The sequence below is a fragment of the Chryseobacterium carnipullorum genome (genome assembly GCF_900142785.1).
Taxonomy (GTDB): domain Bacteria; phylum Bacteroidota; class Bacteroidia; order Flavobacteriales; family Weeksellaceae; genus Chryseobacterium; species Chryseobacterium carnipullorum.
The window spans coordinates 1-198,361 of the sequence record NZ_FRCD01000011.1; the positions used below are offsets into that span (position 1 = coordinate 1).

Genomic DNA, 198,361 nt, shown 5'->3' on the forward strand with positions numbered 1-198,361 from the left:
TTATAAAAACAAAAACCAAAGCAAAAACAAATTTGCTCTGGTTTAATTATTTATTTTTGTCCTTTAATCTGTATCAGATTTTCAGGACTAGTCATTAAAATCTGGATTTCTTAGGATTCAGGAATGTATTGAAGATCATGACTTCCGTTCCGAATTTTTTCTCAACCCTTTCTGCGATATTCAGCATCTCACTTTTGATGAAATCCTCTCTGAGTTCTTCATTATCAAAAATCAGAAGAAGATTGTAATTCTTACCCTCATCAATATAATCAGTGTGCACGTCAGAAAGAATATATTTATTGACATCCATCAGGTTTTCAGCCATCTGGATCAGTGTTTCGTCAATATAATTTTCCCATTCTTCAATATTGTTTTTAGTACAATGGAAAGTTATACTCAATAAGCTCATATTTTATGAATTTTTAAGATTTTCTGGATAAATTCTAGCACAAAAATCGGTAAAAATTTCGTAAATTAGCCCGTTAATAAAAATTGGAAATAAATAATTTTCAGACGCACAGCTAAGGGTCTGACTGTCATTATAATAAAATTTGTTTATGCAAAAAGAAGGAGAAAGACTGATTCCTATCAACATTGTTGATGAAATGAAATCGTCTTATATCGATTATTCGATGTCGGTTATCGTTTCAAGAGCGTTGCCGGATGTAAGAGACGGCCTGAAGCCCGTTCATAGAAGAGTACTTTATGGTATGTATGGATTAGGGGTTTTTTCTAATAGGAAATATTTGAAATCGGCCAGAATTGTTGGGGATGTTTTAGGTAAATACCACCCGCATGGAGACTCTTCTGTTTATGATGCAATGGTAAGAATGGCTCAGCCTTGGAGCTTACGTTATCCTCAGGTAGACGGACAGGGTAACTTCGGTTCAATGGACGGAGACCCGCCTGCAGCAATGCGTTATACAGAAGCAAGACTGAAAAAAATATCGGATGATATTCTTGCCGATTTAGATAAGGAAACTGTTGATTTTCAAAATAACTTTGACGACAGTTTGACGGAACCCACCGTTATGCCTACTAAAATTCCAAATCTTCTGGTCAACGGAACATCTGGGATCGCTGTGGGGATGGCAACCAATATGGCACCTCACAACTTATCAGAATCTGTAGATGCTATTTCGGCGTATATCGATAATAAAGATATTACCATCGATGAATTAATGCAGCATATTACAGCTCCGGATTTCCCTACAGGAGGGATAATCTATGGCTATGACGGAGTAAGAGATGCTTTCCATACGGGAAGAGGAAGAGTGGTGTTAAGAGCAAAAGTCAATTTCGAAGAAATTGGAAACAGAAATGCGATTATCGTTACTGAAGTTCCTTTCCAGGTAAATAAGGCTGACATGATTGCCAGAACAGCTGAACTTGTTAAGGATGATAAAATTGTAGGTATTCACGAGATCAGAGACGAATCGGACAGAAATGGTCTGCGTGTCGTATATGAACTTAAAAATGATGCGATTCCTAACGTTGTCCTGAACCTGTTATATAAATATACAGCACTTCAGACTTCTTTCAGTGTTAACAACATTGCTTTGGTAAAAGGAAGACCTGAACAGCTGAATTTAAAAGATATCATTCATCATTTTGTAGAGCACAGACACGAAGTTATTGTAAGAAGAACTCATTTTGAGCTTAAGAAAGCAAAAGAAAGAGCACATATCTTAGAAGGTTTCATGAAAGTGATCGGAGCTCAGGATTCATTAGACAGGGCAATCTCCATCATCCGTCACAGTGCAAACCCTCAGGGTGCAAAAGAAGGATTGATCGAGGCATTTGATCTTTCTGAAATTCAGGCTCAGGCTATCCTTGATTTAAGGTTAGCACGTCTTACAGGAATGGAACTTGACAAGATCCGTGATGAATATGACGCGATCATGAAAGAGATCATGAACTTGGAAGATATCTTGGCTAATGAACCTAGAAGATTCGAAATCATCAAAGAAGAACTGGCTGAAATTAAAGAAAAATATGGTGATGAAAGAAGAACTGCCATTGACTATTCAGGAGGAGAAATGTCTATTGAAGATATTATCCCGAATGAAGCAGTGGTTCTTACGATTTCACACGCAGGATATGTTAAGAGAACTTCCCTTTCTGAATACAAAATTCAGAGCAGAGGTGGAGTAGGAAACAGAGCAGCGACAACAAGGGATGAAGATTTCCTTGAATATATCGTATCTGCGACCAACCATCAGTACATGTTGTTCTTCACAGAAAAAGGAAGATGTTATTGGTTAAGAGTATTTGAAATTCCTGAAGGATCTAAGACTTCAAAAGGAAGAGCAGTACAAAACCTGATCAATATCGAACAGGATGATAAGATCAAAGCGTATATCAGAACCAATAACCTGAAGGATGCTGAGTATGTCAATCAGATGAGCGTAGTAATGGTAACCAAGAATGGAACCATCAAGAAAACGTCTCTTGAAGCGTATTCAAGACCAAGAGTGAATGGGGTGAACGCTATTGAAATCCGAGATAATGACCAGTTGTTAGGAGCTTACTTAACCAACGGAACGTCTCAGATTATGATTGCTACTAAAAATGGTAAATGTATCCGTTTCCCTGAAGAAAAAGTAAGAGAGGTAGGGAGAGGATCTATTGGGGTACGTGGGATCACGATGGATGAGAATGATGAGGCAATTGGTATGATTGTTGTGAATGATGTGGACAAAGAAACAGTTCTTGTCGTTTCTGAAAAAGGATACGGAAAAAGAACTGCCGTAGAAGATTACAGAATTACCAACAGAGGAGGAAAAGGAGTTATTACGCTAAACATTACCGAAAAAACAGGAAATCTGATTGCTATTCAGAATGTGACAGACGAAGACGGATTGATGATCATCAATAAGTCCGGTGTTGCCATCAGAATGAATATGGATGAAATGAGAGTAATGGGAAGAAATACCCAGGGAGTAAAAATGATCAATCTTAAGAAAAATGACGAAATTGCAGCCATTGCAAAAGTAGAAATGGATAAAGATGTGGTAGAGGAAGATTCTGAAGAAAATGAAGAAGGAACGGTGATTGCAACTGATAACCAGGAAGACAATATAACACCTCAGGCTGAACAGGATACTCAGGCAGAGGAAAATGAGGGTTCTGATTCTGAAGAATAAAATGTACAATTAATATAATATAGTTATTATGAAGAAACTCATTTTAGGTATAGCAATCGTGGCTTCTGCTTTCGTTTTCGGACAGAAGGGTGATGTGAATGCCAAATTGCAGGAAACGAACAAAGCAGCAATGGATGCGTATAATGCAAAAAACTACACTGTTGCCGCCCCTAAGTTTTTAGAAGTTTATAACTTACTGAAAACAAGCGGACAGGATGATAAGATATACATGTATTATGCAGGATTAAGTTATGCTTTGGCCAATAACACCGAAGAATCCATCAAAATATATACAGATCTTATTAATTCCGGTTTTACAGGTGTTCAGACAAATTATACTGCAAAAGAGAAGAAAACCGGACAAGTAGTACCTTTGGATAAAGCTACCTGGGAGTTGATGAAGAAGAATGCTGATTATTCAGATTTCAAAACTGAACAGACAGCAAGTGTTGAACCGGATCTATATGAAACGTTAACGACATTGCTTCTTAATGCAAAGAAATCTAATGAAGCATTAGTGATCATTGAAAAAGGATTGGCAAAATATCCGAATAATGCTAAACTTAAAGAAGCTCAGGCTACCGCTTACTATGATTCTGGAAACACAGAAAAATTCATTGGAGCATTGAAAGAGCAGTTGGCTAAAAATCCTAATGATGCTACCAACTGGTATAATCTTGGAGTTATGCAGTCTAAAAACCCTGCTACAGTAGAAGATGCCATTGCTTCATTCAAAAAAGCAATCGAGATTAAACCAGATTTCGATAATGCGTATCAAAACCTTGTGTATGCAGTGGTTGGGGATGATTCTAAAATAGTAGCTCAGATTAATGCTTCAAGAAAAGATAAGCCGGATGAAGCTACTAAACTGATCGATGCAAGAAGAGAAAGATTTAGTAAAGCACTTCCATATGCTGAAGGTTGGTACAAAGCGGCACCAGAAAATCTTGATGCGCTTACTGCACTAAAAGAAATCTATATTGTCACAAAAAATATGGATAAAATTAAAGATTTAAAAGCTAAAGAAGCTGAGCTTAAAGCAAAAGCGAAATAGTATTTCTTTAATTGAATAATAAATGAAAACCGGAGCAGAAATGTTCCGGTTTTTTGTTTTTTTAATCGAAAATACAATACGCTCCTCTACAGCGATTATAGTTAAATTTCACTGTAAAAATTCTAAGCAATTCCGTATCTTTGAGAAAAATTTTTTACAAGATGATAGAGTGGAAAACCGTCAAAGAATACGAAGATATTACCTATAAAAAATGTAATGGTGTAGCAAGAATTGCTTTCAACAGACCTGAGCTTAGAAATGCTTTTCGTCCAAAAACAACTTCCGAATTATACGATGCTTTTTATGACGCCTCTGAAGACTCTTCAATAGGGGTTGTTTTGCTTACCGGAGAAGGGCCAAGTCCCAAGGACGGAGGTTGGGCTTTTTGCAGCGGAGGAGATCAGAAAGCGAGAGGACATCAGGGATATGTGGGAGAAGATGGAAGACATCGTTTAAATATTCTGGAAGTTCAGCGTTTAATCCGTTTCATGCCAAAAGTTGTTATCGCGGTGGTTCCGGGATGGGCTGTTGGTGGCGGACATTCACTTCATGTAGTTTGCGATCTTACGTTAGCAAGTAAGGAACACGCCATTTTCAAGCAGACTGATGCAGATGTTACAAGTTTTGACGGGGGGTACGGTTCTGCTTACCTTGCTAAAATGGTAGGGCAGAAAAAAGCCCGTGAAATATTCTTTTTAGGTAGAAATTATTCTGCTCAGGAAGCGATGGACATGGGAATGGTCAATGCGGTGATTCCACATGCAGAATTAGAAGATACAGCGTATGAATGGGCTCAGGAAATTTTAGCCAAATCTCCATTATCTATCAGAATGCTGAAATTTGCCATGAATCTTACCGACGATGGAATGGTAGGGCAGCAGGTATTTGCAGGAGAGGCAACCCGTTTGGCTTACATGACAGAAGAAGCGCAGGAAGGAAGAAATGCATTCCTTGAAAAAAGAAAACCGGACTTCGGAGAAAATCAGTGGATCTCTTAAGACTGTATTAAAATACAAAGTAAAATGTATTAATAATATGCATTACACTTTTACATTGTACATCGTACATTTTACATTATACAAATTATGACTGATTGGATAAAGGCCGCAAGGCTAAGAACTTTACCGCTTTCATTAAGCGGAATTATTATGGGGGCTTTCATCGCAAAATGGAGGCTTTACCGCGAGGGTGGAACGTGGGACTGGAGAATTTTTGCTCTGGCACTTTTAGTGACGCTTTTATATCAGATTTTATCAAACTATGCCAATGACTACGGAGACGGTGTCAAAGGAACCGACGCCAAAAGAATCAATGAAGCAGAGTCAAGGGCAGTAGCTTCAGGAAAGATTACAGCTAAGCAGATGAAAAATGCAGTCATTCTTTTCTCTGTACTGTCATTTATAGCTACCGTTGGACTTCTATATGTGGCATTTTTTCCTGATTTTATGAAAGAATTTTATACTTTCATCGGATTGGGTATTGCCTGTATTTTAGCAGCAATAGGATATACCGTAGGAAAAAAGCCTTACGGATACATGGGATTGGGAGATCTTTTTGTGTTTGTATTTTTCGGACTGGTTTCCGTGTGCGGGAGCTATTTTCTGTTTACAAAAACTTTCAGCTGGGATATGCTACTTCCCGGAACAGCTATCGGAATGATGAGTATGGCAGTTTTAAACCTTAACAATATGAGGGATATTGAAAGTGACAGATTATCCGGAAAAAAAAGTTTAGCCCTGAGAATAGGCTTTAAAAATGCCATGATCTACGAAATGATTTTACTGCAGCTTCCGTTGATCTTCATCCTTATGTTTTTAGGAATGAACGGTTTCATACAGGCTCAGAATTATTACGTTTTTATTGTGATGATCCTTCTTTTACCACTAATGAAGTTGAGAAGAAAAATAATGACGGTGAAAGAACCTAAGGAATTAGATCAGTACTTGAAACAAGTGGGTATCATGACCTTTGTAATGGCAGTTCTTACAGCGTTTGGACTTAATTTTTTTAACTAAATAATATCCTGATGAGTGCAAATGTCTACGTTGAAGCTCAGATGCTTATCAGAAAACCAGTGGAAGAGGTTTTTGAAGCATTCATCAATCCTGAAATAACCACTCAGTTCTGGTTTACAAAATCTACCGGAAAACTGGAAGAAAATAAAACAGTAACCTGGGAATGGGAAATGTATGGTGCAAAATCCAAGGTAAATGTTTTAAAGATTATTCCCAATCAGTTGATCAAAACAGAGTGGGGAGATCCTGCTGTAAACGTAGACTATGAATTCAAAAAAATGGAGCAAGGCACTCTCGTTGTTATTAAAAGCTATGGTTTTGCCCAGACAGGCCAGGACCTTCTCAAAGTGATGAATGACAATACAGGTGGGTTTACAACAGTTCTCGACGGTTGTAAGGCGTATCTGGAATATGGAATCAGATTGAATCTGATCGGGGATAAATTTCCACAGAAATAAACGATAAATGAAAAATGTAGTATATAAGGCAACTTCTTGTTTATCTGTTATTCTTACTTTAATTCTCATGTACGATTTGATCAGAGAATTACGCGAAGGGATGTCGGTTTCTGATATCAATTTTCTTCCGTTTTTAACCTCTTTAATAGTCGTTGCCAATGGAGTGCTGGCTTTTTTGCTATTGATAGGAAAAATTAAGCCTCAAAAACATTTATTAATTCTTCAGATCTTTGTCATAATACCTACGTGCTTACTGTTGTATCAGATTTTATTCAACTCAACAGTTTCATGTACTTAATAAAAAAATCAATTAAAAATGAAAATACAATTTTTAGGACAAAACTGTTTTTTGTTTACATACAAAAACAAAACAATTTTAAGTGATCCTTTTTACAATTACAAAAAAGCGGAATCAGGCTTTGATATAGCCGCTCAGAAGATCGACTATATCTTGTTGACTCACGCGCATGGCGATCATATCGCTGATGTGGAAGAAGTATTACAGTTTCACCCGGAAGCTACCATTATTGCAGTTCCGGAAATCTGTGCGTACTTTAAAACAGCAAAGAACAAAGATGATGTGAACTTAGGAGGATCGGCAAAAATCGACGATCTTAAAATTTCCATGGTACCGGCTCATCATACGAGTTCATTCCCTGATGGGAGCTACGGAGGTGTTCCTGTAGGATATATTTTCAGACTTCCTGAAGGGAAGAACATCTATATGGCCGGAGATACCGGAGTAATGGCGGATATGGAGCTGTTTCCAAGGCTTTTCGGGAATATTGACCTGTCTATCCTTCCTGTTGGAAGCCACTATACCATGTGCCCTAGAAAAGCCGCTTTTGCAGCAGCAGAATTATTGAAGACCCCGAAAGTGATCGGATGTCATTTTGATACTTTCCCTGCTATTGAGATTAATCATGAAAGTGCATTGAAGCATTTTGCTGATAAAAATGTAGAACTTGTTCTGCCTAAACTGGGAGAGGAGTTTGAATTTTAAATAAAGAATGAAGGGTAATTTGAAAATGAAAATGAGTATGTTGAAAAGTATAGAAACAAAAAAAGATAATCTTCCAATTACCTTACTTCAACTTAAAATAAAAAAAAATGGCAAGCTACCTAAATCACACCGCTACGACCAATTACCTTTGCTGCGTTCCCACCCTGGAGGATTCTCAGGAGCTGGTTGTTTAGGACTTGCCGTTGCAAAGGTAGGAATAATTTATAAACTTCAAAATATTATTAAAGAAAATTAGTCGAAAAAATGCAGTATTTAAGCTAAATAGCTGGAATTTAGAGCAATAATTTTTCAACTTTTTTTAAAAAATCTAACATGACGAAAAGTCCATCAACATTAGGAATTATACTTTTTATCGCTACAATGATCATTTTTTTTGTAGCCTATTACTTTTTCTCGGGAATCAGTTATTTTGATACTTCGCTGAAAATCAATGCTTTTATTCTCCCGATTGTCTATGCGGGAGGCGCTTTCTGGTCCGTGAAAACTTTCTGGAACAAAAATAGAGTGGTGCGTTTTAAAGATGCGTTTTCGAGAGCGTTTGTTCCGATGTTTATCGGAGGAATTCTTTCCATCTTCAGCATCTATGCTTTCCTGAACTTTGTAGATCCGGAGGCAAAAAAACTACTGAACTACCAGTATGTGCAGAGACAAAAAACCGAATTAGATTCTGAGTATCAGTCTGCAAGAAAGATCATGAAACATCAGAAAGATATCGACGAATTAGACCAAAAATACAAAGAAAGGCTTCCAAGCTTTTCTCCGGAAGCCATTAAAGGAAAAGATATGCTTACAGCAAGTCATTTTTCAGGATATTTTGCGGCAATCCTTATATTTTACGTAGTTTTGTCAGTGTTTTTTGGAGCGTTTTTCAGAACGAGATCAGTTTACCAGGAAACAGAAAATCAAGAATAATTTTTATTAAAATTAAATGAATTTATCTATAGTTATTCCGTTATTAAACGAAGAGGACTCTTTGGAAGAGCTTTTTTCAAGGATTGATAATGTGTGTTATTCAAACAGATTGTCCTATGAAATCTGGTTTGTAGATGACGGAAGTACAGATCTGTCGTGGAGTATTATTGAAAATATGAAGGTTCAGCACCCTCAGATCCACGCCATAAAATTTTCCAGAAATTATGGAAAATCGCAAGCCCTTCATGCTGCTTTTGAAAGAGCAAACGGAGATGTGGTTATTACCATGGATGCTGATTTACAGGATTTTCCGGAAGAAATTCCTGAGCTTTATAAGATGGTTATTGAAGATAACTATGATATTGTTTCAGGCTGGAAAAAGAAACGTTTTGACAACGTAATGACCAAAAATGTTCCGTCAAAACTATTCAATGCAGCAGCAAGAAAAGTATCAGGAGTGTATCTTCATGATTTCAACTGCGGTTTGAAAGCCTATAAAAAACAGGTGATAAAATCAATTGATGTGTATGGAGATATGCACCGATATATTCCTGTACTGGCTGCCAATGCGGGATTCAGAAGAATTACTGAAAAAGAAGTACAGCATCAGGCAAGGCCTTACGGAACTTCAAAATTCGGAACCGAAAGATTTATCAGAGGATTTCTGGATCTTGTAACGCTTTGGTTTGTAAGCCGGTTCGGAGGAAGGCCAATGCATTTCTTCGGTGCCGTAGGAACGGTTATGTTTATCGTTGGTTTTCTTTCTGCACTTGGGTTAGGAGTTTCAAAACTAATTGATGTCGCAAGAGGAATTTATGGACATCTGATCACCAATAATCCTTGGTTTTTTATTGCTCTCACGATGATGATCATGGGAACACTGCTCTTTATAGCAGGATTCTTAGGTGAAATGATCATCAGGACCAATAGAGAACATAAGAATTATAATATCGATGAAGTAATATAATCATGGAAGAGAAACTACCCAAAATATACTCAAAAAAAGCAATTTTAGGATTTTCAATTTTTCTTTCTACGCTTTTTGGCGGTGTTTTATTATTTCAGAATCTGCTGGATGTCAATAAAAAGAAAGAGGCTTATACGGTACTTGGAATTTCTATTTTAATTACCGCATTGACTATTTTTATTGTCAATATACCGGAGAATCCGAAAAGTTCACTGTCCTATTTATGCGGTATTGCAGGAGGAAGTTTTCTTTCTTATTATTTTGTTCCGAAATATTTTCCGAATGAAGAGCAATATCCAAAGAAAGCGCTATGGAAACCGCTTATCATTGGCGCAGTTATTGTTGTTATTCTTGTTGCACTGATGATCTATTCTGCATCAATTGAAAATTACTAAAATAGGTTTTTGCTCAATACTGTAAAATCCTGATCTATCATAAAATGCCCTAAGGAGTTTTAAACTTTTTGGGGCATTTTTTATTCTGAATTTTTTGAAAGATTAATATCAACGGATTATATTCTAAAATAATTCAGCAAATATAAAGAACAACAAAAGGGTGATAAGCTGGTAAAAAACATAATGATAACCTGTTTTTAGCAGTGTTTTTTACTTATATTTGCTTTGTAATTGATAAGATTGATAACAAAGAATAATGAATTTTCACCCTATATTTTTATCTGTTTTTTCCTGATTTTATTGTCTTCCTGTAAATCGTCAGCTCTTCTGGGATCCTGGGAGTTTATAGATGGGTGTGATGGGAAGCTAACCACAATTGATACGCTGAAGACGAAGAAGAATAATTCCCGATACGGAAAAGGAATGCTGGTATTTGATAGAGATAACTCCTTTATTTCGCCACGAGATAAGGGCAAATAGAGAAGGGTCGATCATAAGTTAAAAATGAAATACAGCGATAATCCTGATACTGTTGTTAAATAAAATTGAATATTGCCGAGCATTTTATCATTGGAACAGTAAGCCTGTTAGGAATTTTAATCCTATTTTTGTTTAATGATATGGTAAGTCTTATCAGTCTGTGGAAACCTGCAGCGGAGATTTGCAATATTTTAGACAAGGCTTTGTTCATTCTTTTCATTCTCTTTCCGGCAGTTACGTATTGGAGTGCATTTAAAAATTCATACTCAAAACTCGGTCTGCTTTGGAGAGTATAGGTACTTTATGTTCTGATGGGAGTAGAAAGTCTTGCCATAATTACGATTTTATATAGAATATTTTAAATTGAATATGAAAAAAATATGGTACACATCCCTGCTGCTGGCGGTGGTTTCCTGCGGAAAAGTTTCTCCGAAAGGAAATATTGAAAGAAAGGACGTGGATGTTTCAGAATTTGTGAATCTGGATCTGGAAGGAAAATTCCGTTTATTTTATGCCAGAGGCGATAAGAATTTTGTGGAAATTGAAACATATCCCAATGTAGCAAGCAATTTGGATGTAGATGTAAAAGACAAGACCCTTTTTATCAAAGAAAAACAAGGAACGAAAGGAGTAGATTTTTATAATGTGACGATTTATTCTAAATATAATCTTGAAAAAGTGGCTGTTGCAGACTCTGTAGAAATGAATATTTCAAGTGAAATTAAGACTGACAATTTTAGGCTTAATTTAAAAAATCACGCTACTTTTATGGGTTCAGTGAACACAAGAAGGGCAGAAGTAGACATGCAGAATAAAAGTCGCGCCAACTTTTTGGGACTGACCAAAAATGCAGTGATAAAGATCTCAGACACAGCCAGTCTGATCGCTCCTTACTGGAAAATAGAAAACCTGAATATCGATTCTAAAAACGGAAACTACGCAGAAGTGAATGTAAAAGATTCTTTAAAAGGACATATTCAGAATACGGCCAAATTTATCTATTATGACAACCCGATTCGTGCCTTTAAAATTGATAAGCAGGCTCGTGTTGAGAATAAAAAATTGGAATAGTTAGAAGGAACATGGAGGAGCGAAGTTATCATAGGCAAAAAAGAAATGAATGCGTTTCAAATTGAGAAATTGATTATCGGGCAAAAATCTATGGATTTTGGACATGCAATTTTTAAGTTGTCACAAATTTCCACCATCTTCAAAGCCTCTATACTCCAAACAAAATAGTTAAAAGAATAATCAAACAAAAGCAGGAAATAAGAATTCGGATCCAGAATTTTTTCCATTTTCAAACTTCCCGCTTCTAAACTTAAATACACATATGACAACATTAGAAAAAGCAAAACTTTGGTTAAGTGATACATTCGATAAAGAAACAAGAGATGCCGTACAAACTTTGATCGACAGCAACTCCACGGATCTGGAAGATTCTTTTTACAGAGAACTTGAATTCGGAACAGGAGGAATGAGAGGGGTCATGGGAGTAGGAACCAACCGCTTAAATAAATATACATTAGGACAGGCTACCCAGGGATTGGCCAATTATATGCTCCAGCAGTTCAAAGGAGAAGAAATCAAAGTGGCCATTGCTTATGACGTACGTCATAATTCAAAAGAATTCGGGAAACTCGTGGCTGATGTTTTAACAGCCAACGGAATTAAAGTATTGCTTTTCAAAGACCACAGACCGACTCCGGAATTGTCATTCACCGTAAGAGACAAAAAATGTAACGGAGGAATTGTATTGACTGCATCGCACAATCCACCTGAATACAACGGTTATAAAGTATACTGGAATGACGGTGCACAAATTGTTCCGCCTCATGATGAAGCGATTATCAATGAAGTATATTCTGTGAAATTTGAAGAAATCAAATTCAATGGAAATGATGATCTGATCGAATGGATCGGAGAAGAGCAGGATGATGTTTATATCGATGCCTGTATTGAAAACTCAACCTACCAGAATGTAGGAAAAGAGAATTTGAATATTGTTTTTACCTCTATCCACGGAACAACCTATACAACGATCCCCAAGGCTTTAGAAAAAGCAGGATTTAAAAAAGTGGATCTGGTGAAAGAACAGATGATTCCAAGCGGTAATTTTACCACAGTAGAATCTCCAAATCCGGAAGAACCTGCAGCATTAGAAATGGCCATGGATCTGGCAAGAATTACCAACGCAGACATCGTGATCGGAACAGATCCTGATGGTGACCGATTGGGAATTGCCGTAAGAAACCTTGACGGTGAAATGCAGCTTCTGAATGGTAATCAGACCAATACCATCCTGACTTACTACATTTTAAATGAATGGAGAAAGCAGGGAAAAATCACAGGAAAAGAGTTCATCGGTTCTACGATTGTCACTTCAGATATTTTCTTTGATATTGCACAGAAATTCGGTGTGGAATGCAAATCTGGACTGACAGGATTCAAATGGATTGGAAAAATGATCCGTGAAGCAGAAGGAACACAAAAATTTGTGTGTGGTGGGGAGGAAAGCTTCGGTTTTATGACCGGGGATTTTGTGCGTGATAAAGATTCATGTGGAAGTATTCTTGTTGCATGTGAAATTGCGGCATGGTGTAAGGCCAATGGAAGAACAATGTATCAGTACATGATTGAAATCTATGAAGATCTTGGGATGTACTATGAAGGCCTGGTCAATATCGTCAGAAAAGGAAAAGAAGGCGCTGAAGAAATTCAGAATATGATGAAAAATTTCCGTGAGAATCCACCGAAAGAACTGGCCGGATCACTGGTAGAAGAAGTAAAGGACTTTAAAGAACAGACCAGTTTCATCGTTTCAAAGAACGAAACAAAAGTAATGAACGACATTCCAAAATCGAATGTATTGATTTATTATACTCAGGACGGAACCAAAGTTTGTGTAAGACCTTCGGGAACGGAACCAAAAATTAAATTTTATATCTCTGTAAAGGATACGGTAACGTCCGAAGCAGATTTTACAGATAAACTGAAATCATTAGAAGCTAAAATCGAGGACGTAAGAAAAGATTTGAAATTAGATTAATTGCAGATCTGTAGAAGATAATAGAAAAGACTTTAGCCGTCTGTATACTCTCTGTACTTGTTTTTTCCTGCAAAAAAGAAGTACAGAAAGTATCGGATACAGAAACAGTCAATGATTCAATGGCTAAAACAGAGGTAAAAGATTACTTGGGAAGAATTAGGGGACAGACTGATGCTTGGGAGAATTTTATGAATAAATTTCCTAAAAGCCCGTTGATAAAGAAAGCGAAAAGAGCATATGATGATTATTTGTTAGATTATATTCTTGGAATGGACAGTTCACCGACTTATGACAGAACAGAAGGGAAATTGATGGATGACACCAAAGAAGAATACAGCAGGATCATAAGAAAATATCCGAATTCGCGGACCGCAAAAAAAGCAAAAGAACTTATAGCAGCTTTTGACGCACATATAGCGGTGGATCAAATAGAAGACAGGATTAATTTGAGAAGATAATATTAGTAAATTTAAATAAAAATAAAGTGAAAGTTTCAAAATTAGCGGCGAACCTGATTGGTTCCGAAATCGTAAAAATTGGTAATGAAGTAAATGATTTAAAAGCAAAAGGAGCGGAGATAGCCAATCTTACTATTGGTGACCTGAATTCTAATCTATATCCTATTCCGGCATTGCTGAAGGAAGAGATTCAGAAAGCGTATCAGAATAATCTGACGAATTATCCGCCAGCCAACGGACTTTTATCTTTAAGAAAAGAAGTTTCCAAAGACCTGAAAAACAGATGGAATCTGGAGTATTCACCGAATGATATTTTAATTACTGCCGGATCCAGACCATTGATCTACGCGGTTTATAAAACGATCGTTGACGAAGGAGATAAAGTAGTATATCCTACACCATCTTGGAACAACAATCACTATGCTTACCTTACTTCTGCAGACGCAGTCGAAGTTAAAACAACTCCTGAAAATAATTTTCTTCCAACAGCAGATGATCTAAGACCTCATTTAGGAGGTGCAGTTTTGCTTGCATTATGTTCACCATTGAACCCAACCGGAACAATGTTTACAAAAGAGCAGCTTTCTGATATCTGCGAACTGGTTCTTGAAGAAAACAAAAAAAGAGGAGAAGACGAAAAACCATTGTACCTGATGTATGATCAGATCTATTCTAACCTTACTTTCGGGGCAGAACACGTAGATCCGGTTTCTCTTTTCCCTGAATTGAAAGAATATACCATTTATATCGACGGAATCTCTAAATGCCTTGCTGCAACAGGAGTACGGGTAGGATGGGGATTCGGTCCTGCTCATATTCTGGATAAAATGAAAGCTCTTCTGACGCACGTTGGAGCATGGGCACCAAAACCTGAACAGGAAGCTACGGCAAAGTTCTATGAAAACCCTGAAAATGTAAACGTTTTCGTAGAAGACTTTAAAGGAAAATTAGAAGAAAGCTTAAAAGTCCTTCACGGAGGAATTCAGGATCTGAAAGGAAAAGGTTTATCTGTAGAAAGCATTGAGCCGATGGGAGCCTTGTATCTTACCATCAGATTGGATTATATCGGAAAAACAAAACCGGACGGATCTGTCATTGAAAATTCTTCTGATTTGGTTTTCTATCTGATTAATGATGCTGGTGTCGCATTGGTACCATTCTCTGCTTTCGGAGAAGCAAAATCTGAACCTTGGTTCCGTGCTTCTGTAGGAGGTTTAGCGGTTGATGAGATCAAAGTAATGCTTCCGAAGCTTGAAAATGCTTTAAACGCTTTAAAATAATGTAGTAAAAAGTTATAAGTTATTAATTATGAGTTATGAGTTATGAGCGAAAGTATTGTAGGTAAGAAGAGCTTTGAATTTGCAGTAAGTATTGTTCATTTTTATAAAAGAATAATTGTTGACAAAAAGGAATTCACACTCTCCAAACAATTGCTACGCTCCGGAACATCAGTCGGTGCCAATATTAGAGAGGCTTTAAATGCTCAAAGCAGAATGGATTTTATCCATAAGCTTTCAATTTCCCAGAAGGAATGCGATGAAACGTTATATTGGCTGGAGCTTTTGTATGCAACAGACTATATTTCTAAAGAAGAATTTGAAGGCTTAAGAACTCAGGCATCAGAATTGTTAAAAATTATCAGGAGTATCATAATAACGACGAAGAATAAAAACTCATAACTCATAATTAATAACTCATAATTAATAACTCATAATTCATAACTTCATAATTTATAACTTTTTACAATGAAAATTATAGCTGTTATTCCGGCACGTTACGAAGCAAGTCGCTTTCCTGCTAAGCTGATGCAGATGCTGGGCGAAAAAACAGTCATCACGACGACCTATCAGAATGTGGTAGAAACAGGACTGTTCGATGAAGTATTTGTTGCAACGGATTCAGAAATTATTTTTGATGAAATCGTGAAAAATGGTGGAAAAGCGGTTATGACCGGACAGCATGAAACAGGAAGCGACCGCATTGCAGAGGCCGTACAAAACATCGACTGTGATATTGTCATCAATGTACAGGGAGATGAGCCTTTTCTTAAATTAGAACCTTTAAAACAGCTCATCGATGTTTTCAAAGAAGATGAAAATCAGGAGATTTCTCTGGCTTCATTAAAAATAAAACTGACAGAGAAAGAAGAAGTTGAAAACCCAAATAATGTAAAAGTGATCACAGATAACAACGGATTTGCCCTTTATTTCAGCCGTTCCGTTATTCCTTTCCACAGAGAGGTTTCGTATGATGTTAGCTATTTTAAACATATCGGAGTCTATGCTTTCAGAAAACATGCGTTACTTCAGTTTTCCAAATTGGAAATGAAACCACTGGAAATATCAGAAAAGATAGAATGTATCCGTTATCTTGAATATGGGATGAAGATCAAATTGATTGAAACCAATTTCATCGGGGTAGGAATCGATACGCCTGAAGATCTTGAAAAAGCAAGAAAATTAATTTAAAAAGGGTACAAATAGGCAAATAAGACAGTTTGTGATCACCGCTTTCTTTGCTTTTGTGACCAATTCCCCTTATATTTGAATTTATAAATAAGATTAATGAAGAAATTACTTTTAGTATTCGTACTGATACTCTCGCAGTGGTCTTTTGCCCAAACCGCAAAGGAAATTATAGATAAAAATATAGAACTGTCCGGAGGATTAACGAATTGGAAGCTTCTGAATTCAGTTTTACTGCAGGGAAAGGTCATCCTCGGGATCAAAGATGAGTATCCGATAAAAATTTACCAGCAGCGTCCCAATCTTACCAAAACCGTCATCAGTATTAATGGAAAAGAAACGGCCATTGAAGGCTTTGACGGAACTAAAGGCTATGCGATGAACTATGCCACCAACAAACTTCAGGAATATAAGGAATATGTTTCCGAAAGCTTTGATAACGACTTCATCGACTGGGAGAATAAAGGATTTGACGCAAAATATCTTGGAAAAGAAAAAGTAGGAGAGATCTACTGCCACAAGGTGGAACTTACCAAGAATGTCAATAAGAACATTTATTATTTCGACGTAAAAACGTATATGCTTTTAAAAGAAGTGAAAAAAGATGATACACTCATCTACTCTGATTACAGAAAGGTGGGAAATCTCGTAATGTCTTTTAGAATAGAATCCTCAAGCACCAAAAAAGATGGGGACTATGTGATGATTCTTAATAAAATTGATGTGAATAAAGTATTTCCTCCTAATATTTTTAAGTTTTAATTCAACACGAAAGAGACTTAATGAAACGGTTTCGTTATATTAGACCAAACATAACTTCGGCAAAATAGCCAACTAAAAGAGATAAAAATGAAAAATATTTTCTTACTGCTGCTTTCTTTTGTAGCATTTTTACAAAGCTGTACCAACCAGAAAAGTGAAGTTTCTCAAACTAAAACCAACGAACTTATGGGAAAAACAATATATGACTTCAAAGTTGAAAGCCTTGATGGCAAAGAGATCAACTTTGCTGATTTTAAAGGAAAAAAGATCCTTATTGTCAACACAGCATCTGAATGTGGATTTACACCGCAGTATGCAGATCTGGAGAAAGTATACGAAGAATACAAAGACAAGTTGGTCATTGTAGGTTTTCCTGCCAATAATTTCGGAGGACAGGAACCGGGAACGAATACAGAGATCGGGGCTTTCTGCCAGAAAAACTACGGGGTAACATTCCCGTTAGCCGCAAAAGTATCCGTAAAAGGAGATGATACTGCGCCTATTTTCAAATATCTGACTGAGAAAGAATTAAATGGAGTAAAGAATACAACCATTCTTTGGAACTTCACTAAATTCCTGATCGATGAGAACGGAAAACTGGTAGATACTTTTGTAAGCACAACAAAACCTACTGACGAGGCTATTACTAAATATCTGAAATAAGATAAAAAGTATAAAATAACATTTCAACTCCGCTCAGTGCGACAGCTCAAAATAGGATGAGAATTGTCATACTGAGCGGAGTCGAAGTATTTATAGCTGATCAATAATTACTAATATTCTTCAATTATTTGAATAAGTATTCCTGAAAATCCAATACAGATTAAAGGATAAAAATAAATAATTAACTAAAGTTACAATCAGTTACGCATTACTTTTCTCCGCAAAACAAAAAATATTCCCCAATTTAATACTGGAATAACCATTACTCTTTATTTTGGAAGAATTAATCATCGCTTTGGCTAAAATATCGGTAGGCAAAGGTTTCTGGCTTTCCAGCAATCCCAGTTTATTGGCAAATTTTATAATTCTGCTGCCTAAAACTTCTCCGGTTCTCTCTGAATCCTTTCTTTCGAGCATTCCTGGTTTAAAAATGGTGATCTTGGTAAAATGCAGTTGTTTTACAGCTTCTTCCAGCTCTCCTTTCATTTTAGAATAGAAAATTTTCGATGTCGGATCTGCTCCATAAGAAGAAACCAGAATATAATCGTCCACCTCATTTTCTTTAGCTGCTTTGGCGAATTCATACTGATAATCGAAATCCACTTTTCTTTGGGCTTCTTTACTTCCTGCATCTTTTAAAGTTGTTCCTAAACATGAAAATGCAACATCTCCCTGCACTTTATCTTTCCATTCTTCGGGTTTTTCAAAATTAACTACATGAACTTTCAGTTTATCGTTCTGAACATCCACAGGCTTTCTTACGAAGATATTTACTTCATCAAAGTCCTTATCATTAAGCAGTTGCTTAACCAGATCTTTTCCTGTAGCGCCCGTAGCGCCGATTACTAAAGCTTTCATAATAGTTGTGATTTGTATAAATTCTATTTTCTTTCTTAAATTTACTACATTTGAAATTAATATCAATGAACATTAATCACTTATCATTTATAAAAATTCATGGATGCTAACGAAATTTTAGACTATTGCCTTGCCAAAAAAGGAGTTACAGAAACTTTTCCTTTTGATAATGAAACTCTTGTTATGAAAGTAGGAACAAAAATGTTTTTGCTCATGGGACTTGAAAGACAGCCATTAGGCATCAACGTAAAGACCGATCCTGAGTGGAGTGCAGAGCTTCGTGAACAGCATCCGCAGATCACAGGTGCATTTCATATGAACAAAACCCATTGGAATTCAGTACGTTTGGAAGGTATAAAAAGAGATCTGATCCTTAAATTAATCGATCACTCCTACGAATTGGTTTTTAATTCATTAACGAAAAAAGCGAAGGAGGAAATTGTCAATAGTTAGAATTGAAATTCCTGAGTAAGTCTTTTATCCTCATCCAATCTTTCAATGAGTTTTTCAAGACCTTCAAACTTAATTTCGTCATGAAGAAAGTCCCTGAACCTTACCGTGATCTTTTCATCATAAATATCACCATCAAAATCAAGGATATAGACTTCAACGGTTAATTTTTCACCATTCACAGTAGGATTGGTACCGATGCTCAACATTCCCTTATATTGCTGGCCTTTCACTTCGGTTTCTACAATATATGCCCCTTTTTTGGGGAGGAGTTTTATAGATTCGGTATCAATATTAGCGGTGGGATAGCCAATTGTTCTTCCAATCTTTTTTCCGTGAACCACTGTTCCGGAGACCGAGTAGGCGTAGCCAAGCATTTCGTTGGCATCTTTAATATTTCCGGTCAGAAGAGCATTGCGGACTTTGGTTGAACTGATGTTATTTTCGTGAATATTAATCGCTTCCATCTGCTCTACATCGAAATCAAGTTCTTTGGAAAGCTTTTGAAGAAGCTCAAAATTTCCGCTTTTATTTTTTCCGAATGAATGATCATAGCCTATAATAAGGTATTTCACGTTCAGTTTGTCAATCAGGATCTGACGTACAAATTCTTCTCCCGTAAGATTTCTGAATTCTTCATCAAATTCTTTAAGAAACAGATGATCAATGTTATATCTTTCAATCAGCACCTGTTTTTCATCTACCGTGTTGAGAAGTTTCAGATCTTCATTTGGATTAAAAACAAACCTTGGATGGGGCCAGAAAGTAAGGATCGCTGTCTCCAGATTATTCTTTGTCCCTACTTTTATCAGTTCATCGATGATACTTTTGTGCCCGAGATGTACTCCGTCAAACATTCCTAAAGACAATGCTAAAGGCTTTTGAGAGGAATAATCTTTAAAATTCTTGAAAACTTTCAAAACGGAAAAATTTGAATGCAAATATAGAAATAATGTAACAATATAACAATGTAATCATATAACAATAAAATTGCTTATTTTACTGAGTTATTATTGGTAAATTAATATATGATGATATTGACACATTTTTTAAAAAAGTATGATAAAAATCTTTTTTTTACCAATTGTAGGTTTATGAAGAATCATTATATTTGCACCAAGAAAAAATTTAGCAATGGCAAACCAAATTAAAGGTAAAATTTCTCAAATTATTGGTCCGGTAATCGACGTTGTCTTCACAGATGTGGAAGCAATTCCAAGTATTTATGATGCGTTAGAAATTACAAAAGGCAACGGTGAAAAGGTAGTCTTAGAAGTAGAGCAACATATAGGTGAAGATACAGTAAGATGTATCGCAATGGATGCTACAGATGGTCTTCAAAGAGGGCAGGAAGTAATCGGATACGGAAATCCTATTACAATGCCAATCGGTGACGCTGTAAACGGAAGACTTTTCAACGTTGTTGGGGATGCTATCGACGGACTTCAAAATATTTCTAAAGAAGGTGGTCTTCCTATTCACAGACCAGCTCCAAAATTTGATCAACTTTCAACTTCTGCAGAAGTTTTATTTACAGGGATTAAAGTAATCGACCTTATCGAGCCTTATGCAAAAGGAGGTAAGATTGGATTGTTCGGTGGTGCCGGTGTAGGTAAAACAGTATTGATCCAGGAGTTGATTAACAATATTGCAAAAGGACACGGAGGTCTTTCAGTTTTTGCCGGTGTAGGTGAAAGAACGAGAGAAGGAAATGACCTTTTGAGAGAGATGCTTGAATCAGGAATTATCAAATATGGTGATGATTTCATGCACTCTATGGAAAACGGAGGTTGGGATCTTTCTAAAGTAGACTTGGAAGCTATGAAAGAATCTAAAGCTGCATTCGTTTTCGGACAGATGAACGAGCCGCCAGGAGCAAGAGCTAGAGTAGCACTTTCTGGTCTTACATTGGCTGAGTACTACAGAGATGGTGGTGAAAGCGGACAAGGTAGAGACGTACTTTTCTTCGTAGACAACATCTTCCGTTTTACACAGGCTGGTTCTGAGGTATCTGCACTTCTTGGTCGTATGCCTTCTGCGGTAGGTTACCAACCAACGCTTGCTTCTGAGATGGGAGCGATGCAGGAAAGAATTACTTCAACTAAAAATGGTTCAATTACTTCAGTACAGGCGGTTTACGTGCCTGCGGATGACTTAACTGACCCGGCTCCTGCAACTACATTTGCTCACCTTGATGCAACTACAGTACTGGATAGAAAAATTGCTTCATTAGGTATTTACCCGGCAGTAGATCCATTGGCTTCAACGTCAAGAATCCTTGCTCCGGAAATTATTGGTGAAGAGCATTACAACTGTGCTCAGAGAGTAAAAGAAATTCTTCAGAGATACAAAGCGCTTCAGGATATCATCGCGATCCTTGGTATGGAAGAACTTTCTGAAGAAGATAAATCAGTCGTTTACCGTGCTAGAAAAGTTCAGAGATTCTTATCTCAGCCTTTCCACGTAGCTGAACAGTTTACAGGTATTCCGGGATCATTGGTAGATATCAAAGATACCATCAAAGGATTTACCATGATTATGGATGGTGAATTAGATCACTTACCAGAAGCTGCTTTCAACTTGAAGGGAACCATCGAAGAAGCTATTGAAGCAGGACAAAAAATGTTAGCTGAAAACGCGTAATAAATTAGACCTAAGATTTTTAGACCTGAGATGAGAGACATTATTTGTCAAAAATCTTTTAATCTTCAATCTTTTAATCTTTTAATCTAAATTAAAATGAATATAAAAATTTTAACACCAGAATACGTAGTTTTTGAAGGAGAGGTAGACTCTGTATTATTGCCTGGAAAAGATGGGGAATTCCACATCATGAAAAACCACGCAGGAATCGTTTCTTCTTTAGTAGGAGGTAAGGTAAAGCTTTTTACAAGTTCAATTGGAGAAGCTTACGCTAAAAATTTCACTAAAGAATCTGAGAAAGACTCTGTTTTTTCTTATCCTATCAAAAGCGGTGTTGTAGAATTTAATCATGATAAAGGAATTATCCTTTGTGAATAATTAAATGAAAAGCTAAATATATTTTCAAGAAAGTGTAACTTTGGTTACACTTTTTTTATGTTGTGTAAAAGTCTGATTTTATGAAGAAAAGTACAATCATATTCTTTACCGTTCTGGGAATCTTATATAATGCCCAGAATTTCAAAACCAAAAGAGGTATTGTAAGTCTCGATGGAGTGCATGTTGCTAAAATATCAAACAAATCCAATATCTATACGTTTATGGATCTGAGTGAGACGCCGATGTATACCATGGAATTTATTGATAAAAGTGTAGTAGATTCTGTCCGAGACAGTTACATTAAACTGAACAGGGTTTACAACAGAGACAAAACCATAGAGATGGACTATATTTCCCCGTCAGCATTTTCTGGTGAAGAAAAATCAGCGGTTTATACGTCGATAAAAGGTTTAAAAGTCATTGATAACAAAGGAATCAATGTTAAAAATCTGGATGAAATTTTCAAAAATGTTCCGAAAAGAAAGTTAGACAGCAAGACAAAAGATGCTTATACAACAAGAAATAAAATTGATAAGCTGAATATTGAGGTCAATAAAGTAGGAGAAATCATCAGCAATGGCGTTCCGGTGGGCTATTTTACCAATCTTCCGGTGAGTTTTGGTTCAGAAGATACGATTACTGATAAAACATTTATCGATATAGAAGTGTATGATGCTAAAAGTAAGTACATTGGAAAATATATTACCACTACAAAACAAATTAAAACAGCCAACGGAAAGATTTTTACCATTTACAGGGAAATGTCCGGCAGAGCTGCATTATTGAAATTCCCTACCTATAAAGCGATTGCAGAAAGAATGGCGATTATGGATCCTAATTTTATTAAAGTTCAGGAAAAAGTAATTGTGGGTGATGTTGTAAAAGGCAATGCTGAAAATAAATAGAATAGTGATTTTTAAAGACAAAAAAATCCCGAAGATTCATTTTCGGGAATTTTTTATGAATTTTTTCAAAAAATCAGAGACTTAAAATGACTCCATTATCTTTAAGCTGTTGCATCGGTTTTGAAAACCAGAATAATTCAAAATCTTCAAAATTTTCTTCAAATTGATTCTTAAGTTGCTGAGCTGTAACTTTTTTAGGATTTTCTATAGAATTTTCCTCCAGCACTCCCATGAGCCATTCTGCCTTATCCTGCTCCAGATCAATCTTGACAATATTGGTTTTTAGGTGGAATGTAAGAAGCGTATATGCACCGGAGTATTTCTTTTTATTTTTTACGCGATTCTCAGCGATTACGTTTTTGGTTAAAAAGACTAGTTTTGAGTTTCCTTTAAAAGTGAACTGAGCATCATCCAGAAGACAGTCGTGAATATAGTCAGGATGAACGGTCGTTCTCGGAATTTTAAAATCAAACCACTGTTGAAGCGGAAATTCAAAATTGATTCCGTGCATATAATTGAAAAGCGATTTTTTCAAGCCGAAACTGAATTTGCTGTGATCGATCCCTGTTTTATCTTTAAAATCAATATCATTGTTGGCAAACAGAATTTCTTCCGTCACAGGAGTCACTCCAAATTTTTCGGGATTTATTCCTACAGGCGAATGGGCTGTCATCGCAAACTGATGCCAGAATCCACTTTGAAGAATTCCCATTTCAAACATCTGTCTTACCATTTCCAATGAGTCCACCGTTTCCTGAACAGTCTGCGTTGGGTAGCCATACATCAGATAGGCATGAACCATGATTCCGGCTTCAGTGAAATTTCTTGTCACTCTGGCAACCTGTTCCACCGAAACTCCTTTATCAATTAATTGCAGCAACCGATCGCTGGCTACTTCAAGCCCTCCGGAAACGGCAACGCATCCTGATAGTTTCAGGAGGTAACATAAATCCCGGGTGAAACTTTTCTCAAATCTGATATTCGTCCACCAGGTAACCACAAGATTTCTTCTGAGAATTTCCAAAGCGACTTCCCGCATCAATGCCGGCGGCGCTGCTTCATCTACAAAATGAAATCCTGTTTCTCCTGTCGTTTGGATCAGTTCCTCCATTCTGTCTACCAATATCTTCGCAGAAATGGGTTCGTAAATTCTTATATAATCCAGGGAAATATCACAAAAAGTGCATTTTCCCCAGTAGCATCCGTGGGCCATCGTCAGCTTGTTCCATCTTCCGTCACTCCACAGACTATGCATAGGGTTGGCAATTTCAATCACTGAAATATACTGATCCAGCTTTAAATCCGTATAATCCGGAGTCCCGATATCTGCCTGTTTGTAATCGTGTTTTTTAGAATTATTTTTATAAGTAACCTCTTGGTTTTCAATTAAAAACGTTCTCTTGAATTCCGCTTCATCTTCTGAAGGATTTAATACATTTTTGCAAAGAAGTTCGAGGGGTACCTCACCGTCATCAAGGGTGATAAAGTTAAAAAACTCAAACACTCTCTTGTCTTTAACTTCCCTTAATTCTGTATTCGGAAAGCCTCCGCCCATCGCAGTTTTGATGTGAGGGTAATGTTCTTTAATGAATTGGGCGCATCTGAAACCTGCATACAGATTTCCCGGAAATGGGACAGAAAAACAAACCAGCTTGGGCTGAATAAGCTCTAATTTTTCCTGTAGTATTTGCAGGGTAAAATGATCAATAAACGTCTGATCACCTGATAGTTTAGAATACAATTCGTCAAAAGAATTCGCACTTTTTCCCAGTCGTTCTGCATACCTGCTGAACCCAAAATCAGCATCAATATTTTCAATAATATAATCAGAAATATCTTCTAAATAGAGAGTGGCCAGATGCTTGGCTTTGTCCTGAAGTCCCATATTTCCAAACGCAAAATCCATATCATCCAACTGGTTAAAACGGGAAGCCTCGGGAAGGAAATTCATGCTGCAGATCTGTCTCGCCAGTGTTGGTGTTTTTCCCTGCAGAAAAGGAATAACCTGATCGATCGTTTTTAAATATTCTTCTCGTAGGGCATAAATTCTCTGTGAATTCTCTGATATTTCCTGAAGATTAACTTCTGTCTCAAATATTTTCCGGATTCCGTTTTTGGAAAATAACGCCAAAATGACGTCAAGTCCCAGATCGATCTGATAACTGGAAATATTTTTGGTATTCAGAAAGCCTTTTATATAAGCTGTTGCCGGATAAGGAGTATTAAGCTGGGTAAAAGGCGGAGTGATGAGAAGCAGATCTTTCAACAGGAAGTTTTTCAAATTTATTTACATTCAACCGGAAGATAAGAAATTGTATAACAGTATTTTATTGATTATGTCAGGATCAAAAACCTTTCCTCAGATTGCGGCCACAAAGATAGACAATTTGTAGGGTATGCTGCAAGAGCGATTTTGATTACGAGGCGAAATTAAAACTGCAGGGATAAAAATCTTCATAGCAGTGCGGGTAGTATTTTAGTATGAAATAAAAAAAGGCCTGACCAACGTCAGGCATTTTGTAAATCTTTATGTTGATCACGTCTGGATTTTCTTTTGTCAGAAAGGACATTAAGAATAACTCCCAGAAGAATAAGTACAATTCCAATGAGTAAATTGGTAGTCAACTTTTCATGGAACATGAAAACACTGACCATCACCGCAACAACAGGTTCCAAAGCTCCTAAAATAGCAGTAGGAGTGGATCCGATATATTGTATAGCATAGACTAAACACAGGCTTGAAATGACGGTGGTAAGAAAAGCGAAAACAATAAAATTTAAAAAGATGGATACGGAAGGAATCTCAAAAGATTCACCTTCAGTAAAAGCTTTGATCATAAAAAATGCTGAAGTGAAAAGCATAGAGTAAAACGAAAGTTTGAATCCCGAAACTTTCAGATTCGATTTATTCACAATCACCATATAGAGGGCGTAAAATAGTGAGCTCAGCATCACAATTCCAAGACCTGCAAAATTGATCTCCATACCGTTTTCCTTTAAACATAAAACAATAACTCCGGCAAAAGCCATCAACAATGAAGCTACAGACAATTTTGTAAGTTTTTCTTTATAAAAGAAAAACATAATCAAAGCGACTATGACGGGATAAATAAACAGTACAGTAGAAGCAATGCCTGGCGTAAGGAAATCATAGCCGATGAACAGAAATTCTGAGGATAGGGCATAGCAGACTCCCAACACGGAAAGAATTAAAGCTTCTTTTTTATTGATTCTGAAACTCTCTTTGGAATATAAAAGGTATCCTCCAACCATTAAGGCTGAAAACAAGAATCTATAGAATAAAGTAATGTCCATTGAAAAACTCGCCTTCTTCAGCGGAAGGATGAAGATCGGGATCAGCCCAAATGAAACCGATGACAGAATGCCTAATGCATAACCTTTTAATTTCATTCACATATATTTTATAAAAAACCACTGAAAACAAATCAGTGGTTTTTATTATTTAATATGATGATATCGTATTACATTTGCTTGTATTCGATATTCATCTGTTTTTCCATTTCTCTGTAATGTCCTGAAGTTAATTTCTCACGGATACCGTCAAAAGCAGCCAGTGTTTCATTAATTTCTGAATCTGTATGAGAAGCCGTAGGAATTAATCTTAATAAAATCATTCCCTTAGGAATTACCGGATATACTACAACTGAAGTGAAAACACCATAATTCTCTCTAAGATCTTTCGCTAGAAGAGTTGCTTCAATCGTAGTTCCTTCTATGAAAACAGGAGTAACACAAGTATTGGTATTTCCAAGATTGTACCCTCTTTCTTTCAGACCGTCTTGAAGCTTTTTAACGTTTTCCCACAATTTCGCTTTAATTTCCGGACGGGTTCTCAAAAGCTCCAATCTTTTTAAACCTCCGATAACCATTGGCATTGTTAAAGATTTAGCAAAAATCTGAGAACGAAGATTGTACTTTAAAAATCGGATGATGGTTTCATCTCCTGAAAGAAAAGCTCCAAAACCTGCCATAGATTTGGCAAAAGTAGAGAAGTATACATCAATCTGATCCTGGCAGCCTTGCTCTTCACCTGCTCCGGCTCCGGTTTCACCCAAAGTTCCGAAACCATGCGCATCGTCTACCAAAAGTCTGAAATTGAATTTTGATTTCAGATCACAGATTTCTTTCAGTTTCCCCTGCATTCCTCTCATTCCGAAAACGCCTTCAGTGATCACTAAAATTCCGCCTCCGTTTTCTTCTGCTACCTTGGTAGCTCTTGCTAAGTTTTTCTCTAAACTTGCAATATCATTATGTTTGAACGTAAAGCTTTTTCCCATATGAAGACGTACTCCATCTACGATACAAGCATGAGAGTCAGCATCATATACAATAACGTCATGTCTTGTCACCAATGCATCAATGGCTGAAACCATTCCCTGATAACCGAAATTCAATAAATAAGCAGCTTCTTTCTGAGTAAATTCTGCCAATTCTTTTTCCAACTGCTGATGTTGCTGAGTTTCGCCTGACATCGCTCTTGCGCCCATCGGATAAAACATTCCGAATTCTGCAGCTGCCTTGGCGTCAGCTTCTAAAACTTCCGGATGATTACAAAGTCCTAAATAATCGTTTGCACTCCAGAAAATTACATCTTTACCTTGAAATTTCATTCTTGGACCAATCGGACCTTCCAGTTTCGGGAAAACAAAATACCCTTCAGCATAATCAGCAAATTGTCCTAATGGACCTGGATTTTGTTTAATACGTTCAAAAATATCTAACATTGTGTATCGTAATTTTAAGTGAAAAGTCTTTTCTGTACAACACAAAAGACTTTATAGGTATCGTGGTTTATTTATTTCTATTTGATGAATTCCGTTTTGAAAACTTCATCGTAATTATGTACGCAATTGTTCACAAAACCTTGTTCAGCCATCCATTTATCGCTGTATACCTTAGTAATATACCTCGATCCGTGATCTGGGAATATCAGGACAATAATATCATCCTTTGTCAGTTCGTGAGACTGTGCATACTGGATCAGTGCCTGGGTGACTGCTCCTGTAGTATATCCGCCCATGATCGCTTCTTTAAGAGCTATTTCACGGGTTCTGTACGCGGACATCTCGTCATTGACCCGCACAAATTCATCAACCTTGTCAAAAAGAAGGGCAGCCGGAATTAAATTTTTTCCCATTCCCTCAATCTGATAAGGATGAACGTCCTCTTTATGAATTTCTCCGGTTTCGTGGAAACTCTTCAGGATAGAGCCGTCAGCATCCACACCGATGATTTTGATATCGGGATTTTTTTCTTTTAAAAATTTACCCGAACCGGACAATGTTCCACCTGTTCCAGTACATGCAAAAAGGTGCGTTACCTTACCTTCTGTCTGCTCCCAAATTTCAGGACCGGTAGTCTTGTAGTGTGCATCAATATTCAACTCATTAAAATATTGATTGATGTAAACTGAATTGGGCGTCTCTGAAGCTATTCTCTTAGCTACTTCATAATATGATCTTGGATCATCCGCTGCAACGTTGGCGGGACAAATATATACCGTGGCCCCTAATGCTTTTAAATAAGCAATTTTCTCAGGCTTCGTTTTATCGCTTACCGCCAGAATGCATTTATATCCTTTAATAATACAGACCATCGCAATAGAAAAACCGGTATTTCCGGAAGTAGTTTCTACAACTACAGAATCTTCCTTTAATAAACCTTTTTGTTCAGCGTTTTCTATTATATGAAGTGCTATTCTATCTTTTGTGGAATGTCCAGGATTATATGATTCTAACTTGGCATAAACGGTTGCAGGAATATCTTTCGTAACAGTATTAAGCTTCACCATAGGAGTATGTCCTATTAGGCCAAGAATATTATCGTAAACATTACTCATTATTTGTTATTTTCAATAAAAATCTGACCGCAAAAATACAAAAAAATAAATAATTACTAAACTTTTGTTTGATTTCAAGCCAGCGATTCAGCAAAATTTATTTTCTGATTTGCAATCTTCCGCGAAGTACCATCACAAATACTACGCCAAATTTTTTAAATTTTGTTAAAAACACCATAGAATGCTATAAAAGCCTTATTTTCGCGTAATTGATTTAATACTATGAAAAATTGGACTTTTAAGCAATGGAACACCGTTTTAGGATGGGTGATTTTTGTCATTGCATTTTTCACGTACTTGTCGACCATAGAACCCAATTTCAGTTTCTGGGACTGCGGCGAGTACATTTCCTCAGCGGTAAAACTTGAAGTAACGCACGCTCCGGGAGCGGCTTTGTTTCAGATCATAGGTGCCGTGGCAGCTATTTTTGCTTTAGGAAAAGGAGAAAACTATTCGATCGTAATCAATGCGATGTCTGCTTTGTTCAGCGCGCTTACGATTTTATTTTTATTCTGGACGATTACGCATTTCGTAAGAAGACTTCTAAACAAGGATTTTGAAGAAGTAACGAAGCACCAGGAAATCTCTATTCTTTTTGCAGGAGCAGTAGGTGCATTGTGTTTCACCTTTTCAGATACGTTCTGGTTCTCTGCCGTAGAAGGAGAAGTATATTCCATGGCTTCTATGTTTATCGCATTATTGGTTTGGCTCATCACAAAATGGGAAAATGAATATCTGGCGAAAGACAGTGAAAGATGGATCATCCTTATTTTCTTTGTATTAGGACTTTCTGTAGGAGTACACATGATGGGGATGTTGGCGGTTCCGGCCGTTTGTCTGGTTTATTACGCCAGAAATTACAAATTTACCTGGAAAAACTTTATCTGGGCTAATGCGATCACCCTGGGAATTTTGATCATTGTTTTCAAAATTATATTCCCACTGATCATGACGATGTTCGGAAGACTTGAAATATTCTTTGTGAACGGACTTGGGCTTCCTTTCCACTCCGGAACAATTGTCGCATTTATTTTAATGACTGCAGCCTGTTTCTTTATTATTAAATATGCGAGAAGAGCAAAGAAAAATATATATCAGACGGCTGCGCTATCCATCGTTTTTATGATCATTGGTTTCTCATGTTGGATGGTGATTCCTATCAGAGCGAATGCGAATCCTCCGATGAACCTTAATGATCCTGATACCGCGATTGGTATGCTGGATTATTACAACAGAGAACAGTACGGAGACTGGCCTACCATTTACGGTCAAAATTACACCGCTTTCCTTGATGCAAATGGAATTGAGAAAAATGAAGACGGAAGTTTCAAGACTAAAAAAACGGGTGAGATCTACGAAAAAGATGAGAAAACCGGAACGTACAGAAAAACAGGAGACCGGTTTAATTATACCTTCAGCAAGTCTCAGGTGAGCTTAATGCCCAGAATGTTTAATGAAGATAAAGACGTAATGGCTAATTACATTTCCATGTACGGAGCTCCGGATTTCACTTTCAACTATGCGAATGAAGATGTAGCAGATAATCCTCAGGCCAAACAAATCTTTGACGAACTAAGAGGGAAATACGAAGATAAATCAATTACCGCAGCCGATTACCTGAAAGTGAAACCATACAACCTGATCAATGTTCAGAAGCCTTCACTGGCTCAGAATATGGATTACTTTATCACCTTTCAGAATGGGTATTACTTCGTAAGATACCTGATGTGGAACTTCGTGGGAAGACAGAACGATCTTGAAGGAAACATGGAAAATACAAAAGGAAACTGGATCTCCGGAATTTCTTTTATCGATAACGCTTTACTGGGAAATCAGGATAAAATGCCTGCTAAATTCCAGAATGAAAGTACCGTGAAGTTCTTCTTTTTACCTTTAATTTTAGGATTGATTGGTTTTTTCTTCCAGTTGAACAGAGATTTCGGAAGGTTTTACGCATTACTTTCATTATTTGTACTAACAAGTGTAGGAATCATCTTCTACACAGGAGTGAAACCTTTTGAACCGAGAGAAAGAGATTATGCAATGGTAGGCTCTTTCTACGCCTTTGCGATCTGGATAGGAATGGGAGCCGGCGCTATTTTATGGTTCTTACAGTCGAAAGTAAAATCTAATGGAGCGAATATCGCTTTAGGCGTAGTTTTATTAGGAGTTCCTTTTATGATGGGCTTCCAGAATTATAATGTACACGATAGAAGCAACAGATATACAGCCTATGATTATGCGTATTCAGTACTGAAATCATTGCCAAAGAACGATATTTTATTCGTTTACGGAGATAATGATACGTATCCTGTATGGGCTATTCAGGAAACTGAAAGATTCAGAGATGATGTAAAAGTGGTGAATTTCACTCTTGCTTCAACGCCTTGGAACCTTGACCAGATCAAGAGAAAGACTTATAATGCAGCAGGAATTCCTAGTGAATTGACTCATGAAGATTACAGAGATGGGGTGAATGACCAGATCTATATGATGAAGAAGGAAGACTGGGAAGGCGTATTCTCTATGTTAAAAGAACAGGGGGTTCCTGATACTCAATTCGGTGCTTTCAGAAAATACCTTACACAGGATTCACTGACCTTGAAAGAGGCTGTTAATTTTATCAAGTTCAAGTCTCCTGAAAAAGACGAACTTCTTAAAATGTATTTCGGAGAAGAAAAATTTGAGAAATACAATATTCTTCCTGTGAACAAATTTATTCTTCCGGTAAATAAAGAAAATGCTTTAAAAGCAGGAATCATCACCCAGGCAGATCTTCCTAATGTTGTTAACCAGATCATGATTACTTATAAAGGAAACACACTTTATAAAAACAACCTGATCATGCTTGATATGCTGGCGAATTTTGATTGGAAGCGTCCGATTAACTTCTCATCAGGAGGGATCTACGACAGTGAAAATATATTCTATCTGAACGAATATCTTCAGTTTGACGGATTCAGTTACAGACTGGTTCCTATCCATACCCCTACAAACGCAGACGGAGATATGGGAAGAGTAGACACCAATTCCTTATATAATGTTGTGAAAAATTTCAGATGGGGTAATTTCAAGAACTTAAATACTCACTTTGATGAAACAGCTACTTCCAATATTATGAGCTATAGAATGTCAGCGAGCAGAGCAGCTTCTGCATTGGCATTAAGCGGACAGAAAGCTAAAGCAGTGGAATTATTGGATCTTGCCTCAAAAGAAATTCCAGCAGAGAAATTTAATGATCCACGTTCATTAAGTGCGATGGTAACAGGATATATTATTGCAGGACAGGAGAAAAAAGGATTGCAGCTGGCAGAAATCCTTAAAAAAGGAATTTTTGAAGAGTATGATTATTATTTAAGTCTTGCTCCGGCAGATCAGAACTTTGCAAGAAGACAGATGAGAACAAAACCGATGGAATATTCTCTTGTTGTTGCTGCGGTTACAGATGCTTACAAGAAACTGGGACAGGATGATAAAGCGTATGAATATCTGGTAAAATCTTTAGAACCGATCGACAAGAAGTTCAATACTTTCATCAAGGAGCTTCAGCTGATGGGTAAAGAAAAGGCGATGAAGGAATCAGAGAACGTACAAAAGATTACTCCTTTCTACCAATATTTATTTGATGTGATGGAACCTTTTGATTCTACTTATTCAAAAGAAAAAGAAGAACAGATCACCACAGCAATTATTAAAGTAACACAGTAAAATCAGTCATAAAAACGGAACTTCGGTTCCGTTTTTTTTTGTTATTGGGATTCATGAATTTTAAGATTATATTTGTGATATTAAAAATACATGATGACTGAAACTAAAAATAACAGACTCCCGATCTACGCTGTAATTTTTACGGTAGTTTTTAAACTTCTCTTTTTATTAACCCATTATATTCAGGAAGATGCGTTCATTACCTGGAGGGTAGCCCAGAATTTACTGGACTATGGAGTGATAGGCTTCAATGGGGAAACCAAAATCTCAGCTTCTACGACTCATCTTTATGTCTTTGTATCCTATCTGTTCAATCTGATCTTTGGCAAAGCATATTTTATTGAGCCGCTATTGATTTTCAATTCGATCCTCTTTACCATAGGAACATTGTTTTTAGCAAATCTGACGCTTAAAAATCCATGGCATAAAGCTATTTTTATATTTCTCATAGGCATTCTGCCCCCAGCGGTGAAGATCTCTATTTTAGGAATGGAGTACGGCATACTTTTCTTCCTGGAAATGGCACTTTTGTACTATGGTTTTAGCAAAGGCAAAAAATGGGCACTCATTTTCCTGCCGGTTCTGATCATGTTTACAAGAATTGACACCGTAATTTTCCTGGGAATTGTATTTTTTGTTGATGTGTTCTGGAACAAAAAGATCAGATGGAAATATGTTTTCGGAGGACTTCTGGGTATGATATCTGTTCTGTCTTTTAACTGGCTGTACTTTGGAGAGCTGGTAAATAATACCATAGTGGCTAAGAAACTTCTGTACGAGCACAACTTTACTTTTGAGCAAAATCTCAACTATTTTCTGGTAAGCTTCGGTAATTTCTGGGGAATGCTGAAAATTCCCGGAAACTTTAATCCGGTAACTGTAATTGTGCTGATCTTTGAATTGCTGTGTTTTATTTATCTGGTAAGACAGAGAGAAAGAAGGAATTATTTTTTATGGATGATCTTTCTTTTCGGCTGGGTAAAGCAGATTATTTTTCTCTCTCAAAAAAGTTTATTCGACTGGTATTACTGGGTTCCGCAGCTTCTGCTTTTTGTTCCTGTTCTTATTTTTGTACTGGAGCAGAAAGAGAGAAGAAACCTATGGCTGTCCCTGTTGGTTGTATTTTACATCGTTCCAATGCTGGCTTTCCAAACGGTACATGCCATTGCAACAGGACACGGAGAGTGGAATTACCGCAGAGGAATCGGACTGTTTTTGGATACATTTGAAAAAGATAAAAGTCAGTGGATTCTTTTGGAGCCAGCCGGATACATTCCCTATTTTTCAGGATTAAAAACCATTGATGAAGTAGGATTGGTGGATAAGCAGATCCAGACCGAAGTGAAAAAAGATAAAGCCCATTATTGGATCAATACCGTAAAGAACAGGAAGCCAAAATATCTTCTTTCCTATAAAAATCTATTTCAAGGCCATGATGCGCTGTATTATCAGACGCATTACAAACTGATGAAAGAATTCAGAATAAAGGATAACCTGAAAAGCGATAACCCTATTCTGGAAAAGATCTATCATCTTAAACCATCCGGGACAGATTATAATTTGTATGTGAAGATTGATTGAAAGAGTGAATAATTTAAATATTTAAAGATTGATGCGAAAGAGGGAAGAAGTAAACGTTCTTGTACCATAATAAACCTTGTAACCTAATTCTTATCACTTAATCCCTTAAAAAATGAAATACTGTGCTTTTCTCCGCGGCGTTAATGTCAAAGGAACCAACATGAAAATGGCTGATGTATGCCAGGTCTTTAAAAAGGCCGGAATGCAGGATGTAGGTTCTGTATTGGCTTCAGGAAATATTGTGTTTTCTTCTGATCAAAATGCTGAAGATTTAAAAACAACTTTAGAGAAAGCGATGTCTGACCATTTCTCTTATGAAGCTTTTTTATTCATAAAATCTCAGGAAGAGACGGAGATTTTCAGGAGCAGTAATCCTTTTGAGAAAAGTGATGATCTGCACATTTATGCTTTTGTAGGGAATCCCGGAGTGGAAAATGTTTTGATGGAAGAGTTCACAAAAGCTTCTAAAACAGAAAATGAAAAAGCGGAGATCATTGACAACCAATTTTACTGGCAGGTTCCCAAAGGAAATACTCTGGATTCTTCATTCGGGAAAGTTCTGGGAAAGAAAAATCTTAAAGATCAGTTCACCAGCCGGAATATCAATACTTTTGAAAAAGTACTTAAGAAAATGATTTCTTGATAGATAGATAGATAGATAGATAGATAGATAGATAGATAGATAGATAGATAGATAGATAGATAGATAGATAGATAGATAGATAGATTTTTCGTAATAATAAAAGATAAAATCTGTGTCATCTGTTACATCTGTGGGATAATAAAATTATTAAGTACATATACACGAATTTAGAAGAACGTCCTGTGTTTTTTAAAAAAATAATTCTAAAAAGGGTTGGGTTCAAATACTATTCTCATTATTTCCCTCTAAAATCCTAAAACCCGAATCCCAATCAAACCCCTCAAATAATTTCCGATTCTGAAACTTTATAAGTATTTTTACTGAACTTTTTAATTCAAATAAAAATGATCCAGTATTTAGATAATATTCATCACAAAGATTCAAAAAACTTTTTCCTTATTGCCGGTCCATGCATCATTGAAGGTGAAGACATGGCCTTGAGAATCGCAGAAAAAGTGATCCAGATAACCGATAAATATAATATTCCTTATATTTTCAAAGGAAGCTTTAAAAAAGCCAACAGAAGCCGTGTAGATTCTTTTACAACCATCGGTGAAGAAAAATCTTTAGAAATTCTTAGAAAAGTAGGAGAAACCTTTAATATTCCTACAACAACAGATATCCACGAAAACGGTCATGCCGCATTGGCAGCACAGTACGTTGATGTGTTACAGATTCCAGCATTTTTGGTACGTCAGACCGACCTTTTGATTGCGGCGGCAGAAACAGGAAAATGTGTTACTTTGAAAAAAGGACAATTTCTTTCTCCCGAATCCATGAAATTTGCTGTTCAGAAAGTAACAGATTCCCATAACCAGAAAGTAGCGATCATCGAAAGAGGAAATTCTTTCGGATATACAGACCTGGTTGTAGATTACCGAGGTATTCCAACCATGAGAGAATATGCGCCTGTTATTCTGGATGTAACCCATTCATTGCAGCAGCCTAATCAGAGTTCCGGAGTAACGGGTGGAAGACCGGATCTTATAGAAACAGTGGCTAAAGCAGGAATTGCAGTAGGAGCAGACGGAATATTTATTGAAACACATCCTACCCCGGAAACCGCTTTATCAGACGGAGCCAACATGTTAAGATTAGATTTATTGGAAGATTTGTTACAAAAATTAACAAGAATCAGAGAATCAATTTTGTAATTGTTAAAAAATCCCTATTTTTAGAAATTCTTAAAACATTTCTTTTGAAAAAACTAGTTTTACCATTGAGCCTTGTGGTTCCTATGCTTATTTTCTCTCAAAACAGAAAAAGAGATACAGCAGAAAAAGTAACCGATATTGAGGCGGTCGTTTTCCAGAAAAAAGTGGTCGGAAGGACGAACGACATCACCAATGTCAGGATTTCAGCAAAAGATGCCCAAAGTGTAGCCTCCATAAGTGGTGGAATTGAAGGACTTCTTAAAACACTTCCTTCCGTCAACTCCAACACCGAGCTGTCTTCCCAATACATGGTACGTGGTGGAAACTATGACGAAAACCTTATCTATATCAATGATATTGAGATCTACAGACCTTTTCTGATCAGAAATTCACAACAGGAAGGAATGAGTATCATAAATCCTGATATGGTTTCTGCAGTCAATTTCTCAGCGGGAGGATTTGAACCAAAATATGGAGATAAAATGTCTTCAGCATTGAATATTTACTACCGTGAACCTGAAAAATTTGAACTTTCAGGAGAGGCTAGTTTAATAGGAGGAAGATTGACAGCCGGACTGGCTTCAAAAAATAAAAAACTGACTGCTTTATTTTCTGGCAGATACAGAAATACAAATCTTGTTCTGAATACATTGAACGAGGATACAGATTTTAACCCTACCTATTGGGACTTCCAATCGTATATTAATTATCATTTCAACGATAAATTCTCCATGTCATTCATCGGATATTATTCCAAGAATGATTATGAAATGGTTCCTAAGGCAAAGAGTGTCACTTTCGGAAGCCTTAATCAGCCTATTACAGTGAATATAGGCTACAGGGGACAAGAGCAGGATATGTACAAAAATATGATGGGAACTTTCTCCATGAACTATAAGCCGTCTGATAAGTGGAAGCTTACCTTGGACAGTTTTGCTTATCAGAACAGAGAAAAAGAATATTATTCCATCTCTTCAGGGTATGAGATCCAGACTTTTGATCCTGTAACGCAGTCTCCAAACCCTTCTTTTGACGGAGGAGGACAGATTGAGCATGCGAGAAATGATCTGTTCGTGAGAACATACGGAACCCAGTTCAGAGCCAAGTTTTCTCCCAATATCAATACCGATATCGAGGTAGGCTTTAAATATGAAAAAGAAAACCTGAATGATAATACCAATGAATGGAAACTGGTAGATAATGCCGGATACAGCATTCCGCGTCCGATAGATGATCCAAGAACCGGAGGAACAGGAGATCTTAATCTTTTCTACCATATCGCCGGGAAAAATACGATAGAACCTTCCAGACTTTCTGCCTATGCACAGTATTCACGGAAATTTTACTGGGGAGCCAGCAAAGTATTTGTTAATGCAGGAGCCAGAGTGTCCAACTGGAGCTTCAATAAGGAAACCATCTTTTCGCCAAGATTCCAGTTTGCAATAAAACCTGACTGGGATACCGACATGCTTTTCAAACTTTCCGGAGGTGTTTACTATCAGGCGCCTTTCTATAAAGAGATCAAGGATCTTGACGGAAACTTCAATTCCAATATAAAATCTCAGCGTTCGATGCAGTTAATTCTTGCCAACGATTACGAGTTTTACATGTATGACAGACCGTTTAAGCTGACTACAGAGGCGTACTATAAGAAAATGGATGATCTGATTCCTTATTATATGGATAACGTGAGAATCCGCTATTCCGGTAAAAATAATGCTTCAGGGTATGCTTATGGAATTGATACCAGACTATTCGGGGAATTCGTTCCCGGAGTCGATTCATGGTTGTCTGCAAGTTATGCCAGAGTATATGAAAATATAGACGGAAGAGGCGATATTCCAAGGCCTACAGATCAGAGATTCAGATTTGCGATGTTCTATCAGGATTATATGCCGAAATTCCCATCCATGCGTGTCAATCTTACTTTGGTATACGCCATGGGACTTCCGAACGGAGCACCGGTTTTCACCGATCCTTATCAATATCAGAGAACACTTCCTTCATATAAAAGAGTGGATTTAGGACTTTCAAAAGTATTCATCGATTCCAAAGACAAGAAAAATCGTTCCGGTTTCTGGGGGAATTTTGAAGAGTTGACGTTGGGTGTTCAGGTGTTCAATGCGTTTAATATTAACAATACAGTGGCCAACCAGTGGATTACAGATTATAATACCAATGTAATGTATCCGGTTCCGGTACGTCTTACAGGCCGTTTCTTCAATGTGAAACTTGAATTTAAATTGTAAGATAGAGGTTAGAAGTTCGATTTTAGAAATTAGAATTTGGCCTTCCCATGAAATCTGCTCAATCTGCAAAATCAGCGAGAGTACAAAATAAAGAAAGCTTCTGAACTATTCAGAAGCTTTTTTATGATGACTGAATTTTATAACAAGTATACATAATTTTATAACAGTCGTTTCTGGGATATTTTTACCTTTGTACAACCAATGAAAAAGATTCTCGCCATATTTTTCTCTGTTTTCTACTTTGGATTTTCTTCCGGAGCAGCTTTCAGCGTACATTTCTGTATGGAAGAGTTTGTTTCCGTAAGTCAGAAAACCACTGATATTTGTGGCAAATGTGGCGTTAAGGAAAAAAAAGGATGTTGTAAAACTGAGGTAAAAGTAGTAAAAGTAGACGATTCCCAGAAATCCGATCTGTTGATGATTGATTTTTTAGGGCAAATCGCTCCGGCATTTACACAGCATCAGTATTTCTTTACAGATCAATCTTTTTCAGCATCAAAATTTACCAGAATAAGAATCAACGGACCGCCAGTGTACAGGCCGGTTCCCATCTATATCAATCATTGTCATTTTAGAATTTAAGATCCGTCTGTTGTCTGTAGTGTTCAGATGAGCATTCCTTCGTGGACAACGCGGTTCAACGCATGATGCGTTTCCATTATTCTTTATTAAAATTAATTCTAAAATTTTAAACAATGAAAAAGTATATCATTACAACAGTTCTATCTCTGTTTTCTATTATTTCACTTTCTGCTCAGTCTAAAAAAGACGCTCAGGTTTCCAAACTGTATCAGAACTATATTGCCATTAAAACAGCTTTAGCTTCAGATGACGCAGACAAAACCTCAAAAGCAGCCGCTGAATTCATCAAAACAGCCTCAACCGTTGACTATAAATTAGTTTCTGAAGGAAACCTTAACATTCTAAGAAAAGACGCCACAGTGATCTCTGATGCCCGAAATATTACAGCGCAAAGAGAAACTTTTTCCAATCTTTCTGAGAATATGATCGCCTTGACCAAAGAGTTTAAACTTTCTGAAAAGCCGGTTTATGTTCAGTATTGTCCAATGGCTGATTCAAGCTGGTTAAGCGATGAAAAAAAGATCGCGAATCCTTACTACGGAAAATCTATGCTTTCTTGTGGAAATGTAAAGTCAGAAATCAATTAATTATCCTATTTAATTTTAAAACAATAGATTACATAGCTTAAATTAAAATTGACTTTAGGCTATGTAATGTTAAAAAGTTCGGAATATTATGAAAAAAATAATAATATTTCTGGTGCTTTTGTTCTCTGTTTTTACTTTCGCGCAAACCACGAAAACGTATTATACCTGTCCGATGCATCCTGAGGTAATGTCTTCTAAACCCGGAGATTGCCCCAAATGCAAAATGACGCTGGTCAGGAAAACCGTTGCAGTAAAACCTAAAGTTGTGGCGAAGCCAGAGCAGAAAGCAATACAAAAGCCTGCAGAAATTAAAAATAATAAGGTTAAAGTGAAAACTGATGCAAAGCCAAAGATGAAAGAGGCCGGAAGAAATAAGACTGATACAAAGTCTAAGCCTTCACAATCTGTGCAGCAGTCTCAACTTAAGTCTTCTCAATCTCAGCCTAAAATAAAATCACTCTACAGCTGTCCGATGCATCCTGAAGTGACTTCAGACAAACCTGGGAAATGCCCAAAATGCGGAATGGAAATGGTAAAAAAAGAGAGTCATCAGCACATTGCAGTAGAGGAGCCAAAAGAAAATCCATCCGTCTTCAAAAGAAATTCTGAAAACGGAAGAGTGACTTTCGGAGGGAAAACAGTAAGATATGATCTCTATGTAAAAGATACGATCGTCAATTTTACAGGAAAAAAACGAAGAGCTATTGCGATCAACGGAAAACTGCAGGCTCCCACTTTATATTTTACAGAGGGAGATACCGCAGAAATTTATCTTCATAATATGCTGAAGGAAAATACCGGACTGCATTGGCATGGCGTAATTCTTCCCAATGAACAGGATGGGGTTCCCTACCTTACCACAAAGCCTGTAACCCCTGGAGAAACCCATTTGTATAAGTTTAGAGTATCTCAAAACGGAACCTATTGGTACCACTCCCACGAAGCCCTTCAGGAGCAGATTGGGATGAACGGGATTTTAGTATTCAATAAAAGAGAAGGTGAGCCTAAACCTTCCTATACAAAAGAAATTCCGGTATTACTCGGAGACTGGAGCGATGAAGACCCGATGCAGATCTCGAGAAGGCTTCATATGGCCAATACAGACTGGTATGCCATTAAAAAAAATGCAGTCCAGAGTTATTGGGAAGCCATTAAATCCGGAAATTTCGGAACAAAAGCATTAAATGAATGGAAGAGGATGGAAGCCATGGATGTAAGTGATGTCTATTACGATAAATTTCTCATCAACGGTCTTCCAAGCTCTGATTATTCTAACCTGAAAGCAGGTGATAAAGTAAGACTCAGAGTAGCCAATGGCGGATCATCCACCTATTTCTGGCTGAATTACGGAGGTGGAAAAATAAAAGTAGTGGGAAACGATGGAAATGATGTCGTTCCGGTAGAAGTAGACCGTCTTATCGTCGGGGTTTCCGAAACGTATGATATTGAAGTCACTATCCCTGAAAATAAAAGTTTTGAATTCCGTTCTACATCGGAAGACAGGGTAGGACATGCTTCGTTATGGCTTGGTGCCGGAGAAAAAGTGGAAGCTCCGAATCTGCCGAGACTGCTGTTGTTTGAAGGAATGAAAATGATGAATGGCATGATGGAAATGAGCGGGAATATGAAGCCTATGAATATGACGATGGGAAATCAGATGATGGACATGAATGAAGTGATGTATCCGGAACTTTCCGAAAGTCAGAGAAAAATGACGATGAAGCACATGAATGAAATGATGGGGGTTAAAACCAAAGACTCCGGAGGAAAGCAGGAAGATCATTCCCAACATTCAGGGATGGATATGAAAGAAGAAAAGCCGATTAAAAGGCTGTCATACAGTCTTTTAAAATCTCCTGAGAAGACCATTCTGCCGGATGATAATGTTAGAGTACTGAAGTTTACACTGGAAGGAAATATGAATCAATATCTCTGGACGCTGGATAATAAAACGGTTACAGAAACAGATAAAATCCTGGTTAAAAAAGGCGAAATCCTGAGAATTACAATGTACAACAATTCCATGATGCGCCATCCGATGCACCTTCACGGCCATGATTTCAGACTGATCAATTCAAAAGGAGAATATTCTCCGCTGAAAAATGTAGTCGATATTATGCCTATGGAGACCAATACGATTGAGTTTGCAGCCAATCAGGACGGGGATTGGTTTTTCCACTGTCATATTTTATACCATATGATGGCCGGAATGGGAAGAATATTCAGCTATGAAAATTCAAAACCAAATCCACAGCTGCCGGACAGAAAGCTGGCCTGGAAAAACTTCCTGAAGGATAATAAAATGATCAGCTCCATGGCCATGCTGGATATAGCAAGTAACAAAGTACATGCTGAAAGCATGACGATGTTCGGACCAAGATGGGCCAACCTGAATCAGTTTCACTCTAACTGGGATTTTGATCACTTTGAAGGCAATGTGAAAGTAGGAAGATTCCTGGGGAAATTCCAGTGGGCGCTTCCATACGCAGGTTTAAGAATTCAGAAAAACCATGAGATTATGGAGAGACAGATGGCCGAAGATATGGGAATGAAATTCCGTGGTAAAAAGACCTGGTTCGGACAACAAAAAGCTTCAAAAGACCAGTATGCATTCATGATCGGAGTACAGTATATGTTACCGATGCTGGTGACGGCAGATGCAAGTGTGGATCAGAATGGAAAAGTGCTGCTGGAATTAAGCAGAGAAGATATTCCGATTTCCAGAAGGATCAGAGGAAATTTCAGTCTCAATTCTGACGGAGAATTTTCAACAGGACTGAGATATATTGTACAGAAATGGGTGTCAGTCTCCGGAAATTATGATAATGAAATGGGATGGGGAGCCGGACTTACTTTAACCTACTAAAAGAGAGACTGCCGGATAAGGCAGTCTTTTTGTTTTAAAAGGATGAGTAGTAATTTTGTATTTAAATACAATAAAAAACAAAGTTTTACATCTCCAGTTTAATAATCTTTTCAGCAAGCTTTTGATTGGTGCTTTCCGGAATTAATCGCATCAAAAAGTTACGCATTGCATTTCCCTTTTCCCACTGGGAAATCTTTCCTATTTTCCAGCTTGTACTGACGATATAATTTACTTTGTCCCTTCTTATTTTTTGAAATTTTTCAAAAACAACATTAAAATCCTGATGGGTTTCAAGCAATCGGCCAATGATGTAGGCATCTTCAATAGCCTGACAGGCGCCTTGACCCATATTGGGAGTCGTAGCATGAGCAGCATCACCGATCAGGCATAGATTTTCAGAATACCAGAGAGGAATAGGAGACAGGTCAATAATATCATTGAGTATAGTATTGTCTTCTAAAGTCGCCTCCAGAATGTCCAAAACAAGAGGATGAAAATCTTCAAAATAATCAGAAATATTCAGATCACGTTTGTATATTTTTTCATTAACCAAAGCATACCAATACACCTTTTTATCCGAAATTTTCACAAAACCGAAACGCTTTCCTTTTCCCCACATTTCAATGGCTTCCTGATTAAACTCTTCAGGTAAATCAAATGCTGTCAGTCCACGCCAGCATTTCTGTCCGGCACTACGGATGTTTCCTGTTCTCAGGATCTGATCTCTGATCTTAGATTTTATCCCGTCTGCGCCAAAAACTATCTTACTTTCTGCCTGGATTCCATTTTCAAAATGTAAGGAGTAATTGTCTTTCTTTTCAATCTTATTTAAAGAGTGATTAAGCTGAATATGTTCATATCCGATGTTTGCTGCCAGTATTTTCTGTAGTTCAGCCCTGTGAATGGCGACATTACAGGAGTTGTATTTTTTTTCAAGAGCAGGAATACTGGTTTTTGTGATAGGTTTTAATGACTCATCGGTGATGGAAATTCCATGAACTTTATTTCCTGCATTTTCAATTTTTTCTTTTAGACCCAACCTGTCGAAAATCTGCATGGCATTCACAGCCATCATGATGCCGGCTCCAACAGATTTGATTTCCGGTGCAGATTCATACACTTTAAAGTCAAGCTGATGTTGTTTCAGAATATTTCCCAGCGTCAGTCCGCCGATTCCGGCGCCTATAATTGAAATGGTATTCATCAGACTCGGTTTTGATCTTTTAAAGTGTTAAAATATAATTTTCAGATACTTTCTTAAATCCGTATTTATTGAAGAAGTGATGAGCTCCTGTATTATTGAGCCCACTTTCAAGCATTACAAAACTGATATTCCATTTTTTAGACTCTTCCACAGCCTTATCCAACAAAGTACTTCCCAGCGATTGTCCTCTGAGAGAATGATCCAAAAGCATATCTTCTAATACCGCATAATTTTTGTAGCCGTTAATAATATTGAAAACGAGCATTCCTATGATTTTTCCTTCTTCATTTTCAGCAATCAGAATATTTAATTTTGAATTCTGATCCGCAGTAAATCCAGAGTGAAACTGAGCGGTTAATATGTCTTTTAAATCAGGATTCCAATGGTTTGCATCCAAAGCCCTTCCTGATATAATCTCGCCATGCGAAATATAGGAATCCGTTTTGTGGTTGATAAAAAAATTAACCAATTCTTCAGTTCGTGCGGTATCGGAAAGCCATTTTGTAGTGTAATGCATTGTTTTTATTTCAATTTTTTCAATTCGTTCAGTAATTCATTTTGTTTTTTGATGAAATTTTCCAGACTGTCTGTTTTCAGAGGATGTGCATTCTGGTATTTTTCGATCTCAGGAAGCGTTTTTCTGATTTTAAAAGCAGTATATTGATTGTTGATATCATCACTGTTTTGATTTACTTTCGCCATCAGTTCTTTCACTTTGCTTATTTTAAGGTCATATTGGTCAGAACTTATTTTAATTTCTTTTTCCATCTGTTGTTTTAGAATAGAATCTTTGATTGTTCCGGCCTGACTCTTCGCATCAAGATAAAAAGACTCGGATTTATGGAGGGGCTCTGCATAGAGCTCCAGAACCTTTCTGTTTTCATCATAAAGTTTGACAAGCTTGTCGTCCAAAGCCTTCAGGCTTTTATCATTTTTGATCAGTTCGGAATAAATTTTATCAATCATATTTTCATCACGATAGCTTTTCAAAGAACCGGAAACAGATGATTCTGAGTTATCAACTGCATTTTCTACCACCTGAGCATTTCGGGATTTATTTTCTTTACAGGAAAGTGTTGATAAGATCAGTGCAGAAGCAAAAAGTATTTTTTTCATAATTTTTTTGATTGGATTTTCCTTATTAGTTGAAGATAGTCTAAAAATTGTTACATCCATTATACAACAGAATGCAAATCGAAATTTTTATTTTTAAAATTTAAAGAGATTTTAAAATTTCCTAGGCTCGTATCCCCTTTAATTTTAAGAATATCATTGTGTATTTCTTTAAAAGAAATTTTAAACCTGGGAAAAACGGATGGGAAAATTTCCGAACTGCTGCTTAACTGTAAAATAGGCCTGTTGAAATGAATAATAAATATTTCATCTTCTAAGAATAGAATCTGAGCCTTAAGGTAAGTAAGTTTTGAACCAAACTTTGAATAGCTTTCTATATTGGTTTCAACATTTTCTATAATGGTATAATGTCTGCCATCTAGATATCGAAAAAAAATAATCCGCCTATATTTGTGATAAAAATAGAGGAGAACGTTAATTAAAACAGCAAATAAAACGGTTCCTCCGATAAAAAAAGATATATCCGTGTTCATAGATACAAAAATAAAAAAACGGAGCCTGAAAACAGACTCCGCATACATTGTTTTGCGCTAAAATTTATTTACCTAAATAAGACTTCAAAATCTTACTTCTGGTATTGTGCTTCAATCTCTTGATTGCTTTTTCTTTGATCTGACGTACTCTCTCTCTTGTAAGATCGAAAGTTTCACCAATTTCTTCTAAAGTCATTGGATGTTTTCCGTTCAATCCGAAGTATAATCTTACCAGATCAGCCTCTCTTGGAGTCAAAGTATTCAATGCTCTTTCAATCTCAATCTGAAGAGATTCAAGCATCAAATCTTTATCCGGACTTGGAGATTCTCCTGAACGCAATACATCATAAAGATTAGAATCTTCACCTTCTACTAAAGGTGCATCCATGGACAGGTGTCTTCCGGAGTTTTTCATAGATTCTTTAATATCTTCCTCGCTCATGTCAAGAACTTCAGCAAGTTCTTCCGGAGAAGGAGGTCTTTCATTTTCCTGTTCAAGGTGAGCGTATGCCTTATTAATTTTGTTGATGGAGCCGATTTTATTCAACGGAAGCCTTACAATTCTTGACTGCTCAGCTAAAGCCTGTAAAATTGACTGGCGAATCCACCAAACCGCATAAGAGATAAATTTGAAACCTCTAGTTTCATCGTACCTTTTTGCCGCTTTCATCAATCCTAAATTACCTTCATTAATTAAATCGGGTAAAGAAAGACCTTGATTTTGGTATTGCTTGGATACAGAAACTACGAAACGAAGGTTGGCCTTGATTAATTTCTCCAGTGCAGCTCTGTCGCCCGCACGTATTTTTTGTGCCAAATCTACTTCTTCGTCCGCAGTGATCAGTTCCACTTTACCAATTTCCTGCAAATACTTGTCTAATGAAGCAGTTTCCCTGTTGGTTACCTGCTTAGTGATTTTTAATTGTCTCATCTATTTTTATCCTCAAAAAAGAGTTACTATATATTATACGTACGAAGGGGTAAAAAGGTTACACGGGTTTTAATTATTTTTTAAATTAAGGAAGGAAAAGAGTAAAGACGTGAGATTAGTAGATTTGAGACATCAAATAGACTATGAAGTTCAAATCTGAATTTTTACTTTTTATCTTAACCTTCCATTCCAACAAAAAAAGCGAAACCGAAGTTCCGCTTGCAAAGTGAAGAATGAATAATTAGAAATTAAAAATTCTTTTATGATTTTAATGTTTACCAGTCATTATTAAAACAAATCATTCAATAATTTTGCCAGTCTAAGACCTCCGTACAAAAGCTGTCTTTCAAGAGTATCATTGAATTTGTATTGATAGTCGTACGCTAATTTTGAATCGTTGGGAGTCTGTGCATAGATCTTATTGGCGATTTTGTGAGAATCATACAACCAGTCTTCTACAGTTCCGGTCTGAATCTGTGCCACTTCATCCTTTGATTTGATATCTAAAAGTCGGGCATACTCTGTGTAGCTGTATTTCTGAGAGTCTACCAGTTTTCCGTCCCATACAGAGTGAAGATTGGTTTTTTCTCCGAAATAGGTAACATTGATCTTGTTTCCACCAAGATCTTCAGCTCTTCCTACGTGAAGGGGCTGCGCAAGGTCTCCCATAATATGAATAAGGAAGATCAGCGCAATTTTTCTGTCTTTTTCAGAGGTTTTTTCGTCTTTGATCTGGCTGGACAAGGTGTTTACCTGAGTGTAAAGACTCGGACCTGCCTGCATTTTCAGTTTCTGGTCAAAAGTTTTAAAATCTGTCTGTGGATCAATGTTCACGTAATGCCATGCTGAAGCTTGTTTCCAGGCACCTGTGGTATCCGACTTGATAAAGTCCGGCCAGTTCGCCCAATACGCCAGACGTTCTTTACCCATTATTTTTTTGATTTCTCTTCTTGCCTTCCCTGAAAGATGGTTTTCTGCAATCTCTGCGATCACCCGGTGTCCCGTTAATCCCCATGCGTAAGAATAAAGTGAAGATGAAATGAATGCTAAAATCAGAATTTTAGAATAAATACTTTTCATTATAAATAACATTTTACAAGCTGCAAAGATACGGCCCGGTTTCCGAATCTCCATCAATGATGAGCAATTTCTTATCCCATAGATGTTAATAAAACTTAATCTAAATAAAAGGAATAAAGTATAAAATTTTATGAAAGTGCAAAATTAAATGGGTTTTGTATTGTAAACCGATGGGTGCCAGAGAGAAGCTGTCAATTTAAAAAATAGGCCTTAAAACTTGGAAAAACGTGGTATTACCGTATTTTCACGGAATTTGTCATATATTATTCCCACTAATGTTAATAAATTAGTACTTTTAAAATAAAATTGTTGGTAATTTATTTTTTCAAACTTATGAGATATATTATCTTTACAAGTCATAATCACAGGAAACACTATGTATGAGAATAATATTGTAGACATGTATTACAATAAACTGCAGACCGACTTCAAAGCTGAAGCCGTGGCGGTGAATCTTTTGAAATATCAGCGTGCGGTAAGCAATATATTTATAGAGCGGATCGGGATCAACGACCGTGCTTACCTGAAGGATATCAAAAGTATTTCCAGCAGTTATTTGGGATTTGATGAAGAAGTCTTCACAATAGAAACCTATAGAGAGGGGATTTATGACTATCTTCCTGAAGGGGTTTTTCATCCACCGTCTTTGGGGGCTTCCCGAAAGAATGTGGATACGGTAGTTCGTGAAATCCGTAAACAAAAGAAAATAGAAGAGGACGCCCGGAAATTTTTCCGCCCTTTTGAGCTTGAAGTTTTTTTTACAGAAATCAGTTCTCTGCTTAAAGAATCCGAGTTTGATATTTCAAGCAGTACAGATACGCTTTTGGAAACCGTGAGCGAGCTGTGGCCCCTTATCAAAATGCTTGACGAACAGAATGCTTATATCTTCATCTATATTTTGCCTTTTTTTCATCAGATCAGAGGAGACAAGAAATGGTTTGAAAGATGCATGACGGCTTTTCTGCAGGTACCGGTGGAAGTTACTTTTGCCCCCAATATTATAGATCGGATAGAAAGAAATGATGATTCTATGTTATTGGGCAATTCAAAACTGGGAGTTACCTATATTCCCAGCGGAAAGCATATGGATGGCCAGAGGAACTGGGTGGTCAATATTGGGCCTATTCCTTATACAGAAATGAAAAAGTATATTGCCGGAAATCCGTTTAGAAATGTACTCCAGGCTTTATATGATTATTTTCTGCCCGTAACGGTAGACGTAGTGGAAAATTTTATTACAGAGAAAGAAGAATATTCGTTCAGTCTTGAAGATGATGAAAGAAATGCCAGCCGTCTTGGATACTCTACATTCCTCTAAAATAATTTATTATATTTACAACAACCAACCAAGTATAAATTTGAAAAGAAGCTAATGGAAATTTCTTCAGTAAAAGGTATTTTTTTAAGGTATATTTTAATGCCTTTAATCGCGGTTATTATGATGTTTATTCTGGGATTCCTCAGAAGAAATAAACCTGCGATCAAGATTAAAGTAATTATTATCTATGTTCTTCTATGCAGTTTATGTCTGGCTCTGCCTGGAATTTTCGGTTTTGCAGGAAATCTTTTTAATCCATACTGGTATCTTATAGCCCAGGTTTTCTATCTTATTTTCGGGATTATTCATGTTAATTTACTGCACAGATATTTCAGAAAGCATATTGATTCAGTGGGCATGAGTATTTTGTTTGAATCAATACTTTCATTAACATGTATTGCTTTTGGAGGATTTTTATTTACTCTGATCTTTAACTGGATAAGCAAAGGAACCGGTTATGCTGTCATGGCTGCCACAAGCATGGTGATCTTCATTGTTCCCATGGTATTTTATTACTGTTATGTTCAGTTTATCAGCATTCCTTTTGATATCTACAAAACATGGCGATATTCACCGGATCAGAAACTTCCTGATTTTGATGGGGTGGATTTTGACAGATTGATGGTATTGAATGTTGAATTGAGCAAAAATCTGGAAGACACCAACCGATTTAGAATCAAAGCCAAAACGTTGCCTACGGGTGTAACTTTCGGAGACTGGTTTTATAGGGTAGTGGATGATTATAACCATAAAAATCCCAATTCAATCATTCATCTTTCCGATATAGAAAAAGAACCTTATTACTGGATTTTTTACACCAAAAAATCATTTTTCAGTTTTAGAAAATATATTGATTTCGACCAGGACATTTCTACCAACAGCATCTCCGAAAATGAAGTCGTGATCTGCAAAAGAGTGATCCAGCATGAGGAAGAAGGAGTATTGAAAAAATCATAATCACAGAAAATCTAAAAGTATTACATATGATACAGCCTATTAAACATTTTGCGATCAATTGGGTAGATGGGATGAAAGTTTCCCAGAGACACCTTAATGATCAGGATAATTTTTTAATTGACACGATCAGAGATTCCAGTTCGCTGGGTATCAACACATATAATTACGGTCTTTTGCCCATTTCCAATGAATTTACTGATAAAACAATTTTTGATGTCCATAATACCGCGACCAATGATGTTCAGCTTGTGATCAAAAGATGCAGCGCGATCACAATGGCGGGTTATCGTATTGATTTAACGGACAGAAGAGTAAGTGTAAAATCTCTGGCAAGATCAATGAACGAAGAACAGGCAGACGGAGATTATTATATCCTGATCTCGGTTAATCCTTTTGATAAAGTACCTTTTGGTGATATTGACCCGGAGGAAATTCCACCCCGTCATCCCAATGCACAACCGAATCACCACATCGAATTGCTTCCCGTAACTTCACTGAACAGCAGTTATTCTGGAGGAAATTATCTGATTATCGGAAAGGTAGATTTAAAAGCCAATATCGCTCAGGTAGATTCTAATTTTATTCCGCCGTGTACGTCTATTCAGAGTCATCCCGTTTTGCTCGATTATTACGGAAGCTATGCAAAATCAATAGGGAACCTTCAGCAGTATGCCTTTAAAATCATTCAAAAAACCTCTCATAAAAACCAAAATACCGCACTGGCACAAAACGTTAAGTATTTGTGTACTACGATGGTGAATACATTTGGAGATATGTATTTCCAATTTAGAAATATTATTCCTTGGCAACCGCCTGTATTTTTGATTGAGGCATTCGCAAAACTGGCTCTTCATCTTTATAATTCTACTCAGCTTCTTGTCCCTGCCGAACTGGAAGAAATGCTGAATTACAGCTTGGAATGGAGTGAGATTGCCCCGCATACCTTACTGAACCAACTTTCTATTGTGGCAGAAACCAACTATGACCACCACAATTGCGGAGAACCGTTGCTGTATATTCAGCAGATGCTTCGCAGCTTGGAAATCATCTTCTCTAAATTAAGCGAACTAGACTACATCGGTCAGAGAAAAGAAAATATTATTGTCAACGAACAGGAAGTTTCTTCCAATACCAATCCGAAGAGAGGTTGGAGTGTTTTAGACTAATCAAAATAAGTAACTATACCAATCCCGGATTTCAACTTTCGGGATTTTTTATGTGAAAAAATAAATTAAATCATCAGAATCAATAAAACATGGACCTCAATATTATTAGAAGAGATACTCCCGGCTGTTCCGATAAGCTATTTTTTAACAGTGCGGGAGGATCACTGATGCCGGAAACTGTAGCGAAAACAATGATCAGTCATATTCATTCAGAACAGCAATATGGAGGATATGAGGCGGCTGACAGGAATGCTGAACAAATCAATCAATTCTATGAACAAGCTGCCAGGTTGATTAATGCTCAACCTCATAATATGGCCTTTACGGTGAGCTCTACCGATGCTTATGCTAAAGCTCTATCAAGCATCAGGTTTGAAAATGACGATGTTATTATAACAACAAATGATGATTATATCTCAAATCAGATCGCTTTTATATCCCTGCAGAAAAACTTAGGCGTTAAAGTAATCAGAACCCAAAATCTTGCGGATCATGAACTGGATCTGGAAGATTTGGAAAATCTGGTTAAAAAACACAATCCAAAACTTGTGGCTGTAACGCATGTTCCTACCAGTTCCGGACTGATTCAGAACGTGGAAGGAGCCGGAGAAATTTGCCGCCGGTATGATATCTTGTATCTTGTGGATGCCTGTCAGTCAATAGGGCAGATGGTTGTAGATGTAGAAAAAATAGGGTGTGATTTTCTGACGGTAACGGGTAGGAAATTTATGCGTGGGCCAAGAGGAACAGGTTTTTTATATGTATCCGACAGAGTTTTAGAAAGAGACATGGCTCCCTTATTTTTGGATATGAGCGGGGCAGAATGGAGCGCTTTCGATGATTATAAACTGCTTAAAACGGCGAAACGATTCGAACATTGGGAAACTTCCATCAGTTCAATTTTAGGGCTTTCAGAAGCTGCAAAATATGCTAGTAAAATAGGTTTGCATACTATTGAAACGTATAATAAAAAACTGGCAGAAAGTTTGCGAAATGGCCTTCGGAATAATGGCTTAAGAGTTTTGGATCAGGGAAATAACTTGTGCAGCATTGTTACGTTCTGTGCTGCTGATCACAGTACTGAAAAGATTTATAAAATATTGAAAGAGAACAACGTCTATTTTTCAGTAAGCAATAAAAGTAATGCTCTGATTGATTTTACCTTAAAAAATCTGGACAGAGCTATCCGGCTGTCACCTCACTATTTTAATACTCAGGAGGAAATTGATCAGGTAGTCAGGATGTTGGCAGGATAGTGAAAGGTATCGGGATCCGGTGGCTTCGGGACTCCCGGCCACCAGATTCAAATGACGAAGTTAACGTAACTTATCTTTTACTTCTTCACCAATATAATTTCCGTAGCCTTTCTGCTGATCACTTCTTTGTTGTTGCCAATTTCTATTGTCATTGATTTATCAAAGTCTTCAATTTTGACCACCTTGATCCGGGTATTCAGAAGAAGTTTTCTTTCATTTAGATAGCTTAGGAACCCATCGTCTGAGATGGTAACAGAAGCAAAGGTCACGGTTTCCCCAACCTTACAGGCACTCAGTTTCTGAAGGTCCTGGGCAATAATATTTCCGTCTTTGTCAGGAATAGGTTCTCCATGCGGATCAAATTTAGGATAATCCAGGATTTCATCCATTTTATCGAAGAAGACCTTTGAATGAACATGTTCCAGTTGTTCTGCAATTTCGTGGACATTTTCCCAGCCGAAGTTCATTTTTTTTACCAGAAACATTTCAGTAAGCCTGTGCTTACGAACGACCAGTGCCGCTTCACGCTTTCCGCTGTCTGTCACAACCAATGGCTTATAGGTTTCGTAGATCACCCATTTTTTGTCGGCAAACTTCTTCATCATATTATTGACACTCGGCATTTTAACGCCTAGAAATTTGCTAAGTTCATTGATGGTTACTTTCCCTTCATTGTCAACTAAATGAAACAAAGCTTTCAGATAATTTTCTTCTGTTAATGTCGCTTTCAAAATGTTAGATGATTTTCAGTACAAATCTAACAAAATATTATATAAAATTAGGACTTGTTATTTTAACTTTTTTTAATTTTACTCTATGAAATTTTCATTTAAAAACGACTATTCTGAGGGATGCCACCCGAATATTCTACAAGCACTTGTACAATCTAATTTTGAACAACAAGCCGGATATGGAGAAGATGAATATTCTCTGCAGGCCAAAAAACTGATTAAAGAGAAAATTAAAAACCAGGATTCTGAAATTTATTTGGTTTCAGGAGGAACGCAGGCCAATCTGATTGTGATCTCCGCGATTCTGAGGCCTTATCAATGCGTCATATCAGCAGCGCCGGGACATATTTTAAATAATGAAACAGGAGCGATTGAGGCTACAGGACATAAAGTTTTGAGTATTGATACACAAGACGGGAAACTGAGGCCTTCTGATATTATTCCGGTTTTGGAAAGCCACGGAAATATTCCGCATCAGGTAATGCCGAAGCTGGTGTATATTTCAAATTCTACAGAACTTGGAACGGTTTATCTGGCTCATGAACTGGAAGAGCTTTCCGAATTTTGTCGTCAAAAAGGCCTTTATCTGTTTATGGATGGTGCCAGATTGGGACATGGACTGACTTGTGAAATCAACGATCTTACGCTGGATAGAGTAGCGGAACTGACAGATATTTTTTATCTTGGGGGAACTAAAAACGGGGCATTGATAGGAGAGGCTATTGTGATTAATAATAAAGAGCTACAGCCTGATTTTGCATTTAATATCAAACAAAAGGGAGCATTACTGGCCAAAGGAAGACTTCTTGGTATCCAGTTTAAGGAGCTGATGAAAGATGATTTGTATTTTGATCTTGCCAAACATGCGAATGTTCAGGCTATGAAAATCAAAAATGCGATGAAAGAAAGGGGAGTACAGTTTCTGTCCGATACGTATACCAACCAGATTTTTCCGATTATCAGCAATGAACTTATCGAAATACTGTTGGAACATTTTGAATTTTTTGTGTGGAAAAAGATTGATGCCCAATCTTCTGCTATCCGGCTTATTACCTCATGGAATACGAGCGATAAAGCGGTAGAACGTTTTATAGAGATCATCAAAAAAGAACTTCAATAAACGATATAAAAAAGGTGGCTGAAGCCATTCAAGCCACCTTTTCATTTTTTTAATATCGATTGAAACAATTACTGGTCATCAGAAAGAATTTTCTTAATTCCCTTAATCACTTCATTTTCAAGTCTTCTTATTTTCTCTTTTTTCATCATTACATAAAGCCCGATCGGGAAAAACATGATGAGAAAAAAAGTGGAATCCAGCTGCGTCTGGGTAGTTATTTTTCCGGTTTCCGGATGCGTGTCTATTTTCACATTTCCTGTTAAAGTAAAACCGCTGGTCCGAACCTGCAATGCTCCAAAGCTTGTCTGGATTTTGTATTTGGGAAATATCTTCCTGAGTCCTTCAATAAGTTCCGTTTTTGAAAAAGGTCTTACCTGTAAATGCTGCATGTTTATTGATGATTTTTTGTTATTATGAGTGAGAAACTCTAAAATAGCAAATACCATGCAGAATATTTCAAATAAAAGAGAATAATCTGGTTTTTAGATTATTTTAAAGCTTTCGTAACCAATTTACAGTCGGCTGCCTGTAGTTTTTGTCCGTCTTTATAGCTGATCTTTTTTTCATCGGCATACTTAGACTGTCCGTCTTCTTCTTTGTGATCCCCAATTCCTTCCGTTAAGATATTGTCCTTTTGAATAAAGAAAATATCTCTTTTGCTTTTTGTTCCTTCAGATTGGAATTCATAAGTCAATTTCAGCGTATCTCCTGATTTAAAGCCGCTTATATCTCCCTTTGAACTGTCTTTTTCACTGTTTTTATATGTTAATTTTCCTGTAATGGTCCCCAGATTGTCATCAATTGATGCAAAAATGCTGTCTTTTCCGGTAACGCCCATATAGCAGAATGATTTTGGTCCGAGTGTATCTACTACAGGTTCTACTATCGCAGCAGTGTCGGTTTCAGCTTTTGGAGCCGGCGTTTCTGTTTTTTTATTACAGTTTACAAGAAAAACCGATACTGAACCCAATAAGATTAATTTTTTCATACCCAATGTTGTTATATTAATTCAAATTTCAATGTACTAAATTAGTAATAGTATTTAAATATGAAAGAATATTAGATATAAATAACCCGGGATTTTTCTTAAACGAATAAGATTGATCATTTTTTTAACAATATTTAAGGACTCAGTAAAATTTGTGCACTTTAAGTGATCTTTTTTATAGACTATAATTTTATACTATCTAAAGTGGACTAAAGTGTTACAAATAATAGAATGTCTTAAACCACAAAAGTCACAAAAGTTTTTGAATACTTAAGTTTTTATGTTGATTTGCAAATAAAATTTTATATTTTTTGCTAATTTGTTTTTTTTTAGTTTCTTTAAAGTTTAAAAACTTATCGTAAAAAAGTACACTTAAGCTTTTTTAAAAATCTCTGATTTTTTTTTTACCATAATAGGATGATCCGCCTGATCTATTTAATCTGTGAGAATAATATTTTAAACCATTAAGTATTATTAAGCTTTTAAGAATATTAAGTTTTAGCTTCGCTTTAAGGCATATAACTTAAAAAAAATCTTTGATTTTTCTTAACTAACCTTACTATCTTCATTTATCTTAATGTTTTAAAAAGCGTAGAACAAAAATTGGCGGCCATATTAGTATTCGGAGGAAATTGATTTTAAATGAATTAGAAATTAACGATGAATGACCCGGATTTTCACAGATAATTGCGTTTTTATGAAGCGTATATAAACAAAAAACATTAACCACAAAAGTAACAAGAGTTTTTGAACACTTAAGTTTTTTTTAAGTTTCCAACTTTACGTATATAAAGTACACTTAAGTTCTTTGAAAATTTTTGATTTTTAACTTTAATACTCTCAAACCCTCAAACTTCCCCTAAAACCTCTCGCTGCATAATAAGAATCTGCTCCATTGTGATACATAAATACAGTGTTGTAGCGGCGGTCACAGAAGATAGCTCCGCCTAATTCGCGGATGTTGGCAGGCGTTTTTACCCAGCTTGATGTTTTTAAATCAAATTTCCCCAATTCCTGAAGTTGGCGGTACTGTTCCTCTGTTAAGAGTTCGATGCCTATTTCAGATGCTTTATCAATGGCATTATTTTCAGGTTTATTGGCTTTTCGGGATTCCCAGGCCTGATGATCGTAGCAGAGACTTCTGCGTTTAGGACTTTCGGGGGAACAGTCGAAGAAGATGTATTCGTCTGTTTTTTTGTCATAGTTTATCACATCGGGTTCACCTTCCGTTTCCTCCATTTTGTTCAGTGACCAGAGTTTTTCGGGAGCTGCTTCCAGTTTTGGCTGGATCTTTTCCCAGCTCAGACCTTTGTGGCGGCTCATATTTTTTTCAAAGCGGGCTTTGAGTACTTTTAAAAAATTTTCGCTTTGTTCGGGAGTTAAGATTTTATTGTTCATAGTAGATTCTGTTTTTGGATTGGTTTGGTGTTTCTATGAGTTATTTTACTAAGTTAATCGTTGAGACCTTTTCCTGTAAGGATCTGAGGAATACATTTTTCAATTCTTGTTTCTCTGGTTTTGGATTGTTTTGCAGAAGAAAAGTGGAGCAGGTAAGCTCTTTGCCTTCCCGGAGTGAGGGCTTCAAAAGCTTCTTTTAATTTAGGATTTTCATCCAGTTTATTTTGAAACTCTTCAACCATTTCAAACGCTTTTGTTTTCTTCATTTCAACTTTAGCACCTGATTCTTCAATTTCAATGGCTTGAAACATATAAGATCGAAGAGCTTCCTCCAGATCATTGATTTGCTGTACATCAGTAAAACGAATCTGTCTTGCAGCCTGTACATTTTCAGATTGCTGAATCAAAATCTGATCAGGATCTTTCATCAGGGCACCTTTAAAGAAAAGAACTGCACAATATTCTTTAAATCCGTGGATTAAGAAAATATTTTTCCCCTGATAGATATAACAGGGACATCCCCATTTTAACTCTTCTACAAGCTCGGTGCTTAAAGCTATAGTTCTTAACTTTTCAAATTCTTTCTGCCATTGATTGGCTTTATCAAAGAAAAAATCAACTTTTGGATTCATGTTTTTAAGTTTTAGTGTTGGAGTGTATTAGAGTGGGAGAGTAATAACTTTCAAGGTTTAAAGTTTAAAGTTCAGTATTTTTATCCTTTCAATAATCATTGAAGATTCACTTGCAAAGCAAAATTCACAATTTGAACCTTCGCCTCCATTGTCTCTCATCTCTTCACCTATTATCTATCCGTCTATTATCTATCAATCTATTATCTATCAATCTATTATCTATTATCTCATCTTAAACAGCTCCTCCAAACGGTTATGCGCCATATTAAGTCCCTGTGCAAAAGGTAATTTCAGCATTTGATCTCTGAAATGAACAGATTTGTAAACGGTGTGGATGGTGGTTTTACTGGTGGTATCGGTCAGTTTGTCAAATTCCAAAAACTCGATCTGAACAGGAAAAGGCGTATTTTCCATTTGAAAAGTTCGTGTAATTTTCTGTTCGGGAACAAATTCATGAATCGTTCCGTTGGCCCGGAAAACGACGTCACCGTGAGGATTGGATGTTTCAAACTGGTAGCTACCATGCGGTTGGTTTTCCAGTTTCAGGACTTTGGTGTTCATCCATTGCTCTACCAATTCAGGTTCTGTATAGGCTTTGAAAAGCAATGCCACCGGAAGATCAAATTCCCTGGTAATGACTATTTCCTGCTTGCCGTCTTCAGCGTGGATTTTTGTTTTAAGTTCCATATTTTGAGGGTGTTTTGGGTTGGAAGTATGAGAATCTGAGTGTATTAAAGTTGCGGGGTATAAGTTCTATTGGGACTGTAATCGTCTGGCATCTAATATATGCTATCTGAAATCTAATTGCCCTTTTGATAGGCTTTCATAACACTTTCCAGCTTATTGAACCGGTCGTCCCACATTTGGCGGAAGGGCTCTATAAAATCAGCAATTTCTTTCATTTTATTGGGATTAAGGTGATAGATAATTTCACGCCCATTCTGCTCAGATCGTAGCAGTTCACATTCTGTAAGGATCTGAAGGTGTTTAGAAACGGTAGGTCTTGCAGTATCGAAATTGGAAGCTATGGCTCCGGCCGTCATCGATTGTGCGGCCACCAGCATCAGGATCGATCTTCTGGTAGGGTCTGCGATAGCCTGAAATACATCTCTTCTTAAATTCATTATGTAGTTATTTAACTACAAATCTAAATGAAGTTATTTGACTACGCAAGTATTTTGCTTAAAAATTGATAAGTTTCTGAAAAAAATCAATCATTGAAATTTGTATTAAATTATTAAGCTATAATAGTTTAATACCCTTTTTTATAAAATCTGTGAGCGAAATCCTGATAAAGAATTTCATCGGCTCCTTCTTTTATATTGTAAGGAGTAGAGTTCGGAATATAATCCTCATAGGCAATACTGTCTTTTTTGAAAAGAATACCTTGTGCACCATTCGCTTCCTGGATGATAAGAGTTTGATCTACCTGAACATCAGGATAGGCAAATAATAAGACTTTTCCATCTCTTCGTAAAAAATAACATGGAGGTTTGGTCTTTATAGTTCCGGAAGTTTTGTATTGATCAGAATGAATTTTTAATTGTCCTTTTCCATCATGATCAATTAACTCTAAAAGGATGCTTTTGCTCCGAGACTATAGAAAAGCAATGTCAACATTGATTGTTAAGCTGTTATATATAGTCAATGTTATTTTTTATCCAACAATCTCTCCAATTTCTCAATCATTTCTTTTTGCTGCTCAAGCATACGCTCATAAAGCTCAACCATTTTATCAATTGGATTGAATGTAGGTTGATAGCTATATAATGAATTGCCTGTAGCATTATCATTGTTGTTGACAGTATTAGAAATAATATTCACCGCCTGTTCCTCGTCAAAATTCTCAATTGCTTCGGCGGGAACTTTCAGAATTTTAGCAACTTGGGCTAAGATTTCGGATTCCACGGTTTCTTTTTGTTCAAGAAGAGAAATTTTCTTCTGGTTCCAGTCATCACCCAGTTCGAAAGCTAAAGCTTCCTGTTTGATGCCCAGCATTTCACGGAAACGCTTAATGTTTTTACCCTGATGTATTTTTTTATTCTGCATATCTGTGTCAATCATAATAACAAATATAAAGTTTTAAGACATAAAATAAAGCTCCTTTTTAAAATAAATGAAATTCTAAAATATCTTTCATTCCGTATAAAATATCCTTCCTGAAACTGGAATATACCGCCTGATATTATTTGGTTTGCAGAAAACAACAAATAATGAAAAAGAAGATCAATTTACAGAACAAATATAAATTGTTCCGCAACCTTACGGTTTCCCATAAGTGCTTTAAAAGATCTTACAGTGGGCATGTCTTTTTTCCGGAAATACGGATTGCCGGGAAATGGGTTCAGGAATGTGGTTTTGAAGCAGGCGACAAGGTATTGGTGACGATGTGCAGAAATCAGATTATTTTAAAGAAAATGGAGGTGGATTAGGTGATTATTTGGCTTGAAACTTGGAAGCTTGTTTTTTTATCTCCCGCAGATTTCACAGATTGTTCAGATGTTTGGGTTTGATTTTAATGGGCTTGAGAGTAATTTAAAATAATCTGTGTGATCTGTGGGAGATTCTTTTCTGATGAAGCAGACGTTGAGCTGGCCACCTGCGGTGGCCGAGCCTTGTCTATTTACAAAGAAATCGGGATAGATAATGTTTTATCAATATCACTATTAGGTGATTTCTTTTTTCCAGACTGAAATCAGCGTCTGTAAAACAACTGAAGCAATGATCAAAGAAATTCCTATATAAAATGGCAGACCCACTTCTTTGCTTTCGCCGAAAAATAAGAATGCCATCACAATGGCATAAACAGGCTCCAGATTAAAAGTTAAATTCACGGTGAATGCCGGAATTTTCTTTAAAACCTCTGCAAAAGCCACATATAACCCTACCGTACAAAAAAGAGCTAAAATGCCCAAATAAGCGGTGTTTTTCAAGTCAGGTACTATGCTATCTGCCGGGAAAATGAGGAGATAAACGGGCAAAAACGCTCCAAGAGCCAAAGTTCCGGCTATCATCTGGTAAAAGTTGATAACTTTGGTATCAAAGTGCCTGACCAGCCGATTGTTGTAAATAGTATACAATGCTCCAAAAGCGGAAGAAATGACACCCAAAATAATTCCAAGCTGATAAGAAGTATCAAAATGAAATATCAGGCTGATTCCCAACAGGGTAAAGGTGCTGAGAAGCAGTTCAGAGATTTTTAATTTCTCTTTATCGATCAAAGGTTTGAATACAGCGGTAAAGAAACTGGTCAGACAGTAGCAGACCACACCAATTGAAATATTAGCGTATTTGATGCTGGCATAGAAGAAAAGCCAGTGCATGGTGATAAGCAGCCCAGCTTTCATTATACGTACTTTTTCCTGTAAAGAAATTTTATACGGGATGGAAATGGGTATTATCATCAGTTTTTAAAGCTGAATTTTAAAAATTATAATCTCAAATTATTTCAGAGAAATATAGATAAAGATGGAAATTATTTTGAGTACAGCAAGGAAGAAACAACAGAAAGACTGTGGAACAATGGGAGTTATTAATCTGGTTTTAAACAATTTAAACTATTCAATTTAACATAATGTATGCGGGAATATTAAAAAAACTGAACATTTTAGGGGGAAATACAGATGGGGTAAGCTCAGATAAAAGCTTTGCCGAAAACTGGCAGAGCATACAGTTCAGACATCATTTATATGATAAGGAATGGGATGTTTATGGAATAGATCAGTTCTACGAGAATAACAAGGAACTGTACGGCAGTAGCAAAGATACTTTTTACAATAATCTTCTGGAGCATTATTTTTCAAACCATGAACATTTCTACGGACAGGATTTTTATAAGGACTGGCTTTTTACACCGTTTAAAAAGGATTCAGAAGATTTTGGCGAGCTTGAAGGATGTGTAGAGGAATCTGAAATCAGGGAAACTGTACAGGGCGCAGAAATGGAATTTATTTGTATATTTTATTCTTATGGATATCCGGATCATTATTTTGTATGCCTCACAGATGCTGACCAAAATAATCCAACAGTCTACAGTACGGATCATGAAAACTATTTTGGCGAAATAGAGAACGAAGGAAGGCTGGAAAAATTTCTGGACAGGTATATGACTAAAGAAGAGTTCTCAGAAGTCGTTAAAGAATATCTGGAAAGAAAATTTGGGATATAACGGATTCTGGAGCGGTATTATACTCTATCCCAATATTTTATAAAAGTCCTATAATTTATATTATGTTAAATTAAATATTATTTGAGTTGTGCTGATGTTGTATCGCGGCCTGGAAATTTCCTTTGGAATACACTATATCTATTAAGCATCAAAAGTTCTTTCTTTTGAAATTATACTCCGGCAAAGGCACCAATAGTTTACTAACGCTTGATCTGTCATTTGAAGATGTTAATCTGTGTCATTAAAATATAAAGGTTGGATAATCTATATCCAACCTTCTGTTCTTTATTGTTTTATGAATTTTAAAGTAACAATTTCTTTTTCGAGAGATATTTTCAGAAAGTAATTTCCTGAAGGTAAATCCCTGACCTCCAATTGCTTGCTGTCTTTTACTGTTCTTATGGTTTGTCCGTTGATGTTGATAATCTGAATTTCCAGGACTCTTTCATTTGTATTCAAATGAATGACGTTTTGGGCCGGATTAGGATAAATGGTTAAATTTTTATTAGAAACAGCCTCAGAAAGTCTTAATGTATAGGTATTGGTAAATTTATAAAGTCTGTATTGATCTATAAAATAAACCCCACCATCAGGCGCAAGGTGTTGGTTGTAAAGATATTCATGGGCATTTGATATTTCTCTTGCATAGCTTCCTGTACTATTAAAAGCATTGTTTCTTTCACCGTTTTGTAATAACCCAACCATCACAAAATCATAATTTCCGTTTTGTACAACCGTCCATTGCGAAGAGCTGCAAAGAAGATAATTTCCATCAGGTAAAATCAGTACATTTCCTCCCCACAACTTATTATGGTTAGGAATATTGGTATTGGGTACATATTTTCCGCTATTTTTATAAGTCGTATCGTAGCTTCCATCTGGATTAAGTCTGGATATATAGGTTGATTTCGGTCCGAAACTCAATGCCGCTGAAATCAATTGTATCTTACCGTCCGGAAGTACATCTATTTTGGAAAGAAAGTCTCCGGAATTTTCCATATCCAGTATTTTGACGCCATTGGTTCCGAATGAATTGACGAAATTTCCATTTTCATCAACCTTATAAATAAACATATCTCTATTATACGTATCATTGGAATCGTATCCGTAAGAACCGCCGATAAGCATCGATCCGTCATTTAAAAAAACAAGATCATTGAGTTTGGAATAATACGTAGGATTGATTTCAAGAATTCCACTTTGTGCAAAAGTAGTGTCTAAGATACCATTAGGTAAAAATCTCATCACAACTCCCCTCGTATACTGATAAGCTTCACTTACAGCATCCTTGTCTGCAAAAATCACGATTCTTCCGGCACTATCTGTAAATATTTTTTCCCCGTTATCGTAGTTTGTTCCAAGATTCATTACAACTTTGCCGTTGTTGCCAAATGTAGTGTCCAATGTTCCATCTTCATTTAGCCTTACCATAAACAGGTTGTAATTGTAATTGAACATTCCTGCTGCAGTATCTGTTTTTCCAACAGCTAAAATTTTATGGTCAGGAAGCTCTTTGAGTGCATGAAAAATATCTCCTTGGGAGGATCCTCCATCGATAGAAGCAACGCCGCTGGTTCCGAAATTGAGATCTACAGAACCATTGGGCAGATATCTTTTGACCATTCCGTTGTAATAAGGAGTAGATTGAAGTTGTTCTCCCGCAATAAGTATTTTTCCATTGTAAGAGACTTCTATGTCTTCGAAACGATCTGTAGACTCACTAGGCGTAACGCCATTTTGAGCAAAATTAAGATCCAGACCTACACCCTGTGCGGAAAATAGAGAACCTATTAATAGTGAAGCTGATACGAGATAGTTTTTAATCATGGTTTAATTTTTGCCAAAAATAAACATTTTGAATATTCTTTATGAAATTTGACCAGATTTTAATGAATATGAATAAATGACTGTTAAAACTGATGATCTTCTGAAGATTACACGACCTACCCTAGCTGATGTTGCTAATAATAAAAGTCATATCTGTTATAACAGATAAGCTCCAAAGTCATTAGACTTTGGAGCTTATTTGATGTCAATAGCCATTGGGCAGGCTTATCTGTGAATTTTAAAAATAATCTATTTCTTCACGATTTTAGTAAAGGTGTTATTGCCTTTTAACACGTAGTTCCCTGATGGATATCCGGTAAGGTCGATCTGATTTTTTCCTTTGCTTAAAGTGATATTTTTAATGGCTTTGCCTGTGCTGTCATATAAATAAGCATCTTCGTTTTCAGAAGACTCTACAGTGATCACTCCTGTTGTTGGATTAGGATAAGCCGGAATTTTTAATTTTGCAGAAGTTTCTACTGTTGATAAACTTCCATTGCAAGCAGCATTATATGTATCTCCAATAATGTTAAAACCCTTGTTAACCAATTGGGCTCTTGCCATAATGGCTTGTGGCGTAGAATAAGTTAGCCCTGTTGCATCTATGGTTCCGGATGTTATTCCTGAGCTGGACCATGTAGGATTATTAATGAGAGCAATTAGAAATTTATTATAATTGATACATGATAAACCGGTATTTTTTAATCCGAAATATATTGAATTATCAAGAAAGTTTTGAAGCTTAATGTTCCAGGTAGAAATATCCTGATTAAAATTTAAAGCTCCATTAAACATATTAAACCCAATAGAAACATTAACTTTACTAACATCCCAGTTTCCAATAGGCTGATTAAAAGCTTTAGCATTCGTAAACATTTGCTCAAAATCTTTTACATTACCTGTATTCCAGTTATTAAGTGGTTGATTGAAAGAGGTAGCATTAGAGAATACATAGCGAAAATTAGTAGCATTAGAGGTATTCCATGAATTTAACGGCTGGTTGAAAGCTACTGCAAACGTAAACATCGAAGAGAAATTGGTTCCGGACACCGTATTCCAGCTGGAAATATTTTGATTAAAAGAAGATGCCAGCGAAAACATATCACTAAAATTGGTTACTCCCGCCGTATTCCAGGTTCCAATATTTTGATTAAATAATGTGGCTCTGCTAAACATTCCACTCATATTAGTAATACTGCTTGTATTCCAAGTGGAAAATGAATTATTGCCAATCAAAGAGGGACAATAAGCGAACATTTCAGATAAATTACTGATTTGCGTCAGATTTGGGGCATCTGTAGCAGTTACATCAAGGTTTGGACATCTCGCAAATCCCCTGCTGAATTGCTCAAGCCAGACGATTTCTCCCCACTGACTGACTTCGGTGAGTTCCGGATTTTCAGTAAGAACGTTGATATTAGCCTTAAATCCATAAAACAATCCACTGCCATTGGATACCTTCACTTTGTAGGTTGCCTGAACTGGATTTGTATTTAAAGAGGTACCAAAAGAAATGATAGCAGGACTGCTGCTGCTTGATGTGACAGAATTAAGAACTCCATTATGCTGAGGATATCCTACTTCTTCCCAGTTAATGGTGTAGCTGGTTCCGGAACCCCCAAAAGATATAGCATTATCGATGGTACCATTTACATTAGGCTTCCATAATGTGATGAATTCAGTCTGTGCATAACAACAGAAAGATAGAAAAAGAAAAATAATTACTAGTTTTTTTTTATACATAATTTAAAAAATTTCACAAAAATAAGCGTTATTTTAAGAGAAATAAAGAAAAAGGGTGAATTTAAAATGAATTATTTTATTTGATTGACTGTTTTTTATCATTACAATAACTTCCCGGCATTCTTTATCTTATCTCTACTACAAAGATATAGACGCACAGCGACAGAACATGTCGTAATAAAATTGATTAAGAAATTAATTTAAAAAAATTGAGAAGTAGGTATTGAACTTATCTTTAAAGGGGATCGTGGACAGTAATTTAGAATTAAAGAGGTTCGTTTTCTGAAATATTCCTGGAATTCCCAACATAGAAATATCCCATCAGCAATACACATAAAGTCCCTAAAATAAATCCTCCCACAACGTCCGTAAACCAGTGGGCTCCAAGATAAATCCTTGAGAAGGCCCCTAAAAATATCATAGAAAGACAAATCGTGATAAGAAATATTTTAAGCGTATATTTTATCTTTTTCAAACGCAGAATAATTAATATCAGGGCTCCAAAAAACACTGTATAAAATAGTACATGACCGCTGGGGAAACTCTGATATTTGGTTTCTTCCAGAAGAATCACAAGGTCTTTAGATGGTCTTGGCCTGTTGATCAGCATTTTCATCCCCAATCCTATCACTCCCGATAAAAGGGTGGATAAAATCAATAGTGATTCTTTTTTATAGCTCATCAACAGAAAGCAAAGTGAACTTATGATGACCATTACAACGGACACCGGAGTTCTTCCCAACCAGCTGATCCAGATCATCAATGTGTTGAGACCTGGCGTATGTTTTTCCTGAATTTCTCTGGAAATATGAATATCCAGATATTTGGTTGGGGTAAAGAATACCAGACAGCTAAGCAGGATAAAGGCAATAAAAAGAGTGATCAGTACCGAACGGAATAAAACTGATTTGTTGGTTTGCAGAAAAGTGATCAATTTCATATGTCAAAAAAATTAGTCCTACAAGATAGCATTCTAATTTTGAATTTATTTGGAATAATCAATGTTTAGAAGGTGAATGTACCTTTTTTGTTTTAAATTTTAGGGTCAGTTCCAGGAAGTACTCGGCTCAGACTTCTGTTGTTATTAAATGCAAAAATGTAGAAATCTCAATTAAAGCTTTTCACCTGTACTGATGCAGCAATGTTTATAATTCATAAAAAAACCGCTCTTTTCGGAGCGGTATACTTTTTTAATTGCTGGGGTGTCTTAGCAAGTAGATCCACATGAAAGAACCTGGATGTGTACAACACCGTTAACAACGCACTGTACCTGGCATAATGTAGTTCCTACAAGAGTACCTACACCGCTTACAGCACCTCCTACTGTATTCGTTACACCACCTACAACACCACCTACGATAGTGCCTACGCCACCTACTACTCCACCAACTACTCCACCAAGGCCACCGATAACCCCTCCGATGTTATCGAATATTCCGTTACCTGAAATAGTTTTCAATTCGTTTCTGTTTAATTTTTTAAAATTTTTCATGATATAAAATTTGTATGATTATTACATCACTAAGGTAAGAATAATTACAATACCACAGTATTTTTTTTGAAAAAAATAATTAAAAATGTTTATAACTTAATATTTCATTAATATAAACGGTATTTAATGAATATATCATTATTTGACTTATCTTTCTTATTTTTGTGAAAATGAATAATTTACCCTCATTTTTGTTAAATTGGATTGAAGATCCTATCGATTGCCGGCTAAAATTTGCATTTCAGAATTCAGTTTCTGGTATCAAAATAATTCATTCAAAAAGCAAAGCTGTCGCACGGAAAAATAGATTTCGAAAGTCTGTTTAGCGGTAGTATTTTTTCTTTAGCCATAAACTTATCCGGACAAGCACGATTAAAACAGGGACTTCTACCAAAGGCCCTATGACCCCTACAAATGCCTGTGGGGAATGAATCCCGAATAAGGCAATGGCTACAGCAATGGCCAGTTCAAAATTATTTCCGGTTGCTGTGAAAGATATGGACGCATTTTTATCATAAGGCACCTTCAGTGATCTGTTGATAAAGAAGCTTACAAAAAACATCAGGATAAAATATACTGTGAGCGGTAAAGCTACTTTTAAAACATCTAAAGGCAGTTCCAGAATTTTCTCACCCTTGAGACTGAACATTAAGACAATGGTAAATAATAAAGCATATAAAGTCAATGGAGAGATCATGGGAATAAACTTTCTGTTGTACCACTCCACTCCTTTTGTTCTGGTAAGAATATAACGGCTGAAAAAACCTGCCACAAAGGGAATTCCTAAATACATCAGAACGCTTTCCGTTACCTCCTTCATGGATACGCTCACATTGAAAGTAGTCAGACCTAGTTTTCCGGGTAAAACATTGATAAAAAGCCAAACCATAAAGCTATAACTGAAGATCTGGAACACGCTGTTTAAAGCAACCAGCAATGCGCCATATTCGCGATTCCCTTTAGCCAGGTCATTCCATACAAGAACCATGGCAATACATCTTGCCAGACCAATAAGGACTAAGCCGATCATATAATCAGGTTCATTCCTCAGAAAGACCACCGCCAGTACGAACATTAAAACCGGACCTATTACCCAATTCAGCAGTAAAGAAATGCCTATGACTTTTTTATCTCCCAATGCTTTGGGTAAAAGGGAATAGTCTACCTTGGCCAAAGGAGGATACATCATAATGATTAATCCAATGGCTAAAGGAATATTGGTTGTTCCCACCGATAAAGAATGGGCCATATCCGAAATAGCGGGAAAGAAATAGCCGAGCCCAATTCCTGAAAACATGGCCAGAAATATCCAAAGCGTAAGAAATCGGTCAAGAAATTTTAATTTGGGTTGCATACTTTTGTTTTCAATCTATTGCTGTTGTTTTATCTGTGAAAATACGTAGAACATTTCAGCACCTATTTGCAGGCTTTTCTCATGATACACCCTTGTTTGCTCATTCGTACCGTCGGACATTTTAGGATCTTCAAAGGGTATAGAAATACGTTTTTCTGCTCCTGCGATAAAAGGACACTCCCCGTCTGCCTGCGAACAGGTCATCACAGCTGCGAAACCGGAATCCGGATTAAAAGGGCTTTCGTATTTTTTAGAAAAACCAATGACAGGATGTCTGTTTCCATCATATTTTATCGCATATACAGGATTTTCAGTATTGGATATTTTAGAGATTTGACATCCCTGTTCCTGCAATGTTTCTGCGATTTTAGGAAACATAGCCGTTTCTTCCGTTCCCCCTGAATAGCAGAGTACGTTAGGAATATTAAAATAAATACTGCCCATTTGTGCCCAGACTTGCGCCAGATGGCTTCTCCGGGAATTGTGGGTGCAGATAAAATTAATATCTGTCCTTCTTTCGTCTTCTGTTCTTTTTTGGATAAAGTCTATCAATGGCTGTAATACGACTTTTCGTTCTTCCCTGATTTCCTGGTTTTTGAACAGTGCTATTGTTTCGAGTAGTCTAGGATACATCTCTGATTTAATTTAAAGTGGATTTTAACAGCATCCTGAATTTGGAGTACAACAAGAAGTCGCATCAGAAGAAAGTTCTGATCCTTTTTCTGCAGGAATCCCGCAAGCTTCCTGAGCCAGACAAGCGGTTGTTTTGTTTTTAAGGATGAAGTTTTTTCCATTAAATTCAAGGTCGTATTTTCCGATGGTTGTATTTTGGTATTCCACTTCAATTTCTTCATCTTCAATCCCTAATTTTTCTTCCGATAATTTTATGATATTGAGAAGCTTTGCAGGTTTTAGTCTGTGTTCAAAATCATCTGCGTTCCATAGCTGAAAATTCACTGTTTTTTCATTTCGGATAACGCCTCCGCAGTCGATAAAATGCTTTGTCGCCCTTCCTACTTCTGTAACGTGGAAATGTTCCGGTACAAAAGTTCCGTTTTCCAATTGAAATTCAACAGTATCTAACGTTGGTAAAATTTCTTTGATCTCAGATAGTTTCATTTTTTATTTATTATATTGGTTAATTGCAATATTACGATATATTAGATTAAAAAAATGCTTAACAGCATTTCTGATCTTTAACAGAGAGTACAATGTTTGAGAAATAATTTTTCAAAATTCCAAATGTATCTTTATCAATACAATAGCAGATAGCCGTTCCTTCAATATTCCCTTTGATCAGACCTGCATTCTTCAGTTCTTTCAAATGCTGAGATACGGTAGCCTGAGCCAGAGGAAGTTCATTGACAATATCCCCGCAGATACAGGTATCTACTTTAAGTAAATACTCGATAATAGCCACTCTTGCAGGATGGCCAAGCGCTTTGCATATAACGGCAATCTTGTTCTGATGATCGGTAAAGTGGTCCGTTTTGGTGGCTCCCATGATAAATTATTATATCGCAATATTACGATTAAAATTTGGCATACAAAATTATTTTGTGCTTTTTATTGATTTACACTAAGTTCTTGCGAGTAGAATCGATCAGAGATCCTGAAGATTTTGTTAACTTTGCATTTCCCAACACTATTATTAACCGGAAATAACAGAAGTATGTCTATAACCAACGAACAGGAATTAGCAGGAATGCAAAAAGCAAGCGAAGCTGTTGCCTATACTTTAAAAGAAATGATTCAGTACGCTCAGCCTGGTATGACCACCAAAGATCTTGATGAGTATGGAGCGAAGATCCTCTCCGGCTTCGGTGCAAAATCAGCGCCGCATCTTACCTATGGATTTCCGGGATGGACCTGCATCAGTGTAGATCATGAATTTTGCCACGGTATTCCTACCGATAAAAGGATATTGAAAGAAGGAGATCTCATCAACATTGATGTTTCCGCGGAACTCAACGGGTACTGGTCAGACAACGGAGGTTCCTTTGTGATTGGAAAAGATATCCATCAGCACCAGACCTTGGTAGATGCTTCCAAAGACATTTTGCAAAAAGCAATCAACCATATAAAAGGAGGTGTGAAAATAGCTGATATTGGATTTCTGATGGAAACCGAGGCGAAAAAAAGAGGTTTTAAAGTCATTAGAAATCTTGCCGGACACGGTATCGGAAAAAGCCTGCATGAACAGCCCGATGAACTCATGAATTACAGAAACCGGTACGATTCAAGAAGATTCAGGAAAAACTCTGTGGTAGCAATTGAAACATTTATCTCTACAACCTCCAATATTGCCGTAGAGCTTAACGATGGATGGACGATGGTAGGCAACAAAGGCGGATATATGGCACAACACGAACACACCATTGTAGTTACCGACGGAAAACCCATCATTTTAACTGAAATGAATGAGATATTGAACTAGATGATTCTTGCCTCCGAAGTAAAAATGACATTTAGATTTACACAAAGAGATCCCGGATTTTATCAGTTCGCGACTTTTTACTGAAATGACTACCGTATACTTTGATACTTTTCTGAATTGCTTTAAAATAATAGTAGGAATCCTGCAAAATGAATGGCTACTAATACTTCATTTTAACAAATGGCTTACTTTTCCAGATAATAAAGGATAATTTTACTGGAATTTCTGCCTTGGCAATCCAATCTCATGTGCCTGAGGATAAGGTTTTCTGGAGGTCATGCTCACATCTTCTCTGATCTGCCGGTGAATATCATACTGCTTATCTTTGTCATAAGCATATCTTGGGTCCGGAATCATAGGCATTTTCGCCATTTTATGAATGGTGATCGTTGGAAAATGATAATCCACTTCTACAGTTCCCAGCAGCAGATAACAGCCTCCACCCTGAAATGGGTATTCATTCAGGCTGTCCGGAAAATGGGCCGTATCAAAATAATCTCCGTTTACATCGATCCAGGTTCCGAAATACATCGTTCCTTTTTTGGTCGGCACATGTTTTCTGGAGATCAGATAAGCCATCATTTTTACCTGCTTTTTATGATGCAGTACCAAGTCTTTTACCATTACAGAGCCTCTGTATGAAGTCTTCAGCAGATCAAACGGAATACAGGAAACCGGAAATCCGATGATCTCAATTTCATCAAAGGCATCTTCAAAATTTTCCCGCTTCAGTTGAGGAAGTTTGTATTCCTGAACCGGTTCCTCTATCAGCAAAAGGCCTCTGTTTTCAGGTTTAAAATTAATTAAAAGCAGACGGGCTTCTACCAGAAGCTCATTCTTCGGTTGCCCTGTAAAACGGAATGCGCCGATAAAAATAAGCGTTTGAATGGTTTCAATACCGATTGGAATGCGGCGGATAAAATCTTCCAGTGACTGAAAATTTCCGTTCTTATGACGTTCCTCGGCAATTCCATGGGCTAATCTGCTTTCAAGTCCCTGAAGAAGCATAAATCCAAGATAGATCTCTTTTCCTCTTAATACCGTCTGATATTCACTGGTGTTGACACAGGGCGTCTGAACAGAGGCTCCGGACATTTTAGCCTCATGAATATACACCTCCGTTCTGTAAAATCCCCCCTGATTATTAATGACCGAAACCATGAATTCCAGCGGATAATACACTTTCAGATAAAGGCTCTGATAGCTTTCTACCGCATAGGAAGCCGAATGTGCTTTACAGAAAGAATAGCCCGCAAAAGATTCAATCTGACGATAGGCTTCAGCAGTCAGCTGCTCGGAATGTCCTTTGCCTTTACAGGAAGCAAAGAAATTAGCCTTTACCTCCTGTAGCTTTTCCAGCGAACGGCCTTTTCCACTCATCGCTCTGCGGAGAATATCTCCGTCCGCTAAAGACAATCCTCCAAAATACTGGGCGATTTTAATCACATCTTCCTGATACACCATGATGCCGTAGGTTTCCTTCAAATGATCTTCAAACACCGAATGAAAATATTCAAATTGATCGGGATGATTATGCCTGAAAATATATTCTCTCATCATCCCACTTTGGGCAACTCCCGGTCTGATAATCGAAGAAGCCGCAACGAGTGTTCTGTAATCTCCGCATTTTAGTCTTCTTAAAAGTCCCCGCATCGCAGGAGATTCAATATAAAAGCATCCGATGGTTTTTCCCTGAGCCAGATGTTCATTGGCCAGTGCTTCATTTTTAGAAATAGTAGTATCCCGGATATCCATCGTAATGCCTCTGGTTTCTTTGATTAATTTCACGGTATCATTGATCGTTCCCAAGCCTCTCTGGGAAAGAATATCAAATTTTTCCAGTCCTATATCTTCTGCGGTGTACATGTCAAACTGAACAATAGGAAATCCTTTTGGCGGCATTTCCAGTGCCGTAAAGTTGGTGATCGGTTCTTCAGAGATCAGAATCCCGCAGGCATGCATACTTCTTTGGTTGGGAAATTTTTCCAGCAGCTTGCCATATTTAGCCACCCTATCTACGACCTTATTCCGGTCATGGGCTTCCACAGATTGGGTGGTAAGGCTGTCCAGTTCTTCTTTAGGCAGTCCAAAAACTTTTCCAACCTCACGGAATATCGATTTGTATTTGAATTCTACATTAGTTCCGCAGAACGCAACATGCTCTTTTCCATACCGGTCAAAAATATACTGCAACATCGGGTCTCTCTCCTGCCAGCTCCAGTCGATATCAAAATCAGGAGGTGTATTTCGGTTAAGATTCAGAAAGCGTTCAAAATAAAGATCAAGTTCCAGTGGGCAGATGTCGGTAATTCCTAAACAGTAACTGACTATTGAATTTGCACCGCTCCCCCGTCCCACATGCATAAATCCCATCCTGTTGCTGTAACGGATGATGTCCCAGGTAATCAGAAAGTAAGAGCAGAATTTAAGCTCATGGATGACTTTCAGTTCTTTTTCTATCCTTTTTCTGGCCTCTTCATGATCTAACCCATAGCGCTTTTTCAGGCCTAAATAAGCAAGTCTGGTCAGGAATTTCAGATCACTTTCTCTCGATTTTGTAAAATTCAGTTGATTTCTGACCTTTTTAAAATCAAATTCAAAACTGCAGCTGCTGAATATATTTTTTGTATTCTGAATGATCTCCGGATATCTCTGAAATGCTTCCAGAATGCTTTTTTCAGCCCTCAGATATTCAGATTTCCGGCATATTTCGGTTTCTTCAAGCTTACTAAGCAATGTGTTGTGATCGATGGCTCTAAGGATGCGGTGAAGATGGTATTCTTCTTTAGTACTGAAGGTGACCGGCTGGAGAATGACCATTCTGGAGATTAACCTCTGAAATTCAGGGCGGATAAGAAGCGTAAGTTCCTCTTCCCGGATTCCAATGAATTCATTGTCTTTAAGGACTTCAGGGATATTTTCCAGAGGATAAATTACCAATACCTTATCAAATTCAGGAGCCATTTCACATAAGTCCTTCCCATTGCAATGATAGTCTGTGATCATCTTATTGACCTCTCCGATACCACTGAATTCTTTAGCCACCGTAATATAAAGAAGTCTGCCGTCTTTTCTGATCTCTACCCCCGCAATGGGTTTGATTCCCTTGTTCTCACATTCTTTTTTAAATTCATAAATGGCGGTAACTGTATTGATATCCGTAAGCACCAGTTCACTGATGCCCAGTGCATGTGCCTGAGCAACCAGTTCTTTTACCGATAAAGTTCCGTAACGGAGGCTGTGATAGGAATGACAGTTGAGAAACATAATCTGCAGATTTTTTTGAGGGTTATTTGCCGAAGTCAAAGCCGGAAGCTCTGCCTACCGCATCGGAGCCAAAGCGGTTTTTGAGGTCATCCATAGCCTGATAAAGACTCATTTGCTCTTCTGTATCTTCAAAAAGATTCATCTGGTGACTGCCATGAACGAGTCCTGTAAAACGAAGTCCCACCAGACGAAGTCTCATTCTTCTGGTATATGCTTTATTAAACAGATCCAAAGCAACCCTTGCCAAAGTATGGTCTGCAGATGTATAGGCTACTCTGGACTGTTTGGTTTCGGTATCAAAATTGGCATAGCGGATCTTTACAGCCACAGTGGAAGTCAGCCACTTTTCTTTTCTCAGCTGATACGCCAGCTGTTCAGCCATTCCGGATATTAATCTTTTTAATTCCGGGATATCCATCGTATCGGAAGTGAAAGTTCGTTCCGTGGATATTGATTTTCTTTCAGAATAAGGAATGACAGGATTTTCATCGATTCCGTTGGCTTTCTTCCACAGTTCACTGCCGTTCTGCCCGATCATCTGCTGAAGAACCAGCACCGGCATTTCAGATAAGGTCTGGATGGTACGGATTCCTACCCGTGAAAGCAGCTGAAAGGTTTTGTCTCCTACCATCGGAATTTTTTTAATAGACAGCGGATTCAGAAAAGGCTGGACTTCCTGAAGTTTGATTTCCATTTTTCCGGGTTTGGCTTCTCCGGTTCCGATTTTGGAAACTGTTTTATTGGTGGATAGTGCAAAACTTATGGGAAGTCCTGTTTCTTTGGTTACGGCCGAAGCAATTTCGTCGGTCCATTGATAACATCCGAAAAATTTATCCATCCCGGAGAGATCCAGATAGAATTCATCAATACTGGCTTTTTCCATCAGGGGTACCTTTTCCCGGATAATATCGGTGACTGTATGAGACAGTCTTGAGTACATTTCATGATCCCCGCGCACAACTTTAGCATCCGGACAGAGTCTGAGCGCCATCCTGATCGGCATAGCAGAGCGTACCCCGAAATGGCGTGCTTCATAGGAACATGAGGCCACAACGCCTCTGTCCCCACCTCCTATGATCAAAGGGATTCCGTCAAATTTAGAATTGACAAGACGCTCACAGGATACAAAAAATGTATCCAGGTCCATATGTACAATCGCACGTTCCATGATGCAAAATTAGATATGTTTTGAATCAAACTTTGCATTTTGTTTGATATATTTCGTATCAATATTTGTTTTTTGAGAAATGATAAGGGTTTTCCTCTATGAAAACAGGATGAGATAAAATGGGTAATAAATAGCAAAAATATTTCCCACAGGTCACACGGATTACACCGATTCTATTTTGAATGATCCAATTATTTACAATTCAATGCAAACATCTGCTCGATCGATGGAATCTTTAGCAAATCAAAGATCCAAGTAAAACATTGGCATCAATCATCATCTGAGTCTATAGAACAAAAAATTCTGGCTAAAAATCCTCAAAACGTTTAATATTAGAATTAATCGGCAATTAACCCATTTTATTTGCCTAAAATGAATGGGTATTTTGAATCATAATTTGTATTTTTGTTGATATATTTCGTATCAATGTCAATTTTTTCAAATAATATTCGTTTTTTAAGAGGAAAAAGAAACCTCTCTCAGCAATCTGTAGCCACTGAACTGGTTATATCACGCGTACGGTACTCCAAATATGAAAACGGGGTCTCTGAACCACCTATTGAATTGCTTGTCAAAATATCCAAATATTTTCATGTAAGCATCGATCTTCTGGTATCGGTAGACATCCGTAAATACCCGATGGAAGAAATGCTGAAACTGCCGGACAACAGAATTGTCCTTCCGGTAGCTGTAGACCATCTTGGAAATGATACCATTGAGATCATTCCGCAGAAAGCATCCATGGGATATCTTGAAGGATACAGCGATATCGGTTATATCGAGAGCCTGCAGAGAATTGCCCTTCCCTTCCTTACTAATGGTAAATACAGAGCTTTTCCGGCAGACGGGGATTCTATGCCGCCATTCAGAAACGGGTCTTATATCGTAGGAAAATATGTAGAAGGTATCAATGATCTTAAACCGGGAAAAACTTATGTTTTCATTACCTTAAATGACGGGATTACCTACAAACGTTTTAAAGAAATAAAAGGAAATGCAGTGTCTGTAAGTGCCGATAACTCATTCTACGAACCGTATGACATTCCGTTTAACGAAGTGGTAGAAATCTGGCAGTATGCTTCAGGGATTTTTCCGGAAGATTTTGAACCGGGTGATTACGAAAGCTATAATTTCAAAGAAATGTTCCGCGAACTGAAGCAGGATATCAAAGATCTGGACAAAAAAGTTTCGGGGCGCCGGAAATCTTAATAACGCTAATGCATGGAGTGTAATGGGCCAGTTAAGTTTATTTGATTCAGAAGAATACTTCCGGTTTCCGAAAGAACTGCTGGAATATACTGACCATTTTCTGCCGGAGTATGAAGCTTCTCAGCTGGAGGAGCTTCTGATTCGTGTGGCTCCGTGGAAGCAGAGAACTCAGAAAATGTATGATAAAATGGTTCTCACTCCACGACTGACAGCCTGGTATGGAGATGAAAGCAGAACCTACAAGCTGGGTGGAAATGATTTTAATGTCAATTCCTGGTTACCGGAATTATTAGCTTTAAAACAGAAGATAGAAGAATACTCCGGATATCAGTTTAATTCTGTTCTGCTGAATTTATACCGCGACGGTAATGATTCTGTGGCATGGCACCGTGATAAAGAAAGCGAATTGGGAAACCGCCCAGTCATTGCTTCTGTAAGCCTCGGGCAGGTCAGAAATTTTGATTTCCGTAAAGCAGATGACCACCGGAATAAATACAGCTTACCTCTTCAGCATGGATCACTGCTGATCATGAAAGGCGATTTACAGTTGAATTGGGAACACCGGATTGCAAAATCAGCCAAGACTATGAAGCCGCGGATCAATCTTACGTTCAGGTTGGTGAACGAAGTTTAGGGATGGGTATTTTATTTATCCAATTCGATCCAGACAGGGGCATGATCACTGCTTTTTGTCCAGCCACGGACATGGCGGTCTACTCCACCGGATTGTAAGCTTGAATGCAAATAAGGACTCAACAGAATGTGATCCAGTCTGATGCCTGCATTACGGTCATAGGCTTTGTAAAGATAATCCCAGAAGGTGTAAACTTTTTCAGCAGGATAGAGCGTGCGTATAGAATCCAGCCAGCCTTTATTCAATAATTCATTATATGCTTTTCTTACTTCTGTTCTGTATAAGGCATCATTTTCCCAGCGCTCAGGTTTGTAAACATCTTCAGGTCCCGGAATTATATTAAAATCACCTATAATGATGGCGGGAAGTTCCATTTTGATGAGCTGATGAGTTCGTTTTTTTAACCGCTTGATCCAGTCTAATTTATAGTCAAATTTAGGTCCCGGATAAGGATTTCCGTTGGGGAGATACAGACAGCATATCACCATTTGATCAATAATAGCTTCAATATAACGGCTTTGCAGATCTTCTGAATCTCCGGGTAAAGTATTCTGAACTTCTGTGATTTCAAGGTCTTTTGCAAGGATTGCTACCCCATTCCAGCTTTTCTGTCCTTTCCAAATCGCCTGATAACCTGCAGCATTAATTTCTTTTACAGGAAACCGTTCCTGGGGAGCTTTTAATTCCTGAAGGCAGACAATATCCGGCTGAGCTTCTTTCAGCCACTGCAATAATACGGGCAAACGACCATTGATTCCGTTTACATTATAGGTTGCTATTTTCATAGGTAAAAGGCTGTAGATTATTTTTACAGGTGCAATAATTATTCCAGCCTGTTGAATAATAATTGATTACAACTCCTGAAGAAGATAAGTTCAATCATAACTCCGACACACTTAATCTTGATTTTTTTTCACTCCGATTCAGGTTAAATAATAAGTTGACTGATATTGGCATAGTTTATTCATTAGCTTAAAAAATAAAACCGTCCCCATGTCTAGTAAAAATTTCACAAAAACACAATTCGTACTGAATAATGATAATCAGTATCAGCTTGAATATAGCATTGAAGAAATCGGCCAGGGATCTAATTTAACCATTGAAAGGAAAAAAGAAGATGGAGCATTTGAAACCGTTCAGGCGATGATTACCCGACTGAATGATCGCGTTTTTATCCAATGGAGTGAGCCTTTTGACGGAAGACTTATTTTTGAAAACTAAAAAAATATCTTATGAAATATAGTGAAGCCTTACAATATAAGAAAGAAGCTTTGGAAAAAGCGGATGAATCCGTACGGCAAAGTTACCATATCATCATAACACCTGCTGATACCGCTGAAAGTGCAAAATACATTGAAGATTTTTCAAAAAAACCTGATGAATTTAAGGACAACAGCTGTAAAAAATACTCTTCCAACGACGAATATGAAGTCGTAAGCTTCAGGAAAGAAGCGGAAGAATAATAATAAAATCTAGTACTTTCTTCCCGGATATTACGAAATCAGAGTCTGCTTCTGATCAGCAAAATAATATTCCGGACCTGTGGAATTAGTCATATCACCTACCACATCAGTACCCGGAAATGGAAGCTGGTCTTATAATTGCAGCTATCAATCATCAAATATTAATCACTAAACTATAATTATTATGGAAAAGAAAAAAACAGCAGGAAAAACAGCGTCGAAAACTGTGGCGAAAAAAACAGGTAAAACTCCGGCTAAAAAAGATGCTGCCAAACAGCTTAAAGATTTGTTTGAAGATTCACTCAAAGACATTTACTGGGCAGAGAAAGCTCTTGTAAAAGCGCTTCCTAAAATGCATAAAAATGCTACGGATAAAAAACTAAAAGCAGCTATTGAAAAGCATTTTAATGAAACTCAGGTTCATGTAAAAAGACTGGAAGAATGTTTTGCTTCCCTTGGCAAAAAGGCTCAGGCTAAAAAATGTGATGCGATGCAGGGATTACTGGATGAAGGAAAAAGCATTATGGAGGAAACTGAACCGGGCGCAGTAAGAGATGCAGGGATTATTGCTGCTTCTCAGAAAGTAGAACATTATGAAATTGCCACTTACGGATCGCTGGCTGCTTATGCTAAAGTTTTGAAAGAAAAAGACTGTCTTAATAACCTTTTGGCCACTCTTGCCGAAGAAAAAAAATGCGATGCCTTGCTGACAAAAATAGCAGATACCGCTCTTAACAGCAAAGCAAAATAATAAGGTAAAGAAGCTGGAGGCTGGAGGTGCGAAGATAGTATGTCATAAAGGCAAACAAGCCGAACCGTAACCTCCAGCTTCCTGTACCTTCTTCTATTTTTTTACAAAAATTCTTATTTTTAAACTCCTATTAATGGTTCAGACGATCTATTTCCCTGTTGATCTTTATCCAGTGGATACTGTCTGACCGATGAAGTTCCTGATCAAATTGCTTTTTCCAGTTCTTCCCCAATTTTTTTTCAAGACTTTTAAAATACATAGCATTGGAGCGTTCATATTCCTTTTGTAATTGGGTAATGCTGTCGGTTACTTCACAGCCGGTTTCTATCCTTTCATAGCATAAATTCCATTTTTTCACCAGACTGTCAATACCGTCATAGGCTCCTTGAGGTGGAAGTTCACCAATCCTGATATCTTTCCAGCAAAGAGATTCTGCGGAGTGTACTGCCTTTTTTGATGCGTCGGGTTGACAGGCCGTAAGCATTAAAAACATTCCTGCTATTGATAGCCCGATAGGTTGCCGTTTTCTTGCATGCCTCTTTACCACTAAGATATTTGATGTTTCCATAATAGAAATTTATATCATGATCACTGGATCAGCTTATAAAGTCCAGCAAACGTTTTCTTGTAATGACCTGATTTCTTTGATAGAATTCCTCGTCATCCAAACGTGCCAGTGACTCTGTAGATTGTACAGACAGCCAAGCGACGAATACATCCCGCGTTTTAAAAACGGTTGGCGCATGAAAATCACCGTCATATAATTCTCCGTATAAAAAGTGATGATCCTCATTTATTTTCATACCCATCCCGCAATAATCACGGTGGCCGTAGCCCAGAACATTCCCTTTCAGCAATTGATCTGCAACAAGATTGGCGAGCTCATAGCCAAATGCTGTTGTATCCGGCTCCGATTCACCTGAAAAATGATAGCTGTTCATCAATATTATTTTAATGTCAATATTCTATCTAAAGTAAACCATTCAGGTTTTAAATCAATCATTTTAGATATTTTTTTTAGTCAATTCTGTTTTTTTTACCTAACCATTTAAAAAAGATCTTAACGATTTCCGGAGTCTTGAATATTTTGAGAATCAATGTCAGATGTTTACATTTGTTGATCTTAAACGGCAAATAAAAAAAATTGAAACTCTCTCTTTCTTATTATCTGAATCAGGATGTCCTGTTTCTGGCCAAAGATCTTTTGGGTAAAGTTCTTTTCACGGAGGTCAACGGTGACATCACAGCAGGTATCATTGTAGAAACTGAAGCCTATTTCGGGGTGGTGGATAAAGCGTCTCATGCTTATGGCGGCCGTCGTACGGAGCGTACGGAAACCTTATACAGTCAGGGTGGTATTTCTTATGTTTACTTGTGCTATGGAATTCATCATCTTTTTAATGTAGTAACCTCTATTGAAGGTGAACCCCACGCAGTACTGATACGGGCTGTAGAACCTCTAGCCGGTAAAGAAATCATGGAACTCAGACGGAATATATCTGCTGATAAGCCTGCTGTTTCATCCGGACCCGGCTCTGCGGCGAAGGCTTTAGGCATCAACCGTTCCTTTAATAAAAAAGACCTGACTGAAAATGAAATATGGATTGAAGATCATGGGATCCGATATGCTCCTGAGATGATTGTTGCAGGACCCCGTATTGGAGTTGCTTATGCTCAGGAAGATGCTTTGCTGCCATGGCGTTTTTACGTTAAAGGAAATCCATATGTAAGCAAGCCCAGATCGTAGCGATTCCAAACGCTCTTTTTTCCCATTTCCCCATTTTCAATACATGGATTGTATGGCTATCAAAAAGTACCCTTTTGTGTAATAGCTTCGTGCAGATGGTCTTAGTAATTTTAGTATAGAATTGATAGCTGTAAAATATTTTCGGATGTTGCCTCTCACAGAACATTTACAGTATTATTCAAGGAATTACAATAATCCTAAATACAATGATCATGGAAGAAGAATTAAAAGTGGAGCAATTTACAGGTGCTGTTGCCCATCTCGTAGCTCATCTTAAAACACTTTACAAACACAAACCCCTAAAGGTTTCTGATGTGATAGACAATATTGACTGGAATGATCCGGCAAAAGAAAAACTTCTTGAAAAATACAATATCAGTAAAGAACCGCGTCAGTATGTAGACCTTATCCAGGAAGGTGGCGGAGTACACGGAATTGCACTGGCCGGATATACCTATATACTGGAGAAAATGGGTATATCATTTTTAAACAGTGCAGGAACAAGTGCAGGAGCCATCAATACAATGATGCTCAATTGTGTCTACTCACAGCGGGATGCCATTATGATGGGCGAAAACCAGGAATTTATAGACCGCTATTACGAAACAAGATCTGAAAAAATTCTTGAGTACCTTTCAAAAAAAGACCTAACAGAACTTGTTGACGGACATCCTTCATGGAGATCTCTCATTTTGAGAATATTTTCTAAACGGGAAAGAAAACCCATTTTAGACAAAATACAATGGAAGACTAAAATTTCTGCGTATTCTTTTGCTTTTTTTCTGATTACCATGATTGTCGCCGCGATAGGAGTAGGAATTCTCTCGGGTGAGATCGCCAGGTGGCAGATATGGATTCACCGTTTACTCATCATTTTAGTAATTGGATTCGTGATCTCTCTGTATCTGATCATTAAAAATCTCATGGTTCTTAGGCTGCTTTATTTTCATAGTGAAAAAATGGGTATTAATCCTGGTGATAATTTTAAAGAATGGATAAAAACCCTCATGGAAGAAAATAAGATAATAAGTGTGGCTGACCTTAAAAATAAAATGCTAAAGGAAAATGATCTTTACCGATGTGAATATCCCAAACAGAATCAGGACTTTGATATTTCTTTAACTTCATCAGGGGAAAAAAACGAAGGCAACGAAAAGCTTTTAAATATTACCAAAGACATTAATGATTCGAAACTCAAAATGGCAGCGGGATCTCCAGAGGAAGAAGTCGTGGAAAGTGCCAGACAGAAAAACGAAGACCTTATCAATTGGGAAAATTTAAAGATGTTTTTGATTGACGAAGATATCAAAAAGACGATCGATAATTATCTGAAGGTAAAGAATTTCTACACCGAAGAACAGGATTTTGTAGACGCTCTGCTGGACCAGATTATCATTGATATCAAATATTTCAATCAGGTTAGCTGGCAGGATCTGAAAACCATCAATGATCAGCTTATTGATAAAAATCTTATTCCTATTAATGCTAATGAAAAACTGATCGAACGGATTATTGGAGAATTATTTAAAAACACCTATGCGATTGTGAATGCTGAAGGACATCGATTTCCTCAGCAGCTCGTGGTCGTTGCAGCCGATATTACCAATCAGATTAAAGTAGAATTTCCTGGAATGCATGAATTTTACTGGGGAAATGATGAGTCTATTTCTCCTGCAGAATACGTAAGAGCATCCATGTCGATCCCTTTCTTTTTCAAGCCCTACAAGGTAACGATGTCTAATACACAGCTGATCAATATCAATAATACATGGAAAGTGAAACTGGGTGCCTACAAAAATTTTATTCAGAGCAATAATGAAGTACTCTTTGTAGATGGAGGTGCATTGTCCAACTTTCCCATCAATGTATTTTACAGCAATACCCACTCTATTCCTACCCGCCCTACTTTCGGAATTAAACTGGAATATGACAATGATGATCTGTATAAACTGATTGATAACGAGGCAAAACTAGCACTCTCCATGATTTCAACGATGAGGTATTTCTATGACCGCGATTTTCTGATCAGAAACAGCAATTTCAAAAAAACAGTCCGCAGTGTAGATACGGGAAGTATCAGCTGGCTGAACTTTAATCCTTCTGACAGTGAAAAGATAGAATTATTCTACAGAGGTGCCCTTGCTGCAGCGATTTTTCTGTCCGGGAAAAATCTGACTTTTGAGGAAAAAAACAAACTGATGCAGAAAGCCCATAAAGACTTTGGTATTACAGACTTTAGAACGGAGGATTTCATCTATCCTGATATTTTCTTTAATTGGGAAAGCTACAAAAAAGAAAGAGGAATCGCTGAAATCTATAAAAACCTGAGTCCCAAAATGAAGGAAAAATCAAGTTTCACCCACTAAAATTTTTAATCATGATAACGATCTTAAACTATCATCTGGATTTGCCGGTTTGCATTCACAATTTTGATCAGCTGGTTTTGTGGCTGGTCATTTTAACCTCTATCGGAACCATCACAACCGGTGCTTATCTGGCTTCCTTTTCGAAAGGTTTTCTTTATGCGGTGAAAACCTATGAGCATAAAAATGGGTTCAAAAGATTTTCTTTAACTGATCTTCAGCTTCCGTTCAGCAAATCTCACTTTAAAAAGCTTCTATTGGGTATGAGTTCCAAAACGAACAGCATCATTCACAAGGCGTTAAAAGCAGATGCGCTATTTATGCCTTTTGCTTACGGAAGTCTGCTTTTGCTATTCTTTTATTTCTGGTTGAGATTTACCAGTCAGCCTGATCCTAACCCGGTCATTCTTTCAATGTTGCTGAACTGCTGGTATTTCCCTTTGATTGCTTATGTCATGGATATCTTTGAAAATAATTTTACCGCCTCGCTTCTAAAAAAACTGGAGATTCTTAAACAGGAAAAAACCACCAATTATGAGGACAGAAAATTAAATGAAAGTGATAAGAGTCAGTTAATTTCAAGATTCAGGATCAAAATACTCATTGCCTCAGGCCTGAAATGGCTGACTGCTATTTTAAGTATTGGCATTATACTAACCGCATTATGCATTCTTCTTGTATGAGAAAATCTGAACCTGAACCGGGTGAATAGTCTACACCTGTGCCGCTTTCAACATCAGATAATGCAGATCTGTATTCTTGATAAAAGCTGGTAAAAGCTCTCTTCCCGGGCCATACACCGCAACTTCAACATAATCTCCGGAATGATCCATACTGATCCACCCTACAGAATTATGCTTTTTCTGAATATCAGAATACGCTTTAAATGGTAGTTTCTTATAATTGTAAAGCCCGGCTTCCTGCTTTTCGAGCCCTGAATAAAAACTGAGTAAGTGTTGGGCTTCATCATCTGCAAGGCTAATTCTATTCGTCTCATAGATCCAGTCTTTCATCTTCTGAAGATTGAAATCAGGATGAATAGCATTCAGAATATACTCGTTGGTGTACCGATACCCGGAGATACTGTTAAAATTTTTGGTGGCATCCGGTCCGTAGATCGTTCCGGGATTCGCGTTTCCATGATCTGTGGTAATGATCACCAGTGTATTCCCTTCTTTTTCCGCAAAATCTGTTACTGTTTTTACCGCTTCATCAAAGGCCAGCTGATCATGAATTAAAGCCGCGATATCATTGGCATGAGCTGCCCAGTCTACTTTCCCGCCTTCCACTTGTAAAACAAAGCCTTCTTTATGGTCTTTCATCTGATCAATGGCTGTTTGCGCCATTTCCGCCAGAGAGGGAGTACTTTGCAGTTCAGGAATATGCGCCCTGTCAATAGCATAAGGCAAAGCTCCGGAATTGAAAACCCCTACTATTTTTTTCCCTTTTTCTATATTTTTAAGATCGTTCTTATTTTTAAGGATCTGATATCCTTTTTGTCTGTACAGGCTGTACACATCTTTTTTATCTTCTCTTTTCAGAGGATTAAAGAATTCGTCACCACCACCCATCATCACATCAAAACCTATCTCAGCATACATTTCTGCAATTTCATTTTCTGCATTCCGGCTGTCTGAATTCACACAGAAACCGGCTGGTGTCGCGTGGGTAATTGTTACCGTCGTTACACACCCAGTCTTTTTTCCTGCTTTTTTAAACTTTTGCCATATTGGAACATGCTTTTCCCCATTGGCGCCAACATTCAGGACTCCGTTTTTTACCCGAAATCCTCCTCCGAAAGAAGAACTTGCCGCCGCAGAGTCCGTAACGATAGAACTTGCAGAAGCTGTATCCATCAAAGCCCTGGACACTTTATGCTCATGGTACAGATTCATCCAGTTACCGTTTTTGCCCAAAATATTCTGAGAATATAAATTAGCCATGGCCAAAGTACCGGAGCTCATTCCGTCACTGATCATGAAAATAATATTCTTTGCCTTTTTCTTAGGATCGGGAATGTTTTTTCCGTTGCTGGCAAAAAAATCAACCGGATTTAAAGTGAGCAGGCCTGACAATAATGCTGAACCTTTTAAAAATTTACGTCTGTCCATTTTGATAAAATTTCGGAATGCAAGTTAAAGGGTAATTTTAACTAATGAAATAATGTTGCATTAATTTATTATGAATTTTAGCCAAATATTAAATCGTTTCTATTCTTTACTTTAACTTCAAATTAATGTTTGTGATTCCTAAAGTTAATGAGATGACCTGCAATCAACCCTGCTGCCCCGGCATACATTAAAGGAATATGGATCTCAAAGATAAAATCCACCGTAACGGAAATCGCAATAAGCATAACGGAAGTCCAAAACAAAAGTTTCAGCCATCGGTTTGTCATATGCTTTGTTACTCTGTACACCACTACAGCACCTATTACAAGAAAGGCCATATCTATATAAGGGTTGTGCGATATCCCCAAAGGAATAATCATTAACAAAGGAAAAGCAATACAGTGAATAAGACACAAAACCGCAGCAGAAATACCTACTGCATCAAGAATTTTTGATTTCATAAAATAAAGGGATTAAATTTCTTATAGTAACCTTGTTGCAAAAGTAAAGATAAAATATCAAATAACGCAACTGTGTTGCGATAAAATAAATTGATTTCTGATGAATAAACCAAAGCTGATATTTTAAATAAGATTAAAGTTGGGTAAAGTAAATAAAAGTGTTATTTTTATTTTTTGAAAAGAAAACACTTACTATGCCGACTGAAGCTTCCCATAAGCTGATTCCGATGACAGATTTTGTTATTGAGTATTACTCTAACGAAGGATACGCCGATCTTCAGACCTTAAGTCTGATGAAAAACTATGCCAATTTTCTAAGAAAACCTTTAACACTGGAAATGTTTGTTCCTGTAGATCAGAAAGGAAATGTCCTGAAAGAGCCTAAAAATTATCTGGAATGGAAATCTCTTGAACATAATCATGGAAAAAGAAAAAAAACTGAAGGATTTGAGGAATATGTACAATACCAGAAGGCAGAACAGAACTGCCTGTTCGATGGTTTTACGATAGGCTACAACGGGTATTCCGTGGTAAGAATTGTCGCTTCTTATGATGAGTCTGTAGAGCTCTCTTTTAATAAAACGGATCTCATGTCGGCCGCATTTGCAGATGTTGAATCCCTTACAGTTTTTGACACCATATACTTAACTACTCATGCTTTAAAAGCTATTGGAATAAAAAAATAATAAACTTATTCCCCTTCAGACAGCTTTCTTTCCAATTCTTCTATAAAGGCAGCCTGTGCCATGTTGATTTTCATTTTGGCCTCTGCTGAACTGAACCATTCCCATTGGTCTACTTCGGGAATTTCAATCATTCTGGAAGATCTGGGAGGCCATTCTATCTGCACGGTATTGCTGTAAAGTCCCGATGTTTCAATATCACCCTCTAATGCCCATGCATAAACCGTTTTACCACCCTTCTGCTTAACAGGCTGTAATGCTATAAATTCTCCTTCTTCGGTTTGTCCGGTTTCTTCTTTAAACTCAATCAGAGCACGTTCCAGCAGGTCTTCACCAGGTGAAACCTCTCCTTTTGGAATCGACCATGCTCCTGCCTCTTTATTCTTCCAAAACGGCCCGCCCGGATGAACCAGAAAATAATACCAATTATTTTCTTCTCTTTTAAACAATAAAATGCCTGCACTTGTTTTCATCGTTTTAAGATACATTATTTTAAAAGAACAACCCATGATCATGCTGACTAATCCTCTTTTCTAAATGCTGAGGGCGACTTACTTTTATGAGCCCTGAAAATTTTATTAAAATGACTGGCATCATTGAAGCCAAGCTGATCTGCAATTTCATTGATGTTATAGTTACTCTGCTTCAAAAGTCTTTCCGCAGCTTTCATTTTCTGCTGCATCACATGTTGCTGGACAGAAAATCCTGTCTGCTTTTTAATATAAATACTGATGTAATTTGGGGAAAGCATAAACTCTCTGGCAAGATATTCCAGCTTCATTTTGTCTGGATCCATTGCATGAACATTGATGTAATATAAAATCTTTTCCGTCTGGTTCAGCCCTTGTGATATCCTTTCCATACCGCCATTATTCATCGCATTTCTGATCACAATAGTCATGATTGCTGAAAAAAGATCGGCAGAAGTTTCCCTGCTGTAATAACTTTTATTGCTGAATTCATAAAGAAGAATCCTTGCCAGCTGGAGCAGATGTTCTTGATCTGCTTTATTCCTGATTGCCGATTCATAAACAAAAGAACGGTCTTCCATCAGAAGCTGAATCACCTTGCTTAATTTGCTTTTTTTATCGCTCTGCAACTTTTCCCACAGCTGTTGTTCTGTAAATTTGATGTAAATGAATTTTGTTTTGTTTTTAATGGAAAACTCGTGCGCATCACTGGGTCTGAGCAGAAAAACGTCCCCTTTTTTATACATAAAGGTGAGTCCGTTCAGGTGATGGGTCCCCTTGCCGCTTTCAACCACAATCAGTTCATAGAAATTATGATTGTGGTATTCAATATCCCAAACCTCTTTTTCAATACTGAATACATTGAAAGAACTGAAATTCACAATACGCTTCATACAGAATGGATTTTTACAAATTTAGTATAAATTTTTACAACAGACCGCAACTGTTTATTGGGCAATTTTGCAAAATAAAACCATTTAAAAATGAAATATTTAAAACATTCAGCATTCCTGATTGCATCTGCAATAGTATTCGTTTCATGCATGGATAAGAACGGGAAAGAAAAAACCGGCCAATCTGTAAAAACAGAAAAATCATCCAAAAAGCACTGGCCCAACGGCGCCCAACTGGTTATTTCAGTATCCATGCAGTTTGAAACAGGTGGACAACCTGAAGGCGCAGAAAGCCCGTTCAGTGGAACTCCTCTTCCTAAAGGACAACCAGATCTGGCTGCGGAAAGCTGGTATCGCTACGGAGCCAATGAAGGCATCTACCGCATGCTTGATCTTTGGAAAAAATACGATATTAAAGTAACTTCTCACGTAGTAGGGTCTGCTGCCGAAAGATATCCGGAGATTGCAAAAGCCATTGCAACAGGAGGACATGAAATTGCTGCCCACGGCATGATCTGGGATAATCAGTGGAACAAAAACTATGCAGATGAATTAAAATTTGTAAAAGACGGAGTAGAAACAGTAAAAAAAATCACCGGACAAAAAGCAGTAGGCTATAACTGCAACTGGCTCAGAAGAAGCCCGAATACCTTAAAAGTCCTTCAGGAAGCAGGGCTTCTTTATCACATCGATGATCTGAGCCGTGATGAGCCGTTTATCACCAAAGTGAACGGGAAAAACTTTGTGGTCATGCCGTATACCCTTCGGAATAATGATATTGTGAATATAGAAGGGAAAAACTGGAGTCCTGATCAGTTTCTGGCGCAGTTAAAATTCGAGTTTGACCGTTTGTATGAGGAAGGAGCTTCAAAAAGAAGGATGATGAGCATCAGTTTTCATGACAGAATTGGAGGTACCCCGGCAATGGTTCATGCGATGGAAGAATTTATTAAATATACTCAGGAAAAACAGGGTGTTGTTTTTATGCGTAAAGATGATATTGCCAAAATGGTGGTAAACGATCCCGCAACTCCCATCGATACTAGTGAGGAAAAGTATAATAATTAGTATCCGTACGATTTTGTTTGAATGAACTGAAATCTTCCTTTCCAAAAAATCAATTTAAAAATCAATACGATGAATAAAAATATCGCTTATTTTCTTTTACGGTTGTCCATGGGGGTGAATCTTTTGGGCCATGGTCTTGCCAGAATTCCTAAACTTTCTGTTTTTGCAGACGGAATGACGAAAGGTTTTGAAAAAAGCTGGCTTCCTCAGCCATGGGTACAGATATTCAGTACTACACTACCCTTTCTTGAGTTTGGTATTGGCCTGATGCTTATTCTTGGTTTTAAAACCCGTCTCGCTAATTTTGCAGGAGCAGGACTCATCATCATGCTGCTTTTTGGAAGCAGTACGGTTGAAAACTGGGAAGCCATGGGTATACAGATGATTTATGCAGTATTCTTTTACATTCTGATCAGCAGATTAGAAGATAACTGCTATTGTGTGGATCCTAAAATATAATTTTTTGAAAAGGGACAGAAATTAAAATCTGTCCCTCTATTTTTTTAGATTTTATCTTGTAAGACTTTATCTGTAAGTGTTTTAATGATTTTTAAAATCACCTGATTTTCTTGATTTATTTCTATTAATAAAACAGTATAGGTACCACATTTTCAAATTTACAATCATAAAGGCATAGAATGTGTATTATTTAAGGCAAATAACATTAAAATTTAAAGTCATGAGAAATTTATTATGGTTAGTAGCGGTCATCTGTATCGTAGTTTGGCTTCTGGGAATGTTGGGCATTGTGCCGGGAATCAGTACCGGTTATTTAGTGCATGTTTTATTGGTGATTGCCATTATTGTAGTTCTTTACAATATCATTACGGGTAAAAAACCACTTTAATTATAATTGAAGCTTTTACTGAGTATCAAATAGAAAAACGGTCAGAAAATATTTTTCTGACCGTTTTTTATATTTTTATACTTTATTTTGAAGTAAAATAGTTGTAGATCAATTCTTCCAGCTCCTTGCCATGAAGATTTTTAGCAATAATTATCCCTTCTCCATTGATGACAACATTAAAAGGAAGTTCCTCAATTTCGTAAGCTTTTGCCACCGGGCTTTTCCAGAATTTCAGATCACTCACCTGAATCCATTTGATGCCGAAGCGGTCTATCGCTTTTTGCCAGCTCTCTTTATTTTTATCTAAAGAAACACCGAGGATTTCAAACTTCTGCCCTTTCACCTGTTCAGAGAAAGTTTCATATAACGCTTTAAGTTCAGGCTGCTCCCCGACACACGGAGCGCACCAGGTAGCCCAAAAGTCGATCAGTACCATTTTTCCTTTTAATGATGAAAGGGAAAAAGAACTGCCATCCGTTCTGGACAGAGTAATTTCCGGAGCCTGTTGTCCGATTTCTATTTTAGATTGTTGTGCGGTGAAATAGCCCGTAAAAATCAGTACAGAAAAGAAGGTTATAAAAGCTCTCATATTAATCGTTTGTAGGATAATCTTTATCCAGCCAATCTGCTTTGATGTTTTTTGGAAGGTTTAAGAGTTTGGCATTTTTGAATCCCATTTCCTGTAACAATTTAAAGGCAGGACGAATGTTCGGACATTTTACAAAGGGACAGCATCCGCAATAAATAACCACTTCCTTTCCTTTAGGAATATTTTTAAGATAGTTTCTTAATTTTTCAAGATTTTCAGGTTCATGGGTAGGACCAATATCCACTGAACCTTTGATAATGGCTTCCGGACCAACGGAAATAATCACCACATCTTTTGTTTTATTTTCGGTAATTCTTGCTGCCAGAAGCGCCGGATCCATAAGCTGACTTTCATTCCAGGGATCCTGTTTTTGCTGGGCAGAAAACTGGCTGAACATAGAGCATACCAGAAAAGCCATCATAAACAAATATTTCATTTTTCTAATTTTAACAAAGATATGAATTTAGCGGTGAGCTTTATGATGAGCATAATGATGTTTGACGCTTTTTAAGCGATCTGAGTCCAAATATTTTATATATTTATTCTAGAATACAGAGTACGTACCAACAAAAGCAAATCAATACAATGGAAGAAAAATTCCACCCTGATGTTATCATTGTAGGCACCGGATTAGCCGGGCTCACGGCTGCTATGGAAATTACCAATATCGGGAAAAAAGTACTTCTTCTGGACCAGGAAACAGAACAGAATATCGGCGGACAGGCATTCTGGTCGTTTGGAGGGCTTTTTCTGGTCAATTCTCCGCAGCAACGCAGATTAGGAATTAAGGATTCTTATGAGCTTGCCCTTCAGGACTGGAAAGGAACAGCAGGATTTGACCGTAAAGAGGATTACTGGCCAAGGAAATGGGCTGAAGCCTACCTTAAATTTGCTGCCTATGAAAAGTACAGCTACATTTCTAAACTGGGAATCAAACTGATGTTTATGGTAGGATGGGCAGAACGAGGAGACGGATCAGCAACGGGTCATGGAAATTCTGTACCCCGTTTTCATGTCAGCTGGGGAACCGGAACCGGTGTTGTGAAACCTTTTGTAGATAAAGCGTATGAAGCTCAAGAAAAAGGGCTCTTGCAAATGAAATTCAGGCATAGAGTGACTGAACTTATTCTGGAAAATGATAAAATCAAAGGTGTTAAGGGCGACATCCTTGAAAATGACGATAAAGAAAGAGGGGCTGCTACCAATAGAAACATCCTATCACCATTTGAATATCGCGCCGCTCATACCATTGTTGCCTCCGGAGGAATAGGGGCCAACCATGAATTGGTGCGGAAAAACTGGCCGGAAAGATTAGGAAAAGCTCCCGAAAATATGATATGTGGTGTTCCTGCCTATGTAGACGGCAAAATGATTGGGATTACAGAAAATTCCGGAGCACATATTATCAATCCGGACAGAATGTGGCATTATACGGAAGGGATACAGAACTGGAATCCGATATGGCCGAAACATGGCATCAGAATATTGCCTGGTCCTTCTTCCCTGTGGTTCGATGCTAAAGGTAACCGTTTTCCCGCTCCTTTCCTGCCTGGATTTGATACATTGGGAACTCTTAAACATATACAGAATACAGGATTTTCCTATTCCTGGTTTATTTTGACCCAGAAAATTATTAAAAAAGAATTTGCTCTTTCAGGATCGGAACAGAATCCGGATATTACCAATAAAGACTATACTCTTTTTCTGAAAAGGATCTTTGGAAAAAAAGCGCAGGGACCTGTAGAAGCTTTCAAGGAGCATGGAAAGGATTTTATTGTTTCGGATGATCTGCAGGATCTTGTCAAAAGGATGAATGAGCTGTCGGGTGATCATCTTTTGAATTATGAAAAAATTAAAGAACAGATCGAAGCCAGAGACCGGGAACTGGACCATAAGTTTTCGAAAGATACTCAGGTGAATTATATCCGTAATACAAGAAATTATATAGGAGATCAACTCAGTCGTGTGGCCGCTCCGCATAAGATATTAGATCCTAAAAATGGTCCCCTGATCGCTGTGCGCCTCAATATTCTGACCCGAAAAACACTGGGCGGAATAAAAACCAATCTTAACGGCCAGGTTTTAAGAGAAGATGACACGGTGATTGAAGGTCTTTACGCAGCAGGAGAAGCCGCTGGTTTTGGAGGAGGAGGAATGCATGGCTACCGGGCTCTGGAAGGAACATTTCTCGGGGGTTGTATCTTTTCCGGAATGAAAGCCGGACAATATATTGCCGGGCTAAAAAAGAATTCTGATTCTTAAAAGGCGAATAAACCATCTTGCTTTGTAAGCAAATGATGAATTTTTTGAAAGTCTGTATTGAAACATTAAGATGAAAAAAATGAACACATATTTCGATAACAAGGTGGTTTGGGTCACCGGAGCTTCATCAGGGATCGGAGAAGCTCTCGTTAATGAGCTGGCGGCAAAGAGCAGTGCGAAAATCATTCTTTCCTCAAGAAATAAAGATCTTTTGTATGCTGTTGCGGAAAAGGCAGGATTAAATGCCAACCGTTTCGCTGTACTTCCTCTGGATCTGGAAGATTATAAAAAAATGCCTGATATTGCAGCTGAAGCAATAGAACAATTTGGAAAAATTGATATCCTGATCAATAATGCCGGGCTCTCCCAGCGATCTTTGGCTATGGATACGGATATAGAAGTTGATAAACGTTTAATGGATATCGATTTTATTGGTACTGTCGCCCTTACGAAGGCGATTCTTCCTTATATGATCAGGAATGGCGGCGGACATATTGCAGTCGTTTCCAGTCTGATGGGCGTTTTCGGAGCTCCGATGCGCAGCAGTTATGCCGCTGCAAAACATGCCCTTCATGTTTTTTTTGATTCGTTGCGTGCTGAATTATATACAAAGAATATCATCGTGACCATAATCTGCCCGGGCTTTGTACAGACCAATATTTCGATCAATGCGGTGATTGGTAACGGCTCGCTACAGGGAACGATGGATGATGCTACGGAGAAAGGAATGCCTGCCGATATTTTTGCCGGAAAAATGCTTGCGGCGATCGGAAAAAAGAAAAATCAGGCTTCTATTGGTGGACAGGAAGTGATGGGAACCTATCTTAAAAGGTTCTTTCCTGCGCTTCTGGCCAAAATTGTCCTTAAGGCCAAAGTGGTGTGATGTCTGGAAGTTAAAGCTGGCAGAAGAAAGCAATGTTTAAGAGAATAATTACAGCTTAGTTTTATTAATTTTCCCTCGAACAAAACACTTTTTGTAAAGTCTGAAAGAAATAAAATAGGCTGGTCAAAGTTTAACCCCTGACCAACCTATTATTTTAATTGATTTTCAGATTCAAACTGCCTCCTTATGGTAAAGAGTTTTTCATCTGCTTTGAAAACTTTCTGATATAATTTTTGTTTTTCGCGTCCCAATTCAAGCATTTTTTCCTGTGCAGAACGGATTTCTTTTTCTGATTTACTGTATCGCATCAGTTTCTCCTGTTCTATTTCCTGTCTGGAAAACATAAAAAGGTCTTTCATGACACTGTAATAATTAACAGCCGCTTGTTGTACTTCCTTTCCTTTCTGAATACCTTCAGTATTCGCTTTTTCAATGTCTTTAATGATCGTATTGAATTCTGCTTCCTCCTTGTCAATAATATACAGCGCTTTTGTATAATCATGCGCAATAAGATCGTCCAGTTTAACAGACTCAAATCCTTTTTTACCGATTAGCATGGCAGATGTCTGGGATTCTTTTTTATCCAGAAATGATTGAAAATTTTAGGCATTTTTATTATTGCAGGAATAAAGAACGGTAAACACAGAAATAATCAGAAAGATCTTCAAAGATATTTTACAGACCATAGGAATCAATTTAAAAAATCAATTAAGGTAATGAAGCCGTTTTGTTAACGGCTGGGAACCTGCGCTTTGTCGTAGATTAATCCTTCAAACTTCAGTTCATTCCAAAAATCTGCAGGAATGATCGCATGAAGTCCTTCTATATTATCTTTGACCTGTTCCGTTTTACTGGCTCCGGGAATTATGGAAGCAAATTCATCAGAAGCTAATACAAAATGCAGTGCGGCATGTACAATATCGGTATTGTATTTTTTGGCGACTTCGGATATTCTTGCCCGTTTTTCTGCCATTCCTTTTGGAATAACGTCTTTGTAATTATATCTTTCTTTTCCGGCAATATACCCTGAATTATATCCTGCACCGGAGACCAGTTTTACGCCTGCTTTTTTAACTGCCGGAAGAAGCCTGTCAACTGCATCTTCATGTTCTAAGATTGAATATTGTGTTGCTGAAAGACAGATGTCTGGATCTGCGGATTCAATACAGTCTAAAATGGGTTCAATTTTATTTACACCCATTCCCCATGCTTTGATGATTCCCTGATCACGCAGTTCGGAAAGAACTTTGAATGCTCCTTCTCTGGCCTGTTTCAGAAAATAAGGATAACGGTCTCCTACCTGATCTTCAGAAAGGTCATGAACATAAACAATATCAATATGACTGAGCCCTGTTCTCTGCAGACTGTCCGCAACAGATCGCTTGATTGCATCGGCGGTATAATCATGTTTAAAATCATAGTTCAATGGTTTTTTCCACATGGTGGGTGGCACTTCGGATTCCGGAACTTCATGAAAAAGTCTTCCTACCTTTGTTGAAAATATAAAATCGTTTCTGTCTTTATCTCTGAGAAAATTTCCGAATCTACGCTCACTTTTTGTAAGTCCATACCACGGCGAGGTATCGAAGTACCGGATTCCCATCTCCCAGGCCTCCTGAAGTATCTGATGAGATTTTTCATCACTTATATTTTCAAAGGCAGTTCCGATGGCCACCCCGCCTAATCCTAATCTGTGCTTTTCCGTTAAAACGTCTGTTTTCATATGATTCTATTTAAGTATTGGTCATAAGCAAGATGCAAACATCGTGCAGACCTGTATTCAGTACATCATTTGCGGAGACCTTGGATCAGATTAAAAGCACTGTTTAATCATAGAAAATATACCCTATAAAAATTTATAAGAAAAATTTAAAAGTTACCAAAAACACTGACTTACAGTTTGTTATTTAACTCTTATGTCGTTTTCTTGCTTCCCGGGACGAAATTTTTATAAAGATATTTCATAAATTTACGAAACCATTACGGTTTTAAATTGGTTCCCAGGTGAAAATTCACAATAAAAAAAAGTATTTAAGCTTTCTGAAATTTAAAAGAGACTTTCAGGAGTACGGACTGGAAAAGGCACGCAGCTATGAGCTTATTCTTCACTGGCTGAATAACAGACTCAGCAGGAATCAGTTTCTGGTGCTCTCGGGAATTCTTGTGGGATGTACTGCCGGTCTTGCCGGAGTAATCCTGAAAACACTTGTCCATACCATTCACAATTTTATTACGCATATTCATTTTGAGTATCAGATTCTGTTTTATATTGTTTTTCCTTTTTTAGGGATTGTGCTGACAACAGGGATTGTAATTACTTTGTTTAAAGGGCAGGATAGAAAAGGAATTGGTGCGATCCTGTATGAAATTGCCCAGAATTCAAGTATCGTAGCTTCGGTAAAAATGTATTCTCAGGTCATTCAGAGTGCGGTAACGGTTGGTCTTGGGGGTTCTGCAGGGCTGGAAAGTCCGATAGCCGTTACGGGAGCCGCAATTGGTTCTAATTATGCACAAACTTACAGGCTTAGTTATAAAGAACGGACACTTCTATTGGCGGCAGGTGCTACAGCCGGAATCGCTTCTGCATTCAATGCTCCGATTGCCGGGATCATGTTTGCTTTTGAAATCCTTTTAACGGGTGTGGTGTTTACAGATTTTATTCCTCTTGTGGTAGCAGCGGTCTGTGGCAGTCTTTTATCCAGAATTTTGCTTCAGGAAGATATCCTTTTCAGGTTTTATACCAGAGAGCCTTTTAATTATAAAAATGTACCTTATTACCTTATTCTGGGGATTGTAACCGGATTGTACGCCCGTTATTTTGTCGTTATTTCCCAAAAAGTAGAGCATTTTATCAAGGGACTAAAATTGTCCAGAATGCGTAAAGCGATGTTTGGAGGTTTGGTACTTTCGCTGTTATGCGTTCTTTTTCCTCCGTTGTTCGGGGAAGGATATGAAACAGTAAAGGCATTTACCAATGGAAGTACCCACTCTATCATCAGAAACAGCTTTTTCAGATATTTTGAGATTGGCGACTGGACCATCATTATATTTTTGGTGCTGGTATGCCTTTTAAAAGCTTTTGCGACGTCTTTTACCATCTTCAGCGGAGGTAATGGCGGAAACTTTGCCCCGTCTCTTTTTGCGGGCGGTACCGTAGGTTATTTGTTTGCATTGGTTTGCCAGCATATCGGGTTTACAGATGTCCCGGTGACGAATCTTGTTCTGGTCGGAATGGCAGGAGCAATGAGCGGTGTGCTTTATGCGCCGCTTACCGCTATATTCCTGATCGCTGAGTCCAGTTTTGGATATGATCTTTTTATTCCATTGATGATTGTTTCCATTATTTCTTATCTTATTGCCAAATGGTTCTCTCCGATCTCTCCGGAACTTAAATCTCTGGCTGATCAGGGAAAAATATTCACGAACAAACATGATAAAAACCTTCTTTTTGCTTTAAGAACGGAAGATTTTATCGACCAATATTCTGAAACGATCAATGAAAATGCTTCGGTGACAGAATTATTCGAACTGGTAAAAAATGGAAATAAAAATATTTTTGCAGCGGTTGATGAAGCCGGGAAACTGAAAGGTATTCTTACTCTGGATGATATCCGCCCTTATCTTTTTAACAAAGAAATGGATCATCTGCAAACTGTGGCTCAGATTATGAAAGCCCCACCCGCGGTAATTTATCCTGAAAATCAACCTTTGGAAATCCTCCAGATTTTTGATGATACGGGCGTATGGAATCTTCCTGTAACCAATGAATATAATGATTTTGTAGGATTTATCTCAAAATCTTCTATCCTGATGAGCTACAGACAGCTTTTAAAAGAATATTCTGATTAATCTTTAAACTTAAAAAAGTCTGTATAATCTGCAAGATCTGCGGTATTTAAAGATAAAATCAATGATTTATAATAGAGAAAAGCGGTCTTTTGAGGCCGCTTTTGTCATGATATTCTTTCTTACTAAAAGATCCGTTCAATACAACCGAACGGATCTTTATAATTAATTGAAAATGAATACGTTATTCCTGAATTTATTTACTTGCCTGGTTAAGCAATTCAATATCTTCCTGATCTAAAATAAGTTGTGGAGCTTTGAATAAAGTATCCAACTGAGATGCACTTGTGGCACTCACAATGGGTGCTGTAATCAATGGATTAGCCAGAAGCCATGCCAATGCAGTTGTTCCCTGTGTCGTCTGGTGTTTTTCGCTGACCTGATCCAGCGCTTTCAAAACTTCAAGCCCTTTGTCGTTAAGGTATTTTCTTACCCCTTCACCTCTCTGACTTTTCCCCAGATCTTCTTCTCTACGGTATTTTCCGGTAAGAAATCCCGCAGCTAATGACCAGTAAGAAAATACACTGAGATCAAACTGTTCTACCAGCGGAGCATAATTTTTTTCAAAACCTTCTCTTTCCATTAAATTGTAATGAGGCTGCAATGCGACATATTGGGGAAGATTATTTTTTTCTGCAGCTTCAAAGGAGGCTTTCAAACGCTCCGGAGACAGATTGGAAGCGGCAATATAACGCACTTTCCCGGCTTTTATGATCTCATCGTAGGCCGAAAGTGTTTCTTCCACCGGTGTTGTATGATCATCAAAATGAGTATAGTAAAGATCAATATGATCGGTCTGCAATCTTTGTAAAGATTCGTCCACAGACTTTAGAATATGTTTTTTGCTGATATCGAAACCATGTTCTTTAGTTTCGGATCCTACTTTGGTAGCCAGCACAATATTTTGGCGGTTGGAGCGGCTTTGCATCCATTTTCCGATGATCTCCTCAGACTGTCCTCCTTTTCCGTTCACCCACCATGAGTACGTGTCTGCGGTATCTATGAAATTGAATCCTGCATCGGTAAACCGGTCTAATATATCAAAAGACTGCTTTTCGTCAAGCGTCCATCCAAAAACATTCCCTCCAAAATTAATTGGTGCCACCGAGAGATCTGTGTTTTTTATCTTTCTTTTTTCCATAAAAATAGAATTGTCATTAAAATATTAATAAGGATCTAAGGTAAGAAATATAAGAGGGATTCCAGATTCAAAATAAACATACCCCTTATAGTTATTATAAATGGAAAAGCTTATTCTGCCTCGGTTTTTTGATTCCTATTCAAAGAATCAGACCGGTAGAGCATGATCAAAAATCAAATAAAAAACAGCCTCCACGATGGAAGCTGTTGACTCTATCAATTTAAAAAAATACGGTTTACTTGTCAACCTGAGGAATTTCAATGGCTGTAAGCATCAGTTGGTATTCCTGCAATTGCAGGTCAATGGTTTTCAATCCGCTTTTAAAGAAAGTTGATGTATTAAACAGGTGATGATAATAGTCAATCCCTTCGAGCATATTTTTTTTGAAGGTATTCCACTTTTTGGTTTGGGAATGAGTGATCTGTGCTGATGAACCGGCAATTTCTTTTTTAAGATAGTCTATGTACATTTTCAATTCATTGATGAACATATTCGGACGCTGGTTATCAGGAAGGATATTGGCGTTTCCGTAAATATGTTTCACCATCTCTGAAAGCGAGACTTCTTTATCAAAGAAAGCCAGATTAGGTCCCGGACATATCACTACGCCTTGCTTTTCACCTTTTATTTCCAGATTTTGCTCCATGTAAGCGGCATTCACCAATCCTACACACAGACAGGCTTTGTCTGTAATTTCTGTTTTTTTTCTGTTAAACTCTTCAGGTGTTAATTCCTGATCAGCTTTAAGTTCTTTTAATTTAATATCCTGATACTTCTTAGATGCAGTACAGGTTCCCTGCGGTGAAAATTCTTTGCTTAATGCCAGCAGTTTTTTGGGACAAGAACTTCCATATTTTCCTGCGGCTTCTTTACGCTCTTTCAATACTTCATTGGAGGTCCCTCTTACCGTGTTGAAAGGAACTCCCAAAGGCGAAATATTGCTGAGATAGAAATCTTTTTCTCCTGATTTTAAAAGCAGGTTTCTTGTTTCCGTATCTACAGAAGTCGCTTCAGGAACCAATAAAAACGGAGAACCCCATCCAACACTGTCTACATGATAGTTTTCGATCAGGAATTCATGTTCTTCAGAGGTTCCTACCCCGCCCTGAACGGTAATTTTCATTTCCAGAGGTTCAGAAACCCTGTGTTTACCTTTCTGCTCCAGTGCGGCAATCATTAAGGAGTGCGCAGACTGGATCAGATCATTTTTTTTCTGCTTAAATTCTTCCATGATAGGTCCCAGCAACATGCCTTCCGTAGCAAATGCATGGCCTCCGCAGTTCAGTCCGGATTCAATTCTGTATTCTGAGATCCATAGTCCTTTTTTGGCAAGAAAATTTCCCTGAATCATTGCTGAGCGGAAATCACTTACCTTAAGAATAATTTTCTTTTTCAGAATACCGTTCTGATCGGGAAAGAAATCATCAAATTCTTCAATATAGCTGTACAAACGGGGATTCATCCCGGCAGAAAGTACCATTGAAGAAGATAATTTACTTTGTGCAAAACCACGAAGTGAAGCGTGAGCATCATTGAACATGACAGGAAGCTGTTCGCCTTTTTTATAATTGTCTTTGTCAACTTTCGTCATGATGTTGACATCAATACTTCCCGGCTTTAGATTAGATTCAATAAAGTTCTTAATGCCAGAGCCCAGATTGTCTTTTTGACTGACAAGATTTTGAAGCCCTGTTTTCAGATCTGAAGTATTGGGCAGAATGGCGATAAAGTTCTTAAGTGCCTCCTTGTTTTTGGTGATTTCCTGTTTGAAAGATTCAAATTTTTCATTCACGATATCATCTACCATATCCAGGTAAGCCGTAATTCTTTTCGCCCTGTAATCTTCTGTTTTTGTTGAAATCCCAAAATAATCAAGATTGAATTTCTTGTTATAAAAGCCTTTCATTTTTTCCAGGATCTCATCATCAATAATGGAAATAACGGAAGAGATTCCATATTGGGCAACACGGATCGGACTGTCTATAGTATAGGCCAGACCCATTACCGGAATATGGAAATTGTGTAACGGTTTATGTGTCATTTTATTTTGATAAAAATTCTTTCGGTAAGAATGAATTAACCTCCCGGAATACTCTATTTCCATTGAAACGAGTACTTCAGTCCGAAACTTTAATTACCTAAATTTATCATTTTAATATTAGCTATGCATAAAATAACACTTATAATATCGGAAATATGCTAAATATCATTCTTTTCGGATTCTTATCTGATGAAATGAATGTTTTTATACAATATGCGCCATCTGTTTAACCTGTGGGCGTTTTTCAGGAAAACAATCCCGAATTTATTTTAAGTTCCACAGATTAAAGAGATAGCGCAGATTATTTTGCAGGTTGGAATATTTATTCCGCTTTATTTTTAAGCATCATCAACAGACTGTACGCCCCTTTTTGTACGATTTTTTTATCCTTAAGAAACTCGGCTTTAAGGATTTCCGTAAACTGATCATCTGAAATTCCCACATTGACAGGGATCATTTTATAACTGGCTTTTCCAAGGTCTTCAAAAACATAGTTTTTATTTTCAAAAGAAACGACGGATTCATTCGGAAGCCCCAATGTATTTCTTCCGCTGATGCTTACTTCTGCATTGATGTACATTCCTTTCACAAATTCAGAATGTGGCGAAGACAGTTTGGCCACTGCCATAGCAGCACCTCCGTTTTCAATGCTGGGAACTACACTCACGATTTTTGCATTCAATTTAAGATCAGGGTTTTCATTACTGTACACCATAATACCCTGTCCTGTTTTGATATCATTGATATCGTTTTCAAATACTTTCAGTTCAAGCAACAATCCGGCAGGATTGATCAGTTCAAATACCGTATCTGAGGGATTGATATATTGACCACTATTAACCATGATCTTACTTACAAATCCACTAAATGGCGCAACAATATTGATCCTGCTTCTGATGTTTCCTGAGCTCAGTCCTTTTGCATTGATCCCTATGATTCTCAGTTTCTCCTCCAAACCTTTTAAAGTGGCATGAAGCGTTGAATAATCAGCCTGAGCGGTCTGCAAAGTCTTATCACTGCTTGCTTTGCTGATATTAAGGTCTTTCTGACGGTTAAGATTCAGTCTGGCAGATTCGAGTTGTGCCTTTGTCACCAGATAATCCTGCTGAAGCTGTATAAACTGCGGATCTTCCACCACAGCAAGAATCTGTCCTTTTTTGAAATGGCTTCCGCTAATGACATTAATGGACTTGATATGTCCGCCCATAATACTGGAAACAGAGCTTATATGAGAGGGTGCAATCTCTGCCTTTCCGTTCAGTCGTACCAGTTTTTCCATCGTTCTGCTTTGAATAATGGTCGTGGTCACTCCTACGGTTTGCACTTGCTTTTCTGAAAGCCGGACGGTATTTTCTTTATTTTTTACGAATTTTTTGTTCTCGTAAACTGTTTTTTCCTCTTCTTTTTTTCCTGAACAAGAAGAAAGGACAATGGCTAAACTGAGGCTGTATATAGATATTTTTTTGAATGACATTCCGCTGTTATTTTGAAATTAAGTAATTGAATTCTGCTGCAATCTGATTAAGTTTTTCCAGGTGATCAATGTAATCGGCTTTTGTTTTTACAGCCTGATTGACCAGTAAAACCCAGGTCATATAATCGATTTCTCCGGCGTCCATCTGCTTTTGTGCAGCGGCTAAGATAGTTTCTGACTTAGGAAGCTGCTTCTGTTCATAATTTTCAATGATCTTCTTTTGATTCATGTAATTACTTACCTGCTGTGCTATTCTGTTTTTAAGCTCAATTTCTTTGCGTTGATATTCGTTTTCGGAAACGGCAATTTTAGCCTGTGCAGCTTTAGCCAACGCCCGCTGACCTTTGGTAAATAATGGAATTCCTACGCCGACCTGAACAGAGTTAAAACGGTTATTATTAATGTTCTTCATGCTTTGATTCGTATAGCCCACAAGAAGTTCCGGAAGAAGTTTACTTTTTTCGAGCTGTACTTCGGCCTCATTTATTTTGATCTGTTGCTGCAGATATTGAAGTTCAGGATGCTGATTGATCAATTCTTCAGAGAGCTGAAGGCTGATATTCATGATCGACTGATCAGCCACAGGCTGGTACGGCTTTTCAGACTGAAGCAATAACTGAAGCTGCAATTTCGCCACGTTCAGATCATTTTCAAGGGTATTAAGCTGTAGATCTGCCTGCTCTTTTTGGATGGACCCGGTAGATTCCTCTAAGATATTGGCCTCGCCTTTCTTTAATCTTAAACTGGCTTTGTCTGCAAAATTCCGGTACAGGCGGCTGATGTATTCCAGCACTTTTTTCTTTTCCTGAAGGATTAATATCCTGTAAAAAACATCTGAAACTTCCTTTCTAAGCTGAGCTTTGGTCAGATTTTGATTGATCACACTTGCTGTCCATGAAGCATCAAGCATCTGTTTTCTTTTTGAATACACCGTTGGAAAACTGAACCTTTGGGATACGGAAAACGAATTGTCGGTTTCCTGTCCCTGAATCTGTCCGATAGCACCTGCTACTTCCAGTTGTGGAATATCCAGATAGCTTCCTTTAAGTTTTTCCTGATAATCTGAGATCAGCTTTGAATTTTTAAGTGTTCCGTTTTGCTGATACGCCTTTTCCAAAGCCTGTTCATAGGTAATGTTTTCCTGTGCGCTGACTCCTGCTACCGAAAGCAATAATGCTAACACAGACAGTTTTTTATAATTGTTTCTTTTAGAGAATTTCATTTTCTTTTTATTAATACGTTCAAATAAGACATAAAGAATAGGAAGGACAAATAGGGTAAGCAATGTTGCCAGCATCAATCCTCCGATCACGACGGTCGCCAAAGGCCGTTGTACCTCCGCTCCTGCACCGCTGCTCAGTGCCATCGGAAGGAAACCTAAAGAGGCCACAAAAGCCGTCATTAAAACAGGGCGAAGTCTGATTCTGGTTCCCATCAGTACAATTCTGCTGGTATTGGTGATTCCGTTCTTTTTTAATCGGTTAAACTCGGATATCAAAACAATTCCGTTAAGTACCGCAACTCCGAAAAGGGCAATAAATCCAACCCCTGCACTGATGCTGAAAGGCATTCCTCTTAAAGCCATAAAATACACGCCACCAATAGCCGATAAAGGAATCGCTGTATAAATGATCAGACTGTGTTTTACAGAACCGAAGGCAAAAAACAGCAGTAAGAAAATCATCACCAATGAAATCGGAACGGCAATTCCCAGTCTGGCTTTGGCTTCGTTTAAGTTTTCAAAAGCACCGCCATAAGAAATGGTGTAACCAGAAGACAGTTTCAGTTCTTTGTCTGCTTTCTTCTGAAGCTCTTCCACAATACTCTGCACATCTCTTCCCCGTACGTTGAATCCCACGACAATTCTTCTTTTGGTATCTTCCCTTTGAATCTGATTCGGGCTGTCTTTCAATTCTACTCTGGCTAATTGAGATAATGGGATCTGCTCTCCTGAAGCTGTAGGAACGAGCAGATTTTGGATACTGGTCATGTCTTTTTTATGCTCGTTATCCATCCGGACCACAATATCAAACTTCCTCTCACCTTCATACAAGGCGCCTGCAGTCTGTCCTGCAAAAGCCATATTGATCACCCTGTTGATTTCTGCAACAGAAATACGATGGCGTGAAAGTTCTGCACGGTTATAACCGATAACAACCTGAGGAGCTCCTACAACAGGTTCCAGGTATAAATCCTGAGCTCCTTTCACCGTATTGATGATCCCGCCGAGTTTTTTCGCATATAAGGCAAGACTGTCCAGATTTTCACCGTAAATTTTACAGACGACATCCTGTCTGGCTCCTGTCATCAGCTCATTAAAACGCATTTGTACAGGAAACTGGAATCCGGTGGTCAATCCCGGAATTACCTTAAGTGATTCGCTCATTTTTGCTGAAAGTTCCGGGAATGAGGTGGCGGATGTCCACTCGTTTTTAGGTTTTAAAACAATGATCATATCTCCGGCATCCATTGGCATAGGCTCTGTTGGAATTTCTGCACTTCCGATCTTCGTCACCACTTTTTCTACTTCCGGAAATTGTTTCAGAAGAATTCCTGCAGCCTGACTGGTTACCTTTTTGGTCTCGTTGATATTACTTCCCTGCAGAATACGCATTTCAACAGCGAAATCACCTTCTTCCAGAGATGGAATAAACTCTCCGCCCATTCTTGAAAGAATCACCAGTGCTCCTGCAAAAAGGGCCATCACGATAAGAAGGATCGTTTTTCTGAATTTAAGAGCTTTCATCAGGAGTTTCTGATGACCGCTTTCCACTTTAGCCATCACTCTGTCTGAAATATTGTCTTTTTCTTTTTTCTTTCTGCTTAAAACAAGGGAGCTCATCATGGGGATATAAGTCAGAGAAAGTAAAAATGCACCTACCAAAGCAAAAGCAACGGTTTGTGCCATTGGCTTAAACATTTTCCCTTCAATGCCCTGCAGCGTAAAAATAGGAAGGTAAACAATAAGGATAATGATCTGTCCGAACACGGCACTGTTCACCATTTTTGATGCAGAACCGGAAACCTGCTCGTCCATTTCTTTTTGGGTGAGCATATTGTCTTTTCCGAAATGTTTTTTATGCGCCAGCTGATGGAGAACAGCTTCAACGATAATGACGGCTCCGTCTACAATCAATCCGAAATCCAATGCTCCTAAACTCATTAAATTTCCACCCACTCCAAAAATGTTCATCATGATGATGGCAAAAAGCATGGCTAAAGGAATAACTGACGCCACTAATAATCCTGCTCTGAAATTTCCCAAAAATAGAACAAGAATGAAAACAACTATCAGAGCTCCTTCCATAAGGTTGGTTTTCACTGTACTGATCGTATTATTAACCATCTTAGCACGATCCAGGAAAGGTTCCACCACAACACCTTCGGGTAAGGATTCCTGGATCTTTTCAAGCCTTTGCTTAATATTGCCGATGACCTCATTGGCATTTTCACCTTTTAGCATCAAAACGATAGCGCCTGATACTTCTCCGGTGTCATTATAGGTCATAGCTCCGTATCGTGTAGCAAAGCCTATTTTTACAGAAGCTACATCTTTAATAAGAACAGGAATTCCGTCTCTGGTATCCGCCACCTGAATATTCCCGATGTCTTCGGCACTTCCTAAAAGGCCTTCACTACGGATAAAAAGAATGGTTTCTTTTTTCTCAATATAGGCACCGCCGGTATTCTGGTTGTTCTTTTCCAGTGCGGCAAAAACATCGTTGATATTAATGTTAAAAGCCTGTAATTTATTGGGATTAATGGCAATTTCGTATTGTTTCAGCTTACCACCGAAACTGCTGACATCTGCTACGCCTTTTGTTCCCAAAAGCTGACGTCTGATCACCCAGTCCTGGATAGTTCTGAGTTCGGTTTCGTCATAGACATTTTCGTAGCCTTTTTTAGCTCTTACAACATATTGAAAGATCTCTCCGAGTCCTGAGGAAATCGGTCCCAGTTCCGGTGTTCCAATTCCGTCAGGAATATTCTCCTGAACCAGCTGAAGACGTTCCTGAACCTGCTGACGAGCCCAGTAGACATCTGTTTTATCGTCGAAAACGACGGTTACCAGTGATAATCCAAAACGTGAAAAACTACGGAGTTCAGTAATTCCGCTGATGTTGCTTGTGACCTGTTCTATCGGAAAAGTAACAAGACGCTCGATATCTGCGGCTCCATAGGAAGGCGCAGTAGTAATAATCTGAACCTGATTGTTGGTAATATCCGGCTGGGCATCAATAGGAAGTTTGGTGGTTTCATAGATACCAAGAAGGATCAGCCCCAGAGTAAAAAGGGCAATGATGAGTTTATTCTTTACAGAAAACTCAATAATTTTATTTAACATGGAAAAATTATTAATTGATAAGTAACAAGAAATTGACTGCTTCAAGGAAAAAACCTAAAGCATTAATTTTCAATTTAAAATCAATTATGAGAATCGAGGGGGCTGGAAAATACGGGAAAGATAAAGACTTGGAAAGTTTTTTTCCTGATAAGTACTGTTTTTCTGAGGTATCCTGAATTCTTCAGGTTTTTCTATATGGAAAGTGATTTCAGGAAGCTGGGCAGTGACCATCAGCACAATGGGCGGATTAATGAACGGAAGTTTCTGGTCTGTAGCCCAATCTGAGTCTTCTTTATGGTTGTCATAGTGTTCCATCACAAACTCTGCGAAGTTTCCTTCATATTCCATAAGATGTTCCACAAATAAGGGCACTTTTAGCACTTCCGCCGTATTGGTGGTAGCAAGCACATACATCATCGAACATACTATGGAAAGCCATTTTAACATTGCGGTGCAAATATAGGGCTTAAATTTTTCCTAAAAATGAATCTTCATATTAATTTTATAAGAAATTTTCCCTGTATCAGAAGTCTTTCCCATTCATAGTATTCATTCTAAAAAAGGAAATATCGTGTAAATAATTAGAGATCAGTGATCTTATTTCATCATTTCCCAGAATATAAGCCATCACATTTAAAGTGTTTCTACGGAAATTTTTCTTTACACCTTCTTATTTTCTCTGGTTTTTACTGGAATAATAACATCGTATGGTAAAGAAAAATCTGAAAAAAGGCAGATTATTTTTTATTCAAAATCCAGAAAGCCGTCTGAAAGTCTTTTCCACTGGATCTTGGAAATCCCCATGATTCCGCCCGTAGCTACCATAAGGTTTCTGACAATATCTGCAAATCCAGCATTGAAATTTGGACTTTCATTTCTTCCGTAAACTGCTGCTTTTAAATGAGTGGGTGTTCTGGAAATGATAAACGTAGATGTTGATTTACTGCTGTAAAAATGAGCAATATGGTCTTTTTTAGAGTTTTTAGGGTCTCTTGAAGGACGGCAGGTCATGACAATACTTTCTGTGCTGTTGTCCTCCTCAAAGCACATATCCGTAATTTCTACCCAATCATAACCTCTTGCTTCTTTTTCTCCCGGACCGGGAATATCAATCCTCATACAATCGCCTATCTGCGGCATTCTTTGGGCCTCATTCCCTGAAGAATCATAAATCTTAAATGCGGCAAATCCTTTCCCACAGTAGCTTTCCCATCTGTTAACATCGAAAAACCTGTCTTTCAGGAGTTCAAATTTTAGCGCAATAAGTGCAGGGTCAAACTGCTTTTGACTTTCTGTATCGTGAAATCCACCGGACTGCTGTTCCGGCACTCCTTTGATCTGCTTTGGTTTCATTATCTTGAATTTGGACTAAGGTATGAAAACGATTAGGATTTATTGATGAGCAGAATCACAACATAAAATTTTTATCTGCTTACTTCTGAAAACAAATATTTTCGCAAACTAATGCAATAAAATCTTAGCGTTTAAAAAAGTTTCTTAAATAAAAAAACCTCTCAATAGAGAGGCCTGATGTTAAAATGTAATGTATTGAGATATATGGAGTGCTTAATGTTCATCATCAAAAGTAAAAAATAAGGGATGATGTATTTTATGACTGGAGTCATGTTGTGGTAATTTTGTTATCAATATGTTAAATTTTAAATATTATATTGATTTTTTATGAACTAATATTTATTTTTGGATGATAAAATAATAAACCGTAAAGTGAATTTTTTTTTAAAAATTCAATTCCAGACTCTGTATGCCAGATATTGCTATGATAATCGATGAAGAACTTTTACTTTCCTCAGGAGCCGACCTGATGAATTATGCGGTCAATGATGTTGTTTTTAGAGAGGGAGATATGCCCAAATATTATTTTCAGATCAAAACCGGAACCGTCAAAATCAACAACTACCATGAAGATGGACGGGAAATCATTCACAGTGTTCCTTTTGACGGGCATTGCCTTGTGGAGAGTGCTCTGTTTATTGATAAAGCCTACCCAGTGAATGCCGTGGCTATGACTGGCTGTGAGATCATCAGGCTGGAAAAAAGTAAATTTCTGTCGCTTATAGGCAATTCCCCCGATCTTATGACAAAACTCTACAGATATACGGCAGAAAGAATGTATTACAGGCATGTGATGATGAATAATATTTCAGCACCGGACCCAGGAACCAAAGTAAAACGGGTAATGGAAAGTCTGAAATCCTATAATCAATACACCAGCAAATATTCTTACCAATTTCCGTTTACGCGGCAACAGCTGGCCTCTCTTACCGGTTTATGTGTAGAAACGGTGATCCGGGTGGTCAAAAAAATGGAGAAGGAAAAAACAGTGAGGATACAAAACGGTAAAATATTTTATTGATCATTATTTTAGAAAGGTTATTTTCTACATTCCAACCCTGCCTATCATTCCTGTGATCTAGGGTATCAGTAACACTTATTGGGTAAGCTCCTTCATAGACTGGATCTTTTTTATCCAGTGCAAAAAGGATTGCAAAAAACTAAAAGAAAAAGAGCATTAGCAGCAGTCCTTATTTTTAAATGAAATTCATAATTTTTTAATATTTATGCCATTATTGTGGTTTTCATAATGGAAATTTTGTTTATATTTGTGCTTCGAAATAATTTTTTTTCATCATTTGTGTTTTTTTAAGGTCTCCTGATTCAGGGGACCTTTTTTATTATGTGCAGGCGTAAATGTTTATTTCATACGTATGTGAAAATATAATTGCGAATTAAGGGTTACCATGTCAAAATTCAAAATCAACATCGTTGAAGGTCCGCTTTAAAGCAAAAGAAATATATCCTGCAATAGGCGCTTCTTACGGAGATATATTGACAGGAGCGTGGTCAACAATGGTTTAAAATAAAATGAGTGCAAATGCTTATTTAAATTCCAGAATATTAAAAATTACACTAATCATCTTACTGTGTTGTTTTCACAAAATCCGTTGGCTTAGACTGCATCACAGACTGGAAACTTCTTGTAAAAGCCTGCACACTCCTGTACCCTACTTTGTACGCAGTTTCCGAAATTGTAAGGTCGCCCGAGCTCAACAATTCAAGACTTTTGATAATTCTCAGAATCTGCTGATACTTACTCAATGTCATTCCGGTTTCTTTTTTAAAGATACGTTCCAGTGTTCGCAGGGAAAGCAGGGAGATTTCACTGATATCTTCTATCCTGATATCTTCCTGGTAATGTTTGTGAAGGTATTCAATTGGTTTCGACAATCGTTTATCTTCCGGAAGGCTGATGTGCAATTTCAGTGAATGTTCCACAAAACGTGGCAGCTCATTAAAAAGGGCCTGTAAAAATATCATCTCATCCGGATCATTTACTGTGCTTTTTGACCATCTCTCTGAATATTTTATCATTTCTTTTAAAACAGGAGGAACTGAAAAAATATTGATCTCATGATGAAAAACACTTTTTTTTTCTACATCAGCAAACATGATCATCAGTTTGATCTTCTCAGAATGTGAATTGGTTTTATGCAGAGATCCGGGAGGAATCCAGGCTGCATGGTTTTGTGGAAGCAGATAAATCTTCCCATCCACGGTGATGTACTGGAATCCGCTTTCTACATATACCAATTGGCCTTTTTCATGGGTATGAAGGATATCATCATGCCGCCAGTTTTCTTCAAACCATACAAAATAAGGTTTACCCAATTCTTCAATGGCTATTGTATCGTGTGGATTCATGTCGTTTTAGGTTAAAACTTTGGCAAAATTAAACAAAACAACTGAATTAATTTTGCAATAAATGTTTATTGTATGACGAAGAATGAAACAAGAAAAAATGCTTCTTACGTTCTGATGCTGATTAATGTACTGGTTGTAATCCTGGTTTCCAGTAATCTCAGATCTCCTATTATTTCTGTATCTCCTGTATTGACAGATATACGGAATGCTCTGAAACTGGATAGTTTTCAGGTGAGCCTGCTTACTTCTATTCCCCTCTTTATGTTTGCCACCTGTTCGGTTTTGGTCAGCAGATTTTCACATCAATTCAGTATCAGCAGATTTCTGATGTATTCTCTTATAATTTTGAGTTTTGGTCTGTTTTTACGAATTACAGGATCTCTCTGGATGCTTTTTGCGGGGTCTGTGTTCATAGGACTGGGTATTTGTATAGGAAATGTGGTGACTCCGGGCTATATCAAGAATAATTTCCCAAAACAGATTGGTCTGATGACCGGGATTTTTGCCGTTTCCATGAATCTTACTGCGGCACTGGCATCAGGTTTCAGTGTAAAAATAGGCGAATGGACGGGTTTCGGATGGCGTGGTTCACTGGGAATCTGGCTTGTGATTGCTGCTCTGGGATTATTCGTTTTGATTCTTGAATTAATTTTCAATAAAAGAAATCCGGATCAGGCAAAGGCGACAGTAAGCCGTTCTGATTTTAATATGTTTAAATCTGCTCAGGCATGGAACATCAGTATTTTTATGGGCTTACAGTCGCTGTTTTATTATTGCATTATGGCCTGGCTTCCTTCGTTCCTGACGGATTATAAAATGCAGGGTGAAAGTACGGGATGGGTGCTGTTCGTGATTCAGATTACCATGATTCCTGTTACTTTTTGTGCACCTATTATTGCCGGAAAAATGAAAAACCAGCGGATTCTGATTGTTTTTATCTGTACGCTAATGTTTGTAAGCACAATGATGTTTGCATGGCTGCAGTCTCAATGGATCTATGCTAATGCTATGATTATCGGGATCTCCAATGGCCTGTCTTTCAGTTTATCGATTCTGTTCTTTTCAACAAAGACAAAAAACAGCGCCAATGCAGTAAAAATATCGGGAATGGCCCAATCTGTAGGCTACCTGATTGCAGCATTTGGACCTCCGGTATTTGGAAAACTTCATGACTGGGATATTTCATGGAAGAGTTCTTTCTATTTTTTAAGTTTTGCTGTCCTTGTGATGTTTTATTTCGGAATGAAGGCCGCAAGAAATCAATATGTTGAAGATTGACAGAGGTATTCAAGAATTTTATAACAGCTGAAATAAAGATCATTATTTCAAATCTTTCGTGTAGGTCCAAACTAACTTTACGATCTTCAGATGCGACATTTTAATTCAAATAAAATCAATGTAAATAATTTGCTACTGCATTTAAACATACGTATGCAGTAGATTTTTCACTATAAATCTGCCATTAAAAATGGTGGTATTAAGTATTGTGATCTTTTTATTTGAATCATTTTAATTTTTACATCAAAACAGTCTTGCTTTATTAGCAAGACTGTTTTGAAATTAAGGACTGGTATCTTTTATTTTCCTAATTTAGAAACGACTTCCTCTAAGTTGATTTGCATTACCTTTTGTCCATCTGCTGTGCTAAAATCTTGGAATAATTCTGTAACCGTTGCATTTGCTGATAAAACCTTTGCGCCGATTTGTCTGAAATAATCGAATGAAGTTTCATCAGCCAGTTGGCTCATACTTCCGCTTGCGTCGGCTACTACAATTACATTATAACCTAATTCAATGGCAGACGTAACAGTATGCAAAAGGCATATATCTGTTGTAAGACCACAAATAACCAGGTTTTTTCTGTTAAGATTTTTTACAGCAGTTTTAAAATCAGGGTCGATAAAGCAGTTCAATGTTCCCCCTCTTTTAATTCTGTTATCAAATTGTTTTGGGGCTGTTTTCTGAATGCCATCCCAAGTCAGACCAATTTGCTCTTCCATAGTAGTGGTAATCAGTAAAGGGACATTTACTTCTGCTCCGACTCTCGCAAGCATACGTAAATTATTTTCTACATTTTTTTTATCCTGACTGTAAATCCAATCCATTGTAGATGTTTGATGGTCAACTAATAGGATTGCCGAATTTTGTGGGGTAAATTGTTCCATTTTTTTTAATCTTTTGCTGTTAATAATGATGCAAAAATAATTACATTTACTTTCTATACTACCGTTGTTACCTACAGGTAAGTAGTTACGTTCAAGTAAGTGAACTGAAAATCATACATATATGGAAAATAAAGAGCCACTTTGTCAGTTTAAGTTAATGGCATCCAGAGATGCTTTGGAAGTTATTCAGGGTAAATGGCGTATTCCAATTATTATTTCGCTTACCTATGGAAAAAAAAGATTTGGTGAAATTCATCGGGATATAGCTGATATTTCTCCTAAAATGTTGTCACAGGAATTGAAATCATTGGAAACGAATAAAATCATTACAAGAACATTATTTGATACTAAGCCCTTAACAGTAGAATATTCTTTAACTCCATTGGGCTTGTCAACAACTAAATTGTTAGATGAGCTATTAAACTGGGGCATTCATTTCCGAAATGAAGTTGTAGGTAAATAGTATTGATCATCAAAAATAGGATGATCATTTTTTAACTTTTATTTTTCTCTGTGGAACACCATAGAAAAATTCACATATTTTAAGCTTATCTGAGGGCCAAAAGAATCACAGCCTTGAAGATTAAAAACAAAAAAAGTCTCATCAAGAGACCTTTTTTATGCAGAGCAAAAGTAATATATGCCTTTAAAGATTTTCATGAAAAAATGTTTCCAGTTTTTCAAAAGGAATCAATTGGGTTTTATCATACAGATCTACATGTCCCGCGTTCGGAACATAATACAGTTCTTTCGGTTCGGCGGCAAGTTGATAAGCCGCTTCACTGAATTCTTTTGAGTGCGCCTGATCTCCTGTAATAAACAGCATGGGTCTGGGAGAAATGCTTTCTATGTCATTAAGAGGATAGAAATTCATGAATTTGGTATTACTGCTCAATGTGGGATGGGTAGTCAACTCCGGCGAACTTCCTTTCGGAGTATATTCTCCCCTCGAAGTCCTGTAAAAATCATAAAATTCGCGTTGTATAGGAGGTGTATTTTTGTCCAGTTGGTGAACAGTTCCGCTTGTATATCTCCTTTTTCCGCCTGTAAATTCTACGTAACGCTGTTCTGCAGCTTCCTTAATGATTTTCTTTCGCTGTTCGAGACTTTGAGAATGATTCAGTGCATTTCGGTTGGCCGCCCCCATATCATACATACTCACGGTTGCTATCGCTTTCATTCTGGGGTCAATTTTCGCTGCACTGATCACAAAACTTCCGCTCCCGCAAATACCGATAATGCCAATTCTGTTCTTATCAATGAATGATCTTGTTCCGAGAAAATCAACGGCGGCACTGAAATCTTCTGCATAGATATCTGGAGCCACAGCATTTCTCGGTTCTCCGGCACTTTCTCCCCAAAAGGAAAGATCAATCGCTAAGGTTACAAAACCTTTCCCGGCCATTTTGGATGCATACAAATCAGCACTCTGCTCCTTTACCGCACCCATCGGATGTCCTACAATGATGGCTGGATATTTTTCATTTTGGTTAAAATTTTCTGAAATAAAGAGATGTCCCGCAACCACCATATTGTATTGATTTTTAAAGGTAACTTTATACACAGTAATATTGCTGTCCACTTTAAAAGTAGTGTATTGGTGGGCGTTGATTTTTTCCATTTTATTTTTTTCTGAATCCGGATGATTCTTTTTTACGTTCTGTGATGCTACTTTCTCTGAAAACAGAAGACATAGAGCTACTGCCCATATTGATTTTTTCATTATTGATCAATTGATTTAATTATTTTAGCCGGAACTCCCCCTACGACCATACCATCAGGAACATCTTTTGAAACGACTGCCCCGGACGCAACTACAGCATTTTCCCCAATAGTAACTCCGGGAAGGATGGTAGATCCGGCACCAATCCATGCTCCTTTTTTTATGAGAATAGGTTGGGTAATGAGTGCTCTCCTGTTTTTGGGATCCAGCGGATGATTTTCTGTAATCAGGCTTACTTTGGGACCAATCAAAACGTCGTCTTCTATCGTAATTCCGCCCATATCCAGAAAGGAACAGGCATGATTGATAAAAATATTTTTCCCAAGAGTAATGAATTTTCCGAAATTGGTGTAGAACGGCGGAAATATCGTTGTGCTTTCATCGATGGTAACGTCCGTAATTTCACCAATACAATCACGTACCTGGCGGATATTCGTGGCATTATTAAGCTTCTGAGATAGCGCAATCGTTCTGTTTACAATTTCATTAATCCTATCATATTCAGGATCATTGGGATGAATAGCTCCACCACTTTTCAGCCTTTCCAATATATTTTTATTTTGCATTTTCATCTTTTTAATATAAAACGAAATTAAAATAAAAACCCCACAAAGATGTCTTTGTGAGGCTCAATTAACCTTTCTGAGAAGCTCAAAAAAGGGAAAACATTGATTATTCAGACGCAACTAAGCTCTCTAATATTGACGTTCCGTAATCAGTCACCGACTACTACAAATCGGGGCTGGTCTCAACAATGATGAAATAACCGATACGATCCTTTATAAGCCATTTTCCATTCTGACGTACATATTTGTCATCATATTTAACGCTATAATCGGTCAGGATATCCTTGCCTTCTACCTCCCGGATCATTTTGATCTGAGAAAAAAAAGTTCCGGTAGCAGTATCTCCATCGATTTCCACCGTATGCTGTCCGTTCAGGGTAAAATAGGTTTTAACCTGTGAAGCATGGCTATTAAATTCATTTTCGAGCTTTTCTCTGCCTACCGTATCTCCTGCCAGAAAATCTCCCATATAGGCTTTATAGGTAATATAAGAGATTCAAAGACAGGTGAACGGAATATCTGCAAGGGTACTTTCCAGCGAACTTAAAGAATTGGAACTGAACGGATTTATCATAAAAAAAGTTTCTGTTGGTTATCCTGTAAGTATTGAATATGAATTGCTTCCCTACAGTCATACCCTGGAAGAATTGGTAGGAGCAATGACCAGATGGGGAATGCAGCACAGACAGAAAATTAAAAGCGAGATGGCTTCCGGAGGAAAATCTTCCGGTAAAAAATAAAAGTGTGGTAATTATAGATCGGATGGTGAAAAACCATATTCTTTTTTAAAAGCTGTGGAAAAATGAGACGGATTTTTAAATCCCACTTCCATATAAACGTCCTGCACTTTTTTATTTTCTTCTTTCAGCTTAAAATAAGCGACTTCGAGGCGTTTTTTTATCAGCCATTTCTGAGGGGTGAGATGGCTTATTTTCTTAAAATCCCGTTTAAATGTGGCGAGACTTCTGCCCGTATAGGAGGCAATCTGTTCCATGGTAAGATCATCCCTGTAATTTTCGTTAAGAAATCCCAGAATATCTACTTTCCAGGGTTCTGTAAAATCGAATAGTACAGGATATAAATCTTCAGAACTATTGAGAATGGCATAAATCCCTTCAAGGAGTTTCAGATGAGCAACACCTTCGGTAGGTTTTATATGGCCATCAAAATAAGGCGTTAAAGACTGAAACAAGCTGGTAATATCGGGACGGATTTCAAGTTTAAATATATTTTTTTCTGAAACTGAGGGTTTCTTTGGTATTTCAGACCTGTTCATTTTGCTGTAAAACTCTCGAAGAACAGATCTTTCAAAAGTAAGTGAGATCCCTTTGTATAAATCTTTTCCTACACTATTTTTATACATGATGAGCCGATGATCGCGTCGGATAAAGGCACACTCCCCTGCTTTGATCACAACTTTTTCTCCTCTGTCCTCTATGATCTGCTCTCCGGAATACAGATACAGCAGAACATGTTCAGGAGTTGCATGAATGCATTTTTCGCTGTACTCTGAAAAGCAGGAAAGAAAGATACCTGAGTAGTTCAAAGTTCTCAATGTGTCTGTCTGTTCCATGCTTCGTACAATATTATTTAATCTTACAAATTTAGTGATAATGTAGCGGTAAAGATTTGTTGAGAGGCTCAAGTCTTAACTTATGTCACTCTTCTTTTACTGCTTGCCTCCACCCATTCATCTTTCGTGCATTTAGGACAGTTTCCGGCTTTTCCTTGTTGTTTCATTTCGGTATGTCCACAAAATGTACAGGAATACTGACCTTCTTTGCTTATATTTTTTAATGTATATTTTAAGGACTCGGGCATAATCGGAAGTCCGTGTTTCACCTCTTTGTCCTCGTAATAAAAAACACTGATTTGTCCGGAACTTTCTACAATAGCCGTTTCTATCTGTCCCAATTGGGAAACGCCTCTTAATCTCAGTTCTGCAAAAAACTCATCGCTGCCAAGGTTTTCTTTTTTAAAATTATCAATGGCAAATTCGCCATCCCGGATCAGACATATGGAAGCTCCTTCCACCATTTTTTCAAACTCTTTGCTTCTTCCGATAAAAAAAGTAATGATCCTGTATAAAAGAATAATGACAACAAAAACAAGGATTGAAGAAACAATGCCGACATCTTTGTTAAACATTGGATCGCCTGCTGCAGAACCCAAACCGATGATAACGACCAGTTCAAAAACAGAAAGCTGCTTGACTCCCCTTTTGCCTAAAACTCTCAATCCAATGATAATGGCAAGAAACATAATGGAAGTACGGAGAATGATCTCCAGCAGAAAGGACCATTCTTCATGTCCCATCAGCAATTCTTTCCAGTTAAGTTCCAAGAGAAATAAGGTAAGCATAGAAATTAATTTAGGAGGAGCATTCAAAAAATGCGCCATCGCCTGTTTCTGCTGTTGGCTTCGGGAACTTAATCCACCAGGGAAAACTAAAAATTGCCGAATAATTTTGAGGTCTTCAGAATTTAATCTAAAGGATATTCTTCACCATCCTGTACAACAAAACACCTTTCCTGAAGTCCGTTTTTAATAATTTCCTCCTGAATAAACTTCCGGTCTTCTTTGCAATGGCTTACAGCTTCCAGATGAGTGACCAAAACGGTGGCCTCCGGTGCATACTCACAAACCTTAATGATATCCTGACTGGTCATAATGATAGGATCTCCAACTGCAAAAGTTGCGGCTCCCCCTGCAACCACAATATGCTGTGGCCTGTACTTATCAATTTCTTCTGCAATTCTTTCGTACCAGATGCTGTCACCCACGATATAAAGCGTTTTTTCTTCCGTTTTAAAAACAAAGCCATTGACTTCTCCCATCTTCTCTCCGATTTCTCCGGTTCCGTGCTGTCCTTCTGTAATGGAGATGCTGATATTTTCCCAGATGATATGATCTTTAACGGAAATTATATTCTTAAAACCAGATTGAGCGATCTGTTCCGAAATGACTTCAGGGCAGATCAGAGGAATATTTTTATCCAAAAGTTCAACTGCTTTGGGATCCCAGTGATCGGGATGAAGATGAGTGACAGCCACGGCATCTATTCCTGAAAGTTGATCTTTTAATTCCTCTTCACTGAATGGAAGATCAACCAAAGGATTGAGCAGTTCATTATCCGTCATTGGAAATTTCCCCAGAGAACCTTTTGCTCCAAGCATCGGGTCGATTAAAATATTTTTGTCTCCGATTTGGATTACTAATGTGGCATTGCGCCATAATTTCAGTTTCATTTTGCTTAATTTTGTCCTGCAAAACTATGGCTAAATCAAGGCTCAATAATAGACGGTTACCAAAAGGTTAACCATAAAAATATTTGATAATGAATTTTGAAGAATTTAAAAACTGCGGACTCAGACGTAGCCTGGATATTCTTTCCGGAAAATGGAAACCCCTGATTCTTCAGAATCTTTTTGAGGAAGAGCAGGTACGATTTGTAGAATTGTGGCGAAAAATGCCCAGAGTTTCAAAGAAAGTGCTTTCAGAGCAACTTAAACAGATGGAGGAAAATCAGATGATTCAACGGATTGAAGTCTATAATTTTCCTCCGGAAGTGTATTATAAGCTTACTGACAGAGCCCGTAAATTAGGTCCTATTCTTGACCAGCTGCATGAATGGGGAAATGAACTTGATTCTTAAAAGTGTCCAGCACCTCCAGAATATTCCGGTAAGTAAAGTCCAGTTCTTCTGCAGTAATGCAATAAGGGGGAACCAGATACATTACATTTCCCAGAGGACGCATAATGATTCCACGCTGTAAAAATTCATCGTACAGAACTTTTCCCACCTCGTTAAAATAAGATGTATGCTGATCTGTTTTAAGCTCAAAAGCCAGAATTGTTCCGGTCTGGCGTACATTTTCAACATTCGGATGCTGTTCAAGAATGTCCGTAAAGTCAGAATGCTGTCTGCTGATACGATCAATGGCCGCTAATGTTTCTTCCTGTAATAAAAGTTCCATGCTGGCCAAGGCCGCAGTACAGGCTAATGGATTGGCGGTAAAAGAATGTCCGTGAAACAGTGTTTTGTATTTGTCATCGGATAAAAATGCATTGAAAATCTCCTGTGAGCAAGTGGTAATTCCCATTGGCATCGTTCCTCCGGTGAGGCCTTTTGAAAAGCACATAATATCCGGTATTTCTGCAAGATGATTGGCGGCAAAAAGTTTCCCTGTTCTTCCGAAACCTGTGAATACTTCATCCTGGATCATCAGGATTTCTTTGCTTCTGCAAAACTTCATCAGCTCATCCAGATGTTCAGCCTCATATATCAGCATGCCTGCTGCACCCTGTACCAGAGGCTCATAGATAAAACAGGCCGTTTCCTCTGCAATTTCACTGATCTGAATTTTTAAGCTTTCCAGATTTTCTGCGTTGGGCGTATCGATAAAAACCACCTCAAACAGCATACTTCCGAAAGGTTTTGTCCAGACACTTCTTCCGCTTACGGACATCGCCCCGAACGTATCACCATGGTAAGCATTTTTAAAAGCAAGAATCTTGGTTTTTTCTTTTCCTGAATTATAGGCATACTGAATACACATCTTCAGGGCCGCTTCCACTGCCGTCGAGCCATTATCCGAATAAAAAACCTTTTTCTGATTTTTCGGAAGCAGGTTCAATAAATTTTCTGACAACTGAACAGCCGGTTCATGCGTAAATCCTGCAAAAATAACCTGTTCCAGAGTAGTCAGCTGCTGATATACCCGCTCGGCAATGTAAGGATGGGCATGACCGTGCAAAGTCACCCACCACGACGAAACCGCATCGATATACTTTTTACCATCGTCGTCAAACAAATAAACGCCCTTACCTCTTACAATAGGAATGGCATCTCCGGCCGTTTTCATTTGGGTATAAGGATGCCAGTTGACGTTTTTGTCTCTTTCCGCAAGGAGGGACTGTATTAATGTATTCATCTTTTTTAGAAGTTAGAAATTAGAGATTAGAAGAAGGAAGCTCTGCAAGCCAAATCGTGGCCCGAGCCTCGTATCGAGAAACAAGATTAGCAACAGCTACTCTCCTTCATTTTCATCGGCTTCAGACCCAATTTTTCCAGCATCTGCATATCTTCGGAAACGCCCGGATTAGGAGTTACCAATAAGGTTTCTCTTTCTCCTGTGAAGATGGAATTGGCTCCGGCCATAAAGCACCAGGCTTGTTCTGTTTCGTTCATTTCAATACGTCCGGCACTTAATCTGACCATTGAAGAAGGCATGACAATTCTTGCCGTGGCAATCATTCGTACCATTTCCCAGCTGTCTACTTTTTCGTTATCCTCGAGCGGCGTTCCTGCTACCCTTGCTAATGCATTGATTGGAACAGATTCCGGATGTTTCGGCATCGTTGCTAACGTTAAAAGCATTGAAATTCTGTCTCTATGTGTTTCTCCCAGTCCTATAATTCCTCCTGAACACACTGTTATTCCTGCATTTCTTACATTATTAATCGTATTAATTCTATTATCAAAAGTTCTGGTGGAGATAATCTCTTCATAATATTGTTCGGAAGTATCCAGATTGTGATTGTAAGCATATAAACCGGCTTCCTGAAGACGAATAGCCTGCTCTTCGGTGAGCATTCCTAACGTACAGCATACTTCCAGTCCAAGTTCATTCACTCCTTTTACCATATCGATTACACGGTCAAAATCACGGTTGTTGCGGACTTCACGCCATGCTGCAGCCATACAGAAACGGGACGATCCGCTGTCTTTTGCTTTTTGAGCGTGAGCAATAACGGTTTCTGTCGGAAGCAATGCCTGTACCTTGATGTTGGTGTGATATCTGGCTGCCTGGCCGCAGTACGAGCAGTCTTCAGGACATCCTCCTGTTTTAATGGATAGTAAGGTGGAGATCTGTACTTCAGTCGGATCATGCCATTCACGGTGGATGGTGGATGCTTTATAAATCAGTTCCAGCAGAGGCTGATGGTAAATTTCTTCTATTTCTTCTTTGGTCCAGTTGTTTCTGATGCTTGTTTTTTTGTCCATTATCATAAATTTGTTTTTGTTAATTGTTCTGCGGCAGCTTTAATGCTGACTTTGGTTGGCTGGTCGATTTCAGGAATGTAGATGATTCTGGTTTCTCTTTTAATAAAATTACAGATCACTCTTTCAGTATCTGGAGGAAAAGCTCCGTTGAAAATCAGGTATTCCAGCTTGAGTTTTCTTTGTTTTAAGGCCATGATGGAAAGTAAACTGTGGTTAATACACCCTAAATAATTCCTGACTACTAACGCTACAGGAAGATTAAACCGTTCTATAAGATCTATCATAAAAATCTCATCCGTAAGCGGGACCATAAGCCCTCCTGCTCCTTCCACGATTAGTTTATTACCTGTTTTGGGAAGCTGAAACTTATTTAAATTGATTTCTATATTTTCTTCCCTGGCAGACTGATGCGGAGATGCAGCCAGTTGAAGACGGTAGGTTTCCGGATGACAGACGGTATCCTCTGTCCATGACTCTATTTTATGGCTGTCCGTATTATCAAGGTCTCCTGACTGCACAGGTTTCCAGTAATCTGCTTTAAAATATTGTGTTAAAACGGCAGAGCATATTGTTTTTCCTACTTCGGTGCCAATTCCGGTGATAAATAGTTGATTCATTTGAGATTACAAGTTGCGGAGTTGCGGGTTTGGTGTTATTGACTTGTTTTAAATAAATTCTTTAATAATTCTCGTTAGTTCTACAATGTCCTCTTCTGTATTGAAGCTGTGGAAACATATTCTGAGTCTTTCAGTTCCTGTTTTTACGGTGGGACTGTAGACGGCATAGGTTAAAAAGTCATGATCCGATAATGTTTTCTGTAAGTTTTTTAATTGCTGATTATCAGGAATCAATACAGCCTGTATAGGGCTCAATTCTGAAGATGGGGTGTCTATATTTTGATTTCTGAAAATGCTAATGTTTTGATTAAGCTTTTCTGACAGCTCAGGTTTTTGTTTTAAAAATTCATAACCTGTTTGGATAGCCATCCATAGAAAATCCTGTGCTGCTGTGGTATAGATAAAAGGAGACGCAAAATTCACCAAATAGGATTTCACTGTTTCATCACAAAGAATGGCTGCGCCATGGGCTCCCAAAGCCTTTCCATAAGTTATTACTGCAGCAAAAACATCATGATGTAAATCGTATTTCTCAATCAATCCATATCCGAAAACTCCGAAAGCATGGGCTTCGTCTACAATCAGTGAGGCATCATATTTTCTCGTTAAAGCCGCAATTTCCTGAAGAGGGGCGAGATCCCCATCCATTGAATACAGACTTTCTATAGCAACATAACAAGGTCCGGTCTGCTTTTTCAGCATACTTTCCAGATCTTCTGGATCATTGTGACGGAATTTTAATTTCTTTGCATGAGACATCCTGCAGGCATCATGTACAGAACGGTGGATTTGTTCATCCACAATAATCGTATCATGACGGTCCGACAGTGTAGAAAATAGAGCCAGATTGGCATTATACCCGGAAGAAAAAAGCAAAGCCGCAGGATATTGATGCTGTTGGCCAATATAGTGCTCCGTTTCAGTCGCTGTATTGCTGTTTCCGCTGATCAGTCTTGAACCGGAGCTCCCGGAAAGAAGTGTAGGATTTTCCTGAACTTTCAGAAGCAGTTGTGCCTGAAGTTCTTCATTTCCTGCCAGGCCAAGATAATCGTTGGAATAAAAATCAATACCATTAAGTTTTGGCTTTAACGTTCTTAATATTCCTACTTCCATTCTTTTATCGAGGGCTTCCTGAAATTTTTTAAGCATAGTCTAATTGGGAAACTTCTTCAGCTATAGCATTGATCCACTGATCATGCAGTTCTTTTTCTATCGTCAGGATATTTTCTGCATGCTGGTTCCAATCCGGAGAAAATTCATTGAGCTGATTGATCATTTCTTCAAGATGTCCCTCTTCTTCCAGAATAATGGATTTCACCATAATCCTCGAAGATGCTTTGGTCAGAATATCCTGATACACTGGATATAATTCATCTGCACGGACTTCAATAGCATAGGTTACAAAAAGGTAAGCTGCATATTTCAACTCTTCCTTATTCAGAGTAAATACAGTTTGAAGATACCTGCAAGCCTTTACATCCAATGAATGAAGATACTGTCGGGTCGCAATTGGAGCAAGAAGTTCATCTGCTTCATAGGTTTTACACCATTCGGGATCTATTTTTCCTATCTGTTTTTTCAGATAATAAGCGTGACGGTGTTCTTCAGCAGCATGTTTCAGCTGGATCAGCGTAACGGAAACCGGATGCTCACACTTAGAGATCTTTCTGGCTCCAGCATTTTCCATGAACGAAAGCGTGTTCAGCCATTTGGCATGGATTACGCCATCCTGTACAATTCTTTCAAGCAATGGTTGAAATTCCATAGATTTTTATTTTGAATCAAAATTAGTATATTGCCGGACCACTAATAGGTGCCAGTTTTAATATTATGGATAGTCCGGTTAAGATCCCTTATCAAAGTTTTATAGAAATTGACAGAAATTCAGAGACTTCGATCTATATGCAGATTGCCAATCAACTGATTAATGCTATTCAAAGGGGCTTTTTACCTTATGGCACCAAGCTGCCGGGAACCCGGACATTCAGTGAAGTTCTGGAAATTCACAGGAATACTGCCGTAGCGGTTTATGATGAATTGTCTGCACAGGGTTGGGTAGAAAGTCTTCCGAACAAAGGAACTTTCATCATCGGGGAAAATCAGGAAAAGCCTGTAAAAGTTAAAGACTTTGAAAAAAACAGTCTTCAGAATTATCCTGAAACCACAGGTTTTTCATTTAAAACTTCGAATATTTTAGACAATCCTTTTGAACATTCAGACTGCGAGTATGTTTTTAATGATGGAGTTCCGGATATCAGGTTGACTCAGATCGGGCAACATTCAAGGTTTTACAGTTCTATTCTGAAACGGAAATCCAACCAGAAAATGCTTGGACATTACAATCACGACGGAAGTGAATTTTTTAAGGAACACCTTTCACACTACCTTAACCTATCCCGCGGACTGCCTATTTCAAAGAACAATCTTCTTATTACCCGAAGTACGGAAATGAGTATTTATATTGTATCTGAAATTCTACTGTCTGCCGGAGATACGGTATTAGTCGGAGCTTTGAGTTATTTTTCTGTGAATATGATTTTCCAGAAAGCGGGTGTCAATATTGTATCTCTGCCCATAGATGAAGAAGGAATTATCGTTGAAAATGTCCGGGAAGCCTGTAAAAAGCAGCAGATCAGAATGCTTTATCTCACGCCGCATCACCACTATCCCACTACCGTTGCTTTAAGTGCTCAGCGACGACTTGAACTGCTGGATCTTGCCCATGAGTATGGTTTTATCATTCTTGAAGATGACTATGATTATGAATTTCATTATGACAAAAGCCCTATTCTACCCTTAGCAAGTGCGGATACGAAAGGAATGGTTATTTATATCGGATCTTTTGGGAAATCGCTGGCTCCGGGGTTCAGAACCGGATTTATTGTCGCTCCGGAAAATCTGATGGTTGAGATGAGGAAATATCTCGGAATCATAGACCGTCAGGGAGACATTTTAATGGAAAGAGCTTTGGGTGAAATGATTGAGGAAGGTGAAATACATCGGTATCTGAAAAAATCTTTAAAGGTTTATCAGGAAAGACGGGATTATTTTGCAGAACTGCTTGAAGAAAATTTACACGGATTGATAAAGTTCCAAAAGCCATCGGGAGGTCTTGCTTTCTGGCTGGAATGGAATATTCCGGTCAATCTGATGCAACTGAGCCGGAACTGTGCGCAGAATAATTTGTTTATTCCTAAAACATTACTCTACCAGACGAAAGATCTTACAGCGATGAGGCTGGGGTTTGGAAATCTCAACTTTGAGGAAATGGAGAAGAGTATTGAAATTCTTTCTGATCATACTAGAAAGCTGCTATAATATAATTGTTATAAATTTCCCACAGATCCCACGGATCACGCAAATAATTGTTTTTTATGAATCTGTGAAATCTGTAGGATCTGTGGGATAAAAAATATACTTACTGTAATTTACCACGCAAAGTTTTATGTTTGACACTTTTCATTTTAAGTATAGAAAAAGTTGATCAATAAGTTGATCTGATGAAGCGAGAAGATTTGCATAACAGAGTCATTACAAATAATTGATATGAAATTTCCCGCAGATCCCACGGATCACGCAGATAATTGTTTTTTATGAATCTGTGAAATCTGTAGGATCTGTGGGATAAAAAATATACTTACTGTAATTTACTACGCAAAGTTTTATGTTTGACACTTTTCATTTTAAGTATTGAAAAAGTTGATCAATAAGTTGATCTGATGAAGCGAGAAGATTTGCATAACAGAGTCATTATAAATAATTGATATGAAATTTCCCGCAGATCACACGGATCACGCAGATAATTGTTTTTTATGAATCTGTGAAATCTGTAGAATCTGTAGGATCTGTGGGATAAAAAATATACTTACTGTAATTTACTACGCAAAGTTTTATGTTTGACACTTTTCATTTTAAGTATTGAAAAAGTTGATCAATAAGTTGATCTGATGAAGCGAGAAGATTTGCATAACAGAGTCATTACAAATAATTGATATGAAATTTCCCGCAGATCACACGGATCACGCAGATGATTACGTTTTTATGAAGCTGTATGTAAGCAAAAAATATCAACCACAAAAGTCACAAAAGTTTTCCTGAAACACTTAAGTTTATTTAAAGTTTAAAAGCTTATCGTAAAAAAGTACACTTAAGTTTTTGTAAAATCTATGATTTTCTTTACCATAACAGGAAAATCTGCCTGATCTTTTTAATCTGTGAGAATAATATTTTAAACCATTAAGCATTATTAAGCTTTTAAGAATATTAAGTTTTAGCTTCGCTTTAAGATCTACAACTTAAAAAAATCTTTGATTTTTCTTAACTAATCTTATTATCTTCATTTATCTTAATGTTTAAAAAAGTTTAGGGCGAGAATAGACAACCATATTAATGTCCGGAGGAAATTGATTTTAAATGACAGAGTTAAATTAACCACAGATAACACTTATTTTCACAGATGTTTGCGTTTTGTGAATCGGCAAAATCTTGAGATGTAAGGGATAAAAAAAGTGTAACGGTCAGGTTACACTTATCTGTTTTTTTTTGTTTTTTTAATTTGTGGAGACCACTACCTTCACGTTCTTTTTCTTGGGTTTCTTCTTTTTTCTGTTCAGATAAATAATAAATCCTGTAATAGGAAGTGAAGCCGCAATCATGCCTGCAAAAAGATATACAATCCGGCCTGTCATTCCAAAGATGCTTCCTGTATGAAGGTCATAATTTCTTTCTCTTAAAGCAGTTCCATATCCGATGTTCCTGTCTTTATAGGATTGATACTTTAAAATTGCACCGGAGTACTGATCAAAACTAAACTGCTCATTCTGGTATTGCTTATCACCATAGGTTACCTCAGCATAATAAGTTCCTTCTTCTGTTTTAGGGAAGCTGATGAGTGCAGATTTTTTATCAGCCAGGCTCTTTTCTACCCTGTTTCCTACAATATTCAAGATGCTTTTTTTGTCTGAAGACCCTTCGGAAGGAATGGTACTTTTAGCCTTCTGTTCAGTTTTAGTTTTTCCGTTCAGTGTTTTTTTTACCCATTGGTCAACGTCTTCAAAATTCCATATCAATGCTGCGTATGAAATAAGGCATAAAGGAATAACGGCATAAAATCCCAGGACATTGTGCAAATCATAATTGATTCTTTTCCATTTAGCTGATGTTTTAATGAGAAACATTCCTTTCAATGCTTTCTTATTCATTTTACGCGGAAACCAGATCACCAGTCCTGAAAAAAGCATGATCGCTAATATCAGTGTAGAGTATCCGGTAATGGTTTTACCAATTTTTTCACCCAATAAAAGCCTGCGGTGAAGATCCATCACGATCTCAAAAAAATCATTTTTGGCATTTTCCACCTCAAGAACTTTTCCGGTGTAAGGATCCACATAAACCCTGTAATAATGAATATAAGAACCCCAATACGTCAAGGCCTCCTTATCCATTTTCAGGGAGCGGAACGCATAGCTTCTGGATGGATCTGAGGATATTTCTACCCTGCTTACCTTTAAACTGTCCGGAAGTGCCTGCTCAGCTTTTAACTTCAGGTCAGAAAACTGCAGTTTTTCTTTTTTTATGGTTTTGACGAAATATTTCTCCGGGTGTATGGCATGTTTCAGTTCTTTTTCAAAAGCGAGAATACATCCTGTCACCGCCATTATCACAACGATAAGCCCGGACGTTAGTCCGAGCCATAGATGTAATTGATAGGCTGTCTTTCTGAGTATAGAATTCATATTAAAACTTAAGAGTAATCTCCGCCACAAAGTTACGAGGCATTTGGGCTACTATAACACCCTGTCCTGCGAAATACTGCGCATTTCCTAAATTATTCATTTTAAATCCTAGTCTGTATCTTTCTTTTTCAAGAGATACGGAAGCGTTCACTAAAGTATAAGCCGGGAATATAAACTGTCCGGTAGCTGAGTTGTCTACACTAATCTGCTCACCCACACGGTTCACCCCAAAACCTAATCCGAGACCTGAAAGTCCCTGGATCGGTAATATATAGCTTACCCATGAATTGAATACATTAGCCGGACCTGAAGATGATGGACGACGTCCATCTACATTGGCAGCAGCTTTTACAAATTTACTGTCATTATAAGAATATCCTGCCATAATGTTCAGACCCTGAATCGGGTTCAGGATGGTTTCAATTTCGATCCCTTTACTTCTCTGTTCTCCGTCCTGGATGGTCACATTATAGCTTGTTCCGCCGCGGGTCACAACATCTGCTCTTAACATATTGTCGACCAGAATATCATAATATCCTACTGTAAAATTCACTCTGTTTCTCCAAAGATTTCCTTTGAATCCCACTTCCCACTGATTAGATCTCTGCGGTTTGAAATCTCCACTAAAGTCTGCAAGCGGCTGAGCAACCGGAGCTACATTACTGAAACCATTCATATAGTTAGCATAGGCAGACAGACGGTCTTTGAAGATCTGATAGGATAAACCAAGTTTTGGAGACAACGCATTCTGGTTGAATGTCCCCGTATTCGTATTCTTAACCAGATCAAGCTGGCCTTTGCTTTCGTAATGGTCAAAACGTAAACTTAGCAAAGCAACCAAACGGTCTGTAATGTATACCGCATCGGAAATATAAGCGCCATAAATATTGCTTGATGCCGTATTTCGTACTAAAGGTGCTGTAGAAGTTTGAATTTTTTGTAACGCTAAATCTTTAGTTATATTACCATATGTTCCTGTTATTGGCAGTTCCACTGGCGCTGTAGGATTTCTGGGATCAATGTAATCAAAAACAACAATTGGAGAAAGATTATTGTTCAAAGACTGGTTTAAATAATCTAATCCTACAAGAACCTTATTTTTTATTTTTCCTATTTTAAATTCTCCGTTAAAGTTCTGCTGAATACTGGTAGACGCTCCTTCACCATTCTGCCACTGTACATTCCGTTCTAAAAGATTATCCGTTTTTCCTCTCATGAACTGATACTGATAGAGTCCTTCCGTTTTTCTGTAGTTTCTTGAGATCAAAGTCTGAGAACTCCACTGATCTGAAATTTTATAATTAATCTCAGCTTTTACATTGATGGAAGGTGCTTTTAAAGTCATATCATTATTGGAATAAGACTTTTTCCAGTCATATCCAAGCTCATCTGGAGTGGTTGCGACGAATGCCCTGGTTCTTGGTAAAAAGATAATCGGCGTATTCGTTCCTTCATAGGTGTAAATCTGAGCTCCCAAATTAAACTTTAACCGGTCATTCACCTGGTAGCTGAATGTAGGCGCTACAAACATGGATTTTCTGAACTCGGAATCTCTGAATCCGTTCTGGTACTGATAGGCAGCATTCAAACGGAATAAAGTCTTCCTTGAATCCGTGATTGGCCCGTAAACATCAGCGGTCACACGGTTCAGGTTATAACTTCCCAAAAGATAAGAAGCTTCTCCACCGAAATAATCTTTAGGCTTTTTCGTTACGACATTAATCAATCCTCCAAAAGAATTAACCGCACCTCCGTAAAGCGTTCCGGAAGGTCCCTTGATCACGTCGATACGCTCAACATCCGCCGGATCAATTTCAGAGTTGGTGGTTGCAGGAACACCATCTACCATAGAAACCCTGGTAGGAAAACCTCTTAAATTGTAGTAGAAACTTCCGTCTCCCGCTCTACCCGCACTTCCCTGCATTTTTACAATACCCGGGACGTTTTTTAAAGCGTCCGACATATCATACACCAACTGCTCTTTCAGGATCTGCTGGTTGATGCTTGTGTACATTTGGGGATTTTCAATGTTTTTCAAAGGCATTTTAGAGATCGAAGTACTGTCTCTGTCCAGAAATTTATTTCTGCTGAACGCATATACGGTAATGCCTTCGATCACATTGTTTTCTGTCTCAGGATAAATTACCGGAATTTCAAAGACATCTTTTTCAATACGGATCTGCTCACGCATTAATTCAATATCATTTAAAACCACCTGAAGCGTATATTCTCCCGGTGGCACATTATCAAAATAGTATTCTCCCAAACTGTTGGTCTTAGCCTGATACGGCGTATTGACTAATCTTAAAAGTGCATTCTTCACGGGCACTTTTTCAGACAACATGATCTTTCCGTTGACGCGTTCATTCTGCTGGGCAGAAACAAATAACGGAAGACCGACAAGAAATAAAAGTAATATAGGGGTTTTAAATATTTTCATGCTGTAAGTTTTGTAACAGGGGATAGTTGATTTTGCCGTTTTGTGATAATGGAAATGATTCTATGTGCTCGGTGTGTACATACTGCGGATTAATGCGCAACTTATTTTTAATAGTTTCTTTAATAGTTTGAGGATCAATTTCGATATTGTCATACAGAACAATGATTTTTTCATCATTGCCGTTCAGACAGACTACTGTATTGCCTTCCAGTTCATTCTTAAGGATAAACTCTACCTCATCCAGGTTAAGACGGATCCCGAAAAGCTTCATGATCCTCTTGATTCTTCCTGTGATATAATACAGTCCGTTCTGCCCTCTTCTGCCTGTATCTCCTGTATGAAGAAGCTTCGGCTGTTCATAGGTAGAAAGATCTTCAAGTTTGTTGGCATACCCTCCACTGATGCTTGAATGTAAAAAGAGCAGTTCATCCGTTTCAGGATCGATCTGGAAGCTTCCTCCGTGTACAGGAGTGCCAATAGACGTTTCCTCTTCAAGAAGACCATCTGTGGTAAGATAAGCCATTCTTCCGCCTGCTTCGGTTTGTCCGTACTGAGCGAAAAACTGTTTTTCAAATTCAAGGCAGTAATTGAAGATAGTTTTCCTCAATTCAGCATTGATCACCCCTCCCGTATGGGTCATGTATCTCAGACTGGTACTGTCTTTTCTGAAGAATCCGATTCTGTTCAGGTTTTCGTACAGATAAGGAACGCCTCCCAGCGTACTGTAGCCATACTCTTCCATTTCATCCCAGAATGCTTTCTGCATAATGTCCTTGTCTGTACAAACGATTCTTCCCGCCCGCATACAGTTGGTGGTAAAAATAGAAAAACCGTACACGAAATTAATCGGTACGTTGAGCGGAACTACATCAGATTCCAGGATAGGCATGTATTGAAGGATGCTTACTGCATTCTGATAAAGGTTTTCATCTGAAAGCTTCACCAGCTTCGGAACTCCGGTGGTTCCGGAAGTACTTAAAAGGATCTTGATGTCAGGATGAATCGTCACTTCCGGCTGGTAGTCTTCCTTAGCAAAGATTTTCACCGTTTCTGAAAACTCCTTTAACGAATATCCCTGAACCTCATCTCTTGCAGGGTCGAAGATATATTTGGGACGGTATTCGGCTTCCAGACGTTCTTTAAATTCCGGATGAAGTTTCTGTCCCAAAACAGCAATAGCATGCGCGGTTCCATAGAAATTGAGGAGGACTTCAATACTGGGCACCTGATTGTCATTGTACAAAAAGATCAATCCTTTTTCTACAGGATTGAGGCCTAAAGAACGGTACAGTGTTCCTACCGGCGTGGAAGCACCGGTGGAAGCATCTGTAAACAACAAGTTCTTGTTGGCAATTACATTTTCTAAAATTTTCATATACTTAGTTTTCTACGAGTACATCGTATTTTTTCATTTTTTCGCGGATCTTTCCGACGGTTCCCATTTCAAGGATGTCGTTAAAGTCAAACTTGACCCGGTAGAACTGCTCCAAAGCTTCTACAATAAGCAGATGCGACATGGAATCCCACTCAGGAATCTCCTGATAGGTAAGGTTTTCATCTACTATTTCTTTTTTCACAGCGATTGCTGATGCGATAATTTCATAAAATTCGTCTGTTGTGTGCATTTTAAATTTTTATAGTTTTCCATTTACCATTTTTGAAGATCATGAGGAATAAGACAGCCAGTACGATTTCCGAGGAAACAATAGCCGTAAATATTCCTTTCAGTTCCCATTGAAGCCTTACGCCAAGCAGGTAAGCCAAAGGAAGCTGAATCACATAGAACATGATCATGTACAGCAGGGTCACCTGCATAATATTACCGGCCGCATTAAGGGCACGGCTGATCACCATTGTAAAGCCTAATAAGAGATAAGCCATAGACACCACATGGATGTACTGTACGGCGTATCTGGCTACCTCGGCTTCTTTGGTGAAGAACGTCACCACATATTCTGCAGCAAACTGCCAGAATATAGCAACAGCTATCAGATAGGTCATATTGATCCCTCCTGCTCTCCATACCGTTTTCTCTGCGCGATCCGGGTTTCCGGCTCCTAAATTCTGTCCTGTAAGAACCCCTGCAGCATTTCCTATTCCCCAGGCAGGCATCGTTGCCACAGAAGCAATTCTTTGCGCAATAATGTATCCTGCAAGAGCAGTAGTCCCGAAGGTGGCGATGATTTTAACCATGATCAGCCAGCTTGAAGCAGGAATAATATACTGAACCAACCCGCCAAAAGTAATTTTCAGGATTTTCTTAATTAAAGGCAGGTCAAGATGAAACTTGACCAGAATATTCACACTGGTTTTGCGTGTAAGAAGAATAAAGAACTGATATAAAACCGCCAGTAACCGTGATAATATGGAGGCATACGCCAATCCCATTAATCCGTAAGCGGGAATAAAACCCAATCCGAAAACAAGAATCACGGCAAAGATCATACTGGAGATATGACAAAGCCAAAGCGACTTCATCGCCAGATCTGCATCCCCTGCTCCTCTGAAAAGACCATTGATAGACAGACGCAGAATCACCAGACCGATACTCAGAAAGACCAGCTTGGAAAAAGGAAGTCCGTTCTCTACAATCCCTGTATTGAATCCAAGGAAACTAATGATCTCGCCCGCAAAAAGGAATGACAGACCGCCAATCAGTAATGCAAAAGCAGCAGCCAGCAATATGATATAATGGGCCGTCCGGCTCATCCCTTCCTGATCTTTTTCTCCGGCTCTCCTGGCCGTAAGTGTTGCAGCAGCGATACCCAAACCAATGGCAATTGCATTGGCAAAATTGATATAGTTATCTGCAATTCCCACCAGTCCAAGGACCTTGTCTCCTAATTTTGCAATAATTAAAAGATTGATACTGACAAAAACAGATTCCATCACGAGCTCCATCACCATCGGAATGGCAAGGCTGAAGATAGAACGATTGATACTCCCTGAGGTAAGTTCTACTTTTTTTCCCGCTAAAGCTCCGTACGCAAATACAGAGCCTTCTTTTACAAGATGCAGAAACTTTCTCATACCGTCGCTACAGAGTTTTTATTCGCAATCTGATACAAAGGATTTGGCAGTGCACCGTCTTTCTTTGGAATAGCAAATGCTTTATTTTCACTGTAACCGTTGTTTTTCAAACGAAGACTGTTGATATAGAACCTTTTGAAGGTAGGAACATACAGATCATACTTTTCATACCGCTCATTCAGATGAGGATTATGGTTTTTGTAGTTTTCTATACAAGCGTGAACAAGGGTCCAGAAGGTCTCTTCCTGAAAATTGGAATGGGTATGCAGAACATTGGATAAATATCTGAAGAACGCATCAAAAACACCCAAAAGAATAGACAACGGAACGTTTTCCTTGTTTGAAGACTGGATGAGTCCGTCTGCCAGATGATCTGGAAGTTTTTCTCGTGCTTCTGTCGTCAGGACAATATCATCTACAAAATCTTTAATGACAATTCTCTGCGGCACTCCGTTTTTCAACACGACCATTATGTTTTCTCCGTGAGGGGTTACACAAAGAGAATGGGTGTAGTAAATGTGAAGCAGCGGTGTAAGATAGGCATCCAGATAATCCGTGATCCACTGCTGAATACTGATTCCGGCCTGTTCTGCAAAAGCCTGTACCAATGGAACTCCATTCTGATCTACAAAAAGCAGGGAAGCCATGGTAAACATTTCTTCGTCTTCCTGTAAATAATTGGAAGCACTTTCGCGCCACAAAGCTCCAAGAAATTCATTGTATTGATAAGGAACACCGGCGATAGCACTGTATTGAGGATGAAGGTAAGCAATAGAAGCTTCTTCTCCTAAAAATATGGTTCCTTTTGTTTCAAGGTAAGCGTCACCTTTGATTAATCCTTTCACCCAATCTGTAATGGAAGGGGCAATTTTCATCTGCTTTGGCGACAGTCCTCTGATGTTTCCTGTACTTAAAATAGAAACAGCGGTTTTCAGGTATCTTTTTTCAGGATGATCTGTATTAAACAAAGTCCTGATGCTCTGTTGCGGACTGTAAATATCATTTCCTTCTCCTAAAAGAATTAAAATATCGGATGCAATATCGCCTGCAAAGTGAATTTTCAGCTTATGTTCCCACTGCCATGGATGTACAGGAATTAAATTATAATCCTCAGGAGACTTTCCGGAATCAATCAACCTTTGTTGAAACACCTGATACAATTCGTCTCCAATTTCAGAACGGTAAAATCCTTCCTGATCTATGTGCTCCAGCGACTGGAACGCTGATCTGTCCTTATGAGCAGCCAGCCATAACACTTTTAAATTCTCTCCTGCTTCCGGAGCAAAGGTTTCAAGATCAGTAGGAGAAAATCCTAACCTGCTTTTGTTAACAATTACCCAAGGATGACCTGTCATCTGATGCTCTACGGTCTGGTAATTACTGGATGCGAGCTCTTTTGAAGACATAACGCCTCTCGATAATATCAATGCGTCACAGTATAACGTATGCAACAATTCTTCGGTATATCTCGCCAAAGTATTGGCATCCAGATCGAATACGGTCTGCATTTCAAGGAAGAACTGTGGAATATTCAGCGCTGAGGTTGATATACTATCCTCTATTTTTTCGATACTATCAGTATCAATATGCCAGTAATCCATCATCCTTTCCTGTCCGCGGAAAATGTATTCTATAGTTTCGATCCCTGTTTCCAGTTTGAAGACCGTAAATCCTTCTTCATCCTGTGAAATGGCAACAGGTTTTAACCGTTCTTCATGCATTAATTCTGCAATCGTCTTGGCCATAAGGTCTCTGTTGGCCTGGAGCCAGATTTCCTGGCTGATGGTATTATTTTTTAAGTGGGTGTTCATTGTTCTGTTATATTTTGACAGTTGATACAGCAGCGTGTTTCTCTACATCAAAATCCTGGAAAGCAATTTTCTTTTCGATTTTATAATGTTCTCTTCCCAAAATGTCATTGATGATATAGGAATTACGGTAGGCCGCCATTCCAAGATCGGTAGAAATGTAGCTGTGGGTGTGTACTTCTGCGTGAAGCACGTAGATTTCACCGCCATTATGGTCTATGGAATAATTCCTGTTGACCGCAAATAATCCTGTGGAATCTCTTTTAATTCTGGACTGAATATTTTTCAGGAAAGCCGGTTCATGATAACGGTATCCTGTTCCTACCACCAGATAGTCAGCTTCCTGTTCGTAAGGAACCTCTTGTTCCAATTGTGTGAACTCAAGGGTTAAATGATCAGGATTGCTGTTGTCTACTCTATCTAATTGGCTGTTTGGAATAATGGTAAGGTTTGGATCAGCGTTATCAATATTCAGGTCGTAAATGAAATCATAGATCTGGTTGATGAGGTCGTAATTGATTCCTTTAAACTGAGCCTGTTGCTTGCTTAATATTGATTTTCTTGCCGCTTCATCCCTGCTGTAGAAATAATCTACATAATCAGGAGATGTCAATTCCAGCGTAAGCTTTGAATATTCCATCGGGAAGAAACGGTCCGGACGCGAATACCAGCCCAATTGGGTATTTCCATCACGGCTTTGCAATAAATCATAAAAAACCTCGGCAGCACTCTGTCCTGAACCAATCACGGCAATTTTTTTACCCTGAGCTAAAAGTTCCTCTTTGCGGTACAGATAAGAGCTTGTGTGAAGAATACGGGAATCCTCTTTAGGAATAAACGAAGGAATATGAGGCTGTGTGCCTGTTCCCAGGATCAGTCTTTCTGTTCTTAACACCTCTGTCTCCTTGGTTTTGGTATGAATGGTTGTAATTAAATACAATCCGTCTTCATACACGATATCAACCACCTGCGTCGAAAAACGGCACTGTGGAAGCTGACTCACTACCCATTGACAGTAACGGTTATATTCTTTACGCGGAATGAAAAAATCTTCCCTGATAAAGAATTTGTACAGCCTGTTCGTTTCTTTCAGATAGTTCAGAAGGCTTAAAGGATTGGTAGGGTCTGCCATGGATACGCAGTCGCACAGGAAAGGTGTCTGTAGTGTTACGTGGTCGATCATCAATCCCGGATGCCAATCGAAACCGTCTCTCTGGTCAAGGAAAAGTGTTTTTAATTCAGAAATCGGATTGGATAAGGCGGCAAGTCCTAAGTTAAAAGGGCCAATACCTATTCCGATCACGTTATATATTGTGTTGTTATTCATGTTCAGTGATTTTTACGGTGAATTCTACATCTTTGTTTTGCGGGAATTTTTCCCAGTACCATTCTCTGTAGCAGAAATTAAGGTTGGCTTTTTTATGAGGCATTTCAATGACTTTATCTACTTTAAACCCGACATGAGCCTTGTTCATCATAGACGCCAGAGAATCTATCGAGCCTTCCCCTACCATTTTTCCAACCTCAGGCTGGGCAAATACATAATCTACCATAGACTGGGTGGAAGGAGAAACGTATTTCTTCTTCGGATCTGTAGGTGCAATAAACTGATGGGTTCCGTAATCGGTAGGCAGTACATCATAATAATCACCCACAATATCTCTGCATGGCCAGTACACCTCAATATTACATGTAGGTTCGCCATTACTCATGACGATGTAGCTGTGTGCTTCATCACCCGGCAGCATTAATCGGTAGTACGTTTCCAGCTCGTCAATCGGCCAGTTCATCTGCCAGATTTTGATCGCGTGTTCACGGTTAAACCACTCATGAAGCATTTCAAGGTCTTTATCAAGATTAACGGGTCTCATCGTAACCGTGACATCATCTTTCTGGAAATAACGCTTGAAGAAAGCTTCTTTTCCTTTTGGATGAATCAGCTGATCAGAGAAATAGTGATAATGAAGAAGATTCGGAACTTTAGCGTAAGAAATAGCTGCAGCGCTTGTAATTCCGTCAATTTTATTGGCAACCGCCTTAAAGTTGGTTTTTGTTCCCCAATGACGGTTTTCAAGTGCATAACGGGTAAAATCAGAAGGCATTTTCTCATGAATCTGCTCAAACTCGTTATGAAGAATATTGATCAGAGTTCTCTCTTTCACCCATCCTGTCTTTCCTAAGGAAGCGATAAGTGCTGAAAGATTGCTCACCAGAACATGGTAAGAGATAATGTCTAAAAGTCGTTCATCCCTGATGAAAAGATCTTCAATCTCAGGATACGTTTTGGAAAGCTCCGCATACTGTTCTCTTGCGCTTTCTCTTAACAAATATCCCTGTGCATCCCTTACAAAAAGAGTCGTCGGAAGCAACTGATCATCCAGTTGGATCAGAAGATTCTGTTGATGCGCCTCAGGAGCCATGCCGTATTGGCTGTATAAATGGTTTAAAGGAGCAATCAGCAGATGAATATATTTTGAAAACCAATTGGTCACCGATTCTTCCGGACTGGTTCCCAGTTTTTCAGAAACATCTGTAAAGAACTTCTGGATAAAATTCTGTCCGTCTGCAGGTTCGTCCTGACATAATCTTGCTAAAAGAAGGATTTTATCTTCCGGCTGGAACGGATTTTCGCGGATCAGAAGATTAAGGCTTTCAATATTTTTATTCTGATGATAAACACCTAATGTTACAGGTTCCAAAAGCAGTTTAAACTGATTAAAATCTTTTTCAAACGCTGCGCCTGCATGTTTTCTCCATAAAGCCGATGCATAGCCTCTTTTCAGATCCTTCTCCGTATTGATTCGTATCGATCCTGTTAAAAGAACATTTAAAGAAAACTTAGGCATCCACGGAATTTGAGGACTGTACATGCTTCTGATGGAAGAGGTTGAATGAAATTCTTCCCCAAAAGCTCCAATATGGATGAGAGTACGGTCTTTGATCATTTCCGCCCCTTCTTTGATTGATAAAAGATAAGTAGATTCCCACGGATGGCACGGAACCGTATAAAAATCAGAAAGTTTTTCACCTTCGTTAAGGTATTTCGCTTCAAGATCCTCAGGTAATGAAACCATACTCTTCAGAAATTCGTTGTAAGGCTGTTCCAAAACCGACTGCTCCTGAACACAGTTTTTGTGCACCAGGAAATACTCCAGCTTAATTCCTTTATTGAATTCAGGTCCGTAAAGAAGCTGCTCTTCTCTGGAGAATCCCATTCTCGCTTTTGTAAACGGATGGAGATTGTGTCCTACAGGAAGCTGTTGTTCAGATTCCAGGAAAGAATACGTCAAAGCATCTTTATCCTGTAAACCTTCCTCCATGATCATTTCCAGATTTCTTAAGCTGCTGTGAATTCTTTTGGTAAATAATTCAAGGCCTTTTTCACTGAACTGCTCAGAAAGTTCGCGGTATACCAATTCTGTAAGCTGATCAACATCCGGTTCAAAAACCTTCTGATTGTTATGATCAACCACCCACAAAGGCGATCCGTAATTGTGGAAAGCACTTTCAGAACGGTAAGAAACCGGAGCGAATAAAAAGATGTCGCTTTTCTTTAATTCAAATCTTATATGAAGCGGATAGGTGCTGTTTTCCAGTGCCTGAGCCGTAAGAGCATCATATTTCGGAACTCCCTGATAGAACTTTCCGTTTCCAAGCTCACGAAGCATTCCGTTCAGCAGGATTCTAATGGTGATTTCCTGTGCTTTTTCCGTAAGCTTAGTTGGCTGTATCAAAGTCTTCTCCATGCGATTTGATTGTATTTAAAATTTGGTAAACATCTTCTGTTGTGGTGATCGGGTTCAGGAACGTAAACTTCAGGTAGAAATTTCCATCTACTTTGGTACTTGCCACCAGAATTTCCCCGCTGTAGAAAAGCTTCATTTTGATATGCTGGTTCAAAGCATTCAGGTCCTCAATATCAGGTCTGATATAACGGAAAACCAGAACGCTCAGATCTGTATCGGAAAGCAGTTCGAAGTGAAGATTTTCAGTGATCATAGACGCTACATCTTTGGTAAGGTCTATCACCGTATCTGTATATTCTGCGAGCTGTTCTTTGCCCATCATTCTTAAAGTAAACCATAGTTTCAGCGCATCGAATCTACGGGTACTCTGGATAATGGATTTGTTGATCTGTGCAGGAATTTCCTCTTCATCTATTTCCGCAGGATTCAGATAGTCTGCGTGGTGTTTCAGGATTCTTAATTCTCTTTTGTTTTTAACGATGAAAGCACTGCTGCTGATGGGCTGGAAGAAGGATTTATGATAATCTATCGTCACCGAATCCGCTCTTTCGATACCGTTCAGAAGGTAACGGTACTTTTCGCTTAATAATAAGGCACATCCGTAAGCCGCGTCTACGTGCATCCAGATATTATATTGCTCGGAAACATTGGCGATGTCTTCCAGTGGGTCTACATTTCCGAAGTCTGTGGTTCCGGCCGTCGCTACAATTCCGATAGGAATATTGCCCATCTGTTCTTCTCTCTTAATGTATTTTTTCAGCAAAGTGATATCCATGCAGAATCTTTCGTCTGTAGGAACTTTCACGATACTTTTTTCGCCCAATCCCATGATAGAGGCATTCTTTAAGTTGCTGAAATGGGATTTATCAGAAACAAATATCCTAAACCGACTTGCTTCCTGTGGAAGACCGTCCAGCTTAATATTATGGTTGTATCTCTTCTGGGAAAAGCAGTCACGCATCATTACCAGCCCCATCAGATTGCTCTGTGATCCGCCTGCTGTGAAAACTCCGTCGCTGATTTCTGCATTATATCCTAACTGCTCTGCGGTCCAGTCGATCAGCTTTCTTTCCATGAAGGTTCCTCCGGCGCTTTGGTCGTAGGTATCCTGTGAAGAATTGATGGCACTTACAAGAATCTCTCCTGCCAGTGCAGGAATAACGATAGGACAGTTAAGGTGTGCCACGTATTGCGGAAGGTGAAAAGCAGTCGCATGCTTTACATATATAGTATCTACCTCTTCAAGTAGCTCCTGATATGAAGATAGTTTTTGATTAAGGTCTATCTGCTGTACCATGCCTTTCATTTCTTTGGCTTCTATTCCGCTGAAGGGTTTGTCATTTCTGTGAAGAAAAGTTCCTACAAGGTCTAAAGTTTCTTCGACAGCGGAACGGTAATGATCATAATTGTCAGTATGAAAAATATTTCCAAAATTCCCCGAAATGTGAGGTAAGGAGGCACCCAGGATCTCTCCGGCGGGCATTTGATTGTTGTTCATATGGTATTTGTAAGGTGATTTTTTAAATCAGTAAGTAGTGTGAAGTGTGTATAGTATATAGATGTATATACTTGATTGTCAAGTTTTTATTTTTCGCATTTCTTCAAGTTTTTTTTGGGTGATTGATAAATTATTCCTAAATTTGAACCGTCTATTGTTATTTAGAATAATTAAAAACAAATATAAAGATTAAATTCACACACCAAAGATTTTTTTAATGAATTCGCTAGAAATTTTAGATAACGACAGTATTACTGCGGTAAAACTGCTTCCGAGAGTCATTGAGATCACCTCTCAGGAAAGAAGAATGATACAAGATGCAGCGGTGCATCTTCAGAGAAAATATGGCAGCTATGAAAATAGAGACTTCATTACCCACGTTCACCAGATGGCATCTTATTTCTTGCCGGAAAGAATTCTACATATAGCCGCTGATTTTGCCAGCGATTTTTCAATAGATCAGTATGGAGCGCTGGTATTCAAAGGATTAATGGACATTGATCAGGAAAGTATCGGGAATACACCTCCAAACTGGCAGTCTGCGGATTACTCTAAATTCAATATCTATGGTTTTGCGTGTGCTTTGATTCATGGAGCACTTCCATCGAAACCTGTACAATATTATTCCCAGCGTAAAGGCGGTGGGCTGATGCATGCGATTATTCCTGACGAAAAAATGAGAGAAACTCAGACGGGATCGGGATCTGCAACAGACCTTTATGTGCATACCGAAGATGCCTTCCTGAAGCATCAGGCTGACTTTTTAAGTTTTATGTACATCCGTAATGAAGAGCAGGTACCTTCTACCCTCTATTCTATCCGTTCTCACGGATCTATCGGAGACAATTTCAGGCCTCTTTTTGAGCGTATGTATAAAATTCCGAAAGATGCCAATCTGGAAACCGGTATGGACGAAGAAGAAGCATTGGATGCCGTTCTGTATGGTAATTACGAATTGCCTTTTATGAGGTTTGATGCTGCTGAACAGCTATTCAACCCAAGCATTAAGCAGACTGATGATGCCCACAGCCATCTGACAGAATTCTGGGAAGAGGCCAGAGATCTGATCTATTCAGGGTTTACGCCTCAGGCCGGAGATGTCATATTGGTGAACAACCATTTATGTGCTCACGGAAGATCAGCTTTCCGTGCCGGGGTAAGAAATATCGACGGCGTGGAACACGAATGTCAAAGGAGAATTATGCTTCGTATGATGAGCAAAGTGAGCCTGCTGGAAATGAGAGCCCACACGCTTACAGAAGACCCGTTCTTTGTCATTGAAGAGCATTTGGGTAAAAATTTTGAAAACATTTAAAATGTTCTATTAGATATTTATTTGATAATAATGATGATGGATCCTTTTAAGCTTTGTGCTTAAAAGGATTTTTTTAGCTGAATACTTTTTTAAACCTGTATAAAATCTTTAAACCATTAAGGGCATTTAAGTTTTTAAGATGATTAAGGTGAGGTTCGCTTTTAAAGGTTTAAAAATTTGAGCCCTGTAAACCATGTCAAGGTTTTGAACCTTGACATGGTTAGGATACATTCAATTCAGCTTTAAATAAAACTATATAAACAATTAATATAAAAGTATATATGTAATTAAAAAAAAAGCAAATTTACGGCTTAAAAAATCGATCAAACAAAGTCAGTTGCTCAGATAAAGATCTGCTCCAGTATTTAGAATCATGGATTCCTAAAGACTCCATATAAAGATGCGGAATCTTTTGGTCCGTTAGTTTTTTATGAAAGTTTCTGTTCATAGCGATCATCTGGGTGTCTTCCGTACCACAGTCAAAGATATACTGCTGATCTGCTGATGCCATTGTTTTAATCCTACTGTCTGTAAGAAATTTAGGATTTAACGAGATCACAGGACCTGCCACTTTATCTACCTGATATTTCATATAGCCTTCTCCAAAGGAAGCCAGATCCAGCGCTCCACAAGAGCTTCCAACGATGCCAAACGTCTTATTGTACGTCGTACCAATGTTCACTGCACCATAGCCTCCCATGCTCCAACCCAGAATACCGCGGAATTTTTTATCATTTTTCACCGGATAATTTTTATTAACATATTCTACAAGTTCCTGCCCGATAAAAGTCTGATACTGGGAATCCTTAACCAACGGACTATCTAAATACCATGAATTGAAATTTCCGTCCGGCAAGACATAGATTATCTTATCCTCTTGTGCTTTCTGAACCAGATCAGGAATATCCTGCTTGATTGTTCTGTCGGGATTTCCACTATACCCGTGAAGAATATAAACCGACGGATAGGTTTCGCCCTGTTGTACATCCGGTGTGATGATAATGGTTTTAATGTTCTTATTCATTCTGGCACTGAATACTTCTTTATGAATGATTTTCTGTGCGGAAAGCTGTGCAGATACCGTCAATAAACAGATAATACTTACTAAATTTTTCATAGGATATAATTTTAATTTTGTTATTAACCTGGGAATCTGATAAGACTGCTGTCTCCCATACAACTGTTCCCGATTATGGTACAAATATGCGGCCGATAAAATAAAAAAACCTCAACATATGTTGAAGCTTTTGTCAGTTTATTTCTTTTTTTATGCGGCTCAGCTGAGTAGGTGTAATGCCAAGATAAGAAGCGATGTGATACTGTTTAAGGCGGTCATGCAGCGGTTTATTTTCCAGCAACTGCAAATAACGCTGTTTGGCTGTTTCATGCTTTAAAGAAATTTCCAGCGGTTCTTTTTTTACCACCCAGTTTTTTTCCAGATAATGGATTTGAAATAATGCCAGATCATGGTATCGGTTAATCAGTTCTCTGAAAGCTTTTGCCGGATATTTTATGACCGAACAGTCTTCCAAAGCGATGATATTGAAGTCGCTGGGTTTATCCTTGATAATGGCTGCAGTAGAAGCCACAAAACTCTTTTCTTCAAAGAAAATCTTATACACAGAATCTCCCTGCTGGTCTACCGTGTAATATCCCACCAATCCTGATTGTATAAAATAATAATATCTGGCTGCAGTTCCGGCTTCCTGAAGAAGTTCATTTTTGTGATAGGTTTCTTCCGTACAGATATTCATCAGGGCTTGAACCGTTTCTTGTGAAAGCGGATAATAAGTATTGATCTGTTCTAAAAGTTCTTTCAAAGCTTATAATTTAATCTAAAACTTTCTTCATCATAAGGTCGGTTTGATCGTCGCCTCCCAGCCTGAAGGTATGAGTCCCGAATTGCTCAAAACCATTTTTCCTGTAAAATTGAAGCGCTCTCAGATTTTCTTCCCAAACTCCCAGCCACAGATAACTTTTTTTCAGGTTTTGAGCAGTTTCCAGAGCCTGATAATAAAGCAGCTGACCCACTTTCTGTCCGTGATGGCTTTTTTTGACATAGATACGTTCTATTTCCAGAGAAGTTTCATCCTGCAATTCGGTTTGCGCGGCGCCGGAGTTTAATTTCAAATAACCGACAGGAATGTCTTCTTCCCAGGCTATAAAGAAATGAGAATCAGGATTATTGAATTCTGATTTTACTTTCTCGGTACTGAAACTTTCTTCCAGATAGTTTTTCATCACCTCTTCTGAATTGCTTTCTGCAAAGGTTTCATAAAAAGTCTGCCTTCCCAAAGCCTGTATGGTTTCCAGATCTTCGGCTAAAGCTTTGTTAATGATAATCGATGCCATTTTCTTTTGTATTAAAATAATATTTTTTTAAACGCTTCAGAAGCCAGATGTACCTGAACGGCCCAGTCGTCTGCGGCATCACTTCCCGCATCATCAGAAATATATTTCAGGCACAGGAAAGGGATGTTTTCTTTCTTAGCAATGAGGGCAAGTGGATAGGCTTCCATATCTACAATATTATAGTCCGTTTCAGAATGATTCATCTCAAAACTATCACCACTGCCACAAATCCCTTCTTCCAGGCCGTTCATCTGAAGACCGTATTCCAGAACAGGCGGAATTCCTGATAAAGGGGTTTCGTAAAGACTAAAACCAAGACCTCTCACATCCATGTCTCTCTGGATGAATTTTGTGCAGCAAACAACTTCCCCTTTTCCGAAGCTTTTACTGCCCGCAGATCCCAGATTAACGATCAGTTTAGGTTTTCTGAAGTGAATTTCTCTGGTCAGTTCAATAGCAGCATTTACTTTTCCTATTCCTGTCACCAGTTTATTTTTTCCCTCAAACGCTTGTCCTGCTTCTGAATCCAAAGCAAAGACGAACAAGGTTTCTGAAACCGGATAATGAGAGTCGGCATTGATTTTTATCATTGAGTATAAAATTTAAACAAAAATAAGAAATGAGTAGATAAAACAGAATTTCTTTTCTGTTTTTATTGAATCTCATAATTAATAAAAACACCTCAAATTGAGGTGTTTTATGCTAAAAAAGCTAATTTACGTTTATATTAAAAACACTAATGTCACTACTCTTATACAATGATATAATAATGCTGTTTTGACTACCCCGTCTTTTTGCTTTGCAAAAATCCACCCCTTCAAAGAAGGGGAATTGAGGTCGGGATCAATGGATGATTCCCGTACATTGGGGTAACACCCGAAACCTACACGTCGCGACAAATTCACCGTTTACAACTTTGAACTCTAAAATTAAACCATCTTTCTGATCCTAGCATCCATTAATATCACAAGCTGCACCTCCTTCTTTCGAAAGATCTTTAAACGCGCTTACCGTTTCTTTGTACGTCTGCTGAAGGGCATCTGCAAAAACTTCTATCGGCTGTGCACCCGATACGGCATATTTTCCATTCAAAATAAAGAAAGGGACCCCGGAAATACCATTGTTTTTAGCGTCCTGAATATCCTGATTGACTTCGTTATCAAACTGATCTGATGTCAAAGCCTGTCTTGCCTCCTCCCGATCAATCCCGGACTTTTCAGCAAGGGAAATCAATTCTTCAAGATCTCCTACATTTTTCCCGTCAATAAAATGAGCGATAAACAGAGCTTCCTCCATCTCATTGGCCTTACCGTGTTTTTTAGCCAGATGAAGAAGTTTGTGCGCCGAAAAAGTATTGATGATCAATGCTTTTTCAAAATTAAAATCGATGCCTGCCCCTTTTCCCATCTGAGCAACCTGACCAATCATCTGAGATGTCTGATCTGCGGGAAGTCCTTTTTTCTCTTTAAAATATTCGATGGTATTTTGAGGCTGCAAAGGATCTAAAGTAGGATCTAGCTGGAAACTCTTCCACTCTACTTCTACTTCGTTTTTAAACGGCAGTTTTTCAAGAGCCTGTTCAAAATTATTTTTTCCGATATAGCAGAACGGACACATAACATCCGACCATATTTCTATTTTCATTTTTTATTGTTTTAATTCTTGATGAAATTATTAATCCATCAAAATTACTGCTTTTTGCAATTGTAACAAAATTTATTACAATATATTAATGGCACGGAAAAATGATCTTCTGCTTTTCAGTTCTTTTCTCTAGAATACTTCTCAGAATGATCATTAAAAAAGCTAAAATCCCAAATACAAATCCTATCCATGGATTGTATGAAGCTCCTTTGGCAACAATCATCCATCCACCCAAGGTTGTTCCTAAAGTTACCCCCAGATTTCCAAAAGAAGTGGCTAAACTATTGGCAAATTCAAGAGAATCCGGGACAGAAGAAATCATATACGTAGATGCATTCTGGAAACTTGGAGAATACAGAAAGCCCCAGATGGCTATGCTGATGATATTGGCTGGCAGATTATCCCCTGAAAAATACAGTAAAAAAGGCATCATAACAGTACCGGAAAGAAATAAGGCTGTTGTTTTAGCGACATTCCAGCTTAGCATTTTTCCTGCAATCCAGTTGGCAGCAACCCCAATGATTCCAAAAAGAAAAAGCATATAACTTACCATAGTACCGTCCATCCCTTTCGCTTTATTCAGATAATCTGCAAAATAGCTGTAGGTAGAAAACCAGGCCGTTATCATGAAAAAATTCATTGCCGTACTGATGATAAAGGTGGGCTGTGATAAAATTTTGACTTGACTTTTGTACGATTTTTTCTCTTTTACGGGCATTTCAGGAAGCATACAATAGATAACAACCAAAGCAACTGTGCTGACTGCGCCCTGAACGATGAAAGAAGATTCCCATATCCATAAACTGGACAGCCAGGTCGCAAAAGGAACCGTCGTTACCATTGCCAGAGCAACTCCCATAAAAACAATTCCCATAAGCTTATTCGCCTGTTTTTGATCTGCTCCTGAGACAGCCACAGATAAAGCTGTAGCAATATAGACCGGCTGCAGAAATGCAGGAAGTATCCTTACCAGCATCAGAAGCCAGAACGGTGGTGACATGGCAGAAATAACAGCTGTAAAAAGGAAGATGGCAATAGCGGTCAACATCACTTTTTTCCGGTCAAATCCTGACATGAGTAAAGTCATGAAAGGCCCCGTCAAAGCAATGATTAATGCAAATGCGCTCAGCAGCCATCCGGCCTTGTCAATTCCTATCTGATAATGTTCAGCAATCTGCGGGAGAATTCCGATCACTCCAAATTCGGTGGTGATGACGGCCATAAATCCCAGACACCCAATGTATGCGTATTTTTTCATCCTTATTTTTCAGTGGTTCGAAGATATTGATGAGCAAATGCCGCCATTTCAAAGGTAGCTTTTTCTACCTCATTCAGTACTTCTCCCATGTGCATAAAGCCATGCACCATGTCTCTGTAAAAACTGGTTTGCACAGAAATTCCTGCGTTTTTCATATGCTGTACCAATTCTTCTCCTTCATCTCTTAAGGCATCATGTTCTGCTATAAGAACCAATGTTGGGGGTGTGTTTTTAAAGTCTTTTATCAAGATCGGAACCGCTAACGGATCAGGATTGCTTTTGGCTTCAGGATGATACCATTTCCAGGCCTGGATGCCGCCTTCTTTGTTTAGAACAGGACCTGTTTCATAGGTTTCCCATGATTTTGTATTGAGTTGATGATCCGCTGCCGGATAGATCAGTACCTGAAATTTCAGCAGTTCCCCTACCTGTGTTGAAACAGAGGTTGCGAGGGCTCCTCCGGCACTGTCGCCTATAATTCCGATTTGACTTTCATCAATTCCCAGATCTTCAGCGTGATCAGTTACCCATTTAACGATGTTGATACAGTCATTTAATCCTGCCGGAAAAGGATGTTCAGGAGCCAGACGATAGTCTACAAAGATCATGACTGAACCTGTTTGGTTAGCCAATTTCCGGACTACAGCATCATGGGTTTCAAAACCTCCCGCAATGAACCATCCGCCATGAATATAAATAATAGCTGATGATTTTTGAGTGGTTTTTCCTTTTGGTCGGTAGATTCGGACCGGGATCTGGTGGTCTTCCACCGGTACCTTCAGTTCTTCTATCATCGCAACGGACTCTTTTTTACCGCTGAGCTGAAGCGCCATGGCGTCAAGATATTTCCTGGTGTCATCTAATGGATCTTGTGCATTGAATGACTGTATTTTTCCTAAATGATTGATAATTTGGGTTATTGGTGACGTTAGTTGCATTATAAGTTTGTTTTGTATTAATAATATTTCAAAAAGGAATCTGAGCGCTATTATTCCCTAACTGTTTTTAATTTTCAGTTTAAGAAGACAAAATTACTTTTCAAACCTTACATTTGCACAGTATACTGCTAATTGTACGGTACTAACAAATTTGTAAGCTATGGGGAAAATAAAGGAAAATTCGACGAATAACATTAATAAAAAGTACATCCAGGAATGCGATCTGTCTTATGCAGTCTGTAAAATCGGCGGAAGATGGAAACTTTTGATTCTAAACAGATTAAAGGATGGTAAATTACGATTCAGTGAAGTCCGTGACCGCATCTGTAGAATCACGGAAAGAATGCTTACCCTTCAGCTGAGAGAGCTTGAAAAAGAAGGATTGGTCAAAAGAACAGTTCATGCCCAAGTTCCGCCAAGAGTGGATTATGAGTTGACGGACATAGCGAGAGAACTGATCCCGATCTGGGAAGAGCTTGAAAAATGGGGAAATAAGCACAGGGATTTATTCCTGGCCAATAGTGTTGAGGATGAAACTGAGGCTAAGATTTAGACCAGGATAAAATTAAATCTGGGACTGAGATGCATTCACTTTGTTGCAGAACAATACATGAGCGATAATCGCCAGTAAGCCAAAGGATGCCCCTACAAAGCATACACCAGACCATTGTGCATACTGCCATGCCATAGACGCAAGCCATGTTCCGAGTGATCCCCCGATGAAATAGGAAACCATATACACGGTATTCAATCGGTTCACGGCATTGGATTTAATCAAGAAATAATTGGTCTGGTTCATGATATGGCTCGACTGTACTCCAAGATCAACAAGGATAACACCAACGATGAGTCCCCAATAGGTTTCGCCTGCAAAATAGGTAAATGCCCAGCTCCCGACTACAATCAGAAGCGAATATAATATGATGCGGTTGATATCAAGATATTTCTGAAGTTTTCCCACTTTTGCTGCTGCCAACGCTCCTACAGCGCCAGCTAATCCAAAGCTTCCAACCACCGATGAACCAGCATTGAAAGGCGGTTTTTCCATGTGAAAGACCAATGTTGTAAATAATGCACACATGGATCCGAATGCCATCGCCCCACGGAATGAAGCCAGCTGTAATATAGGCTGTGTTTTCGCCAAATGAGCCACAGATCGCATTAATTCTTTATAGGTTCCCTTGAAATTAGGCTGCATTTCGGGAAGCATTTTATAAACCGCCAGCCATACCAGAATCATTAATCCTGCAGCGATTCCAAACATGGCTCTCCAGCCCCATACATCACCTACTATTCCACCTATAAATCTGGATAAAAGAATCCCTAACAATAACCCGGACATCACGGTCCCGATATTGGAAGATTTTTCTTTATCGGAGGACAATTCAGCGGCGATAGGTATAAATAACTGAGGAATTACTGAAGTTACCCCGATCAGTAAACTGGCAGCATAGAGCATCCATAGCTGAGTGGCAAAAGTCATCCATAATAATGAACCAAAAACTAAAAACAGGTCGATCAGAATTAATTTCTTACGGAAGAATTTATCTCCCAAAGGAACAATTAATAACAATCCTAAAGCATATCCTATCTGGGTAAGGACAGAAATTTTGCTTGCCGCACTTTCAGAAACATTTAAATCTTTCGAAATAAGCCCTAATAAAGGCTGGTTATAATAATTATTGGCGACTACAAGTCCTGAAATAATAGCCATCAGCCAGATAACTGTTCTTGAAATACCGTTCGTCGTGCTCGTCTGCATAGTTGAATTAAAATTTGACTCCAAATGTAAGAATGGAATTAATGAATAAAGCTGTATTTCAAATTGTTAATCATGAATGATCATATTCATGCATTCAATCGGAAATACCATCTTTTTAAGAAGGGCAAAGGTAATCAATTTCATAAAAAAAGAGAATGCCAAAAGCAGTCCCTTTTCAATAATTCTATGGTTTGTTTGACATCCAAAAAAGATACGCCGACAGAAATCCTGGATTTTACCGGAATGAAGTCAACGAATCACTTATCTATTCATAATAATGAAATCCGATCTTATCAGAGATGGCTTATTTCATGTAAGACTACTATTTCTTTGCTTCCTTTATGTAGAATTGATTTTAAATTAAATATTTTACAATAAAGTTTTTTTTCATTGATTCAATAAAAAAATGGTAGAAATCGTATGTTTTTCCTCCCAAAATGTGATCCGGGAAGGCTTTTTTAAAGCAGTTCCAAAATTTTTATTCCTAAATTTGTAAGATCACCAATTTCTTAATACACTTAGTACATTATATGAATTCTAAAGAACAGATATTACAAAGATCAATTGAGGCAAAAGAAATTTTTCTCCCTCACCTTTCTGCGGATCCTGTTATATTTGGTTTTGATCAGAAAGAACTTAAGGTACTTCTGATCAAAATGAATTATCGAAAATTGTGGCTATTGCCGGGTGGCTACGTAGGAAAAAATGAAGATCTGGATGAAGCTGTGGTAAGAATCCTAAAAGACAGAGTGGGAATAACCACCGATGTATATCTTGATGAGTTTGGTGTTTTCGGCAAAAGAAACAGAAGTGAACTTTACTTTGAAGATTTTGATGATACTCTTTTTCATAAGCAGCGATTCATCTCCATTGGATATTACGCACTGTACAATCCTTCAAGATTTAATCTTGTTCCTGATGAGTTAAGCGAAAGCTGTGAATGGATTTATATGAGCCAATTGTCGGAGATCGAACTGGCCATGGATCACAGAGAAATTATTGAAAAAGCGCTTCTTACCTTACGTGAAAAAATTTCCATAAAGCCCATCGGTTACAATCTTCTTCCTGAAAAATTTACCCTTTCTGAACTTCAGAAACTGTATGAAGCCATTTTAGGAAAGGACCTCAACCGTGGAAACTTTTACAGAAAAATTAAAAATTTAGGAATTCTGAATAAACTTGAGGAGCAAAGACGTGGCGGCGCCCATAAGTCTCCTGATCTGTATTCTTTTGATGAGGAAAAATATGCCCAAGCATTGAAAAACGGTCTTAACGCCTGGTAGACGTCCATTGTTTTTACCAATTAATGGTATCGAAAAAAAGGTTTTGAGGTTTTATAAATATTAGGGAAATTTGCACAATGAAAATTATTGCGCTCAAAGAAGGCAATTTCTCAGCCAGCAGAACGAAAGACTTCACGTTATTGACCGATGAAAATTTTGACACCGTCAAGGGGATCAAAATGTCTGTACAACCGTTTCTCATTATTACAGACCATGATTATATACTCCTCGATGCCGGTATGGGATGGCAAAACAGGGAGGGTAAAACGGTTATTTCTGAACTATTGGAAAAGGAAAATATCAGACCCGAACAAATTACCAGGCTTTTGCTTTCACACCTCCATAAAGATCATATTAACGGAAGTATTCACAAAACAGATACTGGTTTTGAACCTGCATTTCCGAATGCAGAAATTTATATTCAGAGGCGTGAGCTTGCTTTCACTATGGAAAATAAGGGCAACCCTTCTTTTGATTTTGATATTCTTGAACAACTGATCAGCCTGCCAAATATTGTTTGGATGGATGAAGATCGCGGAAATATAAATGCGGAGGTTTCTTTTGAAGTAGTAGGCGGACACACGCCTTTTATGCAGGTCTTCTGGATCAGAGAGTATGACGAAATTATTTTTTATGGTGCGGATGATCTTCCTCAGGAGTCTTATCTGAAATATCATCTGGCTTATAAAAGCGATTTTGATGGAAGAAAAGCAATGGAACTAAGACTGGAGTGGCAAAAAAAAGCGGCTGAAGAACAATGGAAAATACTGCTTTATCATGATCTGGACAAAGCAGTAATCCAGATATAATCTAACGTAAAAGTGGTTTAAAGATCATTAAACCATTTGTAGATATCCAAATCAGAAGGAATGTGAAGCTTTTTCCGGATTCTGTTTTTTCTGTTTTGGATAGCTTTTGGCGTCACAAAAGTGTAAGTCGCAATTTCCTTGGTGGTAAAGTTGAGTTTCAGGTAAATGCAGAAAATAAGTTCAGAATTTTTGAGACTGGGATGTACCTTCGCGATTTTATCAAAAAAATCAGGGTATACAAGTCTGAATTTGTTCAGCAAACGTGGCGAATTTTCTTTGGCTAATGCCATGATTTCGTCCTGCACTAAAATCTTTTGATTTAAATCTTCTAAACTGGATTGCGGTTTTTCGTTTTTCATAATATTTTTCTCATCGCTACTTTATTTCTGATACGTTTAAATGCTTTTGTATCAGTACAAACCCTTCTTATTCGGCTATTATACAAATAGCTGTTTTGATGTTGAGGTTTTACAGGTCTATCTAAATTTCATAATTGCTGATTCTAAAGAACCCTACATCTATTGTACGAATCCCTGATATTTTAATCTTAAAAATCTTTCATCTGAAGCTTATTCTTTCGGTTATTTTTAAATGAAACAAAGAAAGAAAAAATGATTAAAATTTTACAGAATTAAAATACCACATAGATACCACGCCATGCCTATCTACAGTGTATTTATTCCTATTTTGAAGTGAGTTTGAAAATTAATTCGTTCCTGTAATTTATTTTAAACAAATGTAGCAGATTGCGGATCATATTTTTTATGATCTCAATCAATGTTTTTGATGATTTTATTCCCTGACCGTGGTGTATACAGAGAGATTGGGAAAAAGCGTCTCCAAAGCCTTATGGTATGTATGTGGTATGCCTTACAGAGAGAGGTGATGAAAATTGATCGTTCTTTACATTATTGAAATTTTGTGCTTCCCTGTTTATTAAATAATGAAAGGCACAAATGATTAAACATTTGTTTAAAATTTTAATTAAAAACTTTATCATCCCATGATTATTGAAGAGGTACTTGTTTCATTTGGAGCAAAAATTAAAGAATATAAAGCAGGAGAAATTATTTTTCGGGAAGGTGAGTTTTCTACGTTTTATTACCAGATTAAGGAAGGACAGATCAAGCTGAATAATTACACGGAAGACGGTAAAGAATTTATTCAGAATATATTCTCGAACGGACACAGCTTTGGAGAATCTCTTCTCTTTGTAGATCGTCCTTATCCGATGAACGCTACAGCTATAAAAGATTCGTATATTTTAAGACTTCCAAAATCCAATTTTTTAAATCTGATCAGGGAAAACCAGGAAGTCTCCCTGAATGTTTATCAGTGTATGGCAGAAAGAATGTATTATAAATATATGATGCTCTACAACCTCTCTTTCCAGAATCCCATGCTGAAACTGAAACAGCTGATGGATTATTTCAAAAGCTACTGTGAAGACAAAACACAGTACTCTTTTCAGATTCCTCTGACAAGACAACAACTTGCTTCTCTCACGGGACTGCGCGTGGAAACGGTCATAAGAGCTGTAAAAAGTATGGAAAAAGATAAGATTTTAAAAATAGAGAAGAGGAAGATTATGTATTAGTTTCTATTGTCTGGAAGATGGAAGAGCGAAGACCAAAACCATCCGTAAACCACTCATTATCATTATCATAATTAATATTAAGTTGAATTAAAATATTTTTTATTTACCTTATCACTTTAAAATCTACGCTCTTTCGGTATCCTATATTAGTTACTATTTATTTTCTATAAAATTTAAATTCTGAAGAAATTCATTGCAGCCTTCAAAATCGAAATATCGGGTTTTCAATAGTTCTATCTGATATTTTGTGGGTAAAAATTCTCCCCATTTTGAAAAGTTCAAAACATCCGGAAAGTTGTCTAGTAATTCTGTCAGTGCTTCGTCAAAATTGATCGTATTTAAATTCACATCTTTAAGCACCGAAATGAATTCAGATTTCTTTGAAAAATCGATTTCAAACTTACTTTCGCTTTCATGTAATTGATTTTCAATCCCTACTCTGTTCAGTATAAAGCTTAAAGTTCTGTTAATCTTAGATCCTGTAAATGAATAAAACTTAAGTTTATCATTCCCTGAAAAAAGGGGTCTGTCCGTTTGATGAGACCTGATCCCATAGATTGAAAAATCTTTACGCATCTGCCGGATCATTTCATCACCAGGCTCATCCAGAAAATCATATTTTTGGTCGGAAATCAGAATTTCAAGCATTTTTTCCCTGATTTTAGAGGCTGTATCTGCCGCATCTCCAAAAAAGAGCGGTTTTTTTCCGTCTTTTGCTGGAGCTACCTCTATTTTTTTAGCCTCGTAATCAATGTCCTTTATTTTCCATATTCTGGCTGAAAGATATATATTTTCATCAGGTCTGGTCTGTGCAGACAGCGGTAACTCACCGATTTTCACGCCCTGACTCACCACCCTGAAAAATACAGGGGTATGAAAGAGGGTATAAAAATCTCTGGTATTGACTACCTTTTCACCTTCAATCCCAATAATATATTCAGGTCCTAGTTTTTCCAGAAAGTCAATGGCGGTAAGATGGTCAATAATCTCCGTAACTTCTTCAGCCGAAATATTCTTAAAAGCAGCATTACCCGTCAAATCTGCAGTAAGTTTATCAAGTGTGATTCCCGAAGAACCTTTTACCACCGACAAAAGCTGATGAACCAGCACATCATAAGGTTTTTGGCTCATAGCAATAGGCTCAATATACTGCTCTTTAAAAAGCAGCCAGCACGCCAGTGACTGGAGAAGACTCCAACGTTCAGTAGCATACAAAAACAGGTTGCTGGCCTTTCCTTCCCTTCTTCCGCTCCTTCCCACTCTCTGGATCAGGGAAGCAATGCTATGGGTGGCATCAATCTGGGCAACTTCATCCACGTTTCCTATATCAATCCCCAGTTCCAGGGTTGATGTACAGGATATACAGAAATTTTCATGCGTGCTTTTTTTGGCAAAAAACTCTACATATTCACGTACTTCTTTATCTACAGAAGAGTGATGGGAGAAGTAATTCGCATGTCCGCCCACCTTTTCCGAAAGTTTTTTCAATCTTACCGCTACCTCTTCTACTTTTCCTCTAGCATTGGGAAACACCAGCACTTTGCTGTCCCTCGTTCTGATATACAGATCTTTGAGGAGATCCGGTGGAAGTTCTTTTGTCTGCCCTTCAAAATACTTAAAAACAGCGTTAATAGGCTTGGGTGTCGTATCTCTGATTACTTTTGTATGTTCAGGATCTCCCAGAAAATCTTTCAGTTCAGCATAATTATTCTGATCGCTTACTGTAGCAGAGAGAGCAACAGTACTGAATTTACCGGTATTGACTTTCTGAAGACGCTGCAACAGAGACTGCAGGTGAATCCCTCTGTCTGATCCTAAAAACGAATGAATCTCATCGATAACCACATAATCCAGTGTTGAAAAAAGGTGTTGGATCTGATAAGGTTTGTTTACAAACATCGCCTCCAGAGATTCCGGAGTAATAAGTACAATTCCTTCCGGAGCTTTTATCAGCCGGTCTTTGGCTCCTTTGGAAGCTTCTCCATGCCATTTTGTAACCGGAACATCCAGATATTCGCACAGCTTTTCAACCCTCATGAACTGATCATTGATCAAGGCAATCAGCGGTGAAATATAAAGCACTTTTACGCCTTTTTCCTTACAATTCACTTTAGATAAGATCGGCAAAAAGGCAGCCTCCGTTTTCCCTGAAGCTGTCCTGGAAATTAAAACATAATTATTGTCTGTTGCGATAATCTTCTGAATGGCAGCCTCCTGAATAGGTCTCAGGCTTTCCCATTTCTGGTCGCGGATGTACTTTCTGATCGGCTCTGAGAGCAGGTTGAATGCGCTCATATTTCTTCAATACTATCTAAAAGAACCAGATCATCAGGCCTCTCGTCTGAAATTTCGATGTCTCCGAAAAGCTGTTTTTTATCCACGGCCGGATTCTGTCTGATAATGTTCAGAATATTGAGAAAATCTCTGATCACTTCTCTCGGTGTGAGAAATTCTGAAGCTCCCGGTTTATTGAACATTTCTTCCATAAAAGCAAAAATTTCTTCGTCGCTGATATTCAGTTCTGTTTTATAGTTAAAATCAAAAATCAGTTTCAGTTTTTTTAACAGAACAAAGATTTCATTATGATCTAATGGAGTGAGTTTAATGACAGGCTGCGCAAAATCTCTAATTTCACGGGTTTCAAATTTATTGGTTTCTAACCTTGACTTTAAAGCCTGGTAGCTGAACAATCCTCTCCTTTCATTTTCCAGAAATTCTTTCGTTCCTGCAAAATTGATCAGCAAATTTGAAATTTTCCCCTGAAAACAATCGTTATAAATAGATAAAATTTTCTCGTAGTTTTTTTCACGCGCGGCTGAAGTAGAAATTTTATAAAGGTTGATCGCTTCGTCCAGATTGATCATAAAACCGCTGTATCCCATGCTTACAAAGAACTTACAGAAATTTTTAAGCATATCGTAAAAATTGGAACCATTAATGATTTCTCTTACCCCAAGATCCTGTCTGGCCTCCGTTTTCGTTTTATATTCACCTTTCAGCCATTTCAGGGCATTTCTGCGTAACAGTTCATCGCCTTTGATATATCCTTCATAGTACTTAACGATCACAGAACCGAAATCGAAACCACCCACTTCTGTGATTTCATTCACTGTTTTCATAATAGAATTCTGGATAAGGCCTAAATACTGGTCATTTCTGATCTCAGCAAGGGAAATACGGTTGTCTTCACCGGTTTTCGTAATCACCTGCTCAATCCATTTTTCAAGCAAAGTCTGTAATGCTCCGCCTTCGGGTTTAGTCTGGATTGCAATATTGTCCATGATTGCAGAATACAAAATCACACTTTTTCCGTCATTGGAATACAGCCTGTTGTCCGGTGTGAAATCTGCATTGGAAACTACAAATTTCTGCTTTAAAGCCACCGTATTCAATAAGTGAAGCATAAAAGATTTTCCGCTTCCAAAATCTCCGATCCAGAATTTCGCCATGCTGTGGCCGTTTTTCACATCTTCCAAAGAACTGATAAAAGCATTAATCTCCTCCGATCTTCCTACAGTAATGTGCTGCACTCCTATTTTGGGCACCACTCCGCTCACCAGGGAGTTGATAATAGAAGTTGCTTCTTTGGGTTTAATATTGTCAATCATTGTTTAAAAGTTTTTTATAATAATCAGTATTAATCGTAAAATATTCATCCTCTTCCTCAATAAGGACATCGTCAAGGGTTTCAAAACACAGATCGTTGATAGAATCTATGGTAGATCCCATAAACAGGTTTTTCGACTGTAAATAAGTGGCCATTTCACTTTGAGGAATATTAAAACTCTGCTTTTCAAATGCCTCTAAAATTTCCTGCTGAACTTCTGATAAATTAAGCTCTTCAAGATATTGATGAATCCTGGTTTCTGTAGGGTGATGGGTAATATGAATCGTCAGTTCATCTTCTCCACTCGTTTCCTCTGCCTGAACAACTGTAGTTTCCTCTTCGCCTTCATCCTTAAGATATTCTTCCAGCAGGGCCACAGTTCCGGAATGCTGCCTCTGTACATTTTCAACGGCATCTCTGTCGATAACAATTTTTTTTCTTTTCGGAAGGTACAGCCGAGACGCTTTTTCAATGGCTGCCTGAAGGTTCCTCGTTGCTATGAATTCGTTTATGATCTGCTCAAAATCACTAAGCTGTTCGCTTGTGGTGAACAGACTCTTCTGGATATTCCTGGTAAGCTGTTTCCGTTCAAATGTTGTATTGTTCAGGTCTTTATCAAAATAATGCAGATAAAGCCTTAATGCAGAGATTTTGTCATGTTTTGCAACAAATTTAGAAGCTTCAAGAAATATAGTATCCTGAGACGGGTTTCTGACATTCACCTCCGCCAGCCTGAAAATTTCTCTTTCAAAAGCTATAGTATTGGAATAATCTTCTTTAATGGTTTCAAATTTCGTTTTCCACCTTCCGGTATTATTTTCGTTCAGAATGATATTCGTTCTGTGATCCGCCTCCAATATCTGGGATTGGTTTTCAGGCAGAAAAACAGCAAGCCTGGAAACTATTTTCCTGTTGTACTGGTGCAGAATATCAGGATGGGTATAATTAAAATCCGTATTGATTTTTCTTTTTATTCCATAGACTTCCCTCACATTATTTTCACATAATTTTAAGATATGATTGAAAATTTCTGTCTGTACTGCATCATACGTATAGCGGTAGTTCAGGCTTTCTTTTCTGTAATTGTACTGAAGACACACAATGATTTCCGAAAGCTCCTCAATTACCGTTGCATACGATTTATTCACGGGAATGCAGTGCGTCCGGAGATAGTCTGTCGCTCTTAAAAACTGTTTTAAAATCTGTACACGGCAGTATTCAATTTCATTAAAAACATTATCAGCAAACCATAATCGGTCCAGTATTGCGGATTGATCATCATTCAGACTGAGTTTTCTGATGTATTTTTTTCCTATTTTCCAGCCATCAGGATCATATTGTGGCTTTGGAACAGGTTCAGGGACAGATTCTTCTCTGTGGAGATCAGATCCAAAATTGATCGGAATATCAGTACTTCCGGAAACATCAATTATAGAGTCATCGTGTTCATTCTGCATCATTTCATCAATAAGATTGTTGGTTAAAGTTTCTCTTCAAATGGCATCAAAAATATCAAACTCATGAACCATCACGATCGTATGACCGGATTTTCTGAGATCCAGTGCCTTTTCTACTTTTCTTCCATAGCAGGAGTAGCTCCAGCAGGCATTATGGGTGTCACCAATAATCAGATAATCAGTCTTTTTAGAAATCGTATTGACCGGAATGCCACCTTTATCCTGTATCGCCCGTTGTAATTCACTGCGATTACCTCTGCTTAGGATTCCGGTGATGCAGAACGTTTTGTTTTCAAAAACAATTTCAGGGTCTACCGCACAAATTCCGGAAATATTGATGTCGGCTGTATCTCTTTCTATCTGAGCTGCTGTATCTGAATTTTTAAGTTCAACGAATTGCTTTATGAATGCCGTCAGAACAGCTCGTTCCTCTTCGTCAATGATTTTATCTGCCACAATAGACAGTACCAGGCTTCGGATCTCATCATACGGATAATAGGAATTGAGGTGCTCATTGTCTGAAAGCCATTCATGAAGTTTAAAGATTTCGTCATCATTTAAAATTCCGTCTGCCAGAATTCCATGGAATATTCCCTGTAAAAGCTGAAGATCAGACGTAATTCCGTTATAATAAATGCTGTCGTGCTCGTATTTCTGACACAGCCAATACAGATCTTCCACCGCTTCTTTGGCGGGGATTCCGTTGGAGGCTGTATTTTCGATCAAAAGCATGAATTCGCGGAACGGATTTCTATTCACCAGATCATAATGGTCTTTGGCCCATAATCTGAGCTCTTCCATCTCTCTGGCATCAATGATATCATCAGAAATGATTCCCAAAAGAATGCCTTTTAGTGAATTCATTGCTTTATCTGCTCTGGATTTGGTTGTAAATACCTGTAAGTCCGGATTGTCAAAATGAGTCATCTTAAATAAATTGAGTGTATGGGTTGTATTAGTTTCTATTGATGGTAAAATCAACTTCTAATATAGCAATATTATACATTCAAAAATATTCAAAACTAAAAAAAATACCTTACGGTTTTCCGTAAAAAAAGAAGTTAGATTTTAGAGATTAGACGTTAGAGGACAAGCATAGAAATTTCTGTAGGATGGCACATCTTATTTTAACTACCCCGTCTTTTTGCTACGCAAAAATCCACCCCTTCAGCGAAGGGGAATTGGAGTTGAGACCAATTGGCTATCATTATCAATTACTCCTTGCACAAAATATATTAATAGTAGTAATCATGAACCTGAACCCGAATTCGCGCCCCGAAACAAACTCATTACTCATCATTCCTAACTTATAACTTACAAAAGCTCTCCATCAAGCTGTTTCTGAAACTCCTCCAGATATCTGGCAAGGTGCAGCCCGTCCGCAAGTCCATGATGAGCCTCCACAGAAACGGGAAGATACTTTTTCCCATCACGGATACTGAACTTTCCGAAAGTGATTTTAGGTACAGATTCTGAATTGTTAAAACTGGTAGGATGAAGAAGCGCACTGAAAGAATTCCATGGAATTGTTGTATGCCTGATCAGATCTTTACCCAGATCGCCATTGTTCAATCTTAATCCGGAAGACTGTTGGACCGCCTCAATTTCCTTTTGCATTGTAGCATTAAACACTCGAAAATCTGCAGAAAAAGGAATAAATGCAAAACCAAAAGTCCCGTCTGCCCTGCCAATCGTACTTCCTGCATGAATGGTATCATACAAAATAACCTCACCGTCAATGATCCGTAATTTCAGTTCATCCACAGTATTCACTGCAATCATCGATCGGTGAAGATAAGTAGCGAAAAAAGAATCACCGTTTTCCTTAGCATGATTATAAGCTTTCGTGCAGTCAACTTCAGTAGTAAAGCCAAAATAGGGACTTTCCATCTTTGAAAAAAACTCAAAATGCTCTTTTCGGTTCCAGTTTTCGAGGTCTATGATCTTCATTGATTTTATTTGCTGCAAATTTCAGCAAGTTTTCCCGGTTTTAAAAGTTTATCTGGAAAAATATTACTGAACAAATCATTAAAAATATAATGAAATCTTAATGTAGAAGGTTGGTTTTGGTTAGTTTTTTGATACAAATAGAAGAGGTTTACAATATATAGGCTTACTTGTATTTGTCAATATTTAACTCGAATCTTTGAGGCTTCATATACAACGGAGCTGATACTTAATTATAATAGGAAAATAATATATGGAGACAGAAAAAATAGGATTCATCGGATTAGGAAATATGGGCCATCCTATGGCAAAAAATTTGGAGAAGGCAGAATTTCCGCTTTCCGTTTACAATAGAACCATCGAAAAAGCTGAGGATTTTAAAAAGAAATCCACCGTCTATTCTACCGTGACGGACCTGGTGAAAAACAGCGACATTATTTTCACCATGCTGACCAATGATGAGGCCGTAAAAGCTGTTTATGAAGAGCTTTTGGTTTTGAATATCCACGGGAAATTATTCATCGACATGAGTACGATTTCTCCTGAAACAAGTAAAAAAATGGCTGATGCCGTCAAAATAAAAGAAGCTTATTTCATTGATGCTCCCGTAGCAGGAAGTACCATGCCTGCAGCCGAAGGTACGCTGATCATCATCGCTGGCGGCGAAGAAAGAGACCTTCAGCGCGCCATGCCTTATTTTGAGAAGCTTGGAAAAGCAGTTAAGCATCTGGGCGAAAATGGAAAAGGAATTGCCGGAAAACTGTCTGTGAATTACTTCCTCTCTGCCATTTATCAGGGACTGGCAGAGACGGTTTTGTTTTCTGATCAATTGGGCATTCAGCGTACCGATATGCTGGAAATCATCAATGAAAGTGCCAGCGGAAGCGGTGCGACGAAAGTAAAAACCCCTCTGCTGATCAATAATACCTTTGATCCGGCCTTTGCTTTGGATCTGATGCTTAAAGATATTCTCCTTGCTAAAAATGCAGGGGCCGATTTTCCTCTTTCCAAAGCATTGATAGAAACATATCAGTCTGCTCATGATGAAGGTTTTGGTAAAGATGACGTAATGGGAATCATCAATTATCTTAAAAAATAAGAGTTGACAAGAATATCAAAACACAAAATTTTCAACAGTACATATGATGGATACACAAAATTTTAAAGGAAATAACTGGTCGGCAAGAAAAGTGGACTCTGTTTATATCATGAGTATTAAAGACCAGTCAGGTATCGTTGAAGCGTTGACAGATTTCGTTATCAACCAGAAGATACAGGCAGGCGAAGTTACAGGTATTGGAGCTGTAGAGGAAGCTACCCTCCGCTTTTTCAAGCCATCCAACAAAAACTACGTTGATAAAACATTCAAAGAACAGATGGAAATAACCAATATTTCGGGAAACGTATCTGAGATAGAAGGAAAACCTATGCTTCATCTGCATATTACTTTAGGAAGAGAAGACTATACCGCTCTGGCAGGACATCTTCTGGACGCTAAGATCCGGGGCGCAGGAGAATTTATTTTTTATCCTCTGAACACCAGAGTGGTAAAAATTAAGAATGAAGAGGTGGGAATCAATTTCTATGATTTTGAAAGATGAAATGACAGACTTCTTTGAAAGTTGTATTTTTGATAAAATATTTTCATGATGTTTGATCTCCTTCTTTCCCATATACAAAACAAAGTAGACCTGCCTGAAAAACAGAAACATCAGATCGTATCCTTTTTTACGCATAAGAAATTACGTAAAAAACAATATTTGCTGCAGGAAGGTGATATTTGCAAATGCCTGTCATTTGTTAGTAAAGGTTTGCTTAAATCTTATGTTTTAGACGAAAAAGGAAGTGAACGGATCAATATGTTTGCCTTCGAAGGTTGGTGGATTTCTGATTTCAACAGCTTTATCAATCAGGAAAAAGCAGTTTTGAATATCAATGCTGTAGAAGAAACCGAAGTGCTCATGATTACTCTTGAGGATTATGAAAGAATGATGCTGGAAATCCCTGTCATGGACCGCTATTTCAGAATTCTTTACCAAAACAGTCTGGTCACTAAAGATCACCGGCTGATGGTCTCCAACAGTTTTACGGCAGAAGAAAAATATAAGCAACTGGCCCAGCGCAACCCGGAAATCATCAAAAGGGTTCCGCACAATCTTATTGCCTCCTATCTGGGACTTGCTCCCGAGACAGTAAGCAGAATACGAAAAAAAAATCTCCATTAATACTTGATCTGGATCAACAAAAACACATGATGCAGATCAAGTGTTTCAGCCTTCTTCTGTCCCTACTTTTGTAATAGAAATTTTACAAATATGGACAATGCAAAAAACATCGCGCTGGTCGTTGGTGCGACAGGAATTACAGGGAGTAATCTTGCTCAGGAACTTATTTCCCAGGGATGGACCGTGTACGGACTTTCCAGAAATACCAATAGCAATATCCCGGAACTCATTCCTGTAAAGGCTGACCTTCTGAATATTGATAGCTTAAACACAGCACTGGAAGGAATTTCTCCTACTCATGTTTATTTCACTACCTGGATGCGAAACGACACAGAGGAAGAAAACATCCGTGTGAACAGTGCTCTGGTAAGAAACTTGTTAGACGTATTGGCTCATAAACAATCAGTACAGCATGTCGCTTTGGTTACAGGATTGAAACACTATTTAGGACCTTTTGAAGCCTATGTGAAAGCAGGAAAGCTTCCGGAAACCCCTGTCAGAGAAGAACATCCGAGACTTCCCCTTCCCAATTTTTACTATGCCCAAGAAGATGAAGTGTATAAAGCTTCCGAGAGAGATGGATTTACGTGGAGCATTCACCGACCTCATACGGTCATCGGTTACGCCGTGGGCAATCTGATGAATATGGGAACTACTCTTGCGGTGTATGCAAGTATTTGCAAGGAAACAGGGCGAAAATTCGTCTGGCCGGGATCTGCTGAACAATGGAACGGTGTTTCTGATGTGACGGATGCCCGGATTTTAGCAAAACAATTGGTTTGGGCTTCTACCACAGAATCTGCAAAAAACCAGGCTTTTAATATTGTGAATGGAGATGTTTTCCGCTGGAAGTGGCTTTGGAAAAGACTGGCAGACTGGTTTGGCATTGAAGCAGAAGATTTCGACGGGACGGTAAGACCGCTTGACCATGAATTAAGTAAAGATGCTGGCACCTGGAAGAAAATAACAGAGAAATACGGTTTAAAAGAAGATCATCTCGATCGCCTGGCGTCTGCGTGGCATACAGATCTCGATCTCGGAAGACCTCTGGAAGTGATGTGTGATATGTCTAACAGCAGAAAGCTTGGTTTTACAGCATATCAGAATACAGAAGATTCTTTCACTGAACTATTTCAAAAACTGAGAGCGGAAAGATTAATCCCTTAAAAACAAACGGAGCGGCTGAATACTGCTCCGTTTGCTTTTTAATTTAAACAACATAAGCAGCTTATATGCCAATAAAAAAAACGTTTATTGTGCTTGAACCCCCTTAATATTGTATCTATAGAAAGTTCCGGATAAGATCATGTATTTTAAATGTAGTTTTTTACATACCATAGTTTACCACAAAATTGAAAGATGATGCTAATTTGGTGGGATTTTTGAATGTAAAATATAAACCGATCGCACCATTGAAATTAATAACATTCACAAAAAAAGGAATTTACTGTCCGCAGGGGAAATTTTATATTGATCCCTGGAGACCGGTAGACCTCGCAGTCATCACTCACGGACACGCTGATCATGCGCGGTGGGGAATGAAAAAATACCTTTGCCATCATTACACCAAGCCCATCCTTTATCAAAGAATTGGGGTTGATATCGAATGCCAAAGTGTTGAATATGGTGAAACCATTACCTTAAACGGTGTAAAATTATCAATGCATCCTGCCGGACACATTATTGGGTCAGCCCAGATAAGATTAGAATACAAAGGCTATGTTACCGTTATATCAGGAGATTACAAAGTACAGGAAGATGGACTGAGTACCCCTTTTGAGTTGGTAAAATGCAATGAGTTTGTCACGGAAAGCACCTTCGGATTGCCTATTTATAACTGGCTGGAAGTTCCTCAACTCAATAAAAAGCTTCAAAGCTGGGTTCTTAAAAACCAGGAAAATTCAAAAACCTCAGTATTCATAGGATACTCATTGGGAAAAGCTCAGCGTATCATGAAAGCGGTAGAAGGTTTAGGAAAAATATATGTCCACAATTCTATTGGAAGACTGAATGAAGCCTTTGAATCAGTGGGTATTACCCTTCCCGATTACAAAATCGCTGATTTTAAAGAAAACCCAAAAGAAGTACAACACGGAATCGTAATTGTTCCTCCAGCTTTACTCGACAGCAATATCATCAAAAAAATACCGGATGCTGCAACAGCGATCTGTTCCGGATGGATGCAGGTACGCGGAGCCAGAAGATGGCGCAGTGCTGACGCAGGATTTGCCATGAGCGACCATGCCGACTGGAAAGGACTTCTGCAAGCCGTAAAAGCTACAGAAGCTGAAATTGTACACGTTACGCACGGGCAGACTGAAATTTTCTCAAAGTATTTAAATGAAATAGGCATCAAATCTGATGTTGTGGAAACCCTGTTCGGTGAAGATGAAGAAGAGTCAGAAAAAGAAACCATAGAAAATCCGGAGCCATGAAACATTTCGCAGACTTGATCAATGCCTTGGAAACCACCAATAAAACCAATGCTAAAATAGACGCTATCATCGATTATCTGGAGCGTGCTCCGGATGAAGATAAAGTATGGTTCATTGCTTTGTTTACCGGAAAAAGGCCCAAAAGAAATGTGAATACCAATTACATGAAAGAATGGGCGCTGGAGATCACTCAGCTGCCGTTCTGGCTGTTTCAGGAAAGCTATTCTTCAGTAGGAGATCTGGGTGAAACCATTTCCCTTATTCTACCTCCACCTTCAGAAACTATTGACCGTACCCTTTCAGAGTGGATGCTGGATATCATTCAGTTAAAAGACAAATCAGAAACCGAAAAGAAAGAATTTGTGCTAAAATCATGGAACGGACTGGATTATACGGAACGTTTAATTTTCAATAAATTACTGGGTGGAAGCTTCAGAATCGGGGTTTCCGATAAAACGCTGATTAATGCCCTTACCAAATTTTCATCTCAGGAGTCAAGTACTTTGATGCACAGTCTGATGGGAAAATGGATCCCGGGGGAAGTGTCGTTCCAGGAACTCATCTCAGCTGAAAATATCAATCCCGACAATTCAAAACCTTATCCTTTTTGTCTGGCTTATCCTCTTGAAAAAGAACTGGAAGAACTCGGAAATCCTGAAGACTGGCAGATCGAATATAAGTGGGATGGAATCCGCGGACAGATCATTAAAAGAAATGATGAAGTTTTTATCTGGTCAAGAGGTGAAGAGCTCGTAACCGATCAGTTTCCTGAAATCAGGGAGACCGTTCAGGCTATGAAAGGCAACTTTGTTTTAGATGGAGAAATACTTGCGGTAAAGGATTCTAATGTTTTAAATTTTAACGAATTACAGAAAAGATTAAACAGGAAAACTTTAACTAAAAAAATGCTCTCAGATATTCCGATTGAAGTCTTTGTTTATGATCTTTTAGAGCTCGAAGGAACGGACCTCCGTGAAAAATCTATGGCATCCAGACGTGCTATGCTTGAAGAATTACTACTGAATGAATCCCCTCAAAATATAAAGCTATCTCAGGTTATTGATTTTGAAAAATGGGAAGATCTGAATACGATAAGAGAAGAATCAAGAGAGATCAACAGTGAAGGTCTTATGCTGAAACAGAAGAATTCCATGTATCATGCCGGAAGGAAAAAAGGTGACTGGTGGAAGTGGAAAGTAAGTCCGCTGACTATTGATGCAGTCTTAATTTATGCCCAGAAAGGGAGCGGCCGACGAAGTGCCTATTACACGGATTATACATTCGCTGTAAAAAATGGAGATGCTTTAGTAACGATCGCAAAAGCCTATTCAGGTCTCACTGATAAAGAAATCATGGAAGTAAGCAAATTTGTGAATAAAAATGCTATTGAAAAATTTGGTCCTGTACGTACCGTAAAAGCAGAATTGGTTTTCGAAATTGCTTTTGAAGGAATCGGATTCAGCAGCAGACATAAAAGCGGCGTTGCGTTAAGATTTCCAAGAATCCTGAGATGGAGAAAAGACAAAACCGTCAACGAAATTGACGAACTTGAAGAGGTAAAAAAACTGATCCAATAATTTGAAAACATTTGAAAATAGCGACGGATTTAAAGTCATTCAGCAATGGATGACGGATAAGGGCATCTCCCCTTTCAAATTTCAGATCGAAACCTGGCAGAAATTCGGAAACGGATATAGCGGAATGGTCATTGCCCCTACCGGATTCGGAAAGACATTTTCTGTTTTTCTGGCTTTGATTTCAGATTTCATGAATCGTCCCGAACAGTATAAAAAAGGGCTGAAAATGATCTGGATCACGCCCCTTCGTTCTTTGTCGAAAGATATTGCTAAAGCGATGCAGGAAGCCATGGATGAAATAGGCCTCGACTGGACTGTTGGGGTGAGAAACGGAGATACGGAACAGAAAGTAAAACAGCAGCAGATCAGAAATATGCCTGAAATCCTTGTGGTGACCCCCGAAAGTCTCCACCTTCTTTTAGGCCAGAAAAATCATGAACGCTTCTTTCAGGATATGAAGTGCGTGGCCGTTGATGAATGGCACGAATTGCTTGGTTCAAAACGCGGCGTTATGGTAGAACTCGCCATTTCTCAGCTCAGAAAATATGTCCCGAAAATAAAAATATGGGGAATTACCGCAACGATTGGAAACCTTGATGAAGCCATGGATGTTTTAATTCCATACGACATCAAAAAAACAAAGATTACAGCTAAGGAACATAAAAAAATAGATATTCTGCCCGTTATTCCGGATGAACTTGATATTCTTCCCTGGGCAGGACATTTGGGAGCAAAATTAGCCGATAAAATCGTTCCTATCATTCTTGATTCAAAATCAACAATCGTTTTCACCAATACCCGGAGTCAAAGCGAAATGTGGTATCAGCTGTTACTGGATGCTTATCCTGATTTTGCAGGTCAGATTGCCATTCACCACAGTTCTATTGATGCGCATCTCAGGATCTGGATTGAAGAGAATTTAAGTGCCGGAAAACTGAAAGCTGTGGTCTCCACTTCGTCTTTAGATCTTGGAATTGATTTTAAACCCGTTGATACCGTCATTCAGATTGGTTCAGCCAAAGGAGTGGCCAGATTTCTGCAACGGGCAGGACGAAGCGGTCACTCGCCTTTTGAGACCTCTAAAATCTACTGCGTTCCTACCCACTCTCTTGAACTGATCGAAGTAGCCGCTTTGAAAGAAGCCGTAAAACAAAAGGTAATAGAACCGCGTGAACCCCAGGTTCTATGTTTCGATGTTCTGGTTCAGTTTCTGATGACTCTGGCCGTTGGTGACGGATTTTATCCCGAAGAAACCTTCGAGAGTATCAAAAAAGTATTTGCTTTTCAGGAAATGACTGAAGAAGAATGGAAAAGCATCCTGGACTTTCTGACGATTGGCGGAAGTGTTTTGAAAAGCTATGAAGAATTCCATAAAATTGTCATTATGGAAGACGGTCTCTATAAAGTGACCTCACGGAAGATCGCCATGCTCCACCGAATGAATATGGGTGTTATTGTAAGTGATGCCATGCTGAAAGTGAAATTCATTTCCGGCGGCTATATTGGAATGGTGGAAGAATATTTTATTACAAAATTAAAAAAAGAAGAAAAATTTATTCTGGCGGGACGAACGCTTGAAGTTGCCATGATTAAAGATATGACCGTTTATGTACGTGGAGCAAAAGGGAAAGCAAGGGCCCCGAGTTATTTGGGAGGAAGATTGCCGTTAAGTTCCAATTTAGGCCATTTTTTAAGAGAAAAACTCTCTCATGCTTTAAACCCAAAAGCTTCGGAGAAGGAACTTAAATTTTTACATCCTTTATTAACCAATCAGGAAAAAAATTCTCATATTCCCAAAGAAGATGAGTTTCTTGTCGAACTGATCAAAAACCGCGAAGGCTACCACCTGTTCATGTATCCTTTTGAAGGTCGGCTTGTCCACGAAGTAATGGCTGCTTTGATTGCCTACCGCATTTCAAAACTTGCCCCCATTTCTTTTTCAATGGCCATGAATGACTATGGTTTTGAACTGTTCAGCGATAAAGAAATTCCTCTGCATGAAGATAATCTGGATACAATTCTGACCCGCGACAACCTGATGAACGATGTGATCGCAAGTATCAACTCTGCAGAAATGGCCCGAAGAAAATTCAGGGATATTGCTGTAATTTCAGGAATGGTCATTCAGAATTATGCAGGAAAACAACGTTCAAACAAATCATTGCAAAGCTCAGCCGGACTCATTTTTAAAGTACTGGAAGATTATGATCCCAATCATTTTCTTGTAAGACAGGCTTACACCGAAGTGTTCAATATGCAGCTTCAGGAACCCCGTCTCGTGGAAGCTTTTAAAAGAATTGAAAAATCAGAAATCATATTAAAACATTCCAATACCTTTACTCCACTAAGCTTCCCTATCAAAGTAGACAGCTTAAGACAGACGCTCTCCAGTGAAAGCCTGGATGCGAGGATTAAAAAAATGGTCGAACAGGCGAGGAAAAAGGGGTTTTAGAGTTATAAATTATAAGTGATAAGTGATGAGTTGGGTTCGGAGTTCGCTATAAGGAATAATCTATTCAGGTATCGGGAAATGGTAAAAATAAATTGACAAAAATTAAATCCACATATCATAATTCACCTTCCATGAAGGGGTGGATTTTTGCAAAGCAAAAAGACGGGGTAGTTAAAAACAGTATCAATTAAAATAATAACAAAAATTCCAATTCTAATTAAAAATATAAATGACTAATATAGTTCGGTTTACGCAATATGGAATAATTAATTTCAGGCTCCGGTAAATAGTAAAACTAAATTGATAAAAATTGTAACCACCCACCATAATTCCCCTTCCATGAAGGGGTGGATTTTTGCAAAGCAAAAAGACGGGGTAGTTAAAAACAGTATCAATTAAAAATGATAAAGAAATCAGAGTTAAGCAACTCCTTTCCCATCTTCTAACATCTAAAAAAAAATGAACATCGCCATAAAAAATATCACAATCAACAATACAATTTTTACATTGACCAATCAGCGTTCAGCATTTTGGAAAAAGGAAAAAGCACTCATTTTATCTGATCTTCACATTGGAAAAACAGCTCATTTTCGCAAAAACGGAATTGCGCTGGCCAATCAGATTATGAAAAGTGATCTGGAAAGGCTTTCCGTCTTGATTGAATATTTTCAGCCGGAAAAATTCATTGTGGTGGGCGATCTTCTTCATGCCGGAGACAACTCGGATGTAGACGAATTCTGCAGCTGGAGAAATCAGTATCCTGATCTTCAATTTTACCTTGTTGAAGGAAACCATGACCGCCTGTCAGCGAAATTAGAAAAAAAATTATGTTTAAATTTTAAATCCGAATCCCTGACCATCCATGGATTTACTTTTATTCATGATTTTGACAAAATATTACCTGAATTTCAGATCACAGGGCACATTCATCCCGGCGTTGTGCTGAATTCTTCTGTGAAAAGGATCAGGCTTCCGTGTTTTGTTCAAACCCAGAATCAGCTATTATTGCCTGCCTTCAGCGAATTTACAGGATTAGACACCAAAAACATTCCTAAAGGAGGAAAATTCTTTGTATTCACTGATTCTGAGATTCACGAGATTTAAAATGAACTGATAATGATAGTAAGAACAAGATGTCTCAACTAAAAAGACTGTCCGGCCAAGGACAGTCCTTTACTTTTTGACGTATGATTCGTTTTCATGGGTATGTTTTTTTGGTAATTCATTGTCTTATAATTTTGTTGAGTCTGACGATGCAAATTTCCGCCGAATGAATGTATTATAAAAATTATTTAAATTGTATTTTTCATCAGAATAATGATGGTTTGTTTTTTTGGACAAAAATTCCGTTCCTTTGCATGAAAGTCACTCTATCCTAATGAAAAAATCAGAAGCCACCCGCCTGAATATTCTTCAGAAAGCCTTTGAACTCATCTATGCCAAAGGTTATCAGACCACCAGCGTTGATGAGATCATTGCGACGACGCAGGTGACCAAAGGCGCCTTCTATTATCATTTTAAAACAAAAGATGAAATGGGGCTGGCGATCATTAATGAACTTCTGAAAAACAACTTTAAAAGCACTTTTATAGAACCCCTGGAAAACACTGAAAATCCATTGGAAAGCATATATCAGCTGATGTACGGGATTTTAGTGGAAAATGATCTTCTGAAAGTTGAATATGGCTGCCCAACGGCTAATTTCACTCAGGAAATGGCTCCCTGGCACCTTGATTTTACAAAAGCATTGAACGAACTTGCCGGACAGTGGGAAAATGCAATGATCACCTGTATTGAAAACGGGAAAAAGACGGGTACCGTAAAACAGAATGTGAATGCAAAAGAAATTGCTGTTTTTGTGATGTCCGGATATTGGGGCGTGCGGAATTTAGGAAAACTTAAAAACTCTAAATCAGTGTATCTTATTTATTTAAAGGGACTTAAGACTTACTTTAAATCACTGGAATAATTTTTTTATCAAAAAACATACTAATTAGTATGTTTTTATTATACCTTTGGTACGTTCAAAAAAGTTACTCATGTACCAGACCCTTACCTATTTGCACTCCACATTCCGGTGGATCGTTTTGTTAAGCCTTTTGTATGCTCTGTTGAGAGCTTTCAGAGGACATTTTTATCATAAATCATTTTCTAAAACAGACGATTCAGTAAGGCACTGGACCGCCACCATTGCTCATATCCAGTTGATCTTTGGAATTATACTCTATGTTAAAAGTCCAGTTGTAAAATATTTCTGGAAGAATTTCAGTGAAACCAGAACATCGTGGGACCTGCTTTTTTTCGGGCTGATCCATATGCTGCTCATGATGACTGCAATTGTGCTCATCACCATTGGTTCTGCCTTAGCTAAAAGAAAAAATACAGATCGGGAAAAATTTAAAACAATGCTCATCTGGTTTTCTATTGCTCTGGTTGTCATTTTCATAGCTATCCCCTGGCCATTTTCTCCTTTTGTTAACAGACCTTATTTCAGATAACGATGATAGATTTATTAAAAACAAAAATCGGACGCCTAAGAATTCTGGCTATTTTAGAAGGGATCTCTCTCTTAACCTTAGTTTTCATTGCCCTTCCTTTGAAGTACTGGTTGGGAAATCCTTCTCTGGTTAAGATGATAGGTCCTATTCATGGTACTTTATTTCTTCTTTTCCTTTTCAACACCTTAAGCGTAGGCGTTGAACAGCATTGGAAATTTAAAGAAACGACCTGGAAAGTCATTCTGGCATGTTTTATTCCTTTCGGAACTTTTTATATTGATAAAAAAATTCTCAGCAGATTATGAAAAATGTATTGATATTATGTGGAATTATAGTCACTGTATATTTTATTTATCGGGTTTACAGATATCAGACCTTAGAGGACGGTTTAGAACTACTCATTAAAAAAGACGCTGTTATTCTGGATGTAAGAACGGAAAAAGAATATGCAATGGGACATATCAAAGGCGCTCTCAATATTTCTTTAGGAACCATAAGAGAGAGATACACAGAACTGGATCCCGACAAAACCTATATCACGGTTTGTTCCCACGGATTACGCAGTGTAAAAGCTGAACATATTTTGAAAGAAAAAGGTTTTAAGCATGTCCATAATGGCGGAGCCTGGAGCGATCTTCAGACATTGATAGAGAAAAAAATTCAAGATAGAAATGATTGAAAGTTTCCTTGAATATCCGTGTCAAGGTTTAAAACCATGACACGGATGTCTTCCACCCCATCAATCTTTTTTCCAGGAAGTCAGACTAAATAGTATTGTCTTTCATCCAGACCACTTTCTGTTCAGAATGATGCTCCATACCAATGATATCTCTGTACAATTCCGGCCTTCTTGCTTTGACATATCTGCTTCCACCTGCCTGGGTAAGTTTTTCTGGAGAAATCGTAACGCTTTCAAAACTGTCGTCGAACGAACGGCATTCCGCAATGATATCTCCAAAAGGATCAATGATCATTGAGCAGCCGTTTTTCAGCTGATCGTCATCCATCCCGACAGGATTTGAGAAAACCACATAAATTCCGTTGTCATAGGCTCTTGCCGGCAGCCATTTCATCAGCCAGTCCCTTCCTTTCATTCCGTCGAATTCCAGACGAAGCGAGGTAGGATCTGCTTCCCTGTTCTGCCATAATTCCGGATCTACAAATCCTGCTCCCGGCCTTGTGGAAGGCGTACACATAGTGACATGCGGCATAAAAATAATATCGGCTCCCAAAAGCCTGGTTGCCCGCACGTTTTCAACAATATTGTTATCGTAGCAGATCAGAATTCCACATTTCCAGCCCTGAATATCAAAAATACAGTATTCGTTTCCAGGCGTAAGATAAGGATTGATGAAGGGATGAAGCTTCCTGTATTTAGCTTTCAGCCCGGTTTGATCTATACACACATAAGCTTTGAAAATATGATCATGCTCATCCTTTTCAAAGAGACCAGCCAATATTGTGATGTTGTACTGAGTGGCGATTTGTTGTAGTCTTTGAATGCTTTTTCCCTCAGGAATTAATTCTGCAACCTCCAGAAGCTGCTCTTTTGAAAGATTTCTGGCAAAAGTATAGCCTGTAATGGAACATTCATGAAAAGCAATTACCTGTGAACCTTTAGAGGCCGCTTCTGCGGCTAATTTCTCTATGACTGAAAGATTGTATTCTTTGTCTCCGCTTTTATTTTCGAATTGTGCTGTTGAAATTTTGAGATTGTTCATCTTTTTTTTCTGCAAAATTATCATTCAGACAGAATTGAGGATTGTAAAAAACCGACATTCTTACATTATAACTCAATAAAATTGATCGCCAGTTTATTCTGAGTCTTCAGATATTGGTTCGGCGTAAGTCCGATATGGCTTTTAAAATCTTTAATCAAATGAGACTGGTCGGTGTAGCCTGCTTCATCTGACAACGCTGCAATACTTTCACCAACTGTATTTTTATTGATTAAATCAATAAAGTGATGAAGCCGGATGATACGTCCATATTTCTTAGGCGATAAACCGATATAATCTTCAAATTTCCTTTCAAGATGACGCTCAGAGTATCCCGTGAACCGTTCCAGCTCTTTTGAAGATACGGAACCTTTATTTGCAAGCATCAGTTGCTGAACAGCTTTGATCAGCCCATGATCAGAATTGATATTTCCGGACAGAAATCGGGTAAAATAAATATTCAGTTGAGCAATAATCATTTCAGGATCAGTTCCTGCTAAAAGGTCTTCCTGAAAAACCAGCAATTCATTCTTCAAAATATCTTCAGCAGAAATAATTTGATTTTTGGCTTCTTTTGCAGAAATTTTGAGAAGAATATTAAAAAAATAAGGTTGAATAACTACCGCTAGCATAGAAAATGAACCTTCTGCCATAAAATCTTTATATCCTGCCGGCTGTCCATAAAAAAAAGAAGATGGAATGTGATGTCCCGGGTTAGCATACAGATTCTGACTGCCGGACAAGATCAATCCTGTGCTGCCATCTGTAAATAATCTTAAGCTTTTACGCTCACTGCCTGCATTTTCCAAAAAGATATAATGCCGGATGTATGGTGATAAATGCTTGGGTGGCTGAATCTGCATTCCTCAAAATTACGCAAAATTCTGTAGAATAAAATATGCGCATTTTTATGATTTCAAAGAAAAACTTTAAGCAGTAGTACCACAAAAATAGGCTGTTTGGTCAGGTATTTGAATGTTTTAATTCATAATGACATTGAAACTTCCATTCCAGAAGCCATCAACATTTATTTCGTATTTAAAATCAATCATTAAAATATACTAATATGTCAACACAAAACTTAACTCATCTGGAAGCTATTAAAAAGATCCAGGAACTTTCAGAAAAAGCAAGAATATGCATGTTCTGCACCGAGCTTGAAACGGTTCCTGTCAATTCACGTCCAATGTCCCTTCAGGAGACAGATGACAGTGGAAATTTATGGTTTATCAGCAGCGGAACAAGCAACAAAAATTTTGAGATTAAAGAAGACCGCAGAGTACAGCTCTTTTTTATGAATAACAGTGATTCACAATACCTTTCGGTTTACGGAGAAGCTTCTGTTTATAAAGATAAAGCTACCATTGAAGATAAATGGTCTCCGATGGCTAAAGCATGGTTTGACGGAAAAGATGATCCGGATGTGACCATCATTCGTGTAGAACCAAAAGAAACTTATTATTGGGATACCAAAGCAGGAAAATTGGTCAGCCTTTTCAGCTTTGTTGCAGCAGCCCTTACCGGCATTAAAACTAACAATGCAGACGGCGTAGAAGGCAACGCTACTGTATAAATAAAATATGGCTGAGAGATCTCTCAGCCATATTTTCTGTAAAATTAATAGTAAACTGACCTTAAAATCTGGTGATTAATGCTTTCGAAGCCACCAGATTTTTTTATTTTTTGACCTCCTCCATAGAGGCTCCAAAATTGATATGCAGAACATTTCCATTGGACGTTACCAGGGCAGGAACTGACTTTACGCCTGCATTTTCAGCTTCCGCAATTCTATTTTTGTCATTTCCTAAATGTACAAGGTCTACATTTTCAGCACCGATAAGATTAACAATGTCATGCTCCGCACTTACGCATACTGAACATCCTGCGTGATAAAAAACTGGTTTTTTCATAAAATTTAAATTAATTTAAAACGGTTTTAATGATATTTTTAAGTTCTTCTGTGTCTTTTTCAGTCAGAGGTTGCAACGGACTTCTCAAGTTTCCACCTTCTTCTCCTAAAATATTCAGGCCTGCCTTGACTGCTCTTGGCAACCCTTTACTGACTATAAATTTCAGGAGATCAAACTGCTGGTAAAAAACATCTTTTGCTTTCTCAAGATTACCTTCTTCAATTGCATGATACAATTCAATAGTAAGCTCCGGAATCAGATTGGGAGCGGCTGTACACCATCCTCTCGCCCCTGCTGTAAATGCGGCTAATGCCAAAGGATTGGATCCGTTGTAGAAGGCTGTTTCCTCACCGAGTTCTTTCCTTAAGTAATGCATTCTCTGGATATCTCCTGTACTTTCCTTAATCATGGTCACGTTAGAAATCTCCAGCAATCTTTTCAGAAGGGCTGGCGACATATCTACTCCACTGGTTGCCGGATTATTATAAGCCATGATAGGAATGGAGATTTTGCGGGCTACCGCATCATAATGAGCAACGATCTCATCATCGGTAAGCTTCCAGTAGCTCATGGGAATGATCATCACTGCATCTGCTCCTGCTTTTTCAGCGAATCGGGCATGATGAACGGTTTTTTCGGTCGTCAGGTTTGAGACGCCCACCAGTGTGGGAACTCTACCTTTGGTTTGCTGTATGGAAGCTTCCGTTATCGCTTCTTTTTCCTCGTCAGAGAGATACGGCATGACGCCTGTACTTCCCAACGGAGCTATTCCGTGGATTCCGGAAACGATTAATCTTTCAACCAGCTTTTTAAAAAGGGTAATATCTACTTTTTCATTCTGGTCAAAAGGTGTAATAGGATATGCGATGATTCCTTTGAATGGAACATTTTTCATATTTATTGATTTAAAATTAAATGATGTGCTAAGATTAGGGATTAGGGATTAGGGATTAGGAAAGATCTTTGGTTTTATACTGAGAATGAGGTTTGTTTATTATTTTATGATTTAATTAAATCACAGATTTAGCCAAAACTTTAAACCTAATCCCTTCATCCTATAAATCTCTTCCTTCTTCTTCTCTAAGGGCGACCCCCAGATTTTGCAGTTGCGGTGCGTTTTCGCATGCTAAATATTTCGCAGGTTCTGTATCGCTGAGATTCTGATGTTTATGCCATGCCCATGATGGAATGTAAACCGCATCTCCCGCTTCCCAATGCACTCTTTCACCTTCTACTTCCGTCCATCCTTTTCCTTCAATGACATACAGTACGGTTTCGTAAGTATGACGGTGTCTGTTGGTTTGCTGGCCTGGAACCAGTCCACCGATGGTCATACTGACATTCTTACTGGGAAGATCTACGAAGAAAACCGGATGTTTTCTTTCTGCTGAAAACTGGTTATGTTCGCCGGCATTTTCCACATTTTTATGAATCAGATGGCTGGGCTTTACATACCGGGGGCTTGCAAATGTTTCGTGAAAATCTTTTGAACTGAAATCTTTTTTGTCCATGATGTTTTACATTTAGATTGGTTGGTTGCATTATTGCATGACAAAATTATCTTATATTTGGACTGTTTAAATGATTCAGTTTTTACACAAACAGGTAGTCCAGATGATTCGTCCTTGGAAATTAGAATTTGAAATAGATAAAACACTTGAAAAGGCAGTGTATCTGCAAATTGCGGACACCATTATTGCCGATATACGGTCCGGAAGACTCCATGCAGGAGATGCGCTTCCCGGAAGCCGGAATATGGCATCGATTTTTAAGATCAACAGGAATACAGTAGTAGAAGCTTATCAGGTTCTGATCAATGAAGAATGGGTGATTTCTAAAGAAAGGAAGGGAATTTTTGTATCGGAAAAGCTTCCGGTTTTACAGAATAGGTTAGGCAAAGGAAATCCCGACACCGAAGAAAACTCAATGATTTCCCGCAAATCCCTGATCAATTTTGACGATGGACATCCGGATAGCAAAATAGCTCCCGTGACAGAACTTGCCAGAGCATACAGGCAGATCTTTAACCGGAAAGCCAGGTGGCAGATGATGGGATACGGAGATGAACATGGTGATGCAGAGTTTCGGAAAGCTATTTCCCAAATGCTGAACCATCAGCGGGGAATGCATATCCGTGAAAATGAAATTTCAATCACCAGAGGAAGTCAGATGGCGATGTTCCTGACCGCTCAGTGCCTGTTAAGCACCGGAGACGGCATTATTGTAGAAAACCCGGGATACCAACCGGCATGGAAAGCTTTTGAGTATGCAGGAGCAAAACTTATGCCGGCCTCAGTAGATAATGAAGGGATTATCATTGAAGATATCCAAAGACTTTTAACAGAAAATAAAAATATAAAAGCAATATACATAACACCTCACAGACAGTATCCTACGACGGTTACTTTAAGTTTAGCAAGAAGGCTGGAATTAATAGAACTTTCAAACAAACATGGAATCACCATCATTGAAGATGATTATGATAATGAGTTTCACTTTGGGTACCGTCCTATTCTGCCTGTTTCAAGTTTTACTGAGCTGAATAATTATGCTTATGTAGGCACATTGAGTAAAGTAGTCGCTCCGGCTCTGCGCATTGGCTATCTGGTATCCAAAGATCCCGAACTGATCCGGAAAGTCGGAGATTTAAGAAAGATCATTGATGTTCAGGGAGATGTAATCATGGAGCAGGCCGTTTTACAGTTAATTAAAGATGGAATTGTAAAAAAGCACATTAAGAAGGCAACGGCTCATTACAAAAACAAAAGAGATTTTGTTTACGATCTTTTGGAAAAATATTTGAAAGGTATCTCCAACTTTACATTGCCTGAAGGAGGTCTTGCTTTCTGGATCGTTCCCAAAGAAAACCTGGACTGGAAGATCGTGACCTCTTTATTGCTTGAGAAAAACATTGCTATCATTCATCCAAAACAATACAGTCACGATACCGTAGTCAACGGATTCAGGCTTAGTTACGGCTCCTTATCTGAAGAACAACTGGAAGGCAGTATAAAAATCATCGCTGATGTTCTGAAATCTCAAATCAGCCAGATGAGATAAAAATCTTTTCAGGTTTTGATTAAAGCTGCTGGCATAAAGGTGTCTTTTTAAGACGCGTTAAAATCTCAGTAAAATTAGAAATTAAAAAATCTGCTCTATCTTCTACATCCGCGGGAGATTAAAATAGACTTTTTATATTCTATTATTCCCGAAGATTCAGCTGATAAAGCAGATTCGTATGGCTTGTATCACGTGATTTTTACTCCACTTCAAAAATAGCCTGTATCTCAACGGAAGAATTGACAGGAATAGATGAAGCGCCCAAAGTTGCTCTGGCATGTTTTCCTTTTTCTCCCAGAATTTCTACGGTCAGGTCTGATGCTGTATTCATCAAATCTGCATGTTTTGTATAGTCATCTTTCGTGTTGAAGATTCCGGTCAGCTGCACACATTGTTTTACTTTATTAAGATCACCGCCTACTGCTTCCTTTAAAACTGCTATAACGTTAAGCATTGTGGCTTTTGTAGCTTCCTTTACCTGCTCTTCATTGACATCAACACCCAATTTCCCGGGATTTAAGATTTTACCCTCTTTTAAAGCTACCTGATTAATGAATACCAGATTTCCGGAACGGACATAAGGTTTATAGTTTCCTGCTGGCTGAGGAACTTTTGGAAGGGTAATATTTTTTTGTTTTAAAAGAGCATTGATATCATCAGACTTTTCCACAGCAGCAGCTGTTGTCAGTTTTTTACTGAAGCTTCCTTTCAACGCCAAAGATGTTTTAGCAAAATTTCTTCCCTGAAGCTGTGCCAGTGCCCGTTCATCTTTTGTAGGTCTTTCAACATCTTTCAGCGACGCCATGCTGGTTACCCCTAAAACTGTATTTCCCTGAGGAATTGTTTTGTTGATACCTTCAGTACCCCTGATTCCATTGGAAACCAATACCATTCCATGAACAGCTAACGTATTCCAGAAAGCATTCAAAGCCAATTCTTTTCCCGCACCGCTTCCTGCTGACATAAAAACGGTTGCAGGCATTCCTTCCAGCGCGTGATTCGTCCATAAATTAACGGTCTTAGATAAAAATTCGCTCATTCCGGTACTGATATTTCCGAAATACACAGGGGACCCGAAAGCAATTCCGTCATAAGATGGCAATTCATCCACTGATGCTACAGGAATATTTTTCAATTTTGGATTTTGAGAGTCTTTGACCTGTTTAATCACGGCTGTAGCACTTTTACTGCTTTCAATGCCGGATGCCAATTCTTTCGCCAGTTCATAAGTCCCCCCATTGTCTGAGTGAATGAGGACCAATATTTTAGCTTTATTGTCTTGTGCCATGATCGTGGTGATTTTTAATAATAAGATGAATACAAAAACCGTACTTAGTTTTTTCATTTTTAATAGATAAATAATTAACTATACAAAATTAGTATTGTCGTTTTTATTAAATTTGCCAAAAATTCTATGCAGAACGACATCGTAAAATGCGGTTTAAAGGAAAAAACAAACAGCAACCTGGTAGATACTATTGGCAAGGAAGCGTATGTCTGGTGTGAGAAAGACTGGAAACATGATGATCATGAACATGCTCACCAACGGGCACAGCTTACTTTTGTAGAAGAAGGCTACCAGTATTTTCATATCGATCAGAAAATTTATCTGGTTCCTCAGTACCATGTCATTTGGATTCCTTCAGGAAAAGCGCACAGAATTACTTCAGAAGCAAAAACCGTCAACTTAATGGTTTTTCTTTTCAAAACTATTTTTGAGGATGATTTTTACGAAAATATTCATGTTTTTGCCGTTCCCCCTGTTTTAAAAGAAATGCTTCTCTATGCATCCAAATGGAATCAGCTGACAGAAGAAGATGAGGAACAGGACTTGTTTTTTAAAGCCATTTTAAAAAGTCTTCCCAATTTCTGCAGAGAAAGCAGTTATCTTGAAATTCCCGTTCCGTCTGATGCCAGGCTTATTCCTGTCTGTACTTATATCAATTCTAATTTTAAATATAGTCTGAATGCAGATGAACTGGCAGAAAAAGCACAAATGTCTGTGCGCAGTCTGCAAAGAATATTTAAGAGTGAAACCGGAATTACCCTTCAGAAATACCATCAGCTTGTGAGAATCCTGAAGAGCATAGAACTTATTGACAGTGGGCAGTTGACATTAAGCCAGATTGCTTACAAAGTAGGTTATCAAAGTTTATCGGCTTTTACTTCTTCCTATTATTCGATCATGAAATCTAAACCAAGGGTGAAGAAAATCAATTAAGGAGTTTCGTCATAGGCCCCATCTAAAGGATTAGATTCAGGAGAACCTTTTTCACGGAGCCAGATGGATAATACAGCGATTGAAAAAAACGGCTAAAAATTCACTTTGCCAGTTCTCAAAAGGTTCAAACCGGAATCTGGAATCCGATATATTTCGTAAGGATGGATTTATTGGTAAAGTTCAGGAATTAGATTCCTGAACTTTGATCCTTCTATTCTATATTTTCTTAAAAATTTATTTTAAGATCAACAGTTGATTGATTTCACTTTTAAAACATCCGAGAATGAATTCTGTATAATACATCTGAGCGTTCAGTGCCTGAGTTTTGGGATGAAGTTCCAGTTTTTTGGTCAAAATGATTTCCCCTTTATACGAAAATGAAAAATAGGCAAAGATTTTATACATTGAATTTCGTATCGGAGTGAAATAGCCAGTGGTGGCAATTGACCAGTCCGTTTCAAAGAGTTTGGCAACATTGAGAGCCATGGTTCGTGCTATGTTTTCAGAGACACAGTCACATTCTTCAGCTTCTGCCTTGTCTACGTTCAGTAATTTTACTTTTTGGGGAAGAGTGTAAGTCGTCATCCCACCTTTGAAAAATAGCGATGCGTTGGGCATTTGCGAAAAAGCAAGCTGAAGGCATCCCGAGGTAACGCCTTCTGCTACTGAAATCGTTTCACCAGCCCTTAAAATAGACTGGCTTATATATTCTAAAAGATTTTTCTGGAATTCCATAATGATAAATATTTAGTGAGTGTGAAGGGTGTATTCTTAAAGTTTATGCATTTCTTTCCTGTTCGAGATCCCAGACTCTGTGTCCGGAAACTGCTTTTATAAACTGATTGACAGGATTATCATTGTCCCAGGTAATTACAGCCGGATCATCATGTTTTTTGGCAGCTATATTACTCCGGTTATACAATTCTTCTGTTCCCGCTCCAAAATAAATTGCTTTACAATGCCTATACGATTCATTGATGAACTGCAACACATGATGTCTATTCTCAGGATCCAAAAGTTCTTTGGTTGATTTTTCTCCCGCACTGATGTATAATGCATCAAAACAAACACTGGCAATACTCGTGAGAGAATGTTTTGGAGTAAGGCTTGATCCGTCCTTGGTTTTAACAGGTGCTACACTTGGTGCAATAAGTTCCACCGTGGCGCCTTCCGATTCCAGTTTTGACTTTAAATCGTTAAGTGCACTTCCATCTGTACCATTGGCTATGATGAAACCTATCTTTCTGCTTTTGATGGTATCTTTTACCGTGTCTTTCATACTCAGGGCATCAGACTGCTTAGTTTTAGGCTCTATTTCTGCGCTTTGAAGTTCAGCTGCGTTCGCATCTGCAGGTATGCTTTGGTTAGGTTCTTTTAATTTTTTTACTTTCACGCCTATTTTATCAGCTACTTTTTGAGCCAGATTTTTATCAATAAAGGCAAGTTGTCCTACTACTCTTTCTCTGATTTCCGGTATATTTACTTTGGAAAGTTCGAAAATAAGTGCATTCTGAAGATGGGTCTTTTCAGGAGCCGACTGACTGTTGTAAAACAATTTTGCCTGAGAATAGTGGTCTACAAAACTCTGACTTCTTTTTCTGACTTTTTCTCCGGAAACTCTTTCTTCCTGAGAAACAAATCCTCCTTCGGACATCATTGCCTGAAAAGGACATCCTCCTCCCATAGAATTCGGTTCATAGCTTACTTTTCCTTTTACAATCTGCTGTCTCATATGTCCGTCACGCTGATTATTGTGAACGGTATTGATCGATCTGTTGATTGGGATTTCATGAAAATTCGGTGATCCAAGTCTTGACAGTTGGGTGTCGGTATAAGAAAACAATCTTCCCTGAAGCAAAGGGTCATTGGTAAAATCAATTCCGGGAACAAGATGTCCGGGATGAAATGCTACCTGTTCAGTTTCTGCAAAGAAGTTATCGGGATTCCTATTCAATGTTAAAGTTCCAAAGAGTTCCACGGGCACTTCTTCTTCGGGAATCAGTTTGGTAGGATCCAGCAGATCAAAATCGAATTTGTGCTCATCTTCTTCCGGAATCAGCTGCACCCCAAAATCCCATTCAGGGAAAGCTCCGTTTTCAATAGCTTCCCACAAATCTCTTTTGTGGAAATCAGGATCTACACCGGAGATTCTCTGTGCTTCGTCCCATGCCACGGAATGAACGCCTAATTTGGGTTTAAAGTGAAATTTAACGAAGTGAACTTTACCTTCTTCATTAATAAATTTGAAGGAATGGACTCCAAAACCTTCCATCATTCGCAAACTTCTTGGAATGGCTCTGTCGCTCATTACCCACATGATCATGTGCATACTTTCGGGCATCAGTGAAATAAAATCCCAAAATGTATCATGTGCTGATGCAGCCTGAGGAATTTCATTGTCCGGTTCGGGTTTCACGGCATGAATCAAATCTGGAAATTTGATCGCGTCCTGAATGAAAAAGACGGGAACATTATTGCCCACAAGATCATAATTTCCTTCTTCGGTATAAAATTTAATAGAAAATCCCCTTACATCTCTGGCCAGATCAGTACTTCCTTTACTTCCGGCAACTGTTGAAAACCTTACAAAAACAGGTGTTTCTTCACCTACTTTGTTTAGAAATTTTGCTTTGGTGTACGCCTTAAGACTTTTGTTCAGCTTAAAAACACCATGCGCTCCTGAACCTCTTGCATGGACTACTCTTTCGGGGATCCTTTCGTGATCGAAATGGGTAATTTTTTCCCTTAAAATGAAGTCTTCCAGCAGTGTTGGTCCGCGGTCGCCGCCTTTTAATGAATCCTGGTTATTATTAATTTTTATCCCCTGGTTAGTCGTCAGTTTTTCATTTTCATTGGAAGTACTGTGGTCATCCAGTTGGTCTAACTTTTTATTCTTGTGAGAATCGTTTTTCATATCAATTTTATTTTGGTGTGGTGTAAAGGGTAAAAAGTCAAACAATATTGTACACGGATTATTCCGGATTTGTTCTGTCTTTTTCTAAAGTGTTTAAAAGTTTATTGAGGTATTCTTCTTCTTTCAGTACTTTGTAATACGCTGTTTTAGCATATAAAGTGAAAGAAGAGTTTTCTATTTTTATTTCTGCACCCCTGTGAGAAGGAGAGCTTGTTTTTTCGCCATGATATTCGCGGATGTTTAAAATATAATCTTTGATATACGTGTCCATCACATTTTTAAGAATATCACATTGAGCATTGTTTTTTATCTTCTCCAATGACTTGATCAGAAAAGCAGTCACTCCGTATGAATTGATAACACTTGGAAATAAAGATTCATTCTCTATCATATTGTTTTTATCATTCAGACCGGAATATTTTAAAGTGTCGTTTTCAAATATCATATTCACAATGGTTATTAGTTATCGGAAATTTTTAAATATTTCTCAAAATAATGAAGATCTTCCTTGTCTTTGATTGAGAGATAGAACATCACCTGTTCCGGTTCTTTCAATCCGATGCTGCTAAAACTGTCAAAATGAGCAATCAAGGCCTGAATATTTTCAATCTCGATGTCTTTTAGTATCACAAATAATAAAAAGATATTATCCTTTATTTCTTTGGCATAAACAGCTGCGCCTTCTTCAAAGCAGTTTCCTTTATTAGCTACTCTGATGAAGTCTTTATGCTTCAGAGTTTTCACTATTTTCTGACAATCCATATTTCTGAGTAATCATGGTTTATATACTTCCGGCAGGATGATCAGTTGGTATCATCCGGCAGGAAACGATTTTTCTCATTTCAATATTGATATCTCAGAATTGCGGTTACGGTAACCTCCAGTATTTTCAACTGAATTTTTTATGAATGAATATGGAGTGATGTATTGCAACCCGGCCTGGGTGGAAATCTGATAGTCCAATCCTGAAAGCCGAAAGCTTCCATGCCGCCCGTACTAGGGTCTTAAGAAATGTATTGAAATTTTGATCTCTCAAATGTACGTCAGAATAATTCACTTTTTTATGACCTGAATCATATTTGAACTGATGTCAATAGACAATTTTCCGGTTTTCTATTTTTATATTTCCTTCTTTCTCCATTTTTTTCAGTGCTCTGATGACCGTTTCTACACGAAGACCCACCAGATTGGCAATCTGCTGACGTGTGAGTCCCACCTGAAAACAGCTTCCACAGCTGTCATCGTGATAACTTTTAAGATAATCCAAAAGCCCTTTAAGTCTTGAAGCAGGATTTAGAGAGGCCATACTCTGAAGCATAATCGCTTTAAAATACAATCTTTGAGAAAGACAGGCATTCATTTCCAAAGACAAATGAGGATGTTTTTTAATGAGCTCAACAAAACGGTCCTTGGGAACTCTGATAATTTCTGATGCTTCTATACACACTGCATTGGTAGGATAAAATTTATCTAAAAAAAGCATTGAATCTCCAAAGCTTTGTTTTCCTCCAAAAATATTATGTATAAATTCTTTTCCTTCATCGTCATAATTATTAAGCTTCACTTTTCCTTCCCTGATCTGGAAATAATAGAGCGCATGGTCTCCTTCCCTGTATACGAGTTCACCTTTCTTGTATTTTTTGATGTCTCCTCCGGATGAATATAACAGCTCATCGTCAATATTCATGCAGCTTATTGTTTTCATAAGTATCTCTTTAAAATATGTTCAATAAAAAATAGTGAAATTTTATTACTGAAACCGCTTTTTACCATACAATCTTTCAATCTTTAATTTGAAATTACTGTATTGTTTTGGTTCTGCTTCATAGTTCTTCAATCTAAGTTATGATTGATGACACCAATACTATTATCTTAAGCATCAATATCTTTCTTTTTAAAACTTATCTTTTTGAACCTGTTTCTAATTTACCCTATGCAAATACTGAACCTTAATGATTAGACTAAATGTTAAATAAAGTTAAAATAATTATCAGAATACACAATAATCAAATTACAAAGTAAATATTAAATATAAAAACAGTCAATAATTTAAAACATTGATAAATTCGGATTTAATATACAAGAAATCTGTCCTTGCAAACATCGAAAGGATATTAAAACCCGCTCTAACAAAAAAGCGGGTTGATAAAATCTATGACGGGAAAAATTACTTTTTGATGACCTTCGCTGTGTCCATTTTTGTTGACGGTGAAGTGTTTGCGTTATGCATCGTATCAGCCGGCATAGGAGCAGCGAGTGAGTCTGCAGGCATTGTATCAATAATGACACTGTCTGATTTTGTCATCGTTTCTACTTTAGTTTCCTTTTTGCAGCTTAATACAGTTAAGCCTAAAAGCATGAGTAAAATGGTAAATTTCATAACTGCTATATTTTGTAATGTGTTTCCAAATATAATCCAATTACAAAATGATAATTTATGATTACGATCATAATCATTTACTTTGGTTATTTTGCAAATTTCTTGGTTCCGGCAACACATAAGATTACCCCTATGGTAACTCCAAGCATTCCCATGCTTACCTGCTCATGAAGGAAATACGCCGCCAGACCCAATCCGAAAAAAGGCTGTAATAACTGCAATTGTCCTACTGTAGCGATCCCTCCCTGCGCCAAACCTTTATACCAAAATATAAATCCTATAAACATACTGAAAAGAGAAATATAAGCCATGCCAAACCAACCCTTAAAACTAACGGTCTCGATATGATCCGGAAAATAAATAAAAAAAAGAGGAACCATAATGGGCAATGCCAAGACCAGAGCCCACGAAATCACCTGCCAGCCGCCTAATGTTTTTGATAGTTTTGCCCCTTCAGCATATCCCATTCCGCATAAGATCACAGCAAGCAGCATCAGAATATCACCGACAGGAGAAGCCAAAATTCCCTGCGAAAATGCATATCCCACTACCAAAAGGCTTCCTATGATAGAAAATAACCAAAATATGGGATGAGGCCTTTCTCCTCCACGGAAAACTCCAAAGACCGCAGTGGCCAAAGGAAGCATTCCCAAAAACACAATGGAATGTGCAGAAGTCAGATACTGAAGGGCCAATGCGGAAAGAAGCGGAAAACCAATGACGCAGCCAATAGATACCAATACTAAAGGGAATATTTGTTTCTTCTCAGGACGTTTCTCTTTGTAGATCAATAAAACAGAAAGTGCCAGAACTCCTGCAATAGCTGCCCTGGCAATGGTTACAAAGATTGGACTCATTTCCATAACAGCTAATTTTGTAGCCGGCATTGATCCGCTGAACAGCAGTACTCCTATAAAGCCGTTAATCCATCCGCTTACACTTTCGTCTTTTGATATTGTATCAGTTACCATTTTACTATTTTTTTTATGAGTCAAAATTATAAAGCTGAAATGAATAAACACAGTCTCAGTTTTGTATATTTGCATGAGCACAGTTAGAAAAAATGAGCAAAGAATTTATCTATACAGAAATTGCAGAGGGAATCGCTTCCCAGATCAGAAATGGTGTCCTGAAGCCAGGAGACAAGCTTCCTTCCGTGAGGATGATGTGTCAGGAACATCAGGTGAGTATGAACACAGCGAAGCGTGTATTTCTGGAACTTGAATCCCAGTCTTTAATACAGTCCAAACCACAGTCCGGATATTTTGTCAGCAGGCTGATGTCTGTCAAGCTGCCTCTTCCGGAAGTAAGCCGCCCTTCTCTGATGGCCAATAACGATGAACCGGATGAACTGATCAGCCGAGTTTATGAAAATATGGGTAAAAAGGGAATCACTTTTTTCTCTATCGGAATTCCTTCCGGAGATCTTCTTCCTCAGGCCAAATTAAAAAAAGAAATCATCCAAGCCACCCGTGAATTAAAAGATGGCGGAACGGAATATGAGGAACTTCAGGGAAATTTAAAGCTTCGGAGAATGATTGCCGTACGTTCCCTGCAATGGGGAGGAAATCTTAATGAAAATGATCTGGTTACAACCAATGGAGGAATGAATGCCTTGTCCTTCTGCCTCATGGCTTTAGGTAAGCCCGGTGATACCATAGCTATCGAAAGCCCTTGCTATCCTGGTATTCTTCAGCTGGCCAATGGGTTGGGTTTAAATGTTCTTGAGCTTCCCACTCACCCGACGACAGGCATTGAAATAGAAGCTTTGCGAAAGGTAATTCCACAGATTAACCTGTGTTTACTGATTCCTAATTTCAATTCACCCTTAGGAAGCTGCATGCCGGACGATCATAAAAAAGAAATCGTAAAACTTCTGTCTGAACATCATATTCCACTCATTGAAGATGATGTTTACGGAGATCTTTACTTTGGGTCCAGCCGGCCGAAATGCTGTAAATCTTTTGATGAGGACGGAAATGTTCTGTATTGCAGTTCAATCTCAAAGACGCTGGCTCCGGGCTATCGCGTAGGATGGATTGCTCCGGGAAAATACAAAAAAAAGATTATGAAACTGAAACTGCTTCATTCAACTTCCTCTATTTCTATTGTGAATGAAGCCGTGGCCAACTTTTTGAAATCCGGCAGATACGAAAAACACCTCCAGCAAATGAGAAGGGCTCTTCAGAATAATTATCAGAATTATGTACAAACGATCGCTGATTACTTTCCAGACGGCACAAAAATCAGCCGCCCACAGGGTGGACTCTCTCTGTGGATAGAATTTGACAAAAAGATCCGAACCACTGAACTGTATGATCTGGCAATAAAGCAGAACATCAGTATTGCTCCCGGCAGGATGTTTACCTTACAGGATCAGTTTGAAAACTGTATGCGCCTCTGTATCGGGCTTCCATGGACGGAAGAGACCAGATTATGCCTGCAGCAGGTCGGAAATCTTGCGAAAAAATTATGATATTATTTATCCGGGACGAAGTTTTTTCTGGCCAGTTCTTTTCTTACGCGGCTCAGACTCTCAGGTGTGATTCCCAAATAAGAAGCAATCATCCATTGGGGAACTCTCAGGAGAAGGTCCGGATACATTTTGATAAACTTCATGTACCGCTCTTCTGCAGTCTCGCCGAGTAATGAATTGATTCTGTTCTGAAGACTTCTGATATGCTTCTGCAGCAAAAAATCACTTCTTTCGATGCTGTTGGGAAACTGTTCTACCAGTTTGTTGAAGAAATCGGGGTGCAGAAACAGAACTTCCGTATCTTCCACCGCTTCTATATAGTAAATGGATTTCTCGTTAAAATAAAGACTGCTTCGGTCAGAAATCAGCCAGCTTTCAGGGGCGAACTGTATGATGTGCTCTTTTCCATTCTTGTCGATGGAATACATCTTCAACAATCCTTTTTCCACAAAGAATATATGCCTGCATATTTCACCATATTGTAAAAGAAACTGATTTTTAGGTATTTTCTTTACTTCATAGTGTAAACTGCACATGTTCACCTTTTCTATAGGAACATTGAGTACTTTAGCTAAATACGTGTTAATATTCTTCATTATACAACCTGGCTTATGGATATATCTTCGTGTGAAGAACTGTCAACCACCTTTCCATCTTCTATGATGATCAACTGCGGGCTTTCATGCCTGATTCCAAGATCTTCTGCAATCTTATTAGAGATCAGTCTATGTTCCAGCAAATCTAGATAATATAAATCAGGTTTTTGATCTAAACTATCTATTTCTCTTTCAAAGTTTTTCAATACTGTACTGCTGATGAAGCATCGTGTTGAATGCTTGAAAATAGCAATTTTATGGTGATACGAAGCCTCTATTGCCTTCGCCAGATCTTCGGAAGATTCTATTTTTTTCCAGAAAGATTTACGTTCAGGGGCTTCTTCTTTTCCTCCGAATATTTTATCAAAAAAACTCATACATTAAATTGTTTTAAATGATGATCAAGATGTTTGTATTCTAAAAATCCCCAGTCTTTTTCAGTCATTGTGCCGAATAATCTATGGTGATCCGGAAGTGCCTTGTTCTCAGATACTTTCCGGAAATCCTTCAGTGAATTCAGCAGATTGGTTTTTGATTCATCAAAATCACACTCAAAATTAACGATTAGTTTTTGAAAAGTAGGCATGTTTCGGGGAATTCCGTTATTAAACATCTGCATTTCTATTTTGGTTGCTGCTCCCACTGCCTTGAACAAGATATTGATTTCGGGAAGTTCAATTTTACCTAAAGCGACCTTAAGAACAAGCTCACAGTGTTTTAACATCTGTGACGCATTCATTTTTCCCCATTTTCGGGGAGCATCGTCGTCTAGCATGGAAATTCTGCTAATAATTTCTTCAAAGTGAAGTGGATGATGCAGACTCTTTTTTACCACCCTTTTTCTTTCTTGAGGTTTTCAATATGAGCAAAATGATGATGGCAATGCCAAACATAAAGGGCGAGATAATTTCTCAGATCATAATCCTTATTCTGTTCAGGGTGATGAAAGGTTCTTTCAAATTGTTTATTCGTAAGAGTTTTGAGCAAAGCTGCCCATCTCTGATGTGTTCCTTTGATCATTCTCATCGCAGGTTTTACAGGCATGCTGACACTGTCCTGAAGTTCTGCCCATTTTGCTTCATCATAAGGTCGGATCGTTGGATTGTCTTCCGTTAATGCCAGTTTTAAACGAATGAAACTGTTGATATGGCTATCGGCGATATGATTGACAAGCTGCCTTACCGTCCATCCTCCTTCTCTGTAAGGAGTATCCAGCTGATCATCAGAAAGATCTTCTATTAAGTTTTTAAGCTTTTCAGGAAAGTTTTTGATCACCTTAATATATTCATCAAGTTTGATATCGCAGATGTTCTCAGGCTGTTGGTACTCGCCTATCGGAAACCTTTTCTGTTCTAAGTTGCTCATTGTAGTAGTTTTAAATTTTAATACTGCAGTATAGCCCGGTTATTATTTTTTTGGACATTTTTTTAAGTAGCAGGGGATGTAAATTTATCAAAATTTCAAGAATCTAAAATGAAAAAAGCGTTAATTATGCTCTTTATCATTTATAAAATCAGAAGGCAGCTGCCAGAAAAAAGTTATCGCTAAAAAAAGCTTCAATTCTGTAAAAATTGAAGCCTTTATTATTTACATCTATGCATTAATATCCATGAAGATCAATTCCTTCTGTTCTCTGCAAGGTTACTTTCTTACCCATTTTCTTCTGAATCACTCTGAAATGCTGCAGTTCATCATCCGTGAGAATATTGATGGCAGTTCCTTTTTCGTTGGCACGGCCTGTTCTACCAATGCGGTGAATATAGTCTAATGGAGAACGCGGCAATTCATAATTGATGACACAAGGCAACGATTCGATATGAATACCACGGCCAATTAAATCTGTAGCCACTAAAATCTGAGCGCCATTGACTTTAAATTCTTCCAGATTGTTTCTACGGGCGCCTTGCGATTTCTGACTGTGAATAGCAACTGCTTTAATTTTATTTTTTTTAAGTTTCTCCACCAAATTATCTGCAGATCGGGTAGAAGAAACAAAGATTAATGCTTTTTCAACCTTCTTTTCTTTGATTAAATATCTTAAAAAAGGACCTTTGTTTTCCGGCGAAACGTGATACGCCAATTGCTCGATGTGATCTATTTCTACTTCATCCTTTTTGATTTCAATGATTGTAGGATTAATGGATAAACGTTCCTTCATTTCTGAAACTTTATCATTTAAAGTCGCCGAAAACAAAGTTGTTTGCTTCACCACAGGCATCAAACCGAAAAGCTTATTCATTTCTTCTCCGAAACCAAGCTGAAACATTTTATCCGCTTCATCAATCACCAAATGCTGAATCCCTGAAATACTCAATGCATTGTGATCAATTAAATCCAATAAACGGCCCGGCGTTGCAATAAGAACTTCTACCCCAAACATTCCTTTCATTTGCGGATTGATAGAAACCCCTCCATAAACCGCCATTGTGCGAATCTCACGCTTCAGATTTTCTGTGAAAGCTCTGAAAACTTCATCAATCTGAATCGCTAATTCACGGGTAGGCACCAATATTAAAACCTGAACATTACGATCTTTTTTAACTTCTGCATTTTGCAGTTTTTCTAAAATAGGCATGACGAAACAAGCCGTTTTTCCGGAACCTGTCTCGGCAATTCCCATCAAATCTTTTCCCTGCAAAATAACAGGAACAGCCTGCTCCTGAATAGGAAATGGCTTCAAATACCCTAATTTGTTGACAGAACGAATAATATTGTGTGATAATCCTAACGACTCAAATGACATAAAATACTTATTTACTGCAAAGATAAGCTATTGATATTTGGTTTAAAATTTTATATTGCCGATTTGTCCGATAATTCAATTTTGGACAATTTTTTGAGTATTTTTATCCAAAATTCGAGAAATCTAAATATGAAAAAAGCGTTAATAATCGTAGATGTACAGAATGATTTCTGTGAAGGAGGCGCATTAGCAGTTCCGGTAGCAAATGAAGTGATCCCTTATATCAATCTTTTGATGGAGGAAAATGAATACGATCAGATCGTTCTCACACAAGACTGGCACCCTGCTGATCACAAAAGTTTTGCCAGCAATAACAATAGAAAAGTAGGAGAAAGCATAATCCTGAATGGTGTTCCGCAGTTCATGTGGCCGGATCATTGTGTTCAGGGAACTTTCGGAGCAGAATTTCATAAAGATCTGAACCGGGATAAAGTCACCCATATTATTCAAAAGGGAAAAAACACAGAGATCGACAGCTACAGTGGTTTTCAGGATAACAACCACTTTATGAAAACCGGACTGGATGATTTCTTAAAGTATCACGATATCCAGCTACTTGAAATCGTAGGTCTTGCTATGGATTACTGTGTGAAATTCACCTGTACGGATGCGGTCGCCAACGGCTATGTTACCTGTCTGCATTTCAACGGGACAAGAGCTGTAAATGTGAAACCGGATAATGGCAGAGATGCTATTTTTGATATGCTACAGAAGGGAGTGACGATTTTAGGATAAAGTTGATCATCCTTTCACTCATCAACTTTAAAATGATAAAAAGGACGTGGAAATGTATTTTCTGCGTCTTTTTTTGGTTAATTATATTATTGCTTAATTTTTAACTAACCCGTCTTTTTGCTTTGCAAAAATCAACTTCTTCATGGAAAGGGAATTGGGTGAGCGACAAGTTTTATTACAAACAAAAACTGCGCAGAAATAAAATTTCTGCGCAGTTTTTTAATACTTATAATTTTCTTTAATGATGAAAGTTGCTGTGAGATACTGAACAAAAAAATGAAGCCGTATCACGCAACCAACTTTATTAAAGCATTTTAAGATTATTAACTTCTAGTTCTGTAAGGATTCTCCAGTGTCCACGTTTGATATTCTTCTTTGTCAATCCGGCAAACATTACTCTGTCTAAAGTTTCCACTTCGTATCCAAGTCTTTGGAAAATTCTTCTGATCACACGGTTCCATCCACTGTGAATTTCAATTCCGATCTCATTTTTCGGTTTTCCTTCAATGTATGAAATCTGATCTACGATGGCTACTCCTTCATCAAGACGAATCCCTTCCACAATCAGTTTCATGTCTTCCTGGCTCAGCTTTTTATCCAAAGTCACATGATAGATTTTTTTAGCATCAAAAGAAGGATGCGTCAGTTTTTTTGTCATGTGTCCGTCATTCGTTAAAAGAATAACTCCGGTTGTAGAACGGTCCAGTCTGCCTACAGGGAAAAGACGGTACGGTGATGCATTGGCCACAAGATCCATTACGGTTTTTCTGGCTTTGTCATCTTTAGTGGTAGAAATATATCCTTTGGGTTTATTTAAAAGCACATATACCGGTTTTTCAGGAGTAATACCCTGCCCGTCAAAAACTACTTTATCGGTTTTCTGAACCTGATAGCCCATTTCATTCACCACTACTCCGTTTACTTCTACCAGCCCCTGCGTGATCAGTTCGTCTGCTTCTCTTCTGCTGCAGATTCCTGAGTTGGCGATATACTTATTAAGACGGATGGTGTCTTTATGAACATCTTTTTCAATTTTGTTTAACCTTCTTTTCTGTACAAAAGATCTTGCCTTGTCTTCATTTTTGTCATCTCCGCTGGATGGTCTTCTTCCATATTTCAGGCTGCCTCTTTCATACTTGTCTCTGGTGTCAAAATTCTTTCCACCTCTTTTTGGAGCCGGTTTACCAAAAGTTTTTCTTTCACGTCCTTCACTTGAATTGGTGATGTAAGATCTGCTCTCCGTTTTTGAACCGCTTTCTTCATCTCTGCTGTGAGAACTTTCTTCACTTCTTTTGAAAGGTTTGGGTTCAAACTTTGAATTGCCGCCTTTATGGTCGAAATTTCTTTCGCCAGCTTTAGGAAAAGGTTTCTTAAAAGGTTTTGATCCTGAAGAATTTCCAGATCTAGAAGCACGAGAATCATCAGAATTTTTTCTTGTTGAAATTCTTGGTCTTTTTGGTCTTTCTGAATTATTGTTATCTCTGCTCATTCTAAAAATTTCTGCAAAGATAGTAATTTAGTTACGAGTTAGAAATTAAGAATCATAACTTTGCACAATAGTTTTATTTTAATTTTAAAGAAACCCCAATAATGATAACAATATTAAACGATGATTTTTCTCAATTAAATACCTTTCTGCACGAAAAATCTTTCAGTAAGATCTTTATTTTAGTTGATGAAAATACCCATGAATATTGTCTTCCGGTTCTTTTAGGTAACATGGAAACAGACTTAGGCTTTGAAATTTTAGAGATCGAAGCGGGTGAAGAAATGAAAAATATCCAGACGGCCAACCAGCTTTGGGAAATTCTCACAGAAATGCAGGCAGACAGAAAGGCATTGGTCATCAATCTTGGTGGTGGTGTGATTACCGATATGGGCGGTTTTATTTCATCTACGTATAAGCGGGGAGTTCAGTTCATCAATATCCCTACTACCCTTTTATCGATGTGTGATGCATCTATTGGCGGGAAAACCGGGATCGATTTAATGAATTATAAAAATATGGTGGGAACTTTTGCTTTCCCGGAACAGATCTTTATCTATCCTAAATTTTTAGAAACACTTCCGTTTAAAGAATTGCGAAGTGGCTTTGCAGAAATGCTGAAACATGGTCTTATTGCTGACAAAGCCCATTGGGAAAGTCTTATTCAGATTCATAAACTGGATGCAGAAGCTATCGTTCCCCATATTCAGACTTCAATGGATATTAAGCAGGATGTGGTAGAAAAAGATTTTCATGAGAGAAATATCAGAAAAACACTGAATTTCGGACATACGATCGGACATTCAGTAGAAAGTCTTTGTCTGAGCCAGGGAAATCCGATCCTTCACGGCGAAGCGGTAGCCATGGGAATGATCTGTGAAGCTCATCTGGCTTATCTTGAAGATCTTATCAGCCAACAGGATGCAGAAACCATCGTTGAGAATCTTCAGAGATACTATCCTTACCTTGATATAAGTGACTTTACGGACGAAAGTATTACAGCACTTTTGCTTAATGATAAAAAGAATACGGACAGCAAGATCAATTTCTCTCTGCTTTCAGGGATAGGTTCATGTACTTATGATCATCAGTGCAGCCAGGAAAACATCCTGAAATCTCTGGAGTTTTACAGAAAACTTAATGATTGATCATGTTCAAATTTTAATAAAAATTACCTGATAAATTCTGTCCCTGAATAAGTTCACACCCCATTTACTTATTCAGGGATAACTATTTAATAATCAATAATTAACTGATGTTTTCTTTTGCAGACGCTGCTGAATCGTCTGATATACTCTTTCGAGTTCATAGGTATAACTATAAAGATAAGGAAGATAAAAACTGACGCCTTTACGTAAACTTTTATCTTGTTCCCAAGCCATTTATCGCTGACCATTTCTATAACAAGCTGATCTGCAAAATAGGCTTTCTTCATTTTTTTGCGAAAAACATAGATAATACATTTATACTTCGTTTCGTGGCACCAAAGTCATAGATGGGAAAAAATTCAAAATGGTCATCATCAATAATGAACTGGACAATTTTTTTGCGGATAAAGAGTTTTAACCCTTCAAAAGCTTTAAAACAACAATACACTTTTTAATGGATTGATGGTAAGAAAATAACGAATCAAATTTTTATTATAAATATACGTCTCTTGCGTAATCACAATTTCTTTAGCTGCGATGCTGCTTTCAATGTAAAACCTGTAAACCGTTTATACAGGCTAAATGAATTTAAAGACTTTAATTTTCTGAACATTTTACTACAATTTAAACTGTTCTCAGAAAATATTTAATTTATACTGTATCTAAACAATCGTTTAATATATTTTATATAAAATTGATAATCAATAATTTAAAATAGAAACACGATGCATTTGACCTCCTCTTCCAACTGACTTTTATCATATTAATTATTTTTGGCAAGCAATTTGAAAGATACTCTGCGTCTCACCCAGTAGTAAGGTTTGACGGTAGTAAAATTTAGAATTAAGAAATAGTAAAATATTAAAAAAAATTAAAGTTATGAAAAAGTTAATTTTAGGATTAGCAGTAACCGCAAGTTCACTAGCTTTCGCTCAGCAGACTCCAACTACTTCTTCCAACCCGGTAACATTTGGTGTGAAAGGTGGAATGAACGTATCTTCTCTTTCTAAAGACGAAGGTTTAGATGATCAAAAATCTAAAATCGGTTTCAACGCAGGTGTATTTGCTAATATTCCAATTGCAGAATCATTCAGCGTTCAGCCGGAAGTATTGTACTCTCAGTATGGTGAAAAATCAGATTACACATTATTAGGGAATAAGTATTCTGCTTCAACTAAATTAGATTACATCGCAGTACCGGTAATGTTCCAGTACAACCTGATCCCTAATCTTTTTGTAGAAGCTGGTCCAGAATTTGGATTTTTAGTAAGCGCTAAAAACAAATTCAAAAACGAAAGTAACGGAAACTCTACTACTTCTGATAATTACAAAGACCAATTACAAACATTCAACTTTGGTATCGGTCTTGGTGCAGGGTATTACTTTACTCCTAACTTAGGGATTACAGCTAGATACGTGGCTGGGGTAACTGATATTTTCAAAGATAATTCTGGTGATGCAGTTAGAAATAATACATTCCAGGTAGGATTAGCTTATAAATTCAAATAATAAGCTTCAACATTCAGAAAACAAATTTTATATTCAATAGAAAGCCGGGTTATTTATTTAATCCGGTTTTTTTGTAATCTAACGGTCAATTTGATATTTTTGGCAAGAAGTTTGCGTATATGAGATAAGATGGACTTCTTGATTTTATCATCAATGTCCGACACCTAAAAGTTTCTTCATATACAAATTGATTTCAATAGAAAAGTCAGGTTTATTTATTTAAACCTGACCTTTTCGCTCTTAAAACATGACTTTTATCAGTTTATTCCCTTTGGCGGGAATTTTGCTGCCGTGTGGGGAATATATAAAACTTTATCATCATGAAAAAACTCATTTTAGGATTAGCATTTGCCGGAAGCCTTTTGGTGAATGCACAGGAAAAAACAAAATCTGCATCACCGATTACTTTCGGGGTTAAAGCGGGATTCAACGCTTCTACGCTTTCCAAATATGATGGAAATGGCGAATATGATAACGATCAGAAACTGAAGCCAGGTTTTAATGCAGGCGTGTTTGTTCATATTCCGGTAGCAGACAAATTCAGTATCCAACCTGAACTTCTTTTTAACCAATTGGGTTCAAAAACAGAAGAAAGAGAAGAGTTCTATGTGAATTCTGATCGGTACAGAAGAGACGTCGACTACAAAAAAACACTTAATTATCTTACTTTACCCATAATGGTACAATACAAGATCCTTCCTCAGCTTTATGTAGAAGCCGGACCAGAATTTGGTTTTCTTTTAGGAGGAAAAGATAAAGGAGACATTACGGTGAGCAAAAACTCCGGAAATACTACCACCACTCAAACCACAACGTTCTCAGAAAAAATCGTTAAAGATCTTTATAATAGATTCAATTTTGGAATGGGTATCGGAGCGGGATATTATTTTACAGAGAATTTCGGTGTGACAGCGAGATTTACAGCGGGGATAACAGATATCTATAAGCATAACAGTGCAGATGCAATCAGAAATAATGCTTTCCAGATCGGTGTGGCTTATCAATTCAAATAATCCATTTTATACTCAACACAAAGCCGGATTATTTATTGAATTCAGCTTTTAATAGAAATAAAAAAGGTCAGGTTTATTTATTTAAATCTGACCTTTTTACAGCAAATCACTTTTATCAATTCTCTTACCGATGGAAATGAAAAGGTTTATTCCAATCATGAGCGAAAGGCAAAAATTGTTTTTAACGCAGGGGTTTTCGCCAATATTCCGGTTTAGGATAAGCTCAGTATTCAGCCGGTGATAGTGTATAACGGGCTGGGATCAAAAATAGAAAGCACTATATTTTTGATATTCCTGCAGCCAGAATGGATGTAATGAAACCTTGTCGTTAAGCTAGATATGATTTCACTCAAAATCCTGCCATTACCGCAATATTTACAACAGGAATTACAGATGTCTACAAACTCAACAGTGGAGATGCGGACAGAAATAATGAACTCCAGATAGGCTTAGCCTATCAATTCATATAGACATAGATTATTTTCAAAGCAATGCCGGGTTCTCTAGTATCCGGCTTTTTTTTAAATGAACACCAAAAAAGATTCAGTAGAAATAGTTATTTTATTAGCTTAACCAAGCTTTGAATCTTTAAAAAATTCAATAATTTCCATACTGCACGTTTTATTTTCCCAACTTTAACGTTATGTTAAATTATCAACATAAAGACAATTTCACTTAAAATCATCTTTAGAAAACAAATTTCCATAACATAATTTTTCTTAAAAAATCTATAAAAGTATCAAAAACACAACATCAAAAACCACTGCTAAAGCCCTTTAAATAAGACTTTTCTAAGTTTGGCAAGCATTTTGCAAAATAATTCAAGTCTGATTGATAAAATCAGGTAAGAAGTACAATAGTAAAATTAAAAAAAATAAAATTATGAAGAAGTTATTTCTAGGGTTGGCAGTTGCTGCTGGCATGATGACATTTGCTCAAGAAACAAAAACAGTAACTCCAGAGCCAATCAAAAAAGAAAAACAACCTATCAGATTTGGTATTAAAGCAGGGGGAAACTCGTCTTACTTCAGTGAGCAGAAATTAAGCCTTGACAACCAGAAAATCGGATTCCATGCTGGGGTTTTAGTTAATATTCCACTTTCTCAGAAGTTCAGCTTGCAGCCAGAGGTTTTATATAACCAGTTAGGAGCAAGAAGCGTCATCTCATCTACCGATGTAACAACGGGTGCTACCAACGTTAAAACAAAAAGTGAGTTCAAAAGTACAATGAACTATATTTCAGTTCCTTTAATGGTACAAATGAGACCTACTGAAAGATTCTATGTAGAGGCTGGTCCTGAATTCAGTTACTTCATCAATGGTAAAAATTCTGGAGACAGTACCATTACAACAACAACGGGAGGGACTACAACCACTCAGTCTGTATCGAATTCTGAAGATATCAATAAAGATAATATCAACAAGTTTAACTTAGGTCTTGGTTTAGGTCTTGGTTATGATATTACCCAAAACTTAGGGATCAACGCAAGATACATCAACAGTCTTACGGACATGAGAAACCAAAAGCCTGAAGGTACTGAGCCATTGAACCATAGAGCGTTTCAATTAGGCTTGAACTACAAATTCTAATAGAAGACAATCAATTATTTAACCTATAGTAAAGGGTGGACTTAAAATTTTTAAGTCCACCCTTTCGTTTTTATTGATGTTGAGAAAGATTTTCAGATGACAGATTTCAGATATCAGACGTGAGACATCAGACAATGAGACTGAGATTGGAAGTCCATAGTTATTTTGTTTTGCAGGTGAATGGTAATTTTTTATATGGATTTGAGATTTCTGATAATAGACATCTTAAAATTTTTCCGTTTCTCCAACTCTTAAAATCCGTGCGTTGCAGCTCAAACTTCACCTCTCTTCATGCGCTATTCAAATATTCTCGGATCATCACTAATTACCCCGTCTATTCCCATGTCTTTTAATTCTTTTAGTCTTTCTTTGGTATTGACAGTCCATGGAATCACTTTCATCCCCAACGAATGGCATTCCTGTACGAGTTTTGAAGTGACAAGGGTGTGATCAGGACTGTAAATGGTTGGGGTAAAACTTAGAAATTTCATATCTCCGGCTACCCCATTCAAATGATTCGGATATTCTCTGAATTTTACAGCTGGTATATTTTCGAAATGAGCCTGCTGCTGTGCTATCTTTTTATCATCTACTTTCTCTGTGAGCAGCGCAGTAAGGATTTCAGGATATTCTTTATGAATGATTTCCAGGGTTCTGGGATCAAACGACTGAATAATGACCCGGTCCTGGATGCCTTTTTTTACAATAATTTTCATCATCAGATCCACAAATTCTTTAGGTTCCGGATGAAATATATGGTCAGAAAAAGGACGTGTTTTGGTTTCTATATTATAAAACGGCAAAGGTCTTTTGAGTTCACGCGAGTACGTTTCACAGGCCTCTATGACATCTTCGAGGAGCGGTTTCTGAACCTTTATCTTCTTTTGGTCGGGATAGTGATCAAGTTTCTTCAATCCTGCGTCAAAGGTCTGAATCTTTGCATAAGGCATGTCATAAATTTTATAGTAAAATCCGGAGTCTTTCGGAATGTAAGTTCCATCGGGTTTTGTGATTAACTCAGGGGACAGAAAAGCATCATGGGAAAGGATTACTTTTTTATCCTTTGTGACAGCAAGGTCCATTTCCAGGGTCGTTACGTTCATTTTCAGAGCATTTTTCGGCAGTGTCTCACTAACTGTGTAAGTTGAAAAGTTATTCTGGAAAATTTTGAGCCCTTAGAGCTCAAAAAATTTTACGGAAATAACTTTTTATTA

At 37.9% G+C, this 198,361-nt stretch carries 190 protein-coding genes and 1 other RNA gene; 85 read left to right on the top strand and 106 right to left on the bottom strand.

The window, feature by feature from the left end; genetic code table 11:
- Positions 1 to 94: 94 nt before the first annotated feature.
- Positions 95 to 409, bottom strand: coding sequence for a DUF4286 family protein (locus tag BUC06_RS13060; RefSeq protein WP_073334461.1), 315 nt, complete (start codon positions 407 to 409; stop codon positions 95 to 97).
- A 148-nt stretch (positions 410 to 557) separates the two neighbouring features.
- Between BUC06_RS13060 and gyrA the strand changes: the two genes are divergently transcribed.
- The 7 genes from gyrA (at position 558) to BUC06_RS13090 (ending at position 7,676) form a co-directional block, all read left to right on the top strand.
- Positions 558 to 3,146: a DNA gyrase subunit A gene (gyrA, locus tag BUC06_RS13065; protein WP_073334462.1), complete on the top strand. Its 2,589-nt coding sequence runs from the start codon at positions 558 to 560 to the stop codon at positions 3,144 to 3,146.
- Positions 3,147 to 3,174: 28 nt separating this feature from the next.
- Positions 3,175 to 4,200: a tetratricopeptide repeat protein gene (locus tag BUC06_RS13070; protein ID WP_073334463.1), complete on the top strand. Its 1,026-nt coding sequence runs from the start codon at positions 3,175 to 3,177 to the stop codon at positions 4,198 to 4,200.
- 161 nt (positions 4,201 to 4,361) lie between these two features.
- Entirely contained in the window at positions 4,362 to 5,198 is an 837-nt protein-coding gene (locus tag BUC06_RS13075) for a 1,4-dihydroxy-2-naphthoyl-CoA synthase (protein WP_034725441.1), read from the top strand.
- An 87-nt stretch (positions 5,199 to 5,285) separates the two neighbouring features.
- Positions 5,286 to 6,215 carry a 1,4-dihydroxy-2-naphthoate octaprenyltransferase gene (gene menA / locus BUC06_RS13080; RefSeq protein ID WP_073334464.1) on the top strand — a complete coding sequence of 310 codons (930 nt, stop codon included), beginning with the start codon at positions 5,286 to 5,288 and terminating at the stop codon, positions 6,213 to 6,215.
- Between the two features lie 11 nt (positions 6,216 to 6,226).
- Positions 6,227 to 6,673: an SRPBCC family protein gene (locus BUC06_RS13085; RefSeq protein ID WP_073334465.1), complete on the top strand. Its 447-nt coding sequence runs from the start codon at positions 6,227 to 6,229 to the stop codon at positions 6,671 to 6,673.
- A gap of 7 nt (positions 6,674 to 6,680) precedes the next feature.
- Positions 6,681 to 6,971, top strand: coding sequence for a hypothetical protein (locus BUC06_RS23575; RefSeq protein ID WP_139263357.1), 291 nt, complete (start codon positions 6,681 to 6,683; stop codon positions 6,969 to 6,971).
- A gap of 18 nt (positions 6,972 to 6,989) precedes the next feature.
- Positions 6,990 to 7,676, top strand: a complete 687-nt coding sequence (locus BUC06_RS13090; RefSeq protein WP_073334466.1) for a metal-dependent hydrolase — start codon at positions 6,990 to 6,992, stop codon at positions 7,674 to 7,676.
- Positions 7,677 to 7,781: 105 nt separating this feature from the next.
- On the opposite strand, the gene ffs is transcribed toward BUC06_RS13090, so the two are convergent.
- An RNA gene (gene ffs, locus BUC06_RS13095) (signal recognition particle sRNA small type) lies at positions 7,782 to 7,879 on the bottom strand.
- A gap of 130 nt (positions 7,880 to 8,009) precedes the next feature.
- Here ffs and BUC06_RS13100 point away from each other — a divergent pair.
- The 11 genes from BUC06_RS13100 (at position 8,010) to BUC06_RS13155 (ending at position 17,848) form a co-directional block, all read left to right on the top strand.
- Positions 8,010 to 8,609 (top strand): DUF4199 domain-containing protein, encoded by a 600-nt coding sequence (locus BUC06_RS13100; protein ID WP_073334467.1) that lies wholly within the window; start codon positions 8,010 to 8,012, stop codon positions 8,607 to 8,609.
- Positions 8,610 to 8,625: 16 nt separating this feature from the next.
- On the top strand, positions 8,626 to 9,576 hold the full coding sequence (locus tag BUC06_RS13105; RefSeq protein WP_073334468.1) for a glycosyltransferase family 2 protein: 951 nt from the start codon (positions 8,626 to 8,628) through the stop codon (positions 9,574 to 9,576).
- A gap of 2 nt (positions 9,577 to 9,578) precedes the next feature.
- Positions 9,579 to 9,971: a hypothetical protein gene (locus BUC06_RS13110; protein ID WP_073334469.1), complete on the top strand. Its 393-nt coding sequence runs from the start codon at positions 9,579 to 9,581 to the stop codon at positions 9,969 to 9,971.
- 849 nt (positions 9,972 to 10,820) lie between these two features.
- Entirely contained in the window at positions 10,821 to 11,522 is a 702-nt protein-coding gene (locus tag BUC06_RS13115) for a GIN domain-containing protein (RefSeq protein ID WP_073334470.1), read from the top strand.
- Between the two features lie 262 nt (positions 11,523 to 11,784).
- Positions 11,785 to 13,500 carry a phospho-sugar mutase gene (locus BUC06_RS13125; RefSeq protein WP_073334472.1) on the top strand — a complete coding sequence of 572 codons (1,716 nt, stop codon included), beginning with the start codon at positions 11,785 to 11,787 and terminating at the stop codon, positions 13,498 to 13,500.
- Positions 13,501 to 13,619: 119 nt separating this feature from the next.
- The gene (locus tag BUC06_RS13130) at positions 13,620 to 13,958 is read left to right on the top strand and encodes an outer membrane protein assembly factor BamD (protein ID WP_073334473.1); all 339 of its coding nucleotides are present in this window, start codon (positions 13,620 to 13,622) and stop codon (positions 13,956 to 13,958) included.
- 26 nt (positions 13,959 to 13,984) lie between these two features.
- Entirely contained in the window at positions 13,985 to 15,238 is a 1,254-nt protein-coding gene (locus BUC06_RS13135) for a pyridoxal phosphate-dependent aminotransferase (RefSeq protein ID WP_073334474.1), read from the top strand.
- A gap of 42 nt (positions 15,239 to 15,280) precedes the next feature.
- Entirely contained in the window at positions 15,281 to 15,637 is a 357-nt protein-coding gene (locus BUC06_RS13140; RefSeq protein WP_073334475.1) for a four helix bundle protein, read from the top strand.
- 66 nt (positions 15,638 to 15,703) lie between these two features.
- Positions 15,704 to 16,426, top strand: coding sequence for a 3-deoxy-manno-octulosonate cytidylyltransferase (gene kdsB / locus BUC06_RS13145; protein WP_073334476.1), 723 nt, complete (start codon positions 15,704 to 15,706; stop codon positions 16,424 to 16,426).
- 96 nt (positions 16,427 to 16,522) lie between these two features.
- The gene (locus BUC06_RS13150) at positions 16,523 to 17,185 is read left to right on the top strand and encodes a histidine kinase (protein ID WP_073334477.1); all 663 of its coding nucleotides are present in this window, start codon (positions 16,523 to 16,525) and stop codon (positions 17,183 to 17,185) included.
- 87 nt (positions 17,186 to 17,272) lie between these two features.
- On the top strand, positions 17,273 to 17,848 hold the full coding sequence (locus tag BUC06_RS13155; protein ID WP_073334478.1) for a glutathione peroxidase: 576 nt from the start codon (positions 17,273 to 17,275) through the stop codon (positions 17,846 to 17,848).
- Between the two features lie 201 nt (positions 17,849 to 18,049).
- Here the strand turns inward: BUC06_RS13155 and BUC06_RS13160 are convergent, their stop codons facing one another.
- Positions 18,050 to 18,706, bottom strand: a complete 657-nt coding sequence (locus BUC06_RS13160; protein ID WP_073334479.1) for an NAD(P)H-binding protein — start codon at positions 18,704 to 18,706, stop codon at positions 18,050 to 18,052.
- Positions 18,707 to 18,805: 99 nt separating this feature from the next.
- Here BUC06_RS13160 and BUC06_RS13165 point away from each other — a divergent pair, with 99 nt between their 5' ends.
- A complete protein-coding gene (locus BUC06_RS13165; protein WP_073334480.1) occupies positions 18,806 to 19,159 on the top strand; it encodes an MmcQ/YjbR family DNA-binding protein in 354 nt (117 codons plus the stop codon).
- Here BUC06_RS13165 and BUC06_RS13170 read toward each other — a convergent pair.
- The gene (locus BUC06_RS13170; protein ID WP_073334481.1) at positions 19,156 to 20,076 is read right to left on the bottom strand and encodes a bifunctional riboflavin kinase/FAD synthetase; all 921 of its coding nucleotides are present in this window, start codon (positions 20,074 to 20,076) and stop codon (positions 19,156 to 19,158) included. The genes BUC06_RS13165 and BUC06_RS13170 overlap by 4 nt on opposite strands.
- A gap of 214 nt (positions 20,077 to 20,290) precedes the next feature.
- Between BUC06_RS13170 and atpD the strand changes: the two genes are divergently transcribed.
- From atpD to BUC06_RS13185, 3 genes are all read left to right on the top strand, one after another.
- Entirely contained in the window at positions 20,291 to 21,799 is a 1,509-nt protein-coding gene (gene atpD / locus BUC06_RS13175; protein WP_034745036.1) for a F0F1 ATP synthase subunit beta, read from the top strand.
- Positions 21,800 to 21,895: 96 nt separating this feature from the next.
- Positions 21,896 to 22,177, top strand: coding sequence for a FoF1 ATP synthase subunit delta/epsilon (locus tag BUC06_RS13180; RefSeq protein ID WP_073334482.1), 282 nt, complete (start codon positions 21,896 to 21,898; stop codon positions 22,175 to 22,177).
- An 80-nt stretch (positions 22,178 to 22,257) separates the two neighbouring features.
- A complete protein-coding gene (locus tag BUC06_RS13185) occupies positions 22,258 to 23,082 on the top strand; it encodes a hypothetical protein (RefSeq protein ID WP_073334483.1) in 825 nt (274 codons plus the stop codon).
- 73 nt (positions 23,083 to 23,155) lie between these two features.
- Here the strand turns inward: BUC06_RS13185 and BUC06_RS13190 are convergent, their stop codons facing one another.
- The 4 genes from BUC06_RS13190 to BUC06_RS13205 all read right to left on the bottom strand — a co-directional run bounded on the left by BUC06_RS13190 (position 23,156) and on the right by BUC06_RS13205 (position 28,942).
- Positions 23,156 to 25,348 (bottom strand): B12-binding domain-containing radical SAM protein, encoded by a 2,193-nt coding sequence (locus BUC06_RS13190; RefSeq protein ID WP_073334484.1) that lies wholly within the window; start codon positions 25,346 to 25,348, stop codon positions 23,156 to 23,158.
- 242 nt (positions 25,349 to 25,590) lie between these two features.
- Positions 25,591 to 26,493, bottom strand: coding sequence for a DMT family transporter (locus BUC06_RS13195; RefSeq protein WP_073334485.1), 903 nt, complete (start codon positions 26,491 to 26,493; stop codon positions 25,591 to 25,593).
- A 71-nt stretch (positions 26,494 to 26,564) separates the two neighbouring features.
- Positions 26,565 to 27,827 (bottom strand): aminotransferase class I/II-fold pyridoxal phosphate-dependent enzyme, encoded by a 1,263-nt coding sequence (locus tag BUC06_RS13200; RefSeq protein WP_073334486.1) that lies wholly within the window; start codon positions 27,825 to 27,827, stop codon positions 26,565 to 26,567.
- Positions 27,828 to 27,904: 77 nt separating this feature from the next.
- Positions 27,905 to 28,942: a PLP-dependent cysteine synthase family protein gene (locus BUC06_RS13205; protein WP_073334487.1), complete on the bottom strand. Its 1,038-nt coding sequence runs from the start codon at positions 28,940 to 28,942 to the stop codon at positions 27,905 to 27,907.
- Positions 28,943 to 29,164: 222 nt separating this feature from the next.
- On the opposite strand from BUC06_RS13205, the gene BUC06_RS13210 reads away from it, so the two are divergent.
- From BUC06_RS13210 to BUC06_RS13245, 8 genes are all read left to right on the top strand, one after another.
- Positions 29,165 to 32,650: a glycosyltransferase family 117 protein gene (locus tag BUC06_RS13210; RefSeq protein ID WP_073334488.1), complete on the top strand. Its 3,486-nt coding sequence runs from the start codon at positions 29,165 to 29,167 to the stop codon at positions 32,648 to 32,650.
- A gap of 90 nt (positions 32,651 to 32,740) precedes the next feature.
- Positions 32,741 to 34,231: a hypothetical protein gene (locus tag BUC06_RS13215; RefSeq protein ID WP_228423732.1), complete on the top strand. Its 1,491-nt coding sequence runs from the start codon at positions 32,741 to 32,743 to the stop codon at positions 34,229 to 34,231.
- A 112-nt stretch (positions 34,232 to 34,343) separates the two neighbouring features.
- Positions 34,344 to 34,874: a DUF1697 domain-containing protein gene (locus BUC06_RS13220; protein WP_073334490.1), complete on the top strand. Its 531-nt coding sequence runs from the start codon at positions 34,344 to 34,346 to the stop codon at positions 34,872 to 34,874.
- A 344-nt stretch (positions 34,875 to 35,218) separates the two neighbouring features.
- Entirely contained in the window at positions 35,219 to 36,028 is an 810-nt protein-coding gene (gene kdsA, locus BUC06_RS13225) for a 3-deoxy-8-phosphooctulonate synthase (RefSeq protein WP_073334491.1), read from the top strand.
- Between the two features lie 44 nt (positions 36,029 to 36,072).
- Complete coding sequence (locus BUC06_RS13230) at positions 36,073 to 38,277, top strand: TonB-dependent receptor plug domain-containing protein (RefSeq protein ID WP_073334492.1); 2,205 nt, start codon at positions 36,073 to 36,075, stop codon at positions 38,275 to 38,277.
- Positions 38,278 to 38,478: 201 nt separating this feature from the next.
- On the top strand, positions 38,479 to 38,859 hold the full coding sequence (locus BUC06_RS13235) for an HYC_CC_PP family protein (RefSeq protein WP_228423734.1): 381 nt from the start codon (positions 38,479 to 38,481) through the stop codon (positions 38,857 to 38,859).
- Positions 38,860 to 38,972: 113 nt separating this feature from the next.
- On the top strand, positions 38,973 to 39,446 hold the full coding sequence (locus BUC06_RS13240) for a DUF3347 domain-containing protein (RefSeq protein WP_073334493.1): 474 nt from the start codon (positions 38,973 to 38,975) through the stop codon (positions 39,444 to 39,446).
- 88 nt (positions 39,447 to 39,534) lie between these two features.
- Positions 39,535 to 42,312: a multicopper oxidase domain-containing protein gene (locus BUC06_RS13245; RefSeq protein ID WP_073334494.1), complete on the top strand. Its 2,778-nt coding sequence runs from the start codon at positions 39,535 to 39,537 to the stop codon at positions 42,310 to 42,312.
- Positions 42,313 to 42,397: 85 nt separating this feature from the next.
- Here the strand turns inward: BUC06_RS13245 and BUC06_RS13250 are convergent, their stop codons facing one another.
- The 5 genes from BUC06_RS13250 to BUC06_RS13275 all read right to left on the bottom strand — a co-directional run bounded on the left by BUC06_RS13250 (position 42,398) and on the right by BUC06_RS13275 (position 47,134).
- Positions 42,398 to 43,516, bottom strand: coding sequence for an FAD-dependent monooxygenase (locus BUC06_RS13250; protein WP_073334495.1), 1,119 nt, complete (start codon positions 43,514 to 43,516; stop codon positions 42,398 to 42,400).
- Between the two features lie 19 nt (positions 43,517 to 43,535).
- A complete protein-coding gene (locus tag BUC06_RS13255) occupies positions 43,536 to 44,033 on the bottom strand; it encodes a GNAT family N-acetyltransferase (RefSeq protein WP_073334496.1) in 498 nt (165 codons plus the stop codon).
- A gap of 5 nt (positions 44,034 to 44,038) precedes the next feature.
- On the bottom strand, positions 44,039 to 44,632 hold the full coding sequence (locus tag BUC06_RS13260; RefSeq protein WP_073334628.1) for a hypothetical protein: 594 nt from the start codon (positions 44,630 to 44,632) through the stop codon (positions 44,039 to 44,041).
- A gap of 555 nt (positions 44,633 to 45,187) precedes the next feature.
- Positions 45,188 to 46,054, bottom strand: coding sequence for a sigma-70 family RNA polymerase sigma factor (locus BUC06_RS13270; RefSeq protein ID WP_055859010.1), 867 nt, complete (start codon positions 46,052 to 46,054; stop codon positions 45,188 to 45,190).
- Between the two features lie 288 nt (positions 46,055 to 46,342).
- A complete protein-coding gene (locus tag BUC06_RS13275) occupies positions 46,343 to 47,134 on the bottom strand; it encodes a S1/P1 nuclease (protein ID WP_073334498.1) in 792 nt (263 codons plus the stop codon).
- A 400-nt stretch (positions 47,135 to 47,534) separates the two neighbouring features.
- Here BUC06_RS13275 and BUC06_RS13280 point away from each other — a divergent pair, with 400 nt between their 5' ends.
- The 4 genes from BUC06_RS13280 to BUC06_RS13295 all read left to right on the top strand — a co-directional run bounded on the left by BUC06_RS13280 (position 47,535) and on the right by BUC06_RS13295 (position 51,831).
- The gene (locus BUC06_RS13280; protein WP_228423736.1) at positions 47,535 to 48,452 is read left to right on the top strand and encodes a type VI secretion system baseplate subunit TssG; all 918 of its coding nucleotides are present in this window, start codon (positions 47,535 to 47,537) and stop codon (positions 48,450 to 48,452) included.
- A gap of 54 nt (positions 48,453 to 48,506) precedes the next feature.
- A complete protein-coding gene (locus BUC06_RS13285) occupies positions 48,507 to 49,409 on the top strand; it encodes a TssN family type VI secretion system protein (RefSeq protein WP_073334500.1) in 903 nt (300 codons plus the stop codon).
- Between the two features lie 26 nt (positions 49,410 to 49,435).
- Positions 49,436 to 50,575: a hypothetical protein gene (locus BUC06_RS13290; RefSeq protein ID WP_073334501.1), complete on the top strand. Its 1,140-nt coding sequence runs from the start codon at positions 49,436 to 49,438 to the stop codon at positions 50,573 to 50,575.
- 89 nt (positions 50,576 to 50,664) lie between these two features.
- Entirely contained in the window at positions 50,665 to 51,831 is a 1,167-nt protein-coding gene (locus BUC06_RS13295) for an aminotransferase class V-fold PLP-dependent enzyme (RefSeq protein ID WP_073334502.1), read from the top strand.
- A gap of 77 nt (positions 51,832 to 51,908) precedes the next feature.
- On the opposite strand, the gene BUC06_RS13300 is transcribed toward BUC06_RS13295, so the two are convergent.
- Positions 51,909 to 52,562, bottom strand: a complete 654-nt coding sequence (locus tag BUC06_RS13300) for a metal-dependent transcriptional regulator (protein WP_073334503.1) — start codon at positions 52,560 to 52,562, stop codon at positions 51,909 to 51,911.
- 85 nt (positions 52,563 to 52,647) lie between these two features.
- Between BUC06_RS13300 and BUC06_RS13305 the strand changes: the two genes are divergently transcribed.
- Positions 52,648 to 53,682 (top strand): threonine aldolase family protein, encoded by a 1,035-nt coding sequence (locus BUC06_RS13305; RefSeq protein WP_073334504.1) that lies wholly within the window; start codon positions 52,648 to 52,650, stop codon positions 53,680 to 53,682.
- A gap of 68 nt (positions 53,683 to 53,750) precedes the next feature.
- Here the strand turns inward: BUC06_RS13305 and BUC06_RS13310 are convergent, their stop codons facing one another.
- From BUC06_RS13310 to BUC06_RS13340, 7 genes are all read right to left on the bottom strand, one after another.
- Positions 53,751 to 54,071 (bottom strand): hypothetical protein, encoded by a 321-nt coding sequence (locus BUC06_RS13310; RefSeq protein WP_139263358.1) that lies wholly within the window; start codon positions 54,069 to 54,071, stop codon positions 53,751 to 53,753.
- 98 nt (positions 54,072 to 54,169) lie between these two features.
- Positions 54,170 to 54,670, bottom strand: a complete 501-nt coding sequence (locus BUC06_RS13315) for a hypothetical protein (protein WP_073334506.1) — start codon at positions 54,668 to 54,670, stop codon at positions 54,170 to 54,172.
- Between the two features lie 840 nt (positions 54,671 to 55,510).
- Entirely contained in the window at positions 55,511 to 56,068 is a 558-nt protein-coding gene (locus BUC06_RS13320; protein WP_073334507.1) for a DUF4256 domain-containing protein, read from the bottom strand.
- 53 nt (positions 56,069 to 56,121) lie between these two features.
- Entirely contained in the window at positions 56,122 to 56,700 is a 579-nt protein-coding gene (locus tag BUC06_RS13325) for a YdeI/OmpD-associated family protein (protein WP_073334508.1), read from the bottom strand.
- Between the two features lie 222 nt (positions 56,701 to 56,922).
- Complete coding sequence (locus BUC06_RS13330; RefSeq protein WP_073334509.1) at positions 56,923 to 57,387, bottom strand: SRPBCC domain-containing protein; 465 nt, start codon at positions 57,385 to 57,387, stop codon at positions 56,923 to 56,925.
- A 113-nt stretch (positions 57,388 to 57,500) separates the two neighbouring features.
- The gene (locus BUC06_RS13335; protein WP_073334510.1) at positions 57,501 to 57,824 is read right to left on the bottom strand and encodes an ArsR/SmtB family transcription factor; all 324 of its coding nucleotides are present in this window, start codon (positions 57,822 to 57,824) and stop codon (positions 57,501 to 57,503) included.
- Between the two features lie 526 nt (positions 57,825 to 58,350).
- Positions 58,351 to 58,764, bottom strand: coding sequence for a helix-turn-helix transcriptional regulator (locus BUC06_RS13340; RefSeq protein ID WP_073334511.1), 414 nt, complete (start codon positions 58,762 to 58,764; stop codon positions 58,351 to 58,353).
- 149 nt (positions 58,765 to 58,913) lie between these two features.
- Between BUC06_RS13340 and BUC06_RS13345 the strand changes: the two genes are divergently transcribed.
- Complete coding sequence (locus BUC06_RS13345; RefSeq protein ID WP_073334512.1) at positions 58,914 to 59,132, top strand: SymE family type I addiction module toxin; 219 nt, start codon at positions 58,914 to 58,916, stop codon at positions 59,130 to 59,132.
- Between the two features lie 234 nt (positions 59,133 to 59,366).
- On the opposite strand, the gene BUC06_RS13350 is transcribed toward BUC06_RS13345, so the two are convergent.
- A complete protein-coding gene (locus tag BUC06_RS13350; RefSeq protein WP_228423738.1) occupies positions 59,367 to 60,047 on the bottom strand; it encodes a DMT family transporter in 681 nt (226 codons plus the stop codon).
- Positions 60,048 to 60,274: 227 nt separating this feature from the next.
- On the opposite strand from BUC06_RS13350, the gene BUC06_RS13355 reads away from it, so the two are divergent.
- The gene (locus BUC06_RS13355) at positions 60,275 to 60,868 is read left to right on the top strand and encodes a hypothetical protein (RefSeq protein WP_073334513.1); all 594 of its coding nucleotides are present in this window, start codon (positions 60,275 to 60,277) and stop codon (positions 60,866 to 60,868) included.
- A gap of 285 nt (positions 60,869 to 61,153) precedes the next feature.
- Here BUC06_RS13355 and BUC06_RS13360 read toward each other — a convergent pair whose 3' ends face one another.
- The 8 genes from BUC06_RS13360 to BUC06_RS13395 form a co-directional block, all read right to left on the bottom strand.
- Positions 61,154 to 62,695 (bottom strand): T9SS type A sorting domain-containing protein, encoded by a 1,542-nt coding sequence (locus BUC06_RS13360; protein WP_073334514.1) that lies wholly within the window; start codon positions 62,693 to 62,695, stop codon positions 61,154 to 61,156.
- A gap of 249 nt (positions 62,696 to 62,944) precedes the next feature.
- On the bottom strand, positions 62,945 to 64,438 hold the full coding sequence (locus BUC06_RS13365) for a BspA family leucine-rich repeat surface protein (protein WP_073334515.1): 1,494 nt from the start codon (positions 64,436 to 64,438) through the stop codon (positions 62,945 to 62,947).
- A gap of 265 nt (positions 64,439 to 64,703) precedes the next feature.
- Entirely contained in the window at positions 64,704 to 65,378 is a 675-nt protein-coding gene (locus tag BUC06_RS13370; RefSeq protein WP_073334516.1) for a phosphatase PAP2 family protein, read from the bottom strand.
- Positions 65,379 to 65,645: 267 nt separating this feature from the next.
- Positions 65,646 to 65,930 carry a bacteriocin-like protein gene (locus BUC06_RS23855; RefSeq protein WP_073334517.1) on the bottom strand — a complete coding sequence of 95 codons (285 nt, stop codon included), beginning with the start codon at positions 65,928 to 65,930 and terminating at the stop codon, positions 65,646 to 65,648.
- A 322-nt stretch (positions 65,931 to 66,252) separates the two neighbouring features.
- Entirely contained in the window at positions 66,253 to 67,284 is a 1,032-nt protein-coding gene (arsB, locus tag BUC06_RS13380; protein ID WP_073334518.1) for an ACR3 family arsenite efflux transporter, read from the bottom strand.
- 15 nt (positions 67,285 to 67,299) lie between these two features.
- Positions 67,300 to 67,917, bottom strand: coding sequence for a low molecular weight phosphatase family protein (locus BUC06_RS13385; protein WP_073334519.1), 618 nt, complete (start codon positions 67,915 to 67,917; stop codon positions 67,300 to 67,302).
- Positions 67,918 to 67,941: 24 nt separating this feature from the next.
- The gene (locus BUC06_RS13390; protein WP_073334520.1) at positions 67,942 to 68,403 is read right to left on the bottom strand and encodes a DUF6428 family protein; all 462 of its coding nucleotides are present in this window, start codon (positions 68,401 to 68,403) and stop codon (positions 67,942 to 67,944) included.
- Between the two features lie 58 nt (positions 68,404 to 68,461).
- Positions 68,462 to 68,788 carry an ArsR/SmtB family transcription factor gene (locus BUC06_RS13395; protein WP_073334521.1) on the bottom strand — a complete coding sequence of 109 codons (327 nt, stop codon included), beginning with the start codon at positions 68,786 to 68,788 and terminating at the stop codon, positions 68,462 to 68,464.
- 168 nt (positions 68,789 to 68,956) lie between these two features.
- Between BUC06_RS13395 and map the strand changes: the two genes are divergently transcribed.
- A complete protein-coding gene (gene map / locus BUC06_RS13400) occupies positions 68,957 to 69,721 on the top strand; it encodes a type I methionyl aminopeptidase (protein WP_073334522.1) in 765 nt (254 codons plus the stop codon).
- 213 nt (positions 69,722 to 69,934) lie between these two features.
- On the opposite strand, the gene BUC06_RS13405 is transcribed toward map, so the two are convergent.
- Both BUC06_RS13405 and dinB read right to left on the bottom strand, forming a co-directional pair.
- Positions 69,935 to 72,988 (bottom strand): DNA polymerase III subunit alpha, encoded by a 3,054-nt coding sequence (locus tag BUC06_RS13405; RefSeq protein WP_073334629.1) that lies wholly within the window; start codon positions 72,986 to 72,988, stop codon positions 69,935 to 69,937.
- Positions 72,989 to 73,010: 22 nt separating this feature from the next.
- Positions 73,011 to 74,156, bottom strand: coding sequence for a DNA polymerase IV (gene dinB / locus BUC06_RS13410; protein ID WP_073334523.1), 1,146 nt, complete (start codon positions 74,154 to 74,156; stop codon positions 73,011 to 73,013).
- A gap of 426 nt (positions 74,157 to 74,582) precedes the next feature.
- On the opposite strand from dinB, the gene BUC06_RS13415 reads away from it, so the two are divergent.
- Positions 74,583 to 75,365, top strand: coding sequence for an XRE family transcriptional regulator (locus tag BUC06_RS13415; RefSeq protein WP_073334524.1), 783 nt, complete (start codon positions 74,583 to 74,585; stop codon positions 75,363 to 75,365).
- Between the two features lie 22 nt (positions 75,366 to 75,387).
- Positions 75,388 to 75,999, top strand: a complete 612-nt coding sequence (locus tag BUC06_RS13420; protein ID WP_073334525.1) for an alpha-ketoglutarate-dependent dioxygenase AlkB family protein — start codon at positions 75,388 to 75,390, stop codon at positions 75,997 to 75,999.
- Positions 76,000 to 76,010: 11 nt separating this feature from the next.
- Here the strand turns inward: BUC06_RS13420 and xth are convergent, their stop codons facing one another.
- On the bottom strand, positions 76,011 to 76,784 hold the full coding sequence (gene xth, locus BUC06_RS13425; RefSeq protein ID WP_073334526.1) for an exodeoxyribonuclease III: 774 nt from the start codon (positions 76,782 to 76,784) through the stop codon (positions 76,011 to 76,013).
- Positions 76,785 to 76,992: 208 nt separating this feature from the next.
- Between xth and BUC06_RS13430 the strand changes: the two genes are divergently transcribed.
- From BUC06_RS13430 to BUC06_RS13440, 3 genes are all read left to right on the top strand, one after another.
- On the top strand, positions 76,993 to 77,220 hold the full coding sequence (locus BUC06_RS13430) for a glutathione synthase (RefSeq protein ID WP_073334527.1): 228 nt from the start codon (positions 76,993 to 76,995) through the stop codon (positions 77,218 to 77,220).
- Positions 77,221 to 77,231: 11 nt separating this feature from the next.
- Positions 77,232 to 77,462, top strand: coding sequence for a hypothetical protein (locus BUC06_RS13435; protein ID WP_073334528.1), 231 nt, complete (start codon positions 77,232 to 77,234; stop codon positions 77,460 to 77,462).
- Positions 77,463 to 77,646: 184 nt separating this feature from the next.
- Positions 77,647 to 78,213 (top strand): YciE/YciF ferroxidase family protein, encoded by a 567-nt coding sequence (locus tag BUC06_RS13440; RefSeq protein WP_073334529.1) that lies wholly within the window; start codon positions 77,647 to 77,649, stop codon positions 78,211 to 78,213.
- A gap of 130 nt (positions 78,214 to 78,343) precedes the next feature.
- Here the strand turns inward: BUC06_RS13440 and BUC06_RS13445 are convergent, their stop codons facing one another.
- Both BUC06_RS13445 and BUC06_RS13450 read right to left on the bottom strand, forming a co-directional pair.
- A complete protein-coding gene (locus BUC06_RS13445) occupies positions 78,344 to 78,781 on the bottom strand; it encodes a hypothetical protein (RefSeq protein ID WP_073334530.1) in 438 nt (145 codons plus the stop codon).
- Positions 78,782 to 78,809: 28 nt separating this feature from the next.
- Positions 78,810 to 79,154, bottom strand: a complete 345-nt coding sequence (locus BUC06_RS13450; protein WP_073334531.1) for a hypothetical protein — start codon at positions 79,152 to 79,154, stop codon at positions 78,810 to 78,812.
- 203 nt (positions 79,155 to 79,357) lie between these two features.
- Between BUC06_RS13450 and BUC06_RS13455 the strand changes: the two genes are divergently transcribed.
- The 3 genes from BUC06_RS13455 to BUC06_RS13465 all read left to right on the top strand — a co-directional run bounded on the left by BUC06_RS13455 (position 79,358) and on the right by BUC06_RS13465 (position 83,006).
- Positions 79,358 to 79,960, top strand: a complete 603-nt coding sequence (locus tag BUC06_RS13455) for a DNA-3-methyladenine glycosylase (protein ID WP_073334532.1) — start codon at positions 79,358 to 79,360, stop codon at positions 79,958 to 79,960.
- A 212-nt stretch (positions 79,961 to 80,172) separates the two neighbouring features.
- Positions 80,173 to 82,326, top strand: a complete 2,154-nt coding sequence (locus tag BUC06_RS13460; protein WP_139263359.1) for a patatin-like phospholipase family protein — start codon at positions 80,173 to 80,175, stop codon at positions 82,324 to 82,326.
- 11 nt (positions 82,327 to 82,337) lie between these two features.
- A complete protein-coding gene (locus BUC06_RS13465) occupies positions 82,338 to 83,006 on the top strand; it encodes a hypothetical protein (protein ID WP_073334534.1) in 669 nt (222 codons plus the stop codon).
- 30 nt (positions 83,007 to 83,036) lie between these two features.
- Here BUC06_RS13465 and BUC06_RS13470 read toward each other — a convergent pair whose 3' ends face one another.
- Together BUC06_RS13470 and BUC06_RS13475 are read right to left on the bottom strand one after the other, a co-directional pair.
- Positions 83,037 to 84,434 carry an alkaline phosphatase gene (locus BUC06_RS13470; RefSeq protein ID WP_073334535.1) on the bottom strand — a complete coding sequence of 466 codons (1,398 nt, stop codon included), beginning with the start codon at positions 84,432 to 84,434 and terminating at the stop codon, positions 83,037 to 83,039.
- A 122-nt stretch (positions 84,435 to 84,556) separates the two neighbouring features.
- The gene (locus tag BUC06_RS13475) at positions 84,557 to 84,895 is read right to left on the bottom strand and encodes a MerC domain-containing protein (RefSeq protein WP_073334536.1); all 339 of its coding nucleotides are present in this window, start codon (positions 84,893 to 84,895) and stop codon (positions 84,557 to 84,559) included.
- Between the two features lie 194 nt (positions 84,896 to 85,089).
- Between BUC06_RS13475 and BUC06_RS13480 the strand changes: the two genes are divergently transcribed.
- Positions 85,090 to 85,581 carry a hypothetical protein gene (locus BUC06_RS13480; RefSeq protein ID WP_073334537.1) on the top strand — a complete coding sequence of 164 codons (492 nt, stop codon included), beginning with the start codon at positions 85,090 to 85,092 and terminating at the stop codon, positions 85,579 to 85,581.
- 5 nt (positions 85,582 to 85,586) lie between these two features.
- Here the strand turns inward: BUC06_RS13480 and BUC06_RS13485 are convergent, their stop codons facing one another.
- Positions 85,587 to 86,051: an NUDIX hydrolase gene (locus BUC06_RS13485; protein WP_073334630.1), complete on the bottom strand. Its 465-nt coding sequence runs from the start codon at positions 86,049 to 86,051 to the stop codon at positions 85,587 to 85,589.
- Positions 86,052 to 86,098: 47 nt separating this feature from the next.
- Entirely contained in the window at positions 86,099 to 86,941 is an 843-nt protein-coding gene (locus tag BUC06_RS13490) for an AraC family transcriptional regulator (protein WP_073334538.1), read from the bottom strand.
- 90 nt (positions 86,942 to 87,031) lie between these two features.
- On the opposite strand from BUC06_RS13490, the gene BUC06_RS13495 reads away from it, so the two are divergent.
- The 3 genes from BUC06_RS13495 to BUC06_RS23580 all read left to right on the top strand — a co-directional run bounded on the left by BUC06_RS13495 (position 87,032) and on the right by BUC06_RS23580 (position 88,856).
- The gene (locus BUC06_RS13495; protein WP_073334539.1) at positions 87,032 to 88,009 is read left to right on the top strand and encodes a polysaccharide deacetylase family protein; all 978 of its coding nucleotides are present in this window, start codon (positions 87,032 to 87,034) and stop codon (positions 88,007 to 88,009) included.
- Positions 88,010 to 88,078: 69 nt separating this feature from the next.
- The gene (locus BUC06_RS13500; protein WP_073334540.1) at positions 88,079 to 88,468 is read left to right on the top strand and encodes a DoxX family protein; all 390 of its coding nucleotides are present in this window, start codon (positions 88,079 to 88,081) and stop codon (positions 88,466 to 88,468) included.
- Positions 88,469 to 88,688: 220 nt separating this feature from the next.
- On the top strand, positions 88,689 to 88,856 hold the full coding sequence (locus BUC06_RS23580; RefSeq protein WP_123880729.1) for a lmo0937 family membrane protein: 168 nt from the start codon (positions 88,689 to 88,691) through the stop codon (positions 88,854 to 88,856).
- A gap of 82 nt (positions 88,857 to 88,938) precedes the next feature.
- Here the strand turns inward: BUC06_RS23580 and BUC06_RS13505 are convergent, their stop codons facing one another.
- Together BUC06_RS13505 and BUC06_RS13510 are read right to left on the bottom strand one after the other, a co-directional pair.
- The gene (locus tag BUC06_RS13505) at positions 88,939 to 89,445 is read right to left on the bottom strand and encodes a TlpA family protein disulfide reductase (RefSeq protein WP_073334541.1); all 507 of its coding nucleotides are present in this window, start codon (positions 89,443 to 89,445) and stop codon (positions 88,939 to 88,941) included.
- A 1-nt stretch (position 89,446) separates the two neighbouring features.
- A complete protein-coding gene (locus tag BUC06_RS13510; protein ID WP_073334542.1) occupies positions 89,447 to 89,881 on the bottom strand; it encodes a rhodanese-like domain-containing protein in 435 nt (144 codons plus the stop codon).
- A 149-nt stretch (positions 89,882 to 90,030) separates the two neighbouring features.
- Between BUC06_RS13510 and BUC06_RS13515 the strand changes: the two genes are divergently transcribed.
- Positions 90,031 to 91,707, top strand: coding sequence for an FAD-binding dehydrogenase (locus BUC06_RS13515; RefSeq protein ID WP_073334543.1), 1,677 nt, complete (start codon positions 90,031 to 90,033; stop codon positions 91,705 to 91,707).
- A 79-nt stretch (positions 91,708 to 91,786) separates the two neighbouring features.
- Positions 91,787 to 92,590: an SDR family oxidoreductase gene (locus BUC06_RS13520; RefSeq protein ID WP_073334631.1), complete on the top strand. Its 804-nt coding sequence runs from the start codon at positions 91,787 to 91,789 to the stop codon at positions 92,588 to 92,590.
- A 149-nt stretch (positions 92,591 to 92,739) separates the two neighbouring features.
- On the opposite strand, the gene BUC06_RS13525 is transcribed toward BUC06_RS13520, so the two are convergent.
- Positions 92,740 to 93,147, bottom strand: a complete 408-nt coding sequence (locus tag BUC06_RS13525; RefSeq protein ID WP_073334544.1) for a hypothetical protein — start codon at positions 93,145 to 93,147, stop codon at positions 92,740 to 92,742.
- A gap of 173 nt (positions 93,148 to 93,320) precedes the next feature.
- Complete coding sequence (locus BUC06_RS13530) at positions 93,321 to 94,313, bottom strand: aldo/keto reductase (RefSeq protein WP_073334545.1); 993 nt, start codon at positions 94,311 to 94,313, stop codon at positions 93,321 to 93,323.
- A 281-nt stretch (positions 94,314 to 94,594) separates the two neighbouring features.
- Between BUC06_RS13530 and BUC06_RS13535 the strand changes: the two genes are divergently transcribed.
- Positions 94,595 to 96,439, top strand: a complete 1,845-nt coding sequence (locus BUC06_RS13535; RefSeq protein WP_073334546.1) for a chloride channel protein — start codon at positions 94,595 to 94,597, stop codon at positions 96,437 to 96,439.
- Positions 96,440 to 96,632: 193 nt separating this feature from the next.
- On the opposite strand, the gene BUC06_RS13540 is transcribed toward BUC06_RS13535, so the two are convergent.
- From BUC06_RS13540 to BUC06_RS13565, 6 genes are all read right to left on the bottom strand, one after another.
- On the bottom strand, positions 96,633 to 97,577 hold the full coding sequence (locus tag BUC06_RS13540) for an aldo/keto reductase (RefSeq protein WP_073334547.1): 945 nt from the start codon (positions 97,575 to 97,577) through the stop codon (positions 96,633 to 96,635).
- 235 nt (positions 97,578 to 97,812) lie between these two features.
- Positions 97,813 to 99,618: an SHOCT domain-containing protein gene (locus BUC06_RS13545; protein WP_073334548.1), complete on the bottom strand. Its 1,806-nt coding sequence runs from the start codon at positions 99,616 to 99,618 to the stop codon at positions 97,813 to 97,815.
- 322 nt (positions 99,619 to 99,940) lie between these two features.
- Positions 99,941 to 101,092, bottom strand: coding sequence for an efflux RND transporter periplasmic adaptor subunit (locus BUC06_RS13550; RefSeq protein ID WP_073334549.1), 1,152 nt, complete (start codon positions 101,090 to 101,092; stop codon positions 99,941 to 99,943).
- 7 nt (positions 101,093 to 101,099) lie between these two features.
- The gene (locus tag BUC06_RS13555; protein ID WP_073334550.1) at positions 101,100 to 105,437 is read right to left on the bottom strand and encodes a CusA/CzcA family heavy metal efflux RND transporter; all 4,338 of its coding nucleotides are present in this window, start codon (positions 105,435 to 105,437) and stop codon (positions 101,100 to 101,102) included.
- Between the two features lie 84 nt (positions 105,438 to 105,521).
- Positions 105,522 to 105,884 carry a hypothetical protein gene (locus tag BUC06_RS13560; protein WP_073334551.1) on the bottom strand — a complete coding sequence of 121 codons (363 nt, stop codon included), beginning with the start codon at positions 105,882 to 105,884 and terminating at the stop codon, positions 105,522 to 105,524.
- A 297-nt stretch (positions 105,885 to 106,181) separates the two neighbouring features.
- Positions 106,182 to 106,790, bottom strand: coding sequence for a hypothetical protein (locus BUC06_RS13565; RefSeq protein ID WP_073334552.1), 609 nt, complete (start codon positions 106,788 to 106,790; stop codon positions 106,182 to 106,184).
- A gap of 409 nt (positions 106,791 to 107,199) precedes the next feature.
- Between BUC06_RS13565 and BUC06_RS13570 the strand changes: the two genes are divergently transcribed.
- Positions 107,200 to 107,811, top strand: a complete 612-nt coding sequence (locus BUC06_RS13570) for a Crp/Fnr family transcriptional regulator (protein ID WP_083564070.1) — start codon at positions 107,200 to 107,202, stop codon at positions 107,809 to 107,811.
- A gap of 563 nt (positions 107,812 to 108,374) precedes the next feature.
- Here the strand turns inward: BUC06_RS13570 and BUC06_RS13575 are convergent.
- On the bottom strand, positions 108,375 to 109,157 hold the full coding sequence (locus BUC06_RS13575) for a helix-turn-helix domain-containing protein (protein WP_073334553.1): 783 nt from the start codon (positions 109,155 to 109,157) through the stop codon (positions 108,375 to 108,377).
- Between the two features lie 72 nt (positions 109,158 to 109,229).
- Between BUC06_RS13575 and BUC06_RS13580 the strand changes: the two genes are divergently transcribed.
- Positions 109,230 to 110,435 carry a CynX/NimT family MFS transporter gene (locus BUC06_RS13580; RefSeq protein ID WP_073334554.1) on the top strand — a complete coding sequence of 402 codons (1,206 nt, stop codon included), beginning with the start codon at positions 109,230 to 109,232 and terminating at the stop codon, positions 110,433 to 110,435.
- A gap of 299 nt (positions 110,436 to 110,734) precedes the next feature.
- Here BUC06_RS13580 and BUC06_RS13585 read toward each other — a convergent pair whose 3' ends face one another.
- Complete coding sequence (locus BUC06_RS13585) at positions 110,735 to 111,322, bottom strand: isochorismatase family protein (protein WP_073334555.1); 588 nt, start codon at positions 111,320 to 111,322, stop codon at positions 110,735 to 110,737.
- 121 nt (positions 111,323 to 111,443) lie between these two features.
- On the opposite strand from BUC06_RS13585, the gene BUC06_RS13590 reads away from it, so the two are divergent.
- Positions 111,444 to 111,785, top strand: a complete 342-nt coding sequence (locus BUC06_RS13590) for a winged helix-turn-helix transcriptional regulator (RefSeq protein ID WP_073334556.1) — start codon at positions 111,444 to 111,446, stop codon at positions 111,783 to 111,785.
- A gap of 183 nt (positions 111,786 to 111,968) precedes the next feature.
- On the opposite strand, the gene BUC06_RS13595 is transcribed toward BUC06_RS13590, so the two are convergent.
- From BUC06_RS13595 to BUC06_RS13605, 3 genes are all read right to left on the bottom strand, one after another.
- Positions 111,969 to 113,045 carry an alpha/beta hydrolase gene (locus BUC06_RS13595; RefSeq protein ID WP_228423740.1) on the bottom strand — a complete coding sequence of 359 codons (1,077 nt, stop codon included), beginning with the start codon at positions 113,043 to 113,045 and terminating at the stop codon, positions 111,969 to 111,971.
- Positions 113,045 to 113,611 (bottom strand): DapH/DapD/GlmU-related protein, encoded by a 567-nt coding sequence (locus BUC06_RS13600; protein WP_073334634.1) that lies wholly within the window; start codon positions 113,609 to 113,611, stop codon positions 113,045 to 113,047. The genes BUC06_RS13595 and BUC06_RS13600 overlap by 1 nt, the downstream gene beginning before the upstream one ends.
- 163 nt (positions 113,612 to 113,774) lie before the next feature.
- Positions 113,775 to 114,080, bottom strand: coding sequence for a nuclear transport factor 2 family protein (locus BUC06_RS13605; RefSeq protein WP_073334557.1), 306 nt, complete (start codon positions 114,078 to 114,080; stop codon positions 113,775 to 113,777).
- Between the two features lie 25 nt (positions 114,081 to 114,105).
- Here BUC06_RS13605 and BUC06_RS13610 point away from each other — a divergent pair, with 25 nt between their 5' ends.
- Positions 114,106 to 114,351 carry a winged helix-turn-helix transcriptional regulator gene (locus tag BUC06_RS13610; protein ID WP_083564071.1) on the top strand — a complete coding sequence of 82 codons (246 nt, stop codon included), beginning with the start codon at positions 114,106 to 114,108 and terminating at the stop codon, positions 114,349 to 114,351.
- Positions 114,352 to 114,362: 11 nt separating this feature from the next.
- On the opposite strand, the gene BUC06_RS13615 is transcribed toward BUC06_RS13610, so the two are convergent.
- From BUC06_RS13615 to BUC06_RS13625, 3 genes are all read right to left on the bottom strand, one after another.
- Complete coding sequence (locus tag BUC06_RS13615) at positions 114,363 to 115,184, bottom strand: helix-turn-helix domain-containing protein (protein WP_073334558.1); 822 nt, start codon at positions 115,182 to 115,184, stop codon at positions 114,363 to 114,365.
- 80 nt (positions 115,185 to 115,264) lie between these two features.
- Complete coding sequence (locus BUC06_RS13620) at positions 115,265 to 115,972, bottom strand: DUF421 domain-containing protein (RefSeq protein ID WP_083564072.1); 708 nt, start codon at positions 115,970 to 115,972, stop codon at positions 115,265 to 115,267.
- 122 nt (positions 115,973 to 116,094) lie between these two features.
- A complete protein-coding gene (locus BUC06_RS13625; RefSeq protein WP_073334559.1) occupies positions 116,095 to 116,859 on the bottom strand; it encodes an MBL fold metallo-hydrolase in 765 nt (254 codons plus the stop codon).
- Between the two features lie 89 nt (positions 116,860 to 116,948).
- Between BUC06_RS13625 and BUC06_RS13630 the strand changes: the two genes are divergently transcribed.
- Entirely contained in the window at positions 116,949 to 117,266 is a 318-nt protein-coding gene (locus BUC06_RS13630) for a winged helix-turn-helix transcriptional regulator (protein ID WP_073334560.1), read from the top strand.
- On the opposite strand, the gene bioA is transcribed toward BUC06_RS13630, so the two are convergent.
- From bioA to BUC06_RS13655, 5 genes are all read right to left on the bottom strand, one after another.
- Positions 117,220 to 118,545, bottom strand: a complete 1,326-nt coding sequence (gene bioA, locus BUC06_RS13635; RefSeq protein WP_073334561.1) for an adenosylmethionine--8-amino-7-oxononanoate transaminase — start codon at positions 118,543 to 118,545, stop codon at positions 117,220 to 117,222. The genes BUC06_RS13630 and bioA overlap by 47 nt on opposite strands.
- Positions 118,546 to 118,631: 86 nt before the next feature.
- Positions 118,632 to 119,618, bottom strand: a complete 987-nt coding sequence (bioB, locus tag BUC06_RS13640; RefSeq protein ID WP_073334562.1) for a biotin synthase BioB — start codon at positions 119,616 to 119,618, stop codon at positions 118,632 to 118,634.
- Positions 119,619 to 119,620: 2 nt separating this feature from the next.
- Complete coding sequence (gene bioD, locus BUC06_RS13645; RefSeq protein WP_073334563.1) at positions 119,621 to 120,235, bottom strand: dethiobiotin synthase; 615 nt, start codon at positions 120,233 to 120,235, stop codon at positions 119,621 to 119,623.
- A gap of 48 nt (positions 120,236 to 120,283) precedes the next feature.
- Positions 120,284 to 121,384: an aminotransferase class I/II-fold pyridoxal phosphate-dependent enzyme gene (locus BUC06_RS13650; protein WP_073334564.1), complete on the bottom strand. Its 1,101-nt coding sequence runs from the start codon at positions 121,382 to 121,384 to the stop codon at positions 120,284 to 120,286.
- Entirely contained in the window at positions 121,377 to 122,000 is a 624-nt protein-coding gene (locus BUC06_RS13655; RefSeq protein WP_073334565.1) for a hypothetical protein, read from the bottom strand. The genes BUC06_RS13650 and BUC06_RS13655 overlap by 8 nt, the downstream gene beginning before the upstream one ends.
- A gap of 65 nt (positions 122,001 to 122,065) precedes the next feature.
- On the opposite strand from BUC06_RS13655, the gene BUC06_RS13660 reads away from it, so the two are divergent.
- On the top strand, positions 122,066 to 123,553 hold the full coding sequence (locus BUC06_RS13660; RefSeq protein ID WP_073334566.1) for an aminotransferase-like domain-containing protein: 1,488 nt from the start codon (positions 122,066 to 122,068) through the stop codon (positions 123,551 to 123,553).
- Positions 123,554 to 124,785: 1,232 nt separating this feature from the next.
- Here the strand turns inward: BUC06_RS13660 and BUC06_RS13665 are convergent.
- The 9 genes from BUC06_RS13665 to BUC06_RS13705 are packed head-to-tail and all read right to left on the bottom strand — an operon-like array spanning position 124,786 to position 138,492.
- Positions 124,786 to 125,970 (bottom strand): PepSY-associated TM helix domain-containing protein, encoded by a 1,185-nt coding sequence (locus tag BUC06_RS13665; RefSeq protein WP_073334567.1) that lies wholly within the window; start codon positions 125,968 to 125,970, stop codon positions 124,786 to 124,788.
- A gap of 1 nt (position 125,971) precedes the next feature.
- The gene (locus BUC06_RS13670) at positions 125,972 to 128,410 is read right to left on the bottom strand and encodes a TonB-dependent receptor (protein ID WP_083564073.1); all 2,439 of its coding nucleotides are present in this window, start codon (positions 128,408 to 128,410) and stop codon (positions 125,972 to 125,974) included.
- Positions 128,397 to 129,785 (bottom strand): AMP-binding protein, encoded by a 1,389-nt coding sequence (locus tag BUC06_RS13675; protein WP_073334568.1) that lies wholly within the window; start codon positions 129,783 to 129,785, stop codon positions 128,397 to 128,399. The genes BUC06_RS13670 and BUC06_RS13675 overlap by 14 nt, the downstream gene beginning before the upstream one ends.
- A gap of 4 nt (positions 129,786 to 129,789) precedes the next feature.
- Positions 129,790 to 130,035, bottom strand: a complete 246-nt coding sequence (locus BUC06_RS13680; RefSeq protein WP_034730354.1) for an acyl carrier protein — start codon at positions 130,033 to 130,035, stop codon at positions 129,790 to 129,792.
- A 1-nt stretch (position 130,036) separates the two neighbouring features.
- Complete coding sequence (locus tag BUC06_RS13685) at positions 130,037 to 131,440, bottom strand: MATE family efflux transporter (protein ID WP_073334569.1); 1,404 nt, start codon at positions 131,438 to 131,440, stop codon at positions 130,037 to 130,039.
- On the bottom strand, positions 131,437 to 133,251 hold the full coding sequence (locus BUC06_RS13690; RefSeq protein WP_073334570.1) for an IucA/IucC family protein: 1,815 nt from the start codon (positions 133,249 to 133,251) through the stop codon (positions 131,437 to 131,439). The genes BUC06_RS13685 and BUC06_RS13690 overlap by 4 nt, the downstream gene beginning before the upstream one ends.
- 7 nt (positions 133,252 to 133,258) lie before the next feature.
- Positions 133,259 to 134,575: a lysine N(6)-hydroxylase/L-ornithine N(5)-oxygenase family protein gene (locus BUC06_RS13695; RefSeq protein ID WP_083564074.1), complete on the bottom strand. Its 1,317-nt coding sequence runs from the start codon at positions 134,573 to 134,575 to the stop codon at positions 133,259 to 133,261.
- Positions 134,568 to 136,994 carry a GNAT family N-acetyltransferase gene (locus tag BUC06_RS13700; protein WP_073334572.1) on the bottom strand — a complete coding sequence of 809 codons (2,427 nt, stop codon included), beginning with the start codon at positions 136,992 to 136,994 and terminating at the stop codon, positions 134,568 to 134,570. The genes BUC06_RS13695 and BUC06_RS13700 overlap by 8 nt, the downstream gene beginning before the upstream one ends.
- The gene (locus BUC06_RS13705) at positions 136,966 to 138,492 is read right to left on the bottom strand and encodes a pyridoxal phosphate-dependent decarboxylase family protein (protein ID WP_073334573.1); all 1,527 of its coding nucleotides are present in this window, start codon (positions 138,490 to 138,492) and stop codon (positions 136,966 to 136,968) included. Before BUC06_RS13705 ends, BUC06_RS13700 begins: the two co-directional genes overlap by 29 nt.
- A 217-nt stretch (positions 138,493 to 138,709) precedes the next feature.
- On the opposite strand from BUC06_RS13705, the gene BUC06_RS13710 reads away from it, so the two are divergent.
- Positions 138,710 to 139,807, top strand: a complete 1,098-nt coding sequence (locus BUC06_RS13710) for a Fe(II)-2OG oxygenase family protein (RefSeq protein WP_073334574.1) — start codon at positions 138,710 to 138,712, stop codon at positions 139,805 to 139,807.
- A gap of 304 nt (positions 139,808 to 140,111) precedes the next feature.
- Here the strand turns inward: BUC06_RS13710 and BUC06_RS13715 are convergent, their stop codons facing one another.
- The 7 genes from BUC06_RS13715 to BUC06_RS13745 all read right to left on the bottom strand — a co-directional run bounded on the left by BUC06_RS13715 (position 140,112) and on the right by BUC06_RS13745 (position 145,999).
- A complete protein-coding gene (locus BUC06_RS13715) occupies positions 140,112 to 140,924 on the bottom strand; it encodes an alpha/beta hydrolase (RefSeq protein ID WP_073334637.1) in 813 nt (270 codons plus the stop codon).
- 133 nt (positions 140,925 to 141,057) lie between these two features.
- On the bottom strand, positions 141,058 to 141,627 hold the full coding sequence (locus tag BUC06_RS13720; protein ID WP_073334575.1) for a Crp/Fnr family transcriptional regulator: 570 nt from the start codon (positions 141,625 to 141,627) through the stop codon (positions 141,058 to 141,060).
- 10 nt (positions 141,628 to 141,637) lie between these two features.
- Positions 141,638 to 142,159: a GNAT family N-acetyltransferase gene (locus BUC06_RS13725; RefSeq protein WP_073334576.1), complete on the bottom strand. Its 522-nt coding sequence runs from the start codon at positions 142,157 to 142,159 to the stop codon at positions 141,638 to 141,640.
- 11 nt (positions 142,160 to 142,170) lie between these two features.
- The gene (locus tag BUC06_RS13730) at positions 142,171 to 142,749 is read right to left on the bottom strand and encodes a 5'-methylthioadenosine/S-adenosylhomocysteine nucleosidase family protein (RefSeq protein WP_073334577.1); all 579 of its coding nucleotides are present in this window, start codon (positions 142,747 to 142,749) and stop codon (positions 142,171 to 142,173) included.
- Between the two features lie 358 nt (positions 142,750 to 143,107).
- A complete protein-coding gene (locus BUC06_RS13735; RefSeq protein WP_073334578.1) occupies positions 143,108 to 143,803 on the bottom strand; it encodes a DsbA family oxidoreductase in 696 nt (231 codons plus the stop codon).
- Between the two features lie 85 nt (positions 143,804 to 143,888).
- Positions 143,889 to 145,061 carry an MFS transporter gene (locus tag BUC06_RS13740; protein WP_073334579.1) on the bottom strand — a complete coding sequence of 391 codons (1,173 nt, stop codon included), beginning with the start codon at positions 145,059 to 145,061 and terminating at the stop codon, positions 143,889 to 143,891.
- A 2-nt stretch (positions 145,062 to 145,063) separates the two neighbouring features.
- Complete coding sequence (locus tag BUC06_RS13745; RefSeq protein WP_073334580.1) at positions 145,064 to 145,999, bottom strand: alpha/beta hydrolase; 936 nt, start codon at positions 145,997 to 145,999, stop codon at positions 145,064 to 145,066.
- Between the two features lie 160 nt (positions 146,000 to 146,159).
- Here BUC06_RS13745 and BUC06_RS13750 point away from each other — a divergent pair, with 160 nt between their 5' ends.
- Positions 146,160 to 146,552 (top strand): winged helix-turn-helix transcriptional regulator, encoded by a 393-nt coding sequence (locus BUC06_RS13750; RefSeq protein WP_073334581.1) that lies wholly within the window; start codon positions 146,160 to 146,162, stop codon positions 146,550 to 146,552.
- A gap of 12 nt (positions 146,553 to 146,564) precedes the next feature.
- On the opposite strand, the gene BUC06_RS13755 is transcribed toward BUC06_RS13750, so the two are convergent.
- Positions 146,565 to 147,761 (bottom strand): MFS transporter, encoded by a 1,197-nt coding sequence (locus BUC06_RS13755; RefSeq protein WP_073334582.1) that lies wholly within the window; start codon positions 147,759 to 147,761, stop codon positions 146,565 to 146,567.
- A 530-nt stretch (positions 147,762 to 148,291) separates the two neighbouring features.
- Between BUC06_RS13755 and BUC06_RS13765 the strand changes: the two genes are divergently transcribed.
- Together BUC06_RS13765 and BUC06_RS13770 are read left to right on the top strand one after the other, a co-directional pair.
- Entirely contained in the window at positions 148,292 to 149,044 is a 753-nt protein-coding gene (locus BUC06_RS13765; RefSeq protein WP_073334584.1) for an NUDIX hydrolase, read from the top strand.
- Between the two features lie 77 nt (positions 149,045 to 149,121).
- Positions 149,122 to 149,853: an MBL fold metallo-hydrolase gene (locus BUC06_RS13770; RefSeq protein WP_073334585.1), complete on the top strand. Its 732-nt coding sequence runs from the start codon at positions 149,122 to 149,124 to the stop codon at positions 149,851 to 149,853.
- A 17-nt stretch (positions 149,854 to 149,870) separates the two neighbouring features.
- Here the strand turns inward: BUC06_RS13770 and BUC06_RS13775 are convergent, their stop codons facing one another.
- Positions 149,871 to 150,212 carry a helix-turn-helix transcriptional regulator gene (locus tag BUC06_RS13775; protein WP_073334586.1) on the bottom strand — a complete coding sequence of 114 codons (342 nt, stop codon included), beginning with the start codon at positions 150,210 to 150,212 and terminating at the stop codon, positions 149,871 to 149,873.
- Between the two features lie 644 nt (positions 150,213 to 150,856).
- Here BUC06_RS13775 and BUC06_RS13780 point away from each other — a divergent pair.
- Positions 150,857 to 151,450, top strand: coding sequence for a Crp/Fnr family transcriptional regulator (locus tag BUC06_RS13780; RefSeq protein ID WP_073334587.1), 594 nt, complete (start codon positions 150,857 to 150,859; stop codon positions 151,448 to 151,450).
- Between the two features lie 153 nt (positions 151,451 to 151,603).
- On the opposite strand, the gene BUC06_RS13785 is transcribed toward BUC06_RS13780, so the two are convergent.
- From BUC06_RS13785 to BUC06_RS13805, 5 genes are all read right to left on the bottom strand, one after another.
- A complete protein-coding gene (locus BUC06_RS13785; RefSeq protein ID WP_073334588.1) occupies positions 151,604 to 153,745 on the bottom strand; it encodes a DEAD/DEAH box helicase in 2,142 nt (713 codons plus the stop codon).
- Positions 153,742 to 155,058, bottom strand: a complete 1,317-nt coding sequence (locus BUC06_RS13790; protein WP_073334589.1) for an ATP-binding protein — start codon at positions 155,056 to 155,058, stop codon at positions 153,742 to 153,744. The genes BUC06_RS13785 and BUC06_RS13790 overlap by 4 nt, the downstream gene beginning before the upstream one ends.
- A complete protein-coding gene (locus BUC06_RS13795; protein WP_073334590.1) occupies positions 155,051 to 156,517 on the bottom strand; it encodes a tellurite resistance TerB C-terminal domain-containing protein in 1,467 nt (488 codons plus the stop codon). The genes BUC06_RS13790 and BUC06_RS13795 overlap by 8 nt, the downstream gene beginning before the upstream one ends.
- 33 nt (positions 156,518 to 156,550) lie before the next feature.
- Positions 156,551 to 157,441: a BRCT domain-containing protein gene (locus BUC06_RS13800; protein ID WP_073334591.1), complete on the bottom strand. Its 891-nt coding sequence runs from the start codon at positions 157,439 to 157,441 to the stop codon at positions 156,551 to 156,553.
- A gap of 387 nt (positions 157,442 to 157,828) precedes the next feature.
- The gene (locus BUC06_RS13805; protein ID WP_073334592.1) at positions 157,829 to 158,464 is read right to left on the bottom strand and encodes a chloramphenicol acetyltransferase; all 636 of its coding nucleotides are present in this window, start codon (positions 158,462 to 158,464) and stop codon (positions 157,829 to 157,831) included.
- Between the two features lie 250 nt (positions 158,465 to 158,714).
- Between BUC06_RS13805 and BUC06_RS13810 the strand changes: the two genes are divergently transcribed.
- The 12 genes from BUC06_RS13810 to BUC06_RS13865 all read left to right on the top strand — a co-directional run bounded on the left by BUC06_RS13810 (position 158,715) and on the right by BUC06_RS13865 (position 170,327).
- Complete coding sequence (locus tag BUC06_RS13810) at positions 158,715 to 159,560, top strand: NAD(P)-dependent oxidoreductase (protein WP_073334593.1); 846 nt, start codon at positions 158,715 to 158,717, stop codon at positions 159,558 to 159,560.
- A 43-nt stretch (positions 159,561 to 159,603) separates the two neighbouring features.
- The gene (locus tag BUC06_RS13815) at positions 159,604 to 160,062 is read left to right on the top strand and encodes a PPC domain-containing DNA-binding protein (RefSeq protein ID WP_228423746.1); all 459 of its coding nucleotides are present in this window, start codon (positions 159,604 to 159,606) and stop codon (positions 160,060 to 160,062) included.
- A gap of 45 nt (positions 160,063 to 160,107) precedes the next feature.
- On the top strand, positions 160,108 to 160,686 hold the full coding sequence (locus BUC06_RS13820; protein WP_073334595.1) for a Crp/Fnr family transcriptional regulator: 579 nt from the start codon (positions 160,108 to 160,110) through the stop codon (positions 160,684 to 160,686).
- A gap of 90 nt (positions 160,687 to 160,776) precedes the next feature.
- On the top strand, positions 160,777 to 161,853 hold the full coding sequence (locus BUC06_RS13825) for an SDR family oxidoreductase (RefSeq protein WP_073334596.1): 1,077 nt from the start codon (positions 160,777 to 160,779) through the stop codon (positions 161,851 to 161,853).
- A gap of 245 nt (positions 161,854 to 162,098) precedes the next feature.
- Entirely contained in the window at positions 162,099 to 163,121 is a 1,023-nt protein-coding gene (locus BUC06_RS13830; protein WP_073334638.1) for a ligase-associated DNA damage response exonuclease, read from the top strand.
- Positions 163,118 to 164,698 (top strand): ATP-dependent DNA ligase, encoded by a 1,581-nt coding sequence (locus tag BUC06_RS13835; RefSeq protein ID WP_073334597.1) that lies wholly within the window; start codon positions 163,118 to 163,120, stop codon positions 164,696 to 164,698. Before BUC06_RS13830 ends, BUC06_RS13835 begins: the two co-directional genes overlap by 4 nt.
- 1 nt (position 164,699) lies before the next feature.
- Positions 164,700 to 167,150: a ligase-associated DNA damage response DEXH box helicase gene (locus BUC06_RS13840; RefSeq protein ID WP_139263360.1), complete on the top strand. Its 2,451-nt coding sequence runs from the start codon at positions 164,700 to 164,702 to the stop codon at positions 167,148 to 167,150.
- A gap of 459 nt (positions 167,151 to 167,609) precedes the next feature.
- Positions 167,610 to 168,254: a ligase-associated DNA damage response endonuclease PdeM gene (gene pdeM, locus BUC06_RS13845; protein ID WP_073334599.1), complete on the top strand. Its 645-nt coding sequence runs from the start codon at positions 167,610 to 167,612 to the stop codon at positions 168,252 to 168,254.
- Positions 168,255 to 168,528: 274 nt separating this feature from the next.
- On the top strand, positions 168,529 to 169,119 hold the full coding sequence (locus BUC06_RS13850; protein ID WP_073334600.1) for a TetR/AcrR family transcriptional regulator: 591 nt from the start codon (positions 168,529 to 168,531) through the stop codon (positions 169,117 to 169,119).
- Positions 169,120 to 169,189: 70 nt separating this feature from the next.
- Positions 169,190 to 169,648, top strand: a complete 459-nt coding sequence (locus BUC06_RS13855; protein ID WP_073334601.1) for a hypothetical protein — start codon at positions 169,190 to 169,192, stop codon at positions 169,646 to 169,648.
- 2 nt (positions 169,649 to 169,650) lie between these two features.
- On the top strand, positions 169,651 to 169,953 hold the full coding sequence (locus BUC06_RS13860; RefSeq protein WP_073334602.1) for a DUF3817 domain-containing protein: 303 nt from the start codon (positions 169,651 to 169,653) through the stop codon (positions 169,951 to 169,953).
- On the top strand, positions 169,950 to 170,327 hold the full coding sequence (locus BUC06_RS13865) for a rhodanese-like domain-containing protein (protein WP_073334603.1): 378 nt from the start codon (positions 169,950 to 169,952) through the stop codon (positions 170,325 to 170,327). Before BUC06_RS13860 ends, BUC06_RS13865 begins: the two co-directional genes overlap by 4 nt.
- An 85-nt stretch (positions 170,328 to 170,412) precedes the next feature.
- On the opposite strand, the gene BUC06_RS13870 is transcribed toward BUC06_RS13865, so the two are convergent.
- Both BUC06_RS13870 and BUC06_RS13875 read right to left on the bottom strand, forming a co-directional pair.
- Positions 170,413 to 171,369: a nitrilase family protein gene (locus BUC06_RS13870; protein WP_073334639.1), complete on the bottom strand. Its 957-nt coding sequence runs from the start codon at positions 171,367 to 171,369 to the stop codon at positions 170,413 to 170,415.
- A gap of 65 nt (positions 171,370 to 171,434) precedes the next feature.
- The gene (locus tag BUC06_RS13875; RefSeq protein WP_073334604.1) at positions 171,435 to 172,229 is read right to left on the bottom strand and encodes a helix-turn-helix domain-containing protein; all 795 of its coding nucleotides are present in this window, start codon (positions 172,227 to 172,229) and stop codon (positions 171,435 to 171,437) included.
- A 203-nt stretch (positions 172,230 to 172,432) separates the two neighbouring features.
- Here BUC06_RS13875 and BUC06_RS13880 point away from each other — a divergent pair, with 203 nt between their 5' ends.
- Positions 172,433 to 172,939 carry a pyridoxamine 5'-phosphate oxidase family protein gene (locus BUC06_RS13880; protein ID WP_073334605.1) on the top strand — a complete coding sequence of 169 codons (507 nt, stop codon included), beginning with the start codon at positions 172,433 to 172,435 and terminating at the stop codon, positions 172,937 to 172,939.
- 103 nt (positions 172,940 to 173,042) lie between these two features.
- On the opposite strand, the gene BUC06_RS13885 is transcribed toward BUC06_RS13880, so the two are convergent.
- The 3 genes from BUC06_RS13885 to BUC06_RS13895 all read right to left on the bottom strand — a co-directional run bounded on the left by BUC06_RS13885 (position 173,043) and on the right by BUC06_RS13895 (position 174,787).
- A complete protein-coding gene (locus BUC06_RS13885) occupies positions 173,043 to 173,276 on the bottom strand; it encodes a thioredoxin family protein (RefSeq protein WP_073334606.1) in 234 nt (77 codons plus the stop codon).
- Between the two features lie 10 nt (positions 173,277 to 173,286).
- Positions 173,287 to 174,171: a dihydrodipicolinate synthase family protein gene (locus BUC06_RS13890; protein ID WP_073334607.1), complete on the bottom strand. Its 885-nt coding sequence runs from the start codon at positions 174,169 to 174,171 to the stop codon at positions 173,287 to 173,289.
- Between the two features lie 160 nt (positions 174,172 to 174,331).
- Positions 174,332 to 174,787, bottom strand: coding sequence for a cupin domain-containing protein (locus BUC06_RS13895; RefSeq protein WP_073334608.1), 456 nt, complete (start codon positions 174,785 to 174,787; stop codon positions 174,332 to 174,334).
- A gap of 103 nt (positions 174,788 to 174,890) precedes the next feature.
- Between BUC06_RS13895 and pdxR the strand changes: the two genes are divergently transcribed.
- Entirely contained in the window at positions 174,891 to 176,336 is a 1,446-nt protein-coding gene (gene pdxR / locus BUC06_RS13900) for a MocR-like pyridoxine biosynthesis transcription factor PdxR (RefSeq protein WP_073334640.1), read from the top strand.
- A 199-nt stretch (positions 176,337 to 176,535) separates the two neighbouring features.
- On the opposite strand, the gene BUC06_RS13905 is transcribed toward pdxR, so the two are convergent.
- Complete coding sequence (locus BUC06_RS13905; RefSeq protein WP_073334609.1) at positions 176,536 to 177,681, bottom strand: Atu1372/SO_1960 family protein; 1,146 nt, start codon at positions 177,679 to 177,681, stop codon at positions 176,536 to 176,538.
- Positions 177,682 to 177,750: 69 nt separating this feature from the next.
- Between BUC06_RS13905 and BUC06_RS13910 the strand changes: the two genes are divergently transcribed.
- A complete protein-coding gene (locus BUC06_RS13910; RefSeq protein WP_073334610.1) occupies positions 177,751 to 178,557 on the top strand; it encodes a helix-turn-helix domain-containing protein in 807 nt (268 codons plus the stop codon).
- A 234-nt stretch (positions 178,558 to 178,791) separates the two neighbouring features.
- Here the strand turns inward: BUC06_RS13910 and BUC06_RS13915 are convergent, their stop codons facing one another.
- The 7 genes from BUC06_RS13915 to BUC06_RS13945 form a co-directional block, all read right to left on the bottom strand.
- A complete protein-coding gene (locus BUC06_RS13915) occupies positions 178,792 to 179,292 on the bottom strand; it encodes a CinA family protein (protein WP_073334611.1) in 501 nt (166 codons plus the stop codon).
- A gap of 43 nt (positions 179,293 to 179,335) precedes the next feature.
- Positions 179,336 to 181,471 (bottom strand): catalase, encoded by a 2,136-nt coding sequence (locus BUC06_RS13920; protein WP_073334612.1) that lies wholly within the window; start codon positions 181,469 to 181,471, stop codon positions 179,336 to 179,338.
- A 58-nt stretch (positions 181,472 to 181,529) separates the two neighbouring features.
- Positions 181,530 to 181,916, bottom strand: coding sequence for a hypothetical protein (locus BUC06_RS13925; RefSeq protein ID WP_073334613.1), 387 nt, complete (start codon positions 181,914 to 181,916; stop codon positions 181,530 to 181,532).
- A 14-nt stretch (positions 181,917 to 181,930) separates the two neighbouring features.
- Positions 181,931 to 182,215, bottom strand: a complete 285-nt coding sequence (locus BUC06_RS13930) for a hypothetical protein (protein ID WP_128124856.1) — start codon at positions 182,213 to 182,215, stop codon at positions 181,931 to 181,933.
- Between the two features lie 346 nt (positions 182,216 to 182,561).
- The gene (locus tag BUC06_RS13935; RefSeq protein WP_228423748.1) at positions 182,562 to 183,176 is read right to left on the bottom strand and encodes a Crp/Fnr family transcriptional regulator; all 615 of its coding nucleotides are present in this window, start codon (positions 183,174 to 183,176) and stop codon (positions 182,562 to 182,564) included.
- Between the two features lie 462 nt (positions 183,177 to 183,638).
- Positions 183,639 to 183,851, bottom strand: a complete 213-nt coding sequence (locus tag BUC06_RS23585; protein ID WP_123880852.1) for a hypothetical protein — start codon at positions 183,849 to 183,851, stop codon at positions 183,639 to 183,641.
- An 86-nt stretch (positions 183,852 to 183,937) separates the two neighbouring features.
- Positions 183,938 to 184,822, bottom strand: coding sequence for a DMT family transporter (locus BUC06_RS13945; RefSeq protein ID WP_073334616.1), 885 nt, complete (start codon positions 184,820 to 184,822; stop codon positions 183,938 to 183,940).
- Positions 184,823 to 184,914: 92 nt separating this feature from the next.
- On the opposite strand from BUC06_RS13945, the gene BUC06_RS13950 reads away from it, so the two are divergent.
- The gene (locus tag BUC06_RS13950; protein ID WP_073334617.1) at positions 184,915 to 186,327 is read left to right on the top strand and encodes an aminotransferase-like domain-containing protein; all 1,413 of its coding nucleotides are present in this window, start codon (positions 184,915 to 184,917) and stop codon (positions 186,325 to 186,327) included.
- Positions 186,328 to 186,329: 2 nt separating this feature from the next.
- Here the strand turns inward: BUC06_RS13950 and BUC06_RS13955 are convergent, their stop codons facing one another.
- The 5 genes from BUC06_RS13955 to BUC06_RS13975 form a co-directional block, all read right to left on the bottom strand.
- The gene (locus BUC06_RS13955; RefSeq protein WP_034730236.1) at positions 186,330 to 186,923 is read right to left on the bottom strand and encodes a Crp/Fnr family transcriptional regulator; all 594 of its coding nucleotides are present in this window, start codon (positions 186,921 to 186,923) and stop codon (positions 186,330 to 186,332) included.
- On the bottom strand, positions 186,923 to 187,300 hold the full coding sequence (gene ytxJ, locus BUC06_RS13960) for a bacillithiol system redox-active protein YtxJ (protein WP_073334618.1): 378 nt from the start codon (positions 187,298 to 187,300) through the stop codon (positions 186,923 to 186,925). The genes BUC06_RS13955 and ytxJ overlap by 1 nt, the downstream gene beginning before the upstream one ends.
- Positions 187,297 to 187,758 (bottom strand): DUF1569 domain-containing protein, encoded by a 462-nt coding sequence (locus tag BUC06_RS13965; protein WP_228423750.1) that lies wholly within the window; start codon positions 187,756 to 187,758, stop codon positions 187,297 to 187,299. The genes ytxJ and BUC06_RS13965 overlap by 4 nt, the downstream gene beginning before the upstream one ends.
- A complete protein-coding gene (locus BUC06_RS13970) occupies positions 187,752 to 188,288 on the bottom strand; it encodes a YfiT family bacillithiol transferase (protein ID WP_073334620.1) in 537 nt (178 codons plus the stop codon). Before BUC06_RS13970 ends, BUC06_RS13965 begins: the two co-directional genes overlap by 7 nt.
- A 235-nt stretch (positions 188,289 to 188,523) precedes the next feature.
- Positions 188,524 to 189,666, bottom strand: coding sequence for a DEAD/DEAH box helicase (locus BUC06_RS13975; RefSeq protein ID WP_073334621.1), 1,143 nt, complete (start codon positions 189,664 to 189,666; stop codon positions 188,524 to 188,526).
- Between the two features lie 129 nt (positions 189,667 to 189,795).
- On the opposite strand from BUC06_RS13975, the gene pncA reads away from it, so the two are divergent.
- On the top strand, positions 189,796 to 190,401 hold the full coding sequence (gene pncA / locus BUC06_RS13980) for a bifunctional nicotinamidase/pyrazinamidase (RefSeq protein ID WP_073334622.1): 606 nt from the start codon (positions 189,796 to 189,798) through the stop codon (positions 190,399 to 190,401).
- A 304-nt stretch (positions 190,402 to 190,705) separates the two neighbouring features.
- Here pncA and BUC06_RS13985 read toward each other — a convergent pair whose 3' ends face one another.
- Positions 190,706 to 191,890, bottom strand: a complete 1,185-nt coding sequence (locus BUC06_RS13985; protein WP_228423752.1) for a pseudouridine synthase — start codon at positions 191,888 to 191,890, stop codon at positions 190,706 to 190,708.
- Between the two features lie 101 nt (positions 191,891 to 191,991).
- On the opposite strand from BUC06_RS13985, the gene aroB reads away from it, so the two are divergent.
- The gene (aroB, locus tag BUC06_RS13990; protein ID WP_073334623.1) at positions 191,992 to 193,035 is read left to right on the top strand and encodes a 3-dehydroquinate synthase; all 1,044 of its coding nucleotides are present in this window, start codon (positions 191,992 to 191,994) and stop codon (positions 193,033 to 193,035) included.
- Positions 193,036 to 193,121: 86 nt separating this feature from the next.
- On the opposite strand, the gene BUC06_RS23590 is transcribed toward aroB, so the two are convergent.
- A complete protein-coding gene (locus tag BUC06_RS23590) occupies positions 193,122 to 193,322 on the bottom strand; it encodes a hypothetical protein (RefSeq protein WP_139263361.1) in 201 nt (66 codons plus the stop codon).
- Between the two features lie 592 nt (positions 193,323 to 193,914).
- Between BUC06_RS23590 and BUC06_RS13995 the strand changes: the two genes are divergently transcribed.
- The 3 genes from BUC06_RS13995 (at position 193,915) to BUC06_RS14005 (ending at position 197,147) form a co-directional block, all read left to right on the top strand.
- A complete protein-coding gene (locus BUC06_RS13995) occupies positions 193,915 to 194,544 on the top strand; it encodes a porin family protein (protein WP_073334624.1) in 630 nt (209 codons plus the stop codon).
- A gap of 320 nt (positions 194,545 to 194,864) precedes the next feature.
- Positions 194,865 to 195,557, top strand: a complete 693-nt coding sequence (locus tag BUC06_RS14000) for a porin family protein (RefSeq protein ID WP_073334625.1) — start codon at positions 194,865 to 194,867, stop codon at positions 195,555 to 195,557.
- Positions 195,558 to 196,439: 882 nt separating this feature from the next.
- A complete protein-coding gene (locus tag BUC06_RS14005) occupies positions 196,440 to 197,147 on the top strand; it encodes a porin family protein (RefSeq protein ID WP_073334643.1) in 708 nt (235 codons plus the stop codon).
- A 296-nt stretch (positions 197,148 to 197,443) separates the two neighbouring features.
- Here BUC06_RS14005 and BUC06_RS14010 read toward each other — a convergent pair whose 3' ends face one another.
- Complete coding sequence (locus BUC06_RS14010; protein ID WP_073334626.1) at positions 197,444 to 198,250, bottom strand: glycerophosphodiester phosphodiesterase family protein; 807 nt, start codon at positions 198,248 to 198,250, stop codon at positions 197,444 to 197,446.
- Between the last annotated feature and the right edge of the window lie 111 nt (positions 198,251 to 198,361).

Coding starts and splice junctions, on each gene's coding strand:
- BUC06_RS13470 (WP_073334535.1), bottom strand. CDS start 84,434: ATGGACAGACGTAAATTTTTAAAAGGTTCAGCATTATTGTCAGGCCTG.
- BUC06_RS13870 (WP_073334639.1), bottom strand. CDS start 171,369: ATGAACAATCTCAAAATTTCAACAGCACAATTCGAAAATAAAAGCGGA.
- BUC06_RS13215 (WP_228423732.1), top strand. CDS start 32,741: ATGATGACTGAAACTAAAAATAACAGACTCCCGATCTACGCTGTAATT.
- BUC06_RS13820 (WP_073334595.1), top strand. CDS start 160,108: ATGATGTTTGATCTCCTTCTTTCCCATATACAAAACAAAGTAGACCTG.
- BUC06_RS13510 (WP_073334542.1), bottom strand. CDS start 89,881: ATGAAATATTTGTTTATGATGGCTTTTCTGGTATGCTCTATGTTCAGC.
- BUC06_RS13435 (WP_073334528.1), top strand. CDS start 77,232: ATGAAATATAGTGAAGCCTTACAATATAAGAAAGAAGCTTTGGAAAAA.
- BUC06_RS13150 (WP_073334477.1), top strand. CDS start 16,523: ATGAAGAAATTACTTTTAGTATTCGTACTGATACTCTCGCAGTGGTCT.
- BUC06_RS13660 (WP_073334566.1), top strand. CDS start 122,066: ATGGATAGTCCGGTTAAGATCCCTTATCAAAGTTTTATAGAAATTGAC.
- BUC06_RS13675 (WP_073334568.1), bottom strand. CDS start 129,785: ATGAAAATTTTAGAAAATGTAATTGCCAACAAGAACTTGTTGTTTACA.
- BUC06_RS13165 (WP_073334480.1), top strand. CDS start 18,806: ATGGATGCTAACGAAATTTTAGACTATTGCCTTGCCAAAAAAGGAGTT.
- BUC06_RS13780 (WP_073334587.1), top strand. CDS start 150,857: ATGATTATTGAAGAGGTACTTGTTTCATTTGGAGCAAAAATTAAAGAA.
- BUC06_RS13765 (WP_073334584.1), top strand. CDS start 148,292: ATGAATTCTAAAGAACAGATATTACAAAGATCAATTGAGGCAAAAGAA.
- BUC06_RS23855 (WP_073334517.1), bottom strand. CDS start 65,930: ATGAAAAATTTTAAAAAATTAAACAGAAACGAATTGAAAACTATTTCA.
- map (WP_073334522.1), top strand. CDS start 68,957: ATGTCTATAACCAACGAACAGGAATTAGCAGGAATGCAAAAAGCAAGC.
- BUC06_RS13685 (WP_073334569.1), bottom strand. CDS start 131,440: ATGAGAAAGTTTCTGCATCTTGTAAAAGAAGGCTCTGTATTTGCGTAC.
- BUC06_RS13605 (WP_073334557.1), bottom strand. CDS start 114,080: ATGGGAGATTTTCTGGCAGGAGATACGGTAGGCAGAGAAAAGCTCGAA.
- BUC06_RS13155 (WP_073334478.1), top strand. CDS start 17,273: ATGAAAAATATTTTCTTACTGCTGCTTTCTTTTGTAGCATTTTTACAA.
- bioA (WP_073334561.1), bottom strand. CDS start 118,545: ATGAATACATTAATACAGTCCCTCCTTGCGGAAAGAGACAAAAACGTC.
- BUC06_RS13620 (WP_083564072.1), bottom strand. CDS start 115,972: ATGCTTACCTTATTTCTCTTGGAACTTAACTGGAAAGAATTGCTGATG.
- BUC06_RS14010 (WP_073334626.1), bottom strand. CDS start 198,250: ATGAACGTAACGACCCTGGAAATGGACCTTGCTGTCACAAAGGATAAA.
- BUC06_RS13705 (WP_073334573.1), bottom strand. CDS start 138,492: ATGAACAACAATCAAATGCCCGCCGGAGAGATCCTGGGTGCCTCCTTA.
- BUC06_RS13785 (WP_073334588.1), bottom strand. CDS start 153,745: ATGAGCGCATTCAACCTGCTCTCAGAGCCGATCAGAAAGTACATCCGC.
- BUC06_RS13740 (WP_073334579.1), bottom strand. CDS start 145,061: ATGAAAAAATACGCATACATTGGGTGTCTGGGATTTATGGCCGTCATC.
- BUC06_RS13200 (WP_073334486.1), bottom strand. CDS start 27,827: ATGTTAGATATTTTTGAACGTATTAAACAAAATCCAGGTCCATTAGGA.
- BUC06_RS13250 (WP_073334495.1), bottom strand. CDS start 43,516: ATGAATACCATTTCAATTATAGGCGCCGGAATCGGCGGACTGACGCTG.
- BUC06_RS13115 (WP_073334470.1), top strand. CDS start 10,821: ATGAAAAAAATATGGTACACATCCCTGCTGCTGGCGGTGGTTTCCTGC.
- BUC06_RS13560 (WP_073334551.1), bottom strand. CDS start 105,884: ATGTTAAAATGGCTTTCCATAGTATGTTCGATGATGTATGTGCTTGCT.
- BUC06_RS13070 (WP_073334463.1), top strand. CDS start 3,175: ATGAAGAAACTCATTTTAGGTATAGCAATCGTGGCTTCTGCTTTCGTT.
- BUC06_RS13420 (WP_073334525.1), top strand. CDS start 75,388: ATGGGCCAGTTAAGTTTATTTGATTCAGAAGAATACTTCCGGTTTCCG.
- BUC06_RS23585 (WP_123880852.1), bottom strand. CDS start 183,851: ATGAAATTTACCATTTTACTCATGCTTTTAGGCTTAACTGTATTAAGC.
- BUC06_RS13345 (WP_073334512.1), top strand. CDS start 58,914: ATGAAAAAGAAGATCAATTTACAGAACAAATATAAATTGTTCCGCAAC.
- BUC06_RS23575 (WP_139263357.1), top strand. CDS start 6,681: ATGAAAAATGTAGTATATAAGGCAACTTCTTGTTTATCTGTTATTCTT.
- BUC06_RS13800 (WP_073334591.1), bottom strand. CDS start 157,441: ATGACTCATTTTGACAATCCGGACTTACAGGTATTTACAACCAAATCC.
- BUC06_RS13775 (WP_073334586.1), bottom strand. CDS start 150,212: ATGAAAAACGAAAAACCGCAATCCAGTTTAGAAGATTTAAATCAAAAG.
- BUC06_RS13285 (WP_073334500.1), top strand. CDS start 48,507: ATGGAAATTTCTTCAGTAAAAGGTATTTTTTTAAGGTATATTTTAATG.
- BUC06_RS13060 (WP_073334461.1), bottom strand. CDS start 409: ATGAGCTTATTGAGTATAACTTTCCATTGTACTAAAAACAATATTGAA.
- BUC06_RS13525 (WP_073334544.1), bottom strand. CDS start 93,147: ATGCTAATCGGTAAAAAAGGATTTGAGTCTGTTAAACTGGACGATCTT.
- BUC06_RS13650 (WP_073334564.1), bottom strand. CDS start 121,384: ATGCTTAAAAAATTTCAGGAAGCCCTCGATAAAAGAATGGAAGTAGGA.
- BUC06_RS13625 (WP_073334559.1), bottom strand. CDS start 116,859: ATGAAACTGAAATTATGGCGCAATGCCACATTAGTAATCCAAATCGGA.
- BUC06_RS13970 (WP_073334620.1), bottom strand. CDS start 188,288: ATGAGCAACTTAGAACAGAAAAGGTTTCCGATAGGCGAGTACCAACAG.
- BUC06_RS13795 (WP_073334590.1), bottom strand. CDS start 156,517: ATGATGCAGAATGAACACGATGACTCTATAATTGATGTTTCCGGAAGT.
- BUC06_RS13440 (WP_073334529.1), top strand. CDS start 77,647: ATGGAAAAGAAAAAAACAGCAGGAAAAACAGCGTCGAAAACTGTGGCG.
- BUC06_RS13995 (WP_073334624.1), top strand. CDS start 193,915: ATGAAAAAGTTAATTTTAGGATTAGCAGTAACCGCAAGTTCACTAGCT.
- BUC06_RS13615 (WP_073334558.1), bottom strand. CDS start 115,184: ATGGAACAGACAGACACATTGAGAACTTTGAACTACTCAGGTATCTTT.
- BUC06_RS13160 (WP_073334479.1), bottom strand. CDS start 18,706: ATGAAAGCTTTAGTAATCGGCGCTACGGGCGCTACAGGAAAAGATCTG.
- BUC06_RS13585 (WP_073334555.1), bottom strand. CDS start 111,322: ATGGAACAATTTACCCCACAAAATTCGGCAATCCTATTAGTTGACCAT.
- pncA (WP_073334622.1), top strand. CDS start 189,796: ATGAAAAAAGCGTTAATAATCGTAGATGTACAGAATGATTTCTGTGAA.
- BUC06_RS13350 (WP_228423738.1), bottom strand. CDS start 60,047: ATGAAAGCTGGGCTGCTTATCACCATGCACTGGCTTTTCTTCTATGCC.
- BUC06_RS13480 (WP_073334537.1), top strand. CDS start 85,090: ATGCCGACTGAAGCTTCCCATAAGCTGATTCCGATGACAGATTTTGTT.
- BUC06_RS13270 (WP_055859010.1), bottom strand. CDS start 46,054: ATGAGACAATTAAAAATCACTAAGCAGGTAACCAACAGGGAAACTGCT.
- BUC06_RS13290 (WP_073334501.1), top strand. CDS start 49,436: ATGATACAGCCTATTAAACATTTTGCGATCAATTGGGTAGATGGGATG.
- BUC06_RS14000 (WP_073334625.1), top strand. CDS start 194,865: ATGAAAAAACTCATTTTAGGATTAGCATTTGCCGGAAGCCTTTTGGTG.
- bioB (WP_073334562.1), bottom strand. CDS start 119,618: ATGGACAAAAAAACAAGCATCAGAAACAACTGGACCAAAGAAGAAATA.
- BUC06_RS13330 (WP_073334509.1), bottom strand. CDS start 57,387: ATGGAACTTAAAACAAAAATCCACGCTGAAGACGGCAAGCAGGAAATA.
- BUC06_RS13100 (WP_073334467.1), top strand. CDS start 8,010: ATGACGAAAAGTCCATCAACATTAGGAATTATACTTTTTATCGCTACA.
- BUC06_RS13580 (WP_073334554.1), top strand. CDS start 109,230: ATGACGAAGAATGAAACAAGAAAAAATGCTTCTTACGTTCTGATGCTG.
- BUC06_RS23580 (WP_123880729.1), top strand. CDS start 88,689: ATGAGAAATTTATTATGGTTAGTAGCGGTCATCTGTATCGTAGTTTGG.
- BUC06_RS13975 (WP_073334621.1), bottom strand. CDS start 189,666: ATGTCATTTGAGTCGTTAGGATTATCACACAATATTATTCGTTCTGTC.
- BUC06_RS13500 (WP_073334540.1), top strand. CDS start 88,079: ATGAATAAAAATATCGCTTATTTTCTTTTACGGTTGTCCATGGGGGTG.
- BUC06_RS13750 (WP_073334581.1), top strand. CDS start 146,160: ATGGGGAAAATAAAGGAAAATTCGACGAATAACATTAATAAAAAGTAC.
- BUC06_RS13835 (WP_073334597.1), top strand. CDS start 163,118: ATGAAACATTTCGCAGACTTGATCAATGCCTTGGAAACCACCAATAAA.
- BUC06_RS13140 (WP_073334475.1), top strand. CDS start 15,281: ATGAGCGAAAGTATTGTAGGTAAGAAGAGCTTTGAATTTGCAGTAAGT.
- BUC06_RS13475 (WP_073334536.1), bottom strand. CDS start 84,895: ATGAAATCAAAAATTCTTGATGCAGTAGGTATTTCTGCTGCGGTTTTG.
- BUC06_RS13695 (WP_083564074.1), bottom strand. CDS start 134,575: ATGAATAACAACACAATATATAACGTGATCGGAATAGGTATTGGCCCT.
- BUC06_RS13185 (WP_073334483.1), top strand. CDS start 22,258: ATGAAGAAAAGTACAATCATATTCTTTACCGTTCTGGGAATCTTATAT.
- BUC06_RS13920 (WP_073334612.1), bottom strand. CDS start 181,471: ATGAAAAACGATTCTCACAAGAATAAAAAGTTAGACCAACTGGATGAC.
- BUC06_RS13485 (WP_073334630.1), bottom strand. CDS start 86,051: ATGAAAACAAGTGCAGGCATTTTATTGTTTAAAAGAGAAGAAAATAAT.
- BUC06_RS13465 (WP_073334534.1), top strand. CDS start 82,338: ATGATAACGATCTTAAACTATCATCTGGATTTGCCGGTTTGCATTCAC.
- BUC06_RS13415 (WP_073334524.1), top strand. CDS start 74,583: ATGTCAATTTTTTCAAATAATATTCGTTTTTTAAGAGGAAAAAGAAAC.
- BUC06_RS13885 (WP_073334606.1), bottom strand. CDS start 173,276: ATGAAAAAACCAGTTTTTTATCACGCAGGATGTTCAGTATGCGTAAGT.
- BUC06_RS13745 (WP_073334580.1), bottom strand. CDS start 145,999: ATGCAACTAACGTCACCAATAACCCAAATTATCAATCATTTAGGAAAA.
- BUC06_RS13450 (WP_073334531.1), bottom strand. CDS start 79,154: ATGAACAGCTATCATTTTTCAGGTGAATCGGAGCCGGATACAACAGCA.
- bioD (WP_073334563.1), bottom strand. CDS start 120,235: ATGAATCAACTATTTATCACCGGAATTGGCACCGAAGTAGGAAAAACA.
- BUC06_RS13985 (WP_228423752.1), bottom strand. CDS start 191,890: ATGAGCAGAGATAACAATAATTCAGAAAGACCAAAAAGACCAAGAATT.
- BUC06_RS13730 (WP_073334577.1), bottom strand. CDS start 142,749: ATGATAAAAATCAATGCCGACTCTCATTATCCGGTTTCAGAAACCTTG.
- BUC06_RS13370 (WP_073334516.1), bottom strand. CDS start 65,378: ATGAAATTGATCACTTTTCTGCAAACCAACAAATCAGTTTTATTCCGT.
- BUC06_RS13430 (WP_073334527.1), top strand. CDS start 76,993: ATGTCTAGTAAAAATTTCACAAAAACACAATTCGTACTGAATAATGAT.
- xth (WP_073334526.1), bottom strand. CDS start 76,784: ATGAAAATAGCAACCTATAATGTAAACGGAATCAATGGTCGTTTGCCC.
- BUC06_RS13945 (WP_073334616.1), bottom strand. CDS start 184,822: ATGGTAACTGATACAATATCAAAAGACGAAAGTGTAAGCGGATGGATT.
- atpD (WP_034745036.1), top strand. CDS start 20,291: ATGGCAAACCAAATTAAAGGTAAAATTTCTCAAATTATTGGTCCGGTA.
- BUC06_RS13680 (WP_034730354.1), bottom strand. CDS start 130,035: ATGCACACAACAGACGAATTTTATGAAATTATCGCATCAGCAATCGCT.
- BUC06_RS13110 (WP_073334469.1), top strand. CDS start 9,579: ATGGAAGAGAAACTACCCAAAATATACTCAAAAAAAGCAATTTTAGGA.
- gyrA (WP_073334462.1), top strand. CDS start 558: ATGCAAAAAGAAGGAGAAAGACTGATTCCTATCAACATTGTTGATGAA.
- BUC06_RS13700 (WP_073334572.1), bottom strand. CDS start 136,994: ATGGAGAAGACTTTGATACAGCCAACTAAGCTTACGGAAAAAGCACAG.
- BUC06_RS13130 (WP_073334473.1), top strand. CDS start 13,620: ATGGCTAAAACAGAGGTAAAAGATTACTTGGGAAGAATTAGGGGACAG.
- BUC06_RS13805 (WP_073334592.1), bottom strand. CDS start 158,464: ATGAAGATCATAGACCTCGAAAACTGGAACCGAAAAGAGCATTTTGAG.
- BUC06_RS13320 (WP_073334507.1), bottom strand. CDS start 56,068: ATGAACAATAAAATCTTAACTCCCGAACAAAGCGAAAATTTTTTAAAA.
- BUC06_RS13825 (WP_073334596.1), top strand. CDS start 160,777: ATGGACAATGCAAAAAACATCGCGCTGGTCGTTGGTGCGACAGGAATT.
- BUC06_RS13725 (WP_073334576.1), bottom strand. CDS start 142,159: ATGGCATCGATTATCATTAACAAAGCTTTAGCCGAAGATCTGGAAACC.
- BUC06_RS14005 (WP_073334643.1), top strand. CDS start 196,440: ATGAAGAAGTTATTTCTAGGGTTGGCAGTTGCTGCTGGCATGATGACA.
- BUC06_RS13520 (WP_073334631.1), top strand. CDS start 91,787: ATGAACACATATTTCGATAACAAGGTGGTTTGGGTCACCGGAGCTTCA.
- BUC06_RS13195 (WP_073334485.1), bottom strand. CDS start 26,493: ATGAAATTAAAAGGTTATGCATTAGGCATTCTGTCATCGGTTTCATTT.
- BUC06_RS13355 (WP_073334513.1), top strand. CDS start 60,275: ATGTATGCGGGAATATTAAAAAAACTGAACATTTTAGGGGGAAATACA.
- BUC06_RS13545 (WP_073334548.1), bottom strand. CDS start 99,618: ATGACACATAAACCGTTACACAATTTCCATATTCCGGTAATGGGTCTG.
- BUC06_RS13735 (WP_073334578.1), bottom strand. CDS start 143,803: ATGAAAATAGAAATATGGTCGGATGTTATGTGTCCGTTCTGCTATATC.
- BUC06_RS13315 (WP_073334506.1), bottom strand. CDS start 54,670: ATGAAAAAATTAATCTTATTGGGTTCAGTATCGGTTTTTCTTGTAAAC.
- BUC06_RS13085 (WP_073334465.1), top strand. CDS start 6,227: ATGAGTGCAAATGTCTACGTTGAAGCTCAGATGCTTATCAGAAAACCA.
- BUC06_RS13505 (WP_073334541.1), bottom strand. CDS start 89,445: ATGAGAGCTTTTATAACCTTCTTTTCTGTACTGATTTTTACGGGCTAT.
- BUC06_RS13555 (WP_073334550.1), bottom strand. CDS start 105,437: ATGTTAAATAAAATTATTGAGTTTTCTGTAAAGAATAAACTCATCATT.
- BUC06_RS13235 (WP_228423734.1), top strand. CDS start 38,479: ATGAAAAAGATTCTCGCCATATTTTTCTCTGTTTTCTACTTTGGATTT.
- BUC06_RS13895 (WP_073334608.1), bottom strand. CDS start 174,787: ATGGACAAAAAAGATTTCAGTTCAAAAGATTTTCACGAAACATTTGCA.
- BUC06_RS13550 (WP_073334549.1), bottom strand. CDS start 101,092: ATGTCATTCAAAAAAATATCTATATACAGCCTCAGTTTAGCCATTGTC.
- pdxR (WP_073334640.1), top strand. CDS start 174,891: ATGATTCGTCCTTGGAAATTAGAATTTGAAATAGATAAAACACTTGAA.
- BUC06_RS13205 (WP_073334487.1), bottom strand. CDS start 28,942: ATGAGTAATGTTTACGATAATATTCTTGGCCTAATAGGACATACTCCT.
- BUC06_RS13570 (WP_083564070.1), top strand. CDS start 107,200: ATGCCAGATATTGCTATGATAATCGATGAAGAACTTTTACTTTCCTCA.
- BUC06_RS13710 (WP_073334574.1), top strand. CDS start 138,710: ATGAATTCGCTAGAAATTTTAGATAACGACAGTATTACTGCGGTAAAA.
- BUC06_RS13575 (WP_073334553.1), bottom strand. CDS start 109,157: ATGAATCCACACGATACAATAGCCATTGAAGAATTGGGTAAACCTTAT.
- BUC06_RS13395 (WP_073334521.1), bottom strand. CDS start 68,788: ATGGGAGCCACCAAAACGGACCACTTTACCGATCATCAGAACAAGATT.
- BUC06_RS13810 (WP_073334593.1), top strand. CDS start 158,715: ATGGAGACAGAAAAAATAGGATTCATCGGATTAGGAAATATGGGCCAT.
- BUC06_RS13390 (WP_073334520.1), bottom strand. CDS start 68,403: ATGAAACTATCTGAGATCAAAGAAATTTTACCAACGTTAGATACTGTT.
- BUC06_RS13755 (WP_073334582.1), bottom strand. CDS start 147,761: ATGCAGACGAGCACGACGAACGGTATTTCAAGAACAGTTATCTGGCTG.
- BUC06_RS13540 (WP_073334547.1), bottom strand. CDS start 97,577: ATGGAAAAAAGAAAGATAAAAAACACAGATCTCTCGGTGGCACCAATT.
- BUC06_RS13260 (WP_073334628.1), bottom strand. CDS start 44,632: ATGAAAAAAATACTTTTTGCTTCTGCACTGATCTTATCAACACTTTCC.
- BUC06_RS13405 (WP_073334629.1), bottom strand. CDS start 72,988: ATGTTTCTCAACTGTCATTCCTATCACAGCCTCCGTTACGGAACTTTA.
- BUC06_RS13340 (WP_073334511.1), bottom strand. CDS start 58,764: ATGATTGACACAGATATGCAGAATAAAAAAATACATCAGGGTAAAAAC.
- BUC06_RS13490 (WP_073334538.1), bottom strand. CDS start 86,941: ATGAAGCGTATTGTGAATTTCAGTTCTTTCAATGTATTCAGTATTGAA.
- BUC06_RS13280 (WP_228423736.1), top strand. CDS start 47,535: ATGTATTACAATAAACTGCAGACCGACTTCAAAGCTGAAGCCGTGGCG.
- BUC06_RS13180 (WP_073334482.1), top strand. CDS start 21,896: ATGAATATAAAAATTTTAACACCAGAATACGTAGTTTTTGAAGGAGAG.
- BUC06_RS13305 (WP_073334504.1), top strand. CDS start 52,648: ATGAAATTTTCATTTAAAAACGACTATTCTGAGGGATGCCACCCGAAT.
- BUC06_RS13590 (WP_073334556.1), top strand. CDS start 111,444: ATGGAAAATAAAGAGCCACTTTGTCAGTTTAAGTTAATGGCATCCAGA.
- BUC06_RS13935 (WP_228423748.1), bottom strand. CDS start 183,176: ATGAAAACAATAAGCTGCATGAATATTGACGATGAGCTGTTATATTCA.
- BUC06_RS13210 (WP_073334488.1), top strand. CDS start 29,165: ATGAAAAATTGGACTTTTAAGCAATGGAACACCGTTTTAGGATGGGTG.
- BUC06_RS13460 (WP_139263359.1), top strand. CDS start 80,173: ATGGAAGAAGAATTAAAAGTGGAGCAATTTACAGGTGCTGTTGCCCAT.
- BUC06_RS13665 (WP_073334567.1), bottom strand. CDS start 125,970: ATGAATTCTATACTCAGAAAGACAGCCTATCAATTACATCTATGGCTC.
- BUC06_RS13515 (WP_073334543.1), top strand. CDS start 90,031: ATGGAAGAAAAATTCCACCCTGATGTTATCATTGTAGGCACCGGATTA.
- BUC06_RS13325 (WP_073334508.1), bottom strand. CDS start 56,700: ATGAATCCAAAAGTTGATTTTTTCTTTGATAAAGCCAATCAATGGCAG.
- BUC06_RS13955 (WP_034730236.1), bottom strand. CDS start 186,923: ATGAAGAATATTAACACGTATTTAGCTAAAGTACTCAATGTTCCTATA.
- BUC06_RS13905 (WP_073334609.1), bottom strand. CDS start 177,681: ATGAAAAAACTAAGTACGGTTTTTGTATTCATCTTATTATTAAAAATC.
- arsB (WP_073334518.1), bottom strand. CDS start 67,284: ATGCAACCCAAATTAAAATTTCTTGACCGATTTCTTACGCTTTGGATA.
- kdsA (WP_073334491.1), top strand. CDS start 35,219: ATGATCCAGTATTTAGATAATATTCATCACAAAGATTCAAAAAACTTT.
- BUC06_RS13090 (WP_073334466.1), top strand. CDS start 6,990: ATGAAAATACAATTTTTAGGACAAAACTGTTTTTTGTTTACATACAAA.
- BUC06_RS13360 (WP_073334514.1), bottom strand. CDS start 62,695: ATGATTAAAAACTATCTCGTATCAGCTTCACTATTAATAGGTTCTCTA.
- dinB (WP_073334523.1), bottom strand. CDS start 74,156: ATGGAACGTGCGATTGTACATATGGACCTGGATACATTTTTTGTATCC.
- BUC06_RS13925 (WP_073334613.1), bottom strand. CDS start 181,916: ATGATATTTGAAAACGACACTTTAAAATATTCCGGTCTGAATGATAAA.
- BUC06_RS13655 (WP_073334565.1), bottom strand. CDS start 122,000: ATGGAATTTCAACCATTGCTTGAAAGAATTGTACAGGATGGCGTAATC.
- BUC06_RS13815 (WP_228423746.1), top strand. CDS start 159,604: ATGATGGATACACAAAATTTTAAAGGAAATAACTGGTCGGCAAGAAAA.
- BUC06_RS13105 (WP_073334468.1), top strand. CDS start 8,626: ATGAATTTATCTATAGTTATTCCGTTATTAAACGAAGAGGACTCTTTG.
- BUC06_RS13595 (WP_228423740.1), bottom strand. CDS start 113,045: ATGAAAAAATCAATATGGGCAGTAGCTCTATGTCTTCTGTTTTCAGAG.
- BUC06_RS13255 (WP_073334496.1), bottom strand. CDS start 44,033: ATGCATTACACTACAAAATGGCTTTCCGATACCGCACGAACTGAAGAA.
- BUC06_RS13530 (WP_073334545.1), bottom strand. CDS start 94,313: ATGAAAACAGACGTTTTAACGGAAAAGCACAGATTAGGATTAGGCGGG.
- BUC06_RS13600 (WP_073334634.1), bottom strand. CDS start 113,611: ATGCAAAATAAAAATATATTGGAAAGGCTGAAAAGTGGTGGAGCTATT.
- BUC06_RS23590 (WP_139263361.1), bottom strand. CDS start 193,322: ATGAAGAAAGCCTATTTTGCAGATCAGCTTGTTATAGAAATGGTCAGC.
- BUC06_RS13335 (WP_073334510.1), bottom strand. CDS start 57,824: ATGAATTTAAGAAGAGATGTATTTCAGGCTATCGCAGACCCTACCAGA.
- kdsB (WP_073334476.1), top strand. CDS start 15,704: ATGAAAATTATAGCTGTTATTCCGGCACGTTACGAAGCAAGTCGCTTT.
- BUC06_RS13790 (WP_073334589.1), bottom strand. CDS start 155,058: ATGATTGACAATATTAAACCCAAAGAAGCAACTTCTATTATCAACTCC.
- BUC06_RS13890 (WP_073334607.1), bottom strand. CDS start 174,171: ATGAAAAATGTTCCATTCAAAGGAATCATCGCATATCCTATTACACCT.
- BUC06_RS13445 (WP_073334530.1), bottom strand. CDS start 78,781: ATGGAAACATCAAATATCTTAGTGGTAAAGAGGCATGCAAGAAAACGG.
- BUC06_RS13860 (WP_073334602.1), top strand. CDS start 169,651: ATGATAGATTTATTAAAAACAAAAATCGGACGCCTAAGAATTCTGGCT.
- BUC06_RS13245 (WP_073334494.1), top strand. CDS start 39,535: ATGAAAAAAATAATAATATTTCTGGTGCTTTTGTTCTCTGTTTTTACT.
- BUC06_RS13880 (WP_073334605.1), top strand. CDS start 172,433: ATGTCAACACAAAACTTAACTCATCTGGAAGCTATTAAAAAGATCCAG.
- BUC06_RS13850 (WP_073334600.1), top strand. CDS start 168,529: ATGAAAAAATCAGAAGCCACCCGCCTGAATATTCTTCAGAAAGCCTTT.
- BUC06_RS13915 (WP_073334611.1), bottom strand. CDS start 179,292: ATGGAATTCCAGAAAAATCTTTTAGAATATATAAGCCAGTCTATTTTA.
- BUC06_RS13495 (WP_073334539.1), top strand. CDS start 87,032: ATGAAATATTTAAAACATTCAGCATTCCTGATTGCATCTGCAATAGTA.
- BUC06_RS13365 (WP_073334515.1), bottom strand. CDS start 64,438: ATGTATAAAAAAAAACTAGTAATTATTTTTCTTTTTCTATCTTTCTGT.
- menA (WP_073334464.1), top strand. CDS start 5,286: ATGACTGATTGGATAAAGGCCGCAAGGCTAAGAACTTTACCGCTTTCA.
- BUC06_RS13565 (WP_073334552.1), bottom strand. CDS start 106,790: ATGAAACCAAAGCAGATCAAAGGAGTGCCGGAACAGCAGTCCGGTGGA.
- BUC06_RS13075 (WP_034725441.1), top strand. CDS start 4,362: ATGATAGAGTGGAAAACCGTCAAAGAATACGAAGATATTACCTATAAA.
- pdeM (WP_073334599.1), top strand. CDS start 167,610: ATGAACATCGCCATAAAAAATATCACAATCAACAATACAATTTTTACA.
- BUC06_RS13910 (WP_073334610.1), top strand. CDS start 177,751: ATGCAGAACGACATCGTAAAATGCGGTTTAAAGGAAAAAACAAACAGC.
- BUC06_RS13310 (WP_139263358.1), bottom strand. CDS start 54,071: ATGCAGCATTTACAGGTAAGACCTTTTTCAAAAACGGAACTTATTGAA.
- BUC06_RS13295 (WP_073334502.1), top strand. CDS start 50,665: ATGGACCTCAATATTATTAGAAGAGATACTCCCGGCTGTTCCGATAAG.
- BUC06_RS13275 (WP_073334498.1), bottom strand. CDS start 47,134: ATGAAAAGTATTTATTCTAAAATTCTGATTTTAGCATTCATTTCATCT.
- BUC06_RS13770 (WP_073334585.1), top strand. CDS start 149,122: ATGAAAATTATTGCGCTCAAAGAAGGCAATTTCTCAGCCAGCAGAACG.
- BUC06_RS13715 (WP_073334637.1), bottom strand. CDS start 140,924: ATGAAAAATTTAGTAAGTATTATCTGTTTATTGACGGTATCTGCACAG.
- BUC06_RS13690 (WP_073334570.1), bottom strand. CDS start 133,251: ATGAACACCCACTTAAAAAATAATACCATCAGCCAGGAAATCTGGCTC.
- ytxJ (WP_073334618.1), bottom strand. CDS start 187,300: ATGAGTTTTTTTGATAAAATATTCGGAGGAAAAGAAGAAGCCCCTGAA.
- BUC06_RS13125 (WP_073334472.1), top strand. CDS start 11,785: ATGACAACATTAGAAAAAGCAAAACTTTGGTTAAGTGATACATTCGAT.
- BUC06_RS13670 (WP_083564073.1), bottom strand. CDS start 128,410: ATGAAAATATTTAAAACCCCTATATTACTTTTATTTCTTGTCGGTCTT.
- BUC06_RS13630 (WP_073334560.1), top strand. CDS start 116,949: ATGAATTTTGAAGAATTTAAAAACTGCGGACTCAGACGTAGCCTGGAT.
- BUC06_RS13240 (WP_073334493.1), top strand. CDS start 38,973: ATGAAAAAGTATATCATTACAACAGTTCTATCTCTGTTTTCTATTATT.
- BUC06_RS13385 (WP_073334519.1), bottom strand. CDS start 67,917: ATGTATCCTAGACTACTCGAAACAATAGCACTGTTCAAAAACCAGGAA.
- BUC06_RS13220 (WP_073334490.1), top strand. CDS start 34,344: ATGAAATACTGTGCTTTTCTCCGCGGCGTTAATGTCAAAGGAACCAAC.
- BUC06_RS13855 (WP_073334601.1), top strand. CDS start 169,190: ATGTACCAGACCCTTACCTATTTGCACTCCACATTCCGGTGGATCGTT.
- BUC06_RS13865 (WP_073334603.1), top strand. CDS start 169,950: ATGAAAAATGTATTGATATTATGTGGAATTATAGTCACTGTATATTTT.
- BUC06_RS13950 (WP_073334617.1), top strand. CDS start 184,915: ATGAGCAAAGAATTTATCTATACAGAAATTGCAGAGGGAATCGCTTCC.
- aroB (WP_073334623.1), top strand. CDS start 191,992: ATGATAACAATATTAAACGATGATTTTTCTCAATTAAATACCTTTCTG.
- BUC06_RS13875 (WP_073334604.1), bottom strand. CDS start 172,229: ATGCAGATTCAGCCACCCAAGCATTTATCACCATACATCCGGCATTAT.